The organism is Piscinibacter defluvii (assembly GCF_004011805.1).
Taxonomy (GTDB): domain Bacteria; phylum Pseudomonadota; class Gammaproteobacteria; order Burkholderiales; family Burkholderiaceae_C; genus Piscinibacter; species Piscinibacter defluvii.
In genome coordinates this window covers 1-225,934 of sequence record NZ_ML137197.1, presented here as the reverse complement: position 1 = coordinate 225,934, position 225,934 = coordinate 1, and the positions used below count along the sequence as shown (strand labels likewise).

The following is a 225,934-nucleotide window of genomic DNA, read 5'->3' as shown; positions in this document are numbered from 1 at the left end:
AGTCGGCTGAACCAATCCAGTCAGCGCCGGACGCGATGCCTGCAGGCATTGCGCGCGGCGGCAGCTGGACGGGTCGCACTGGAGCCGGCGCCTTCGCGCTCGAAGCGACTCACACGCCATCGTCGCGGGACAACGCGACCGGCTTCCGCTGCGCGCGCTAGCGAGGTGGAAGCCCATGGCTTCGTCCGGTCGCGTCACAAGCAAGCTGCAAACAGCGTCAAAGGGAGGCAAGCAATGAACACGTAGATCCAATCCCGCGGCGTAGACGCAAACCTTCATCACCTGTCCCTTCATCTCCACTCTCTGGGGTACTCATGAACATGATCCGCCAATCGTTCCGCCACGCAGTCGCCATCGCCGGAATCGTTTGCTTTGCTTCCACGCTGCCTGCGAGCAGCATGGCCGGCGTGGGCCAAATCACCTTTGCCGATCTGCAGGGCCCGTGGATTGCAACTCTGAACGGCCTTACGGGCTGTGGGCACTCCGCGATGCACGTAGCCATCAGCATGAACAACGCTGGCTCCGGCACGGCAACCCTCACAACGCACGGCCAGTGCGGCACCAGCGTGGTTAGCGGGCAGACCTTCAAGATCCTGTCGATGAACACCAACGGCGCTGGAACCGCTGGGTTGACCTGCGGCGTTGGCTGCGGCTGGACGCTGCGCTTTCAAGTAGCTCCCGACCGGCAGATCATGAATCTGATCGACGTGGATCCGAACAACCCCGGGAACTTCATCGCCGGCGTGGCCGTTCACTACTGAAGCGCCGCTGCAGCGCCGCCGTCATTCCGTAGAGCCGCCGCATTGCGGCATTCGCGCAGCGGCGGCGGCAATGCCTTGTTCGGAGACATCGACCCATGCCACCAGCTTCACCATTTGCGTTTGCACGCTGCCCTGCCTCCACGCGGCGCGAATGCGCCTCGTCTACGGCAATGGTTGTCGGCCGATGGGTCCTGTCGTGGGTGTTGATCGCGGATTGCGTGGCACTCACTGCATGCGGCGGTCGCGTTGATCAGGAGGTGATCGCGTCGTTCGACGATCAGACTGCGCGGACATCAGAGGTACACGGACCACGGATGGCGTCACCACTTGCAGAGGATGGGTTGCCCAACGTCGACAGCGATGCGGCTAGTGGGGAAACCACGGCCCCTGTGCCCAAGGACAAGCCGCGGTTCTGCTACGAGCTGCAGACGACCGCACCAGCACCTGATGCCGAGGGTGCTGCCGAAGCGCGCATCCCCGATGGCATCGAAGTCGTGTCAGAAGGATCGATTGACGAGGAAGCGGTCCAGCCCCTGACACCGTGACCGCGGACAGAGGCCGGCGTGAGCAACTTCAACCGCCCGAAGTCGAGCTGTCTGCCGGAAAGAGAAGCGTGGCACAACTTCGAGGTGATGTGATTCACCGCCCGCTTAGCGCGGTACGTCGCGACCGGCTCGGGCCACGTCTTGACGAGGGACGTTGCCGCGCGTTTGAACCAAGATGACCTGCCACCGCATGGCCTGCAAGGTGAAGTGGGCGATGAAGAGCTGCGTGTAACAGCCGGGCGCAGCCCCCGCTGCGCCGCGGCGCAGGGTTAGCGCGGGGCCGTGTACCGCGCGGGTGGCGCATCTCCGGGGCGACCCTGCGCCGCCGCGCCACGAACGTTGCGCGCTGAAGCGTCACCTGATTCGCCGCGGCGCAGCGGGCTGCTCCAGCGCCCGCCATCGGTGGCGTGGCATGTCGATTGCGCCCGAGGCGCCGCGGCGCGCTCGCGCCGAACCACGCATCCACTTCGGAGACACCGATGATCACGATCACTGCACGCCGTGCCGCGGCGGGCCTGGCCCTGCTCGCCCCGACGATGACCGCCTTCGCTGCCGACTTCAAGGCCGGCGCCTGGGACCTCTCGGTCGGCGGCTTCATCAATGCCTACTACACGCACTCGAGCTGCTCGGGCGCGCAGACCTTCACCGGTTCGGGCCTCGCGCTGGCCTCGCAGGCACTGGGTTGCGGCGGCAACGAGAAGAGCACGGTGATCGGCAACGGCCTGCTGCCCAACGCGCTGACCGTCGGCGCCAAGTCGCAGCAGAACGGCTGGGACGTGGGCGCCAACCTGATGATCGGCGCCGCGGTCTCGAGCGCCGACGCGATCAGCAACAACAACAACGTCGACGTGCGCCAGGGCTACATGACGCTCGGCCGCGCCGACGTCGGCAGCTTCAAGCTCGGGCGCGACTACGGCTTCTTCGGCAAGAACGCGATCCTCGCCGACATGACGCTGCTGGGCGCCGGCGCCACCGTGAACGCGACGCAGCGCAACCGCGTGACGCTGGGCCACATCGGTGCGGGCTACACCTACCTCGGCCACTACGGCCAGATGGCGTACACGACGCCCTCGATGGGCGGGTTCACCGGCACGCTGGCGCTGATGAGCCCGGTGGATGCCGCCACCGGCGTCGCCGAGGCGGACGACACGCCGCAGGTGCAGGCGCAGCTCCAGTACGCCGGCAACGGCTTCAAGCTGTGGGGCACCGGCAAGCAGCAGAAGTTCAAGGACGCCGGCGACGGCTTCACGATGAGCGGCGTCGAGCTCGGCGGCAGCGCCGCCTTCGGCGACTTCGGGCTGCTGGTGAACCTGCAGAGCGGCAAGGGCCTGGGCGTGCTGTCCGACGGCGACTCCGGCGAGCTGAAGCAGACCAACCTGCTGCTGCAGGGCACCTACCAGGTCACGTCGGGCCTCAAGCTCGGCCTGAGCCACGGCCGCAGCCGCATCAAGGAGGGTGCCGGCACCGACCTGCGCGACAACACCAACCTGACCGGCGGCGCCTACTACAAGCTGACCGACAGCGTGACGGTGGTCGGTGAACTGAGCCGCACGGAGTCGAAGACCTTCGCCGGCGACAAGGCCCGCATGAACGGCGTGGCGATCGGCGCGATCCTGTTCTTCTGAGTCGATCGCCAGGGCGGGCGGGGTCGGTCCGGCGCGATCGCGCGCCATCGTTCGCGGGCGGCGGCTGTCATGCCGCTGTCGCAAAAGCTTCATACACTGAGGCGATGAACGAGCTGGCTCCCCCGTCCGGGGCCGAGACGGGCGCCGAGCCCGCCCTCGCGCCCGCGCTGCCGCGGCTGCTGAACCGCGAGCGTGCCATCCTCGCGTTCAACCGCCGCGTGCTGGCGCAGGCGCAGCGCGCCGACGTGCCCCTGCTGGAGCGGCTGCGCTACGTGTGCATCGTCTCGTCCAACCTGGACGAGTTCTTCGAGGTGCGCTTCGCCGACGTGCTGGAGGCGCACCGCGAGGGCGGCGCGGGGGTCTCGACGCGCGACCTGCAGTCGGTGGCGGTCGAGGCGCACCGGCTGATCGACGACCAGTACGCGGTCTTCAACGACGAGGTGATGCCGGCGCTGCAGCGCGCGGGCATCGTGATCCTCAACCACGCCGACCGCGACGCGGCGCAGCGGCGCTGGGTGGACGACTTCTTCCAGCGCCAGGTGCGGCCGCTGCTGGTGCCGATCGGGCTCGACCCCTCGCACCCGTTCCCGATGGTGGCCAACAAGTCGCTCAACTTCATCGCCCGGCTGTCGGGCCGCGATGCGTTCGGGCGCGCCAACGGCATCGCCATCGTCAAGGTGCCGAGGGTGCTGCCGCGCGTGATCCGCCTGCCCGACGAACTGGCGCCTGGGCAGCAGGCCTTCGTGCTGCTGACCAGCGTGATCCGCGCCCACCTGGGCGAGCTGTTCCCGGGCCGCGAGGTGGAGGCCTTCTCGCAGTTCCGCGTCACGCGCGACTCCGACCTCGAGGTCGACGAGGACGACGTCACCAACCTGCGCCAGGCGCTGCGCACCGGCCTGACGACGCGCCACTTCGGCCAGGCGCTGCGCCTGGAGGTGGTGAAGAGCTGCCCGGCCGAGCTGTACGAGTTCCTGCTGCAGCAGTTCGACCTGCCCGAGGCGGCGCTCTACAAGGTCAACGGGCCGGTCAACCTGGTGCGCCTGAACCAGCTGATCGACCAGGCGGACGAGTCGGCCGCGTCGGTGGCGTTGCGCTTCCCGGCGCACGAGCCGGCCTGGCCGCGCGCGGCGTTGCCGCGCGAGGGTTCGGTCTTCGCGGCGCTGCGCGAGCGCGATGTGCTGCTGCACCACCCGTTCGAGAGCTTCGAGCCGGTGGTGCAGTTCCTGCGCGAGGCGGTGGCCGACCCCGACGTGCTGGCGATCCGGCAGACCATCTACCGCACCGGCAGCGAGAGCCCGCTGATGGAGGCGCTGATCGAGGCGGCGCGGCGCGGCAAGGAGGTGATGGCGGTCGTCGAGCTGAAGGCACGCTTCGACGAGGAGGCCAACATCAACTGGGCCGAGCGGCTGGAGGCCGTCGGCGCGCAGGTGGTGTACGGCATCGTCGGCCTGAAGACCCATGCCAAGCTGCTGCTGGTGACGCGCCGCGAGGGCGCGCAGCTGCGCCGCTACGCGCATCTTTCGACCGGCAACTACAACCCCAAGACCGCGCGGATGTACACCGACGTCGGCTACCTCACCGCCGATCCCGACCTGACCGGCGATGCCGAGGCGGTGTTCCAGCAGCTCGCCAGCCAGACCCGCACGCGCCCGATGCGCGCCTTCCTGCAGGCGCCGTTCACGCTGCACCGGCGCATCGGCCAGCTGATCGAGCGGGTCGGCGCGGCGGCGCGCGCCGGGCGGCCGGCACGCATCGTCGCCAAGGTGAACGCGTTGACCGACCTGCAGCTGATCGAGAAGCTGGTGCGTGCGGCGCAGGCCGGCGCGAGCATCGACCTGATCGTGCGCGGGGCCTGCCAGCTGCCGCCCGGCCTGCCCGGGGCGACCGAGCGCATCCGCGTGCGCTCCGTGGTCGGCCGTTTCCTGGAGCACACCCGCGTGCTCTACTTCCGCTGGGGCGAGCGCGAGGAGGACGAGGTGCTGTACCTGTCGAGCGCCGACTGGATGAGCCGCAACATGTTCCGCCGCATCGAGATCGCCTGGCCGGTGCGCGACGCCGCGCTGCGCCAGCGCGTGATCGACGAATGCCTGGTGCCGTATCTGCACGACCGGCTGGACGCCTGGACGCTGCTGCCCGACGGCCAGTACGAGCGCGCCGGCAGCGACGGGCCGGGTGCACAGCAGGCGCTGCTGCAGCGCTACACGGGATGACCATGGACCTGATCCTGTGGCGCCATGCCGAAGCCGTCGAACGCGAGGGCGTGGACGATCTGCAGCGCCAGCTCACCAGCAAGGGCGAGCGCCAGGCCCAGAAGATGGCCGACTGGCTGAACCACCGACTTGCCCATTCCACGCGCATCCTCGTCAGCCCGGCGCTGCGCTGCCAGCAGACGGCCAAGGCGCTCGGCCGCTCGTTCAAGACCGTCGATGCGCTCGCGCCCGGGGCCGCGCCGGAGGCCCTGCTGAAGGCCGCGCGCTGGCCCGACGCCAACGAGCCGGTCCTGCTGATCGGCCATCAACCGACGCTCGGCCAGCTGGCGGCCCAGCTGCTGGCCGGCCAGGCACTGCCCTGGGCGGTGAAGAAGGGCGCGGTCTGGTGGCTGCGCAACCGCGACCGCGAGGGTGTCGCGCCGGTGGTGCTGCAGGCGGTGATGGCGCCGGACTGCCTCTAGCGACGCGGCGGCTCAGCCGCGCAGCACCAGCCTCAGCACTCCGCCGCGCGACCAGGCCTCGGCCTCCTCGTGCAGCAGGTGCAGCGTGCGCGGATGGGTGGCGGCCCAGTCGGCGCCGAAGTCCAGGCGCGCCGTCGCGCCGCTGCGGCGCAGCGCGAGCGCGTCGGTGCGCACCTCGCCGCGGGCGTGGCACTTGATGATCGCCAGCCGCAGGCACAGCACCTGCCAGGCAAAGGCCTCCTGGGTCAGCGCGGCCTCGATCTTGCGCAGCCCGCCGCGCTGGCCCAGCACCAGCTCGGCGACGCGGCGCTGCTGGCTCTGCGAGAAACCCGGCGCGTCGACATGGCCGAGCAGGTAGGCGCTGTGGCGGTGGTGGTCGTGGTGCGAGACCATCATGCCCATCTCGTGCAGCGCGCAGGCCCACAGCAGCTCGCGGCGCGCGTCGGGTGCCGCGCGGGGCCCCACCTGCTCGTACAGCGCCTCGGCCACCGAGGCGACGCGGCGTGCCTGGTCGGTGTCGACCATGAAGCGGCGCTGCAGCTCGCGCACCGAGGCATCGCGGATGTCGTGGCCGTCCTGCTCGAGCGCGGCCGCCTGCAGGCGCTCGTCGAGGTCGAAGATCACGCCCTGGCGCAGCGCGCCGCGCGCCGGCTGCAGCGACTCGATGCCGAAGTGCGCCGCCAGCGTGTAGAGGATGGCGATGCCGCCGGCGATCACCGCACGGCGGTCCTCCTTCAGGCCGGGCAGGGCGAGGCGCTCGACGCGCCCGGCCTGCAGGCAGCGCTCCATCAGCCAGCGCAGGCCCTCGGGCGTGATGCGGCCGTCGGTGATGCCGCTGGCGGCCAGCAGCTGCGACACCGCGCCGACCGTGCCCGAGGAGCCCAGCGCCTCCTCCCAGTGCACCGCGGCGAAGGGCTCGAGCGCTTCTTCCAGCTCGGCGCCGGCGGCCACCTGCGCAGCGCGGAAGGCCTGCTCGGTGAGCCGGCCGTCGCCGAAGTAGCGCAGCGACAGGCTGACGCTGCCGACTCGGAACGATTCGGCGCGCAGCGGCTTGCGGCCGTGGCCGAGGATCATCTCGGTGGAGCGCCCGCCGATGTCGATCACCAGGCGCGGCAGGCTGGAGGGCTGCAGGCGCGCCACCCCGGCATAGATCAGGCGTGCCTCCTCGCGGCCGGAGATCACCTCGATCGGCTGGCCGAGCACGGTCTGCGCGCGCGCCAGGAAGGCGTCGCGGTTGCGTGCCTCGCGCAGCGTCTGCGTGGCCACGGCGCGCACCTGCCCGGGCGCGAAGCCCTTCAGTCGCTGCGCGAAGCGCGCCAGGCAGGCCAGCCCGCGCAGCGCCGCCTCCTCGGTGAGCAGGCCGTTGGCATCGAGCCCGGCGCCCAGGCGCACGGTCTCCTTCAGGTAGTCGACGCGCCGGTAGCGGCCGTGCGGCACCTGCGCGATCTCGAGCCGGAAGCTGTTCGAGCCCATGTCGATCGCGGCGAGCTGGCCGGGCCAGCGGGATTCCTGCGGCGGGGTCGGCTCCGGGCTCATGCGGCGATTGTGGGGGCAAACCACGCGCCGACCGGGGTTGCGGCGCGTTCCTAGAATCGCGGGCTTCCGAGCCTCTGGAGACGAACGACATGCTGCAGCAGGAGATCGACAGCCTCGTGCCCGCGAGCGCGTACTCGCGGCGCCGCTTCGTGCGCACCAGCCTGGGCAGCGGCTTTGCCGCCGCCGTGCTGCCGGTGACGGCGCAGACCATCAAGACCGATACCGGCGGCGTGACCACCGGCGAGGTCACGATACCGGTGGGTGACTTCAAGCTGCCCGCGTTCCGCGCCCACCCGGAGGGCCGCGTCAACGGCCTGCCGGTGGTGCTGGTGATCTCGGAGATCTTCGGTGTGCACGAGCACATCGCCGACGTCACGATCCGCTTTGCCAAGCTCGGCTACCTGGCCATCGCGCCCGAGCTGTTCGTGCGCCAGGGCGACGCGCAGAGCTACGGCGAGGTGGCCAAGCTGATCGCCGAGGTCGTCTCGAAGGCGAGCGACGCGCAGGTGATGGGCGACCTCGACGCCACGGTCGCCTGGGCCAGGGCGCAGGGTGCCGACACGGGCAAGCTCGGCATCACCGGCTTCTGCTGGGGCGGCCGCACCACGCTGATGTACGCTGCGCACAACCCGGGCGTGAAGGCCGCGGTGGCCTGGTACGGTCCGGTGGCGCGCAGCTACCACCCCGGCGACAGGACCGCGCTCGACGTGGCCGGCCAGATCAAGGGGGCCGTGCTCGGCCTGTACGGCGGCGCCGACGCCGGCATCCCGAACGACACGGTCGAGAAGATGCGCGACGCGCTGAAGGCGGCCGGCAACACGCGCTCGGAGTTCGTGATCTACCCCGACACGCCGCACGCCTTCCACGCCGACTACCGCCCGAGCTACCGCAAGGAGCAGGCCGAGGACGGCTGGAAGCGCGCCACGGCCTGGTTCAAGGCGCATGGGGTGGGCTGAACGGCGACGCTTGACAAGTCAGGCATGATGAAAGGGCCGCGGTTATCCGCGGCCCCTTTTTCCTGCCTGCACCATGACCCTGTTCGCGATCGTCCTCGCCACCTTCGCCGGCGGCCTGCTCTCGGTGCTGATCGCCGCCAGCCTGACGCTGGCGGTGCTCGGCCGCGTGGTGCAGCACCTGGTCAGCCTTTCCACCGGCGTGCTGCTGTCCACCGCGCTGCTGAACGTGCTGCCCGAAGCCTTCGAGGGCCACGGGCCGGATCATCCCGAGCCGCAGGTGCTGTTCGCCACGCTGCTGGCCGGCCTGCTGTTCTTCTTCCTGCTCGAGAAGGCCGAGCTGTACCGCCACGGCCATCACCACGAGCACGACGAGCACCACCATCACCACGGCTTCGACCGCCACCAGGCCGGCCGCGGCGGCTGGAGCGTGCTGCTGGGTGACAGCATCCACAACTTCTGCGACGGCGTGATCATCGCCGCCGCCTTCCTGGCCGACATGCGGCTGGGCGTCGTGACCGCACTGGCCATCGTGGCGCACGAGATCCCGCAGGAGGTCGGCGACTACATCGTGCTGCTCAACGCCGGCTTCTCGAAGGGCCGTGCGCTGTTCTACAACGCCCTGTCCGGCGCCGCCGCGGTGCTGGGCGGCGTGCTCGGCTACTTCGTCGTGGGTGCCTGGGAGCCGCTGTTCCCGTACCTGCTGGTGGTGGCGGCCAGCAGCTTCATCTACGTGGCCACTGCCGACCTGATCCCGCAGCTGCAGCTGCGCCTGTCATGGCGCGCGACGCTGCTGCAGCTGCTGTGGCTCGCGGCCGGTCTGGCCATCGTGCTGGTGGCCGGCCACTTCCTGCACGAGCACTGACGTCTATCGGACGACCAGCACCGGCACGGTCGAGTGCGTCAGCACCTTCTGCGTCTCGCTGCCCAGCAGCAGCGCGGTGACGCCGCGCCGGCCGTGCGAGGCCATCACGAGCAGGTCGCACTCCTGCTGCTTGGCATGGTCGATGATCGCCTCCCAGGGGTGCAGCGCCTCGACGGTGTGCGCCTTGCACTCCAGCCCGGCCGCCTTGGCGGCCGCGACCACGGCGCTCACGCGCTTGGCGGCGATGCGCTCCTGCGCGTCGAAGAACTCCTGCGGCGGCGTGGGCTGCATCTCGGAGATCGCGCTGTAGGGGAAGGGCTCCTTGACGCTGATCGTGTAGACCTGGGCGCCCACCGACTTGGCGAGCGAGATCGCGGTGTCGACGGCCTTCTGGGTGATGTCGGAGCCGTCGGTCGGGACGAGGATGCGCTTGAACATGGTCTCTCCTGGTCTGTGGGTGATGAGAGTGTTCCCGCGCAGCCTAGGACGGTGCTTGACGGCGGTCAACGCCCGTCGCTCATCCCCGCGCCACCGGTCGGGTCGGGTCGGCGCACCACTCGCTCCAGGAGCCGGGGTAGAGCCGCGAGCCGGGCAGCCCGGCGTGCTCCATGGCCAGCAGGTTGTGGCAGGCGGTCACGCCCGAACCGCACTGGTGCACGGTGGCACTCGCGGCCTCCCGGCCGAGCAGGGCCTCGAACTCGGCACGCAGCGTGGCGGCCGGCTTGAAGCGGCCGTCGGGGCCGAGGTTGTCCTTGAAGAAGCGGTGCAGCGCGCCGGGAATGTGGCCGGCCACCGGGTCGAGCGGCTCGACCTCGCCGCGGAAGCGCTCGGCGGCGCGCGCATCCACCAGCGGAACGCGGCCCAGCTGCGCGGCCAGCGCGTCGGTCTCGAGCGTCGGGGCGAGCGAGGCCCGCGAGGGGTAGGGCGGCGCATGGCGCGCGGCGGGCAGCTCGGCGTCCACCGGACCGCCGGCCGCTTGCCAGGCCTGCAGGCCGCCGTCCAGCACGGCCGCGGCCTCGTGCCCCATCCAGCGCAGTATCCACCACAGCCGCGCCGCGTAGGGCCCACCCTGCCGGTCGTAGGCCACCACCTGGGTCTGCGCCCCGATGCCGAGCCGGCCGAGCGTGGCGGCGAAGGCCTCGCGCGCCGGCAGCGGATGGCGTCCGTTGCGGCCGGTCTTGGGGCCTGAGAGGTCGCGCTCCAGGTGCAGGTAGAAGGCCCCGGGCAGGTGCGCCGCGGCCCAGTCGCGTTCGCCGGCGCCGGGGTCGGCCAGGTCGAAGCCGCAGTCGACGACCACTGCGTCGGCGCCGTGCTCCCGCAGCTCGTCCGCGGTGATCAGGGTGGTGAAGGCCATGCTCAACTCTCCAGGGTCGATTGGCGGGCGTCGTCGGGCGCCGCGCGGCTGCGCAGCTGCGTGGCGGCGATGCCGGCGCCGACGATCAGCGCCATGCCGGCCAGCGCCATCGCCGTGACGCGGTCGTCGAACAGCAGCACGCCGTAGAGGAACGAGAAGGCGATGCCGAGGTACTGCAGGCTCGCGTTGACCAGTGTGCGGCCGGTGGCGTATGCGCGCGTCATCAGCATCTGCGCCACGGTGGCCAGCACGCCGACGGCCAGCAGCAGCCCGACGCCGGCGAGCGAGCGGTGCGGGCTGATGCCGGTCCACAGCGTGGTCAGCAGCCCGGCCACCACGCCCCCGGCCGAGAAGTAGAAGACGATGCGGTACTCGGGTTCGCCGGCCCGCCCGAGCGCAGTGACCTGCAGGTAGGCGGTGGCCGAGACCATGCCCGAGAGCAGGCCGATCAGGCCGTGCCAGAGCTGGTCCTGCTCGATGGTCGGGCGCAGGATCAGCGCCACGCCGGCGAAGCCCAGCAGCACCGCGCCGATCAGCCGCCCGTCGATGCGCGCGCCGCCCAGCATCACCGCGCCGCCGAGCAGGAACAGGGCCATCCAGACGCTGGACATGTAGTTCAGCGTCATCGCGGTGGCCAGCGGCAGGTTGCCCAGCGCGTAGAACCACAGGCACAGCGCCGTCACCCCCGACACCGAGCGCCAGAAGTGCATCGCCGGCACGGCGGTGCGCAGCGTGCCGCGGTTGACGCGCGCGAACGCGGCCATCATCAGCGCGCCGGTCAGGCCGCGGTAGAACACGATCTCGCCGGTGGCGTAGTGCGCCGAGGCGAGCTTGACGCACACGCCCATCGTCGCGAACAGCAGCGACGCGAGCACCATCATCCAGGAAGCGGGCATGCGCGGATTGTGGCCCGCGCATGCCGCTCACCGGCTCAGAGCCTGTCGCCCATCATGCGCCGGTACCACTCGTGGAAGTGCTGCATGCCGTCTTCCATCGGGCTCTGGTACGGGCCGACCTCGTCGTCGCCGCGCTCGAACAGGGCCAGGCGCCCGGCATCCATGCGCTCGGCGATCTCGTCGTCCTCGTCGCAGGTCTCGAAGTAGGCGGCCTGCTCGGCCTCGACGAACTCGCGCTCGAACGCGGCGATCTCTTCCGGGTAGAAGAACTCGACCATGTTGAGCGTCTTGCGCGGGCTGATCGGGAACAGCGTCGACACCACCAGCACGTGCGGGTACCACTCGACCATCACGTTCGGGTAGTAGGTCAGCCAGATCGCGCCGTGCTTGGGCGGCTCGCCGTTGCGGTAGGCGAGCACCGCGTCGTGCCACTTGCGGTAGGTGGCCGAGCCGGCCTTGGCCAGCGCGTTGTTGGCGCCCACCGTCTGCACCGAGTGCATCGGGCCGAACTCCCAGCGCAGGTCTTCGCAGGTGACGAAGCCGCCCAGGCCGGGATGGAACGGCGCGACGTGGTAGTCCTCCAGGTAGACCTCGATGAAGGTCTTCCAGTTGTAGTCGCACTCGTGCAGGTGCACGCTGTCGAACACGTAGCCGGAGAAGTCGAGGTCGGCCTTCGGCCCGAGCCCGGCGAGGTCGGCCGCCACGTTGCGTCCGCCGCCCTCGAACAGCAGCCCGTTCCATTCCTGCACCGGGTAGTTGCGCAGGTTCAGGCACGGGTCGTCGGCGAAGTGCGGCGCGCCGAGCAGCTGGCCATGCGTGTCGTAGGTCCAGCGGTGCAGCGGGCAGACGATGTTGCTGCCGGTGTGGCCCCGGCCACGCAGCATCACCGCCTGGCGATGCCGGCAGACGTTGGAGATCAGCTCGACACCGCCGTCGGGCGTGCGGACCAGCGCACGGCCTTCGCGCTCCTGTGGCAGGGCATGGTAGTCGCCGACCTCGGGCACCGCGAGCGCGTGCCCGAGGTAGCGCGGACCGGACTGGTAGATCAGCTCCATCTCGCGGCCGAACAGGGCCGCATCGAAGTACGTCGAAACCGAAAGCTGCGTGCGGCTGCGTTCCAGCGCCGCGATGCTGACGCTCAGGTCGGACATGATCCCCAGGATCTCCAAAAACCGATGTCGAACCGCCATGCACCTGGAACCGCGTGCATGGGAGAAGAGCCCCGCCGGCGCGGCGGGCCGCGGATTGTAGCCGGGGGGTGTCCGCGGGGTGGGAAGCCGCACCGGGGCGGTCCCTTTTCAGGCGGGACGCGTGGGATCCGCCCGGGGCGCCGGGGTTCCCCCGGGAGGCCACTGACTACAATGGCGCCTTTGGCTTTTCGCATGGCAAGAACGCACGCACCCTCCGCGCCGCCGCTGCCCGCCACCTACGAGGACGCCCTGCGCGAACTCGAGCGGCTGGTGGCGGACATGGAAAGCGCCCAGCTGCCGCTGGACAAGCTGATCGACAGCCACCGGCGCGGCGCCGAGCTGCTGGCCTTCTGCCGCAGCCGGCTCGAGGCGGTCGAGGGCCAGGTCAAGGTGCTCGAGGACGGCCAGCTCAAGCCCTGGATCGCCGGATGAAGCCCGAGCAGTTCGACGCCTGGGCGCGGACCGAGCTGGACGCGGTCGAGTCGGCCCTGTCCGCCTGGGTCCCGGCCGATGCACCGGCCGGCCTGGGCGAGGCGATGCGCTATGGCGTGCTGGACGGCGGCAAGCGCCTGCGCCCGCTGCTCGTGCTGGCCGCTGCCCAGGCGGTGCAGGGCGCGCGCGAGGCGGCGCTGCGTGCCGCCTGCGCGGTGGAACTGATCCATGCCTACTCGCTGGTGCACGACGACATGCCGTGCATGGACAACGACGTGCTGCGCCGCGGCAAGCCGACGGTGCACGTGCGCTTCGGCGAGGCCCAGGCGATGCTCGCCGGCGATGCGATGCAGGCGCTGGCCTTCGAGGTGCTGACGCCCGCGCAGGGCGTCGAGCCCGCGTTGCAGGCGCGCCTGTGCAGCCTGCTCGCGCGTGCCGCCGGCCATGCCGGCATGGCCGGCGGGCAGGCCATCGACCTGGCCAGCGTCGGCAAGCCGCTGGCCGAGCAGGCGCTGCGCGACATGCACCACCGCAAGACCGGCGCGCTGCTCCAGTGCAGCGTGCTGATGGGCGCGGCCTGCGGCGCCACCGACGAGCGTGCCTGGGCCGCGCTGGCGCAGTTCGGCGACGCGCTCGGCCTGGCCTTCCAGGTGGTGGACGACATCCTCGACGTGACGCAGGCGTCCGAGACGCTCGGCAAGACCGCCGGCAAGGACCAGGACGCGAACAAGCCGACCTACGTGACCGTGCTGGGCCTCGACGCCGCCCGCCGCCACGCGCACGACCTGCGCGACCACGCGCTGGCGGCGCTGCGCGGCAGCGGCCTGGCCGACACGAGCGCCCTGGCGATCCTCGCCGACAAGGTCGTCGAACGGGACAACTGACCATGAACCATGCGCTGCTGAACACCATCGACAGCCCCGCCGACCTGCGCCGGCTGTCGCGGGCCGAGCTCAAGCAGGTGGCCGACGAACTGCGCGACTTCGTGCTGCAGAGCGTCTCCAAGACCGGCGGCCACCTGTCCTCCAACCTCGGCACGGTCGAGCTGACGATCGCGCTGCACCGCGTCTTCAACACGCCGCACGACCGCCTGGTGTGGGACGTCGGCCACCAGACCTACCCGCACAAGGTGCTGACCGGCCGGCGCGAGCGCATGGGCACCTTGCGCCAGCTCGGCGGCATCAGCGGCTTCCCGCGTCGCGACGAGAGCGACTACGACACCTTCGGCACCGCGCACTCGTCCACCTCGATCTCGGCCGCGCTCGGCATGGCGCTGGCGGCGCACCAGAAGGGCGAGAAGCGCCACGCGGTGGCGATCATCGGCGACGGTGCGATGACCGCCGGCATGGCCTTCGAGGCGCTCAACAACGCCGGCATGCCGCACGTGGGCCACGTGCCGAACCTGCTGGTGATCCTGAACGACAACGACATGTCGATCAGCCCGCCGGTGGGCGCGCTGAACAAGTACCTGGCGCGGCTGATGAGCGGCAAGTTCTACGCCGCCGCGCGCGAGGGCGCCAAGCAGGTGCTGAAGAACGCGCCGCCGCTGTTCGAGCTGGCGCGCCGCTTCGAGGAGCATGCCAAGGGCATGGTGGTGCCCGGCACGATCTTCGAGGAGTTCGGCTTCAACTACGTCGGCCCGATCGACGGCCACGACCTCGACGCGCTGATCCCGACGCTCGAGAACCTGCGCGACAAGCCCGGCGCGCAGTTCCTGCACGTGGTCACGAAGAAGGGCTATGGCTACAAGCTCGCCGAGGCCGACCCGGTGAAGTACCACGGCCCGACGCCGTTCGACCCGGCGCAGGGCATCCAGAAGCCGGCCACGCCGCCCAAGACCAGCTTCACGCAGGTGTTCGGCCAGTGGCTGTGCGACATGGCCGAGAAGGACGGGCGCCTCGTCGGCATCACGCCGGCGATGCGCGAGGGCTCGGGCATGGTCGAGTTCCACAAGCGCTTCCCGGAGCGCTACTTCGACGTCGGCATCGCCGAGCAGCATGCGGTGACCTTCGCCGCGGGCCTGGCCTGCGAGGGCCTGAAGCCGGTGGTGGCGATCTACTCCACCTTCCTGCAGCGCGCCTACGACCAGTTGATCCACGACGTGGCGCTGCAGAACCTGCCGGTGGTGTTCGCGCTCGACCGCGCCGGACTGGTCGGCGCCGACGGCGCGACGCACGCCGGCGCCTACGACATCGCCTACGTGCGCTGCATCCCGAACATGGGGATGTTGACGCCGGCCGACGAGGACGAATGCCGCCAGGCGCTCTTCACCGCCTTCGGGCGCGACCACCCGGTGTGCGTGCGCTATCCGCGCGGCAGCGGCGCGGGCACCGAGCAGCGCGCCCAGATGCAGGCCATTCCCTGGGGCCGCGGCGAGGTGCGGCGGCGCGGCTCGCGCATCGCGATCCTGGCCTTCGGCACCTTGCTCTACCCGGCGCTGGAGGCGGCCGAGAAGCTCGACGCGACGGTGGCCAACATGCGCTTCGCCAAGCCGCTCGACGCCGCGCTGGTGGCCGAGCTGGCGCGCAGCCACGAGGCGCTGGTCACGCTCGAGGAGGGCTGCCTGCCCGGCGGTGCCGGCAGCGCGGTGCTCGAGGCGCTGGCCGAGGCCGGCCTCACGGTGCCGGTGCTGACGCTGGGCCTGCCCGACCGCTTCATCGAGCATGGCGACCCGGCCAAGCTGCTGGCGCTGTGCGGGCTCGACGCCGCGGGCATCGAGCAGGCGGTGGTCAAGCGCTTCGGCGCCCGTCCGGCGCTGGTGCGGGCGGTCAACCATTGAGGCCGCTTGAAGGGCGGCTTCAAGTCCTTGCGGCGGCCGACCCGGCCGTTTGCTGGCATGCTTGAGCCATGAGCAATCTCAAGGACGCGCTGCACATCCCGGACACGCAGAGTGCCCGCGACGAGCGCCACATCGCCATCCAGCGCGTCGGCGTGCGCGGGGTGCGCTACCCGCTGCAGCTGCGCATCGGCCGGGCCGAGCTGGCGACCATCGCGTCCTGGGACCTGGACGTCGCGCTGCCGGCCGAGCAGAAGGGCACGCACATGTCGCGCTTCGTCGCCTGGCTGGAGTCGCTCGACAAGCCGGTCGACGCCGCCGAACTGCGCGCCCGGACCCGCGCGATGCTCGAGCGCCTGCACGCGAGCACCGGCCGCGTCGAGGCGAGCTTCCCCTTCTTCCTGCGCAAGCGCGCGCCGGTCTCGGGCGTCGAGAGCCTGCTCGAGTACCAGGGCCGCTGGATCGCCGAGGCGAAGGACGGCGAGGTCGCCGTCTGGGCCGAGGCGGTGGTGCCGGTCAAGTCGCTGTGTCCCTGCTCGAAGGAGATCTCCGACTACGGCGCGCACAACCAGCGTTCGCACGTGACGATCCGCGTCGAGCTGCTGGCCGACATCCCCTGGGCCGAGCTGGTGCGCTTCGCCGAGGACTCGGCCTCCAGCGAGATCTGGCCGATGCTCAAGCGCAGCGACGAGAAGTGGGTCACCGAGCGCGCCTACGAGAACCCGAAGTTCGTCGAGGACCTGGTGCGCGACGTCGCGCTGCGCCTGAACGCCGACGCGCGCGTGGGCCGCTACCTGGTCGACGTCGAGAACTTCGAGTCCATCCACGCCCACAGCGCCGTCGCCCGCATCGAGCGGTCTTGAGCCCGCGCAACGGCGGCGCAGCGCGCGCTGCCTAAGGTGGGCCGCTGGGAACGGCGGCCATGTGGGACACCATCGTCATCGGTTCGGGCATCGGCGGCCTCGGGGCCGCCGCGGCGCTGGCCCATGCCGGCCAGCGCGTGCTGGTGCTGGAGCAGCACCACCGGGCCGGCGGGCTGACGCAGACCTTCCGGCGCGGCGCGTGGCGCTTCGCCACCGGCGTGCACTACCTGGGTGGCGTCGGCCCCGGCAGCGGCCCGGAGCGCCAGGCCGGGCGCCTGCTCGACTGGCTGAGCGGCGGCCGACTGCGCTTCGCGCCGCTGGCCAACCCCTACGACATCGTGCGGCTGCCCGGCTTCGAGTTCGGCATCCGCCACCCCCGGGCCGCGTTCCAGGCCGACCTGCGCGCGCGCTTCCCCGACGAGGCCGCGGCAATCGACGCCTGGTTCATGCGCTGCGACGCGCTGCAGCGCAGCGCCACCACGATGTTCATGCTGCGCGCCCTGCCTGCGCCGCTGGCCTGGGGCCTGCGCTGGTGGCGTGGCGCGGCCTTCGACCGTGACCTGCACCTGACGCTGGCCGAGTCGCTGCAGCCGCTGCGCGACCCGCGCCTGCGCGCCGTGCTCGCCGCGCGCTGGGGCGACCATGGCGCGCCGCCGGCCGATGCGCCGCTGGTCGAGCACGCGCTGGTGCTGCACTCCTACGACGCCGGCGCCTTCTATCCTGTCGGCGGGCCGGACAGCTTCGTGCAGGCGCTGCAGCCGGTGATCGAGTCGGCCGGCGGCGCAGTGCGCACCGGGCAGCGGGTGACGCGCATCCTGGTCGAGAACGGCCGTGCAGCCGGCGTCGAGTTCGACGACGGCCACGAGCGGCACCGGGCATCGGCCCGCCAGGTGATCTCGGCGATGGGCGTGGCCAACACCGTGGCCTGCCTGGACGACAGCGTCGCCCCGGCCTGGCAGGCCACGCTGCGCGCGCTGCGGCCGGGGCTGGCCGGCCTGTCGCTCTACCTCGGCTTCGAGGGCGACATCGCCGCGGCCGGGGCGGGCAGCGCCAACGTCTGGCTGGCCGGGCAGGAGGACGTGGGCCCCGTCTGGCGCCGGCCAGCCGACGAGGATGCGCCGCTGCTGTTTGTCTCCTTCCCGTCGCTGAAGGACCCGGCCGCGCACGCGGCGCCGTGCGGCGAGCTGCTCGCGCTGTGCGATGCCGCGCCGTTCGCGCCCTGGCTCGGCGCCGGCGCGGACGCCACGCGCGACGCCGCCTACAAGGCGCTCAAGGCCCGCATCGAGGCGCGCCTGCTGGCCCAGTTCGAGCGCCACTTCCCGGCGCTCGCGCCCCTGGTCCGCTTCCACGAGCTGGCCACGCCGGCGACGCAGCAACACCTGCTGCGCTCGCCCGACGGTGCGCTCTACGGCATCGAGATGAGCGCCGAGCGGCTCGGCACGCCCGCCCTGCGCGTGCGCACGCTGCTGCCGGGTCTGCTGCTGGCCGGGCAGGACGTGAGCAGCCCGGGCATCGTCGGCGCGCTGATGGGCGGGCTGATGGCCGCGGCCGCGCTGGAGCGCCCGCTGCTCGCGCGCCTGGCCGGCTGAGGTTCAGCCCTCCAGGCCGAGCCGCGTCGCGTCGCCGCGCCCCTGGCGCACCAGCACCGGCTCGGGGCCGGAGAGGTCGACCACCGTGGTCGGCTGCATCGGGCAGGCGCCGGCGTCCACCACCGCCTGCAGCAGCTTCTGGAAGCGCGCGCGGATCTCCTGCGGCTCGTTCATCGGCTCGCGCTCGCCCGGGGCGATCAGCGTGGTGGCCAGCAGCGGCGCGCCGAGCTGCTCGAGCAGCGCCTGCGTCACCCTGTGGTCGGGCACGCGCAGGCCGATGGTGCGGCGCGAGGGGTGCGAGACGCGCCGCGGCACTTCCTTGGTGGCCTCGAGGATGAAGGTGAACGGCCCCGGCGTGCCCAGCTTGAGCAGCCGGTACTGGCGGTTGTCCACGCGGGCGTAGCTGGCCAGTTCGCTCAGGTCGCGGCACAGCAGCGTCAGGTGGTGCTTGTCGTCCACCTGGCGGATGCGGCGCAGGTTCTCGGCCGCGGCCTTGTCGTCGAGGTGGCACACCAGGGCGTAGCTCGAGTCGGTCGGGATCGCCGCGATGCCGCCGGCGTGCAGGATCTGCACGGCCTGCTTCAGCAGCCGCGGCTGCGGGTTGTCGGGGTGGACTTCGAAGTATTGCGACATGGCGCGCTCAATCGACGATCGAGTCTACCGACACCGCCGACAGCGCCTGCTGTCGCTGTGCCGCCTCGCGCATGTTCAGCCAGGCGCTGGCCGCGCCGCAGGCGGCGATCACCGCCATGCCGACCCAGCCCCAGAAGTCCGGCGCCTGGCGGAACACCAGCCAGCCGACGATCACCGCCATGCCGAGCTGGGCGTACATGAAGGGCATCAGCGTGGCCGTCGGCGCGAGCCGGAAGGCCAGCACCAGCATCAGGTGGCCCGAGGTGCCGAGCGTGCCGATCAGCAGCAGCAGCGCCAGGTGCTGCGGCGCCGCGTCGCGCAGGGTCGGCGCCAGCTCCACGCTGCTGGCCGCGAGCAGCGCCGACAGCGCCAGCGAGCCGGTCAGCCCGGTGTAGAAATGCGTGGTGAACGGGTTCTCCAGGCCGGCCAGCTTGCTGGTCAGCACCTGGAAGCAGGCGTAGCTGGCCATGCCGGCCAGCGGCAGCAGCACGGCCCAGCCGAACAGCCCGCTGCCCGGGCGGATCATGATCAGCGCGCCGGCCAGCCCGCCGATCACCAGCGCCCAGCGCACGCGCGACACGCGCTCGTGCAGGAACCAGCCGGCCATCAGCGTGACGGCCACCGGCGTGAGCATGTTGATGGCGGTGAACTCGGCCACCGGCAGGTGCTGCAGGCCGAAGAAGCTGAACAGCGAGCTGGTCAGCAGCAACGCACCGCGCGCGAGCTGGAAGCGCGGGTGCGCCGAGCGGAAGCCCGGCCCGCCGGCGCGGCGCCGTGCGCGCGCCAGCCACAGCCCCATCGAGGCCGCCTGCACGCTGTAGCGCGCCCACAGGATCACCAGCACGGGCACGAACGCGCCCAGGTACTTGACCGTGCTGTCCATGGTCGCGAAGCAGGCGGTCATGGCGACCACCAGCGCGATGCCCAGCGCCGGGTGCGGCACGGCCGCCACGCTCATTGTGGGTGCACGACGCGGTGCTGCAACGCCTCCCAGACCGGCGTCAGCGTGCCGGGCAGCTCGGGCAGCGCGCCCAGGTCGGTGTGGCTCTCGCCCGGGCCGTGGAAATCGCTGCCGCGCGAGGCGAGCAGGCCGTATTCGAGCGCGACGCCGGCGTAGCGTACCGCCTCGGCGGCGCTGTGGCTGCCGGTGACCACCTCGACGCCGCGCCCGCCGTGGCCGATGAACTCGGTGAAGAGCGCGTGTTCCTCGTTGGCGCTGAAGCGGTAGCGCGCCGGGTGGGCGATCACGGCCACGCCGCCGGCGGCGGTGATCCAGCGCACCGCGTCGCCCAGGCGCGCCCAGCGGTGCGGCACGTAACCCGGCTTGCCCTCGGTGAGGAAGCGGCGGAACACCTCGGAGGTGTCGCTGCACACGCCGGCCTCGACGAGGTGGCGCGCGAAGTGGGTGCGCGAGATCAGGTCCGGGTTGCCGACGAACTTCAGCGCGCCCTCGAAGGCGCCGTGGATGCCGACCTGCGCCAGGCTCGTGGCCATCTCGAGCGCGCGCTCGCGCCGCCCGCCGCGGGTGGCCGCCAGGCCGGCGGCGAGCGCCGCGTCGGCGGGGTCGAAACCCAGGCCGACGATGTGCACCGTCACGTCGATGAAGCTGACCGAGATCTCGGTGCCGGTCAGGTAGGGCAGGCCGAGCTCACGTGCGGCCGCCAGGGCACGCTGCTGGCCGCGGATCTCGTCGTGGTCGGTCAGTGCCCAGAGCTCGACGCCGTTCGCCTTGGCCCGCGCCGCCAGCGCCTCCGGGGTCAGGGTGCCGTCGGAGACGTTCGAATGGCAGTGCAGATCGGCGTTCATCCATGGGCTGGGCGTCACCGAAACATTGTAGGGAGGCACGCCGCTCAGCGTGCGATGCGCAGGATGCGACCCTTCGGGTTGTCGGTCAGCAGGTACAGGGCGCCGTCCGGGCCCTGGCGCACGTCGCGGATGCGTTCGCCCAGCGTCCGGTACAGCGCCTCGCGCGCCGTCACGCGCTCGCCGTCGAGCGTCAGGCGCCATAGCGCCGCGCCGGCCAGCGCGCCCACGAACAGGCTGCCGCGCCACTCGGGGAACATCGCGGCGGTGTAGAAGGCCAGGCCGCTGGGGGCGATCGAGGTCGGCACCCAGGTCGCGAGCGGCTCGACGAAGGCCGGCGCGTGCACGCCGCCGCCGATGCGGCAGGCCGTGCCGGCGAGCGAGCCGTAGGGGCAGCCCTGGCTGCGCAGCGGCCAGCCGTGGTTGCCGCCGGCGCGGGCGATGTTCAGTTCGTCGCCGCCCTGCGGCCCGTGTTCGACCAGCCACAGCTCGCCGGTGCGCGGATGCAGCGCGGCGCCCTGCGGGTTGCGATGGCCGAAGCTCCAGATCTCCGGCCGTGCGCCGGGCAGCTTCGGGTTGTCGGCCGGCACGCTGCCGTCGCGGTTCAGGCGCACCACCTTGCCGAGGTGGCTGGCCAGGTCCTGCGCCGGCTCGCCCTTCTGCCGGTCGCCCAGCGTGACGAACAGCGTCTTGTCGCGCGCGAACACCAGGCGCGCCCCGAAGTGGCCGCTGCCGAACACCTTGGGCTGCTGGCGGAAGATCACCGTCGTGCCCTGCAGCGCCTCGCCGACCAGCCGGCCGCGCGCCACCGCGGTGCCGCTGGTGAGCCCGTCGCGCTCGGCATAGCTCAGGTAGACCCAGGGCGTGGTGTCGAAGTCCGGGTCGAGCGCGACGTCGAGCAGGCCGCCCTGACCGCTGTCGGCCACCGCGGGCACGCCGGCCAGCGGGGCCGACACGCGGCGCCCGTCGGCCGAGACGATCACCAGCGCGCCGCCCTTCTGCGTCACGAGCAGCCGGCCGTCGGGCAGGAAGGCCAGTCCCCAGGGGCGGTCCAGGCCCTGCGCGAAGGTGGACGGTTCGGGCGCCGCGGCCGCGCGCGCGGAGGCGGGCACGAGCGCCGGGGCGAGCGCGGCCAGCAGCAGCGCGCGGCGCGAAGGGTCGGGGCGTTCCATCAAGTCTCCTGCGCTGCCTCGACCACCATCTGCACCCGCTCGCGGCCGTTGTACTCGTCCAGGGCGACGCGGTAGGCCAGACGCACGCGCGCGGGCAGCGGCTCGCTGCGCCCGAACCAGATCGCGTCGCGCAGCACGCCGCCGTGGCGCACGCCGAGCTTCAGGTGGCGCTCGCCGACCAGGCGCTGCGACACCACCTCGACCGTGTCGCAGAACAGCGGTGGCTCGAAGGCCTGGCCCCACACCTGCGCGTCGAGCGCGCGCACCGTGGCGGCGTCGAACTGCTCGGGCGGCAGCGGGCCGTCCACCAGCAGCCGGCGCTGCAGCGTGCCGGGGTCGAGCCACTCGGCGGCCACCTGCTGCAGCGCGCGGGCGAAGCGATCGATGCCGTCGGGCGCGAGCGTGCAGCCGGCCGCCATCGCGTGGCCGCCGAAGCGCAGCAGCAGCCCGGGTTCGCGCTTGCTGACCAGGTCGAGCGCGTCGCGCAGGTGGAAACCGGGGATGGAGCGGCCCGAGCCCTTGAGCGCGCCGTCCTGCCCGCGCGCGAACACGAAGGTCGGGCGGTGCAGCCGGTCCTTCACGCGCGCCGCGACGATGCCGACCACGCCCTCGTGGAAGCCGGCGTCGAACAGCGCCAGCGCCGGCGGCGGTGCGCCGTCGGGCATCAGCGGCTCGAGCAGCGCCTCGGCCTGCTCGCGCATGCCGCCCTCGACCTCGCGCCGCTCGCGGTTGATGGTGTCGAGCTGGCGCGCCAGCTCGGCGGCGCGGCCCGGATCGTCGGTCAGCAGGCATTCGATGCCCAGCGTCATGTCCGACAGGCGCCCGGCCGCGTTGATGCGCGGGCCGAGCGCGAAGCCGAAGTCGAACGCGCTGGCGCGCCGCGCGTCGCGCCCGGCAGCGGTGAACAGCGCGGCCACGCCGGCGTGCGCACGCCCGGCGCGGATGCGCTTGAGCCCCTGCGCGACCAGGCGGCGGTTGTTCGCGTCCAGCCGCACCACGTCGGCCACGGTGCCGAGCGCCAGCAGGTCCAGCAGCGTGTCCAGGCGCGGCTGGCCGGCGGCATCGAAGCGGCCGCGTGTGCGCAGCTCGGCGCGCAGCGCGAGCAGCACGTAGAACATCACGCCCACGCCCGCCAGGTTCTTGCTGGCGAAGCTGCAGCCGGGCTGGTTCGGGTTGACGATCACGTCGGCCGGCGGCAGCACCACCGCGCCGTCCTCCTGGGCCGGCAGGTGGTGGTCGGTCACCAGCACCGCGAGGCCGCGCTCGCGTGCATGCGCCACGCCGGCCAGGCTGGCGATGCCGTTGTCCACCGTCACCAGCACCTCGGGGCGCTGCTGCAGCGCCAGGTCGACGATCGCCGGCGTCAGGCCGTAGCCGTGCACGGCGCGGTCGGGCACCACGTAGCCGAGCGTGGCCGGGTCGGCGCCGAGCAGCTTCAACCCGCGCAGCGCGACGGCACAGGCGGTGGCGCCGTCGCAGTCGTAGTCGGCCACGATGCAGATGCGCTTGCCGTGCTCGAGCGCGTCGGCCAGCAGCGTGGCGGCGGCCGCGGCGCCGTGCAGCCGGTCGGGCGGCAGCAACTGCGTGAGCGCGTCGTCGAGTTCGGCCGGGCTCGTCACGCCGCGCGCCGCGAACAGGCGCGCCAGCAGCGGCGCGATGCCGGCCTGCTCGAGCGCCCACACGGTGCGCGGCGGGGCGTCGCGCAATTGCAGCGTCGGGCCGGCCGCCATCACAGTGCCTCCAGCAGCGGGGCGGGCGCCACGCCGCGCCAGCGCTGCACGAGCCGCTGCCACAGCGGGCCCGTCGCCGGCTCGAAGCGTTGCGCAAAGCGTTCGCCGGCGAGCGTCAGCGCCACCTCGGGCGTGCCGCGCTCGAGTGCGTGCAGCAGATCGGCCAGCGGGCCGGCGTCGAGGCTTCGCCAGGCCTCGGCCCAGGCCGGCCAGTCCTCCGAGAGCAGCGGGGTGCGCAGGCGCGCATCGAGCGTGACGGCCTGCTCGCGCGCCGGCTGGAAACGCCCGCAGCCGCTCAGCCACAGCGCGTTGACGCTGGGCAGCCCGCGCTCCTCGCGCGCGCTGTTCAGCGGATGGGTGTACAGCAGCATCTGCGCCTCGTTGAACAGGCGCCGCAGCAGGCGCGCCGGCGCGCCCTCGGGCAGCCAGCGGTCGACGTTGCGCCCGACCACCCGGTCGAGCGAGGCGGTGGGCAGGTCCGCCAGGCTTTCGTGGGCCAGGTACCAGCGCTGCGGCGCACCCCAGGCGAGCGAGAAGCCCTCGCTCTCGAACAGGCCGCGCACCGCGTCGAACAGCGCGCGCGACTCGTCGGCCGCGAGCCCCAGACGGTCCGGGTCGGCGAGGTTGATGCGGTCGCGCCCGACCACCCAGTGCACCGGGCTGAGCAGGCCCCAGGCGAGGTCCAGCACCTCGATGCCGTCGGCGGCGGCGCCGTGCGCGGCAAACGGCAGCCGGCCTTCGCCGCCGTGCCAGCCCCAGGCCGCGGCGAGTGCACACTCGTGCGGCGGGCTGAGGCTGAACTCGTCGGTACCCAGGCGCGGCCCGGGCTGCAGGCGGGAGAGCAGGCGGGCCAGGTTCGGCAGGTCGAGGCTGCGCAGGGTGGACGCCCCGGCCTCGGCGAGCGCCGAGGCAAACGGGATCAGCAGATGCATGCGGCCGATTATCCGGCCGCCTCGGCCGGCACCCGGGCCAGCGCGGCCTGCAGCGTCGCGATCAGCGCCTGCGCCTGGGCCTCCTTCGAGAAGCGCGGCAGCACCGCGGCGCGTGCGCGCTCGCCGACCGCCTGGCGCAGGGCCGGGTCGCGCAGCGCCTCCAGGTGCTGCAGCCAGTCCGCGCGACCGTGCGCGAAGAACGCGTTGCGGCCGTGCTCGACCACCGCCTCGTAGGCCGGGATGGGCGTGGTGATCACCGGCAGGCCGGCGGCCATCTTCAGGGTCAGGCGGTTCTCCGACTTCTGCTGCCAGGCCGCGGCATGCTCCATGTCGATCGGGATCACGCCGATGTCGGCCTGCTCGAGCTGGTCGTACACGCCGGTCGGGTGCCAGGGCACGCGCTCGATGCGGCGATCGAGGATGGACGACAAGGTCGCCAGCCGTTCGCCCGCCGGACGCACGGCCAGCTGCTCGCGAACCCAGCGCAGCCGACTGCCGCGCCAGGCGGGGGCCGGGTAGGCGCCGACGATACGCACCCGCAGCCACTCCGGCGGGCGCGCCAGGATCGGCAGGATCGCCGGCGCCGACGAGGTGACCAGCACCGCACGCAGCGGTCGCCGGCGCGAGCCGGGGTTGTCGGAGGCGGGCGGTCGCCGGCGCGCGGGCTGCTCGATGCCGTCGTGCACCACGTGCATCTTCGAGCGCAGCGGCACCGGGTGCAGCATGCGCAGGTGCTCGGTGACGACCGCGGTGGCCGAGGTGGCTTCCACCATGTCCGGGGTGACCCAGTCGCACAGCCCGAAGACGGTGCGGACGCCGGCGTGCTCCAGCGTGCGCACCGCCTGCAGCACGGAGCTGCCGTGCACCTTCTGGAAGTACACCAGGTCGTAGCGCGCGGCCAGCGCGCGCAGGTCGAGGCCGGACAGGTCGGGGGTGTGGTTGGGCTGTGCCGGTTCGTACGCGATCTCGGCCGCGAAGCCGGCATCGCGCAGGTAGGGCAGCATGTTCAGCACGGAGATGCGCGTGCTGGGCAGGGACTGGTGGCGGTTGGAAAGAAGGATGAAACCCACACGTGCAGCGGACATCCGGGCATTTTCGGGCCTGCGGTCGGTCGCGCCGGGAGCCGGGGTGTCACGGCATGCATCCGGGGGGATGACCGGCGCGGCCGCCGCGACGATCGCCCTCGGGTAGCATCGCCTCCCCATGAACTGGCCCTACGAGCTGCAGATCGGCTGGCGCTACACGCGTGCCGGGCGCACCGGGCGGCGCAACGGATTCATCTCGTTCATCTCGGCCGTGTCGATGCTCGGCATCGCGCTGGGCGTGGCCGCGCTGATCATCGTGCTGTCGGTGATGAACGGCTTCCAGAAGGAAGTGCGCGACCGCATGCTCTCGGTGATCGCGCATGTCGAGGTGCTCGAGCCCGGCGGTGCCGCGCTGCCCGACTGGGGAGCCACCGCGGCGAAGGCGCGCCAGAACCCGCAGGTGATCGGCGCCGCGCCCTTCATCGCCACGCAGGCGCTGATCGCACGCGGCGAGGACATGCGCGGTGCGGTCGTGCGCGGCATCTCGCCGGTCGACGAGGCCACCGTCACGGACCTCGCCGCGAAGCTGCGCGGCACGGTGCTCGCCCAGCTGCTGCCGGGCCGCTGGGGCATCGTGCTGGGCGGCGAACTGGCGCGCCAGCTCGGCGTGCGCGAGGGCGACAAGGTCACGCTGATCGCGCCGGGCGGCCAGGTCACGCCGGCCGGCGTGCTGCCGCGCCTGAAGCAGCTCACCGTGGTCGGCACCTTCGAGGCCGGGCACTACGAGTACGACAGCGGCCTGGCGCTGATGCACCTGGACGACGCGGCCAAGCTGTTCCGCGTCGCCGGGCCGACCGGCGTGCAGCTGCGCCTGAAGGACGTACAGGCCGCGCGCGAGGTCGGCGCCGAGCTCGCCCAGAACATGGGCCCCTCGGTGCTGGTGCGCGACTGGACCCGCACCAACCGCAACTGGTTCGACGCGGTGCAGATCGAGAAGCGGCTGATGTTCATCATCCTGACGCTGATCGTCGCGGTGGCCGCGTTCAACCTGGTCTCGACGCTGGTGATGACCGTGACCGACAAGCAGGCCGACATCGCCATCCTGCGCACGCTGGGCGCCAGCCCGCGCTCGGTGATGGGCATCTTCATGGTCCAGGGGGCGGCCTCGGGCGTGATCGGCACGCTGGCCGGCGTGCTGCTCGGCCTGGTGATCGCGTTCAACGTCGACGTGATCGTGCCGGTCATCGAGCGCGCGCTGAACGTCAGCTTCCTGCCCGGCAGCATCTACGTGATCAGCCGCATGCCGAGCGACCCGCGCAGCGGCGACATCGTGCCGATCGCGCTGATCTCGCTGCTGCTGGCCTTCGTGGCCACGCTCTACCCGAGCTGGCGCGCGAGCCGCGTGCAACCGGCCCAGGCGCTGCGTTATGAGTGACTCGGTGCCGATCGAGCCCATCCTGCGGGCGCAGAGCCTGCACCGCCGCTTCGCCGAGGGCGGGCTCGACGTCTCGGTGCTGCAGGGCATCGACCTCGACGTGCGGCCGGGCGAGACGCTGGCCATCGTCGGCGCCTCGGGGTCGGGCAAGAGCACGCTGCTGCACCTGCTCGGCGGGCTGGACTCGCCGAGCCAGGGCCATGTGTTCCTGGCCGGGCGCAACTTCGCCTCGATGGACCCGGCCGCGCAGGGGCTGTGGCGCAACCGGCACCTCGGCTTCGTCTACCAGTTCCACCACCTGCTGCCGGAATTCAGCGCGCTCGACAACGTGGCGATGCCGCTGCGCGTGCGGCGCGTGCCGCTGGCCGAGGCGCGCGAGCAGGCCGCGCAGGTGCTGGGCCAGGTCGGGCTGGGCGCGCGGCTGCAGCACCGCCCCGCGGAGCTCTCCGGCGGCGAGCGCCAGCGCGTGGCGATCGCCCGCGCGCTGGCCGGCCAGCCGGCCTGCGTGCTGGCCGACGAGCCGACCGGCAACCTCGACCGCGCCACGGCCGACACGGTGTTCGCGCTCATGCTCGGCCTGGCGCGCGAGCGTGCCACGGCCTTCGTGCTGGTGACGCACGACGAGGGCCTGGCGGCGCGCTGCGATCGCCGGCTGCGGCTGGCCGGCGGACGCTTCGAGGCCTGACCCGCTGCGAACGAGCCGGTCGCCCGGGCCCCCGCCTGGGCGGTCGCCGGCGCACGGGCGGCGCGCCGGGATCCACGAGAATCGACGCGATGGGCCGCATGCGCGTCTCGACCGTTACCGACGCGCCAGCGCCCAGGCCTGCCAGCGCGGCGCCTTGCCGCGCCATGCCGCCGCCGGACCCGCCGCAGCGCGGTGCCGAGCACCGGCCGCTGGTGATCGCGCTGCTGATCTCGCTGTTGTTCCACGCGCTGCTGCTCAGCCTGGTGTTCGGCGGCGCGGAACTGGGCTTGCCTGGCCTCGTCTTCCCGTGGCGCGATCGACGCGTCGAGGTGCCCGACCTGCGCATCGTGCTGGTGCCGGCCCCGTCCCCGGCCCCGCCCGTGGCGGCGCCGGCACCGCCACCGGCGCCGACGCTCAGCGCGTCGCTCGGGCGCCCGCCGACAGTCGAGCCGCCGCCACCCGCGCCGCCGCCGGCAGCGGCCCCGCGGCCGCGGACAGGCGGTGTGCGGGCCCATCGCCCGGCCCGGCGCCTGGCACCGGCCCCGGCGGTCGCTGCTGCGCCGACCGTGCCCGATCCCGTTCCCGATCCCGTGCGCGAGACCGTCGCTGCCGTTCCGCGTCCGGAACCGGCCCGCGGCGATGTGGGGCCGTCGGATGAACCTGCTGTGGCGCTGCAGGACGCCCCGGTCGCCCCGGACCGGGTTGCCATGCCCGCCCCCGGCGCGTCGAGCCCCGAGGCGGCGCCGCCGGCGACCCCGCTTCCCGACGACGCCGCGCTGGCAGCGCAGCAACAGGAGGCCGCGCGGCTGGAGGCGGCGCGGCAGGAGCAACTCCGGCAGGAGGCGATTCGGCAGGAGGAAGCACGCCGGGAGTCGGAACGCCTGGAAGTCGCCCGGCAGGAAGCGGCACGGCAGGACGCAGCGCGCCAAGAGGCGGAGCGCCAGGAGGCCGCTCGACAGGAAGCGGCCCGACAGGAAGCGGCCCGACAGGAAGCGGCCCGACAGGAAGCGGCCCGACAGGAGGCGGCCCGACAGGAGGCGGCCCGACAGGAGGCGGCCCGACAGGAGGCGGCGCGACAGGAGGCTGAGCGACAGGAGATGATCCGGCAAGAGGCGGCGCGCCAGGAAGCCGCACGTCAGGAGGCGGCACGACGGGAAGCCGCCCGGCAGGAAGCAGCGCGCCAGGAGACTGCACGACTGGAAACCGCGCGCCAGGAAGCGGCAGGGCAGGAAGCCGCACGACAGGAAGCGGCGCGACAGGAAGCGGCGCGACAGGAAGCGGCGCGACAGGAAGCGGCGCGACAGGAAGCCGCACGGCAGGAAGCCGCACGGCAGGAAGCCGCACGGCAGGAAGCGGCACGGCAGGAAGCGGCACGGCAAGAGGCCGCACGTCAGGAGGCCGCTCGGCAGGAAGCGGCACGACAGGAAGCGGCACGGCAGGAAGCGGCACGGCAGGAAGCGGCACGACGGGAAGCGGCGCGACAGGAAGCCGCTCGACAGGAGGCCGCACGCCAAGAGGCCGCACGCCAAGAGGCCGCACGACAAGAGGCGGCGCGCCAAGAGGCCGCACGACAAGAGGCGGCGCGCCAGGAAGAGGCCGCGCGGCGCGAGGCGGTGCTGCGCTCCATCGGCCGTCAGCTCGACGAGGAAGCCGCCAAGCGCGATGCGGCGCTGGCCGCCAACCGTTCAGCCAACCCGCTGCCGCTGTCGTTGAGCACGGCGCGCCGCGTCCGGCTCTGGGGGCGCTCGGACCCGAACCGCGAGCTCGTCGAGTACGCGGAGGCCTGGGCCCGCAAGATCCAGTTCAACACGCCCGTCGAGACGGTGCGCGAGCTCGCCAAGCAGGCCCACCGCGCGGCGCTGGTGCGGGTGTCGATCCGCAGCGACGGCTCGGTCGAGTCGATGAGCTTCGACGTCTCCAGCGGCGTGCCCGCGGTCGACGAGGGCATCCGACGCATCGTCGAGACCCAGCGTCCCTACGCGCCGTTCCCGCCCGGCCTGGCGCGCGACTTCGACGTGATCGAGATCCGCCGCAGCTGGCAGTTCGACGACTCGGTGCGCCTGCAGTGAGGCGCGGCCGGCAGCGCGCTCAGACTCTCAGGCCACGCGGCCGAACCAGGCCACCGACAGCGCGGCCGACAGCACCACGAGCAGGGCCCCGAGCGCGGCGACCAGGCCGCTGATCTCGGTTTCCTTGCGCTCGACCACCAGGCGCGTCGACAGGCCCTGGTAGACCTTCTTCAGGTCCTCGGCGGTGCCGGCGTAGAAGTAGTCGGCGCGGGTCATCTGCGCCACCGCCTTGAGAGCGTCCTCGTCCAGCCGCACCCGCATCGACCAGCCTTCGAAGCCGATGGTCTCGCCTTCCTTGGTGCCGATGCCCACCGTGTAGACCCGGACGCCGCGGTCGGCCGCCATCTTGGCCGCCTCGAGCGGATCGGGCCCGGTGGTGCGTTGCCCGTCGGTCAGCATGATGATCGCCGCCGAGCCGTAGGAGCCGGGCTCGACCGGCGTGAACTCGGGCCGCGGCTTGTCGTTCGGCCCCGGCGGCATGGCGCGCTGGCCGGTGATCTGCGACAGGTCGATGCCGGCGTCCGGGAACAGCGTCGCGAGCGAGAGCACGATGCCGCTGCCGGTGGCCGTGCCGCGCTGCAGCTGGAAGCGGTCGATCGCGGCGTAGACGTCCTCGCGGCTGTGCGTCGGTGGCTGCACCACCGCCGCGGTGCCGGCGAACTGCACCACCGCCACGCGCACGCTGCGCGGCAGCTCGGCGACGAAGGCCTTGGCCGCTTCCTGCGAGGCCACCAGCCGGTTCGGCTGAACGTCGGCGGCGCGCATGCTCCCGGAGACGTCCATCGCCAGCACGATGGTCTCCTGCTGCGAGGGCAGGCTGATCACCGCGGTCGGCCGCGCCACCGCCAGCAGCAGCGCCGCCAGCGCCAGCAGCATCAGCGCTGGCGGCACGTGGCGGCGCCACGCGCTGCTGCGGCCCATCGCCTGTTTCACCAGCGCCAGGCTGGCATAACGCAGCGCCACCTTCTTGCGCCGGCGCATCAGCCAGACGTAGAGCAGCACGAGCAGCGGCAGGGCCACGAGCAGCCACAGCATCTCGGGCCAGATGAAGTTGAACGGCAGCTGGTTCTTCATCGCGAGACGGTCTTCAGTTCGGTCAGGTGCGCCGGCACGCCGCCGCCGGCGGCCAGGCGGCTGCGCTGGCGGCGCAGGTCGGCGAAGCGCAGGATGGCATCCAGCAGATCGTCGTCGGTGGCGAGCTCGAGGGTGTCGACGCCGGCACGTGCCAGGGTCTCGAGCAGGGCGGTCTCGCGCGCCTGCGCGGCGGCGGCGAAGCGGGCCCGGAAACCCGGGTCGTGGGTGTCGACGAGCAGCTGCTCGCCGGTCTCGGCATCGTGCATCGTGACCAGGCCGAGGTCGGGCAGCTCCATCTCGAGCGGGTCGTACAGGCGCACCGCGGTCACCTCGTGGCGGCGCGCCAGCTCGGCCAGCGCCTGCTCCCAGCCCGGCGGGCTGATGAAGTCCGACACCACGAACAGCGTGCTGCGCCGCCTGACGATGCGCTGCGCGGCCAGCAGCAGCTCGCGCAGCTGCGTCGCACCCGGGGCCGACTGCGCGGGACGCTGCGCCATGCGCTGCAGCAGGTGCAGCACGTGGGTGCGGCCGGCGCGTGCCGGGATCACGGTGTCGACCTCGGTGCCGTACAGCAACGCGCCGACGCGGTTGCCGTGGCGCGTCAGCAGCCGCGCCAGCACCGCGGTGAATTCGCGCGCGACGCCGCGCTTGGCGCGCGCGTCGGAGCCGAAGTCGATGCTGGCGCTCAGGTCCAGCAGGAACCAGGCCGCCATCTCGCGGTCTTCGGTGTACTGGCGCACATGCGGCACCTGCAGCCGCGCGGTGACGTTCCAGTCGATGTGGCGCACGTCGTCGCCGTGCTGGTATTCGCGCAGGTCGGCCAGGTCCAGGCCCGCACCACGCCACAGTGTGCGGTAGTCGCCCTGCAGCAGGCCGTCGAGCCGACGGATCACCGTCCACTCGAGCCGCCGCAGCAATGCGTCCGCACTGCCTTCGGCGGCGTCAGCCCTTGGCGGCGCCTGTTCCATGGGGGACGGCCAGCGGCTTGTCGGGCACGGGGATCTTCTTCATCACCTTGGCGATCACCTGGTCGGCGTTCAGGCCGTCGGCCAGCGCCTCGTAGCTGAGCACCAGGCGGTGGCGCAGCACGTCGCCCACCAGCCCGGTCATGTCCTCGGGCAGTGCGTAGTTGCGGCCGCGCATGAAGGCCAGCGCCCGGGCGCCTTCGATCAGCCCGATGGTGGCGCGCGGGCTGGCGCCGAAGGTGAGGTACTTGGCGAGGTCGGCGAGCTCGTACTTGTCGGGCCGGCGCGTTGCGCTGACCAGCTTGACGGCGTATTGCGCCAGCGACGGGTCGACGTAGACCTTGCGGCACTCCTGCTGCAGCTCGACCAGCTGGCCCATGCTGGCCACCGCCTGCACCGCCACCGGCACGCCGGTGACGCGCTGGGCGATCACGAACTCCTCCTCCTCGCTCGGGTAGTCGACCAGCACCTTCATCATGAAGCGGTCGACCTGCGCCTCCGGCAGCGGGTAGGTGCCCTCGGTCTCGATCGGGTTCTGCGTGGCCATCACGAGGAAGGGGTCGGGCACCTTGTGGGTGGTGCCGGCGATCGTGACCTGGCGCTCCTGCATCACCTCGAGCAGCGCGCTCTGCACCTTGGCCGGCGCGCGGTTGATCTCGTCGGCCAGCAGCAGGTGGGTGAACACCGGGCCGAGCGAGGTGTCGAACTCGCCGGTCTTGGGGCTGTAGATGCGCGTGCCGACCAGGTCGGCCGGCACCAGGTCGGGTGTGAACTGGATGCGCTTGAAGCTGCCGCGCAGGGTCTGCGCCAGGGTCTTGACCGTCAGCGTCTTGGCCAGGCCCGGCACGCCCTCGACCAGCAGGTGGCCGTTGGCCAGCAGCGCGACCATCACGCGCTCGAGGAAGTGATCCTGCCCGACGACGACGCGCTTGACCTCGTAGAGGATGCGCTCCATCAGCGTGGAGGCTTCGGCATTCGGGGGGGTGTCCATCGGGCTCCTTAGAACGGCGGCATGCCGGCGCCGGCGGCGGCGTTCTCGATCGGCACGGCGAAGCCGATGCCGACGAACACACGCTGCTTGGTCGGGTTGAGGATCGCGGTGACGATGCCGACCACCTCGCCCTCCATCGTGACCAGCGGCCCGCCGGAGTTGCCCGGGTTGGCCGCCGCATCGAACTGGATCAGGTTGGTCAGCAGCCGGTCGCCCTCGGGCGAACGGAACTCGCGCTTGAGCCCGGAGACGACGCCCTCGGAGGCCGAGGGCCCGACGCCGAACGGGAAACCCACCGCCATCACCCGGTCGCCCGGACGCAGGTCGGCGGTGCCGCGCATGGTGGCGGCCGCCAGGTCGTCCGGGATCTTGCGCGACTGCAGCACCGCCAGGTCGTGCTCGGGCATCACGCTGACCAGGCGGGCCTCGGCTTCGAGCCCGTCCATGAAGGTCACCTTGACCTGCTCGGCGCCGAGCACCACGTGCAGGTTGGTCAGGATGGTGCCGTTGTCGATGATCACGACGCCGGTGCCGACGCCGCGCTCCTTCATCTCCGGCTCCTTGGCACGCGCCGCCTCCTTGCGCTGGCCGGCTTCGGGGCGGGCTGGGGTCTCCGTGCCCTCGCGGGCCGCCTTGGCGTGATCGGGTGTGTCGTCCTCGTCCTTGGCGTAGCCGACCACCCGCACGACCGAGGGGATCACCTTCTCGTAGGCACGCGCGGCGGCGGAATCGAGCGGCTTCTCGGCGATCGACTTGCGCATCAGGTGGTCGATCTGCTCGATCGTCAGTGCCGGCTTGCCCGACGGGCCGGCGCGCCAGGCCCAGGCCAGCGCCAGCACCAGCAGCAGGCCGAGCCACCAGAGCCGCCGCTCGTGGCGCCGCCAGGCCTGCAGGGCGCGCTGCCGGCGACCGGGCGCGGCGGGGGCGGCGGGGGCTGCCGGTTCCGCGGACGTGGCGGCCACGGCGGGCACGGCGGGCACGGCCGGGCCCGGGCCGGGGCGGCGCGAGCGGCTGTAAAGCGGTGCCTTCTTCATTCACGGCTCCGGGATGCGCGCCTAAGTTAGCACGGCGCGCGAGACCTGTCACAACCGAGGCATCATCCGTGCCATGTGGATCGACACCCATTGCCATCTCGATGCGCCAGAGTTCACGCCCGACCGCGATGCGGTGGTCGCGCGCGCCCGGCAGGCGGGGGTGGCCCGGATGGTGCTCCCGGCGGTCGAGCCGGACAACTTCGCCGCGGTGCGCGAGCTGGCGCACGTGCATGGTTTCGCCTATGCGCTGGGCATCCACCCGCTGTACGTGGTTCGGGCCGGGGCGGACGGCCTGGCGAAGCTGGAAGCCGAGCTCGAGGCGCGGCGCGGCGACCCGCGACTGGTGGCGGTGGGCGAGATCGGCCTGGATCACTTCGTCCCGGATCCGGACCATGCGCTGCAACAGCGCCTGTACGTGGAACAGCTGCGCCTGGCGCGGCGTTTCGAGCTGCCGGTGATCCTGCACGTGCGGCGCTCGGCCGATGCGCTGCTGCGCGAGCTGCGCCGGCTGCCGGTGGCCGGCGGCATCGCCCATGCGTTCAACGGCAGCCGGCAGCAGGCCGAAGCCTTCGTCGCGCTCGGCCTGAAGCTCGGCTTCGGCGGCGCGCTGACCTTCGAGCGCGCACTGCAGATCCGCGCCCATGCCGCCGAGCTGCCGCTGGCGGCCATCGTGCTCGAGACCGACGCCCCCGACATCCCGCCGCACTGGCTCTACCGCACCGCGGCGCAGCGCGCTGCGGGTGAACGCTCGCGCAACGAACCGGCCGAGCTGCCGCGCATCGCCGCCGCGCTGGCCGCGCTGCGCGGCATGACGCTCGCCGAGCTGGCCGAGGCAACCGGCGCCAACGCCCGCGCCGCCCTGCCCGGCCTCGCCCATGCCTGAGACGCTCCAGGGCCTGGCGCCGGTGATCGGGCGGAACACCCGGCTGGTCGTGCTCGGCAGCTTTCCGAGCGTGGCCTCGCTCGCGGCCGGCGAGTACTACGCCCACCCGCGCAACCAGTTCTGGCCCCTCCTGTCGGCGCTGTGGGGCATCGACCTGCGTGCGTTGCCCTACCCGCAGCGCCTGGCCGAGGTGAAGCGGCGCGGCCTGGGCATCTGGGACGTGTACGCCCGCTGCCGGCGCGCGGGCAGCCTGGACAGCGCGATCGAGGACGCCGAGCACAACGACCTCGCCAGCCTGCGCCGGCGCGCCCCCGGCCTGCAGGCCATCGCCCACAACGGCGGCGAGTCGGCGCGCGCGATGGCGCTCACGCGCACGCTCGGCGTGCCGGTGCTGCGCCTGCCCTCCAGCAGCCCGGCCAACGCGAGCTGGAGCTTCGAGCGCAAGCTCGCGGCCTGGCGGGCGGCCTTCGTCTCCTGCGGCCTGGCATGACGAAGGCTCCCGTGTTGTCGCCTGCCACCGTCTCGGAACACGACGGCGTGCGCTACCTGCACCTGGGAACGCCCTGGGTGCAGGGGGCGATGCGGCTGCGCACGCCGGCGAAGATCGAGCTCGAGTACGTGCAGCGCATGATGGTCTGGACGCTGCTGCGCCCGCCGGCCGAACTGACCCGCGGCCATGCGGTGCAGCTGGGCCTCGGGGCCGGCGCCATCACGCGCTTCTGCCATGGGGCCATGAAGATGCGCTGCACGGCCGTCGAGCTGAACCCGGAGGTGATCGCCGCCTGCCGCGCCTTCTTCCGGCTGCCCGACGACGGCCCGCGCCTGGCGGTCGTGCAGCAGGACGCGCAGCACTGGCTCGATGTGGCCGAGACCGGCTCGGTGGACGTGCTGTGCGTGGACCTCTACGACCACGAGGCCGCCGGCCCGGTGCTCGACAGCGAGGCGTTCTACCGCGCCTGCGCACGCGTGCTGACCGACACCGGCGTGATGACGGTGAACCTGTTCGGCCGCGATGCGCGCTTCGAGCGCAGCCTGCAGCGCATCGCGGCGGCCTTCGCGGCCGGCACGGTGTTCGCGCTGCGGCCCACGCGCGAGGGCAACACCATCGTGGCGGCGCTGCGCCGCGGCGCGTTGCCCGAACGTGACGAACTGCAGGCCCGGGCGCAACAGATCGACACGCGGCTCGGGTTGCCGGCGCGAAAATGGCTGCGCATGATCCGCGCGCTCCCGGCCGACCCGCGATGAAACCCACCGACCTCCCGCTCGAGACCCCGCACACCGGAGCGCTGGACTGGCGCACGCTGGTCAAGTGGGCACGCCGCGACGGCCTGATCAGCGAGGCCGACGCGCGCGACACCGAGAAGCGCTTCCACGGCGCCGACAGCCGGCTGCACCCGCTGGTGCGCATTGCCGGGCTGGGCCTGGCGAAGGCGAGCGATCCCGGCCGCGGCAAGGTGCTCGACGTCGAGGCCTGGAGCGAATGGCTGGCCGGTCGCGTCGGGCTGCCCTACCTGCGCATCGACCCGCTGAAGGTCGACGTCGGCCGCGTCGCCGAGGTGATGTCGATCAGCTATGCCGAGCGGCGCCGCGCGCTGCCGCTGACCGTGGGCATCCGCGACGTGACCATCGCCACCTGCGAGCCCTGCGACATCGCCTGGGTGCCGGAGATCGAGGTGCATGTCGGCAAGCCGATCAAGCTGGTCGTCGTCAGCCCGCCGGAACTGCAGAAGTACACCACCGAGTTCTACTCGCTCTCGCGCTCGGTGCGCGCGGCCATCAAGACCGGCGAGACCAGCACGCTGGCGAGTTTCGAGCAGCTCGTCGAACTCGGCCGCAGCAACCGCCAGCTCGATGCCAACGACCAGGGCGTGGTGCAGGTGGTCGACTGGCTGTGGCAGTACGCCTTCGACCAGCGCGCCAGCGACATCCACCTCGAGCCGCGCCGCGAGCGCTCGGTGATCCGCTTCCGCATCGACGGCGTGATGCACAACGTCTACCAGGTGCCGCCGGGGGTGATGAACGCGATGATCGCGCGCGTCAAGCTGCTCGGCCGCATGGACGTGGTCGAACGCCGCCGCCCGCTGGACGGCCGCATCAAGACGCGCAACCCGGCCGGCGAGGAGGTCGAGATGCGCCTGTCCACCATCCCCACCGCCTTCGGCGAGAAGATGGTGATGCGCATCTTCGACCCCGACACCACGGTCAAGCCGCTCGAGGCGCTGGGCTTCGGCAACCACGACGGCAAGCGCTGGGAGGATCTCGTCGCGCGGCCGCACGGCATCATCCTCGTCACCGGACCCACCGGCTCGGGCAAGACGACCACGCTGTACTCCACGCTGCGGCGCCTGGCCACCGACGAGGTGAACGTCTGCACCATCGAGGACCCGATCGAGATGATCCAGCCCTCGCTGAACCAGACGCAGGTGCAGCACAACATCGACCTCGGCTTCGCCGAGGGCCTGCGCGCGCTGATGCGGCAGGACCCGGACATCATCATGGTCGGCGAGATCCGCGACCTCGAGACCGCCGAGATGGCGATCCAGGCGGCTCTGACCGGCCACCTCGTCTTCAGCACGCTGCACACCAACGACTCGGTCTCCGCGATCACGCGGCTCGAGGACCTGGGCGTGCCGCCCTACCTGATCAGCGCCACGGTGATCGGCGTGCTCGCGCAGCGCCTCGTGCGCACGCTGTGCACGGCCTGCAAGCAGCCCGACGATGCGCTCACGCGCGACGCGCTGCAGGAGTTCGTCAAGCCCTGGCGCCTGTCCGGCGGCGTGCGGCCGTACAAGCCGGTGGGCTGCCTCGAGTGCCGCATGACGGGCTACCGCGGCCGCGCCGGCCTGTACGAGCTGATGACCATCGGCGATGCGGCACGCGACTGCATCTCGCCGGTCACCGACATGCCCAAGCTGCGCCGCCAGTCGCTGCACGATGGCCTGCGCCCGCTGCGCGTGGCCGGGGCGATGAAGGTGGCCGAGGGCCTCACCACGCTCGACGAGGTGCTGGCCTGCACGCCGAAGTGGGAATGAGTCGACGCTCGCGCTGAGCGGGCCGAGCACCGGGCCGCTCGCAAGCCGGCCCGCCGTCCCCGCGAGAGTGACCATTCGCGCTACGTGTAAACCACACGGGGCAGGGGGGGTGGGCTGCCTAGAATCCCCGGCAACAAAGTCATCGCCGGAGGAGACACCCCGTGAAGATCAAGAGCCAGCGCGACTTCTGGTCGGGTCTGATGTTCATCGCGATCGGCCTGGGCTTTGCCTGGGGCGCGACCAGCTACAGCTTCGGGCAGTCCGCGCGCCCGGGCCCGGGCTACTTCCCCTTTGGCCTCGGCATCCTGATGGCCGTGCTCGGCGGCATGGTGCTGTTCAAGGCGCTGACGATCGAGACCGGCGACGGTGAACCGGTCGGCCGTTTCGCGTGGCGGCCGCTGCTGATCATCGTCGGCTCGGTCGTGCTGTTCGGCCTGCTGCTGCCGCGCCTGGGCATGCTCATCGCCCTGCCGCTGCTGGTCGTCACCTCGGCGCTGGCCGGCGACGAGTTCCACTGGGGCGAGGCGCTGCTCAACGCGGCGATCATCACGGTGTTCAGCTGGCTCGTCTTCAGCTACGGGCTGAACCTGACGATCCCGCTCAAGCCGTGGTTCATGGCCTGAGGAGCGCATCATGGAACTGCTGCAGAACCTGACGCTCGGCTTCAGCGTCGCCTTCACCCTCCAGAACCTGCTGTACGCCTTCGGCGGCGCGCTGCTGGGCACGCTGATCGGCGTGCTGCCGGGCCTCGGCCCGGTGGCCACGATCGCGATGCTGCTGCCCTCGATCTACGCGCTCGATGCGACGCCGGCGCTGATCATGCTGGCCGGCATCTACTACGGCGCGCAGTACGGCGGCTCGACCACCGCGATCCTGATCAACGTGCCCGGCGAGGCCTCCTCGGTGGTCACCGCGATCGAGGGCTACCAGATGGCGCGCCAGGGCCGCGCCGGTCCGGCGCTCGCGGCCGCCGGCCTGGGCTCGTTCTTCGCCGGCTGCGTGGGCACCATCGTCATCGCGGCCTTCGCGCCGCCGCTCACCGAGCTGGCCTTCAAGTTCGGCCCGGCCGAGTACTTCTCGCTGATGGTGCTGGGCCTGATCGGCGCCGTCGTGCTGGCCTCGGGCTCGCTGGTCAAGGCGATCTCGATGATCCTGCTGGGCCTGCTGCTCGGCCAGATCAACACCGACGTGATCTCGGGCACCCCGCGCTACAGCTTCGACATCCCGGAGCTGACCGACGGCATCGGCTTCGTCACCATCGCGATGGGCGTGTTCGGCTTCGGCGAGATCATCGCCAACCTGGGCCGGCCGGCCGAGCACCGCGAGGTGTTCACCAAGGACGTCAAGGGCCTGTGGCCCACGCGCCAGGACTTCAACGACGCCTGGCCGGCCGTGCTGCGCGGCACCGCGCTGGGCTCCATCCTCGGCGTCCTGCCCGGCGGCGGCGCGCTGCTCGCCTCGTTCGCGGCCTACACGGTCGAGAAGAAGGTCGCCAAGGACGCGAGCCGCTTCGGCAAGGGCGACATCCGCGGCATCGCCGGCCCCGAGTCGGCCAACAACGCCGGCGCGCAGACCTCGTTCATCCCGATGCTCACGCTCGGCATCCCGCCCAACGCGGTGATGGCGCTGATGGTCGGCGCGATGACGATCAAGGGCATCCAGCCCGGCCCGCAGGTGATGACCAGCAACCCGCAGCTGTTCTGGGGCCTGATCGCCTCGATGTGGATCGGCAACCTGATGCTGGTGATCCTGAACCTGCCGCTGATCGGCATCTGGATCAAGCTGCTGACGGTGCCCTACCGCTTCCTGTTCCCGGCCATCATGGCCTTCTGCGGCATCGGCCTGTACACGCTGAACAACAACAACTTCGACGTGTTCATGGCGGCCGGCTTCGCCGTGGTGGGCTACATCTTCTACAAGCTGCACTGCGAGCCGGCGCCGCTGCTGCTGGGCTTCATCCTCGGGCCGATGATGGAGGAGAACCTGCGCCGCGCGCTGCTGCTGTCGCGCGGCGACTGGAGCACCTTCATGACCCGGCCGCTGTCCGCCGGGCTGCTGGTCGCCTCTGCGCTGATGGTCATCGTCGTGATGCTGCCGACCATCAAGAGCAAACGCGCCGAGGCCTTCAAGGAAGAGGACTGAGGCCCGCGCGCCCCGAGACGAACCCCGCCCCGGCGGGGTTCGTCGTTTCCGGCCTTATGCTCGCCCTGCGATGAGTTCCGCCGCGCCGACCTCGTCCCTGGCCCCGCTGAAGGGCCCGGTGTTCCGCATGCTGTGGCTGGCCTGGCTGGCCGCCAACATCACCATGTGGATGAACGATGTCGCGGCGGCCTGGCTGATGACCTCGCTGACCGACAGCGCGGTCATGGTCGCGCTGGTGCAGGCGGCCTCGACGCTGCCGGTGTTCGTGCTCGGCCTGCCCAGCGGCGCGCTGGCCGACATCGTCGACCGGCGCAAGTACTTCGCCGTCACGCAGCTGTGGGTGGCCAGTGTCGCCGTCGTGCTGTGCCTGCTGTCGATCGCCGATGCGCTGACGGCGCCCATGCTGCTTGCGCTGACGTTTGCCAACGGCATCGGCATGGCGATGCGCTGGCCGGTGTTCGCGGCCATCGTGCCCGAGGTCGTGCCGCGCCCCGAGCTGCCGGCCGCGCTGGCGCTCAACGGCATCGCGATGAACATGTCGCGTGTCATCGGCCCGGTGGTTGCCGGCGCGCTGCTGGCCGGCGCGGGCAGCGAGTTCGTGTTCGCGCTGAACGCGGCCTTGTCGATCGTCGCCTTCGTGCTGATCCTGCGCTGGAAGTCGCAGCGCCGCGCCAGTGCGCTGCCCGGCGAGCGCTTCGTCGGCGCGATGCGCGTCGGCCTGCAGCACGTGATGCAGTCGCCGCGCATGCGCGTGGTGCTGGTGCGCATCTTCCTGTTCTTCCTGCAGTCGACCTCGCTGACCGCGCTGCTGCCGCTCGTGGCGCGCGGCCTGAAGGGCGGCGCGGGCACCTTCACGCTGCTGCTGGCCGCGATGGGCGCGGGCGCCGTGGCCACCGCGCTGTACCTGCCGCGGCTGCGCCAGGACATCGGGCGCGACCAGTTCGTGCGCTGGGGCACGGTGACGCATGCGGCGGCATCGATCACCGCCGCGCTCTCGCCCAGCGTGTGGCTGACGGTGCCGGCGATGATGGTGGCGGGCATGGCCTGGATCGCCACCGCCAACTCGCTCACGCTGGCGGCGCAGATGGCGCTGCCGAACTGGGTGCGCGCGCGCGGCATGTCGGTCTACCAGATGGCGCTGATGGGCGGCAGCGCTGCCGGTGCGGCGCTGTGGGGGCAGGTCGCCGGCCTGACCAGCGTGCCGACCTCGATCGTCTGCGCCGCGGTCGCCGGCACGCTGGTGCTGCTGTTCACGCGCCGGATGAGCATCGGCGGCGGCGTGGACGAGGACTTCAGCCCGGCCCGGCCGGCCAGCCAGGTGCCCGAGCCGGCCGTCGAGCCCCACCCCGACGACGGTCCGGTGATGGTGACGGTCGAGTACCTGATCGACCCGACGCGCGCCGCCGACTTCCACGCCGTGATGCAGGAGACACGCCGGGCGCGCCTGCGCCAGGGGGTGCTCTCCTGGGGCCTGTTCCGCGACGCCGCGGTGCCCGGGCGCTACATCGAGTACTTCCTCGACGAAAGCTGGGTCGAGCACCTGCGCCGGCTCGAGCGTTTCACCGCCGCCGACGTCGGCCTGCGCGACCGGCGCCTCGGGTTTCACCTCGGCGACGCGCCGCCGCGCGTGCAGCGCTACCTCGGCGAGGTGACGGAATAATCCGGGCTCCCGGGAGGAACCCCATGCAGTCCGTCCACCCGCAGCGCGACGCGCTGCACCACGAAGTCCACGCGCGGCCGTACGAGCGCCTGAGTGCGCCGCTGCTGCTGTCGCATGTCGCGCACGTGGGCGGCGAGGCCGGCGCGCCGCGCGAACACCTGGCCGCGCTGCTGCGCACACGCCAGCTGCCCGTACCCGAGCCGGGCGCGAGCCACCTGAGCACGGACCTCGGCGGCCTGCGCCTGCGCTGGGAGAAACACGGCGAGTTCCACACCTGCACCTTCTGGAAGCAGCTTCCCGGCGTGCCGGAGGATTTCTCCCACGGCCCGCTGGCCGAGGTGCCGCGCGAGTGGCTGCTGGCGATCCCGGGCCAGTGGATGGTCGGCCTGCACGTGCTGGTGAAGCCGGCGATCACGCCGCGCGACCAGGTGCCGCCGCTGGTGCGGCAGACGCTCAACGACGACAGCCTGGTCGGCGCGCGCGTGATGGACGGCTCGGCCGACATCTACACCGACTTCCGGCTCGACGGCGAGGGCTTCGCGCGCTGGATCGTCGTGGCCGGCGACATGACGCCGCGCCGCCTCGGCCGGCTGGTGCAGCGCCTGCTGGAGATCGAGACCTACCGCATGATGGCGCTGCTCGGCCTGCCGGTGGCGCGCGAGGTCGGCGCCGCGCTGGTCGGCGCCGAGCGCGACCTGGCCGACGTGGCCGAGCGCATCCGCAGCGCGCGCCCCGAGGACGAGCCCGAGCTGCTGCGCCGGCTGACGCAGCTGGCCGCCGAGGTGGAGGGCCTGTACGCCCGCACGCACGCGCGCTTTTCCGCCAGCAGCGCCTACTTCGAGCTGGTGCAGCGGCGCATCGACGAGCTGCGCGAGCAGCGCGTGCACAACCTGCAGACGGTGCAGGAGTTCATGGACCGCCGCCTGCTGCCGGCGATGCAGACCTGCGCCTGGGCGGCGCGGCGCCAGCAGGCCCTGTCCGAGCGCATCTCGCGCGTCTCGAACCTGCTGCGCACGCGTGTGGAGATCGAGCAGCAGCAGAGCAGCCGGGCGCTGCTGGATGCGATGAACCGGCGCCAGAAGGCCCAGCTGATGCTGCAGAGCGCGGTCGAGGGCCTGTCGGTGGCGGCCGTCACCTACTATGGCGCGGGGCTCGTCGGCTACCTCGCCAAGGGCGGCAAGTCGGCGGGGCTGAACGTCTCGCCCGACGTGGCCGTCGCCATCGCCATTCCGATCATCGCGCTGGGCGTGTGGCTCGGCGTGCGCCGCCTGCACCACGTGGCCCAGCGCGCCGCATACCGTGACTCCGGGAGCTTCAAGTGAGCCGCACCTCGTTCGACTGGACCACCGGCTACCCCAGCCGGCGCCTGCCCGTGTTCGGGCGCAACATCGTCTCGACCTCGCACCCGCTGGCCGCGCAGGCCGGCCTGCGCATGCTGGCGCAGGGCGGCAATGCGATCGACGCCGCGATCGCCGCGGCTGCCGCGATGACCATCGTCGAGCCCTGCAGCAACGGCCTGGGCTCGGACGCCTTCGCGATCGTCTGGGACGGCAGCACGCTGCACGGCCTGAACGCCAGCGGCTGCGCGCCGGCCGCCTGGACGCCCGAGTACTTCCGCGCCAGGCACGGCGCCGACGCGAAGGCGCCGCCCAAGCGCGGCTGGGACAGCGTCACCGTGCCGGGCGCGGTGTCGGCCTGGGCGGCGCTGTCGGCGAAGTTCGGGAAGCTGCCGTTCGAGGAACTGCTGCAGCCGGCCATCGACATCGCCGAACGTGGTTATGCGGTGCCGGTGGTCGTGCAGCAGAAGTGGGGCTGGGCGGCCGAGCTGCCCGAGCTGACCACGCAGCCCGGCTTTGCCGAGGTGTTCCTGCCGCACGGCCGCGCGCCGCAGGTCGGCGAGCTGTTCCGCCTGCCCGGCGCGGCGCGCACGCTGCGGCTGATCGCGCAGACACGCGGCGAGGCCTTCTACCGCGGCGAGATCGCCGCCGCGGCCGAGGCGCATGCACGCGCCCACGGCGGCGCGATGCGGGCGAGCGACTTCGCGGCCTACGCGCCGCGCTGGGTCGAGCCGATCGCGCAGGATTACCTCGGCCACCGCCTGCACGAGATCCCGCCCAACGGGCAAGGCATCGCGGCGCTGATCGCGCTGGGCATCCTGAAGCAGTTCGACCTGCAGGGCCTCGCCCCCGATTCCACCGCCGCGCAGCACCTGCAGATCGAGGCGATGAAGCTGGCGTTCGCCGACGTCTACCGCTACGTCGCCGAACCCGCGAGCATGGAGGTCACGCCGGCGCAGATGCTCGATGCCGGCTACCTCGCGCAGCGCGCGACGCTGATCGACCCGAAGCGCGCGCAGGACTTCGGCGCGGGCAACCCGGTCAAGGGCGGCACCATCTACCTCACCGCGGCCGACGAGCGCGGCATGATGGTCTCGTTCATCCAGAGCAACTACATGGGCTTCGGATCCGGCGTGGTGGTGCCCGAGTACGGCCTGTCGCTGCAGAACCGCGGCCACGGCTTCACGCTCGATGCGAAGAGCCCCAACCTCGTCGCGCCGGGCAAGCGGCCGTTCCACACCATCATCCCGGCCTTCCTCACGAAGGACGGTGCGCCGCAGATGAGCTTCGGCGTGATGGGCGGCAACATGCAGCCGCAGGGCCACCTGCAGACGCTGGTGCGCATGCTGGCCTTCGGTCAGCAGCCGCAGGCCGCTTGCGACGCGCCGCGCTGGCGCTTCAACCAGGGCCGCTCGATCAACGTCGAGCCCGAGATGCCCGCGGCCACGGTGCAGGGCCTGCGCGACCTGGGCCACCAGGTCGAGAACTTCCAGGACAGCTACCAGGACTTCGGCGCCGGCCAGTTCATCTGGCGCCTGGGCGATCCGGCGGTGGAAGGCTACGTCGCCGCCAGCGACCCGCGGCGCGACGGGCTGGCCGCGGCGTTCTGAGCGGCGCACCGCGTGCGCCTGCTGCACCCGCCGATCCCGCCCTGGCTAGTGCCCGGGCCGGAGGGCTGCCGCGTCGTGCTGCTGACGCGCGGCGTGGTGCCCGACGCGGTGTTCCTGCGCAGCCTGCCGGACAACGAGGAGGCCTTGCTGCCCATGCAGGCGGCCGGGCACCAGGGGGCGTGGCAGGCCTACGAGGTGCTGCTGCCGTGGGACGGCGGCAACCCGGCCACGCGTTATGCGTTCAAGCTGCTGGCCGGCGGTGCGCAGCACTGGCTGGCCGCCGACGGAGCGCATCCGCATTGCCCGCCCGAGGCGCTGCATTTCCGCGTGCACCCCGAGGCGCCGCCGGCCTGGGTGCGCGAGCAGGTGTTCTACCAGGTGTTCCCGGACCGCTTCGCCCGGGCTGCCGCCACGCCGCACGAGCCGGCCTGGGGCGCGCCGCTGCCACCGGCGCAGCTGCAGCAGGCCTGCTACGGCGGCGACCTCGACGGACTGATCGCCCGGCTCGACCACGTGCAGCACGCGGTGGGCGCCACCGCGCTCTACCTGAACCCGGTGTTCAGTGCCGGCAGCAACCACCGCTACGACACCGAGGACTACGACCACGTCGATCCGCGGCTCGGCGGCGACGCCGCGCTGGTGCGGCTGCGCGAGGCGCTCAGCGCGCGCGGCATGCGTCTGGTGCTCGATGCGGTGCTCAACCACACCGGTGCGCGCCACCCCTGGCGCCAGGCGCGGCCGCACTGGTATGCACGCGACGCGCAGGGCGCGGTGCTGGGCTGGAAGGGCCACGCCGCGCTGCCGGTGCTGGACTTCGCCGAGCCGGCCCTGCGCGCGGCGGTCTATGAGGGGCCCGACGCGATCGTGCGGCGCTGGCTGCGGCCGCCGTACGCGATCGACGGCTGGCGGCTCGACGTGATCCACATGCTCGGCGAGGGGCCGGGCGCCCGGCACAACGAGGTTCACGTGCGCGGCATCCGGCGCGCGATCAAGCAGGAGAACCCGCAGGCCTACGTGCTCGGCGAGCACTTCTTCGAGGCCACGCGCTGGCTGCAGGGCGACCAGGAAGACGGCGTGATGAACTACCACGGCTTCGCGCAGCCGCTGTGGGCCTGGCTGGCCGGCGTGGACGTGGCGGGCCACCCGATTGCGCTCGATGCGGCCGGCTTCGACGCCTGGATGGCCGGCGCACGCGCCGCCACGCCGTATGCGCAGCAGCTCGCGCAGCTCAACCTGCTCGGCAGCCACGACACGCCGCGCCTGCTGACGCGCCTGCATGGCGACCTCGAGCTGATGCGCCTGGCCTTCACGCTGCTCTTCACGCTGCCGGGCGTGCCCTGCCTGTACTACGGCGACGAGGTCGGCATGCAGGGCGGCGCCGACCCCGACTGCCGCCGCTGCATGGACTGGAGCGGGCAGGGCTGGCAGCACGGCCTGCTCGACCATGTGCGCACGCTGGCAGCCCGGCGCCGCGCCCGGCGCGAATGGCGCGAGGGCGCGATGCAGACACTCGCCAGCGGCGCCGACTGGCTGGTGTTCGCCCGCTACACCGACCGCGCCGCGACCCTGGTGGGCGTGAACCGGGGCGCGGCGTCCGAGATGGAGGTGGCGCTGGAGGGCCTGCCGCTGGCGCTTCCCGGCTGGGGCGCCACGCTGCGGCTGCAACTGCCGGCGCGCGGCGGCGTGGTGCTGTGCGGCGAGGCGGCGGAGGCCGGGTGACCGGCACCTCGCCTCACACCCGCGCCGTCTTCCAGCGCCCGCGGCTGAACAGCCACAGCGTGAACAGGCCCACCGCCGTCTCGGAGACGAACACGCCCCAGAACACGCCCGAGTGCGCCCAGCCCATCGGCAGCGCGAGCACCCAGGACAGCGGGATCTGGATCAGCCAGAAGAACACCAGGTTGATCCAGGTCGGCGTCAGCGTGTCGCCGGCGCCGTTGAAAGCCTGCACCGACACCATCCACCAGCCGTAGACGAAGTACGAGTACGCGAGGATGGACAGCCACTCGCCGCCGATGGCGATGACCGCCGCGTCGTCGGTGAACAGCCCGACGATCGGGTCGTGCCAGACGAAGAACCCCACCGACACGGCCAGCGTGAAGGCCATGTTCATCCAGCCGATGCGCCACACGGCTGCCTCGGCACGCCCGGGCTCGCCGGCGCCGAGGTTCTGGCCGACCAGCGTCGCCGCGGCGTTGGACATGCCCCAGGCCGGCATCAGCGTGAACATCATGATGCGCATCGCGATCGTGGCGCCGGCCACCGCCTCGGTCGAGACGCTGGCGAGGATGCGCATCAGGAAGATCCAGGCCGTCATGCCGATGATCATCTGGCCGATGCCGCCCAGCGAGGTGCGTGCGATGTTCAGCAGCGTCGCGCCGTCCCAGCGCAGGCTGGCCCGGGCGATGCGCAGGTGCTCGCTGCCGCGTGCCAGGATCCACAGCTGCATCAGCACGCCGGCCCCGCGGCCGAGGTTGGTGGCGATCGCCGCGCCTTCGACGCCCAGGGCCGGCACCGGCCCGAACCCGAAGATCAGGATCGGGTCGAGCACGATGTTCAGCGCGTTGGCGACCCACAGCACGCGCATGGCCGCCGCCGCGTCGCCGGCGCCGCGAAAGACCGCGTTGATGACGAACAGCAGCAGGATGACGGTGTTGCCGCCGAGCATCCACTGCATGTAGCGGTAGCCCTGCTCGACCACCCAGGCGTCGCCGCCCATCAGCCGCAGCAGGTCCTGCGCCCACACGATGCCGGCCGCCGCGAAGGGCAGCGACACCAGCACCGCGAGCGCGATCGCCTGCACCGCCGACAGCGCCGCTTCCTCGCCGCGCCGCTCGCCGATGCGCCGCGCGACGACGGCGGTGACCGCCATGGCCAGGCCCATCGCCACCGAGTACAGCAGGAAGAGGTAGGTTTCCGTCAGGCCGACGGTGGCCACCGCCGATGCACCGAGCTGCGCGACGAAGAAGATGTCGACGACGGCGAAGGTCGATTCGAGCACCAGCTCCATCAGCATCGGCACGGCCAGCAGCAGCACGGCGCGATTCAGCGGTATGCGCGTGTAGTCGGCGCCGGTGCCGCGCAGCGCGGCGCGCAGGTCGGCCCACAGCGACGGGGCCGGCGCGGAGCTGGTCTCGGCGGGGTTCGACGTCTCAGCCACGGACCGCCGCTTCGATCGTGGCCACGTCGATCTTGCGCATGTCCATCATCGCCTCGAACGCGCGCCGGGCACGGTCGCCGCCCGCGGCCATGGCCTCGGTCAGCACGCGCGGCGTGATCTGCCACGAGATGCCCCACCGGTCCTTGCACCAGCCGCAGGCGCTCTCCTGCCCGCCGTTGTCGACGATCGCGTTCCAGTAGCGATCGGTCTGCGCCTGGTCGTCGGTGGCCACCTGGAACGAGAAGGCCTCGTTCGGCCTGATCGCGGGGCCGCCGTTCAGGCCGATGCAGGGCAGCCCGAGCACGGTGAAGTGGACGACCAGCACGTCGCCCGCCTTGCCGGAGGGGTAGTCCGACGGCGCGCGATGCACGGCGCCGACACGGCTGTCGGGGAAGGTCTGGGCATAGAAGCGGGCGGCCTCCTCGGCCGACCGGTCGTACCAGAGGCACAGGGTCACGTCGTTCATGTCGGGGTCCCTTTCGCAGAACGGTTGGGCGACGCGGTCGCAGCACGGGCTGCTCCACAGACCGGCGACGAACGAGCCGACCGCGTTTCGACAGCGCCGTGCAGCGGCATGCCGGCCCTCGGCTCGGTCACACCGTCGTGGCCGCCAGCGCCATCGCCTCGCCCATCCGGATCACCTTGCCCGCCGTCCACGCCGGCACGAAGCGCAGCGTGTCCCTGGGGAACAGCAGCACCACCGTCGAGCCGAGCAGGAAGCGGCCCATCTCCTCGCCGCGCTTCAGGCTCACCTGGCCGGGCGCATAGGCCCATTCGCGCAGCGTGCCGGGGCGCGGCGGGTTGACCACGCCGTGCCACACCGTGGCCATGCTGCCGACGATGGTGGCCCCCACCAGCACCAGCACGAAGGGCCCGTGCGGCGAGTCGAACACGCACACCACGCGCTCGTTGCGCGCGAACAGGCCCGGCACGCCGCGCGCGGTGGTCGGGTTCACCGAGAACAGCGCGCCCGGCACGTGGACCATGCGTGTCAGCGCGCCGTCGCAGGGCATGTGGATACGGTGGTAGTCGCGCGGGCTGAGGTAGAGCGTGGCGAAGGCGCCGTCGTCGAAGCGCGCGGCAAGTGCCGCGTCGCCGCCCACCAGCGCAGTGGTGCTGTAGTCGTGCCCCTTGGCCTGCAGGATGCGGTCGCGCGTGATCGGGCCGCACTGGCTGATCGCACCGTCCACCGGGCACACCCAGGGCGTGTCGGCGAGCGGCCGCGCGCCGGGCTTCAGCGCCCGGGTGAAGAATTCGTTGAAGCTCGGGTAATGCGTGATGTCCGGGTCGGCCGCCTCGGTCATGTCCACGCCGTAGCGGGCCACGAAGCGGCGGATCGCGCCGGTCGTCCAGCCGCCCGCCTGGGCCCGCGCCGCGCGGCCCGCCAGGCGCGTCAGCGTGGCCTTGGGCAGCAGGTACTGGGGCAGCACGGCAAGGCGGTCGGACATGGCGCGGGCGGGGCGGTCGGGGCAGGGCGGCGCATTGTAGGAGGCCCCCGCCGCGCGTCGGCGCTCTCGCGGCCTGTCAGGCCGGCTCGACCACGAAGCGCTGCCAGTCCACGTAGGGTGCCGCCGCCAGCTCGGCGCGCAAGGCCTGCCAGTCGGCCCCCTCGTCCGCCAGCCCGGCGAGCATCTCGCGCGGCACCTCGAGCTGCTCGACCCGCGCACCGTCCGCGGCCTGCAGCCAGGCCAGCCGCAGCAGCTGCGCGCCGGCGTCCACCAGGCGCAGCTCGACCGTGTCGGACAGCGGCAGGTCGCCGAGCTGGCGCAGCAGCGCGAGCTTGAGCAGCTCCAGCACCACGTCGTCGATGCCGTGCGCCGCGCACAGCAGCTTCTCGCGCAGCGCCGGCCAGCCGAAGGTGACCCGCACCGTGAGGCGCGCGCCGATCGCCCGCGCCGCCGCATCGGCATCCGCGCCGAAGGCCTCGGCGTGGATCGCGCGGGCCTGGGCCTCGAAGCGCTGCCACTGGGGCAGGTCGCCGGCCGGCCGCACCAGCATCCACTGGCCGCGCTCGACGTCGAGGTAGGTGAAGGCCGGGTCGATGCGGAACTCGCTGCGGCAGGCGCTGCAGCGTGTGCGCTGGAAGCGGTCTTCCAGGATGTCGCGGCGCAGGTCGGGCCGGCGCACGCCGTTGACGCTGTCGCAGGCGTCGATGCGGATCGCGCTGCCGCAGGCCGGGCAGTCGCAGGCGACGGGCTTGAAGACGGACATGCGGCCTCCGGGGTGGCCGCTCAGGCGGCGCGGCGCGGGTAGTGCACGGCCAGCCACTTGGCGTCCGGATGGCTGTCCGGCAGCGCCTTCATCTGGTAGGCCGCGTACAGCTCGGCGAACCATTCGGCCGGCGCCTTGAACTGGTACTGGCTGACGCCCTTGCTGCGCGCCGCCACGCGGTAGCTGCGCCAGCTGCCGTCGACGCGGCCGTAGAAGCGCCCGCCGATCACGTAGCCGTCGGGCTTCTCGGCATAACGCTTCCACAGGTTCTCGGGCTCGCTGCACGCGAAGCGGCACCACGCGACCGCCGGGTGCCGCTCCAGCGCGTCGAGGTCGATCGTGGCGGGGTCGCCCACCACCAGCTGCGCGAGCAGGTCGTCCACCGCGGCGTCGGCCGGCATCCGGCGCAGCAGGATCAGGCCGATGATCTCGCACAGCCACTTCACGTTCGGGTCGAGCTGCGGCACGGACTTGCACAGGTCGTTGTACAGCGCGTTGGCCAGCTCCACGTCCCACTCGTCGGCCTGCAGCAGCAGCCCGCGATCGGTCTGCGCCTGCAGCACCGCCGGGTGCTGGCGCAGCAGCGCCCGGTCGGGCCGCTGGGCCACGCAGCGTTCCAGCGGCGCGAGGCCGCGCACCGGGTCGGGCGCGGGGTTGCGCCAGGGCCGGCCGCTCAGCGTGCACACCAGCAGGCCGTGCAGGAAGCCGTGCGACAGGCGATCGCTCTGGTGGTCGGCGAAGAAGCCCTGGGCCGTGCCGGCGATCTCGGCGATCTCGTCGACGCGGTGCATGCGCCAGCCGCCGAAGTCGTCATGGTGGCCGCGCTGGTCCATGAACTTGTCCATGTCGTCGATCGAGTGGCCGAGTTCGTGCAGCGTCGTGTGGTTGAAGGTGTTGGCCTTGGACTGCTTCACCCGGGCCTCGCGGTCGACATCCGGGTCCTGGTCGAACTCGGTCGACGTGTCGCCGGTCTTGCCGATGTTCAGCGTCAGCTTGCACTCCTCGGCGTCGTAGGTGGAGCTGGCCGGCTGGCGGTTGCGCACGATGCGCTGCAGCTTCGGGTTGTGGCGCGCGTGTTGCTCCGGCACCTGGCCCAGCACCGCATAGAGGCGCGGCAGCGCCTTGGTGGTCAGGTCGCCGGCCAGCGAGGTCATGTCGTAGCGCGCCAGGATGGCCGCCTCGACAAAGGCCTTGGCAGGCGCCCCCTCGGCCTTGCCCTTGAGCGACTTGACCATCGCATCCAGCGCAGCCGGCCCCTGGGCCTGCGCCATCAGCGCGCGCAGCAGCTGCGGGTCGTGCGCCAGCGCGGCCTGGGCGCGTGCCTGGGCCTTGACGCCGCTGTCCTGCGCCAGCGCGGCCAGTGCGCCGCCGGCCTTCTTGCGGAAGTCGGCCAGGGTCCGCTCGATGCGCACGACCTCCTCGAGCGCCAGGTCGGGTTCGTCGGTCTGGATGAAGGCGTCGAGCCGTGCCAGCCCGAGCTGGCTGTCCTTCGCGAACGCGGCCGCCGCCGTGTCGAGCCCCGGGTAGGTGCCGGCGTCGATGCCGGCGCGGATCGCACTGCATTCCTGGCGCAGCGCGGCGAGCCGCGCGCGCGCCTGGTCGAGCTTGCCGGGCGGCGGCTCGAGCCGCGCCATCGCGGCCTTCTGCGCCTCGAGCTGGTCCCAGGCGGTGTCGTACTGCCGCTGCATCGCGGCCGCATGCCGGGTGTCGTTGGCACGCACGAAATCGGCCCAGGGCGCGGCCAGCGCGCCGACGTAGGGCTGGTTGGCGTGGCGGTCGTAGTGCTCCTTGAAGCGCGGCTGGACGGCCGGAAACTCGGTCAGGTAGCGCTTGCGCGCCGCGAAGCTGCGTTCGCGGTCGTCGAGCCCGCGGCGCTCGCCGGACTCGGCCCCGAGCTGCCGCAGCGCCGCCTCCAGCCGCGGCAGCAGCCGCTCGGCGCGCTCCCAGTCGCGTTTGGCGCGCGCCTCGCGCAGCTTCTCGCGCGCCTCGTTGTAGCCGCGCACCGCGGCCTTCACCGGCGTGCCGGCACCCTTGAAGCGCCCGTCGACGATGCCGGCGTCGAGCTCCTCCAGCGCCGGGCCGAGCTGCTCGAGCCGCGCCAGCACCTGGCGCTTGACGCCGGCGTCCTCGGCGGCATCGTCCGCGCCGGGCAGCGCGGCGCCGATGTCGAACACGCGCTTGAGCCACTGGCGCTGCCTGTCGTCGAGCATGGCATCCCTCCGCCGGCTGGGGGAGCGCATGGTACTGCGGAGCGTACGCCGGCGCGTCTCCATAGAATCGACGCGCACATGCATTCACCCTCCGCCGCGGCCGCGCCGCGCGCCGCCACTCCGCTGCCCGGGCTGCTGCTCGCCAGCCTCGGCGCGGTGGCCTTCTCCGGCAAGGCCATCATCGTCAAGCTCGCGTACCGCCACGGCGTCGACGCGGTGACGCTGATCATGTTCCGCATGCTGTTCGCGCTGCCGCTGTTCCTGGCGCTGGCGTGGTGGGCCGGGCGTGGCAAGCCGCCGCTCGTGCGGCGCGACTGGCTCGCGGTGCTCGGGCTCGGCTTCACTGGCTACTACCTGGCGAGCTTTCTCGATTTCGCCGGGCTGGCCTATGTCAGCGCCAGCTTCGAGCGCCTGGTGCTCTACCTCAACCCGACGCTGGTGCTGCTGCTCGGCTGGGTGCTGTTCGGGCGCCGCGTCGGCGCGCGCCAGCTGCTCGCGCTGGCGGTCAGCTATGCCGGCGTGCTGCTGGTGTTCGGCCACGAGTTCGAGCTCGAGGGCCCCGACGTCGCGCTCGGCGCGGCGCTGGTGTTCGGCAGCGCGCTCAGCTATGCGGTCTACCTCGTCTACAGCGGCGAGGAGGTCAAGCGCCTCGGCTCGCTGCACCTCACCGGCCTGGCGACGAGCGTGGCCTGCGTGCTGTGCATCGCGCAGTTCCTGCTGCTGCGCCCGCTGTCGGCCGCCACCGAGGTGGCCGAGCCAGTGATCTGGCTCTCGCTGCTGAACGCCACCGCCTGCACCTTCGCGCCGGTGCTGATGGTGATGATGGCGATCGAGCGCATCGGCTCGACGCTGGCCGCGCAGACCGGGATGATCGGCCCGATGTCCACCATCCTGATGGGCGTGCTGATCCTCGGCGAACCTTTCACCGCCTGGGTGGCGGCCGGCACCGCGCTCGTGCTGGCGGGCATCTGGCTGCTGGCGCGCTGGCGCTGAACTTGATCGGAGACGACACATGGATCTGGGCATCGCAGGACGCTGGGCGCTGGTGTGCGCCGCGAGCAAGGGGCTGGGCAAGGGCTGCGCCGCGGCGCTGGCCGGCGAGGGCGTGAACCTGGTGATCACCGCGCGCGGCGCCGAGGCGCTGGAGGCCACGGCCGCCGAGATCCGCGCCGCGTGCCCCCGCGTCGAGGTGCGCACGGTGGCCGGCGACATCACCACGCCCGCGGGCCGCGCCAGTGCGCTGGCGGCCTGCCCGCAGGTCGACATCCTGGTCAACAACGCCGGCGGTCCGCCGCCGGGCGACTTCCGCGACTGGGGCCGCGAGGACTGGATCAGGGCGGTCGAGGCCAACATGCTGACGCCGATCGAGCTGATGAAGGCCAGCGTCGACGCGATGGCCGCGCGCGGCTTCGGCCGCGTGATCAACATCACCTCGGGCGCGGTGAAGGCGCCGATCGACACGCTGGGCCTCTCGAACGGCGCGCGCAGCGGGCTGACCGGCTTCGTCGCCGGGCTGGCGCGGCAGCGCCGCCTGGCCGAGGCCAACGTGACGATCAACAACCTGCTGCCCGGCTGGTTCGACACCGACCGCGTGAAGGCCACCACGCAGGCCACCGCCGCCAAGACCGGCCAGAGCATGGAGGCGGTGCTGGCGAAGCGGCTCGCGGGCATCCCGGCGCACCGGCTCGGCACGCCGGCCGAGTTCGGCGCCTTCTGCGCCTTCCTGTGCAGCACGCACGTGGGCTACCTGACCGGGCAGAACATCCTGCTGGACGGCGGCAGCTACCCCGGCACGTTCTGACGATCAGCGCCGCGGCAACGACGAGACCGCGATGCCCGCGGCGATCAGCACGAAGGCCACGCCGTGGTACCAGGCCGGCCACTCGCCCAGCAGCGCGGCCGACAGCAGCGCGGCGAACAGCGGCGTCAGGTTGGTGAAGAACGCCGCCACCGCCGGGCCGACCGTCGCCACGCCGATGCCCCAGCAGCGGTAGGCGATCAGCGAGGGCCCGACCGCGACGTACAGCAGCGCCGCCGCCACGCCGGCCGACCAGCGGATCGGCGCCGGCTCCAGCAGTGCCTCGCCGGCCGCCCCCAGCGTGGCCCACAGGCTGCCGAACAGCATCTGCACGCCGAGGAACTCGGCCCAGTTCCAGTGCGGCCGCGCGTCGCCGCGCATCGAGTCGGGCGGGCGCGCCAGCATCCAGCTGTAGACCGCCCAGGAAGCGGTGGCCACCAGCATGTACAGGTCGCCGGGCACCAGGTGCAGCTCGCGCAGCACCTGCGCGCTGCCGCGCGCGAGCACCAGTGCCACGCCGGCCAGCGAGAGCGCCGCGCCGGCGAACTGGCGCGCCTGCGGGCGCTCGCCATGCAGCAGCGCGCCGACCAGCATCATGAACAGCGGGCCGCTGGCGGCAATCAGCGTCACGTTCAGCGGCGTGCTGGTCTGCACCGCCAGGTACTGCAGCGCGTTGTAGCTGCCCACGCCCACCAGCCCGAGCAGCGCCAGGTGCGCCCAGCGCGCGGCGACCGCGGCGCGGGTGTGCCACAGCCGCCAGGCCAGCGGTGCGAGCAGCGCCAGCGCGAGCCACCAGCGCAGGGCGTTCAGCGCCAGCGGCGGCACGCTGCCCACGAGCGCGCGGCCGACCACCGCGTTGCCGGCCCACAGCAGCGGTGGCAGCACCAGCAGCAACGCGATGCGCGGGGTCAGGGCCGTCTTCATGCGGCGGGCATCGCCGTGCCGCAGTTCCAGCACTGCTCGAACGGGCCGTCGATCGCCTCGCCGCAGCCCGGGCAGCGCCAGTGCCGCACCGGCGGGCGGCGCAGTTGCGCCAGCAGCACGCGGGCGCGCTCGAGCGCCGTGTCGTCGCCGATCCAGACCTCGGGCAGCGCCTGGTCGGGCGGCAGCTCGCCGGCGATGCTGCTCGCATAGGCGCGCTGCACGCTGGCCTCGATGCCGGCATGCGTGAGCATGTCGGCCCACAGCGTGGTCAGCGCGAGGTTGGGAGCCTGGACGAGACGCTTCACGTCAGCGCCTGTCAGACGTTGGCGCGGTACCAGGCCGCGGCCTGGCCGCGCGAGCTCACCGCGAGCTTGTCCAGCACGTTGGCCACGTGGCGCTTGACGGTGTGCGGGCTGAGGTCGAAGGCGCGTGCGATCAGCTTGTTGCTGTCGCCGGCGGCCAGGCGCTCGAGCACCTCGAGCTCGCGGCTGCTCAGGCCGGCCGGTGTGGCCGCGCTCGCCGGGCGCGGCGCTTCCCCCACGGGGCCCAGGCGCGCCAGGCCCTGCTCGAGCGCGGCACGGTCGGCCGGCTCGAGCAGGCCGTGCCAGTCGGCCGCGCGCAGCAGGCCGGCCACCGGCCGCGCGAACAGCAGCGCCCCCGCCGCGCCCTGCTGCAGGCGCGTCTGCAGCCCGGCCAGCGGCTCGGCGGCCTCGGCCGGCCGCCCCGTGCGCAGCCGGGCGGCGGCGAGGAACAGCCGGGTCGGCGCATCGAGCCGGGTGCGCACCAGGTTCACCGGGTCGGCCAGCGCACGCTGCCAGGCCGCGGCGGCGGCCTCGGCGTCGCCGCGCAGCCAGGCCAGGTGGCCCTGCGCGATGTCCAGCACGATGCCGTGCAGGCCGGGCAGGGCGCCCTCCGGCGGCGTGGCCTGCAGCACCGCGGCCTGCTCGGCCAGCAGCGCGGCGTCGCCCACCGCGGCGGCGCAGCCGGCGATGAAGTTGGCCACGATCCAGCGTGCCCGGTGGCCCTGGCCGGTGGACGGCCCGTCGAGCAGCTGGCGCGCGGCGCGCCGCGTGGCCTCGGCGTCGCCCGCGGCGGCCTCGATCTGCAGCTCCAGCACCGTGGCCAGCGCGTTCACGCCGGTCGGCTCGGCGAGCCAGCGCAGCTCCTCGTGGGTGGTGGCGAGCGCCGCGCGGGCGCCGTCGATGTCGCCGCCCACCAGCAGGCGGTGCCAGCCGCGCGTGACCAGCGCCATCGCGCGCAGCGTCAGGGGCTGGTCGCCGCCGACCTGCAGCGCGCCCTGCACCCAGCGCTCGATCAGCGGCCCCATGCCCGGGATGTGCACGCCCACCGTGCCGAGGTTGCCCTGGTACCACAGGTGCGGCTCGCGGCTGCGTTCGAGGTGGGTCAGCGTGCCGGCGTAGCGCCGGCAGGCCTCGTCGAAGCGGCCCTCGTCGATGTCGGCCCAGGCCAGCGCGACGCCGGTCACGACGTGCGGCGCGGGCGAGCGGGCGCGCAGGTTCTCGACGCCCAGCTCGCGCAGGCCGCGCCGGCTCAGGAAGTTCAGCGCGATGGCGCGGTAGCCCAGGCCCATCGCCTCGACCTCGGCATCGGCCAGTGCGCGGCCGAGCGACTGCGCGGTGCGGGCCGATTCGTCCATGGTCGGGAAGTCGCCCTGCGCCCAGGCGAGCAGGCAGCGCGCCAGGTGCCAGGCCGGCAGGTGCTCGCGCGTGGCAGCGTCGAACTGCGCCAGCGTCGTGCGCACGGTGGGCAGCGCGCCGGCGGTGATCCAGGCCGGTGTGGCCTCCAGCAGCACCTGCGCCGCGCCGGCCGTGTCGCCCGCGCGCAGCAGCAGCGCGATGCGGCGCAGCGGGTCGCCCTCGCCGGCGGCGGCACGGCGCAGCAGCGCCGGCAGCTGCTGCGGCTGCTCCTGCAGCAGGCGCTGCTCGAGCGCGGCGCGGAACAGGTCGTGCAGCTTGAGCGTGGGCTCGGCGGCGTCGAGCGCGCTGACGAACAGTCCCATCTGCTCGATGCGCTCGAGCCAGCGCGCGGCGTCGGCGCGCCCGGTCACCGCCGCGGCGCGCGCGGCGGTCAGCTCGGGCAGCACGCTGACCTGCAGCAGGAACTCGCGCAGGCCCGGCTCGAGCGTGTCGATCACCTCGCTGGCGAGGAAGTCGGTGAAGGCGCGCTCGCTGCCCAGCGAGCCGCCGCCTTCGACCCGCAGCGCGAGCTGCACGCCGGCGGCCCAGCCCTCGGTGCGCGCCAGCAGCGCGTCGAGCCGCTGCGCCGGCGCGCCGGCCGCGGCGAGCCAGCCGGCGAGTTCGTCGCGGGTCCAGCGCAGGCCCTCGGCGCGCAGCTCGGTCAGCTCGCCGGCGGCTCGCCAGCGCGCCAGCGCGAGCGGCGGGTCGTGCCGCGTCACCAGTGCGAGCGTCCAGCGCGGGCCGAGGCGCTCGACCAGCGCGTCGAGGAAGCGGTGCACGTCGGGCTCGTCGATGCGGTGCAGGTCGTCGATCACGATCACGCCGTGCGCGACCTCGGCGGCCTCGAGGGCGTTGATCAGCTCGCCGGTGAAGCGCGCGCGGCCGGCCGCCTCGCCCGCGCCGGCCACCAGCGCCTCGGGCGCGCTGCGCCAGGGCAGGTCGTACGGCTCGAGCGCGGCCACCAGGCATTCGAGCAGGCGCGGCAGGTCGTCGCCCGCATCGGCCGAGACCCAGGCCAGCGCGACGCCCGCCGGCCAGTCCTGCAGCTGGCGGGCGAGCAGGGCGCTCTTGCCCCAGCCGGCCGGCGCGCTCACCAGCACCAGGCGCTGCGCCAGCAGCGCCGCGCGCAGCGGCGCGTCGACGCGCGGCCGCGCCAGCAGCACGCGCCCGCGCGGCTGCGGCGGCTGGATCTTGGTGCGGGCGAAGCTCATCGTCCGGGCATGCTACGGCAGGCCCGCGGGGCGGGGGGCGGCCGGCGCGATTCTTTCAACTGAAATCCGGCGTGCCCCCGGCTGCCATGCCGGGCGGCGCCGGCGTGCCCAAAATCGCCCGGAACGATGGACGATCACCGCCGCCCCCCTGCACGACCGCACCGCATCGCCCTGCTGGACGGCGATGCCGCGCTGCTCGGCCTGGTGTCGGCCTGGCTGGCCGACTGGGGCCCGGTGGTGGCCCAGCCCTCCGGCGCGGCCACGCCCGCCGACCTGCTGCTGGTGGACGTGCCGTTCCCGCGCCTGGTGGCCCCCGGCGGGCTGCACGAACTGGCGCGCCGGCACCCGGGCGTGCCGGTGATCGCGCTGTCGCCCACCGTCTTCCCCGGCATCCGCCGCCGCGGCGAGCTGGCGCGCCGGCTCGGCGTGGCCGCGGTGCTGCCAAAGCCGGTGCCGCGCGAGGCCCTGCTCGAGACCGTGCACGAGTTGCTGGGGGCGCCGCGGTGAACACACGGGTCGACCACCCACGCCGCCGCCTGATCGGCGCGCTTGGCGCACTGGTGATCGTGGCGATCGTGCTGCAGGCGGCCTACGACATCTGGCGCAGCCGCGAGGCGGCCATCGCCGCGACGCTGCGCGAGCTCGACGCGCAGGCGCGTGTGCTGGCCGAGCAGACGGCGCGCACGCTGCAGGCGGCCGACGTGGTGCTGCGCCACCTCGCCAGCCTGCACCGCCAGGGCACGCTGGCCGCGATGGACGGCGACGCGCTGCACGCCCTGCTGCGCGAGCAGGCCATCGGGCTCGGCCAGGTGGCCGGGCTGGGCGTGTTCGACGCCCAGGGCCGCTCGCGCGCGCTGTCGTGGGTGAACCCGCCGCCCGACTGGTCCTTCATCGGCCAGCGGCCGGACTTCCAGCGCCTGGCCGGCGACCCCGGCCGCGAGGTCTACATCGGCGACGCCTTCCGCAGCCGCGGCGACGGGGTCTGGTTCTTCCCGATCGCGCGCCGGCTGACGCGGCCCGACGGCGGCTTCGACGGCCTGGTCACCGGGCGCTGCCGCATCGACTACTTCCAGGACTTCTACCGCAGCGTGCAGCCGGACGCCTCGACCCGCATCGCGCTGGCGCGGCTCGAGGGACCGATCCTCGCGCGCCACCCGCCGCTGGACAGCGCGCTCGGCCGGCCGCAGCCGCAGGCGGCCGCGCTGTTCGCCTCGGTGGCCGCGGGCGAGGCCGTGCCGGCGCTGATGAAGAGCCCGCTGGACGGCACCGAGCGCTTCGGCACCCTGCGCCTGGTGCCGGAGTACGAGCTGGTGGTGATCGTCTCGCGCGACGCTGCGGCCGCGCTCGCGCCCTGGCGCGCGCAGGCCCTGGGCACCGCCGGGCGCACGCTGGCCCTGGCCGCACTGGCCACTGCGCTGCTGCTGCTGGCGCTGCGCCAGTTCGCGCGGGTCGACGCGGCGCGCCGCTCGCTGGAGGAGTCGCGCGAGCGCTACGCGCTGGCCGTGGCCGGTTCGGACGACGGCATCTGGGACTGGGACCTGGTCGCCGGCATCGCCTACAACTCGGCGCGCGGGCGCGAGATCGCGGGCCTGCAGGACGCGCCCGAGTACCTGCCCATCGACGAGTGGAAGGAGCGCCTCGCGCGCACCGTGCACCCCGACGACCTGGAGGCGCGCCGCCACGCGCTGGCCGAGCACCTGGCCGGACGCACGCCGGCCTACGCGGTGGAGTTCCGCGTGCGCCGGCCCGAGGGCGACTACCGCTGGATCCGCGTGCGCGGCACCTGCATCCGCGCGCCCGACGGCCGGCCGCTGCGCCTGGCCGGCTCGGTGAGCGACATCGACGCGCGCCAGCGTGCCGAGGCCGCGCTGCGCCGCTCCGAGGAGCGCTACCAGCTCGCGGTGGCGGGCTCGAACGAAGGCTTGTGGGACTGGGACCTGGCCAGCGACCAGCTGTTCCTCTCGCCGCGCGCGCAGCAGCTGATGTTCCTCGAGGTCGGCGAGCCGCTGCGCCCGCGCGACGAGTGGATCGCGCGCAGCACCTACCACCCGGAGGACATCGGCGGCGTGCGGCGCGCGCTGGCCGAGCACCTGCGCGGGCGCACGCCGCACTTCGTGGTCGAGTACCGGCTGCAGCACCACAGCGGCAGCTGGCACTGGTACCGCCAGCGCGGCGTGGCACTGCGCGACGCGGCCGGCCGGCCCTACCGCATGGCCGGCTCGATGGAGGACATCACCGCGCGCAAGCAGGCCGAGGCCGAGCGCGAGCGCCTCGAGGTGCAGCTGCGCCAGGCGCAGAAGCTGGAGGCGATCGGCACGCTGGCCGGCGGCATCGCACACGACTTCAACAACATCCTCGCGGCCATCCTCGGCTACGGCGAGCTGGCGCAGAAGGACGCCCCGGCCGGCAGCCCGCTGCGCCGCCACCTCGACGCCGCGCTGGCCGCGGCGCTGCGCGCCAAGTCGCTGGTCGAGCGCATCCTCGCCTTCAGCCGCAGCGGCATCAGCGAGCGCGTGCCGGTGCACGTGCAGTCGGTCGTGCAGGAGGCGCTGGACGGCATCGCCGCGACGCTGCCGCCGGGCGTGGCGCTGCAGCGCCGCCTCGCCGCCGGCGACGCCGGCGTGCTGGGCGACCCGACGCAGATCCACCAGGTGGTGCTGAACCTGTGCGCCAACGCCGTGCAGGCGATGCGCGGACAGGGTCGGCTGGAGGTGGCGCTGGAGTCGGTCGCGCTGGCCGCGCCGCGCGTGGTGGCCACCAGCACGCTGCCGGCCGGCGACTACCTGCGCCTGCAGGTGCGCGACAGTGGCGAGGGCATCGCGCCGCAGGTCGTCGAGCGCATCTTCGACCCCTTCTTCACCACCAAGGAGGTCGGCGTCGGCACCGGGCTGGGCCTGTCGCTGGTGCACGGCATCGTCACCGACCTGGGCGGCGGCATCGGCGTGGAGAGCGCGCCCGGCGCCGGCACGACGATGAGCGTCTACCTGCCGCGCCAGGGCGTGGTGGCGCCGCCGCAGGCCGCGCCGGCCGACGAGGCGCCGCCCGGCGCGGGCGAGACCGTGCTGCTGGTGGACGACGAGGAAGCGCTGGTGCGCCTGGGCGAGGAGACGCTCGCGGCGCTGGGCTACGAGCCGGTGGGCTTCACGTCCAGCCGCGCCGCGCTGGCCGCGCTGCGCGAGGACCCGGCGCGTTTCGACGTGGTGCTGTCCGACGAGGCCATGCCCGAGATGACCGGCAGCGAGCTGCTGGTCGCGATCCGCCAGCTGCGCCCCGAGCTGCCGGTGGTGCTGATGAGCGGCCACGTGAGCGCCGCGCTGGCGGCGCGCGCCCGCGCGGCGGGGGTCGTGACGGTGCTCAACAAGCCGCTCGTCTCGGCCGACATCGCGCGCGCACTGGCGAGCGCGCTGCGCCGCCCGGCGCCCGCCTTGCACAACGAGGAGACCTGACCCATGCTGACGACCATGTCCGAGCCTCCTGCCTCCGTCGCCGGGGCCGCCGTGCCGGCGCCCGCCGCCTGGCCGCATGTCGTCGCGGTCGACGACGACGCCGCGATCCGCGCCCTGCTGGTCGACTACCTGAGCGGCAACGAGCTGCGCGTCAGCGCGGTGGCCAGCGGGCGCGAGTTGAGCGAGCTGCTGGCGCGCGAGACCGTCGATCTGGTGGTGCTCGACGTGCGGCTGCCCGGCGAGGACGGCATGCAGATCGCGCGCCGGTTGCGCGAGGGCTCGGCGATCCCGATCCTGATGCTCACCGGCCGCGCCGAGGAGGCCGACCGCGTGATGGGCCTGGAACTCGGCGCCGACGACTACCTCACCAAGCCGTTCAGCACGCGCGAGCTGCTGGCGCGCATCCGTGCGCTGCTGCGGCGCGCCCAGGCGCAGGCCAGCGTGGCCGACGCGATGGCGCGCGTGCGCGCCTACCGCTTCGCCGGCTGGGAGCTCAACGTCGGACTGCGCCGGCTGAAGAACCCGCAGGGCGCGCTGGTGGAGCTGACCAACGGCGAGTTCAGCCTGCTGGCGGCCTTCCTGTGCGCGCCGCAGCGCACGCTCTCGCGCGACCAGCTGCTCGACCTCTCGCGCCTGCACAACGCCGAGGTCTACGACCGCTCGATCGACGTGCAGATCCTGCGCCTGCGCCGCAAGATCGAGGCCGACCCGGCCCGCCCGCGCTTCATCGTCACGCAACGCGGGGCGGGGTATGTGTTCGAGGCGGGGGTGGAGGTGGTGCGGTAGGAGTCTGCGCGGCAGAAACCCAGGCCCGCCCGGCGCGGGCCTGGGTTTCTGCCGCGCAGACTCCTAGGCGCGCCCTGCGCCGCCGGCCCGGCGGACCTGCGCCAGCACCTCCGGCGCGTCGAAGGGCTTGTGCAGCAGCGGCAGGCCGTGCTGCTGCACGAAGGCCTGCACGCCGCCGCCGAGCGCGTCGCCGGTCATGGCGATCACGCGCTGGGCGAGTGCCGGGTCGCGGCGGGCGATCTCGCGGTACAGCGTCGGCCCGTCCATGCCGGGCATCTTCAGGTCGGTGAGCACGACGTCGAAGGCCTGTGTCGACAGGCGCTCCAGCGCCTCCTGCCCACTGGCGGCCAGCATGACCATGTGGCCGGCCGACTCGAGCAGCTCGCGCAGCAGTGCGCCGATCTCGGGTTCGTCGTCGACCACCAGGATGCGCCGCGGCGCCCCGGGGGCGCCATCGGCCGGCGCGGGGCCGGCGAGCGGCGCCGGCGTCTCCTCGGCGCCGAGCACCGGCAGCGTGACGACGAAGCGCGCGCCACCGCCGTCGGGTGTCTCCAGCGCCAGCGTGCCGCCGTGCGACTGCACGATGCCCAGGCTGACCGCGAGCCCGACCCCGGTGCCTTCGCCCACCGGCTTGGTGGTGAAGAAGGGATCGAAGATGCGGCCGGCGAGTTCGGCCGGCACGCCCGGGCCGTTGTCCTCCACCTCCATGCGCACCTGGCCGCCGTGCCGGCGGCTGCGCACCCGCAGGCGGCGCTCTCCGGGCTGGCCGGCCATCGCCTGCTGCGCGTTCATCAGCAGGTTCAGGAACACCTGCGAGAGCTGGTCGGCATCGGCCAGCACGCGCGGCAGCGCCGGGTCGAGCTGCGTGCGGACCAGCACCGCGCCGCTGTGCAGCTGGTAGCCGAGCAGCTCGAGCGCACCGCGCAGCACGGCGTTCAGGTCGGTGGCGCTGCGCACCGCGTCCTGACGGCGCGCCATCGCGAGGAAGGTGCGCACGATGCGCGTGCAGCGCTCGGCCGCGCTGCGGATCGCCTGCGCGCGTTCGCGGTCGGTGGCGCTGGCGGCCTGCTCCTCGAGCTGCATCGCGCGGCCGACGACCACGGTCAGCGGGTTGTTCAGCTCGTGCGCCACGCCGGCCAGCAGGCTGCCCAGCGCCGACAGCTTCTCGCTCTGGTGCAGCGCCTCGCGCTGGCGCGCCAGCTCGGCCTCGGCGCGCGTGGTGTCGGCCAGTGCCTGCTCGATGCGGCGCTTGTCCTCGCGCAGCGCGGCATCACGCTCGGCCACCTCGTGCGCCATGTGGTTGAAGGCAGCGGCGAGCCGCCCGAGCTCGTCCTCGCGCTCGGCCGGAAGGCGCACTGCGGTGTCGCCGCGCGCCAGCGTCTCGGCGGCACGGGTCAGCGCGCCGAGCGGGCGCGCCACCTGGCGGCGCAGGATCGCGGCGACGATCACCAGCGGCAGCAGCAGCGCCACCGCACCGATGGTCAGCGCCCACAGCAGCGGCGCGGCGGCACGCGCGCGCACCACGTCCACCGGCAGCAGCGCGGCCACGTACCAGCCCGGGCCCTCGATGCGCGCCAGTGCGTAGAGTGAACCATCGGTCGCGTCGCGGCCCTGGTAGGCCGGCGCGCCGTCGTGCAGCAGCGCGGCATAGGGGCTGCCGCGCCCGCGCTCGGGCTGCTTGGCATCGGCCGTGTCGAGCATGCGGCCGTCGGGCAGCAGCGCGAGGTAGCGGATCTCCGGCCCGGCCGGCGGCAGCACGCGCGCCAGGAACTCCTTGACGACCACCGTGGTGCCGATGCTCGCCAGGTGCCGGCCGTCGATGCGGATCGGCGTCAGCGCCGCGAACACCGCGCCCATGCCGGGGCTGACCGCGTCGAACTCGGGTGTGGACCAGCGCGTGGCCAGGTCCGGCCCGGGCGGCAGGTTGGCGACGCGGCCCCAGTCTTCGCTCAGCTGGTCGTAGTCGGAGGCGACGTCGGTGCTCCAGGTCGGCGCGAGGAAGGGGTCGTAGCCGAGGTTGGCCTGCTCGGGCACGCTGACGAAGTAGAGGTTGTCGTTGCGCGTCGCCGCGCCCGGCCCGTAGCGCGTGGACAGGTCGTGGAACAGCACCACGCGGCGGCGCAGGTCGTCGCTCAGCGGCGTGCCCTGGCGCACCCAGCCGGTCGGGTACTGGCGGCCGTCGGCGATCTCGCGCCGGCTGCGCCAGGCGCCGGCGGCGTCGCGCTCGAGCAGGGTGTCGAAGCGGCGGGCACTGGCCGCGTCCTGCAGGTCGGGCCAGCGGCGCGCGAACTCGTCGCGCACCGTCAGGTGCATCTCGGTCACGCGCGCCAGCACCTGCTCGGCCACGCGCGCCCGCTCGGCCGCCTGCAGCGCGAGCCGCTCGAGCTCCTGCGTCTCGATCTGGCGGTACAGCACCCAGGCTCCGAGCGCGCCGAACAGCAGCAGCGCCGCCGCGCCCAGCCCCGCCAGCCACAGCACGACCTTGCCCGTCAGCGTGCGCGAGAAGTAACCCGTCATCGGAGCGGCGCGTGTGGAGGCCCGGATGATCATACGGACTCGCTCCCCCTGCGCGGCGCCGCGACGCATTGCAGTTGAAACAGGGGTGCGGGCCACCCGCCGGCCGTCGCGCGCGACGGTTTCAGGCGCAATCGGCCGTGCCACGCGGGAAACCGCGGGGCAACCGCCCGGGCGCGAAATCCCTTCTCACCCCATTCCGAGAAGGAGAGCCCCATGTTGCTGATGTCCCCCCTCGGCGCCGTGCTGCGTTGGCTGGCCGCCTCGCGCAGCCGCTGCGCCAGCCTGCACGACCTCGACGAACGCACCCTGGCCGACATCGGCCTGCACCCGAGCGAGATCGGCTCCGTGGAGGCGGAATGGCGCGGCATCAGCCCGGCCACGCGCCGGCACCTGGCCGACGCGCCGTGCCATGCGTAAGACGGCGCTGCTCGCCGTGCCGCTGGCCGCCGTGCTGGCCGGCTGCGCGACAGCACCGCCGGCCCCGACCGAGCGCCGCCTCGTCGCTGCGGCCGAGCTGCCGGTGCTGGCGCCGGCCGCCCACGCCCGCCTCGAGGCGGGCCTGGCGATCGAGCGCTGGTGGACGCTGTTCGGCGACCCGGCGCTCGACCGGCTGATCGAGCAGGCGCTGCGCGACAGCCACGACCTGGCTGCCGCGGCGGCGCGTGTGCGCGAGGCGCAGGCCCGGCTCGACGAGTTGCGCGGCGCGCGCCGCCCGGCGCTGGACCTGCAGGCCAGCCACGGCCGCGCGCGCCAGTCGGCCGAGGGCACGCCAGCCGGCGCGCCGCGGGTCGGCGGCAGCCACCGCGTCGCGCTGGTCGCCCGCCACGAGATCGACCTGTGGGGTCGGCTCGCCGCGGCGAGCGATGCCGCCGGCGCCCAGCTGCGTGCGCAGCAATGGGCGCGGGCCAGCGTCGAGTGGGGCCTGAGCGCGCAGCTGGCCGAGGTGCATTTCGGCCTGCGCGCGCTGCAGCGCCAGCTCGAGATCGCCGAGGCGGTGCGCGCCGGCCGTGCCACCACGCTGGCGCTGCGCCGGCGCGAGCAGGCTGCGGGCATCGCCAACGAATTCGACCTGCGCCGCGCCGAGGCCGAGCTGGCCGGCACCGAGGCCACGCTGGCCGCGCTGCGGCGCCAGCGCGCGGCCCTCGAGGCGACGCTGGCGCTGCTGGCCGGCCGGCCGCTGGCCCAGGTCGTCGACCGCGAGGCGCCGCACGAGGCGCTCGACCCGGGTGCGCCGTTCCAGGCGCGCCTGCCGCAGGGCGACGCGGCCGAGCTGCTGCTGCGCCGGCCCGACCTGCGCCAGGCCGAGGCGCAGCTCGCCGCCGCGCAGGCCGACGTGGACGCGGCCCGCGCCGCCACGCTGCCGACACTCGCGCTGTCGGGCAGCGTCGGCAGCGACGTGCGTTCGCTCTCGAACCTGTTCGACGGGCCGGGCATGGTGTGGTCGCTCGCGCTGTCGGCCACGCACCACCTGTTCGACGGCGGGCAGGGCCGCTCGCGTGTCGCGCAGGCCGATGCGCGTGCCGATGCCGCGCTGGCGGGCTACCGCCAGGCCGTGCTGGCTGCCGTGCTGGAGCTGCGCGAGGCCTACGCCACGCTGGACCTGAGCCAGCAGGCGCTGCAGGCCGAACAGGCGCGCACGGCGGCGCTGGCGCGCTCGCGCCGGCTTGCCGGGCTCGGCTACGCGAGCGGCGCCTTCGGCTACCTCGACCTGCTCGACGCCGAGCGCCACCACTTCCAGGCGCAGCTCGACGAGGTCGACGCCTACCGCGACCGGCTGCTCGGCCAGGTCGCCGCCTTCAAGGCGCTCGGAGGCGGCCATCGAGGCCTGGCCACCGCGGCTGCCGCTCAACCCGAATCCGGAGGAACCGACCAATGACCCCCAGCCGACACCCCGGGCAGCGCGCGACGCGCCGCCGCCTGGCCTTGCTCATCGGCGCGACTGTGCTGGGCGGCACGGCACTCGCGCTGGGGGGCAAGGAGCGCACGCCACCTGCCGCCGACGTGGCACCGGGTGCCGCCGCCGCGCTGACGGTCGACCTGGTCCGCCCCAGCACCCGCACGCTGCCGCGCAGCCTGGCGGCCAGCGGCAGCCTGGCCGCGCGCGACGAGCTGATCGTCGGCTCCGACGCCAACGGCGTGCGCCTGACCGAGGTGCTGGTCGAGGTCGGCGCGCGCGTGCGGCGCGGCCAGCTGCTGGCGCGCGGCGACGACGCCCAGCTGCAGGCCCAGCTCGCGCAGCAGGAGGCGCTGATCCGCCAGGCGCAGGCCGAGAAGGTGCAGGCCGACGCCAACCTGGAGCGCGCCGAACGCATCGTCGACTCGGGCATCTACAGCGTCGAGACGGTGCAGGCGCGCCGCACCGCCGCGCTGGCCGCGGCCGCCAAGCTCGAGCTGGCGCGCGCGCAGCGGCAGGAGCTCGAGGTGCGCCTCGCCCACACCCGTGTGCTGGCACCGGCCGACGGCGTGATCGCGCGGCGCAGCGCGAGCGTCGGCCAGGTGGTGCAGTCCGGCGTGGAGCTGTTCCGGTTGATCCGGGGCGGTGAGCTCGAATGGCTGGCCGAGTTGCCCGACCATGCGCTCGGGCAGGTGCAGCCGGGTGCGGCCGCGCAGATCGTGCTGGCCGACGGCCGGCGCATGGACGGCACGGTGCGCCTGGTCACGCCGACCGTCGACACGCGCAGCCGCAACGGCCTGGTGCACGTGGCGCTACCGGCCGAGGCCACGCTGAAGGCCGGCGGCCACGCCCGCGGCGAGATCGTGGTGGCCAGCGCGACCATACTGACGCTGCCCGAGTCGGTGGTGCTCAGCCGCGACGGCCAGCCCTTCGTCTTCCTGGTCGGCGCCGACGGCGTGGCACGGCTGACGCGCATCAGCACCGGCACGCGCCAGCGCGGCCTGGTCGAGGTGACCGGCGGGCTCGAACCCGACGCGCCGGTGGTGTCGGCCGGCGCCGGCTTCGTCAAGGACGGCGAACGGGTGCAGGTGGCGCCCGCCGCGCTGCAGCAGGCCGGCCAGTCCGCGAGGAACGGCTCATGATGCAGAACCTCTCGGCGAACGCGATCCGCCAGCCGATCCCGCCGATCATCCTCTTCGTCCTGCTGACCTTCGCCGGGCTGCTGGGCTTCCACAGGCTGGGCATCAACCAGTTCCCGGACGTCGACATCCCGGTCGTCACCGTGACGGTGAACCAGCCCGGCGCGGCCCCGGCCGAGCTGGAGGCGCAGGTCACGCGCATCGTCGAGAACGCGGTGGCCACGGTCGGCGACGTGTCGCACATCATGTCGACGCTGTCGGACGGCAGCTCGCGTACCGCCATCGAGTTCCAGTTCGGCAAGGACATCGACCGCGCCGTCAACGACGTGCGCGATGCGCTGACCCGCGTGCGCGGCGAGCTGCCGGGCGACATCGACGAGCCGGTCATCACGCGCATGACCACCTCGGGCGGGCCGATGATGACCTACACGGTCCAGGCCGCGGGCCGGACGCCGGCCGAGCTGTCCTGGTTCGTCGACAACGAGGTGGCCAAGACGCTGCTCACCGTGCCGGGCGTCGGGCAGGTGAAGCGCATCGGCGGCGTCGACCGCGAGGTGCGCATCGTGCTGCAGCCGCAGCGCCTGGCCGCCTACGGCATCACCGCGGCCGAGGTGAGCCGCCAGCTCAGGGAGGTCAACGTCAACCTGCCCGGCGGCAAGGCCGAGGTCGGTGGCCGCGAGCAGAGCATCCGCACGCTCGGCGGCGCCACCGGCGTGGACACGCTGCGCGCGCTGCAGATCACGCTGCGCGACGGCCGCGCGGTGCTGCTGAGCGATCTGGGCGAGGTGCTCGACGGCAGCGCCGACGCGAGCCAGGACGCCTTCGTCGGCGAGGAGCGCGTGGTGGCCTTCCAGGTGATGCGCGGTGTCGGCTCGTCGTCGGTGGACGTGGCGCGCGGCATCGAGCGCGCGGTCGACAGGCTGTCGGCCGCGCACCCGCAGATGCGGATCGCGCTGTTCAACTCGACGGTCGAGTTCACGAAGGAGTCCTACGCCGCGTCGATCGAGGCGCTGGTGCTCGGCGCGCTGCTGGCGGTGATCGTGGTCTGGTGGTTCCTGCGCGACTGGCGCGCCACGCTGATCTCGGCCGTGGCAATGCCGCTGTCGGTGATCCCCACCTTCTTCTTCATGTCCTGGCTCGGCTTCACGCTGAACCTGATCACGCTGCTCGGGCTGTCGCTGGTGGTGGGCATCCTGGTCGACGACGCGATCGTCGAGGTCGAGAACATCGTGCGCCACATGCGCATGGGCAAGTCGGCGCTGCAGGCGGCGCTGGACGCGGCCGACGAGATCGGCCTGGCGGTGGTGGCCACCACCTTGGCCATCGTCGCGGTGTTCGTGCCGGTCAGCTTCATGTCGGGCGTGCCGGGGCAGTTCTTCCGCCAGTTCGGCATCTCGGTGGCGATCGCGGTGCTGCTCTCGCTGCTGGTGGCGCGCCTGCTCACGCCGGTGATGGGCGCCTACTGGCTCAAGCCGCACGGCGCGGCGCAGGAAGACGGCCCGCTGATGCAGCGCTACCTGGCGCTGGTGCGCTGGGGGCTGGCGCACCGCGGGCTGAGCCTGGCCTCCGGCGTGCTGCTGTTCGCCGGCTCGATCGCCCTGGCGCCGCTGCTGCCCAGCGGCTTTATCCCGGCCAGCGACCGGGCCATGAGCACCATCACCTTCGAGCTGCCGCCCGGTGCGACGCTGGCCGAGACCAGCGCCGCTGCCGCGCAGGCGCGCCGGGTGATCGCTCGGCACCCCGAGGTGACCGGCGTGCTGACCACCATCGGCGCCGGCGCGCAGCTCGACGCGATGGGCAGCAGCACGAACGCCGAGCTGCGCTCGGGCACGCTGACGCTCGCGCTCGTGCCGCCGGGCCGGCGCACGCTGTCGCAGCGCGAGTTCGAGAAGCGGCTCGAGCCCGAGCTGCGTGCCATCCCGGGCCTGCGCTTCCGCTTCGGCGGCGGCGAGGCCGGCGAGGTGCTCGACGTGGTGCTGGTCAGCGACAACCCCGCGGCGCTGGAGCGCGCCGCCGAGCGCCTGGAGCGCGAGATGCGCAGCGTGCCGGGCGTGGGCAACCCGGCCGCGGCCAGCGGCCTGCGCCGCCCCGAGGTGCTGGTACGGCCGGACCCGGCACGTGCCGCCGACCTCGGCGTGACCGTGGCCGACATCGCCACCACGGTGCGCGTGGCGACCATCGGCGACACCACCGCGCAGCTGCCCAAGCTGCACCTGGACGAGCGCAGCCTGGCGATCCGCACCCAGCTGGCCACCGAATCGCGCAGCGACCTGGACACGCTGCGCCTGCTGCCCGTGCCGACCGCCGACGGGCGCAGCGTCACGCTGGCGAGCGTGGCGCAGCTCGAGATGGGCAGCGGGCCGGCGCAGATCACGCGCTTCGACCGCCGGCGCAGCGTCAGCATCAAGGCCGACGTGGCCGGTGCGCCGCTGGGCGAGGTGAACGAGGCGATCGCGCGCCTGCCGGCCATCCGCGAGCTGCCGGCCGACGTGAAGCAGGCCGTGTACGGCGACAGCGAGCGCATGAAGCAGCTGTTCGAGGACTTCGGCGTCGCGATGGTGGCCGGCGTGCTGCTGGTGTACTGCGTGCTGGTGCTGCTGTTCCACGACTTCGCGCAGCCGCTGACCATCATGGCTGCGCTGCCGCTGTCCATCGGTGGGGCGCTCGGCCTGCTGCTGGCGGCCGGCGAGGCGATGTCGCTGCCGGCGACCATCGGCATCCTGATGCTGATGGGCATCGTGACCAAGAACTCGATCCTGCTGGTCGAGTACGCGCTGGTCGCCCTGCAGGGAGGTGCGAGCCGCAGCGCGGCCATGCTGGATGCGTGCAGCAAGCGCGCCCGCCCGATCCTGATGACCACCGTGGCGATGGGCGCCGGCATGCTGCCGATCGCCCTGAAGATCGGCGCCGACGCCGACTTCCGCGCGCCGATGGCCATCGCCGTGATCGGCGGGCTGCTCACCTCGACGCTGCTGTCGCTGCTGTACGTGCCGGTCGTCTTCACCCTCGTCGATGACCTCAAGCGCCGGCTGGGCCGGCGCTTCACGCGGACCGCCGTGCCCACCCCCCGGACTGCTGCTGGAGAAACCCATGCCTGAGACCCCCGTTCCCTACGATGCCGACGTGCTGATCGTCGGCGCCGGCCCGGCCGGCCTGACCCTGGCCACGGCACTCGCGCTGCGCGGCATTCCCGCGCTCGTGATCGACCGCCAGGCGGCCGGCGAGAACACCTCGCGCGCGGCCGTCGTGCATGCCCGCACGCTGGAGGTGCTGGAGCCGCTGCAGGTGTCGGCGCGCCTGGTGGCGCGCGGCCTGCAGGCGCAGCGCTTCACGATCCGGGATCGTGACCGTGTGCTGGTGCCGATCGGCTTCGAGCGGCTGCCCACGCGCTACCCATTCACGCTGATGGTCTCGCAGGCCGTCACCGAGCAGGTGCTGCTGGACCGCCTGACCGAGCTCGGCGGACGCGTGCAGCGCCCCTGCGAGCTGCTCGACCTGGCGCAGGACGAACGCGGCGTGAGCGCGCGGCTGTCCGACGGCCGGACCCTGCGCACACGCTACGTGGTCGGCGCCGACGGCATGCACAGCACGGTCCGCGAGCGTGCGCGCATCGGCTTCTCCGGCGGCAGCTACGACGAGTCCTTCGTGCTGGCCGACGTGCGCGCCGAGGGCGAGCTGCCGCACGACGAGGTGATCCTGTACTTCTCGCCTGCCGGCATGGTGGTGGCGGCGCCGCTGCCCGGCGGCGTGCACCGCATCGTCGCCACCGTCGACCAGGCGCCGGAGCGGCCCGACGCCGGCTTCGTGCAGGCGCTGCTCGATGCGCGCGGCCCGCAGGCCCGGCGGGCCCGCATCACCGAGGTGCTGTGGGGTTCGCGCTTCCGCGTGCACCACCGCGTGGCCGACGCCTACCGCGCCGGGCGCGTGCTGCTGGCGGGTGACGCCGCGCACGTTCACAGCCCGGCCGGCGGGCAGGGCATGAACGCCGGCATCCTGGACGCGATGGCGCTGGCCGAGGCGCTGCAGCGTGCGCTGGCGGGCGACCGCGGCGCGCTGGAGGCCTACGGCGGGCAGCGCCGCCCGGCGGCGCAGGCGGTGGTGGCGCTGGCCGACCGGCTCACGCGCCTGGCCACCGTGCCGCGGGCGCTGCGGCCGCTGCGCAACGGGCTCCTGCGCCTGCTCGCGCGGCTGCCCGCGGTGCGCCGCACGCTGGCCTGGCGGCTCTCGGGGCTGGTGTACCGGTGATCAGTACTCGCGCATCGAGCGCCGCATCGCGTTGGTCAGCGGCTCGACCAGGTAGTCGATCGCGCTGCGCTCGCGGGTGCGCACGAACACCTCGGCGCCCATGCCCGGCAGCACCGCCGGGTTGCCGGCATGCTCCAGCGAGGCACGGTCGAGCTCGACGTGCACCACGAAGTAGGGCGCGCCGGTCTGCCGGTCGACCAGCGAGTCGGCCGAGACGTAGACCACCTTGCCCTCGATCAGCGGCGTGTTGCGCTGGCGGTAGGTGGTCAGGCGCACGTCGGTGGGCAGGCCGACACGCAACTCGCCGATCGCGTCCACCCCGACCCGCGCGTCGACGATCAGCGGGCTGTCGTCGGGCACGATGTCGAGCACCGGGTCGCGCGGGCCGAGCGTGCCGCCGGGGGTGGTGAGCTTGAGGTCGACCACCCGGCCGGCCACCGGCGCGGTGATCAGTTTGCGCGTGGAGGCGTCGCGTGCGCTGCGCAGCTGCTCCTCCAGGTCGATCAGCTTGCCGTTCACGTCGCGCAGCTCGGTGGTGGCTTCCTGCACGTAGGCGTCGCGCAGGCTGGACATGCGCAGCTCGAGGTCGGTGGCGCTGCGCTTGGCACGCGACAGCTCGGCCGCGTTCTCGCCCTGCTTCATCTGGTATTCAGAGGCGGCGCGCTGCAGCGCCATCACGCGGGTCTTGTTGACGAACTGCTGCTCGGCCAGCGCCTCGTTCAGGCGCACCTCCTCCTGCATCTGGGCGAGTGCCGAGCGCACCGACGTGCCCTCGAGTTCGCGCGCGGCGATCTCGCGCTTGACCTCCTCGATCTGGTCGCGCAGCTGGCGCAGCTGCGAGTCGAGTGCGGCGCGGCGCGTGGTGAACAGCGCCTGCTCGCGCGCCACGATCTCGGCCAGCCGCGGCTCGCCGATGCGCTTGCGCCAGGTCTCGGGCAGCTTCCAGGCGGGGGCCATCGCGCGCTCGGCATCCAGGCGCGACTGGCGGATGCGGAAGGCATCGAGCTGGCTGCTGGTCTGGTCGAGCGTGGAGTCGATGCGGGCGTCGTCCAGCACCACCAGGGTCTGGCCGGCCTTCACCCGCTCGCCCTCGCGCACCAGGATCTCGCGCACGATGCCGCCGTCGCGGTGCTGCACGGTCTTGCGGTTGGTGTCGACCTTGACCAGGCCCATCGCGACGATCGCGCCGCCCAGCGGGGCCCAGACCGCCCAGGCCAGCATCGCGGCGACCGCCACCACGATCGAGGCGGCGCCGGCCCAGCCGGCCCAGCGCGCCGCGGCGGTCCACTGCGCGGCCAGGTCGGCCGGCTCGGTCGGCGCGGGCAGGGTGTTGGCGAGGGGGGTGCTCATGCGGTCCCCTGGGCGCGCGCGGCCTGCAGCACCGGCGGCTTGGCGCCGGGCGGGTGATCGCCGGCGGGGGCGCCGGCAGCCGCCGCCTCCGCGGCCTTGTCCTGGCGCACGCCGATGCGCTCGACCATGCCGTCGCGCATCACCATGATGCGGTCGGCCACCGAGAGGATCTGGGTGCGCTGCGTGATCAGCACGACGGTCGTGCCGCGGGCGCGCGCGTCGGCGATGGCCCGCGCCAGCGCCTGCTCGCCCTCGGTGTCGAGGTGCGCGTTCGGCTCGTCGAGCACGACGATGCGCGGGTTGCCGTAGAAGGCACGTGCCAGCGCGACCCGCTGGCGCTGCCCGCCGGAGAGGAACCGGCCGCCTTCGCCGACCGGCGTGTCGTAGCCCTTGGGCAGGCGCACGATCAGGTCGTGCACCTGGGCGCGCTGGGCGGCCAGCACCACCTCCTCGCTGTGCGCATCGCCCAGCCGGGCGATGTTGTCGGCCACCGTGCCGGCGAACAGGCCGACGTCCTGCGGCAGGTAGCCGAGGTGCCGGCCGAGGCGGTCGGGGTCCCATTGCGAGAGCGCCGCGCCATCCAGCCGCACCGCGCCGGCACTGGGCGGCAGCACGCCGAGCAGCAGCCGCGCCAGGGTGGACTTGCCCGAGCCGCTCGGCCCGATCAGCGCCAGCACCTCCCCGGCGGCGATCTCGACGCTGACACGCTGCACCACCGGCTTCTGCGCCCCCGGCGGCACGTAGGTCAGGCCCTCGACCGTGATCGCGCCGGTGGGTTCGGGCAGGGCGGCAAAGCGCTGCGCCGCGTCGCGGCCGAGCAGGCCGTCGAGCCGGCGCCAGGCCAGGCGCGCCTCGACCAGCGCCTTCCACTGACCGACCAGCTGCTCGACCGGCGCCAGCGCGCGGCCGAGGATGATGGTGACGGCGATCATCACGCCCGGCGTGGCCAGCTGCTCGATCACCAGCCAGGCCGCCGCGGCCATCATCACCACCTGCACCGACTGGCGGAAGAAGCGCGTTGCCGAGCCCACCAGCCCGGCAATGCGCTGGATGCCGAGCTGGCGCGTCTGCAGCGCGCCGGACTGGCCCTCCCAGCGCCGCGCCACCGCCGGCGCCATGCCCAGCGCATGCACCACCTCGGTGTTGCGCATCACCGCGTCGACGAACTGGCCGGCGTCGCGCATCTGCTGCTGGGCCTGCTCGAGCGCGGCGCGGGTGGTGCGCTCGTTGATCCAGGTCAGGATCACCAGGACGATCGCGCTGGCCAGCGCCAGCAGGCCCAGCACCGGGCTGAACAGCGCGATCACGACGATGTAGATCGGCATCCAGGGCGCGTCGAACAGCGCCACGATGCCGGGCCCGGAGAGGAAGGCGCGCAGCGCGCCGACGTCGCGCAGCGCGTGCTGGTGCACCGGCGAACCGGGTGTCGCCACCGAGTCGAGCACCAGCTCCAGCGTGCGCCGGCCGACGCCGCGCTCGAACAGGGCGCCCAGCAGCACCAGCAGCCGGGCGCGCACCAGGTCGAGCGCGAACATCAGCAGCAGGGCGCCGCCGGTGATCAGCGACAGCATCACCAGCGTTTCGACACTGCGCGTGGACAGCACGCGGTCGAACACCTGCAGCATGTAGAGCGACGGGGCGAGCAGCGCCAGGTTGATCACCAGGCTGAACAGCCCCGCCGCGAGGAAGAAGCGGGCGTGCGCCCGCAGGAAGGCCAGCATGGTCGAGGCTCAGGCTCCGAAGGTGTAGTCGGACAGGCTGGTCAGCGATCCGTCCACCAGCGCGATCTGTGTCAGCTCCGAGGCGCTGACCAGGGCGTTGGCGCCGGACGAGGTGAACAGGAAGATGCCCGTCTGGGCGCCATTGTCCACCACGAACAGACGCGTCGCGCCGACGGCATAGTTGCTGCTTGCGGAGCCGATCACAGCGGCAGCGGATCCGGCGTCGATGGTGCCGAAGACCTGCCCGTCGGTCACCACCACGACTTCGGCCGAAGCGGCATGCGGGGCGAAGTTGCTGCGTGTCTGGCCATTGTCGACCACCGTGTCGCCGTCACCGATCCTGATGGTGGCCTGGCTGAACCGGAAGGTGTCGTTGACCGAGTTGAAGTCCGTTACCGCATCGCTTCCCGCCAGGCTGGTGAAGTGGAAGGTGTCGTTGCCGAGCCCGCCCGTCAGGGCGTCGTTGCCCGCGCCGCCGATCATCGTGTCGTTGCCGGCGCCGCCATTGAGGGTGTCGTTGCCGGTACTACCGTTGAGCGAGTTGTTCGCGCTGTTGCCGGTCAGCAGGTTGTTCAGCGAGTTGCCGGTGCCGTTGACGGCGCTGCTGCCGGTCAGTGTCAGGCGCTCGACATTCAGGCCCAGCGTGTAGCTCAGTCCGGACTGCACCGTGTCCGTGCCACCACCCGTCGCTTCAGTCACCACGTCCGTCAGCACGTTGACGACGTAGGTGTCGTTGCCCGCCCCGCCGATCATCGTGTCGTTGCCGGTTCCCCCGTTCAGCACGTTGTTCGCGCCGTTGCCGGTCAGCACGTTGTTCAGCGTGTTGCCGGTGCCGTTGATCGCGCTGCTGCCCGTCAGCGTGAGGTTCTCGAGGTTGGCCAGCAGCGTGTAGGTGCGGTTGACCTGCACGGTGTCGGTGCCGCCGGCGGCCGCCTCGGTGACGACATCGCCGACGTTGTCGACCAAGAAGGTGTCGTTGCCGGTGCCGCCGATCATCGTGTCGGCGCCGAGGCCGCCGTTGAGGGTGTCGTTGCCGCTGCCGCCGTTGAGCGAGTTCCTCGCGCCGTTGCCGGTCAGCACGTTGTTCAGCGTGTTGCCGGTGCCGTTGATCGCGCTGCTGCCCGTCAGCGTGAGGTTCTCGAAGTTGGCCAGCAGGCTGTAGCTGCGGCTCGACTGCACGGTGTCGGTGCCACCGGCGGCCGCCTCGGTGACGACGTCGCCGGCGTTGTCGACCACCATCAGGTCGTTGCCGGCGCCGCCGATCATCGTGTCGGCGCCGAGGCCGCCGATGAGCGTGTCGTTGCCGCTGCCGCCGTTGAGCGAGTTGTTCGCGCCGTTGCCGGTCAGCACGTTGTTCAGCGCGTTGCCGGTGCCGTTGATCGCGCTGCTGCCCGTCAGCGTGAGGTTCTCGAAGTTGGCCAGCAGCGTGTAGCTGCGGTTGATCTGCACGGTGTCGGTACCGCCGGCGGCTGCCTCGGTGACGACGTCGCCGGCGTTGTCGACCACCATCAGGTCATTGCCGGCGCCGCCGATCATCGTGTCGGCACCGAGGCCGCCGATGAGCGTGTCGTTGCCGCTGCCGCCGTTGAGCGAGTTGTTCGCGCCGTTGCCGGTCAGCACGTTGTTCAGCGTGTTGCCGGTGCCGTTGATCGCACTGCTGCCCGTCAGCGTCAGGTTCTCGAGGTTGGCCAGCAACGTGTAGGTGCGGTTCGACAGCACGGTGTCAGTGCCGCCGCCCGCTGCCTCGACGACGATGTCGCCGGCGTTGTCGACGAGGAAGTTGTCGTTGCCGGCGCCGCCGGTCATCGTGTCGGCGCCGCCCCGCCCGTCGAGTGTGTCGTTGCCGCTGTCGCCGTTGAGGCGGTTATTGCCGGAGTTGCCGGTCAGCACGTTGTTGAGCGTGTTGCCGATTCCGCTGATCCCGGCGCTGCCGGTCAGCGTGAGGTTCTCGAGGTTGTCACGGAGCGTGTAGGTGATCGAGGAGCGGACCAGGTCCGTGCCGCCGCCGGCGTTTTCGACCAGCACGTCGGTATTCGAGGCGACGGTGTAGACGTCGTCGCTGCGGCCGTAGCTGTACACGTTGACGCCCGGGTTGTCGTCGTCGACGATGTTGATCACCCCGACGGCCTTGGCGATGGTCGCGCCGCTGGGCGTGATCAGGTTGAAGTTGAAGCTCTCGATGTTCTCGGGGTTGAAGTCGTCCTCGATCTCGATGCGGACGACCTTCGTGGTCTCGCCCGCGGCGAAGTTCAGGGTGTGGGTGCCGGGGCCCCAGTAGTCGGGCGCGCCACCGCCGGAGACGGCGGTGGAGTTGCTGGTGTAGTAGTTCACCGTCACAGGGGTCTGCGCCGGCGCGCTGAGGCTGACGACCACGTCGATGTAGCCGTCGCCCTCGGCCACGGTGGCATCGGCCACGGAGATCGTCGGCGGCAACCCGCCGCCGGCATCGCTGGCGCCGATCTCGGCCACCCCATTGGCGTCGACGATGAGTGCGCCGCCGGTCGCGTCGCTGAGGACCAGGTTGACGCGCTCACGCCCTTCTGTCGTGGCGTCGTCCCGGATATCGACGGTGACCGTCTTGACGGTCTCGCCGGCGGCGAACGTGAGCGTGCCCGAGGTGGCAGTGAAGTCGCTGCCGGCGGTCGCGGTGCCGGCGGTGGTGGTGTCGTAGTCGACGGTGACGGTGTTGTTGGAGGACTGGCCGTTGGGCCCGCCGAGCATGACGACGAAGGTGGCGGTGCCGGCCTTCTCGTCGACCACTGCATCGCGCACGACAACGATCGGGTTGTCGACGGTGTTGTCGTCGTCGACGATGCCGATGTTGGCGTAGTCCTTGACGATGTCGGCGTTGGCCGAGGCTGAATGGAGGATGAAGTAGAAGTTCTCGTAGTTCTCGATGTCGGTGTTCAGGCTGTCCTCGATCTCGAAGCGGACGACCTTGGTGGTCTCGCCGACGGCGAAGTTCAGCACGTGGGAGTTGGCGCCGAAGTAGTCGGGTGCGCCGCCGCCGGAGACGGCGGTGGAGTTGGACGTGTAGTAGCTGACCGTGACCGGCGCCTGCGCCGGCGCGCTGAGGCTGACGACCACGTCGATGTAGCCGTCGCTCTCGCTGACGATGGCGTCGCTGACGGAGATGCGGGTCTTGGAGACCTGGGTGCCGTCGCTGGCGCCGATGGTGGCCACGCCGCGGCTGTCGAGGATGACGGCGCCGCCGGTGGCGGTGTCCAGGTCGAGGAAGAAGCGTTCGGCGCCCTCGGTCGCGCCGTCGTCGTTGATGTCGACGGTGACGGTCTTGACGCTCTCGCCGGCGGCGAAGGTGAGCGTGCCGTCCAGGATGGCGGTGTAGTCGGTGCCGGCGGTGGCGGTTCCGTTGGTCGTCCGGTAATCGACCGTGACGGTGCTGTTGGAGGATTGCCCGTTGGGCCCGCCGAGCATGACGACGAAGGTGGCGGTGCCGGCCTTCTCGTCGACCACTGCATCGCGCACGATCACGATCGGGTTGTCGACGGTGTTGTCGTCGTCGACGATGCCGATGTTGGCGTAGTCCTTGACGATGTCGGCATTGGCCGAAGCGGAATGCAGAACGAAGTAGAAGTTCTCGTAGCCCTCGACGTCGGTGTCGAGGCTGTCCTCGAGCTCGAAGCGGACGACCTTGGTGGTCTCGCCGACGGCGAAATTCAGCACGTGCGAGTTGCTGCCGAAGTAGTCGGGCGAGCCGCCGCCGGAGATGGCGGTGGAGTTGTCGGTGTAGTAGCTGACCGTGACCGGCGCCTGCGCCGGCGCGCTGAGGCTGACGACCACGTCGATGTAGCCGTCGCTCTCGCTGACGATGGCGTCGCTGACGGAGATGCGGGTCTTGGACACCTGGGTGGCGTCGCTGGCGCCGATGGTGGCCACCCCTCGGCTGTCGAGGATGAGGGCGCCGCCGGTGGCGGTGTCCAGATCAAGGAAGAAGCGCTCGGCGCCTTCGGGTGTGTTGTCGTCGGCGATGTCGACGGTGACGGTCTTGACGCTCTCGCCGGCGGCGAAGGTGAGGGTGCCGGAGGTGGTGGCGTAGTCGGCGCCGGCAGTGGCAGTGCCGGCGGTCGTCCCGTAGTCGACGGTGACGGTGCTGTTGGAGGACTGGCCGTTGGGCCCGCCGAGCATGACGACGAAGGTCGCGGTACCGGCCTTCTCGTCGACCACCGCGTCGCGCACGACGATGATCGGGGCATCGACGGTGTTGTCGTCGTCGACGATGCCGATGTTGGCGTAGTCCTTCACGATGTCGGCGTTGGCAGACGCCGAGTAGAGAACGAAGTAGAAGTTCTCGAAGCCCTCGACGTCGGTGTCCAGGCTGTCCTCGAGCTCGATGCGGACGACCTTGGTGGTCTCGCCGACGGCGAAGTTCAGCAGGTTGGTGTTCACGCCGTAGTAGTCGGGCGCGCCGCCGCCGGAGATGGCGGTGGAGTTGCTGGTGTAGTAGTTGACGGTGACCGGCGCCTGCGCCGGTGCGCTGAGGCTGACGACGATGTCGACGTAGCCGTCGTTCTCGCTGACGATCGCGTCGCTGACGGTGATTCGGGTCTTGGACACCGAGGTGGCGTCGCTGGCGCCGATGGTGGCCACGCCGCGGCTGTCGAGAATGACGGCGCCGCCGGTGGGGGTATCCAGGTCGAGGAAGAAGCGCTCGGCGCCCTCGGGTGTGTTGTCGTCGTTGATGTCGACGGTGACCGTCTTGACGCTCTCGCCGGCGGCGAAGGTGAGGGTGCCGGAGGTGGTGGCGTAGTCCGTGCCGGCAGCGGCGGTGCCGGCGGTGGTCTGGTAGTCGACGGTGACGGTGCTGTTGGACGACTGGCCGCTGGGCCCGCCGAGCATGATGACGAAGGTCGCGGTGCCGGCCTTCTCGTCGACCACCGCGTCACGCACGACGATGCTCGGGGCGTCGACGGTGTTGTCGTCGTCGACGATGCCGATGGTGGCGTACTCCTTCACGATGTCGGCGTTGGCCGAGGCCGAATGGAGGATGAAGTAGAAGTTCTCGTAGCCTTCGACGGTGATGTCGTCCGCGAGCTCGACGCGGACGACCTTGGTCGTCTCGCCTACGGCGAAGTTCAGCGTGTTGGTGCCTCCGTACCCGAAGTAGTCGGGCGCGCCACCGCCGGAGATGGCGGTGGAGTTGGCGGTGTAGTAGCTGACCGAGACGGGGGCTTGGGCCGGTGCGCTGAGGCTGACGACGATGTCGACATAGCCGTCGCTCTCGCTGACGATGGCGTCGCTGATCGTGATGCGGGTCTTGGCCACCGGGGTGGCGTCGTTGGCACCGATGGTGCCGACGCCGCGGCTGTCGAGGATGACGGCGCCGCCGGTGACGTTGTCGAGGTCGAGGAAGAAGCGTTCGGCGCCCTCGGGCGTGTTGTCGTTGTTGATGCTGACGGTGACGGTTTTGACAGTCTGGCCTGCCTCGAACGTGAGGGTACCGCTGGTGGTCGTGTAGTCGGACCCGGCGCTGGCGGTGCCGGGGTAGGTCTCGTAGTCGACCGTGACCGTGCCGCCAGAGGCCTGTCCGGCCGGGCCGCCGAGCAGGACGACGAAGGTCGCGGTGCCGGCCTTCTCGTCGACGACGACGTCGCGCACGCTCAGGCCGGGCGTTCCGGTGCCCGCCTCGTTGTCGACGATGCCGATGACGGCATCGGTGTTGGAGATCAGCGCGCCGTTGGTCGCGCCGCTGAGGCTGAGCCGGAACGACTCGAAGGCCTCGACGGCAGCGTTGTCCGACAGGTTGACCCGGATGGTCTGCGTCGTCACGCCGACGTCGAAGGTCAGCGTCCCGGAACTCGTCACCGAGTAGTCGGGACTGCCGCCGCCGTTGACCGCCGTGATATTGCCGAACGCATAGTTGACCGAGATGGGCTGGGCCCCTCCATCGGTCAGGCGGATGACGATGTCGACAAAGCCGTCAGCCTCGCTGACGACCACATGATCTACGGACAGGGACGGCATGGCTTACCTCTCGCACCGGGGGTGAATGGATGAATCCGGGCCCGGCCTCGGCCGGGCAGCCCACGCGGCGTCCCGAGGCGTGTCCGCGGGCCTCCTCCCGGTCCGCGACACGCTTGTTCTTGTGACGCCACTTGTATCGTTCGGCGCGTGACAAGTCGACAGGTCAGGGAGACAGGCCCCCCTAAGCCAGGGGGTGCGCGTGGCAGAGTCAGGGTGTCGCGCGCCCGCCATGGGCCCGAGGGCCCATTCGCCGCCGTGCCGACCGGGTGTTCAGGCTCCGAAGAGGTAGTCCGAGACGTTCGTCATCGTGCCCTCGATGAGCGCCAGTTGCGTCAGCTCGGCGGCCGTGACCGTTGCGTCGACGCCCGATGAATGGAACCGGAAGACGCCGGTCTGTGTGCCGTTGTCGACCACGAACAGGCGGTCGGCGCCGGAGGCGAAGCCACCGGTCGCGGCCCCGATCTGCAGGGCCGCCGCGGTGGCGTCGATCGCGCCGCCGATGTTGCTCGTGAAGATGACCAGTTCCGCATTGGCCGAGAAACCGCCGGGTGCCGCACGTACCGCGCTGCCCTCGACCAGCGTGTCGCCGTCGCCGATGCGGATGCTCGCCATGCTGAAGCGCAGCGAATCGGTCACGGTGTCGAAGTCTTTGACCGTGTCGAAGCCGGACAGGCTGTTGAACAGGAAGATGTCGTTGCCGGTGCCGCCGGTCAGCTGGTCGCTGCCCGCGCCGCCGTTCAGGCTGTCGTTGCCGGCCGCGCCGCTGAGGGTGTCATTGCCGCTGCCGCCGCTGAGGGCGTTGGCGGCGCCGTTGCCCGTCAGGGTATTGGCCAGCCCGTTGCCGGTGCCGTTGACCGCAGCGCTGCCCGTCAAGATCAGGCGCTCCAGGTTCGCGCCCAGTGTGTAGGCCAGCGCGCTCCGCACCGTATCGGAGCCCGCGCCGGCGGCCTCGCTCACCACATCGCCGGCTGCGTCGACGACGTAGCTGTCGTTGCCGGCACCACCGGCCAGGGTGTCGTTGCCGACGCCGCCGTTCAGCACGTTGCTGGCGGTGTTGCCCGTCAGCCGGTTGTTCAGGGCATTGCCGGTGCCATTGACGGCACTGATGCCGGTCAGTGTCAGGTTCTCGAGATTCGCGCCCAGCGTGTAGCTGCGGCTGCTCAGCACCGTGTCGGTGCCGCCGCCGGCAGCCTCCGTCACGATGTCGCCGGCGTCTTCGACGACGAAGCTGTCGTTGCCCGCAGCGCCGATCATCGTGTCGACGCCCAGGCCGCCGTCGAGCGTGTCGTTGCCCGCGCCGCCGTCCAAGGTGTTGCCAGCCGAGTTGCCGGTGATGGCGTTGTTCAGCGTGTTGCCGGTTCCGTTGATCGCGTTGCCGCCGGTCAAGGTCAGGTTCTCGACATTGGCGCCGAGCGCATAGCTGACCGAGGAGTTCGCCATGTCGATGCCGCCACCGACGTTCTCGACGATCACGTCGCTCGCTGCCACGACGGTGTAGATGTCGTTGCTGCGGCCGTGGCTGTACACGATCACGCCGGCCTTGTCGTTGTCGACGATGCTGACCGTGGTGGTCGGCTTGGCGATGGTGGCGCCGTTGGCTCCGGACAGCACGAAGTTGAAGGTCTCCAGGTTCTCGGACGTCGAGCCGTCGCCGATCTCGATGCGCACGACCTTGGTGGTCTCGCCGGCGGCGAACACGATCGTGCCGTTGCGGCCGAGGAAGTCGGTGCCACTGGCGGCGCCGGCATTGGTGGTGGCGTAGTTGACCGACACCGGCGCCGTGCTCGGGGCGCTCAGGCTGACCACGATGTCCACGTGGCCGTCGCCCTCGCCGACCACGGTGTCGGTCGCGCTGATGCCCGGGGTGGCCACTGTGGCTGCATCGCTGGCGCCAATCTCGGCGACCGCGCGACCATCGACGATCGTCGCGCCGATCGCGTTGCTGAGCGTGAAGTTGATGCGCTCGAAGCCTTCGGGGTTGCCGTCGTCGGCAATGTCGACGGTGATGGTCTTGGCCGACTCGCCCGGCTCGAAGGTCAGCGTGCCGCTGGTGGCGCTGTAGTCGCTGCCGGCACTGGCGCTGCCGTTGGCGGTGCTGTAGCTGACGCTGACCGGGCTGCTGGAGGACTGCCCGTTGGGGCCGCCGAGCATGACGACGAAACTGGCGCTGCCGGCCTTCTCGTCGACCACGACGTCGCGCACGACCAGCCCGGGTGTGCCCACCACCGGCTCGTTGTCGACGATGCCGATCTGCGCGGTGGCCTGGGAGATGGTGGCGTTGGTGGCGCCGCTGAGGTTGAGATAGAAGGTTTCGAAGCCTTCGTTCGAGCCGCTGCCGCCGATCTCGATGCGCACGACCTTGGTGGTCTCGCCGGCGGCGAAGTTCAGCGTGCCGGAGCGGCCCACGAAGTCGGTGCCGGCGTTGGCGGTGGCGTTGGCGGTGGCGTAGTTGACCGAGACCGGGCTCAACCCCGGCGCGCTCAGGCTGACGACCACGTCCACGTAGCCGATGCCCTCGCCGACGACCATGTCCGACACCGAGATGCGCGGCTGCGCGACCGCGGCAGCGTCGCTGGCGCCGATGATCGCCGCGCCCTGGCCGTCCAGGATGGTGGCGCCGGTGGCGTTGCTCAGGTTGAGGAAGAAGCGCTCGAAGCCCTCGGGGCTGCCGTCGTCGGCGATGTCGACGGTGATGGTCCTGGCCGACTCGCCCGGCTCGAAGGTCAGCGTGCCGCTGGTGGCGCTGTAGTCGCTGCCGGCACTGGCGCTGCCGTTGGCGGTGCTGTAGCTGACGCTGACCGGGCTGCTGGAGGACTGCCCGTTGGGGCCGCCGAGCATGACGACGAAACTGGCGCTGCCGGCCTTCTCGTCGACCACGACGTCGCGCACGACCAGCCCGGGCGTGGCCACCACCGGTTGATTGTCGACGATGCCGATCTGCACGCTGGACTGCGCGAGCGTGGCGTTGAGGGCGCCGCTGAAGTTGAGGTAGAAGGACTCGAAGCCTTCGTTGGAAGCGCCGCCGCCGATCTCGATGCGCACGACCTGGGTGGTCACGCCGGGCAAGAAGGTCAGCGTACCGCTGCGGCCAACGAAATCCGTGCCGCTGGCGGCGGTGCCGTTCTGCGTCGCGAAGTTGACGGAGACAGTCTCCGTTCCCGGATCGACAAGTCTCACGACGATGTCGACGAATTGCGAACCTTCACCGACCACCACATGGTCGACCGACAGATAAGCCATGGTTGTCCCTCCAGTCTCTGGTGTGCCGATCAGATTCGCACCCGCAGACTCGCCCGGGTGGCCCACACCGCGTCCAGACAGAGACGGTCGCAGCCTCTTCGTGCCGCCGGCCCGTTCGCCGCTCTGACACGGCTTGTAACGTTCGGCGCGTGACAAGTCGACCGGTCAGGGAGGCATGACCCCCTAAGCCAGGGGGTACACGCGGCGCGGCAGAATGGTGCTGAAAACCATCAGGAGACCCGATGACCCAGACCGCCCGCGTGATCCGTGTTGCCGCCTTCGGCGGCCCCGAGAACATGACGCTCGACGAGGTGAGCGTCGGCGAGCCCGGCCCGGGCGAGATCCGCATCCGGCACGCGGCCAGCGGCATCAACTTCATCGACGTCTACCACCGCAGCGGCGTCTACCCGAATCCGTTGCCGCTGGCGCTGGGGGCCGAGGGGGCCGGCATCGTCGAGGCGGTGGGCGAGGGTGTCACGCACCTGAAGCCGGGCGACCGCGCGGCCTATGCATCCAACGTCCCGGGTTCGTACAGCACCCTGCGCGTGATGCCGGCGCGCACGGTGGTGCGGCTGCCGGAATCGATCGATTTCGATACCGGCGCCGCCATGATGCTCAAGGGGCTCACCGTGCAATACCTGCTGCGCAAGACGCTGCCGGTCGGCGGTCTGCAGCCGGGCGACTTCGTGCTGTTCCATGCCGCGGCCGGCGGCGTGGGCCTGATCGCCTGCCAATGGGCCCGGGCGCTCGGCCTGAAGCTGATCGGCACCGCTGGCAGCGACGAGAAATGCGCGCTCGCGCTCGAGAACGGGGCCAGCCATGCGATCAACTACCGCAGCGAGGACTTCGTGCGCCGCGTCGACGAGATCACCGGCGGCCAGAAGGTCAAGGTGGTGTACGACTCGGTCGGCAAGGACACCTTCGCGCGTTCGCTCGAATGCCTGCGCCCGTTCGGCCTGGCGGCCTGCTTCGGCGCCTCGTCGGGCAAGCCGCCCGCGATCGAGCTCGCGACGCTGGCCAAGGGCTCGCTGTACGTGACGCGGCCCACCCTGTTCAGTCACATCGTCTCGCCCGAGACGACGCAGGCGATGGCCGACGAGCTCTTCGCCGTGGTGGCCAGCGGCGCCGTCAAGATCCCCGTGACGCGGCGCTACGCCCTGGCCGAGGCGGCGCAGGCGCACCGCGACCTCGAGGCGCGCCAGACCACCGGCTGCAGCGTGCTGCTGCCCTGACGGCGGCGACTGTCCGCCTGCGGGCCGCGCCTGCGTGGAGTGGGGCGAGAGAGATCCGCTCTCGCCCTTCCCGAGGACGACCCATGCATCCCACCCTGCGGGCCGCGCTGTGCGGCCTGACGCTCGTCGCCGGCGCGCTGTGTGCCCAGACCCTGCATCCCGTGGCGCTGACCGGCACCGAGCAGGCCAGCTACCGGCAGGCACTGGAAGCCTTCCGTGGCCAGCGCTACGCCGGCGCCTACGCGCGCTTCGCCCGGCTCGCCGACGCCGGCCATGTGCCCTCGGCGCAGATCGCGCTGCTGATGGTGCAGCAGGGCCCCGCGCTGTTCGGCAGCGACTGGGCCGCCAGCCCCGGCCAGCAGCGACGCTGGAACGCGCTGACCATCAACGCGGCGCGCCAGCGCCTGGACTTCGTCGACAACGAACGCGGCGACTGAGCCGCCCCCGCGCGCGTCGGCAGCCCGTCAGGCGGCGCGGCGCACGGCCGGGCGGGCTTCGGCGACGCTGTCCTTGTGCACGGCGCCGCCCTTCATGATCAGGCGCAGCCTGGAGCGGTCCTGCAACAGGCGCACGTCCTGCAGCGGGTCGCCGTCGACCAGCAGCAGGTCGGCCAGCAAGCCCTCGCGCACCTGGCCCACCGGCAGGCCCATCAGCTCGCCGCCGATGCGCGTGGCGCATTGCAGCGCCTCGGAGGGCGTGTAGCCGAACAGCCGGACGAAGTGCTCGATGTCGCGTGCGTTGGTGCCCTGTGGCGTCCAGGCGAAGCCGTAGTCGCCGCCGATCACGACGCGGATGCCGCGCTTGCGCATCTGCTCGTAGGTGCGCTGCGAGTTCTCCAGGCAGCGCTCCATGCCGAGGTCGTGCGCCACGGCCTTCGTGATGCCCCAGGGCTCGGCCTCGTGCAGCGTGTTGTGGATCAGCCCGATCGCCGGGCCGACGAACAGGCGGTCGCGGGCGGCCTCGAGCAGGTCGAGCGCCTCGCCGTCGGCCATCTCGCAGTGGTAGATCACGTCCACCCCGCACTGCACCGCGCGCTTCACGGCGTTGCCGGCGCGCGAGTGCGAGGCCACGCGCCGGCCGAAGTCGTGCGCCACCTCGCAGGCGGCGCGCACCTCGGTCTCGCGCATCACCGTCATGCCGCCCTTGGCGGGCACGAAGTCGTCGCCGGAGATGTTCAGCTTGATGTTGTCCACGCCCTCGCGGATGCAGGTGCGCACGGCCTGCACGATGGCCTCGGGACCGTCGGCCACGATGCCGAAGCTGGAGCGGTTCATGTGCAGGCGGTTCTCGTCGCCCAGCCCGCCGGTGACGGTGATCTCCGGACTCGCGGCGCGGATGCGCGGGCCCGGGCTGCGGCCGGAGTTCACCTCGTTGCGTACCACCACGTCCAGGCGCAGCTTGGCGCTGGCCGCGCTGTAGGCGCTGGTGAAGCCGGCATCGAGCAGCGTGCGCGCGTTGTGCAGCGTCTCGATCACGTGTTCCTCGGGCGGGATGTCGCCCAGGTCGGTGTTGCGCTGCGCGCCGCAGAAGGAGAGGTGGGCATGGCCCTCCACCAGCCCCGGCATCAGGGTCATGCCGGCGGCGTCGATCACGCGCACGTCGTCGCCGTCGGGCGTCACGCCGCGGCCCACGCGCACGATGCGTTCGCCCTCGACCAGCACCTCGGCGGGGAAGGGCGCGGCGCCGCTGCCGTCCCAGACCATGCAATCGCGGATCAAGGTCCTCATCCTGCCCTCGTCGTCGAAGCATCGAACGGCCGAACCATAGACCCCGGCGACGAAACCCTGTTGCTCGCTAAACCTTCTTGCGGTCGCGTCGGCACAGGAGTAAACCGCTGCCACGGTCGCAAGGCGTCCGCTTGTTCACGGAGGTGCCATGCCCCACTACCACGCGCTCCAGGTCCGTTCCATCCTCGAGGCGCCGCTCGCCCTGGTGCATGCCGAGGCCCACGTCGGCTTCGACGATCCCGCCAGCGCGGTGCTCACCGACCTGCGCATCGCCTCCAGCGTCGTCGTGCCGGTGGAGGAGCCGCTGGAGGACGCACGCCGCCTGATGCAGCACGCGGGCGTGCGCATGGCCTTCGTGTTCGACGCCGCGGGCGGCGTCATCGGGCTCGTGACCGCCGCCGACCTGCAGGGCGAGCGCGCGCTGCAGGCGGCCACGCGGCGCGGGGTCGAGTACGGCGAGCTGAGCGTGGCCGACGTGATGACGGCGGTGGCCGACTGGGCCGTGGTCGATGCCGCCGCGCTGCCGCGCGCACGCGTCGGCGACATCGTCGCCACCTTCCGCGCCACCGCGCAGCGCTACCTGATCGTGGTCGAGCCGGGCGCGAAGGGCGAGCCGGTGATCCGCGGCCTGTTCTCGGCCAACCGGGTCGAGCGTGCGCTCGGCCATGCGATCGAGGAGGAGCTGCGCAGCAACACCTTCTCGGCGCTGGCCCAGGCCCTGGCGTAGTCGTTTGCGTCGGATGTTTCAGCTTGTGTGAGCGGGGGGAGTACGCTCGCGGATTGCCCTCAGACAAGCTGACTTCCGCGCATGTTCGGACGAAACAAACCCGTCGTACTCGACCGCTACGGCCATCGCCGCTCGCGCCTGCGCATTCCGCGCTGGCTGGTGCTGCTGCTTCTCGGCGTGGCCACCGGCGCCGGCGGCCTGGTCTACCTGCAGGAGAACCACCTGCCCAAGCGGCTCTCGGCCGCGGCCTCGGTGGAGCTGCAGCAGGCCTACACCCAGGCCGACGCCGAGCGCACCCAGCTGCGCGCCGACCTGGCGGCCACCACGAAGAAGCTCGAGGCCGCGCTGACCGAGGCCAAGACCAATGCCGCCGAACTCGCCACCAGCCGGCAGACGGTGGAGCGGCTGCGCACCAGCCTCGATTTCGTGGCCGGCGCGCTGCCGCCCGACCCGCGCGGCGGCACGGTCGAGGTGCGCGCCGCGCAGTTCACGGCCCAGGGCGGCAAGCTGGACTACGACGTGCTGCTGTTCCGCGACAAGGGCGCCAAGCCGATGCCGGCGGTGGTGCAGATCGTCGTGGCCGGCGAAGGCGCCAGCGGCACGGCGACCAACGTCAGCCTGAAGCCGACGGCCGTGTCGGTGGGCCGGCTCGAGGCCGTGGGCGGCAACGTGCCGCTGCCCGAGGGCTTCCGCCCCAGGCAGGCGACCGTGAACGTGCTCGATCGCCCCGACGGCAGGCTGCTCGGGATGCGCGTGCTGTACGTGAAGTGAGCGTCGGGCCGGGCCGGATCACATTCCCCAGCGCAACGCCGCGGTGTGCACCGGCGCGTCCCACAGCGCGAGGCTGCCCGCGTCGACGGCGCTGACGGTGATCGAGCAGCCGGCCATCTCGAGCGAGGTCACGTAGGAGCCGGTCAGGTGGCGTGCCACGCGCACGCCGGCGCCTTGCAGCACCTTGCGTGCCGCATGCACCATCACGTAGAGCTCGAGCAGCGGCGTGCCGCCGAAGCCGTTGACCAGCAGCACGACCTCCTGGCCGGGATTGAGCGAGAGGTCGCGCAGGATCGCGCCGGTCAGCTCGGCGGCGATGTCGTCGGCGCTCGTGAGCTTGACGCGCTTGCGGCCCGGCTCGCCGTGGATGCCGACGCCGAGTTCCATCTCGTCGATGCCGATCTGAAAGGTCGGCTTGCCGGCCGCCGGCACGGTGCAGGAGGTCAGCGCCACGCCCATCGACGCGGTGGACTTGTTGACGCTGTCGCCCAGCGCCTTGAGCGCCGCCAGGCCGTCGCCGCGCTCGGCCGCGGCGCCGACGATCTTCTCGACGATCAGCGTGCCGGCCACGCCGCGCCGCCCGGTGGTGTAGGTCGAGTTCTCGACCGCCACGTCGTCGTTGACGATCACGGTGGCGTTCTCCTGGTCCAGCATCTCGGCGGCCATCTGGAAGTTCATCATGTCGCCGCTGTAGTTCTTGACGATGAACAGCACGCCGGCGCCGCTTTCCACCGACTGCGCGGCGGCGAGCATCTGGTCGGGCGTCGGCGAGGTGAACACCTGGCCGGGGCAGGCGGCATCGAGCATGCCGTGGCCGACGAAGCCGGCGTGCAGCGGCTCGTGGCCCGAGCCGCCGCCGGAGATCAGCGCCACCTTGCCGGGCTTGGTGTTGCGGCGGCGCACGAACTGGCGCTCGGCGCCGAGCAGCACGATGTCGGCGTGGGCCGCGGCAAAGCCGTCCAGACCCTCGGCCAGCACGGTCTCGACGTCGTTGATGAGCTTCTTCATGGTTCGTCCTCGTGTTCGATCAGAGGGTGTCGCAGAGCGCGGCGATGATCAATGCCATCGAGCGCGACCCGGGGTCGACATGGCCGAGGGCGCGTTCGCCGAGGAAGGAGGCGCGGCCCTTGATCGCGTCCATCTGCGCGGTGGCCTGCGCGCTGTCGAGCGCACACCGGCGCACGCGGTCGACGATGTCGCCGCCGCCGGCCGCCAGTACCTTCTGCACCGGGTCGAGCACGTCCAGCAGCGTCTTCTGCCCGACCTCCACCTTGCCCAGCCGCGACAGCGCGGCGATGCCGGCGGCCAGCGCCCGTGCCACATCGGCCGCGTTCGGGTCGGCCGGAAGCTCCTTGCCGAGCGTCACCAGCAGGGTGCCGAACACCGGGCCCGACGAGCCGCCGACGGTGGACATGCAGGTCATGCCCATGGTCTTGAGCGCGTCGTTGAGCGACTTCGCCTCGAGCTCCGGCAGCTTGCCCTGGATGGCCAGGGCGCCGCGTTTCATGTTCAGGCCGTGGTCGCCGTCGCCGATGGCCGAATCGAGGTCGGTGAGTTCCTCGACATGGTCTACGAGGGTCTGGGTGCAGGCCTGGATGATCTTGGGAAGGTCCATCAGGGGGCTCCGTGGATGCGCCGGCCCGCCGCGTCGAAGAACAGCGGCGCGCGGAAATCGACCGAGACCGCGCGGCCGGGCTCCAGCCCACTCGTGTCGCCGCACAGCGTGACGAGCTCCACGTCGCTGGCCGCGCCGCCGAGCGCGACGTAGACGTGTGTCTGGTCGCCCAGATGCTCGACGCGCCGCACCAGCGCCTGCGCGTGGCCGCGGTCGTGACCGTTGGCCGGTGCCAGGGTGGCGCCGTCCGGCCGCACGCCGATCGTGGCGGCCGCGGCCGGCGCCGGCAGCGAGCCTGCGGCCGCACGCGGCAGCAGGTTGATGCGCGGGCTGCCCAGCCGCGCCGCGACGTACGCGCTGACCGGGTTCTGGTAGATCTCGCGCGGCGTTCCCACCTGCACCAGCGCGCCGTGGTCGAGCACGCCGATGCGGTCGGCCAGCGTCATCGCCTCGGTCTGGTCGTGCGTGACGTAGAGCAGGGTCGCGCCCAGGTCCTGCTGGATGCGCTTGAGCTCCAGGCGCAGGTCGTTGCGCAGCTTGGCGTCGAGCGAGGAGAGCGGCTCGTCCATCAGCGTGACGGCCGGCTCGCGCACCAGCGCGCGGCCGATCGCCACACGCTGCATCTGGCCGCCGGAGAGCCGGGTGGCGGGGTTGTCCAGCTTGTCGGCGATGCGCAGCAGCGTGGCCACCTCGGTGACCTTGCGGCGGATCTGCGCCTCCGGCGTGCGGCGCAGCGGCGAGCGCAGCGGGAAGGCCAGGTTGTCGTAGACGTTCAGGTGCGGGTAGAGCGAGTACTGCTGGAAGACGAAGGTGACGTCGCGCAGCGCCGGCGCCAGGCGGGTGACGTCGTGGCCGCCGATGTGCACCTGGCCGGCATCGGGCGTCTCCAGCCCCGCCACCAGGCGCAGCGTGGTCGTCTTGCCGGCGCCGCTCGGTCCGAGCAGCACGATGAACTCGCCCGACGCCACCTCGAGCGAGAGTCCATGCACCGCCTGCACCTCGCCGAAGCGCTTGTCCAGGCCCTGCAGGCTTAGTTCAGCCATGGGCGGCTCCGGCATGCACCGGGCGCGGGGCGCGGGCCGGCGCGGCGCGCTCGTGCCGCACGGTGCGCAGCGCGCGGCCGCTGGCGGCGTCGAACAGCGAGAGCTGCGCGGTCTCGAACGCGAGGCCGACATGGTCGCCGCGCTGCGTCGGGATGTCGGTGCCGATGCGTGCCCGCAGCGTCGTGCCCTGGGCGGTGCGGCAGGTGACGACCTGGCTGGTGCCGAGGTACTCGGTGCCCAGCACCTCGGCGCGCAGCGCGGACTCCGCGCTGAAGCGCAGGTGCTCGGGCCGCACGCCCAGCAGCAGCTCGGCGCCCGGCGCGTCCTCGCGCAGCTCGGGCACCGGCAGCAGCGTGCCGCCCAGCCGCAGCTGCGCCGCGCCGGCTGCGTAGCCGCCGGGCAGGGGCAGGAAGTTCATCGCCGGCGAGCCGATGAAGTCGGCCACGAACACGCTCGCCGGCCGGTCGTACACCTCCTGCGGCGCGCCGAGCTGCTCGATCACGCCCTGGTTCATGATCGCGATGGTGTCGGCCATCGCCATCGCCTCGAGCTGGTCGTGCGTGACGTAGACGGTGGTGGCGTGCAGCCGGTCGTGCAGCGCGCGCAGCTCCTGGCACATCAGCTCGCGGAACTCGGAGTCGAGCGCGCCGAGCGGCTCGTCCATCATGAAGGCGAGCGGCTGGCGCACGATGGCGCGGCCGAGCGCGACGCGCTGGCGGTCGCCGCTCGAGAGGCCCGAGACCGGCTTGTCCAGCAGGTGCTCGATGCGCAAGGTGCGCGCCGCCTCGGCCACCTTGGCGGCGATCTGCTCTCGCGGCAGCCCCTGCGAGACCAGCGGGAAGGCGATGTTCCTCCGCACGTTCAGGTGCGGGTAGAGCGCGAACAGCTGGAACACGAAGGCGATGTCGCGGTGCGAGGCACGCTTGAAGGTGACGTCCTCGTCGCCGAGGAAGATCTGGCCGGAGGTCGGCAGCTCGAGCCCGGCGATCATGCGCAGCGTGGTCGTCTTGCCGCAGCCCGAGGGGCCGAGCAGGCAGAAGAACTCGCCGTCCTCGACGGTGAAGCTCGAGTCCTTCACCGCCACGAAATCGGCGAAGGCCTTGTGCAGGTTCTGGACACGGATCTGGGCCATGCGTGGGCTTCTACTTGGGGAACTTCGAGACGATGGTGAACAGGATCACCCCCGCCAGGGTCGTGACGAACGAGTAGGTGTACAGCACCAGCGCGAAGGGCTGCAGCATCATGAAGATGCCCAGCGCGATCACGATGCAGGCCACGATCTCGAGCGGGCCGCGGCGCAGCCAGGTCGGCCAGTTGCTCTTCATTTGCGTACTGCGCCGAAGGTGATGCCGCGCAGCAGGTGCTTGCGCAGCAGCACGGTGAACACGAGGATGGGCACGAGGAACAGCATCGTGCCCGCCGCGACGGCCGGCCAGTCCTGCCCGCCCTCGCCGATGATGATCGGGATGAAGGGCGGTGCGGTCTGCGCCTCGCCGCTGGTCAGCAGCACCGCGAAGGCGTATTCGTTCCACGCGAAGATCAGGCAGAAGATCGCCGTGGCCACGATGCCGGTGGTGGCCTGCGGCAGCACCACCTTGCGGAAGGCCTGCAGCCGGGTGTAGCCGTCCACCATCGCCGCCTCCTCGTACTCGCGCGGGATCTCGTCGATGAAACCCTTGAGCAGCCAGACCGCGAGCGACACGTTGACCGCGCTGTACAGCAGGATCATGCCGAGCTTGGTGTCCGAGAGGCCGAGCTCCCGGTACATCAGGTAGATCGGGATCGCCACCGCGATCGGCGGCATCATGCGGGTGGACAGGATGAAGAACATCAGGTCGTCCTTGCCCGGCACCTTGAAGCGCGAGAACGCGTAGGCCGCCATCACGCCCAGGCCGACCGACAGCAGCGTCGAGCCGATCGCGATGATCAGCGAGTTGACGAAGCGCGGCAGGTAGTTCGAGCGGCTCACCACCACCATGTTGTTCTCGCGTGCGATGCGTTCGCAGGCGTTGGCCGGGGGCGGCAGGCTGGCCAGGTACTCGTCGGTCTGGCGCGAGCGCGTGGTGAACAGGTTGCAGAAGCCCTCGATAGACGGCTCGAACACCACCTTGGGCGGGTAGCTGATCGAATCCGGCGGGCTCTTGATCGCGGTGAGCGCGATCCACACCAGCGGGATCAGCGTGAGCAGTGCGTAGAGCACGACGACGGCCGCCGCAATGCGCTTGCTCGTGTCCGTCGGCTCGACGACCGAATGCGCCGTGGAGATGCCCTTGTGCATGTGTCGTTCAGCGGTTCTTCACCGCGTTGAGCGCCTTGACGTAGATGTTCGCGAGGCCGAACACCGCGACGAACAGGATGATCGCGAGCGCCGACGAGTAGCCGGTGCGCCACTTCTCGAAGGCCTCGCGCTTGAGCGTGATCGACACGACCTCGGTGGTCGAGCCCGGCCCGCCGTTGGTCAGCAGGTTGACGAGGTCGAACATCTTGAAGTTCTCGATGCCGCGGAACAGCACCGCGAGCATCACGAAGGGCAGCACCATCGGCAGCGTGATGCTCCAGAACTGCCGCCACGACGACGCACGGTCCACCTCGGCGGCTTCGTAGATGTAGTCGGGGATGCTGCGCAGCCCGGCCAGGCAGATCAGCATCACGTAGGGCGTCCACATCCAGGTGTCGACGATCACGATCGCCCAGGGCGCGAGCCTCACCGAGCCGAGCATCTCGAAACTCGAGGGCGGGATGCCGGTGAGGAAGCTCACCGCGTAGTTGAACAGCCCGATCTGCGGCTGGTAGAGGAAGGCCCAGAAGTTGCCCACCACCGCGGGCGACAGCATCATCGGGATCAGGATCACCGTGGTCCAGAAGCCGTGGCCGCGGAACTTGCGGTCGATCAGCCAGGCAAGACCGAATCCGATCAGCGTCTGCAGCGCGATGGTCCAGAACAGGAAGTGCGCCGTGGCCTGCATCGGACCCCAGATCTCGGGGTCGGTGAGGATCGAGACGTAGTGGTCGATGCCGACCGACACCACCTCGGCATTGGGCCGGTTGGCGCGGAAGTTGGTGAACGACAGCCGCACCGTCCAGATCAACGGGAAGATGTTGATCGCCAGCAGCAGCAGCATCGTCGGCGCGATGAACAGCCAGGCGATCGCACGGTCCGACAGGCCGCGCATGCGGCGGGCGATGGGCGCGGGCGTGGCCTCGGCGGCGCGTTGGATGACGCTGGACATGTCGTTCGGGTTGGCGAAGAAGGGGCCGGATTGCGGCCGGCCCCAGGGTCACGTCACTTCAGCTTGCCGTCCTCTTTGAACACCTTCTTCCAGTCGGAGACCAGGCCATCCAAGGCCTCCTTCGCGGTGCCCTTGTCGGCCACCACGAAGTCGTGGATGCGCTTCTGCTCCGCGAGCAGCAGCTGCGCGTAGCTCGGCTCGGCCCAGAAGTCGACCACCTGGTCCATCGCGTCGAGGAACTCGGCCGCGAAGGGCGCGCTCTTCTTGAAGCCGGGGTCGTTCAGCACCGCCTTGTGGCAGGAGTAGCCGCCCAGCGCCCACCACTTCTTCTGCACGTCGGGCGAGGCGAACCACTTGATGTAGGCGAGCGCCTCGTTGCGGTTGGGCGAGTACGACACCACCGAGATGCCCTGGCCGCCGAGCTGCGAGCCCTTGCCCTTGTCGCTCGGGTTGACGAAGAAGCCGATCTTGTCGCCGCCGACGTTCGGGTCCTTGTAGAGGCCGGGGAAGAAGGCGAACCAGTTCATCATCATCGCGACCTGGCCGCTCTTGAACGCGTCCAGCCCCTCGCCCATGTACGAGTTCGTCAGGCCCGGCGGCGTGCAGCACTTGTAGAGCGACTTGTAGAACTCCAGCGCCCTCACCGCGTCCGGCCCGTTGACGAAGCCGTCCATCGCGTACGGCTTCTTCGGATCCTGGTACTTGAAGCCCATCGGGTGCAGCACGTTGCTCACGCCCATCGTGATGCCCTCGGAGCCGCGCTCGGTGAAGAGGTAGGTGCCGTAGACCTTCTTGCCGTCGATCTGGCGGCCGGAGAAGAACTCGGCCACCTGCTTGAACTCGGTCCAGGTCTTGGGCGCGGCCAGGTCGCGGCCGTGCTTCTTCTTGAACTCGGCCTGCAGCTCGGGCTTGCTGAACCAGTCCTTGCGGTAGGTCCAGCCCAGCGCGTCGCCCATCGCCGGCAGCGCCCAGTAGTTCGGCGTGCCCTTGGGCCATTCGGCGTAGCCGGTCACGGTGGCCGGCGCGAAGTCGGTGATCTTGATGCCTTCCTTGGCGAAGAAGTCGTTCAGCTTGACGTAGTGGCCGCTCTCGGCCGAGCCGCCGATCCACTGGCTGTCGCCGATGATCAGGTCGCACAGCTTGCCCTTGCTGTTCAGCTCGTTGAGCATGCGGTCGGCGAAGTTCGGCCAGGGCACGAACTCGAACTTCATGTTCACGCCGCTCTTGGCGGTGAAGTCCTTGGAAAGCTCCACCAGCGCGTTGGCCGGGTCCCAGGCGGCCCAGCACAGGGTGATGGTCTTGCCCTGCGCCTGCGCGCCCGTGCTGGCCAGTCCCAGCAGCGCGGCGGCGGCCAGCGTCGAGAACGCGGGCAGTTTCTTCAGCATCGATGTCATGCGGGTCTCCTCACGTTGGTCCGAACACGAGCACACATACTGACCGCCGCTTCAGTGCAGGTTCTCGGCCGTCAGGATCTCGATGCGCGGCTGCACCACGTTCAGCGCCCCGCGCACGTTCTCGCACAGCGCGCGCAGCACGCGCGCGGCGGTGGAGATGCAGTAATGGATGTCCTGGTGCAGCACGTAGGCCAGGCCGCCGGCGGCCAGCAGGCTGCGGTGCTCGTCGGTCAGGTCGTGCACGATCACCGGCACCGTGCCGGTGAGCCCCAGGCTCTCGATCGCGCGGGCGACGCCGGCGCCGCCCGAGCCCACGTTGTAGAGGCCGGCCACGCGCGCCAGGTCGACACCGCTGCCACGCAGGAAACGCAGCAGCGCGCGCGTGGCGCCGGCGTCGGCGGACGGCAGGTCGGGCGTGCGCAGCACCTTCAGCTTCGGGAAGCGCTCCTCCACCACCTGGGCGAAGCCGATGCGCCGCTCGATCTCGCCCGACAGCCGGGTGGCCTGCGAGGCGAGCAGCAGCGTGTCGCGCCCGGGCACCGCCATGCGGCCGAGCAGCAGGCCGGCGGTGCGGCCAGCGGCGCGGTTGTCGGCGCCGATGCAGGTTTCGCGCATCGAGCCGGCCACGTCGGAGAACAGCGTCACCACGTGCACGCCGGTGCGCACCAGTTCGTTGATGGCGAGCTTCACCGGCGGCAGGTCGGGTGCCATCACGGCCACCGCGTCGCTGTCGGCGAACTGCGCCAGTGCCGCGGCGAACTGGGCCGGGTCCTCGCCCGGCAGGCGGTGTGTCACCTCGGTGATGTGCTGATGCCGGAACTCGCCGGCGGCCTGTGCGATCTGCCGGTCCAGCAGCTCGACGAACGGTGTGCTCTCGCTCGGCAGCACGAACGCGAAGCGCGCGTTCTCGACCTTGCGCGGCCGGCCGCGCGGTGGCGGTGTGCCGAGCTTCTCGACCACCTGCATCACCTTCTGCACCGTCTCGGCATTCACGCCCGGGCGCTTGTTCAGCACCCGGTCGACGGTCGCAGTGCCGACCCCCGCGTGGCGGGCGATGTCGGCGATGGTGGCGGTGGACATCCGGTTCGATGCGTTCGTGATGCATCGATGGTAGAAGGCTCAATAAATAAATCAATCACAACCACATCAGGACAAACCCGGCGCGGGTTTGTCCGATGCACCGTGGCTCAAGCGTCGAGCCGGGTCCAGCGTCCGCCCTTCTTCGACGAGGCGACCACCGCCTCGATGAAGGCCACGCCCTTCAGCCCGTCGTCGATGGTCGGGAAGTGCGCCGGCGGGTCCGGCCGGGCCGCTTTCGGTGCGCCCCGACGCGCGGCGCGGATGGCCTGGGCGACCTCGGTGTAGAGCGTCGCGAAGGCCTCGAGGTAACCCTCGGGGTGGCCGGCCGGGATGCGGCTGACACGCGCCGCACTGGCGTTGGCCGCGCCCGTGGCGCGCGCGATGATCTGCGTCGGCTGGCCGAACGGTGACCAGTGCAGCTGGTTGGGGTGCTCCTGGCGCCACTCGAGCCCGCCCTTGCTGCCGTAGACGCGCAGCTTCAGGTTGTTCTCGTTGCCCGGCGCCACCTGGCTGGCCCACAGCAGGCCGCGCGCGCCGTTTGCATAACGCAGCATCACGTTGGCGTTGTCGTCCAGCGCGCGGCCCTTGACGAAACTGGTCAGCTCGGCGCACAGCTCGACCAGCTGCAGCCCGGTCACGTAGGCCGCCAGGTTGTGGGCGTGGGTGCCGATGTCGCCGATCGCGCCGCCGGCGCCGCTGCGCTTGGGGTCCGAGCGCCAGGCGGCCTGTTTCTGGCCGGTGTCCTCGAGCTTCTCGGTCAGCCAGTCCTGCGGGTACTCGACCTGCACGACGCGGATCTCGCCGAGCTGGCCCTCCTGCACCATCTGGCGCGCCTGCCGCACCATCGGGTAGCCGGTGTAGTTGTGCGTCACCGCGAAGATGAGCTTCTTCTTCGCGGCCAGCGCCTGCAGCTTCTTCGCGTCCTTGCTGGTGGTCGTGACCGGCTTGTCGCAGATGACGTGGATGCCCGCCTTCAGGAAGGCCTCGGCCACCGGCGCGTGCATGTGGTTGGGCGTGACGATGGCCACCGCCTCGATGCCGTCCGGCCGGGCGGCCTCGGCCTTCGCCATCTCGCGGAAGTCGCTGTAGATGCGCTCGCTCGCCAGGCCCAGCGCGGCGCCGGAGCGCTGCGCCTTCTCCGGCGTGGCCGAGAGCGCGCCGGCGACGAACTCGTAGTGGTCGTCCAGCCGCGCCGCGATGCGGTGCACCGCGCCGATGAAGGCGCCTTCGCCGCCGCCCACCATGCCGAGGCGGATGCGGGCCGGGAAGGCGGCCGCGGTCTTGCTGCCCTTGATCGTCATCGTGCCGTTCCCTTCAGAGCCTTCAGAGGCCGAGCATGCGCTTGAGCTGCGCGGGGTCGCTGCCGCCGCCGGCGAAGTCGTCGAAGGCCTTCTCGGTGACCCGGATGATGTGGTCGCGGATGAAGGTCGCGCCCTCGGCCGCGCCCTGTTCCGGGTGCTTCAGGCAGCACTCCCACTCCAGCACCGCCCAGCCGCTGTAGTTGTATTCGGCGAACTTCGAGAAGATGGCCTTGAAGTCGACCTGACCGTCGCCCAGCGAGCGGAAGCGCCCGGCGCGCTTCACCCAGGGCTGGTAGCCGGAGTAGACGCCCTGCCGGCCGGTGGGGCGGAACTCGGCGTCCTTGATGTGCAGCGAGGTGATGCGCGAGTGGTAGATGTCGATGAACTCGAGGTAGTCGAGCTGCTGCAGCACGAAGTGCGAGGGGTCGTAGTTGATGCAGCAGCGCGGGTGGTTGTTCACGCGCTCGAGGAACATCTCGAAGGTGACGCCGTCGAACAGGTCCTCGCCCGGGTGCAGCTCGAAGGCAACGTGGCAGCCGGCCTCGTCGAAGGCGTCGAAGATCGGCCGCCAGCGCTTCGCGAGCTCGTCGAACGCGGTCTCGATCAGGCCGGGCGGGCGCTGCGGCCAGGGGTAGAGGTAGGGCCAGGCCAGCGCGCCGGGGAAGCTGACGTTGGAGCTCAGCCCGAGGTTCTTCGAGGCCTTGGCCGAGAGCAGCATCTGCTGCACCGCCCAGCGCTGGCGCTCGGCGGGCTTGCCCTTCACCGCGGCCGGCGCGAAGGCATCGAAAGCCTCGTCGTAGGCCGGGTGCACCGCCACCAGCTGGCCCTGCAGGTGCGTGCCGAGCTCGGTGATCGCGACGCCGTTCTCGCGTGCGATGCCGGCCAGCTCGTCGCAGTAGGTCTTCGATTCCGCGGCGCGCGCCAGGTCGATCAGCCGCCCGTCCCAGCTCGGCAGCTGCACGCCCTTGAAGCCGAGCGAGCCGGCCCACCGGGTGATGGCATTCCAGCTGTCGAACGGGGCGCTGTCGCCGGCGAACTGCGCGAGGTAGATGCCGGGTCCCTTCAGGTTCGTGGCCATGGGGTCTCCTTGTGGATCAACGGGTGGATAGAGCCAGCGCCTGGGCGCCGATGCAACGGCCCATCGTCACGCCATGCTCGATGGCGCTGCGATAGTGGATGCCCGCGTACAGGCGCGAGAACGCGGCCTGCTCGGCGGCCGCGGCGAAGCTGCGGAAGCGCTGCGGGCCCCAGCCGCGGTCGTTGTGCGTGCGGTCGTCGAACGGTGTGTCCTTGCCGTAGAAGGACTCCAGCACGGCCGCGGCCGCACCGGACTGCACCGAGTGGCCCGACGGGTACTCCGGGAACGGCGGTGTCTCCATCAGCGGCGGCACCCAGTTGGCGTCCATCGTCAGCTGCACGTAGGTGACCGGGCGCAGCAGGTTGGTGGCGTACTTCACCTTCCAGGTGGCGACGAAGGCGTCGGACATCGCGATCGTCATGCGGGCGTACTGCTCGGCCGCGGCGGCGAGGTTGGCCTTGCGGTCGCGCAGCAGGTCGGTCAGGATCCAGACCCAGTGGCCGGCCGGCGTCGGTGTCTTGCCGGGGTCGTCGGCCCAGTAGAGCGCGACGCGGCGCTGCTCCTCGGTGGGCGTGACGCTGGCCTTGAGCACCTCCACCGCCTCGCGGTGGAAGGCCGAGCCGGGGGCCTCGTCGTAGGCCGGAGGCCCCGGCGGCCGGCAGCGCGCCAGCGTCGGCATGAACGGACGGTTCTCGCCCCAGTTCGGCAGCAGCGGCCGCGCGAAGCGCGGCGGCGTGGGCACCCAGGCGCCCGGGCCGCTGGGCGACACGTAGCCCGCGTCGAGCCGCACGCGGCGCGCGCCCAGCACGTCGTGCCCGCCGTCGGTGCGCGCCCAGGTCATCAGCGCCATCGCCAGCAGCTTGCCGTGCGTCTCCGAGCGGATGATGACCTCGGGCGTGCGCTGGGCGGGGTCGAAGTCGGCCGACTGGGCCACCGGCATGTTGCGCTCGAGCGCCTCGAAGCGCGCCTTCCAGTCGGCCGGCGCGTTCGGCAGCAGCATCTGCGTCAGCGCGGCCAGGGTGGCGTTGGCCACGGTCGGCCAGTGCAGCACCTCGTCCGGCTGGGCCGGCGGCAGCGAGTCGAGTTCGTTGAGCTGGCCGGTCAGGCTGCGCTGGCCGGGGAGGCCGGCGACGATGCTCTCGTGCAGCCCGAGGCCGAGCACGGCCAGCGTGCGCGCGGCCACCGGCGGCGACTGCCCCGGCGTCTGCTGGATCGCCGGCAGCACGACGCGGAACCACTCGGTGGCCACGGCCGCGCTGTAGCGCGCCGCCTCCGGCCCGGTGCCCTGCGCGCGGCCCGGCGAGCCGAGGCACGCGGCCAGCAGCAGTGCAACCAGTGCGTTGCGGATCAGGGCTGCCACGGTTGCAGGCCCTTCTGGCGGTCGAGCACGTAGAGCCGGTCGGCCGCGGCCTCGTACCACGGACTGGTGAGTGCCGCATCGCCGGGCTTGGCGCCCGGCCAGAGCACCCGCACGCGGGCGCTGGTGGCTTCGCCCAGGCCCATGTGCAGTGCACCGAGCTGGCCGCTCACGTGGCCGCCGCCCACCACCTGCTCGCAGCGCTGCACGCGCCCGCCGGCCTCCACCTCGAGCCAGGCGCCCACCGCGTCGCGGTTGCCGCCGTCCTGCCGCAGCCGCACCTGCAGCCAGTGGCCGAGCGGCTTCGGTGCGCTGGCCGTGCCGGCGCCGACGTTGCGCCACAGCCGGGCGCGGTCCCAACGGTTGACGATCACGGCATCGAGCAGCCCGTCGGCGTTCAGGTCGACCAGCAGGCCGCCGCGGCCGCGCTGGTAGTTCTGCAGCCCGGCCTCGATGGCCGACTCCACGAAGCGGCCGCGGCCCGCACCCAGCAGCAGGTTGCTCGGGTCGAGCATCGCGAAGTCCGGCATGTTGCCGACGTTGCCCTTGACGATGAACAGGTCGGAGCGCCCGTCGTTGTTGACGTCGGCGAACTGGGCATGCCAGGCGGTCGAGGGATGCACGTCGCCGCCGGCGTGCGGCCGGTGCGCGGTCACGCCGCTGGCGAAGGCGATGTCCTTGTACTCCGGCCGCCCCGGCCCGCTGCTGAGCACCTGCAGCTTGTTGTCGGCCATGCTGGTCAGGAAGTAGGCCGGGTAGCCGCTGCCGTCGAGGTCGGCGCTGGCGATGCCCATGCCCCAGATCTGCAGCGGCTTCCAGCCCTCGGCGGCGGTGAACAGGCGCGGCGCCGCGCCCGGCTCGATGTGCCAGAGCTGTTCGTGCCCGCCCTTGTAGTACTCGCGGTCGTTGGTGATGCGCAGCGCCGGCATGCCGCTGCGGTTCCAGTCGGAGAACAGCATGCCGAGCGCGCAATGGCCGGGTCGCAGCGGCAGCGGCGCCTCGTAGGCGAGCGCCTCGCCGGGGGCCGGGCGCAGCAGCAGGTTGTCGGTGCAGTTGCCCCAGGGAAAGTCCTGGCGCGCGCGGTCGACGTAGGTGCCGAAGGCCAGCGTCGGGCGGGCATCGGAACCGAGCCAGGCGGCGGCGAACGCGGTGGTCCACTGGTTGCCGCCCTGGAAGCCCCAGCGTTCGTTGGCGCGCTCGAAGCGGCAGTCGCCCAGGCCGCGCATCAGCAGCGTCTCGCCGACCCGCAGCACGACCAGGTCGAGCACGCCGTCGCCGTCCAGGTCGACCGGGTAGGCCCCGAGCGTGCTGGTCAGCTCGAGGCCGGCGCGTTCGGCGGCCAGCCTGAGCGGCCCGCCGCGCGCGCTCTTGTTGCGGTAGAACTTCGAGCGGTTCGCGCCGCCGGCCACGAACAGCGAGGGCAGCCCGCTGCCGTCGCAGTCGAACGCGGCGACGCCGCCGCCCACCGTGTACTCCCAGTCGCCGTCGAAGCGGCTCTGCAGGCCGGCCGCGTCGGTTTCCTCGACGAAGCGCGGCACCGCCGGCGACTGCGCCAGCGCGAGGCCCGGCGCCGCCAGCGCCAGCGCAGCAAGGGCCGCCCGCCGCTTCATGCCGCCAGCGCCTGGCCCGGGCGCTTGCCCTGGATGATCATCTGCAGCACCTCGTCGGGAGTGACGTCCTGCATGCGCACCATGCCGACCACGCTGCCGTTCTTCATCACGGTGGCGCGGTCGCAGACCTCGAATACGTCGTGCATCTCGTGGCTGATCAGGAAGATGCCGATGCCCTCGTCCTTCAGCCGCTTGATGGTCTCGAGCACCATGCGCGTCTCGGCCGGGCCGAGCGCGGCGCAGGGTTCGTCCATGATCAGGATGCGGGCGTTGAAGTACAGCGCGCGCGCGATCGCCACCGACTGGCGCTGCCCGCCGGACATGCGCAGCACCGGGTCGAGGATGTTCTTGAAGTTCGGGTTCAGCCGCTTGATGACGTTGCGTGCCTCGTACTCCATGCGCCGGCTGTCCAGCGTGCGCCAGGGCGTGAGCAGCTCGCGGCCGAGGAACAGGTTGCCGGGGCCGTCGAGGTTGTCGGCCAGCGCGAGGGTCTGGTGGATGGTCTCGATGCCGGCCACGCGCGCGTCGTGCGGGTTGCGGAAGTGCACCTCCTGGCCGTGCACCCTGATCGTGCCTTCGTCGGGGATGTAGACGCCCGAGAGCGTCTTGATCAGCACCGTCTTGCCGGCGCCGTTGTGGCCGAGCACGCCAACGCACTCGCCGGCGTACAGGTCGAGGTCCACATGGTTGACGGCGATCAGGCCGCCGAAGCGCTTGACGATCTGCCGCATCTCGACGAACGGGGTGCGGTCGGTGGCGGGGCCGACAGTGGCCTGCTCCATGTTCAGCTCCGTTTCTGGTAGACCACGTCGAACCACACCGAGACGATCAGCACGATGCCGATGAAGATCTGGCGCATCGGGCTGGAGACATCGAGCAGCACCATGCCGTTGTCCAGCGTCTGGATCAGCAGCGCACCGAGCACCGCGCCGGGCACCGAGCCGGTGCCGCCGGCGAACGAGGTGCCGCCGATCACCGCGGCCGAGATCACGTACAGCTCGGCGAGCTGGCCGATCGAGTTGGCGCCCGAGCCCAGCCGCGCGGTGGTGATGACCGCGGCGATGGCCGCCAGCACGCCGGTCAGGATGAACAGCGACCAGACCAGCCAGGTGGTCGGCAGGCCCGACAGCAGCGCCGCCTCCGGGTTGCCGCCGTAGGCGAACACGTAGCGGCCGTAGCGCGTGCGCTGCGCGACGAAGGTCATGAAGACCACGATCACGATCAGGATCAGCACCGGCACGCCGATGCCGCGGCCGCGCGGGTTGCCCTCGGCGTCGACGTTGGTGAAGTCGGGCGCCAGGCACATCACCCAGACGAAGCCGGCGATCGCGCCGCACATCAGCGCGACCTTCAGCGCGTCGACCCAGACCGGCGCCGGCTCGATGCCGTAGCGCTGCTGGTCGCGCCGGCCGGTCCAGGCGTGCCAGGCGACCCAGGCCGCGGCGAGCAGGCCCAGCCCGATGCTCGGCACCACGCCGATCGCGCCGTTGACCCCGCCGCCCAGCGCCTGGTAGGTGGGGTGCAGCGGCGCGAGGGTCTGGCCGTCGCTGACCAGGAAGGCGGCGCCGCGGAACATCAGGTAGCCGGCCAGCGTGACGATGAAGGCCGGGATGCGCATCTTCGCGACCAGCGCGCCCTGCAGCGTGCCGACCAGCGCGCCCAGCAGCAGCGCGACCACGATGCTCGCGATCCAGCCGGCGGTGGAGCCCGGCGGGAAACCGCGTGTCTGCACCCAGGCCGCGGCCATGCCGCTGAAGGCGAGCAGCGAGCCGACCGAGAGGTCGATCTGGCGCGCGACGATCACGTACACCATGCCGCAGGCCATCACCGCGATCACGCAGGTCTGGATCGACAGGTTGTAGAGGTTCTCCGGCGAGAGGAAGAGGCCGCCGGTCATGAGGTTCAGCACGATCGAGATGACGACCAGCGCCGCCACCATCGACGACAGGCGGGGATCGAGGCGCAGCCGCGCCAGCAGGCCCGAGAGCATCTGGACTCCTGAGGGAAGGCGGCGGCGCGGCAGGGGCCGCGCCGCACGCAGGGTGCCCGCCGGAGCCTCCGGCGGGCGCGTCAGGGGTTTACTTGCAGGCCGCCGGCGCCTTCGCCGCGTCGACCCCGGCACAGACCTCGGCCTTGCTGATCCACTTGGCGTCGATCACGGTCTGCAGGTTGGCCTTGGTGATGGGGATCGGCGCGAGCAGGATGGCCTGCTGCGGGATCTTCTTGCTGCCGTCCTTGAAGACCGTGGTGTTGGCGGGCTTCTTCTTGGCCACCAGCGCGGCAGCCACCTCGCCGGCCACCTTGCCGAGCTCGCGCGAATCCTTCCACACCGAGACGGTCTGCTCGCCGCGCGCCACGCGGTTCAGCGCGGCCTTGTCGCCGTCCTGACCCGAGACCGGGATGCCGACCATGTTGTGCGCCTTCAGCGCCGCCACCACGCCGCCGGCCGTGCCGTCGTTGGAGGCCACCACCGCATCGACCTTGCCGCCGGTCTTGGTGAGGATCTGCTCCATGTTCTTCTGCGCGTTCTCGGGCGCCCAGCCGTCGGTGTACTGCTCGCCGACGTTCTTGATGTCGCCCTTCTTCATCGCCGCGTCCAGCACCTCCTGCTGGCCGCCGCGCAGGAAGTCGGCGTTCGGGTCGGTGGCCGCGCCCTTGATGAACACGTAGTTGCCCTTGGGCTGGACCTTGAACACCTCGCGCGCCTGCATGCGCCCGACCTCGACGTTGTTGAAGGTGACGTAGTAGACGTCCTTGTCCTGGATCAAGCGGTCATAGGCGATCACCGGGATGCCGCGCTGCTTGGCCTTCTCGACCGAGGGCAGGATCGCGTCCTGGTCCCAGGCCAGGATGATCAGCGCCTTGGCGCCCTTGGTGATCAGGCTCTCGACGTCGGCGGCCTGCTTCTCGGCCGAGCCGGCGGCGTCGGCGCTGATGTACTTCAGCCCGGCCTTCTCGAGCGCGGCCTTGATGGCCGCCTCGTCGGTCTTCCAGCGCTCCTCCTGGAAGTTGGACCAGGACACCCCGACGGTCTCGCCGGCGGCGCGCGCCGCCTGATTGAAGCCGAGGACGCCGGTGGCGACCAGGGCCGCCGCGAAGATTGCGTTGACTTTCATTCTGTCTCCTTGTGGTCGCGTGCCCGCCGAAGGGTCGAACGATCGGGCGATCGTTCCCGCCGGGCATCTGCGGGACGCGTTTCTCCCCCCGGGATTCGACAGGGGGGCGAACGATGCCGGCGGTGGTAACTGTCCTGGGTCTGCGCTGGGTCCTCAGAGGTAGCTGTTGACCAGTGCTTCGAGCACCTCCTGCCGCCCCGACCGGGGCTGCGGCTCGAGCGAATTCCGCTCGACCAGCGCAGCCAGGTCGGCGAGCGACTGCTTGCCGGCAAGAATGCCGCGGCCGAGCTTGCCGTCCCATCCGTGGTAACGCTCGCGCAGGCGTTCGGCCAGCGCACCATCTTCGATCATCTTCTCGGCCACCAGCAATGCGCGGGCGCACAGGTCCATCGCCCCGGCGTGCCCGGCGATCAGGTCGTCCGGGTCGATCGACTGGCGGCGCAGCTTGGCGTCGAAGTTCAAGCCGCCGGTCGTGAAGCCGCCGCCCTGGACGATGTGGTAGAGCGCCAGCGCCACCTGCGGCAGGTTGTTCGGGAACTGGTCGGTGTCCCAGCCGAGCAGCTCGTCGCCGCGGTTCATGTCGATCGAGCCGAAGATGCCCAGCGCCTGGGCCAGCGCGATCTCGTGCTCGAAGCTGTGGCCGGCCAGCAGCGCATGGTTCTGCTCGATGTTGACCTTGATCTCCTTCTCGAGGCCGTGCGCCTTGAGGAAGCCGAACACGGTGGCCACGTCGTAGTCGTACTGGTGCTTGGTCGGCTCGGCCGGCTTGGGTTCGATCAGGATCGTGCCCTTGAAGCCGATCTTGTGCTTGTGCTCGACCACCAGGGTCAGGAAGCGGCCGAGCTGGGCCAGCTCGCGCTTCAGGTCGGTGTTGAGCAGCGTCTCGTAGCCTTCGCGACCGCCCCACAGCACGTAGTTCTCGCCGCCCAGCTCGTGGGTCAGCTCGAGCACGTTCTTCACCTGCGCGGCGGCGTAGGCGAACACCTCGGGATCGGGGTTGGTGGCCGCACCGGCCATGTAGCGCCGGTTGCTGAAGAGGTTCGCCGTGCCCCACAGCAGGCCGACGCCGGTGTCGCGCATCTTCTTCTCGAACAGCTCGCCGATGCGGCGCACGTTCAGGTTCGATTCGCGCAGCGTCGCGCCCTCGGGCGCGATGTCGCGGTCGTGGAAGGTGAAGTAGGGCACGTTCAGCAGGCGGAACAGCTCGAACGCCACCTCGGCCTTGTGCTCGGCCAGTGCCATCGCGTCGCCGCCGGCGGCATGCCAGGGGCGCTGGAAGGTGTCGCCGCCGAACGGATCGGTGCCCGGCCAGACGAAGCTGTGCCAGTAGCACACCGCGAAGCGCAGGTGCTGCTCCATCGTCTTGCCCAGCACCTTGCGCTGCGGGTCGTACCAGCGGTAGCCGAGCGGGCGCTTGGCCGAGGGCTTGAACTTCGGCCCCTCGTGGCGCAGCGGTTCGGCGAGGCTGAAAAAGCGCCCGTGCTGCAGGGCGGCGAGCTTCTTCGGGGGGTTCTTGGTCATTGCGGATCCTGTGATGTGCCGTGCGCGAAGTCGCGCGCCAGCGGGTAGAGGCGTTGCCACTGCGCATGGCGCTGCGCGTGCAGCGCCGTGCGCTCGGGCCGCGGCACGAAGCTGCGCAGCTTCGTGGCCGGGCGGGCCACGCCGATCGGGTCGCCGGCGGCCATGCGGGCGAGGCGGGCGGCGCCGAAGGCGCAGCCGATCTCGCTCTCGGCCACCTGGTGCAAGGTGATGCCCAGCACGTCGGCGATGGTCTGCACCCACAGCGGCGAGCGCGCGCCGCCGCCGATCGCCGCGGCCTCGTGCAGCACCGTGCCGGCGCTGGCCAGCGACTGCTGCGCGTCGCGCAGCGCGTAGGCCACGCCCTCGAGCACCGCCAGCGTCAGGTCGGCACGCGTGCTGTCGGCCGCGAGGCCGAGGAAGCCGCCGCGCACGCGGGTGTCGTTGTGCGGCGTGCGTTCGCCGCTGAGGTAGGGCGCGAACCACACCGGGCTCGGCGCGCCGTCGGCCGGGATCTCGGCCAGCAGCTCGGGCTCGTGCCGGCCCGTCACGCCGGCCCACCAGGCGAGGCTGGAAGCGGCCGACAGCAGCACGCCCATCTGGTGCCAGGTGTTCGGCACGGCGTGGCAGAAGGCGTGCACCGCATGGGCCGGGTTGGGCGCGAAGCGCTCGGTGGTGGCCCACAGCACGCCCGAGGTGCCGAGCGAGACGAAGGCGTCGCCCGGGTGCACCGCGCCCACGCCCACCGCGCCGGCCGCGTTGTCGCCCGCGCCGCCGGCGATCAGCGGTGCGCGGCGCATGCCCCAGCGCGCCGCCAGCTCGGGCTTCAGCTGCCCGGCCACCTCGCTGCCCTCGACCAGGCGCGGCATCTGCGCGAGCGTGAGGCCGGTGGCCGCCAGCGCCGCCTCGGACCAGCGCCGCGCGCCGACATCGAGCCACAAGGTGCCCGAGGCGTCCGACATGTCCTCGGCGAACTCGCCGCTGAGCTTCCAGCGCAGCCAGGCCTTGGGCAGCAGCACCTTGTCGATGCGGGCGAACACCGCCGGCTCGTGCTTGCGCACCCAGGCGATCTTGGGCGCGGTGAAGCCGGGCATCGCGATGTTGCCGGTGACCTGGCGCAGCGCCGGCCAGTCGCGCTCGAGCTCGGCGCATTCGACGTCGCTGCGGCCGTCGTTCCACAGGATGCAGGGGCGCAGCGTCTCGCCCTTGGCGCCCACCAGCGTGGCGCCGTGCATCTGGCCCGACAGGCCGATCGCCGCGGTCTCGGCCAGCTCGGCCGGGTGCTGGGCCTTCAGCTCGTCCAGCCCGGCGCAGGTGGCGGCCCACCAGTCGTCGGGCGCCTGCTCGCTCCAGCCGGCGTGCGGGCGGCTCACGGTCAAGGGCTGGCTGCTGTGGCCGATGACGCGGTCGTCATCGCCCACCAGGGCGACCTTGACGCCCGAGGTCCCGATGTCGATGCCCAGCGTGATCATGCTCATGGCAGGTTGTCCTTCAGGAACACGTCGATGCGGATGCGCTCCTGGTCGGGCAGCACCCGCTCGCCGGACAGCGCGGCCAGCGCGAGGCGGCATGCGGAGCGCACCTCATGGCCGGCGTCCTGGTTGATGACGGCGTCGGCCACGCCGTCGAGCAGCGCGCGGCGCGCATGCGGGGTCAGCTCGTGGCAGACCCAGACCACATGCTGCGCGCGCCCGCTGGCCGCCAGCGCCGCCTGGATGCCGCGGTTGCCGGCGCCGATGCTGTACAGCCCGGCCAGCTCGGGCTCTTTCTTCAGCAGCCTGGCGACGAGCGGCTCGGTGCGGTCGGAGCGGTCCTGGCCCTCGATGGCCGGCAGCAGCGTCAGGTGCGGGTGCTCGGCGCCCATCACCTGCTCGAAGCCGAACAGCCGCTCGGCATGGTCGCGCAGCGCGCGGCTGCCCATCACGATGCCCACGCGCCCGGGCCGCGGGCCGACGAAGCGGCCCAGCAGCGTGGCCGCGGTGCGGCCGGCGGCGACGTTGTCGATGCCGACGAAGTGGCTGCGCCGCGAGCCGGGCACGTCGGAGACCAGCGTCACCACCACCGTGCCGTGCGCCACCAGGTCGTCGATCGCGGCGCGCACCTGCGGGTGGTCCAGCGCCATCACGATCACCGCGTCGAAGCGGCCCTGCAGGCCGTTCAGGTGCTGCGCGAGGTCGGGCGGCGAGAACACGTCCACCGTCTGCACCACCGCGCCGGCGCGCTGCTCGGCCAGCCAGGGGGCGACCGCCTGGACCTGCTGGTTCAGCAGCGCGACGAAGCTGTTGGTGCCGGCCGGCAGCACGAACACCAGCCGCGCCGTGCGCTTGCGCGCCAGGCGCGCGGCGGCCGGGTCGGGCCGGTAGCCGAGCTGCTCGACCGCGGCGTGCACCCGCTCGACGGTGCGCGCACGCACCCCGGCCCGGCCGTGCAGCACCCGGTCCACCGTCGCCAGGCTGACGCCGGCGGCGCGTGCGACGTCATGCAGGCTGGCGCGGACACGGACTTCCATGACCGCGATGCTATTGAGGTGAAATGAGGTGCGCAACTCATTTCCATCATGCCGGGCCCCGGGGTTTCCCGGGGCGGCCCGGCGCGGAACTCGCGCCGCAGGCGGCGATCCATGGCAGCGTCGCGTTGCGCGAGGGGAGTAGCGGCGGGTTGCGTCGAGCACCTCGACGGTCGCATCGTCAGCACGAGGCCCGGGAGGGCCTCCGGTGCGTCCGGCCGTTCACCGGCGGGCAAGACCTGGTGCGCGCGGCACGGTGCCGGCATGGGGCCGCGCCGTCAGACCCTTCGTCCATCCATGGAGCAGACCGAGATGCGCCACCTGCGTAGCGTTCCCCTTGCCCTCGTGCTGGCACTGTCCGCCGGCGCCGTGCTGGCCGCCGACGGTCCGAAGCCCGGCGCGAAGTCGCCCGACGGCCCCGGCCGCGACTGGAGCGCCATCGACACCAACAAGGACGGGCTGATCTCGCCCGAGGAGATGGAGGCCTGGCTGAAGGCCAATCCGGGGCCGCTGAAGAAGTAGCCGGGCCCGGGGGCGGCGGCCCGGCGCGTCCGTGCGCCGGGCCGCCGCGCGGGACGACTCAGATCGCCAGCTCGCGCTCGACGTCCTGCGTCTTGCGGCGCGCCAGCGCCAGGTTCGACTTGGCCTTGTCGAGCACGAAGTAGAGGAACACGCCTTCCTTGCGCGACATCGGCCGGATGATGTGGTACTGCTTGCCCAGCGTGATCAGCATGTCGTCGATCACGTCGTTCAGGCCGAGCTGGCGCATCGTCTTCATCTTGGCGCGCACGACCTCGGTGTTGCCGGCCGCGGCGACCTCGAGGTCCACGCCCGAGCCGGACGAGCCGAGCATCATGCCGCTGTTGGAGTCGACCACCGCGGCGCACATGGCACCATCGACGGTCAGGAGGTCTTCGAGGCTCTGGCGGATGTTGGCCATGGTGTCACTTCCTTCTGAACGGGTTGGATGATTTGGAACGGGCCGGGCTGGCGTCAGGCAGGGCCTGCCACCATCTCGCCGACGCGCAGGCCCATCCGCTGCAGCGTCGGCCAGTCGACGGCTCGATGCCTGCCGACGGCGATGAAGAGGAGTTCGGGGTCGGAGGCGCAGCGGAACACCGCCATCACGCCGTCGGCGTGGTAGGTGGCGACCGCCGCGAAGCGGCCCAGGCAGTCGAAGTGCGCGGCGTTGCGCACGTGCAGGCGCCAGTGGTCGGCGGCGGCCTCCCAGAGCGACGCCTGGTCGGCCAGCTCGCCGTGGGCCGTCCAGACCATGCCGGTCTCGGCTTCCACCAGCGCACAGCCGCGGATGCCGGGCCGGGCGGCCAGCCCCCCGACGGCCTGCGCCAGGCTGTCCTTGTTGATCGTCATGCGGCGCCGAGCGATCGCTCGGTCTGGGCCAGGGCGTTCCAGACCAGGCCGAGCATCACGCTGCTGTCGGTCAGCACGGCCACGATCAGCTGATGTGCGCCCGCGGCGATGCAGCGCACGACCAGGCGGCCGCGGCTGGACTCGATGACCAGGCAGCGCGGCGTGCCGATGTCGGTCTCGCGGCTGGCGGCGGCGCCGAGCGCGCCGATCGAGCTGACGATGGCGGCCAGGCGGTGCGGATCGACGGCCTTGCGCTGCGCCTGCGCGAGCGAGAAGCCGTCGCCGGTGGCCACCAGCACGGCATGGGCGCCGTCGACGCGTTCGAGCAGGTCGTCGGCGGCGCGCGTGGCGGACGGGGCAAGGGGGTGGGATGGGCGGTTCATGGTGTCGTGGTCAAGCGGCGGCCTCGGCCTGGGCCAGGATGGCGTCGACCAGCAGCAGCACGTCGTCGCGCTCGCGCACGTCGACGGCCAGGGTCGGGATCGCCAGGTCGTGGCGGGCCAGCAGGTCGGCGAACTCGTCGAGCGTCGGCAGCGGGCACTCCAGCGTGCGGCCTATTCCGACCACGCAGTTCAGGCGCGGCAGCAGCTCGGCGAAATGGTCGAGGTAGAGGCGCAGGTCGGCCAGCGGGTCGGGGCGCGAGTTGTCGATCAGGATCACCAGGCCGAGCGCGTTCTCGACCAGGATGTTCCACATGAAGTCGAAGCGCTGCTGGCCGGGCGTGCCGAACAGCCGCACCCGCACGCCTTCGTCGATGTCGACATGGCCGTAGTCGAGCCCGACCGTGGTGGTGACCTTGGCGAGGCTCGCGTCGGTGTTGGCGACGTCGGTGGTGACCGGCGGGATGTCGCTCAGCGCCGTGATGGCCGTGGTCTTGCCGGCGCCCGGCGTGCCGGTGAAGACGATCTTCAGGTCCATGCCGTCACCGCCCCGTCGCCCGGATGCCGAGCTTGTTGCGCAGGCTGGTCAGCAGGCCGCGGTCCGGGCGCGCCGAGGCGGCGGGCGCGGAGGGCCGGCGCGGGTCCGGCGCCGGGGCGTCCGCGCTTGCCGGCGGCTCGCTGCGCAGCAGGTCGGCGTCCAGCAGCGTGCCGAGGAAGGTGCTGCAGTCCTGCCGGTCGATGCCGCTGAGGTGCGACAGTTCGTCGACGGACAGGTAGCGGGCCGAGAGGAAGCTGGCCATGCGCATGCCATGGCGCATGGACTGCAGCACGCCCGCGCCGGGCCAGCGCCGCAGCCTGAAGCGCCGGGCGTCGAGCGGCACCGCGACCGACGGCGCCGGTGGCTCCGGCGGCAGGGCCGGCCGGCCCGTGTCGGCTTCACCGGCCGGGGGCGCCAGCCTCTGCTCGGCGCCCACCAGCAGGTCGACGAAGGAGTCGTACTGCAGCGGGCGCTGCAGCGCCGACGGCTCGTCGACGCGCGTGGTCGACGCATCGAGCACGCGCACCTGGAGCGGTGGCCGCTCGACGGTGCCCGGAATCGTCGGCAGATGGTCCCCGTCGTGGATGTACAGGTCCACCGGCCCCTCGGAGACGATCTGCCACGCATGCCGCAGCCGGGTGCTGCGCACGTCGAGGAAGACCGCGAGCCGGCGTGCGTCGGCATCGGGCAGGTCCGCCAGGAGGATGCGGAACGCGTCCGCCTGTCCCGGCGCGGCGGTCGGCGCCATCAGCGGACGCCCCGCCTCGACCGGCGCGGGGTCGCGCGGGCGGCGGGTTCGCACTTCGGCATCGGAAAGACGGCCATCGGACGGCATCGAGCTACAACGAGCGCGCAGTCTACGGATTGACCCTGCGCAAGGAGGCGATCAATCGCCGCGCGCGTGATTTATGACTCTGGAGTGTTACCGGAGGTAGGCGAGCCCGTTGCAGCGGCGCCGCGCCGACGGGCTCAGGCGGTCAGCAGACCGGCCGAATGCGCAACGAAGTCCTCGAGTTCCTCGAGACGCGGCATGGCCTCCGAACGACGCTGGGACCACGCCGACGGCGCTGTCCATGGCGTCGATGGCGGTGCCGGGCGTCTGCAGGTCGACCCGGTAGCCGGACTCGCCCGGGCCTCGGCCTCCCGGCCCAGCGCCGCGCGGACGTGCCCGCGTTCTAGGAGGATGTCGCGACCGCCGGTTCGTGCACGCCGACCGCGGCGCGGTACGCATGCCACGAGGCATGGCCGAGCACCGGGCCGACCAGCAGCAGCCCGAGGAAGGCGGGCAGCAGCGCCAGCACCACCAGCACGGTCAGCGTCGCGCCCCACAGCAGCATCACGCCGGGCTGCGTGAGGCACAGGCGCAGGCTGGTCAGTCCGGCGGTGATGGCGTCGGTCTGGCGGTCCAGGATCATCGGGATCGAGACCACGCTGACGGCGAAGATCAGCCCGGCGAAGAGCGCGCCCACGCCGAGGTAGGCCACGATGAAGCCGAGGTTGTCGGGGTCCAGCAGCGCCAGCAGCGAGCCCTTGAAGTCGGGCATGCCGTCGAAGCTGACGGCGAAGATCACCAGCGAAGCGCGGCCCCACAGCATCTCGAGGATCAGCAGCACGCCGCCGAAGATCGCCATCGTGCCCAGACGCGTGTCCCAGGCGGTGAGCGAATCGCCGAAGTCGGGCGGCTCGCCGCGCTCGAGCTTGCGGCTCACGTCGTACAGCCCGACGCACAGGAACGGCCCCATCAGCAGGAAGCCGGCCGACAGCGCCAGCGTCCAGGCCGGCGCGTGCCGGAACACGTACAGCAGCAGCCAGCCCATCACCGCGAAGCAGCCGCCGTAGAACAGGCCGATGCCCGGCGCGCGCCGGAAGTCGGCCCAGCCCAGGCGCAGCCAGCGCGCGATGTCGCCCGGCGCGAGGCGGTTCAGCGGCAGGTCGAAGACGGTGGGGGCCGGCGGGGTCTCGGTGGGTGGGTTCATCCTCGTCCTTCGTCGTGGGGGTGGCCGCTGCGCCAGATCGCGCGCAGCAGCCAGAGGCCGCCGATCACCGCGCCGCCGAATCCGAGCAGGCCGAAGGCGGGCAGGCCGAACAGCGTGGGCCCGCCGCTGACCGTCATCACGATCGACGAGCCGACGATCAGCGCGGCGATCACCAGCGCCAGCGCGAGCCGGTTGGCGGCGCGGTCGATCTGGTCGCCCACGCGCCGGAGGTGCGCGAGTTCGATGTCCAGCCGCAGGTGGCCGTGGCGCAGGCGGCGCAGCACGCGGCCCAGGTCCTGCGGCAGTGCACCGGCCCCGGCGATCATGCGGCGCAGCCCGGCCCAGGCGCGCCGGCCCAGCTCGCGCGGGCGGTAGCGCGCGCGCACCACCTGGCGCAGGATCGGCATCGCCTCGCCGGCCATGTGGAACGAGGGGTCGAGCCCGCGGCCCATGCCCTCGAGCGAGATGAAGGCCTTGATCAGCAGCGCCAGGTCGGGCGGCAGCGCGAGCCGGTGCTCGCGCAGGATGGTGGTGACGTCGGCCAGCATCTGGCCGAGCTCGAGCTCGGCCAGCGGCGTGCCGTGGTACTGGTCGACGAAGGCCTCGATCTCGCTCTCCAGCTGCGCGAGCTGCGCGCCGTGCGCATCGCCGGCCCAGTCCAGCAGCACGTCGGCCACCGGCTGCGGCTCGCGCTGCACCAGGCCCAGCAGCAGCTGCAGCAGCTCCTCGCGGCGCCGCGCCGAGAGCCGCCCGACCATGCCGAAGTCGATGAAGGCGAGCCGGTTGCCCGGCAGGTAGAACACGTTGCCGGGGTGCGGGTCGGCATGGAAGAAGCCGTCCTCGACGATCATCTTCAGCACCGCCTGCGCGCCGCGGCGCGCGAGCAGCGTGCGGTCCAGCCCCTCGCGCTCGACGCGCGCCAGGTCCTCGCCTGGCACGCCGCCGATGTACTCCTGCACGTTGACGCGCTCGCCGGTGTGCGCCCACACCACCGCCGGGATGTGCACGAAGGGCAGGGCGGCCAGGTTGGCGGCGATGCGCTCGGCGTTGCGGCACTCGGTGGCCAGGTTCAGCTCGCGCTGCAGCGAGCGGCCGAACTCGCGCACCAGCTCGCGCGGCCGGTAGGGCTGCAGTTGAGGCAACTCGGTCTCGGACAGCGCGGCCAGGCGCTCGAGCAGGCGCAGGTCGGCCTCGATCACCGTGCGGATGCCGGGGCGCCGCACCTTGACCACCACCTCGGTGCCGTCGTGCAGCGCGGCGCGGTGCACCTGCGCGATCGACGCGGCGGCCAGCGGCTCGGGGTCGAAACGCGCGAACACCGACTCGGGCTCGCCGCCCAGGTCCTCGCGCAGCTGGGCGCGCAGCGCCTCCAGCGGCACGGCCGGCACGCGGCTGTGCAGCTGCGCGAACTCGGCGATCCACTCGGGGCCGAAGAGGTCGGCCCGGCCCGCCAGGATCTGGCCCAGCTTGACGAAGGCCGGGCCGAGCTCCTGCATCGCCAGGCGTACCTGCACCGGCGGCTCGAGCCGCGCCAGGTCGGCCGCGTGCTCGTGGTTCAGCGCGTGGCCGGCCCGCTCCAGCGCGTCGGCCAGGCCGAGGCGGCGCACCGCGTCGCCGAAACCGTGGCGGATCAGCACCGCCGCGATTTCCTTCAGGCGGCCGAGGTCGCGCGCCGCGCCCAGGGTCTCGATCAGCATGGCGCCAAGTATGGCCGCAGCACGTCGTGCCCGGCCCACGGGCCTGCGGCCTGGGTGTTGACACACGACAAGTCAGCCGGCCGAATCGGCGCGCCGCGATCCCCCGACCCGACCATGCGAAACCAGACCCTGCTGCTCGCCCTGGCGACCTTCTGCACTGCCGCCACCGCCGCGCCGCTGCCGCGCGGCGAGCTCGAGCGGCAGTGCTGGCAGCGCTACGCACGCGAGCGCAGCCGGGTGGATCTGCGCGAGCCGACCGCGGTGAACTTCTCCAACCTGCGCCACGGCTACCAGGTGCGCAGCCCGTTCATGGTCGAGTTCGCGGTCAAGGGCATGGGCGTGGTGCCGGCGGGCAAGGTGCTGGCCGGCACCGGCCACCACCACATCCTGGTGAACACGCCGCTGCCGCCGAGCGTGACCGACAAGCTGCCCTTCAACGACGGCCACCGCCACTTCGGCAAGGGACAGACTTTCGCCGTGCTCGACCTGCCGCCGGGCGAGCACAGGCTGCGCCTGCTGTTCGCCGACCACGAGCACCGGCCGTACTTCGTGTTCAGCCCGGAGATCACGGTCACGGTGACCGGCAAGCGCAGCGCCGAGCCGCTGAAGATCGACCCGGCCAACTTCGACGCCAGCTGCGCAGCCTGGTACCAGGACGAGGTGGCGCGCCCGCGCGGGCCCGGCGAATGGGTGGCCATCACCAACGTGCGCGACGGCGAGTCGCTGGTCAGCCCGGTCTCGCTGCGCTTCGGCGTCGACGGCTACGGCGTCTGCGCCGCGGGCCAGAAGGCCGACAAGACCGGCCACTTCGCCCTCGACGTGCTGCGCGAGGGCAAGCTGCAGCAGGCCGTGGACCTGAGCAACGGCGCGACGCAGGCCAACCTGTTCGTGCCGCCCGGCAGCTACCAGCTGCGGCTGCGCTTCGTCGACGGCGCGACGGGACGCGAGCTGCTGCCGCCGGCCGAGCAGACCCTGGTCGTCACCGGGCAGGACAAGCTGTAGTCAGCCAGAACGCCGCACGCGGCGCAGCTCGTCGAGGATCAGCAGCGCCGCGCCGATGGTGATGGCGCTGTCGGCCACGTTGAACGACGGGAAGTACCAGCCGCCGTAGTGCACCTGGATGAAGTCGACCACGTAGCCGTGCAGCAGCCGGTCCACCACGTTGCCGAGCGCGCCGCCGAGGATCAGCGCCAGCGCCGTGGCGAACAGCCGCTGCCCGCCGTGGCTGCGCAGCAGCCAGACGATGAACACCGCGGCCGCCGCCCCCAGGCCGACGAAGAACCAGCGCTGCCAGCCCGAGGCGCCGGCCAGGAACGAGAACGCCGCGCCGGTGTTATGCACGCGCACGAGGTTGAAGAAGGAGGTCACGCTGCGGCTGTCGCCGAGCTGGAACCAGCCGAGGATCAGCGTCTTGGTGAACTGGTCGGCGACGATGACGAGCGCGGCGATCGCGAGCCACGGCAACAACGAGGAGGAACGCAGGGAGGACGAGGCCATGCAGCAGGGGAAGACGAAGCCGGGGCGACTGTAACCGAGCGGCGGTTTGCGGCCGATCCGCGCCCCTATTCGCGGCACCGGGTGCGGCGCCGCCGCGCGACCATGGCCCCGTGCCGACCTCGATGCTGCCCTTCACCCTGCGCGTGGCGCGCCACCCCGCCGATCTGGCCGACGCCTGCCGGGTGCGCAGCCAGGCCTACGGCCGCCACCTGCCGGCCATGGCCCAGCCGCTGGAGCGGCCCGACGCGCTCGACACCCAGCCGGGTACCGCGCTGCTGATCGCGCGCGACAAGGCCAGCGGCGCCGCCGTGGGCACGCTGCGCATCCAGCGCAACCAGCACGCGCCACTGCTGCTCGAGCACAGCCTGATCCTGCCGCACCGGCTGGCCGAGCGCCCGCGTGCCGAGATCACGCGCCTGGCGGTGCTGCCCGGCGCCGACCCGCAGGTGCGCCTGGCGCTGATGAAGGCCTGCTACCTGTACGGCCTGGCCAGCCAGGTGCGCCACCTGGTGATCGGCGCGCGCAGCGAGCCGCTGATCCGCATCTACCGCCGCCTCGGCTTCGAGGACGTGCTGGGCGAGAACACGAGGGTGCCGCTGGCACATGCCGGCGGGCTGCCGCACCGCATCCTGGCGCTGGACATCGTCGCCGCCGAGCGCACCTGGCTGGGCGCCGGCCACGGCCTGTACCCGTTCATGGTCGAGACCTGGCACCCGGACATCCAGCTGTTCGAGGAGCGCCCGCTGGCCGAGAGCGCGCGCGCCGAGGCCGTCGCCTGATCAATCCGCAACGCCCTGGGGATTGCGCGCGCCGCGCCGCAGCGCGATAGCTCGGGCTCCACGAGCCTGGAGCCGAGCATGAAGCTGCGCACCCTCAGCATCGCCACCTTCAACCTCTACAACTTCAACGAGCCGGGCCTGCGCCTGTACGGCGACCGCGACGGCTGGAGCGCCGAGCAGCACGCCCTGAAGACCGCCTGGACGGCCCGCATGCTGCGGCTGCTCGAGTCCGACCTGGTCGGCTTCCAGGAGCTCTGGCACGCCGCCTCGCTGGCGCGCGCGGTGCAGCAGGCCGGGCTGGAGGCCACGCACGAGCTGATCGTGCCGCCGGGCACCGACGGGCGGCGCATCGTCTGCGCGGCGCTGCTGCGCCGCGGGCTGCGCGTGGGCGAGCCGGAGTGGATCGCCGACTTCCCGCCGGCCCTGCGCCTGGCTGCCGGCGGCGACGACGCGCAGTCACCCGAGATCGCGGTGTCGATCGACGGCTTCTCGCGCCCGGTGCTGCACCTGCGCATCCAGCCGCGCGACGACGAGCCCGAGGTGCATGTGTTCGTGTGCCATTTCAAGTCCAAGGCGCCGAGCAAGGTCTACTACGAGCCCTGGTACCGGGCCGACCCGGCGCGCTACGGCAAGCACGCCAACGCGCTGGGCGCGGCGCTGGCGACCATCCGCCGCACCGCCGAGGCGGCCGCGCTGCGCGTGATGCTGACCGAGCTGATGAAGGACAACGACACACCGGTGATCGTGCTGGGCGACATCAACGACGCGCAGCTCAGCAACACTGCCAACATCCTGACCGAGCAGCCGCGCTACCTGTTCTCCGACGCCACCGGCGGCAGCGACGTGGCCCTGTACACCGCGCAGACGCTGCAGGAGTTCCGCGACACGCGCGACGTGTACTACACCCACGTGCACGAGGGCGTGCGCGAATCGCTCGACCACATCCTGGTCAGCCAGGAGTTCTACGACCACAGCCGCAAGCGCCGCTGGCTGTTCGACGGCATGACGGTCGACAACGACCACCTCAACCGCGAGGACCACGAGGCCGAGGGCAGCAACGACCACGGGCTGATCCGGGCGGTGTTCAGGTATCGGCCGGCGGGGGGCTGACGATCGGGCGTGCCGGGCTCGCCATCGGCCAGAATCGCCGCACGCGTCGACCGGTGCCGGCCGCGCCCGTGCGACGCGATCCAGACGATTCCAGGGAGAGATGCATGACGAGCCCCATCGCGGCCGGTCTCGCCGGGGCGGCCACGCCCGCCGGCGAACCGTGCAGTCGACCGGTCGCCGCGTGGTCGGTGTCGCGTTGCCTCGTCGCGGCGATCGGGCTGTTCGCCGCCGCGCAGACCTGGTCTGCCACGACGCTGAGCGGGCGGGTGGTGCAGAACCACGAGGCGGGCCCGCCGGTGCCCGCCGTCGAGGTGTCGGCGCGCGGCGCCGAGCCGGCGATCACCGGCGACGATGGCCGGTTCGTGCTGTCGTTGCCCGACGACCAGGCCGCGCAGGGCATCCGGGTGCGGGTGACTCCGCCGCCGGGCTGGGTGGTGCTCAACGACGTGCAGCTGGACCGTGCCGCGCCGACCGACGTTGCCGAACCGCTGCCGCTGGTGGTCATCCTCAGCCCGGAAGCCGAGCGGGAGCGCTGGACGGGGGAACTGCTCGACCGGAAGGGCAAGCAGGTCGTCGAGCAGGTCTACCAGGGCCGGCTCGCCGGACTCGAGCAGCGTGGCGCCGCCACCGCCGCGGAGCGCGACCGTCTCGTGCGCGAACGCAGCGAAGCCCTGGCCCAGCTGGACGAATGGGCCTGGCACGCCGCGGCCCGTGGGGATGACCCAGGCGCCGGTGCGCACCGCGAGGCATGGCGCCTGTTCCTGGACGGGCGGGCCGAGGCGGCGCTGCAGCGCCTGAGCGCCGAGCGGGGCCAGGCGGCGCCCGGCTGGCCGCTGCGCGGGCTGCTGCACAGCCTGATGTTCGACCCGGACGGCGCCGCTCAGGCCTACGAGCAGGCCGTCGGGGAGGCGCCCGCGTCGCCCGCCGCGTGGTATGCGTACGCCTTCTTCCACAAGGGGCAAGATCACACGGCGCAGGCGCGGCGCGGTCTCGAACAGGCCTTGCCCCTGGCGCGCCAGGCTGCGGACGACCGAACCGTGGCGCGGACCCTCGACAACCTCGCCGACCTGCGGCGCGGCGAGAAGCGCCGCATCGAGGCGCGCGGCCAGTACGAGGAGGCGCTGGCGCTCTACCGCACGCTGGCCCAGCGCCGTCACGCCGACCTCTACCTGCCCTATGTGGCCCATGCGCTCACCAGCCTGGGCGTCATGAATGACGACGAGAACCGCTACGACGAAGCGCGCCGGCGGTTCGAGGAGTCGCTGGCGATCTGCCGTGATCTGGCCAGCCGGGACGCGGTCTACCGGCGCTATGTGGCCGTCGCGCTGGGCAACCTGGCCTCGGTGAGCCGCGAGCAGAACCGCCACGACGAGGCGCGCCGGCTGTACGAGGAGGCCCTCGTCATCCGCCGCGTCCTCGCCCGGGAGGACCCGGCGGTCCACCGGCCGGAACTCGCGTCCGCGCTGAGCAGCCTCGCCGGCCTGAGCCGCGTCGAGAATCGCCACCAGGAGGCGCGCCGGCTGTACGAGGAAGCGCTGGAGATCCGGCGCACGCTGGTGCTGGCCAACCCCGAGGCCTATTCGGGAACGCTCGCCACCACGCTCAACAACCTCGGCCTCCTCAGCAAGGAGGAGCGGCGCCACGACGAGGCGCGCAAGTACTACGAGGAGGGGCTCGCCATCCGTCGCAAGCTGGCCGCGACGAACCCCGACGCGCATCTGACCGGCGTCGCCACCATGCTGTCCAATCTGAGCTCGTTGAACCGCGACGAGGACCGCGACGCCGAGGCCCGCGCCCAGCTCGAGGAAGCGCTCGACATCCGCCGTGACCTGGCCGTGAGGGAGCCGGACATTCACCTCCCTGATCTCGCCAGCACGCTCGGCAGGCTGGGCCTGCTGAACCGCGACGATGGCCGCAACGACGAGGCGCGCAAGCAGTACGAGGAAGTCGTCGCGATCTACCGGGGCCTGGTGGCCACCCAGCCCGAGGTCTACCTGCCCGATCTCGCTCTCGCCCTCAGCACCTTCGGCGTGCTCAACACCGACGAGGCGCGCTACCCCGAGGCACGCCTGCAGCTCGAGGAAGCCCTGGACATCCGCCGCCGGCTGGCCCGGCAGAGCGCCGCAGTCCACCTGCCGGACGTGGCCACGACACTCACCAACCTGGGCGTCCTGAGCCGCGCAGTGCTTCGCTACAAGGTGGCGCGGGGATACCTCGAGGAGGCGCTGGAGATCCGCCGCGGCCTGGCGAGCGCGAACCCCGACGTCTACCTGGAGGACTACGCGTCGTCACTCAACCACCTGGGCGTCCTGAACGCCTTCGACAGCCGGATCGACGAGGCACGCAGGCACTTCGAGGAAGCGCTCGCCATCTACCGCGCCCTGGCCGAGAAGGCGCCGGCGCTGTTCGAACGCCGTGCCGCCCTCGTCGTGGACAATCTGCAGGTCCTCTCGGGGCGTTGAGGCCGCTGTCCGTGAGCAACGCCGCGTTTGGAGCTTCGGCTCGCCAGAGGTCAGCCAGGAAGTGGGTCCCCATGCCGCTCCCGCACGTGCGCAGACTCTTCATCGCCGCATCGCTGGCACTGTCGGCGCACGGGCACGCCGCCGTGGCGCCCGGCCTCGCGGACATCCGGGCCCTCGCGCTCGAGCGCCTCGACACGGAGCCGAGCTACACGACGGTGGTGGGTGGGCTCGAGGCCGTCCCCGATGCCCGGCAGGCGGCCCGCGAGTACCTCCTCGGCCTGTTCCAGGACGACGCGTTCGTCCAGGCCACGGCCGCGTGGCTGCGCTCGCACCGGCCGGCCAGCCGCGACGAGGCCTACGGCGCCTGGGTGCGCCATTACCGTGAGACGCTCCTGGCCGGCCTGGCCCTGCTCAGCGACGACGAGCTGGCCTTCATCTGGCGCTCCGCGGTGTTCCGCACCGCGCTCGACCAGGACACCTGCGTCAAGCTGTCCACGGGCGGCGCCGACACCGATGTCGCCGCGCTGGTCAAGTACCCGGCGAGCGAACTGCGCGACTACTTCCGGATCCTCAGGCGGGTCTACCTGGCGGCACTGGCCAACGAGGTGCCCCGGCCGATGCCCCAGGAGCAGGAACTCGCGTCGGCCAGCCTCAGGCTGCTGACCCAGGTGCCGGAGGCCGACCGCGAGCGATTGCTCCGGCGATGGAGCCAGGCCAGCCCGGGCTCCGCCGAGGAGGAGTGCGCAACGACCCGGATCTACGTGTCCGCGCTGAATGCCGCCCCCGGAGAGGCGGGCCGCCTGCTGCGCCGCGACCACCTCGTGCACGGCATGCGTGCGGCCATCGAAGCGCCGGAGGCCGCCGGGTCGACGCGCTCGGTCCGCGGTGCGGCCACGGGCGAGTTCGAACCGGGGGCCGTCGCGCTGGAGTACCCGCCCGAGGCGGCCCGGGCCGGCATCGAAGGCTCGATGCGGATCCGGGTCTGGGTCGACGAGCGCGGGCGCGCCACGCGCGTCAGGACAATCGAGCGCCACTTCAACAAGCCGGCCGCCACCCTGGCCGACGGCAGCCAGGTCGGTGTCGAGGAGATGTTCGACCCGATCGTGACCGTGTTCTACAAGGCCGGGCGCTTCATGCAGCGCTTCAAGGATGGCAAGCCGCAGCCCTACGTGGTGGAGATCCCGCTGAGCTGGAAGCTCGAGTAGGCCCGCCCCTCAGCGCCGCCCCCAGCGACCGAGCGCCGCCTCCAGCTGTTCCTGAGTGAAGGGCTTGGACAGCACCTCGTCGATGCCGGCGGCCAGGCATTCCTCGCGTTCGGCGCTGGCGGTGGTGGCGGTCAGCGCGATCACCGGCACGCGCGCCAGGCCGAGCAGGCGCTCCTGGGTGCGGATCTCGCGGGTCGCGGCCAGGCCGTCCATCACCGGCATGCGCCAGTCCATCAGCACCAGCTCGGGCCGGCCGGTCTCGCGCAGCGCGTGGCCGACGGCCTGCTTGCCGTCGCTCACGCGCTCGTGGCGGATGTGCAGCGCGTCGAGGTAGGCGCCGACGATCAGCGCGTTGACGTCGTCGTCCTCGGCCACCAGCACGCGGCGCGGCAGCGCCAACGTGCGCGGTCCGCGCGGCATGCCGGCCTCGGCAGGCGGCGCGGCGGGTGGCATGCGGGCCGTGAAGACGAAGCGCGAGCCGCGCCCGAGCTGGCTGCTGGCGTGGATGTCGCCGCCCATCGACTGCGCGATCTCGCGCGCGATCGTCAGCCCGAGGCCGGCGCCTTCGGTCGGGTGCAGCGGCGCGTGGTCGCTCTGTGCGAAGGCCTGGAACACCTGCTCGAGTTCGTCCTCGGCGATGCCCGGCCCGCTGTCGATCACCTCGATGCGGAACTCGTCGCCCGCCTCGCCGCGCTGCACGCGCAGCTTGATGCCGCCGCGCTCCGTGAACTTGACCGCGTTGCCCAGCAGGTTGTGCAGCACCTGGCGGAAACGCGCCGCGTCGCCCAGCACCCAGCAGGGGCGCGGCAGCGCGATGTCCACCGCCAGGCCGAGGCCCTTGTCGTGCGCGCGCACCGCGAACACGTCGGCCAGCTGCTCGCACTGCTCGGCCAGGTCGAACGAGGCGCTGCGTGTCTCGAAGCGGCCCGACTCGATGCGCGACAGGTCGAGCAGGTCGTTGATCAGGGACAGCAGGTGCACGCCCGAGGCCTCGATCAGCTCGACGCGGCGCTGCAGGTCGCGCTCCTTCAGCTCCAGGTGCACCAGCCGCGCCAGGCCGAGGATGCCGTGCAGCGGCGTGCGCAGCTCGTGGCTGATCTTGGCCAGGAACTGGGTCTTCACCGCGCTCTGCGCCTGGGCCAGCGTCAGCGCGGCCTCCTTCTCCTGCGCCAGTCGCTCGGCCTGCAGGCGCAGCAGCACGCCGGTGACGAAGCGGCGCTGCGCCGCCTGCGCCGTGAGCATCTGCAGCGCGAGCAGCACCGCCATGCCGATGCTGCCCACCAGGCCGGTCTCGTCGCCGCGCAGCGCCAGGCCGAAGCCGGTCAGCACGAGGATCGGGCCGACATAGGCCAGCGTCGCCAGCGTGCGCAGCTGCAGCCCGAAGGTGGCAACGCAGGTGACGGCGGCCATCACCGCGGCGATCAGCGAGGCCAGCGCCACCGTGCCCTGTACCAGGTGCAGGCCGGCGGCGCCCCAGACGATGCCGTCCAGCGCCAGCAGGGCATAGGTGGCGGTGCGCCAGCCGGGCGCGGGGCTGCGGCCGCGCCGCGCCCACACCAGCGCCAGCGCGATGCGCGCCGCCGCCACCGCGAGCTTGACGCCGACCCAGGCCTGCACCAGCGCGGGGTCGACCGTGTCGGTCAGCAGCCAGGCGGCGAACAGCGCGAACGCGGTGGCCGCCAGGGTGCCGAAGCGGGTGTGCGAGAGCACCGCGACGAGCTGCTCGAGCGCCACCGCCTCGCGCTCGCGCGCCGAGAGCGGCAGCCCGAGCTCGCGGGCCACCGCCTCTTCCATCCTCGACCGCTCCAGCCCCAGCATGCTCAGGCTCCCGGAGCGGCCAGGCTCACGCGATGCGGCGTTTCTCGCCGCTGCCGAACAGGTTGTCGGTGCAGCGGCCGCACAGCGTCGGGTGCGCCGCGTCGTGGCCGACGTCGGCGCGCCAGTGCCAGCAGCGTTCGCACTTGGCGTGCGCCGACGGTCGCACCACGACGGCGAGCTCGGCGCCCTCGGACAGCGCGGCCTGCGAGGTGATGGTGACGAAGCGCAGGTCCTCGCCCAGCGAGGCGAGCAGCGCGTGGTCGTCGCCGGCGGCCGTGATCGCGAGCTCGGCCTGCAGCGAGGAGCCGATGCGGCCCTCGGTGCGCAGCGCCTCGATCTCCTTGTTGGCCAGGTCGCGGATCGCGCGGATGCGCGCCCAGCGGGCCAGCAGCGCCTCGTCCGGCGTCTCGAACTTCCACCAGGTCTCGGTGAAGATCGACGGCGAGCGCCCCGGCGCGAACACCTTCCAGGCCTCTTCCGCGGTGAAGCTGAGGAAGGGCGCCATCCAGCGCAGCATCGCATGCGTGATCTGCCACAGGGCCGTCTGCGCCGAGCGCCGTGCGAGCGACTTCGGCGCGGTGGTGTAGAGCCGGTCCTTCAGCACGTCGAGGTAGAAGGCACCCAGGTCCTCGCTGCAGAACACCTGCAGCTTGGCCACCACCGGGTGGAACTCGTAGACCTCGTAGTGGCGCAGCACCTCCTCCTGGAACTGCGAGGCGCGTGCCAGGGCCCAGCGGTCGAGCTCGAACAGCTGGTCGGCGGGAACGGCATCCGTGGCCGGATCGAAGTCGCTGGTGTTGGCCAGCAGGAAGCGCAGCGTGTTGCGGATGCGCCGGTAGGCGTCCACCACGCGGGCCAGGATCTTGTCGTCGCCGGCGATGTCGCCGGAGTAGTCGCTCGCGGCCACCCACAGCCGGATGATCTCGGCGCCGAGCGAGCTGCTCACCTTCTGCGGCTCGATGCCGTTGCCGAGCGACTTGCTCATCTTGCGGCCCTGGCTGTCCACGGTGAAGCCGTGGGTCAGCAGGCCGCGGTAGGGCGCGCGGCCTTCCAGCGCGCAGGCCAGCAGCAGCGAGCTGTGGAACCAGCCGCGGTGCTGGTCGTGGCCCTCGAGGTACAGGTCGGCCTCGGGGCCGCTCGCGTGGTGGCCCTGCGGATGGGTGCCGCGCAGCACGTGCCAGAAGGTCGAGCCGGAGTCGAACCACACCTCCAGGATGTCGCTGCTCTTGGTGTAGTGCGGCGCGTCGGCGGCGCCGAGGATCTCCTCGGCCGTCGCGCGGCTCCAGGCCTCGATGCCGCCGGCCTGCACGATGTCGGCCGCCTGGTCGAGGATCTCCATCGTGCGCGGGTGCAGCTCGCCGGTCTGCTTGTGCAGGAAGAAGGGCAGCGGCACGCCCCAGCTGCGCTGGCGCGAGATGCACCAGTCGGGCCGGTTGGCGATCATGTCGCGCAGCCGGGCGCGGCCGTTCTCGGGGTAGAAGCCGGTCGCGTCGATGGCCTCCAGCGCCATCTGGCGCAGGGTCTTGGGGGCCTTGTCCTTGGTGAAGACGCCTTCGCCCTCGTCCATGCGCACGAACCACTGCGCCGCGGCGCGGTAGATCACCGGGCTCTTGTGGCGCCAGCAGTGCGGATAGCTGTGCGTGATGGTCTCGGTGGCGAACAGGCGGCCGGCGTCCTTCAGCGCCTCGATGATCACCGGCACCGCCTTCCAGATGCCCATGCCGCCGAACAGCGGGAAGTCGGCCGCGTAGGCGCCGTGGCCCTGCACCGGGTTCAGGATGTCGTCGGTCTTCAGGCCGTGCGCGACGCAGGAGTTGAAGTCGTCCAGGCCGTAGGCCGGCGAGCTGTGCACAGTGCCGGTGCCGTCCTCGGCGGTCACGTAGTCGGCCAGATACACCGGTGCGACGCGGTCGTAGCCCGGGTGCACGTGCGCCAGCGGGTGGCGGAACTGCAGGCCGCCGAGCTTCTCGCCGCTGGTGGTGGCGAGCACCGTGCCCTGCAGGCCGTAACGCGCCAGGGATTTCTCCACCAGCGTGGCGGCCAGCACCAGCAGCCCGCGCTCGGTGTCGACCAGCGCGTACTCGAGCGCCGGGTTCATGTTCAGCGCCTGGTTGGCGGGCAGGGTCCAGGCGGTGGTGGTCCAGATCACCGCGTAGGCATCCTTGGCCAGCGCCGGCAGGCCGAAGGCGGCGGCCAGCGCCTGCGGCTGCGCGCACAGGAAGCCGACGTCGACCGTGCTGCTCTTCTTGTCGGCGTACTCGATCTCGAACTCGGCCAGTGACGAGCCGCAGTCGAAGCACCAGTACACCGGCTTGAGGCCGCGGTAGACGAAGCCGCGTTCGATGACGCGCTTGAAGGCGCGGATCTCGCCGGCCTCGTTGGCCGGGTCCATGGTCGCGTAGCGGTGCGCCCAGTCGCCCAGCACGCCCAGGCGCTTGAAGTCGGCCATCTGCAGCGCGATCTGCTCGGTGGCGTAGGCGCGGCTCCGGGCCTGCATGTCGTCGCGGCTCAGGTGGCGGCCGTGCTTCTTCTCGATCGCGTTCTCGATCGGCAGGCCGTGGCAATCCCAGCCCGGCACGTACTGCGCGTCGAAGCCGGCCAGCTGGCGCGCCTTGACGATCATGTCCTTGAGCACCTTGTTGACGGCGTGCCCCATGTGGATCTGGCCGTTGGCATAGGGCGGGCCGTCGTGCAGCACGAACAGCGGCGCGCCGTGCCGCGCGTCGCGCAGCTTCTTGTACAGGCCCTGCTCCTCCCAGTCCTTCACCCAGCCGGGCTCGCGCTTGGGCAGGTCGCCGCGCATCGGGAAGGGCGTGTCGGGCAGGTTCAGCGTCGAGCGGTAGTCGACCTTGTCGGCGGTGGCGTCGGTCATGGCGGGTGCGCGCCGCAGGCGGCACGGAGGTCGGGAGAACGAGGCCGGCGCAGGCAGCGCGCCGGGCGGACGGCGGTGGCGCTCAGCCTTGAATTCGGTCGCGCGTCGTCTGGCGGCGCTGCGCCGCGGCGAGGAAGGCGCGGGCGTCCTCGACGTCCTGCCGGATCGCGGCGGTCAGCGCGTCCAGCCCGTCGTAGCGGGCCTCGTCGCGGAGTTTGTGCAGCAGTTCCACGCGCACAATCTTACCGTAGGCCCCCTCGGCGCCCAGGGCGGCCGGCCACTCGAGGCAGTGCACCTCGAGCAGCACGCGGCCGCTGTCGTCCACCGTCGGGCGCCGTCCCAGGCTCGCCACGCCGGGCAGCGCCGCCTCGGCCAGGCCGTGCACCTGCACCGCGAAGATGCCGAGGGCCGCCGGGTTCGGGTGGTGGAAGCGCAGGTTCAGGGTGCGGAACCCGTCGCCGCGCCCGGGGGCGCTCTGGCCGAGGTCGCGCCCGAGCTTGCGGCCGTGCACCACGTGGCCGCTGATGCTGTAGGGCCGGCCGAGCAGGGTCGCGGCGGCCGCCATGTCGCCGCGTGCCAGCGCATCGCGCACCGCCGAACTCGAGACGCGCAGCCCGTGCACCTCGTAGCTCTGCATGCGCGCCACGTCGAAGCCGCGCTGCACGCCGGCGGCGTCGAGCATCGCGTAGTCGCCCACTCGTTTGGCGCCGAAGCGGAAGTCGTCACCCACCAGCACGTAGCGCGCACCCAGGCCGCGCACCAGCACGTCGTCGATGAAGGCCTCCGGCGGCTGCGCCGCGAAGGCACGGTCGAAGCGTGCCACCACCACCTGGTCGACGCCGCAGCGCTCCAGCTCGCCGAGCTTGTCGCGCAGGGTGGCGATGCGCGCCGGCGCGAGCTCGGGCTTGCCCGCCAGTGCGGCGAAGTAGTCGCGCGGATGCGGCTCGAAGCTCAGCACGCAGGCCGGCAGGCCCCGGTGGCGTGCCTCCGAGCGCAGCAGCGCGAGCATCGCCTGGTGGCCGCGGTGCACGCCGTCGAAGTTGCCGATCGTCAGCGCGCAGGCGGCCGCGATGCCGGGGTGGTGGAAGCCGCGAAAGACACGCATGGGCAGCGATGATAGGCGCCCGTCATCGCTCAACCCGGCACGCCGGCGACGGCCTCCGGCCCGCTCAGCCAGCGCCATTGCCCGGGGGCGAGGTCGGCCGGCAGCCGCAGCGCCCCGAAGGCGCTGCGGTGCAGCGCCTCGACCCGGTTGCCGGCGGCCGCGACCATGCGCTTGACCTGGTGGTACCTGCCTTCGGTCAGCGTGAGCCGCAGGTGGCGCTCGCCGGCGGCCTCGCAGGCTGCGGCGCGAACCGGTGCCGGATCGTCGTCGAGCACCACGCCGTCGCGCAGCGCCGCGATCTGCGCGGCAGTCACCGGATGCCGGGTCATGACCTCGTAGACCTTGGGCAGGTGCCGCTTCGGCGAGGTCCAGCGGTGGATCAGCGCGCCGTCGTCGGTGAGCAGCAGCAGCCCGGTGGTGTCCTCGTCGAGCCGGCCCACGGGCTGCACGCCGCGCACGCGCAGCGGCGCCGGCAGCAGGCTCAGCACGCCCGGGTGGTGGCGCGGCTTCCGGGAGCACTCGTAGCCGGCCGGCTTGTGCAGCACGATCAGCGCCTTCTCGTACACCGGCCAGTCGGTGCCGCGCACCGTCAGCACCAGTCCCGCCGGGTCGAAGGCCTCGAAGGGATCGTCGCAAAGGCGCCCGGCATGGCGCACATGGCCGGCGCGCACCAGGTCCTCGCATTCGCGGCGCGTGCCGAAGCCCTGCGTGAAGAGCAGCCGGGCGAGCTGCATCAGGCGCCGAGGTCGCCGGCCGCCGGCAGGCCCGGCAGCGAGCCTGCCGCACGCACCGCACGCAGCACCGCACGCGCCGTGACCTCGGCCGCCAGCGCACCCAGCAGCGTGGTGTTCGCACTGCGGCCCGCGGTGCCGGTGCCGAGCGCGAACAGCGTGTCGCCGTCGCCCATCGTGTGCACCGGGTTGATGCAGCGCGCCAGGCCGTCGTGCGCCATCTGCGCGATCTTCTGCGCCTGCGCCTTGGTCAGCACGGCGTCGGTGGCGATGACGCCCAGCGTGGTGGCGCTGCCGGGCTGCAAGGGCGCCGGCAGCTCGCCGCGCAGCAGCGCGTCCATGCTGCCGAGCAGCGCGCGGCCATCGGCCGTGCGGGCGCCGGCGATCGGCCGGCCGGTCGACGGATCGACCACGTCGCCGAGTGCGTTCACGGCCACCAGCGCGCCGACCGTGAGCCCGTCCACCGTGACCGAGGCGCTGCCGATGCCGCCCTTCATCGCGCGTCCGATGCCGAACAGCTTGCCGACCGTCGCGCCGGCCCCGGCCCCGACGTTGCCCTCGGCCGGTGCCGTGCGGCCGGCGGCGAGGCAGGCGGCATGCCCGGCCGCGGCATCCGGGCGGATCGAGGCGTCGCCGAGCCAGAGGTCGAACAGGACGGCGGCCGGCACGATGGGTACCCGCGCCGGCCCGACCGGCACGCCGACGCCGCATTCCTCCAGCCAGCGCATCACGCCGCCGGCCGCGTCCAGCCCGAAGGCGCTGCCGCCGGAAAGCAGCACCGCATGCACCTGCTCGACCGTGTTCAGCGGCGCCAGCAGCTCGGTATCGCGCGTGCCGGGCGCGGCGCCGCGCACGTCCACGCCGGCCACCGCGCCGCCGTCCACCAGCACCACGGTGCAGCCGGTCGGCCGGCGCGTGTCGGTGAAATGGCCGACACGCAGGCCGGCGACATCGACGATGGACCCCAGCATCGGCTGTTCGCGCGCCCTCTCAGGCGAACACGCCTGCCGTGTCCTGCATGCCGGCACTGACCTCGCCGAGGTGGTGCAGCGTGTCGCCGTAGCTGAGCTCCAGCACCGTCAGGCGCTTGAAGTAGTGGCTGGCGCTGCATTCGTCGGTGACGCCGATGCCGCCATGCAGCTGGATGCACTGCTGGCCGACGAAGCGCATCGACTGTCCGAGCTGCACCTTGGCCTGCGAGAGCGCGCGCCGGCGCGCCGCGGGCGGCTCGCCGAGCTTGAGGCTGGCGAAGTAGCTCATCGAGCGCGCCAGCTCGAGCTGCATCTTCACGTCGGCCATGCGGTGGCGCAGCGCCTGGAAGCTGGCCAGCGTGACGCCGAACTGCTTGCGCGTGTTCAGGTAGTCGACCGTGAGCGCGACCAGCCGGTCCATTGCACCGACCGCTTCGGCGCAGGCCGCGGCGATGCCGGTGTCGACGGCCTGCTCGAGCGCCGCCAGGCCATCCGTCTGGATGACGGCTGCGGGCGTGTCGCGCAGGCTCAGCTCGGCGGCGCGCGCACCGTCCTGCGTCGGGTAGCCGCGCACGGCGACCCCGGCCGCGCCGCGCTCGACGAGGAACAGGCCCAGGCCCTGCGGCGTGCGCGCCGGCACCACGAAGGCATCCGCCTCGTCGCCGGCCGGCACGACGCTCTTCGCGCCCGAGACCGTCCAGGCGCCGGCGCTTTCTGTGGCCGCGGCCTCCACCTTGTCGAGCCGCCAGCGCGCGCCACGCTCCTGGTGCGCCAGCACGACCAGCGCGGAGGCGTCGGCCATGCGCGGCAGCCACTGCGCCTGCAGCCCGGCCGGCGCGGCCGCCAGCAGGCCGGGCGCCACCAGCGCGCCGGCCGCCCAGGGGGCGTTGACCAGGCCGCGGCCGAGTTCCTCGCCCACCACCATGGCCTCGATCGCGCCGAAGCCGAGGCCGCCATGCGCCTCGGGCACCGCCAGCCCGGCCAGGCCGAGCTCGGCCAGTTCGGCGTAGACGGCGCGGGAGAACCCGCCCGCCTTGGCCAGCGCGTGGCGGCGCTCGAAAGGATGGGCCTTGTCGACCCAGCGCGCGACGGCGTCGCGCAGCGATTGCTGGTCGTCGGTGAAGTCGAAGTCCATGGCCCTAGCTCCCCAGCACGGTCTGCGCGACGATGTTGCGCTGCACTTCGTTCGAGCCGCCGTAGATCGTCGTCTTGCGGACGTTGAAGTAGGTGGCCGCGAGCGGCGCGCAATGCGCCGCGCCGACATGGTCGCCCTGCCAGCCGGCCTCCATCGCCTCGCGGATGAAGGGCACGGCGAACGGGCCGGCGGCCAGCATCATCAGTTCGGTGTAGCGCTGCTGGATCTCGCTTCCGCGGATCTTCAGCAGCCCGGCCACGTCGAGCGACTGCTTGCCGCCCTCTTTGCTCGTGGACCTTTCCGCCGACAGCACGCGCAGCACCATCATCTCGAGCGCGACGATGTCGACCTCGAGCAGCGCGATCTGGTCGCGAAAGCGCAGGTCGTCCCACAGGCCCTCGGCCTTCGCGATTCGCTTCAGGCGCTCGAGCTCGCGCTTGGCGCGGTTCACGTCGGCGATGTTGGTGCGCTCGTGCGCGAGCAGGTACTTGGCGTAGGTCCAGCCCTTGTTCTCCTCGCCGACGAGGTTCTCGGCGGGCACCTCGACATCGTCGAACCAGACCTCGTTCACCTCGTGGCCGCCGTCGAGCATGATGATCGGGCGCACGCTGACACCCGGGCTCTTCATGTCGATCAGCAGGAAGCTGATGCCGGTCTGCGGCTTGCCCTCGTTGCTGGTGCGCACCAGGCAGAAGATCCAGTCGCCGTGCTGGCCGAGCGTGGTCCAGGTCTTCTGGCCGTTGACGATGTACTTGTCGCCACGCCGCTCGGCACGGGTCTTCAGCGAGGCCAGGTCCGAGCCCGCGCCGGGCTCGCTGTAGCCCTGGCTCCACCACACCTCGCCACTCATGATGCCGGGCAGGTGGCGGCGCTGCTGCTCGGGCGTGCCAAACGCCATGATGACCGGGGCCACCATCACCGGGCCGAAGGGCACGATGCGCGGCGCGCCGGCGAGCGCACATTCCTCCTCGAACAGGTGGCGCTGCACCGCGTTCCAGCCCGGGCCGCCGAACTGCTTCGGCCAGGCCCAGCCGTGCCAGCCGCGCGCGCCGAGGATCTTCGCCCAGCGCTGCAGGTCGTCCTTGGTGAGGTGCAGCGCATGGTGCACCTTGTGGCTGATGTCCTTCGGCAGGTTGTCCGCGACCCAGGCGCGGATCTCGGCGCGGAAGGCCTGTTCCTCCGGCGTGAACTGCAGGTCCATGCGTGTCTCCTTGGCCCGGCGTTGTAGCACGAGGCTGCGGCGGCGGCCTGTCCCTGCGGCGACAGCGGCGCGGGCGGAATAATCGGCGCGTGCATCCGCCCGCCTTCCGCACCACGGTCGCGGCGCTCGCCGCGGGCCAGCTGGTCTGCTGGGCGGCGCTGTACTACGGCTTCACCTCCTTCGTGCTGCCGATGCAGCGCGCGCTCGGCTGGAGCAAGCCGGCGCTGATGGGGGCCTTCACGCTCGGGCTGGCGGTGTGGGGCGCGGCCTCGTATGCCGTCGGCGCGGCGATCGACCGCGGCCACGGCCGCGCGGTGCTGACGCTCGGCTCGGCGCTGGCCGGCGCGGGCTTCTGGCTCTGGTCGGCCGCCACGACGCTGCCGGGGCTGTATGCCGCCTGGGCGCTGCTCGGCGCGGCGATGGCGATGACGCTCTACGAGCCGGCCTTCAACCTGCTGACGCGGCGTTTCCCCGAGCACTATCGCCAGGGCATCACCGCGCTGACGCTGGTGGGCGGCTTCGCGAGCACGCTGTCCTTTCCTGCGGTGGCCTGGCTGCTGGCGGCGCTGGACTGGCGCGACGCGCTGCGCGTGATCGGCTCGGTGCTGCTGCTCGGGGTGACCCCGCTGCATGCCTGGGCCCTGCACGGCGCGCCGGCGCAGCTGGTGCGCACGCACGCCGCCGACGACGGCGCCGACGACGCGACGCTGCACGAGGCGCTGCGCGAGCGCGCGTTCTGGCTGCTGGTGCTGACCTTCACGCTCTATTCGTTCGCCGCGGCGGCGCTGTGGGCGCACATGATGCCGGTGTTCGCTGCACGCGGGCTGGGCGAGACGGCGGCACTCGGCGTGGTGGTCTGGTTCGGCCCGGCGCAGGTGGCCGGGCGCTTCGCCTACCTGCTGTTCGGCCGCTGGGTCGGCACGCGCGCGCTCGGGCTGGCGGTGCTGGCCGGGCTGCCGCTCTCGCTGGCGATCTTCGCCCTCGGACAGGGGCCGGCGGCGTGGATCCTGTTCGCGCTGCTGTTCGGGCTGGCCAACGGCCTGGTGACCATCGTTCGGGGCAGCCTGGTGCCGGAGTATTTCGGCCGCAGCCACGTCGGCCGCATCAGCGGCACGATGAACGTGGTGGCATTGCTCGCCCGCGCTGCCGCGCCGCTGGCCACCGCCTGGCTGCTGCTGGCCGTGCCGGGCTACCGCGAGGTGCTGCTGGTGCTGGCCGGGCTGGGTGTGGTGGCGGTGCTGGCCTTCGCGGCAGCACGGCCGCCGCGCGCGTGACGGCCGACTCAGAGCCGCTTGTCGAGCACCAGCACGTCCGCGTCGCGCCGCATCTGGAAGCGCGACAGGAAGCTGTTGCCCAGCAGCACCAGCTCCATCGGCGCCGGCACGACGATCGCCTCGACGTCGTACACGGTCACGTCGCCCACGCGCACGCTGGCCAGCCGGATGCGGTGCGCCGTCACGGTGCCGTTGGCGGTGCGCGCCAGGCCGGCCTGGCCGCGGCTGTAGTCGATGCCCAGGCGCCGGGCCTCGGCCTCGCTCATCGACACGCTGGTGGCGCCGGTGTCGACCAGGAAGCGCACCATCTTGCCGTTGATCGCGCCGTCGCTGACGAAGTGGCCGCCGCTGCCGGCCGCGATCACGATCTGCGTGCCGCCCCCGCCGCCGCCCGCGCCGCCCAGGCTGACCTGCGCGCCGCCGAGCGGCAGCACCTGGCGGCGCCCGTTCAGCTCGACCACCGTCTCGCTGCCGCTGACGCTGATCACCTTGATGCCCTGCACGGTCTGTCCCGCGGCCACGGTGCGCGGCGTGCCGTCGATGATCAGCAGCGCCTTGTCGCCCAGGCTGCCGCTCATCGAGACGGATTGCGCCGCGGCCGGGGCGGCCACGGCGACGAGCAGCGCGCAGAGCCCGGCGCGCATCAGTCGCGCAGGTTGGTGAAGGAGACCGGCGCGTCGCTCGCCGTCTTGCGGATGATCTGCATCGCCGCCTGCAGGTCGTCGCGCTTGGCGCCGGTCACGCGCACCGTGTCGCCCTGGATCGCCGCCTGCACCTTGAGCTTGCTCTGCTTGATCGCGGCCTGCAGCTTCTTCGCGGTGTCGCTGTCGACGCCGCTCTTGACGGTGACGCTCTGGCGCACCTTGTCGCCGCCGATCTTCTCGATCTTCGCGCTGCGGTCGAGGAAGCGGATGTCCACGCCGCGCTTGGTGAGCTTGGCCAGCAGGATGTCGGTCACCTGGCCGATCTGGAACTCGGAGTCGCCGAACAGCGTGATGGCCTTGTCGGCCAGGTCGATGCCGGCGGACGTGCCCTTGAAGTCGAAGCGCGTGCCGATTTCCCTGGCGCTCTGCTCGACGGCGTTGCGCACCTCCACGAGGTTGGGCTCGATGACGGTGTCGAAGCTCGGCATGGGTCAGAATTCTCGCATGCAGATCGAATCAGGCGTGAGCCTGAAGCCGTTCAACACGTTCGGATTGCCCGCCGTCGCGCAGCAGCTGGTGCGCATCGGCGGCGATGCCGACGTGCGCCGCGTGGTCGACCACCCGCAGCTCGGCCGCGCACCCAAGTTCATCCTCGGCGGCGGCAGCAACATCATCCTGACGCGCGACATGCCGCAGCTGGTGCTCAAGGTCGAGGTGGCGGGCCGCCGGCTGGTCGAGGAGCGGCCCGACGCGGTGATCGTCGAGGCCGGCGCGGGCGAGAACTGGCACGCCTTCGTCGCCTGGACGCTGGCGCAGGGCTGGCCCGGGCTGGAGAACCTGGCGCTGATTCCCGGCACCGTGGGCGCCGCGCCGGTGCAGAACATCGGCGCCTACGGGCTGGAGCTGAAGGACCGCTTCGAGTCGCTCGACGCGGTGGATCTCGTCACCGGCCGCAGCGTGACGCTGGGGGCCTCGATCTGCGCCTTCGGCTACCGCGACAGCGTGTTCAAGCACGACCTGGCGGGCCGCACCCTGATCACGCGCGTGCGCTTCCGCCTGCCGCGGCCGTGGCAGCCGGTGCTGGGCTACCTCGACCTGGAGCGCAAGATGCGCGAGAGCGGCGTGGCCGCGCCCTCGCCGCAGCAGGTCTTCGACTGGGTCTGCGCGATCCGCCGCGCCAAGCTGCCCGATCCGGCCCTGCTCGGCAACGCCGGCAGCTTCTTCAAGAACCCGGTGGTCACGCCCGAGCAGTGCCGCGACATCATCGGCCGCGACCCGGAGGTGGTGCACTACCCGCTGCCCGACGGGAGCGTCAAGCTGGCCGCCGGCTGGCTGATCGACGCCTGCGGCTGGAAGGGCAAGGCGGTGGGCGGCGCGGCGGTCTACGAGAAGCAGGCGCTGGTGCTGGTCAACCGCGGCGGCGCGATCGGCTCGGAGGTGATGACGCTGGCGCGTGCCATCCAGGAGAGCGTCTACGGGCGCTTCGGCATCCGGCTCGAGCCGGAGCCGGTGGTGGTGTGAACAGGCCCCGGCTCAGCCGAAGTGGCAGACGTAGTGCAGCGTCTGCGTCACCTCGATCTGGAACGACGACTGGCCCGGCACCGTGAACGACTGCCCGCCGCGGTACTCGGCCCAGTCGGCGGCGCCGGCCAGCTTCACGCGGCAGGCGCCGTCCACCAGCTCCATCACCTCCGGTGCGCCGGTGTTGAAGGTCAGCGCGGACGGCAGGATCACGCCGACGCTCTTCTTCGAACCGTCGGGCAGCTCCAGGCTGTGCGAGACGCACTTGCCGTCGAAGTAGACGTTGGCCTTGGTGCGCACGGTGGCGGCGATCGTGTCGGTGGTCATGGCGTGTGAAGTCGTAACGCGCCGTCGGTCGACGCGGGCGGCGCGATTGTAGGCAGGCCTGTCGAGACGGGAATTTCCGACAGACGTGCACACAGGGTCCCCTGCATACTGCCGCCGCCCCGCCGCCAGCCCATGCCCCGCCTCCTGCTTCGCAACCAGCGCGCCATCGCCGGCACCGTCGATGCCCGGCTGCGTGCCCGCCTGCTCGCGCAGCGCGCCCTGCTGCTGGCGCGCCACTGGCGCGTGGAGGAGTTGGCGGATGCGCTGGCCCATGCCGAAGCGGCGGTGGCCGCCAGTGCCGACCGGCCCGCGCTGGCCGAACTCGAGCTGGCGCGCGGCGTCGCGCAGTACTACGGGGCCGGTGTGGCCGGTGCCGATGCCACCCTGCTGCGCGGCCTCGACCTGGCGCGCGAGGTCGGCGACGCCGGCATCGAGGCCGAGTGCGAGGCCTGGCTCGGCTGCGTCGGCGCCACCCTGCAGCACGAGCCGGCCGGCGTGCTGGTGCACCTGCGGCGCGCCCTGGCGCTGGGCGAGACCAGCCGGCCGCTGGCCGCCGCGCGTGCCGCCTACGTGCTGGCCACGCTGTGCCAGGAGGCCGGGCTGATCGACGCGGCCACCGGCCATTACCGCCAGGCGAGCCGGATCGCACGCGAGCAGCACGACGAGCAGCTGCTCGCGGCGATCGTGCGCTACATGTCGCTCGGGCAGGTGCAGCAGGTGCGCCGCGGCCAGGCGCGTGGCCGGCTCGACGTCGAGCTGTGCCGCCAGGCGCGCGCCGCGCTGCTGGGCGCGCAGCGCCTGGCCAAGGCGCTGACCGACGACGAGCAGTGCCTGCAGGTCGGCCTGCGCCTGGGGGAGATCCACCGGGTCGGCGGCGAACACGAGGACGCGCTGTCGGCCTTCGGCACGCATGTCGACGCGGCCGAGCGACGCGGCATGACCTGGGAGGCGGCGATCGCACGTGCCGACCAGGCCGTCTGCCTGGCCGCCACCGGGCAGGCGGGGCCGGCCCGCCAGGCGGCGGCCCGGGCGAGCGCGGCGCTGGTCCAGGTGCACGACGCCTACAGCCAGGCGCTGATCCGCGGCTCGCTGGCCGACGTGGCGCTGGCGCTGGGCGAGTCCGACGCGGCGGCCGCGCAGCGCGCCGAGTCGGCCACCTGGTGGGCGCGCGACACCGACTACTGCGAGCGGCTGCGCGCCGCGCTGGCCGGCGCGCCGGCCTGACCCCCGCGTCCGCGTTGCGGCGGGGCAAGGCGCGTGGGTTAAGCTCCGCGCTGGTCCCAAACAGGGGTCCCTCCCGGGGCCCGAGCCCCACCGCATCGTGCCGCCCGCCCCCGACAAGCCCGCCTCCGCCGCCGCGTACGACGCGCTGCCCGCGGGCATCCGCTTCGGCGAACTGGAGGTGCTGCGCGTGCTCGGGGTGGGCGGCTTCGGCATCGTCTACCTGGCGCGCGACCATGCGCTCGAGCGCGACGTCGCGCTGAAGGAGTACATGCCGGCCTCGCTCGCCTCGCGCGGCGAGGGCGTCCAGGTCAGCGTGCGCTCGGGCGGCCTGTCCGAGACCTATGCGATGGGGCTGCGCTCGTTCGTCAACGAGGCGCGCCTGCTGGCCAAGTTCGACCACCCGTCGCTGGTCAAGGTGTACCGCTTCTGGGAGGCCAACGGCACCGCCTACATGGTGATGCCGTTCCTGCAGGGCCGCACCCTGCGCGACGCACGCAAGGCGATGGGCGGCAAGGCGCCCGACGAAACCTGGCTGCGCGGCGTGCTCGACCCCATCCTCGGCGCGCTCGAGGTGCTGCACCGCGAGGGCGTGTTCCATCGCGACATCGCGCCGGACAACATCTGGCTGCAGAACGACGGCCCGCCGATCCTGCTCGACTTCGGCGCCGCGCGCCGCGTCATCACCGACCGCACGCAGTCGCTCACCGCGATCCTCAAGCCGAGTTACGCGCCGATCGAGCAGTACGCCGAGATGCACGCGCTGCGCCAGGGCCCGTGGACCGACCTGTACGCGCTCGGCGCGGTGACGCATTTCCTGCTCGCCGGCGCGCCGCCCGGGCCGTCCACCGCGCGGGCGTTGCAGGACGAGATGGTGCCGCTGTGGATGCGCCACTTCCCCGGCGTCTCGCCGCGCTTCCTGGCCGCCATCGACTGGGCGCTGCAGGTGCGCCCGCGCGAGCGGCCGCAGAGCGTTCAGGAACTGCGCGACGCACTCGACGGCCGCATCGAACCGCCCGCGGTCGAGCGCCACGACATGGTCAGCACCACCAGCGCGCCGGCCCCGCTGGCCGAGGCGCAGACCCAGTTCGAGCCGACGCGCCGGGCCAGCGGCCCGGGGGTCTCGACCAGCTTCGAGCCGACCATGCGCGTGGCGCCGTCCGCGCTCGGCGCAAAGCCGACCCAGGCGCCGGCGCGCCCCGCGGCCGCGCCGGTCCCGGCGGCACCACCGGCGGCTGCCCCGGCGCGGCCGGCGCCCGAGCCGGCAACTCTGCTGGCCAGCGTGGCGCCGAGCCGGGTCACGCCGGCCACTGCAGCCAGCGCCGCCGTGGCACCGCGCACCCCGCCGGCCCCGGCGTCGGCCGCGGCGGGCATGGCCACCGGCACCAAGCTGCTGATCGCCGCGGCCGCCGTCGTGCTCGGTCTGGCGGCCGGCGCCGCGGTGCGCTACTTCGGCCTGTTCGGCGGCGCGCCGACCGCGCTCGGCGCGGCACCCATGCCGCCGGCCCTGGCTCAAGCGCCGCTGGCGCGCGCCGAGCCCGCACCTGCCGAGCCGGCGCCGGCGGCGGCACCGTCCGACGCCCCGCCCCCCGCCGCGACGCCCGTCACCGCGGCCACCGAACCCGAGTCGCGCGCCCCGGCACCCGCACCGCGCGAGAAGCTGGCCGCGGCCCCCGCCGCACCCGATGCCGGCGCGGCCCCGGCGGCCGCACCCGCAGCCGTGGCGGCAGCGCCCGCCGCAGTGCCCGCCGCAGTGCCCGCGCCGTCTCCCGCTCCCGCACCCGCAGCGACGCTGGTCGCCGCCGCGCCGGCGACCGCCCGTGAGGCCTGCGGCAAGCGGGTGCTGTTCGCGCTCGCCGGGTGCCTGGAGCGCGAGTGCCAGTCGCCGCGCTTCCAGCAGGACCCGGACTGCCTGCGCCTGCGCGAGGAACGGCGCTCGCGCGAATCACGCTAGGCCCCCCCGCACGTCCTGTCACCGACGTGACAGCGCGCAGGGGTTCCCGCCGTGGCTGCGGGCCGACGGCCTGCTGTATACCGGCGCCATGTCCGTGACCGACCGCCCGCATCACCGCTTCTGGCCGCGCCGCCTGCCGCGCGAGCTGGTGGTCCCCGAGACCAGCCTGGTGGCCAATCTCGAGATCTCGGCACGGCGCTACCCGGACAAGCCGGCCTGCCGCTTCTTCGGCCGGTCGGTCAGCTACCGCGAACTGCTCGCCCAGGCCGAGGCGCTGGCGGGCTGGCTGCAGTCCGTGGGCGTGCGGCGCGGCGACCGCGTGCTGCTGTACCTGCAGAACTGCCCGCAGTTCGTCGCCGCGGTGTACGGCATCCTGCGCGCCGATGCGGTGGTGGTGCCGGTCAACCCGATGAACCGGGCCGAGGAGTTCGGCCACTACATCACCGACCCGGAGGCGCGCGTCGCCATCTGCAGCGCCGACCTGGCCGGCGTGGTGGCCCCGGCCGACGCGGCGCTGCCCGGCCCGCAGCGGCTCGCCGAGGTGCTGGTGGTGCGTTATGCCGACGCGCTGCCCGCCGGCCCGCTGCCTGCCGCCGAGGCCCCGGGCGAGGCCACCGAGGCCTGGCTGCGCGCCGACCCGCCGCTGCCCGAGGCGGCACCCGGCGGCCCGCGCTGGACGCTCTGGGCGGACGCACTCGCCGCGGCACCGGTGCCGAGGCCGGCGCAGGCCGGGCCGGACGACCTGGCGCTGCTGCCCTACACCTCGGGCACCACCGGGCTGCCCAAGGGCTGCCTGCACACGCACCGCTCGCTGATGCACAACGCCGCCTCGGGCGTCTGGAACTACGCCGGCGCCGAGGCGGTCAGCCTGTCGGTGGTGCCCATGTTCCACATCACCGGCATGGTGTACGGCGTGCTCGGCACGGTGTTCTTCGGCGGCACCGGCGTGATCCTGCCGCGCTGGGACCGCGAGCTTGCCGCGCGGCTGATCGCGCTGCACCGCATCAGCCACTGGGTCTGCATCCCGACCATGATCATCGACCTGCTGGCCAGCCCGAACCTCGAGCGCTTCGACCTGTCCAGCCTGCGCAGCCTGTCGGGCGGCGGCGCCGCGATGCCGCAGGCGGTGGCGCAGCGTCTGCAGGAGCGCTTCGGCCTCGCCTTCGCCGAGGGCTACGGCCTGACCGAGACCGCGGCGCCCAGCCACATCAACCCGCCCGAGCGGCCCAAGCAGCAGTGCCTGGGCATGCCGATCTTCGGCACCGACGCGCGCGTGGTGGACCCGGTCACGCTGGCCGAGCTGCCGCCCGGCGAGGTGGGCGAGATCGTCACGCGCGGGCCGATGCTGTTCCAGGGCTACTGGAAGCACCCGCAGGCCACCGCGGCCGCGTTCGTCACGCTGGCCGGCGACCGCAGCGGGGCGCGCTTCTTCCGCACCGGCGACCTCGGCCGCATGGACGAGGACGGCTACTTCTTCCTGACCGACCGCCTCAAGCGCATGATCAACGCGAGCGGCTACAAGGTCTGGCCGGCCGAGGTGGAGACGCTGCTGTTCCGCCACCCGGCGGTGCAGGAGGCCTGCGTGATCGCCGCCCGCGACGCCTACCGCGGCGAGACGGTCAAGGCCGTGGTGGTGCTGCGGCCCGAGGCGCGCGGCCATACGCGCGAGCAGGACATCCTCGACTGGGCGCGCGAGCACATGGCGGCCTACAAGGCGCCACGCCTGGTCGAGTTCGTCGACACGCTGCCCAAGTCGGGGGCCGGCAAGGTGATGTGGCGGCTGCTGCAGGACCGCGAGTCCGAGCGGGGTGCGGCGTGAGCGTTCCGGGCGCCGACGACTACGCGGCCGTGCTGGCGCAGTACCGGCGCGGCGAGCTGGCGGGCGCCGGCGCCGCGGCGCAGGCGCTGCTGGCGCGCGAGCCGGAACATGCCGGCGCGCTGCAGATCGCCGGGCTGGTCGAGGCGCGGCAGGGCCGCTTCGACAGCGCGCTCGGCTGGCTGGAGCGTGCCGTCGCGTGCGAGCCGGGCAACGCGGAGCTGCACAACCACCTCGGCAACGTGCTGCTCGCGCTGGAACGCGAGGACGCGGCGATCGCCGCCTACGAGCAGGCCGTCGCGCTCGGCCTGGAAGACCCGCATGCGCTGAACAACCGCGGCGCCGCGCTGCAGTCGCGCCGCCGATTCGACGCCGCGCTGCAGTGCTTCGAGCGGGCCCTCGAACTGCGGCCCGACTTCGCCGACGCGCTGCTGAACCGCGGCGAGCTGCTGGTCGAGCTCGGGCGCCGCAGCGCCGGCATCGAATCGCTGCAGCGGGCACGCGCGGCCGGTGCGGACGACGCCAAGATCGGCTTCGCGCTCGCCTCGCTCGGCGTCGAGCCGGCCGCCGACCGCGCGCCGCCGGAGTTCGTGCGCGAGCTGTTCGACCAATACGCCCACGGCTTCGACGACCACCTCACCGGCCGGCTCGGCTACCGTGCGCCCGAGCTGATCGGTGCGGCGCTGCAGCCGCTCGCCCTGGGCGGCGCCGCGGTGGTCGACCTCGGCTGCGGCACCGGGCTGTGCGCGCCGCTGCTGCGCCCGCTGGCGGCGCGGCTGGACGGCATCGACCTCTCCGGCGCGATGCTCGAGCAGGCCCGCGCGCGCGGGCTCTACGACGAGCTGCTGCAGGCCGAGATCGTCGCCGCGCTGGGCGAGCGCCCGGGGCGGTACGACCTGGCGGTGGCGGCCGACGTGCTGATCTACTTCGGCGCCCTCGAGCCGGTGCTGGCCGCGGTGCGGGCCACGTTGCGGCCGCGCGGCTGGTTCGTCTTCACGCTCGAGGCGGGCGAGGGCGCGGACCACGAGCTGCGGTCGACGCGCCGCTACGCGCATGGCTCCGCCTACGTGGCGCGGGTGGCGCAGGCGCAGGGCTTCGCGCTGCAGCGCCTCACGGGCGAGACGCTGCGCAGCGAGGGCGGGGCCGAGGTGGCGGGCCACCTCGTGGTGCTGCAGCGCGGCTAGAAGCGCGAGCCGGGCTGCGTCAGGAACTGCGCCTCCTCCGGCGTGCTCTCGCGCCCGAGGATCGCGTTGCGGTGTGGGAAGCGGCCGAAGCGGGCCACGATGTCGCGGTGCCGGATCGCGTAGTCCAGTTCCTCGGCCGCGTCCGGGAACTCGGCCGCGAGCGCCTCGTACAGCGCCACCGAGCGCTGCTGCGCGGCGAGGTCCTCCGCGTGCTCGAAGGGCAGGTAGGCGAACGCGCGCGGGTGGCGCGCCAGCGTGAGGTGCGCGCCGCCGTCCGCCAGCCTGCGCGCCAGCGCGAGCGCGCGCGCGTCGCCCGCGAAGGCGCGCGGCGTGTCGCGGAAGCTGTTGCGCGTGAACTGGTCCAGCACCAGGATCAGCGCCAGCGTGCCCGCGGCGTCGGTGCACCACCCGTCCAGGCCGCCGGCCAGCGCCTGCTCGAGCGTGGCGCCGAAGCGCCCGCGGATCAGCGCGTCGAAGGCCGGGTCCTTGCGGAACCATTCCGGCCGCGCCGTGCCGTGCAGCGGCGAGCCGGGCGCGCCGAACCAGAAGTCGAGCACCTCGTGCGGGTTCATGACAACCCCTCGGCCGACGCGTGCGTCGGCCGATCCCCCAGGGGGATGCGGGCCGGCTCGGGAGCGGCCCAGCGCCCGGCCCGCGTCACTCGCGTCTCCCGAGCTGCTGCCACAGGTACGTGTACTCGACCGTCTGCAGCGTGGCGCGCTGTTCGTTGTCGGCCGCGCCGCCGTGGCCGCCCTCGATGTTCTCGTAGTACAGCACCGGGTGGCCGAGCTCGCGCAGGCGCGCCGCGAACTTGCGCGCATGGCCGGGGTGCACGCGGTCGTCGCGCGTCGAGGTGGCGATCAGCGCGCGCGGGTAGCGCACCCCGGCGCGAAGGTTCTGGTACGGGCTGTAGCGCGAGATGAAGGCCCAGTCGGCCGGGTCGTCGGGGTTGCCGTACTCGGCCATCCAGCTGGCTCCGGCCAGCAGCTGGTGGTAGCGCCGCATGTCCAGCAGCGGCACCTGGCAGACCACGGCGTTGAACAGCTCGGGCCGCTGCACCATCACCGCGCCGACCAGCAGACCGCCGTTGCTGCCGCCCTCGATGCCGAGCTGCGCCGGCGTGGTCACGCCGCGCGCGATCAGGTCTTCGGCGATGGCGATGAAGTCGTCGAAGGCGCGCTGCCGGTGCTCGCGCAGCGCGGCCTGGTGCCAGCGCGGCCCGAACTCGCCGCCGCCGCGGATGTTGGCCAGCACGAACACGCCGCCGCGCTCCAGCCAGGCGGCGCCCACCGGCCGCATGTAGCGCGGGTTCAGCGCGATGCGGAAGCCGCCGTAGCCGTACAGCAGCGTCGGCCGCGGCCGGGCCTCGCCGCGCGGCCCGATCACGAAGTAGGGCACGCGCGTGCCGTCGCGGCTGGTCGCGACGTGCTGCCCGGCCTGCAGGCCGGCGGCGTCGAACGCGGCCGGCAGGGTCTTGAGCGTCGCGCGCCGGTCGTGGCCGGTGCGCGCGAGCCAGAGCGTGTCGGGTGTCAGGAAACCGGTGTACGAGAGCAGGTACTTCTCGGCCAGCGGGTCGTCGCGGCGCAGCGGGTCGTTCAGCGGCGCGATCGAGAAGCTGCCGGGCGCGGGCGCGTCGATCGCGCGGCGCACGAAGCGGCCGTCACCGTGGCGGCGCCATTCCTCCAGCCGGCCGCTCACGTTGTCGAGCACGTTCAGCAGCACGTGGCGGCGCGTGAACGTGAAGCCGGCCAGCGAGCGTGTGGGCCCCGGCTCGAACAGCACCTGGAACTCGCGCCGGCCGGCCGCGAAGGCGCGCGCGTCGATGGCCAGCAGCGCGCCCGAGGGATGCCGCACGCCGCCGACCTCCCAATCGCTGCGCAGTTCGATCAGCAGCGTGTCGCCGCGCACCCCGGCGCTGTGCATGAAGGCGATGCGTGCCTGCTCGGGCACCGGCAGCGGCTGCCAGCGGCCATCCGCTTGCAGCAGCATCACCTGCTGGCGGTAGAAGTCGAGCATGCGCACGAGCGTCGTGCGCTCGAAGCCGGGCGTGTGGTCGACCGAGACGTCGACCGCCACGTCCTGCTTCTCGCCCTCGAACACCGTGACGGCCTCGGCCAGCGGGGTGCCGCGGCGCCAGCGCTTGATGACGCGCGGATAGCCCGAGTCGGTCATCGAGCCGGGGCCGAAGTCGGTGCCGACGTAGAGGTGGTCGGGGTCGACCCAGGCCACGTCGGTCTTGGCCTCGGGCAGCGCGAAGCCGCCCTCGACGAAGCGCTTGTCCACCAGGTCGAACTCGCGCACCACGGTCGCGTCGGCACCGCCGCGCGAGAGCGAGACCAGGCAGCGCCGCCAGGCCGGGCCGAGGCAGGTGGCGCCGGCCCAGACCCAGTTCTCGCCCTCGGCGGCGCCGAGCGCATCCAGGTCGAGCACCGTCTCCCAGGCCGGCGCCGCCTTGCGGTACTCGGCCAGCGTGGTGCGGCGCCACAGGCCGCGCTTGTGCGTCTCGTCCTGCCAGAGGTTGTAGAGCCGGTCGCCGATGCGCTGCACTGCCGGGATGCGGTCCTTCGCGTTCAGGATGCGCAGCAGCCGCTCGCGCGTGGGCGCGAAGTCGGGCCGCGCCTGCAGCTCGGCCAGGGTCTCGGCATTGCGCTCGCGCACCCAGGCGAGCGCGCGCTCGCCCTGCACGTCCTCGAGCCACAACCAGGGGTCGTCGTCACTCATCGCGGGGTGGGTGATGAAGAGGAGGGCGGCCGCCAGCAGCCGCCGCACGACTCGCCGCGGCCCGCTCACACCGGCCCGGCCAGCAGGTCCTGCGTTTCCGGGTGGCGGCGCATGTAGGCCTGCACGTAGGAGCACAGCGGCCGCACCTTCAGCCCCTGCGTGCGGGCGTGGCCGAGCGCGGCGCGCACCAGTTCGGCGGCCAGGCCCTGGCCTTCCAGCTCGGGCGCCACCTCGGTGTGCGTGATGACCATCACGCCATCGCGCAGGCGGTAGTCGCACACGCACAGGTGGCCGTGCACGCGGGTGTGGAAGCGGCCGATGTGCGCGTCGTGCTCGATCGTCGGGGTCATCGTGGTCGGATCCCTTCAGCGCGGGTGGAGGCGTTCGGGTGTCAGCTCGACGGCCTGCTGGCCGTCGCCCAGCCAGACATGGCCGTCCTGGATCGTGGCCTGCAGCTGCATCGTGCGCTGCGCCAGGCCGGCGAGCTGCTGCGACTGCGCCGCCGGCAGCCGCCACACCTCGACGTTGCGGGTGCGCGCCAGCCGGTCGGCCAGGCCCTGCCACCAGATCGGCGCGCTCTGGCCGTAGGCCAGCACGGTGAGCCGCCCGGCCCGGCCGGCGGCGCGCAGGATGGCGCGCTCGTCGGGCTGGCCGATCTCGATCCAGTGCCGCACGGCGCCGGTCAGGTCGCGCTGCCAGAGGTCGGGTTCGTCGGCGTCCGAGAGGCCGCGGCCGAACTCGAGCGCGCCGTCGTGGTCGTCGGCCGGCACGTGCAGCGCGAACGCGAGCAGCCGCACCATCAGGCGCTCGTCGGTCTCGGACGGGTGGCGTGCCAGCGTCAGCGCATGCTCGGCGTAGACGTTGCGGTCCATGTCGGCGATCTGCACGCGCGCCTTGAAGATGGTGGCCTTGAGCGCCATGGCTTGACTGTAGTCGAGTCCGCGGCCCGGCCCGCCGGCACAATCGACTTGACCATGAGCCGCACCCCGATCCCACCGGCCGACGCCGCCCCGGCCGACTTCGGCCGCCCCGGGGCCGGCTGGCGGCTGCGCCTGTACACGGTGATCTTCGAGGCCGACACACGCGCCGGCCGGGCCTTCGACATCGTGCTGATCTGGGCCATCCTGGTCAGCGTGGCGATCGTCGTGCTCGACAGCGTGGCCAGCATCGGCGCACGCTTCGAGACCGCCTTCGAGTGGGCCGAATGGGGCTTCACGGTGCTGTTCACCGCCGAATACCTGGCCCGGCTGGCCTGCGTGCGCCGGCCCGGGCGCTACGCGACCAGCGTGTTCGGCATCATCGACCTGCTGGCCGTGCTGCCCACTTGGCTGGCGCTGCTCGCGCCCGAGCCGTGCTGCCCACTTGGCTGGCGCTGCTCGCGCCCGAGCTGCACGCGCTGATCGACGTGCGCATCCTGCGCCTGCTGCGCATCTTCCGCGTGCTGAAGATGAGCGAGTACGTGGCCGAGTACCGCGCGCTCGGCGCCGCGCTGCGCGCCAGCCGGCGCAAGATCCTGGTGTTCCTGTCTTTCGTGCTGATGGTCGTGCTGGTGATGGGCACGCTGATGTACGTGGTGGAGGGCGCCGCGAACGGCTTCACCAGCATCCCGATCGGCATCTACTGGGCCATCACGACGATGACCACGGTCGGCTTCGGCGACATCACGCCCAAGACCGACCTGGGCCGCGGCATCGCCTCGCTGATGATGCTGCTGGGCTGGGGCATCCTCGCCGTGCCCACCGGCATCGTCAGCGCCGAGTTCACCGCGCAGCGGGTCGGCGCCCGGCCGACCACGCGCACCTGCCCGGAGTGCCTGAGCGAAGGCCACGACGGCACGGCCGCGTTCTGCCGCGACTGCGGCGCGAAGCTGCCGCCGCACCAGCGCGACTGACGCGCCGGGGGGCTCAGCCCAGCCCGGCCCCGAGCAACGCCATCACCGCCACCGCCTGGTCCGGCGGCACCGGATTGGGCGCCGAGCCGCGCAGCGCGTCGCGGATGCCGGCGTAGTAGTCGCCCCAGCGGCCCGGCTGCAGCGGCAGCGGCTCCTCCACCAGCGCCTCGCCGGCGGCGCGGGTCAGCACGCTGCGGCCGGCGTCGCGGCCCCAGTCCGGGGCCGGTGGCCAGGCCGGGCGGGCGCCGGCCCTGAGCGCGTCCTCCTGCGCATCCAGGCCGTGCTTGACCCAGCTGCCGGCCGTGCCGTGCACGACGAAACGCGGCCCCGGCGCCGCGGCCAGCGTGCTGGCCGAGAGCGTCACCTCGAGCCGCTGGTAGCGCAGCCGGGCGCAGAACCAGTCGTCGGCCTGCGCAGCGTCGCGCAGCGCGGCGCGGTCGACGCGCATCGCACGCGGCGTGCCGAACAGCTGCAGCGCCTGGTCGAGCAGGTGCGGGGCGAGGTCGAACCACAGCCCGGCGCCGGGCTGGGCCGTTTCGCGCCAGCGCGCGCGCACCTGCGGCCGGTAGCGGTCGAAACGCGATTCGACGTGCACCACGCGGCCCAAGGTGCCGGCGGCGAGCAGGGCGCGCAGGGTCAGGAAGTCGCCGTCCCAGCGCCGGTTGTGGAACACCGAAAGCAGCCGGCCGCGCTGCGCCGCCAGCGCCTCGAGCTCGCGCGCCTGGGCCAAGGTCAGCGTGAAGGGCTTGTCGACCACCACGTGCCGCCCGGCCGCCAGCGCGGCGCGCGCGAGCGGGTGGTGGCTGTCGTTGGGCGAGGCGATCACGACCAGGTCCAGCTCGGGCCGCTGCAGCAGCGCATACGGGTCGGCGTCGACCTGGGCGTCCGGGAAGTCGGCTTTGACCTTGGCGGCGTCGCGGCTGGCCACCGCCGCCAGCACCAGCCCCGGCACGCCGGCGATCAGCGGGGCATGGAAGGTCTGGCCGGCGAAGCCGTAGCCGATCAGGCCGACACGCAGCGGAAGCGAGTTCATGGCCCGGGATTGTGGACTGTCATGCGCCCCCCGCGCCAGCGACGAATGCCTCGCCGCGGCATGATCGGGTGCAACGAGGTGGAGCATGGACGAGACGAGCTGGGACCTGTTCGTGATCGGCGCCGGCAGCGGCGGCGTGCGCGCGGCGCGCATGGCGGCGCAGCGCGGCGCGCGGGTGGCCATCGCCGAGCCCGGCGCGCTGGGCGGCACCTGCGTCAACGTGGGCTGCATCCCGAAGAAGCTGTACAGCTTCGCCGCCGGCTACGGCGCGGCCTTCGAGCAGTCGCGCGGCTACGGCTGGGACCCGGGCACGCCGGCGTTCGACTGGGCCGCGCTGAAGGCCGCCCGGGCACGCGAGATCGCCCGCCTGAACGCTGTCTACGAGCAGCTGCTGCGCGGTGCCGGCGCGACGCTGCTGCGCGGCCGCGCGCGCCTGGCCGGCCCCGGGCAGGTGGAGGTCGACGGCGTGCGGCACACGGCACGCCACGTTCTGGTGGCCACGGGTGCGCGCCCGGCCGCGCTGGAGATACCGGGCCGCGAGCTGGCGCTGAGCTCGGACGCGATGTTCGACCTGCCGGTGTTCCCGCGCCGGCTGGTGGTGGTCGGCGCCGGCTACATCGCCTGCGAGTTCGCCTCGATCTTCCGCGGCCTGGGCGCGCAGGTGACGCAGGTGCTGCGCGGCGATCAGGTGCTGCGCGGCTTCGACGAGGACCTGCGGCGCTTCCTCGGCCACGAACTGCGCCGCCAGGGCGTGGACCTGCGCAGCGGCTGCACGCCGGTGGCGATCGAACGCGGCGCCGACGGCCTCGTCGTCGGCCTGTCCGACGGCACGCGCCTGCCGGCCGACACCGTGCTGCTGGCCACCGGCCGGGTGCCCAACAGCGCTGGCCTGGGGCTGGAGGCGCTCGGCGTGGCGCTGCGCGCCAACGGCGCGATCCCGGTGGACGAGCATTTCCAGACTGCGGTGCCGGGGCTGCATGCGCTGGGCGACGTGATCGGCCGGGTGCAGCTGACGCCGGTGGCCATCGCCGAGGCGATGGTGCTGGTGGACCGCCTGTTCGGGCGCGGCGGGCGCCGCCTCGACTACACGCAGATCCCGACCGCGGTGTTCACCCACCCGAGCGTGGCCAGCGTCGGCCTGACCGAGGCGCAGGCACGCGAGCGCCACGGCGACGCGGTGCGCATCTACCGCAGCGAGTTCCGGCCGCTGCGCCACACGCTCTCGGGCGACGGCGAGCGCACGCTCGTCAAGCTGGTGGTCGACGGCGCCAGCGACCGCGTGCTCGGCCTGCACATGGTGGGCGAGGAGGCCGGCGAGATCGTGCAGGGCTTCGCCGTGGCGCTCAGCGCCGGGGCGACCAAGGCGCAGTTCGACGCGACCGTCGGCATCCATCCGACCGTGGCCGAGGAGTTCGTGACCCTGCGCGAGCCGGTGGCATGATGCCGGCCATGACACGATTGCCCCTTCTCCTGTCGGCGGCGCTGCTGGCCGCGGGCGCGCAGGCCGCCGGCGACAAGCTCAAGCTCGGCGCCTTCGGCCCCGGCAAGGCCAGCGGCCCGCTGCTCAGCCGCGCCGAGCTGCGCGACTGCCTCGAACGCATGGACCGGGTGCGCGCCGGCAACGACAAGCTGGCGCGCGAGCGCGAGCGCATCGAGCGCGACAAGGCCGACCTGCTGCGCCAGGACGAGGAGCTGAAGGCCCAGCTCGCGACGATCGACCGCACCAGCGAGGAGGCGGTGACGGCCTTCAACAACCGTGTGCTCGAGCGCGACAAGGCCCGCGGCGAGTTCCTGCAGCGCACCGACGCCTTCAACGCCGAGGTCGGCACGCTGGAGGGCGAGCGGCGCCAGTTCGCGCAGCGGTGCGAGAACCGGCGCTTCGACCAGGACGACGAGACGTCGTTGCGCGCCGAGATGAAGAGGGGCTCCTAGGCTCCTAGAATGCGCGGCTTCTCCGACCACGAGAAGCCACCATGCCAACTGCCGCCGGCAACCCGCTGCTGCAGCCCTGGGACACCCCCTTCGGCCTGCCGCCATTCGAGTCCATCCGACCCGAGCATTTCGCCCCCGCCTTCGAGCACGCCTGCCGCGAGCACCTCGCGGAGATCGACGCCATCGCGCACGATCCGGCGCCGCCGGACTTCGAGAACACCGCCGCCGTGCTGGACCGCGCCGGGCGCCTGTTCCACCGCATCGAACACGTCTTCCACAACCTGACTGCCAGCGCCACCTCGCCGGCGCTGCAGCAGGCCGAACGCGAGCTGGCGCCCAGGCTGGCGGCGCACGCCAACGCGATCTACCTGAACCGTGCGCTGTTCGAGCGGCTCGATGCGCTGCACGCGCAGCGCGAGTCGGCCGGCCTCGCGCCCGAGCAGCGCCGGCTGCTGGAGCGGCTGCACCTGGACTTCGTGCGCGCCGGCGCGCGGCTGCCGCAGGCCCAGCGCACGCGTCATGCGCAGATCACCGAGCGGCTGGCCGAGCTGCAGACACGCTTCGGGCAGAATGTGCTGGCCGACGAGTCGGGCTTCGTGCTCGAGCTGCGCGGCGAGGCCGAGCTGGCCGGCCTGCCCGACTTCGTGCGCGCCGCGGCGCGCCAGGCCGCGGCCGAACGCAGCCTGCCCGAGGGCGTGCATGCGGTGACGCTGTCGCGCTCGCTGATCGTTCCCTTCCTGACCTTCTCCGAGCGGCGCGACCTGCGCGAGCAGGCCTGGCGCGCCTGGACCTCGCGCGGCGAACACCCCGGCGAACACGACAACCGCCCGGTGGCGCGCGAGATCCTCGCGCTGCGCCTGGAGCTGGCGCGCGCGCTCGGCTACGCGAGCTATGCCGACTACGCGCTGGCCGACTCGATGGCCGGCACGCCCGCCGCGGTGGACCGGCTGCTGCAGCAGGTGTGGCAGCGCGCCACCCTGGCCGTGGCGCGCGAGCGTGCCGCGCTGCAGACGCTGCAGGCCGCTATCGGCGAGGCCGGGGCGATCGAGCCCTGGGACTGGCGCCGCCTCGCCGAGCGCTTGCGCCAGCGCCGCTTCGGCCTGGACGAGGCCGAGGTCAAGCCCTACTTCCCGCTCGATCGCATGGTCGAGGCGGTGTTCGACTGCGCGCAGCGCCTGTTCGGCCTGCGCTTCGTGGCCCAGCCGCAGCTGCGCGCCTACCACCCGGACGTGAAGGTCTACGAGGTGCGTGACGCGGCCGGTGCGACGGTCGGCGTGTTCCTGCACGACAACTTCGCGCGGCCGAACAAGCGCAGCGGCGCCTGGATGAGCCAGTTGCGCATGCAGACCCGCAACGCGGCCCCGGGCGGCGGCAGCGAGTTGCCGATCGTGCTGAACAACAACAACTTCGCGCGCGGCGCCGCAGGCGAGCCGACGCTGCTCTCGTTCGACGACGCCCGCACGCTGTTCCACGAGTTCGGCCACGGGCTGCACGGGCTGCTGTCCAGCGTCACCTACGAGCGCCTGGCCGGCACCAACGTGCGGCGCGACTTCGTCGAGCTGCCCTCGCAGCTGTTCGAGCACTGGCTCACCGAGCCGACGGTGCTGAAGGCCCATGCGCGGCACGTGCACACCAATGCGCCGATCCCCGACACGCTGGTCGAGCGCCTGAAGGCCGCGCACCGCGCCGACCAGGGCTACGACACGGTGCGCTACACCGCCTCGGCGCTGCTGGACATGGCGATCCACGCCCACACCGAACCGGGCGGCCCGGACATCACCGCGTTCGAAGGCGAGCTGCTGGCGCGCATCGGCCTGCCCGAGGGCGTCGGGCTGAACCACCGGCTGCCGCATTTCCAGCACCTGTTCTCGGGCGACGCGTATGCCGCCGGCTACTACGTCTACCTGTGGGCCGAGGTGCTGGACGCCGACGGCTTCGACGCCTTCGCCGAGGCCGGCGACCCGTTCGACCCGGCGGTCGCGCAGCGCCTGCGGCAGTACGTCTACGCCGCCGGCGACTCGATCGAGCCGGGCGCTGCCTACCGCGCCTTCCGCGGCCGCGATGCGGCGATCGAGCCGATGCTGCGCCAGCGCGGGCTGGTCGAGGCCTGAGGCCGCGGCTGGGCACGTGCGAGGACCCGTCCGACGACGCCGCTGACTTGCCCTGCATCAACGGCAGCTGCGGCCGTCGTGTGATGATGAACTGAGTTGATGATGGAGGGTGTCGACCGGGCGGCACGTCGGTGATGGGGAGCAGGCCATGAGCATCCGTGCAGCTGAACTTTCAGGCTGCGGCGGAGAGCTTGCGCCGCTGCTGCTCGAGAACATCCGTGACTACGCGGTCTTTGCCCTCGACCCCGACGGCCGGGTGCTGAGCTGGAGCGCCCCGGCGGAGCGCCTGCTCGGCTACCGCGAGCAGGAGGCGATCGGCCAGCCCGCCGACCGCTTCTACACCGCGGAAGACATCGCCGGCGGCGTCCCCGCGCGGGAGTTGCAGCAGGCGCTGGCGGCCGGCCGCGTGGAGGAGGAGCGCTGGTACCTGCGCAAGGACGGCTCGCGCTTCTGGTCCGGCGGCGTTACCACGGCGCTGGTCGGTGCGGACGGCAGGCTGCGCGGCTTCGCCAAGCTCATGCGCGACCGCACGGCCGAGCGGCAGGCCGGGCAGGCGCGCGACGAGGCCCTCGCCTACGCCCGCAGCATCGTCGAGACGGTGCGCGAGCCGCTGGTGGTGCTCGACGGGCAGCTCCGGGTGCTGAGCGCCAACCGCGCCTTCTACCGCAGCTTCGGGGTCGCGCCGCCGGACACCGAAGGCCGGCTGCTCTACGAGCTCGGCGACGGGCAGTGGAACATCCCGCGCCTGCGCACCCTGCTCGAGGAGATCCTGCCGCAGCGCAGCTCGTTCGACGAGTTCGAGGTCGAGCACGACTTCCCGGGCGTCGGCCGCAAGGCCATGCTGCTGAACGCCCGCCGGCTCCGGCAGGCGGATGCCGAGCGCATCCTGCTGGCCTTCGAGGACGTCACCGAGCGGCGCCGGGCCGAGGCCGAACGCCAGGCCCTCGAGACCCGCTTCACCTCGCTGGTCAAGAACATCCGGGACCACTCCGTCTTCACCCTCGACACCGAGGGCCGGGTCACGAGCTGGAACGTGGCCGCCGAGCAGATCCTGGGCTACTCGGAAGACGAGGTGCTGGGGCGGCCCTTCGAGTTCATCTTCACGCCGGAGGACCGCCGCGCGGGCCTGCCCGAGGCGGAGCTGCGCCTCGCGCGCGAGCAGGGGCGCGCGGAGGACGAGCGCTGGCACCTGCGCAAGGGCGACGAGCGCTTCTGGGCCCTGGGCATCGTCAGCGCGCTGCACGATGCGGGCGGCCGGCTCGTCGGCTTCTCCAAGATCCTGCGCGACATGACCGCCTGGAAGCAGGCCCAGCAGGCGCTGCGCGACAGCGAAACCCGCCACCGCGCGCTGTTCGAGGCCGTCGACGAGGGTGTCTGCCTGTTCGAGCGGCTGCCGCTGCGCCCGGACGGGCTGCGCGACTACCGCTACGTCGCGATGAACCCGGCGATGCAGGCCATGTTCGGCATTCCCGACCTCAGCGGGCAGTCGATCCGGGACAACTTCCCCGACGAGGTCGAGGACTGGTACGACGACTACGACCGCGTGCTCGAGACCGGCCGGCCGCTGCGCTTCGAGCGCGAGTCGGTGCCCCAGGGCAAGGTGCTCGAGATGTACGTGGCGCGCGTGGGGGACGATTCGGGTGCCATGCTGCTGGCCGTGATGCAGGACATCACGGCGCGCCGGCGCGCCGAGGAGGCGCTGGCGGAGAGCGAGGCGCGCTACCGGGCGCTCGTGCAGGCCAGCTCCGAGGCGGTGTATCGGATGAATGCCGACTGGACCGAGATGCGCCAGCTCGTCGGCCGCGACTTCATCGCCGACACCGCGATGCCGAGCCGGACCTGGCTGGAGCACTACATCGAGCCCGCCGACCGGCCGCGCGTGCTGGCCGCCATCGGCGAGGCGATCCGGAACAAGGCCCCCTTCGAGCTGGAGCACCCGGTGCGCCGCGCCGACGGCAGCCTGGGGTGGACCTTCTCGCGGGCGGTGCCGATGGTGGACCGCGCCGGCGAGATCGTCGAGTGGATCGGCATGGCCAGCGACATCACCGAGCGCAAGTGCGCCAGCGAGGCCAAGTACCGCACGCTGTTCGAGTCCATCGACGAAGGCTTCTGCATCGTCGAGATGATCTTCGACGCGCAGGGCCGGCCGGTGGACTACCGCTACCTCGAGGTGAACCCGGCGTTCGCGCGGCAGACCGGGATCGACGACGCCGTGGGACGAACCATGCGGGAGATCGCGCCGACGCACGAAGCGCACTGGTTCGAGAGCTACGGGCGCGTCGCCACGACCGGGGAGGCCTCGCGCTTCCGCAACCGCGCCGCCGCGCTGCACCGCTGGTACGACGTGTACGCGTGGCGCCAGGGCGATGCGCGGCAGCGGCAGGTCGCGATCCTCTTCAACGACGTGACGGATCGGGTGCAGGCCGAGGCGTCGCTGCGCGGACTCAACGAGTCGCTCGAGGCGCGTGTGCAGGAGCGCACGCGCCAGGTGCGCGGGCTCGCCGGCCGCCTGACGCTGACCGAGCTGGAGGAGCGCCGTCGCATCTCGCAGATCCTGCACGACGACCTGCAGCAGCTGCTGTACGGCATCGAGATGAAGCTCAGGCAGGTCGAGTCCGACCTGCCGCCCACGGACGCCGCGCCGCTGCGGGCCGACCTGCGCGATGCCCTCGCATGGATCGCCGAGGCCATCACGGCGACCCGGCGGCTCACCGTGGACCTGAGCCCCCCGATCCTGCAGAAGGAGGGGCTGGCCGATGCGCTCGAGTGGCTGCGGCGCCAGATGAGCGAACTGCACGGGCTGGAGGTCACGCTGGAGGCCGCGCACGGGTTCTACATGCCCGACCATGACCTGCGCGTGCTGCTGTTCCAGGTGGTGCGCGAGCTGCTCTTCAACGTGGCGAAGCATTCGGGCACGAAGCGAGCCACCGTGCGGCTCGAGGAGACGGACGGTCAGCTGGTGATCCACGTCATCGACGGCGGCGCGGGCTTCGATGTCGAGGAGGTCGCCGGCCGCGAGGGCGGCAGCGGCGGATTCGGGCTGTTCAGCGTGCGCGAGCGGCTCGGCCTCATCGGGGGACGCCTCATCGTGCGGTCGCAACCCGGCGAGGGCACCCACATCGAGATCCATGCGCCGCCGGCGCGGGAGCGGCGCCCGGACAGCGATGGAGCAGGCGCGTGATCCGGGTCTTCATCGTCGACGACCACGCCATCCTGCGTGCCTCGCTGCGCTCCTTGCTGGAGCGGCAGCCGGACATGGCCGTGTGCGGGGAAGCGGCCACGGCGCAGGCCGCCGCCGAGCAAGCGGCGCGCGCCGAGCCGGATGTCGTGCTGGTCGACGTCAGCCTGCCCGACATGAGCGGGATCGATCTCGTCCGGGCCCTGCGCCGCCAGCACCCCGGGCTCGTGATGGCGATGTTCTCCGGGCATGCGGAGCGCAGCTACGTGAAGCATGCGCTGGCCGCCGGTGCGAACGGGTACGTGCTGAAGGGGAACTCGGTGGAACTGGTGGAGGCCGTGCGGGCCTTGAGCCGGGGAGAGCGCTTCGTCAGCCGGGAGCTCGGTGACTCCGGTGCGGCCGCGCCGAAGGGATGAGCGGCGCGTCCGCTCAGATGCCCTCGCCGTACGCCCGCATCGGGAACAGGGCCTCCAGCGCCGCGAGGAAGGCGCGGAAGTCGATCGGCTTGGTCCAGTAGTCGGTGAAGCCGGCGGCGCGGGCGCGTTCGATGTCCTCGGGCATCGCGTTGGCCGACAGCGCGATGCACGGGATGGCCGCGGTGGCCGGGTGCGCGCGCAGCCGGCGCAGCACCTCGAAGCCGTCGAAGTCGGGCAGCTGCATGTCCACCAGCACCAGGTCGGGCCGCGCCGCGACGGCGCGTGCCACACCGTCGGCGCCGGTGGGCGTGCTCTCGATGTCCAGGCCCGAGAGGCTGCGCACCAGCTCCTCCACCAGCAGCACGTTGACCTGGTTGTCCTCGATGTAGAGCAGCCGGCCGCTGCGCTGCGCGAGCCGCTCCGGCAGCGCGGCCAGCGGCGTCGGGCTGGAGGCCGGCTGCTCGTGCAGGCGCGGCAGGCTGACCGTGAAGGTGCTGCCGCGGCCCGGGGTGCTGCGTGCCTCGATGCGGCCGTGCATGCGCTCGACCAGCGCACGCGCGATGGTCAGGCCGATGCCGGTGCCCTCGATCCCTTCGCGCTCGGCGCCGAGCCGGTTGAAGGGCTCGAACAGGTGGGCGATCTGCTGCGGCGTCAGCCCGCGCCCGGTGTCGGTGACGCGCACGGTCACCGTGGTGTCCGCCACCTCCGCGCCGACCGACACCTCGCCGCCCGGGCGGTTGTACTTGATGGCGTTGCTGAGCAGGTTCACCAGCACCTGCAGCGCGCGCGTGCGGTCGGCCTGCACCACGCCTTGCAGCGCCTCGCGGCGCACCCGCACGCCGTGGCGCTGGGCGAGCGGCTCGACCAGCGGCAGGGCCTGCTCGACCAGCGCCGCCAGGTCGACCGGCTGCAGGTCGAGGTGCAGGTTGCCGGCTTCCAGGCTGGACAGGTCCAGCACGCCGTCGACCAGCGCCAGCAGGTGCTCGCCGGCCGAGCGGATGTGGCGCAGCTTCAGGTCGCGTGCGGCATCGCGCGCGTCCTGCGCCTCGACCTGCAGCAGCTGCGTGAAGCCGAGCACCGCGTTCAGCGGCGTGCGCAGCTCGTGGCTCATGCGCGCGAGAAAGGCCGACTTGGCCTGGCTGGCGCGTTCGGCCACGGCGCTGGCCTGGCGCGCGGCCTCGGCATTCTTGCTGTCGGTGATGTCCCAGTTCACGCCGATGCGCCGCCACACCTGGCCCTGGGCGTCCAGCACCGGGATCGAACGCGAGGCCAGCCAGCGCACGCTGCCGTCAGGCCAGACGACGCGGAACTCGTAGCGCGCCGGGCGCGGCCCGGCCAGCAGCGCGGGCGAGCTGTCCAGGCTCTTCTGGCGGTCCTCCGGGTGCAGCATCGCCAGGCGCTGCTCGCGCGGCGGCGGCTCGGCGCGCGGGGCGACGCCGCGCAGGCGGAACATCTGCTCGTCCCAGCGCTCGATGTCGGGCTCGCCGAACTCGATCTCCCAGGTGCCGATGCCGGCGCTGCGGGCGGCCAGCGCGGCGCGCTCGTCGGCGCTGCGCAGTGCCTGTTCGGCGCGCACCCGTTCGGTCACGTCCAGCGCCACGCCGAGGAAGGCCACCGGCTCGCCCAGTGCGCCGCGCTGCAGCACGCGGCGCGTCAGCACGTGGCGCCAGCTGCCGTCGCTGCGCCGGTAGCGCGCCTGCATGTCGGTGGGCCGGTCGGTGGCCAGGGTCTGCTGCGCCGAGGCCAGCACGCCAGGCAAGTCGTCGGGGTGGATCAGCGCGCGCACTTCGCCGAGGGGCAGGCCGTCGGCGCGCGGCTCGATGCCGAGCACCGCATAGGCGCGATCGTTGTAGTGCATGCGGTCGGTGCGCAGGTCGTGGCGCCACACCGCGATGTCGGCCAGCTCGATGGCCAGCTTCAGCTGCGCGCTGGCGTCGCCCAGCGTGCGCGACAGCTCCATCGCCTCGGTGTCGTCCATCATGATGCCGATGGCACGCGCGGGCACGCCGTCCGGGCCGTTCTGGATCTCCCATTGCGAATGCAGCCAGCGCAGCCCGCCGTCGGGCCTGATCACGCGGTAGCGCTGCTCGTAGCGCCCGGCGCGCAGCTGGTCGGCACGGAACGGCAGCAGCTTGCGATCCTCCGGATGCACGCTGGCCATGGCCTGCTCGTAGTCGGGTGTGCCGCCTTCCGGATCGAGCCCCCAGAACGCGAACACATGGTGGTCCCAGCGCCCGCGGCCGGACGGGATCTCGCGCTCCCACACACCGAGCCGGCCGAACTCCTGCGCCATGTCCAGCAGCTCGGCGAGGTGGCGGCTTTGGGCCTGCAGCGTGTCTTCGCGGGTGCGCTCGACCAGGGTCCAGAGCCGGTGGTCGCCGGCCGCCGCGCCGCGCAGGTCGAAGCGCCCGTCGCGCAGGGCCACGCGCGCCGTCGCGGGCGCAGCGCCGGCCAGGGCCGCCTGCAGGGCGGCGCGCGCCGCGTCGTCGCCGGCCAGCTCGGCCAGGGTCTGCGGCGGCGGCGCGAAGCGCGTGTCGAAGGCCTCGTTGCTCCACAGCCGGCGGCCGCCGGCGTCGGTCAGCAGCAGCAACTCGCCGGTCTGCTCGAACCAGGCCTGCAGCAGTGCGGGGTCGGGAGGCGCTGCGCGATGCACGGGTGGAAGTCTAGGCCGGGCCGGCGCTTGAAAAGAAAGAGCCGCGGCGGACCGCGGCTCAGTTCACGCTTGGCGGCGGGCCGTGGGGCCCGCCGGCCGCATCACAGCGGACGGATGTTGGTGGCCTGCAGGCCCTTCTGGCCCTGCTTGACCTCGAACTCGACGCGCTGGTTCTCCTGCAGCGTCTTGAAGCCGTTGCCCTGGATGTCGCGGAAGTGCGCAAAGAGGTCCGCGCCGCCGCTGTCCTGGGCGATGAAGCCGTAGCCCTTGGCGTCGTTGAACCACTTGACGGTACCGGTCTGGGTCGTCATGGACGAATTCCTATCTCTGACTGATGAACAACAAAAAGCGCCGCAATGCCGGCGCACGCAGCGACACTCAAGCTGGCGGGTGGGGATTTCGGGTGCGGCCGGCCGCGGCGGGCGCGGGGACCATCGGGAAGATCACGAACCAACGAACACTTGCGTATGACTGTGGCGCAACTGTACACGACGTGCCTGCCCACGCGCCGCGGCGATCAGCGCCAACTTCTCACGCCACCAGCGCGATCACGCGGTTGCGGCCGGAGCGCTTGGCGTCGTAGAGCGCGGCGTCGGCGCGGCGCAGCATGTCGCTCACGCTGTCGCCCTCGCCACGCGTGGCGGCCACGCCGAGGCTGATGGTCAGCGGCACCGGGATCTGGGTGCGCAGCGGGTCGATCGAGGCCACGTTCTCGCGGATGCGCTCGGCCACCTGGCGCGCGCTCTCCAGGTCGGTGGCCGGCAGCACGACCAGGAACTCCTCGCCGCCGAGCCGGCCGACGCTGACCGGCTCGCGCACCGCCTCGGTCAGCCGCGCGGCGATCAGCTTCAGCACCTCGTCGCCGACCAGGTGGCCGTGTTCGTCGTTGATGCGCTTGAAGTGGTCGAGGTCGGCCAGCAGCACCGCGCAGCGCGGATCGGCCCCGGCCAGCAGCGCCTGCAGCCGCGCCAGCACGGCGCGCCGGTTCGGCAGCCCGGTCAGCTCGTCGGTCAGCGCGAGCGAATGCATCGCGCGGCTGGTGCGGTACTGGCGCAGCACCATCAGCGCCAGGGCCAGCAGCAGCACCGCGGCCAGGCCGATCACCACCACCTTGAGCTGGTTGGCACGCTGCTCGTGCACCAGGGCCTGCTCGGTGGCGCGGTTCTCGCGCTGCAGCAGCGCGTACTCGCGGTCCTTGGCGGCGGTGTCGAACTCGATCTTCAGGGTCGCGAAGCGCTGGTCGAGCTGCAGGCGCAGCAGGCGGTCGGATTCGGCCTTGAAGTCGCTGCCGCGCTGGTAGGCCGCGTGCCAGTCGCCGGCCGCGGCATGCGTCTGGGCCAGCGCGTCGTAGACCTGGGCCAGCTCGTTGCGCGAATCGGCCTGGGCGAAGATGCGCTGGGCCTGCTGCAGCGCCTGAACGCTCTCGCCGAGCCGGCTGGCCAGCCGCAACGCGACGCCGCGCTGCAGCAGCAGCTGGGCCTGCAGGCGCTGGTCGGGCGTGCTGCGGATGCGCGTCTCGGCCTCTTCCAGCCGCGCCAGGGCCTCGCGCGAATCGCCCTGCAGGTTGGCCAGGCTGGCCAGGCCGCGCAGCGCGTAGGCTTCGCCGCGCGGAAAGTCGATGCGCCGGCTGGTGGCCAGGGCCGCCTCGTAGTGGCGCCGTGCGGCGTCGCGGTCGCCCAGGTTCTCGGTCGCGCGGCCGAGGTTGTGCAGCGTCACGGCCTGCTCGCGCAGCGCGCCGTCGGCCTCGTGGCGCTTGAGCGACTGCAGGTAGTAGTCGCGCGCCTGGGCGTGGTCGCCCATGCGGTTGTAGACGATCGCGATCGCGTTCAGCACGTTGGCGATGCGGTTGGCCTGCTCGAGCTTGAGGAACAGCTGGTGCGAGCGCCGCAGGTCGGCCAGCGCACTGGCCAGCTCGCCCTGCACGCTGCGCAGGTAGCCGCGCAGGTAGAGCGCGTCGGCCAGCATGTCCTGGTCGCCCGCCTGCTCGGCCGACAGCACCGCCTCCTCGTAGTAGGCGCGTGCGCGCACCGTGTCGCTGGCGTACTCGTGGATCTGGCCCATGCAGGCCTGCAGGCCGGCGCGCAGGCCGCTGCGCCGGGCGCGCGGCAGCAGCTCCGCAACGATCGCCACCTCGCGCCGGGCGGCGGCCGGGTCGCGCTCGGCGTGGTGGTCGCACAGCACCAGCCGGGCCTCGATCTCGGTGTCGGTGTCGCTGTCGGGCTGCGTGGCCAGCGCCTGCAGCGTCTGTTCGGCCAGGCTGCGCGCCTGCGCCGGGTCGCGCATCACCGCGTCGCGCGCCTGGCGCAGCAGCTCGCGCGGGTTGTCCGCGGCCTGCGCCGCGCCGGCCAGCACGGCCAGCAGCAGCGGCAGGAGCACTCGGTGGGGCAGGGTGGTTGGATTCATGTCGGCAGCCGCGATTGTGTGCCCAGGCCGGCCCGGTTCGGCGTTCGGTCGCCGGCACGGCCCGCGCGGCTGTGCCAAGCTCGCGCCTGCGTCGCTTGATCACACGAGGAGACACCGATGTTCGAGACCTGCATCGCGGGCAGCCTGCCCAAGCCCGGCTGGCTGGCCGAGACCAACAAGCTCTGGCCGCAGTGGATGGCCGGCGGCGCCGAGCTCGAGCAGGCCAAGCGCGACGCCACGCTGCTGGCCATCAAGGAACAGGAGGACGCCGGGCTGGACATCGTCGGCGACGGCGAGCAGGCGCGCCAGCACTTCGTGCACGGCTTCGTCGAGCGCGTCGGCGGAATCGACTTCGAGCACAAGGTGAAGATGGGCATCCGCGACAACCGCTACGAGGCGATGGTGCCGCAGGTCGTGGCCCCGCTCACGCTCGCCGGCCGCGTGCACGCGATGGAGGCGCAGCTGGCGCGTGCACACACGAAGAAGACGCTGAAGTTCACGCTGCCCGGGCCGATGACCATCGTCGACACGGTGGCCGACCGCTACTACGGCGACAAGGTCAAGCTTGCCTTCGCCTTCGCCGAGCTGCTCAACCGCGAGGCGCTCGCGCTGCAGGCCGACGGCGTGGACATCGTGCAGTTCGACGAACCCGCGTTCAACGTGTACATGAAGGACGCGGCCGACTGGGGCGTGGCCGCGCTGGAGCGCGCGGCCCAGGGCCTGACCTGCCGGACCGCCGTGCACATCTGCTACGGCTACGGCATCCAGGCCAACATCGCCTGGAAGCAGACGCTGGGCGAGCAGTGGCGCCAGTACGAGCAGGTGTTCCCGGCGCTCGCGAAGAGCCGCATCGACCAGGTCTCGCTCGAGTGCTACCACTCGCACGTGCCGGCCGAGCTGATGGCGCTGCTCGAGGGGAAGGACGTGATGGTGGGCGTGATCGACGTGGCCAGCGAGCAGGTCGAGACGCCCGAGGAGGTGGCCGACACGATCGGCCGCGCGCTGCAGTTCGTGCCCCGGCAGCACCTCTTTCCGTGCACGAACTGCGGCCTCGCGCCGATGCCGCGCGCGGTGGCGCTGGCCAAGCTCGAAGCGCTGGCGCGCGGCGCCGCGCTGGCACGCCAGCGCTACGCCTGAGGCCGCGGCCTCAGAACCGGTAGTTCACGCCGATCGAGTACAGGTCGGTGTTGGCCTTGGTGTCCAGCGCATCGAAGCGGTAGCGTTCCCACTCGGCACGCAGCGCGGTGTTCTTGTCGAAGTCGTACTGCAGCCCGGCGCCGACCTTGACGTTGGTGCCGCGGTCGCTGCCGGCCAGCGAGCTGTCGAGCTTGCCGTTGAACACGCCGACGCGGCCCAGCGCGGAGAAGCCCGCGCCCAGCGGCAGCGTGCCGACGCCGTCCAGGTACAGGCCGTCGGCCTTCACGCTGCCGGCGCCGCTGCTGAACTTGCCGAAGTTGGCGTAGCCCAGCTCGACGCCGAGGTTGGGCGTGAAGCCGTAGCCGCCGTAGAGCTTGTACGAGGTGTCCTTGCGGTCGGTGGCGACGCCGCCGACGTCGTCGCCCTTCCAGTGCGACTCGCCGATGCTGCCGCCGATCGACAGACCTTCGGCGTGCGCCGCGAAGGCGGCGAGCAGGGCGGTGGCGGTCAGAGCGCGGACGATGGTTTTCATGGAGAGACTCCTTCTCGGTGATGTCCCGCCGCATGCAGCAGCGGGTGGCGCCACGATGGGCGGCCCGCGTGAACACGGTTCGTCCGTGGGTAAAGCTGTGTCGGATCGCGTAACGCGGCGCAAAGTGACCGCAGGGTGCGGAACTCGCCCGCCGGCGCCGCCTCGAAGGCGCGCTACAGCAGCCGCAGGGCCTCGGGCCGCAGGCGCTGCAGCGCCTCGCGCACCGGGGCGTCGTCGCGCGCGAAGGCGAAGTCGGCGAACTCGAAGCCCGGCGCGACGCTCGCGCCGCACAGCGCGAACTCGCCCAGCGGCTCGGCCGCCTGCCACCACGACGCCGGCACCGCGTGGCGCGGCGGCTGGCCCGCGCCGAGCACGACGGCCTCGACGCGCTCGAGCGTCGGCGGCATCAGCCACAGCCGCAGCGGCCCGCCCTCGAGCAGGTGCCACAGCTCGTCGGAGGCGACGCGGTGCCAGGCGCTGAACTCGCCGCGCCGCAGCAGGAAGTCGATGCAGGTCAGTGCGGCGCGCGTGCCGCGGCCGTCGCCGGGCTGCACCGGTGCGCCCGAGCGGAACCACTCGCGGTAGTGGCCGCCCTCGGGGTGCGGCTGCAGGCCGAGCGTGCGGATCAGCGCGGCCGCACGGTCCGGCGCCGTGCTCACCGCTTCTTGTCGGCGTCCTTCGCGGGTGCGGCCGCGCCCGGCTTGGGCTGGTCGCCGAGCACGCTCTTGAGCGGGCAGACCGAGAAGGCCGGGCATTTGCGGCAACCGGCGGCCAGGGCGATCGGGCACAGGGTCATCGCGTTCTCCGGTGGGTGGGGGTGGCGCAGCATACGCCGGTCGCGATCCGCGGCATCATCCGGGCATGACCCCCTTGCTCGCCCCGCCCATCACCGCCCCCGGCGACGCCGCCGAGGTGCTGCGCCGCCAGGGCCAGGCCGTGCTCGACGCCGCCGGCCTGCGCGACCTGACCGGCCTCGCCGCCGCCGAACTCGAGGCCTGGCGCCCGGCCTGGAGCCGCCTGCCACCGGACACCCACCTGCGCGACGGCGGCCGCTACCGGCGCCGCCGGCATGGCAGCTTCGTCGTCGAGGGCGACAGCGTCACGCGCGTGCCGCACCGCGCCCATTGGCAGCCGGTGGACTACAACGCACTGCACGGCGGCATCGAGCGCTGGTTCGAGCCGATCGAGCCGTCGATCTGCGACAGCCCGGCCTGGACGCGCCTGCTGGCCGGCCTGGGCGCGCTGTTCACGCGCGTGAAGGGCGAGACACGCTGGTACGTCGAGGCCCATCCGTTCCGCATCGACACCACCGACGGCATCGGCCGCCCGACGCCCGAGGGCGCGCACCGCGACGGCGTGGACTTCGTCGTGGTGGTGCTGGTGGCGCGCGAGAACGTGAAGGGCGGCGAGTCGCGTGTGTTCGAGGCCGCCGGCCCGGCCGGCCAGCGCTTCACCCTCAGCGAGCCCTGGACGACCGTGCTGCTGGACGACGAACGCGTGATCCACGAGACCACGCCGATCCAGCCGGCCGGGCCCGGCGGGCACCGCGATACCCTGGTGCTGACCTATCGGCGCGGCGGCTTCCAGGACCCGGTCGGCTGAGCCCGGTCAGTCCAGCCCGAGCACCTGGCGCAGGAACAGCACGGTCGCGTAGAACTGGAAGTCCGCGTTCTCCTTGCGCACGAAGCCGTGGCCTTCGTTCTCGGCGCGCAGGTACCACACTGTCGTGCCGTTCTCGCGCACCCGCGCGACGATCTGCTCGGCCTCGGTCCAGGGCACGCGCGGGTCGTTGCGGCCCTGCACGACGAACAGCGGCTTGACGATCCGGTGTGCATTCGACAGCGGCGAGATGCGCTCGAGGAACTCGCGCATCGCCTCGTCGCGCTCGTCGCCGTACTCGGCGCGGCGCAGGTCGCGCCGGTAGCTTTCGGTGTTGCGCAGGAAGCTGACGATGTTGGAGATGCCCACCACGTCGATCGCGCCGGCGATCCGGTCGGCGTAGGTCGCGGCCGTGGCCAGGCTCATGAAGCCGCCGTAGCTGCCGCCGCTGACCACCACGCGCGCGGCGTCCAGGCGCGGCTGCGTGGCGATCCAGTCGAGCAGCGCGCCGATGTCCTTGACCGCGTCCTCGCGCTTGCGGCCGTCGTCGAGCCCGAGGAAGGCCTTGCCGTAGCCCGACGAGCCGCGCACGTTGGGGCGGATCACCGCCAGGCCGAGCTCCTCGACGAAGTAGTTGCTGCGGTCCAGGAACCCGGCGCGCGCCTGCGACTCGGGGCCGCCGTGGATGTCGATCAGCACCGGGCGCCGGCCCTCGAAGCGCGCCGGCGGCAGGGTCAGCAGGCCGGAGATGCTGCGCCCGTCGAAGCTGGTCCAGCGCACCACCTGTGACTCGGCGAACTGCTCCGGCGCCGCACCGGCCGGGGCCTGCACGCGGGTCCAGGCCTCGGCGGCGCCGCCCTCGGGCGCGAGCGTCCAGACCTGGCTCGGCGACGTCGCGCTGCTGACCGAGAAGGCCAGCTCGGCGCGCGCGCGGTGGAAGCCCGCCGCTGCGATGCGGCCGGCCGGCAGCGGCGGCAGCTTCAGCTCGGTGAGCCGGCGAGCGTCGAACAGGCGCAGCTCGTCGCGCCCGTCGACATTGGCCTGCACGGCCAGCCAGCGCCCGTCCTCGCTGGCCGTCGGGCGCTCGACGTCCCACGGGATGTGGCGCGTCAGCGGGCGCAGCTTCTTCGTGCCGAGGTCGAACAGCGACAGCTGCAGGAACTCGCCGTCGCGGTCCGACAGCAGCCACAGGCCGCGGCCGTCGCGCCGGAAGCCGCCGGCCAGGTGGGCGGCCCGTTCGCGCGAGGCCGGCGCCGGCAGCATCTGCACCCGCCGGCCGGTGTCCAGGCGCAGCAGCCACAGCTGCGACTCGGTGGCCGAGATCCAGCGGGTCAGCGCGACGCTGCGGTCGTCCCGCGCGACGCCGCCGACGAACCAGCCGCTGCCCGGCAGCTCGGCGATGCGCCGGCGCTGCGTCGGCTGCGCCGGGTCGACCAGGCTCAGCACCTGGCTGACCTGCGCGCGACTGCCGCCGGCGGCCGTGCGGTCCAGCGGCATCGACATCACCAGCAGCCGGCTCGAGCCGTGCAGCCAGCCCTGCATCTCGTGACGCTCCTTCGGGTCGGTCAGCAGCGTCAGCTCGCGCGTGGCCAGGTCGAGGCGGAACAGCTGCGTGGCCTCGTCGCCGCGACTGGCGCGCTCGAACACCAGGTACTCGCCGCGCTGCGGCTCCCAGCTCGCCTCGCGCACCGGGTCGGGTCCGTCGGTGAGCTGCTCCGGCTCGGCCAGCGGCGCGGCGATGCGGAACAGCTGCGTGGTGCTGCCGCCGGCCGGACGGTGCGTGACCAGCATCTCGCGCCTGAGCGGATGCCACTCGACGAAGGTGTGGCCGCGGAAATCGGTGTAGCGCGCCACCGCGTCGGCCAGCCGCGCCGGGACCGGCGGGATGCCCTGCACCACCAGGGCCGGGTTCGGCGCGATCACCGGCTCGGCCGCTGCCGCCGCCGGCGCCGGCGGGGCACCCGGCGGGGCGGCGCAGGCGGAGAGCAGCCACAAGGCGGTGGCCAGGAGCAGGCGGGTCATCGTCGGCGGACTCCGGGTCGCGGGCGGGGAGCGCGGATTCTGGCCCGTCCCGGCGGCGTTTCGTCGCGCGCTCGCGCAGTCCGTCGCAAACGCATCGCTCCGGCGTGACCGGCTGCCGATACTGCCTCGCATCGACACCGACACCACGCCACCGAGGACCCCGCCATGAACACGCTGATGCGCCTGCTGCCCGCCGCCCTCGCCACCGTCGCCGTGGCCGCCACCGCCCTGCAGATGCAGGCCGGCGAGGCGGCCGTGCTGCCGGCACCGGTGGTGATGATGCCCACCGTGCAGGTGATCGGCAGCCGCGAGGCGCTGCGCACCGAGGTCGTGGAGCTGCCGATGGTGACGGTGATCGGCCAGCGTCCGCTGGGTGCGCCCACGCGCCTGGCCCAACGCGCCGCGCAGCCGAACAGCTGAGCGGGCCTCAGTGGCGCACGTCGGCCACCGGCTCGGCGCCGAAATCGGGCCGCTCGAGGAAGGCCAGCAGCCGCTGCGCGGCGGCGTCGGGCGCGAGCAGCTGGCCGTCGCGGTGCAGCGCGACGAACACGTCGCGGTCCGGGAAGGCCGCCGCATCGGCACTGCGCAGCTGGCGCTGCATGTCGGTGTCGAACACCCCCGGCGCGACCGAGGCGACCCGCGCGCCGTGCGGCACCAGCGCCTCCTCCAGCGCGAGGCAGCGCGTCAGGTGGTCCATGCCGGCCTTGGCGGCGCAGTAGGCGGCGCTGCTGGCCATCGCACGGCGCCCGAGCCCGGAGGAGACGTTCAGCACGCGGCGCGGCAGGGTCCAGCCGCGCGTGCCGGCCAGGAAGGCCTGGCACAGCAGCAGCGTGGCCTCCAGCCCGACCCGCAGTGCAGCCGACAGGGCAGCCGGGTCGGCCTCGCGCAGCGGCTGCGGCGTGCTCACCACGCCGGCGTTGTTGATCAGCGTGGCCTGCTCGATGGCCGACGGGTCCTGGGCCTCCAGCCAGGTCTGCAGCCGCACGGCCAGCGGCAGCGGGTCGGCCAGGTCGTGCGGCCACTGCTCGAGCGCCCCGGCAGGCAGCGGCAGCGCGTGGCGCGCGATGCCGAGCACGCGGTCGCCACGAGCGATCAGCTGAGCGGCCAGCGCGGCACCCAGACCGCGCGAATGGCCGGTCAGGATCGTCAGGCGCACCGGCTCAGGCTTGCTGTCGCTGCTGGATGCCTGCGATGGCCCAGTCGCGGCTGCCGTCGACCGGCCGCACCAGGTGCCAGACCTCGTCGAACGGCGCCGCCGCCGCGTCGCGCTGCTCGCGGATCAGGCCGTGGAAACGCACGCTGACCACCTGGCGCCCCGCCTCCTCGGCAACATCCAGCACCTCGGCGTCGACCTGCAGCACGTCGGTCTGCTGCTCGGCGCCCTGGCGCTCCTGCAGGTCGAGCCGGATCGCGGCGAACATCTCGGGCGTCGTGAAGGCGCGCAGGTCGTCCAGGTCGCCGCGGTCGTTGGCGGTCTGCAGGCGGATGAAGATCATCTTCGCCAGGCGGGCGAACCCGGCCGCGTCGAAGCCGGCGGGCCCGGCCGCGGCAGCACTGCCGCCACTGCCCTGCGACGGCAGTGCGGTCGGCGGGGTGGAGGCGCCCGGCATGCCGGCGAACTGCATGCCGCGCGGCGCGGCGCTCGCCGGCGCGGCGAAGCGCCGCATCAGCCAGCGCACCAGCACGATCCCCAGCACCGCCAGCAGCGCGATGGTGATGAAGTTGGCCAGCTCCTCGCCGAAGCCGAAGTGGCTGGCGAGCGCCGCGATGCCCAGGCCCGCGGCGAGGCCGGCCACCGGACCCATCCACGAACGGCGCGGCGCGGCGGCCGCGGCCGCCGACTGTGCCGGCGTGCCCGGCGTCGCGTCCGGCGCGCGCGAGGGCACGCTGCGCTGCATGCCCGACGAACCGCCGCCGCCCAGGCGCTTGGCCTCGGCCGGATCGGGCAGCATGGACAGCGAGAAGACGGCCATCAGCAGGCCGAGGAACCAGCGCTTCATCGTCGACATCCTCGATCGAAGGAAAGGGAAGAAGCGCCGATGGTACGGCGCGCGACCAAGCCCCTTCGGCGCAAGACCCTGTTGCAGTCGCGGCGCAGCGTGCCCGCGCCGCGGTTGACCGCGGCCATCGATGCTGCGACACTGCGCGCCTTCGCTCGAGGCCGCGCTGGCCTCGCGTCCCAACCCGAACCGAGGAGGTGCCCGATGAAGACGACTGATCTTGCCCTCCTCGCGGCCGCCGCCTGACGCGCCCTCCGGGTCTTCCTCTCCCGTTTCCGGTCGAGCCTCCCGCCGCGCGCACGCCGCGCCGCCGCCGTCTGCCTTCGTGCCTGGTGCCCTGCATCGGGTGATGCGTGTCCGCGCCCGACGCGCGGACCGGACGACTCACGGGTCCTGCTCCACCATGATGAACATCGATGTCGAACCGCTGCGTTCGATGGGTCTGCAACCGGCGATCGCGCAACAGGCGATCGCGTTGGCCGCCGCGCACGGCCTGGACCATGCGCGCCTGGTGCGTCTCGTCGCGCTGCACCGCGAGACGCTGCGCCTGCACGACGGCCGCACCGAGCGCGAGGCGCGTGCGCTGCCGCGCCTGGTGCGCCTGCTCGCCGAGGCCGACGACATGCTCGCCGTCGGCGACTGGGTGCTCGCCGCCGAGGACGCGCATGGCGACTGCTGGGTGCACGCGCGCGTGCCGCCGCTGACGCACCTGGTGCGGCGCGATGCCGACGGGCGCCGCCACCCGGTGGTCAGCAACGTCGACACCGCGCTGCTCGTGATGGGCCTGGACGCGGACTTCAACCCGCGCCGGCTCGAGCGCTTCCTCGCGCTGGTGCAGGGCAGCGGCGTGCAGCCGGTGATCGTGCTGAGCAAGGCCGACACCGTGCCCGACGCGGCGACGCTGTACTGCCGCATCCGGGAACTGCGCGCTCGCATGCCGGCCGGCGCCGAGATGATCGCGGTGGACACACGCGACGCCGATTGCGTGGACCGCCTTGCCCATCACCTGGGCGAGGGCCGAACGCTGGTGCTGATGGGCTCCTCCGGCGCCGGCAAGTCGACGCTGACCAACACGCTGCTCGGCACGGCGCTGCAGGACACCGGGGCGGTGCGCGAGAGCGACGGGCGCGGCCAGCACACCACCACCGCACGCACGCTGTTCCGCCTCGTCGGCGGCGCCTGCGTGATCGACACGCCGGGGCTGCGCGCGCTGCGGCCGGATGCCGACGCGGCCGACGTGGCGGCGACCTTCGACGACATCGCGCGGCTCGCGCCGGCCTGCCGCTTCCGCAACTGCGCGCACCAGGGCGAGCCCGGCTGCGCGGTGCGCGAGGGCGTCGACGACGACCGGCTGCGCAACTACCACAAGCTGCTGCGCGAGGCGCGCCGCGACACGATGAGCGCGCTCGAGCGCCAGCAGCAGGTGGCGCTGTGGAAGGCGCGCGGACGCGAGGGCCGCACGCGGCTGAAGATGAAGCGCGGCGAGTCGTGAGGCGCGGGCCGGCCCCGCGGCGCCGCGGGCGCCTCAGGCGCGCAGCTGGCCGGGCCGCGTCGAGGCGAACGGGCGGCTGTTCTCGATGCGCCGCCACTTGCGCTGCTCCCAGGTCTGCGGGCCCTGCAGCGGCCACTTCTCGACCAGCGGACTCACCTCGACACGCGGCACGCGCACGAAGTCCGGCCCCGCGGTGCGCAGCAGCCAGCGCCCGCGGCGCAGCCGCATCGGCAGCGAGGCACGCGAATCGCTGGCCCAGTACACGCAGCCCTTCTCGGCCCAGAAGGCCTGGCGCTCGAAGTTCACCCGCCCGGCGAAGCCGGTGAAGTCGGGGAAGATGAGGCATTCCTCCTCGAGCTCCACGACGGCGTAGAGCAGGTCGCCGGGCGACTCGCCGGCGTCGCGGTGCACGAACACGACACGCTGGATGTCAGGCGCGTGCACGCGGTCGATCTCGTCGTCGTCGCGGAAGACAACGATGTCCTGGCCCTGCCAGGCGGTGCGCCAAGTGCTTCTCATGGACGAATCTCCACCCAATGGATCAACCATAGCGTGTGATGCTTGTCACACTGTGTCGAGTCGAATCAGAGCGCCAGGCCGGCGGCGCCGCCGAGCACGCCGGCCGCCAGCGCCGCGCTCACGCGGGCGGCGAAGCCGGCGCCGCCGGCCAGCAGCGCAACCCCACTGCGCGTGAGGCTGTTCGCGCCGATGGCCAGCAGCGTGCCGGTGCGCAGCGTCTGGGCGTCGATGCGCCCGGCGGCCTCCAGCGCCAGCTGTGCGGCCACCGGCGCATGGGCCTCCGCCAGGCCGGCCAGGACGGCGCCCCCGTAGACGCCCGCGCTGCCGAAATGCTGCTCGGCCGCGGCGACCAGCAGCGTGACCAGGCTGAGCGCGGCGGCGATCAGCAAGGCCTCGCGCAGGCGCAGCACGCCATGCTCGCGCAGCGTGGTGTCGGCCGCGCGCGGCTGGCGCTGCGCCGCACGCAGCAGCGCGAACGCGGCCGCGCCGGCGGCCAGTGCACCGGCGCCGGCCACCGGCAGCAGCTCGGCCACCACCGCCGGGGCCAGGGCCACGGCCATCACCAGCACCTGCAGCCAGGTGGCGCAGGTCGAGAACGCGGCCGCCGCGGCGGCGCTGGCCGCCTGCGCCGGCGCCTGGCGCGCCCGCGCACCGTAGGCGGCGATGGTGGCGCTGCTGGACACGAAGCCGCCGAAGAAGCCGGCCGCCGCGACGCCCAGGCCCGGCCCGAGCAGGCGCAGCGCGAGGTGGCCGGCCGCCTGCACGATGAGGATCAGCAGCACCAGCGCCACCAGCGGGCGCAGCCGGATGCCGGCCAGCCAGGCCGGTGCGCTGTCCGGCACCAGCGGCAGCACGACCAGCGCCAGCGCCGCCAGCATCAGGCCGTCGTGCAGCTCCTGCTCGCTGAGCCAGCGCGTGGCGAAGCGGTGCAGCTGCGTGCGCGCGGCCAGCAGCACCACCAGCACCACGCCGCAGGCCGCGCCGAGCGCGGGCCAAAGCACGCATTGCACGCCGATCAGGTAGGTGGCCACCATCGCCAGCTCGGTGGTCAGCCCGGGGTCGCGTGCCGGGCTGCGCCAGTAGGCCAGTGCAGCGAGCACCACGATGCCGGCGGCGCCGGCCACCACCAGCGCGGTGTTGCCGTTGACCTGCGCCAGCGCGCCCAGCAGCGCGATGATCGCGAAGCTGCGGATGCCGGCCGCGGCCCGGTTCGCGCCTCGACCCTTGCGGCGCTCGCGCTCCAGCCCGATCAGCAGCCCGCAGCCCAGCGCGACCGCCAGGCCGGTGGTGTCGGCCAGCGTCAGGTTCAGGGGGTGACCTCGGACGCGTGCTCGGGCACGGCGACGCGCCAGCCGAGCTGGTCGGCGATGCGGCTGCGCAGCGCGTCGCTGGCGGCCGTCTCGCCGTGCACCACGAAGGTCTGGCGCGGCGGCCGCTCGAAGCCGCGCAGCCAGGCGAGCAGGCCGTCGGCGTCGGCATGGCCGGAGAAGCCTTCGAGGTGGCTGACCTCGGCCTTCACGGCGACGTACTCGCCGAAGATCTTCACGTCGGGCGCCCCCTCGACCAGCTTGGCGCCGCGCGTGCCGGCCACCTGGAAGCCGGGGAAGACGATGTGGTGGCGCGGGTTCGGCGCCATCGCCTTCAGGTGGTGCAGCACCCGACCGCCGGTGGCCATGCCGCTGGCGCTGATGATCACCGCCGGGTAGCGCGCGCGGGTGAGCTTCTCCGAATCCTGCGCGCGCTCGACCAGCGTGACGCCGTCGCACAGGCCGGTGGCCTCGCGCGGCGCGATGCGCAGCGCGCGGCGGTGCCGCTGGTACAGCGTGGTGGCGGCGATGGCCATCGGACTGTCGAGGAACACCGGCACTTCGGCCGGGATCTCGCCGGCTGCCTTCAGGCGCTGCAGCACCAGCAGCAGCGCCTGCGCGCGGCCGACCGCGAACGAGGGCAGCAGCACCGAACCGCCGCGGCGCACCGTCTCGCGCACGATCGCGCCCAGGCGCGCCTGCACGTCCTCGCGCGGGTGCAGCCGGTTGCCGTAGGTCGATTCGACCAGCAGCACGTCGGCCTGGGCGATCTTCTGCGGCGCGGGCATCAGCAGGTCGTCGTCGCGCCCCAGGTCGCCCGAGAACACCAGCGAGCCGCCCGGCCCGCGCAACGTGACCGCGCAGGCGCCCAGCAGGTGGCCGACCGGCGTGAAGGTCGCGCTCACCGCGCCGAGCTTCACGCTGCGGCCGGGGGCCACCGGCTCGAGCCGCGCGATCGCCTTCTTCGCGTCGGCCACGGTGTACAGCGGCAGCGCCGGCGCATGGCGCGAGAAGCCGCGCCGGTTGGCGCGCCGAGCGTCCTCCTCCTGCAGGTGCGCGCTGTCGAGCAGCAGCACCTCGGCCAGGTCGCGGGTCGGCGCCGAGCACCAGATGCGCCCGCGGAAGCCCTGCTTCACCAGCGCCGGCAGGTAGCCGCTGTGGTCCAGGTGGGCATGGCTGAGCAGCACCGCGTCGATCGACCCGGGCGGCACCGGGAAGGGCTGCCAGTTGCGCTCGCGCCAGGTCTTGAAGCCCTGGAACAGGCCGCAGTCGAGCAGCAGGCGCTGGCCGTCGGTCTCGACCAGGTGGCGCGAGCCGGTCACGGTGTCGGCGGCGCCGAGAAAGCGGATCTTCATGCGGCGAGCCTAGCGCAGCGCGCGCCCGGCGGGGCGAGGCGGATCAAGCCCCGTCAAACGGGCACGACGATCGCGAAGTTCGCCTGCAGCCCGTCCGCGCCGGGCACGAAGGGCACGGTCAGCGCGGCGCGGCCGCGTTCGTCGAGGCGGCGCCAGAGAAAGTCGCGTGCATTGCCGGGGTCGCCCTGCACGTAGACCTGGGTGGTCAGCAGCTCGTGCGGGCCGAGCTTCACCTTGAGGTGGATGTGCGGCGTGCGCCCGCCGTAGGGCGCCGGGCGGATGGTGCGGAAGCGGTAGCGCCCGTCGCTGCCCACGGTGACGCGCCCGAAGCCCTGGAAAGCCGGGTCGGCGCGGCCGCCGTCGCCGGGGTGGTGGTAGTGGCCGTCCTGGTCGCACTGCCAGATCTCGACCTGCGCGCCGGCCACGGCACGCCCGTCGACATCGCTCAGCGTGCCGGCGAGCCAGGCCGGCTGGCCGCGGCCGTAGCGACGGGAACCCTGCACCAGCAGGTCGGCATCGCTGTCGGCCGGCAGTTCGACGGGGTAGAACGGGCCCTCGGTCTGCGCCGGCGTCGGCACCAGCCGCCCCTGCGCAATCGCCCCGCGCCATACCGCCGGGGCCGCGAGCAGCGCCGCGGCCGCGACCAGGCGGCGCCTACTTGCGGACATGGTCGAGGTCACGCGGCGGCACGAAGCCGAGCTCCACCGCACGCGCCTCGTAGACCGCCGCCAGCACCGGCTGGGCCGCACGCCGGTAGTGCAGGGCCAGCTCGTAGCTGGCGCGCTCGTCGCCGAGCTGTGCCGCGTACTGCAGCCAGCCGAGGTAGCGTGGCGTGTCGCGCCGCGCCTCGTGCGCGAGGCGCACCGCGGCGGCGCGGTCGCCCAGCGCGGCGCGGCGCAGGTCGTCGCGCGCATCGGGCGCAGCCGCTTCGGGCTGGAAGGCGCTGCGGAACAGCCGCACGTCGCGCTCGGCCAGCACGCGTGCGCCGAGCTCGGCCTGGGTGCGCCACTGGCGCACCTGCGCGGCCAACGGGCTCTGCGGGTAGCGCTGCAGGTAACGGTCGGCCGCCGCGACGATGTCCGCCGGCCAGGTCGCCTGCTGCAGCTGGTCGCGCAGCGCGGCCTCGCTGTCGGGGGCCTGCGCCCGCGCCGCCGGCGCGGCAAGCAGCGCCAGCGTCAACCCGATCGGCAGGGCCAGGCGTTGCAGGACAGACATGAAAACCACGGCGACAGCGGTGAAGCAGGCCTGCAGTGTGAACCAACCCGCAGTAACCGGGTGTAGCCATGCCCGACGCGTGCCATCGGAGACAATCGCGCCATGACCTTTCCCCTCGGATCGTTGCGCGCCGACGGCGCGTCGAACGCCGCGTCGGGTGGCAGTCCCCGCCGCGAGAAGGCCTCCCGCACAGCGCCTGCCGGCCCGGCCCCGACACCGCTGCCCGGTCAGCCGCGCTGGCGCGCCCAGACGCGGCTTGTGGTCGGTGCGGTGCTGTGGCTGCTGGCGCTGATCGCGCTGGCCACGCACAGCGCCGCCGACCCGGCCTTCACGACCTCCGGCAGCCTCGAGGCGGCGCAGAACAAGGCCGGCACGCTCGGCGCCTGGTTCTCCGACCTGGCCTACTTCGGCTTCGGCTTCTCGTTCTGGTGGGTGATGCTGGTGTCCGCGCGTGCCTGGCTCGGCGCACTCGCGCGGCTGTTGCGCAGCGACCATGCCGCCACCGTGCCGGCCGACCCGCATGCGCCGCCGGTGTGGTGGGCCTGGGCCGGGCTCGCCCTGTTGCTGGCCGCGAGCTGTGCGCTCGAGTCGACCCGGCTGTACCGCTTCGAGCCGCTGGTGGCCGGCGGGCACGCCGGCGGTGTGCTCGGCTGGCTGCTCGGGCCGGCCAGCCAGACGCTGCTCGGCTTCGCCGGCTCGGGCGTGCTGTGGATCGCCGCGCTGGTGGCCGGGCTCGGCATGGCGCTGCGCTTCTCTTGGCTGCGCGTGGCCGAGGGCATCGGCACCTGGCTCGATTCGTTCCGCACGCGCCGCGCCGAGGCGATCGAGCGCGCGCGCGACGTCGAGCTCGGCGAGCGCGCGCTGCGCGAACGCGAGCACGTGGTCGAGGTCGAGCACCAGCTGCACGAGGAGCACCTGCCGATCGTCATCGAGGAGCCGGTGGTCGAGGTGCCGAAGTCCGCGCGTGTGGCCAAGGAGCGCCAGAAGCCGCTCTTCACCGAGCTGGCCGACACCAAGTTGCCGCAGGTCGACCTGCTCGACGCCGCGCCGGGCCGCCAGGAGTCGGTGACGCCCGAGACGCTCGAGATGACCTCGCGGCTGATCGAGAAGAAGCTCAAGGACTTCGGGGTCGACGTGCGCGTGGTCGCGGCCTCGCCCGGCCCGGTGATCACGCGCTACGAGATCGAGCCGGCCACCGGCGTGAAGGGCGCGCAGATCGTCAACCTCGCCAAGGACCTGGCGCGTTCGCTCTCGCTGGTGAGCATCCGCGTGGTCGAGACCATCCCGGGCAAGACCACGATGGCGCTCGAGCTGCCCAACGCGAAGCGGCAGATGATCCGCCTGTCCGAGATCCTCGGCTCGCAGGTCTACAACGACGCCGCCTCGCAGCTGACCATGGGACTGGGCAAGGACATCGTCGGCGCCCCGGTCGTGGCCGACCTCGGCAAGATGCCGCACTGCCTGGTGGCCGGCACCACCGGCTCGGGCAAGTCGGTGGGCATCAACGCGATGATCCTCAGCCTGCTCTACAAGGCCGAGGCGCGCGACGTGCGGCTCATCCTGATCGACCCGAAGATGCTCGAGATGAGCGTCTACGAGGGCATCCCGCACCTGCTCGCGCCCGTGGTCACCGACATGAAGCAGGCCGCCAACGCGCTGAACTGGTGCGTCGGCGAGATGGAGCGGCGCTACAAGCTGATGAGCAAGCTCGGCGTGCGCAACCTGGGCGGCTACAACAAGAAGATCGCCGACGCGGCGGAGAAGGGCGAGAGCCTGCCCAACCCGTTCAGCCTGACGCCCGAGGCGCCCGAGCCGCTCGAGCGCCTGCCCTACATCGTGGTCGTGATCGACGAACTGGCCGACCTGATGATGGTGGTGGGCAAGAAGATCGAGGAACTGATCGCGCGCCTGGCGCAGAAGGCACGCGCCTCGGGCATCCACCTGATCCTGGCCACGCAGCGGCCCTCGGTCGACGTGATCACCGGCCTGATCAAGGCCAACATTCCGACGCGGCTGTCGTTCCAAGTCTCGAGCAAGATCGACAGCCGCACCATCCTCGACCAGATGGGCGCCGAGGCGCTGCTCGGCCAGGGCGACATGCTCTACCTCGCGCCGGGCACCGGGCTGCCGGTGCGCGTGCACGGCGCCTTCGTCAGCGACGACGAGGTGCACCGCGTCGTCGAGTACCTCAAGACCCAGGGCGAGCCGAACTACATCGAGGGCATCCTCGAGGGCGGCGTGCTGGACGGCGAGGGCGGCGAGGCCGGCACGGCCGACCTGCCCGGCGGCGGGGGCGGCGAGAGCGACCCGATGTACGACCAGGCGGTGGCCATCGTGCTGCAGCACAAGCGCGCCTCGATCTCGCTGGTGCAGCGCCACCTGCGAATCGGCTACAACCGCGCCGCACGGCTGCTGGAACAAATGGAGAAATCGGGGCTCGTAACGGCCATGGCCACCAACGGGAACCGGGACATCATCGTTCCCAACCGCTCCGAATGAAGCGAATCATTGCCGCCGGGTTTCTGTTCGCATGCGCTGCGGCGGCACGCGCCGATGCGGTGGACACGCTGCGCGACTTCGTGCGCGACGTGAAGACCGGCCGCGCGCAGTTCACGCAGACCGTCACCTCGCCCGACGGCACGAAGACGAAGACCAGCAGCGGCAGCTTCGAGTTCGCGCGGCCGAACCGCTTCCGCTTCGCCTACACCAAGCCCTTCGAGCAGACCATCGTGGCCGACGGGCAGAAGGTCTGGATCCACGATGCCGACCTGAACCAGGTCAGCACGCGCAAGATCGCCGGTGCGATCGGCGCCACGCCGGCGGCCCTGCTGGCCGGCGGCAGCCTCGAGAAGGACTTCGAGCTGAGCGCACTGCCCGCCGCCGACGGCCTGGAGTGGGCGCAGGCCCAGCCCAAGGCGAAGGACGGCAGCTTCGAGATGCTGAAGGTCGGCTTCAAGGGCAAGGAACTCGCGGCGGTGGAGATCGTCGACAGCTTCGGCCAGCGCTCGCGGCTGCAGTTCAGCCAGTGGGTGGCGAACCCGGCGATGAAGCCCGAGGCGTTCCGCTTCGTCGTGCCCAAGGGCGCCGACCTGATCGAGCAGTAGCCCGCGGCCGGCTGCGACAATCGCGGCCATGTCGTCGTCGCTGAGCCTGCCGCTCGAGGACCCCGAGTCGGTTGATCCCCCCGCGCCGGACGCTCCGCTGGCCGAGCGCTTGCGCCCGCGCACGCTGGCCGAGGTGATCGGCCAGCAGCACCTGCTGGGCCCCGGCAAGCCGCTGCGCAGCGCGTTCGAGCGCGGCCGGCTGCACTCGATGATCCTGTGGGGCCCGCCGGGCGTCGGCAAGACCACGCTGGCGCGGCTCGTGGCCGGCGCGTTCGACGCGCAGTTCATCGCCATCTCCGCGGTGCTCGGCGGCGTCAAGGACATCCGCGACGCGGTCGAGCGCGCCCAGGCCGTGCAGGCGCAGGGCCGGCGCACCGTGGTGTTCGTCGACGAGGTGCACCGCTTCAACAAGAGCCAGCAGGACGCCTTCCTGCCGCATGTCGAGTCGGGCCTGTTCACCTTCATCGGCGCCACCACCGAGAACCCGTCGTTCGAGGTCAACTCGGCGCTGCTGTCGCGCGCCACGGTGCACGTGCTCAAGCCGCTCTCCGAGGCCGACCTGCGCACGCTGCTCGAGCGTGCCCGCACGCTGCTCGCGGCCGCGCCGATGAGCGAGGCGGCGCTGCTGCGCCTGATCGGCTACGCCGACGGCGACGCACGCCGCCTGCTGAACGCCTACGAGAACCTGGTCGAGATGGCCGGCGACGCGGCCGAGCTCGACGAGCCGCTGCTGGAGCGCTCGCTGGGCGAGCAGCTGCGCCGCTACGACAAGGGCGGCGAGCAGTTCTACGTTACACGGGTGGCCTAAAAGCTATAGATGAGCTTTTCAGGAGCCCATCTTTTAGTTACAATACAAACTTATACGGACAACGCAAAACGTTGATGAGTTTCAAGGTTTGCTACAGCGACTCAACCATCACATCCAAAGCTGGGTTCGGCAAAGTCGCCCACCTCCCATTCATCCTTGACAACCGTCCCGGGTATCACCGACTCGGCAGCCGGTATCTCATCGACCGAGGTCTCGGCACCTGGAATCCCGAAACGCGAGGCAAAGGGCCGCGTGCAACGCGGCCCTCCAAGAAGACCATCAAGAACTACGCCTACTGGCTAGCTAACTTCCTCGAGTGGGCGGAGGTGCGTGGCATCGACCTCAAGGCATGCGAGTACGCGGAGCACGTCCAGGGGCGCTATCAAGACGAGATGACCCAGGGTCTATGGTCTGCGGAGGGGCGGGCCTTGCAAGCGACCACCGTCAACCCTCGCGTTCAGCAGGCCTGCGACTTCCTCACCTGGATGTCAGACAGAGGCGAGCGGGAGCCGTTCGACATCCCTACGGAGAAGGTGAAGGTCAGGGTTGGAAGCGCCACGAGCGCCATCGGTCACCGAGCCAAAGAGGTCACCCGTCGCATCGGCAAAGCGCGCCAGAACAAGCGCCGACTGCGAATGCCAACGGAGGCCGAACTGGCCACTTGGCTCACGAGTGTGAAAGCGAAGCACGGCGAACTCATGGGCCTCATCTGCGAGACCATCTTGCTCACCGGCCTTCGCATCGAAGAGGCGTCAGCGCTTCGCGTCGATACGCTGCCCGAGGACCCTCGCCGCTGGCACCTTTCCAACGCCGATGCGCCAAAGAGCGAGCAGCAGGTGCTTGTCGACATTCGATACGGTGCCAAAGGCCCCGACTACGGCGAGGACCATGGCGACAAGATTGGTCCCGAACGGTCCATCTTGATGCCGCTCGTATTGGCAGAGAAGCTGCATGCGTATCGCCAACGCCTTCGCAACCCGGCATTGAAGAAGTGGGTCAGCGGTGCTGCGAACGCCCAGGAGCGCAAAGAGCGCATCGCCGGGGCCGTACATCTGTTCTTGCATGAGGGCACGGGTAAGCGCATCACGGCCGACAACATCTATCGTGCGTGGAAGAAGGCTGAGCTGCCTTTCGATGGCTGGTCTCCGCATCTTGGGCGTGACTGGTGGGCTTGCTCCACGCTGTTGCGAGAGATTGAACGGCACGAGCGCTTGAAGGAGCTTGGGCCGGCTGTTGCCACACAGTTGCTCGAGTCCGTCGGCATGACGGTCATTCGCATGCGCATCCAACCGCAACTCGGGCACAAGAGCGAGACCACCAGCCTCATCTACCTGCAGTGGGTGTCGGACAGGCTCGGTGTCGCGCTTTCCATTGACTATGACGCTGCCTTCGAGGCGGACGGTGCGTCCGGAGGTGGCGCGCGATGAGCATCCGCAATGTCAAGAAGGACCACCTCAAGGAACTGGCGCAGCCTGTCTCGGCCGTGCCGGTGGTGGTGGTCGAGCCGGTGCCTACCTCGGATGACCCACTGCGTTTCTGGACGAAGCATTCGAAGAAGCCTTGCTTGGTCGACCTCACGCCATTGAAGGATGGGCAGATGCACCTGCCGAATGGCAGGTGGGGCGGGCCCTACAGTGGTCGCCCTGCGCTGATTGAACAGCTGGCCCCAGCATTGCGTGACCTGACCGTCACAGCGTCGACGCAGACCGTTGGACAAGTCATGACGTCCTTGCGGAACTGGTGGCGGCTGTTCGACGATATGGAAAGGCGCGCGGCTGATGCCGGCAACGCCTTGCCCGTCGTAACCACCGTTGCCGACATCGCAGACCTCCAGCGCCAAGTTGCCTTCGAATCCGGCATGACACGGGCGGCCTTTGGTCCGTTTGTGCGCGCCGTGGATGTGACCCGTCGGGCCTTGGGTCTTCGACCGCTCCACTGGACCGGGCCAGACGAGCCTGACGTCCGCAGGCACCTTCCCCCATTCGCGAAAATCAAGCCCATTCGCGATGCGCTCAAGCGCCACTGGTACGCGGCCCTGGACCGATGGGAGCGCGCCGACCAACTCCTCGCCGGTGCGAGCCCGAAGTCAGAGGGCGAGGCTTTGCAGCTCGCGAACTATCAGCGCCTGCGGGAGGCCGCCAAAGCAACTGGCAAGGCTTGGCCAGGTGCGAATGAGCTCTACATGGGCCGAAGCGCCTCCTTCTTCTACAAGCAGGGCTACAGGCACGAGACCATGCTTCAGTGCGCGTTCCCTGATGCGGCAGACATTCGGGCGGCGTTCCATCTGTGCTTGGTCACCACTGGCTGGAATCCCGCGACTTTCCTATCGCTCAACGTCAACGAGCCATTCCTCGAAGCGCACCCAAAGGACGAGAGTCGCTATCTGTTGACCGGATTCAAGGAGCGCTCGAAGTCCCACCAGGTCACCGAGGGGCTGTTCAAGTGTCAGCGGTCAGCTGGCGTCATCCTCCAGACGCTGATGCGGCGCACGGAGCCCTTGCGAGCACAGCTGCGGGCGGAACACCGGAGCCTGCAAGCCGAGTTCGAGGAACTTCAAGCGGCCGGTGCGCCTCAGGTGGCACTCGACAAGAAGCGCAAGGCAATCATCGACCTGGAGCAGGGACTGAGAAGTCCGTGGTTGTTTGTCACTCCGGAACAGGGCATCACATGGCTGGCCGGTGGTACCTTTCAGAGGCTTGGAACGCAGGGCTATCTGGACCAGCTCATCGCTGGAATCAACGCCAAACGAGCGCCACACGACCAGGTTCCGAAGCTGACCGCGACCGATTTTCGGGATGCGTTCGCAGCGTTCGCGTATCAGCAGAGCGGTGGAATGGTCCTGTACGTCATGCGCGTGCTGGGGCACAAGAGGCTGTCGAGCACCCAGCGCTACCTCGACAACACGCTGCTGAATGACGAAAGCGCCCGAATCTTCCGCACCTTCAACAACAGCCTTTGGAGCGAAATCAAACTCCACGGTCGCCTGGACGCTACGGTTGTCGCGAAGTGGTGTCGTGATGGGCAGGTCACGGATGAGGAGCGGAAGCGACTGGAGGACTACCGCACCCTGAAGCGTAGCCGCCTGGGCATTGGCTGCAAGAGTCCAACTACGCCGCCGCGCTCCGTTGCGCCAGGCTTCAAGGCTGACGGCAAGGCTCTCTGCTCAACGCAGCGCTGCACGCTGTGCCTCGAGAACGCGGTCATCTTGCCGGAGAGCCTTCCGGGCCTGACGATGCGTAAGGCAGAACTCCTGCACCTGCAGTCCAGCATGCCGGCCATGGCGTTCAGCGACACGTCATTCGACGAAGAGCTACACAACACAGAACTCGCCCTGCTGGCCTTCGACGCCACCGAGGTCTCTTCGCTGGTGACCGGGTGGCAGCAGCGCATCGCAAGCGGGCAGCACCGAGTCATTCACCTCGAAGTGATTGAGGAGTCACGAGCATGAAGAACACGAGAGCAGCTCTTGGCGCAAGCCCGGCTGAAGCTTCGATGGAGGGAGCCTCAGCATCAGGGTTGGACATGCCAGTCAATGGCGCTCGTGATGCGGCGGCGGTGGCGGATGAGGTCGAAGCCACACGCAGTCAGGCGTTGCTCGCCACCTCTGCTGAAGCCATTCAATCCCTCGATGCGCAGCCCTTGATGCCAGTGCAGGCCATGCTTGAGCATGGCTCGACGTTCGGTCGTTGGCAGACGCCGAGAAGGTGGATTCCATTGGCGCAACCATCGCTGCTGGACATCGACCTCCGCGCCCGCGTGCTGAGCTTTCTGCCAGAGGGCCAGCAGGCGCTGGTGCGCAGCGACGACGAGGCCGTTGCGGCTGTTCGGCATGCGGCCGAGGCCAGCGCCGCCAGCGTGCTCGACGGCTTTGAGTCACCTGTCCGGCGACTGGTGACCGCCAGCGTGCTGTCGCTCACGCGCTACCTCGTCATCTGCAGAATGGGGCCGGCCGGCATCGGAAAGAAGGCGAAGGGCAGGGCCCTCGACCCTTCAACACTGAGCAGGACTGCGTATCACCAACTCCCCCAGCTGATGGCCATAGGCCTGTCGAAGCGATTGAGCGCCTTGGGGCCGAATGAAGGCATCGCGGGCGCGGAGAGGTTTTTCAGACACATCGCTGCAGAGGACCTCGACAGGTTTTCTCCCGGAGAGCGGCCGCGGTTCGAAGTTGAACTTAAGCGTATGCAGGTTCTCGCCGAGCGCGGGTGCTGGGTTGACGTTCCGCTGCTTGGTGGTGACGCATCCGATGTCACCAGCGTTGCAGGACCAGTCGAGAAGCCACAGGCGCAACAGAAGCCCGACCCGCACCTGCCGTTGCCGGACGACTATGTTGCCGAGATGGGACGCTATAGCCTGTGGCTCATTCGCGACTTGGCGCCCTCGCTGCTCGAGGTCGTGAGCGAAATCCGGTCCATCTGGTTGAGCACCGACGACCTCAGCGTCAGTCCCGGTCGCATTGCGCAGCGGCGCGACGACGCGGTTCGCAATCTCTTGGCCGAACACACCTGGCACGACAGCGAAGGGCGGCCCACCTCTGCACCGCCGTTCAACATCCGGCTGAGCCGTTCGGGTAAGAACTCGCGTGCGAAGAAGCGTGCTGAGGGCGGTGCCGCGACAGGGTTGACCGAGAGGCCAGCGGGCTGGCAACCGCGGATGCTCGTCGATGTCGTCCTCCTGCTGAAGTTGGTGCAGATGGCTCACTTCTTCGTGGTCGGGCTCTCGATGGGCGCGAGGAAGTCCGAGTTGGTGACCTTGGAGCGCGATTGCCTCCAGCCGTCACCCAACGGCATGCCCTACGCGGATGGGCGGACCTGGAAGCTCGTCGACCGCCATGACGGTGAGACCCGCGACTGGGTGCTGCCGGACGTGGCGATGCAGGCTATCGAGCAGCAAGTCCGGCTGGTCACCTTGATGGATGACATCGGGCCTGTGGCGCCGAAACGTGACGTTGACCGTCCAGCTGCCGCCCCTGTCCACCTCTGGGCCGAGATTGGCGGCGGGAAGGCAAACCGTACCAAGCCCATGCTGCATACGCAGACCGCTCTGCGTGCATATGCCCAGGCGCTTGGCATGAGCACGGAACCTGGAGGGCAGTCCCTTAGGGTGCATCGGTTTCGGAAGTCCATAGCGCGTCTTGCAGCTCTTGCGCTGACCCAGGCACCAAAGGTCCTGAAGGACGTGTTCGGGCACAAGAACATCGAGATGACCCTGTACTACATCCTTACGGACAAGGACCTGCAGGTCGATGTGGAGCGCGTTGCGCGCGAACTGCGCGTGATGAGGGCGAAGGAAGCCGTCGAGGCAATGGTGGCTGCGGAAGCGCAAGCGCTGCCCAATGGTGGCTTCGGCGGACCGGCTGCTGCATCTGTCAGCAAAGCCATTCATGTCCACCGTGACCGTTTGCATCGGCGCGGCGAGGAGTGGGGCGCTGACAGCGCCATGGAGCTCGCTGAAATCCTGACCCTGCAGGGCAAGGCCTGGCACTTGGCAAGACCGGGTGTCGTCTGCACGAAGTTCCCAGGCACGGAGGCGGGTCCCTGCAACAAGAGCAAGGGGGAGCCCGAACCGGCACGCTGCCAAAGCCACTGCAGCCACCGCTTCGAGGAACCCTTCCTGCGCGACGATGTCGATGGCTCGATTCGTGATGCCGTAGCGGCCTACCAGGAGGCGGCCCAAAGAGGTGACGAACTGGTCCAGGCTCTTTGGGCAGGCCAGGTTCGCCTGCACGTTGGCCGTTTCGATGACCTGCGCGACAAGTGGATGCAGGACCCGGTCGTTCGGTCGATTGTGGATGCGGGTGCGGAGGCCGAGGAGGTGACGACATGAAAACCAAGAAGCCCGGCAAAGCTGGGTTCAGCCGAAAGGGTGTTGCCAAACAGGCGGCGCAGAAGCGCGGGGAGAAGCGAACCGAGGACGTTCGTGCGAGGGTCAAGGCCACGATGGCGGCCATCGAGCAGGAGATGGCGTCCAACGACGGCATCTACCCCCACCGCAACGGCGCTTTGTCGGCGGCGGAGGTTGCCAGGCGGGCAGACATCCACCCGACCTCGTTCTACACGGACAAGCTCCGCACCCTCGGCGAGGAGGTAAGAGATTGGCTCGATGAACTCAAGCGAGAGAAGGTCGTCGGCAGCGTCAAGGTAAAGAAGTCGCTCGCAACGCGCATTGAGGATTGGAAGAAGCTCTACGAGGGCTTGCTGCAATCTCATCGCGACACCGAGCTCGAACTGCAGGAAACGCAGCACCAGCTCAGTGACGCGCAGAAGAGCATCAAGGAGCTCGAACAGCAGAAGGCGCGGCTCGAGCAGCTGGCAGGGGAATCCGCCAGCAAGAAGGTCGTGCCGCTCCGGCCGAAGAAGGGTTGAGTCGTCATGGCACGTCCCAGCGTCATCCCCCAAGTGCGCGTACGCCTGGAGGCGTACCTGAATGAGCGCGAGGTGGAATACCAGGCCCAGCCAGAGGAGGAGCGAAGGCCAACCTTGCCCGCGACGCCAGATGGCAAGGTCAATGTGCGAGCGGTCGCTCAGGCCATCGACCTCAAGGTCACCCAGGAGAAGTACCTCTACGAGCGCGATGAGCTGAGCCAGCTCATCAACCTGATGGCTGAGGGCCAAGGGCTTCTGCCGATTGGCTCGCGCCTCATGCAGGAGGCCGGCGACAAGACGCTCAAGGAGAGGATGGTGCGTCAGGCCCAGACCGCGAAGGCCGCCGCTCAGGCAGCGGTCGAGGCGCAGGCGGTACACGCTGAACTCCTGGAAAGGCTCAAGGCGGCCGTGGCTGACATCGAAGTGCTCAAGGCCGAGAACGCACGGCTGCATGCCCAGCTTGATGCCATCCACGCCGGGATGTTCGTGAGGGTCGAGGATTGAGCGAGAACTTTGCGGGCACCGTCGTCGTCGAGCGCGTTTTGTCCCAGCTCGATGGTGGCTGCATCTTCACCGGCCGACGTGAGGACGGCAGCGTCCTGCGCGTGAAGTTCGCCGGCCGTGACACCCAGCCGCTGCCAGGTGACGCGTTCGAGGTCAAGGGGCAGCTGTCGAACTATCGGGACCGCTTCGGCAAGGTGGTCGCGCAGGTCGACAGCAAGCGTATGAAGCGCACCATCAACCCTGGCGACCTGCTGCGCCCGTGGCTGGAGCGGTTGCCGAACATCGGTGCCGTGCGCGCGCAGCGGCTCGTGGACGCCTTCGGCCACGACCTGGCTGCTGTGCTGGCTGACTCCACTCGCCTGGCCGAGGTCGCAGCCCTCATCGAGCCCGACAAACCGGCGCTCGCGGCCAAGATTGCCGCACAGGTCTACGCCGCCGTGGCTGCCCAGGCTGGCGCCGACAAGGTCAATGCCACAGAGGTCGAGTTCCTGACGTTCCTCGAGAAGCTGGGCATCCGGGAGTCCCGCGTTGCCGGCCAGCTGTGGCGTTTCATGGCGGGCGTGGACGCTGTCGAACGACTTCGTCGCAACCCGTATGTGCCGGCCAGCTTGATGGACTGGAAGCTAGCCGACCGGGTCGGTCTGAGGCTGCTGCGCTCTGCTGACGAAGGCACCGGCCTGCACGCCCACCCCAGCCGCCTCCTTGGCGCGCTGAGCAGCGCCTGGCGCGAACTGCTGAGCGACGGGGACACCGCCGCAACCCCGGAACGCGTTGAAGGGCTTCTGTCGGCCCGCGGGGTCGAACCGAAGGTGACCCTTGCCCTTGCGGGTGAACGCGGCGTCCTGAGGCGTTCTGGTGCCTTGCTGAGGGTGCCGGGGGCCGCATGGCTGGAAGACCAGGTCAGCGCGGCGCTCTTGGCTATCGAGAGACGCGCGCCAACCGTCGCCCTTCCGGTTGGCGACGCCCTTGAGGCGCTGGTCCATGACGCCGAGAGCGCGACAGGTCTGCAGCTGACGGACGAACAGCATGCTGCGGTGGTGACGCTGCTTGACCGGCCCGTGTCCGTGCTGCAAGGTGGCGCAGGCGTCGGCAAGACCACCGTGATGAAGGTCCTTGCCACGGCCTGGGAGTTCGCCGGTGGCGACGTCGTGATGGGCGCACTCGCCGGCAAGGCAGCGCTGACCTTGTCGCGAGGCGCCTCGTCACCCGCCCGTCCGCGCTTGGCCTACACCATCGCTCGGCTCATCGGGATGCTGCAGCGCCAGCATGCCCAGGAAGCCGACGCCGAGCGCAAGCGCCCAGCATCCGACGTTACGTTCACCTCGCGCACTCTGTTGGTCATCGACGAGGCCGGCATGCTGGACACGCCCAGTCTCCACACGCTGCTGTGTCTGCTGCCCGAAGGCGCGCGGGTGCTGTTCGCGGGCGACGAAGGTCAGTTGCCGCCGGTGGGCATCGGCAAGGTCTTCCATGACCTTGTGGCTGAGGGCTCTCGCGTTGCCCGACTGACGAAGGTGCTGCGGCAGGCGGCCGACAGCGTCATCCCGAAGGTGTCCCTGTTGGTTCGCCAAGGGTGCGTTCCGCAATTGGATGTCTGGAACGGCGAGGCGAAGGGTGTCTTCCTCGTGCCGACTGCTCAGCGCGATGCCGTTCAGCGTCGGCTGCGTGCTCAGAGCGAGTTGATGGTCGTGGCCGCCAAACGGGCTACCGTGGCGGACATCAACGAGACCGAGTCGTTCGCAATCCGGCCCGCTAGTGCGCCGACCCGGCGACTCGGTCCTCTGGCAACCGTCGCCGTGGCCGACCCTGTCGTGATGACTGCGAACCGCTACCAGGACGGGCTCTTCAACGGCCTGCTGGGCGTGGTCACCACCATCGACGGTCCAAGCATCGAAGTGCTGTGGGATGGGGAAGACGAACCACGCGCTCTGCCAACGGAAGCTGAAGGTGATGTGGAACTGGCTTATGCCATCACGTGCCACAAGTCCCAAGGCAGTTCGGCGCATGCAGTGGTTGTGGTCGTTGAGGACTCACGCTTGGTGACCCGAGAGTGGCTCTACACCGCCATCACGCGCGGCAAAGACCTTGTGTTGTTGGTAGGTGACGACGCAGCCTTGTCGGAAGCCATCGTGCGGCGAACCGAGCGCACGACGGGCTTCGTCGTGCCCGCCGCGGCGGCGCAGCGCCCAGATGCCACCGCTGCCTTGGAGCGGGTCAATGGGCAGGGCGGAGCCCTGCACCCGCACGGAAGCCGCAGCGGAGCGCAGGCCGCAGGCCGAGCACCGAACGGGTGAGTACGGGGCTTGCCATTGAGGCGCGTAGAGGCATATAGCCTTGCCCGGAGGGCAGCCGGGGTTGGGGCCGTAGGCCCCTATGCCGGCTGCCCCGAGGGCCTCGCGGCCCGGCGGGAGCGTTCTCTTTTCAGCGACCCGTGCGGGCGCTTGCGGTGCCCAAGACGTCCCTTCAAACGTCCCAGCACTTGAAAGTCTCAGCAGTGGCTCACCAGCCCGGGTAAGAAACCTTCAAGCCGTAGGCAATGTAGCGCATCGTGCCGTACTTAACGAAGTACAGGCCGCCAAGCGGATTTTTCAGCGCGCCGTCTACAGCCATTGCGGCACTAGGACCACCGTCCATGCGAATGGCATTGTTGACACCCATTGCTTTGAAGACTGCGCATAGCTCTGCTGCCGAGGTCTGACCATCGGTGGTCGATGACATGAAGATGAGGCGGCCACCGGAGGTGTTGCCCACCGCCGTCCAGCGACTCGATGTCGTGTCCGTCGAGCAGACGCCGTTCTTGACGATGGAGGTCGATGAGCTGACGTAGGACAATGAGTTCGAGATAACGCCAGCGGCTCCGTTGTCGACCCAGGACCACGCAGTGCCTGTGGCTGGCATCAACATCACGCGCTTGTTGCCATGCGGCGAGAAAGTGTTGCACGCGTTGTAGGGCGGCGACGGGTAGTCTTGGCAGGACCCGCCGAGGGCCAAGTTGTCGCCAAGGCCCGTGGCAAAGTTGTGCACATGGCCGTCAGCCAGTCCGGTTTGCCCGGTCGACGTGCCCTCGTCGCCTTGCCAATAGAAGCCATTCGTCATGACTTGGGTGTTCGGCGACCAAGAGGTGATGCGTACCAAAGGGAGGCGCGGCGGAAGATACGAGGGCGGGGCCGAAGTGCCCACCTTCGGGGAGTGCTTCACCGTGAAACGCTCTCTCGAATCCGCCATGTTTGTGACGGTGATGTGCACGTAGGGTGCAATAGTCGTGCACCAGTTTAGGTAGGTCGTGCCAGTAGCAGTCAGCCCGTTCGCGATGTTTTGTTGGTTCTGCGGATAGGCGAGTTGGTCGGCGCAGTTGCACCATCCGTACTGATTGCAGGCAGCCGCAGCTGCAGCCGCGGTACCAGCATCGGAGGTGAGCGCTTCATCCGTGGTCGCGGTGGACGACTGCTTGTCCGACTGCGCAGCTCGAGGCGTTCTGGGGACGGTCCCGGTTGCATTGATTTCAATGCTCATGGGACCGCTCGCTCGTGCGGCCTGCGTTTGCGCCTGTGATGCGAGGCTACCGCCTGGTGGGACGGCCTGCGGCCTGGGGCTCGGAGGCGCTTGATTTGACAGCGTCGCCGAAGCAGCCCGAGCGATGACTGGCAACTGCACCGTCGCGGGCTTCGTCAACGGCACTGGCGGATAGATGTCGACGAGGGGGTAGTCATCCCCCGTGTCATGGACGCCGACCAAGAAGACCTGCGGCGCATTGGTAGCGCCGGCAGGAATGGCAAGACTCACCCCTTGCGGCAGCCTGACTGTTGTTGCGAACTTAGGGTTGTAGAAGAACGACGTGCCTTCGGGCTGGACGTAGTTCGACGCGGCAGCGACGGGAACATAGCCCGCGCCTCGCCTTTGTACGACGACGAGGACATCGCCGCCCTTGAAGCCCTTCTCAAGCTTCAATGGCTCAGGAAGGGCGATGCTCCCCTGCAGAACTCCCTGACCCGCAGAGGACTTGAACCGGACGCTCACGATGTCTGAATAGGGCACCTCGAGCTCCGCAACGGTAGTGCTGGTGCCGTTAACCGTGCTCGAGACCGTCACGCTGCTCGGGGCGCCGGATTCATAGCACATGGCAGTCGTACACAGTGCGATTCCCGCGAGGCGGGCGGTCTCGTTTGCGCTGACCTCATTGGATGTGAGGCTCAGCCTAAGGCGGGTGAAGCCATCTCGCGGGGCGGCCGATGCTGCAAGCGTACTGACAACCGTAGACGCGGTAGGCGTCTGGGTCGTTTGGGCCTGCACAACACAAGTCGCCGCCACAAGGCTTGCGGCCAAGATTCTTTTTCTCATCACTATCTCCCGAATGTTGATGCAACTCGAAGAAACACGCGAGTACAGCCAGGCTGGTCCGTGAGCACTCTCCGAGCGAGCTGCCATTGCAGTCATCGCCTTTGCCGAGGGCCAGAGTCTGAAGTTCAGCGGAGCCCACTCGCCGGCGGGACTCTACCGGCGAAAGCGCTCATTACCATCCCAATGAGGCGCCAGATACTTCCTGTTGCGCGTGTCATGTGTCTGGCTCATGACGGAGTCTGCGGTCCAGGGGTGAACGGTTGATGAGGTCCGTGTGCATTGCGCGTGAAGACGCGTGGTTTGAGGCACACGCACTACTGTCGCGGCCCCCTTCACCAATCATGCTGTTTGCGCGCGGCCGAATCATGCATCCGCGTGCTGAGCCGTCCTGGGCCCACTCGGCCTCGCGGTGAATGGCTCGCCGGGGCTACTCCTTGGGCTTCTTCGCGGCTGCATCTAGCGACTGCAACCAAAGAAGCTTCTCGCTCAGCTTGATTTCCAAGCCACGGTCCGTCGGCTGATACCAATGCGGCGATGCGATGCCCTCGGGGAAGTACGTCTGCCCGGCGGCGTAGGAGTTGGGCTCGTCATGCGCATAACGGTACTCCGCGCCGTATCCCATCTCTTTCATGAGCTTCGCTGGCGCGTTGCGCAAGTGCAGGGGAACAGGACGGCTGCCATCCTGCTTGACGAATGCCTTGGCTTGGTTCCAGGCGACGTAGGACGCGTTGGACTTTGGCGCCAGCGTCAGGTAGGTGACCGCTTGGGCTAGTGCAAGCTCGCCTTCTGGAGACCCCAACCTGTCGTAGGCCTCGGCGGCGTTCAGCGCAAGCTGAAGCGCCCTCGGGTCGGCGTTGCCAATGTCCTCGCTGGCCATGGCAATCATGCGGCGGGCAACCTGGCGCGCATCACCACCGCCGTCCAGTATTCGGGCTAGCCAGTAGAGCGCTGCGTCCGGCTGTGAGCCTCGGAGCGACTTGTGGAAGGCTGAGAGCTGCCAGTAGAGCTCGTCGCCCCCCTTGTCGAAGCGGCGCAACGACGGGCTGGTAGACGACTTGGCGAACTCGCCAGAGGCAACGCTCAGACCGGCTCCTGATGCTGCCGTGGCTACCTGCTCGACCAGGTTCAGAAAGCGTCGCCCGTCGCCGTCGGAGAATCCCTTCAGCAGAGCGAGAGCGTCGGCATCGAGCGTCACACCTTGGAGGTGAGGCAGTGCGCGTTCGTAGAGCTGTTGCAGCTCATCGTCGGCCAAGGGTTGGAGGGTGTAGACCTGTGCTCGCGATAGCAGCGCGTTGTTGACCTCCATCCCTGGGTGCTCAGTAGTCCCGCCGACAAGCGTCAAGAGCCCAGACTCAACATGAGGCAAGAGGGCGTCCTGCTGTGCTTTGTTGAAGCGATGTATCTCGTCGACGAATAGCACGGTCGACTTGCCGTCGCGGTCTAACGCCGCCTGTGCGTCTTCGATGGCTTGGCGAATGTCCTTCACGCCAGCGAGCACGGCCGAGATAGCGATGAAGTTGCTGCTGGTGGCACTGGCTGCGAGCCTGCCGAGGGTCGTCTTGCCGACGCCTGGAGGTCCCCACAGGATGAACGAGTGCAGCTTCTTCGCTCCGAATGCCAGGCGCAGCGGCTTCCCGGGCCCGAGCAGATGCTGCTGCCCGACGACCTCGTCGAGCGTCTGTGGGCGAATGAGCTCCGCGAGTGGTGGCTTCGGGGCGTTTGTGAAGAGGTCCATGAGACTGCGAGTATCGACTGCTCTTATTAGATGGGAAGAGCTGACCGAGCCTCAAGATGAACTCTCATCTAAGAGCAAACCTCTTAGATGAAGCGCTGAGCCGCATACAGACTCGTTCTGGGATACTCATCTATTGATTCGCTCCGTATAATCTACGACACCATCTCGGCGCTGCACAAGGCGGTGCGCGGCAGCGACCCGGATGCCGCGCTGTACTGGTTCGTGCGCATGCTCGACGGCGGGGTCGACCCGCGCTATGCGGCGCGCCGCCTGGTGCGCATGGCGGTCGAGGACATCGGCCTCGCGGACCCGCGGGCGCTGCGCCTGGCACTGGACGCGGCCGAGACCTACGAGCGACTCGGCTCGCCCGAAGGCGAGCTGGCGCTGGCCGAGTCGGTGGTCTACCTCGCGGTGGCGGCCAAGAGCAACGCGGTCTACACCGCCTACAAGGCGGCGCGCGCCTTCGTCGCCGCCGACGGCACGCGGCCGGTGCCGCTGCACCTGCGCAATGCGCCGACGAAGCTGATGAAGTCGCTCGACTACGGCCGCGGCTACCGCTACGCGCACGACGAGGAGGGCGCCTTCGCAGCCGGCGAGACCTACTGGCCCGAAGACCTGCCCGAGCCGCCGGCCTTCTACCGGCCGGTGGCGCGCGGGCTGGAGATCCGCATCGGCGAGAAGCTGGAGGAGTTGCGCCGATTGAACGAGGCGGCGAAGAAAGCTCGGTGAACCCCCGAGTTTGCGCTTGATCCGCCGGATTGCATGGTGGAAATTCCGGGGCTTCTCGCTAGTAGCGGGCCCCTAGAATCTCGCCCCGGCGCTCCTGCCTCCCGCATGCTGGGCCCGCTGCAGACCGCGGCGGGCTTTTTGCTAAGGGGGTGAAGGCGCCCACGTTCCGGATGCGACCCGTCCGGCGCGACGAGGCCGCCGCCACGAACACAAGGCGGCCCGATCCACAACGCAGGAGATCCCCCTGATGGACATCTTCATCCAGCAGATCATCAACGGTCTGGTGCTCGGCAGCATGTACGCGCTGGTCGCCCTCGGCTACACGATGGTCTACGGCATCATCAACCTGATCAACTTCGCCCACGGCGACGTGCTGATGGTCGGCGCGCTCGTCAGCTGGACGGTGGTCACCGCGCTGTCGGGCTCCGGCCTGCCGGGCTGGCTGCTGATGCTGATCTCGCTGGTCGCAGCCATCGTCGTGTGCTGCGCACTCAACTTCTCCATCGAGAAGATCGCCTACCGGCCCTTGCGCAACGCGCCCCGGCTGGCGCCGCTGATCACCGCGATCGGCATGTCGCTGATGCTGCAGACGCTGGCGATGATCGTCTGGAAGCCCAACCCCAAGCCCTATCCGCCGCTTCTGCCCAACGACCCGATCGACCTCGGCGGGCCGGTGATCAGCGTGACGCAGATCCTGATCCTGGTGGTCACCGGCGTCATCCTGGCCGGGCTGCTGTGGCTGGTGCACCGCACCAAGCTCGGCCGCGCGATGCGCGCCACCGCCGAGAACCCGCGCGTGGCCGCGCTGATGGGCGTGCGCCCCGACATGGTGATCTCGGCCACCTTCATCATCGGCGCCGCGCTCGCGGCCGTGGCCGGCGTGATGTGGGCGGCCAACTACGGCACGGTGCAGCACTCGATGGGCTTCCTGCCCGGCCTGAAGGCCTTTACCGCGGCGGTGATGGGCGGCATCGGCAACCTCGCCGGCGCGATGGTCGGCGGCGTGCTGCTCGGGCTGATCGAGGCGATCGGCGCGGGCTACCTCGGCGCGCTGACCGGCGGCGTGCTGGGCAGCCACTACGCCGACATCTTCGCCTTCATCGCGCTGATCCTGGTGCTGACGCTGCGCCCCTCGGGCCTGCTCGGCGAACGTGTCGCGGACCGCGCCTGAACGGGGAGCCGAGATGAAGAACAAGCTGATCGTCTTCCTGATTGCCGGCCTCGCGCTGGTGGCGCTGCCCCTCTTCGCGCAGCAGTTCGGTGCCGGCTGGGTGCGCATCATGGCGCTCGCGCTGCTGTACGTGCTGCTCGCGCTGGGCCTGAACATCGTGGTCGGCTACGCCGGCCTGCTGGACCTCGGCTTCGTCGCGTTCTACGCGGTCGGCGCCTACATGTACGCGCTGCTGGCGAGCCCGCACCTGAGCGAGAACTTCCCCGGCTTCCAGGCCATGTTCCCGAACGGGCTGCACACGCCCATCTGGCTCGTGGTGCCATTGGCCGCGGGGCTCGCGGCGATCGCCGGCGTGCTGCTGGGCACGCCGGTGCTCAAGCTGCGCGGCGACTACCTGGCCATCGTCACGCTGGGCTTCGGCGAGATCATCCGCGTGTTCATGAACAACCTCGAGCACCCGGTCAACATCACCAACGGCCCGCGCGGGCTGGACCGCATCGACCCGATGAACATCTTCGGCTTCAGCTTCGGCAAGCCGGTGGACATCGGCGACTTCCGCATCCCGTCGGTGACCTTGTACTACTGGCTGTTCCTCGCGCTGGTGGTGCTCAGCGTCATCATCTGCCACCGGCTCGAGACCTCGCGCATCGGCCGCGCCTGGATGGCGATCCGCGAGGACGAGATCGCCGCCAAGGCGATGGGCATCAACACCCGCAACATGAAGCTGCTCGCCTTCGGCATGGGCGCCACCTTCGGCGGCGTCTCGGGGTCGATGTTCTCGGCCTTCCAGGGCTTCGTCTCGCCGGAGTCGTTCAGCCTGATGGAGTCGGTGATGATCGTCGCGATGGTGGTGCTCGGCGGCATCGGCCACCTGCCCGGGGTGATTCTCGGCGCGGTGATGCTGGCGGCGCTGCCCGAGGTGCTGCGCTACGTGGCCGGGCCGCTGCAGCAGATGACCGACGGGCGGCTCGATGCCTCGATCCTGCGCCAGTTGCTGATCGCTACCGCGATGATCGTGATCATGCTGCTGCGCCCGCGCGGCCTGTGGCCGACCCCCGAACACGGCAAGGCCGCGGCCGTGCCGACCCCGGTGAAGTGAGGAGGGCCGCACCATGACCCAACCGCAACTCAAGGTGGCCGGCGTCTCCAAGCGCTTCGGCGGCCTGCAGGCGCTCTCCGACGTCGGCATCACCATCATGCCGGGCCAGGTGTACGGCCTGATCGGCCCGAACGGCGCCGGCAAGACGACCTTCTTCAACGTGATGACCGGGCTGTACACGCCGGATTCGGGCAGCTTCGAGCTCGGCGGCGAGCCCTACAAGCCCACCGCGGTGCACGACGTGGCGCGCGCGGGCATCGCGCGCACCTTCCAGAACATCCGGCTGTTCGCCGAGATGACGGCGCTGGAGAACGTGATGGTCGGCCGCCACGTGCGCACCCGCTCGGGGCTGGGCGGGGCGATCTTCCGCACGCCCGGCTTCAAGGCCGAGGAGGCGGCGATCGCCGCGCGTGCCCAGGAACTGCTCGACTACGTCGGCATCGGCCGCTACGCCGAGTACAAGGCGCGCACGCTCAGCTACGGCGACCAGCGCCGCCTGGAGATCGCGCGTGCGCTGGCCACCGACCCGAAGCTGATCGCGCTGGACGAACCCGCCGCCGGCATGAACGCCACCGAGAAGGTGGTGCTGCGCGAGCTGATCGACCGCATCCGCAACGACGGCCGCACCATCCTGCTGATCGAGCACGACGTGAAGCTGGTGATGGGCCTGTGCGACCGCGTGACCGTGCTCGACTACGGCAAGCAGATCGCCGAGGGCACGCCGGCGGAGGTGCAACGCAACGAGAAGGTGATCGAGGCCTACCTCGGCGCCGGACACCAGGCGCATTGAGGGGCACGCTTCCATGGCAAACACATTGCTCGAGGTCAGCGGCCTGAAGGTCGCGTACGGCGGCATCCAGGCCGTCAAGGGCGTCTCGTTCGAGGTGCGCGAGGGCGAGCTGGTCAGCCTGATCGGCGCCAACGGCGCCGGCAAGACCACCACGCTGAAGGCCGTCACCGGCACCCAGCCGGCCGGCGCCGGCGAGATCAAGTTCCTCGGCCGCAGCATCAAGGGCCAGGGTGCGTGGGACCTGGTCAAGCAGGGCCTGGTGATGGTGCCGGAGGGGCGCGGCACCTTCACGCGCATGACCATCGTCGAGAACCTGCAGATGGGTGCGTTCGTGCGCGACGACGCGGAGGTCGAAGCCGACATCGACAAGGTGTTCGCCATCTTCCCGCGCCTGAAGGAGCGCGCCAAGCAGCTCGCCGGCACGATGAGCGGCGGCGAGCAGCAGATGCTGGCGATGGGCCGCGCGCTGATGGCCAAGCCCAAGGTGCTGCTGCTGGACGAGCCCTCGATGGGTCTGTCGCCCATCATGGTCGACAAGATCTTCGAGGTGGTGGCCGACATCCACAGCCGCGGCACGACCATCCTGCTGGTCGAGCAGAACGCCAGCCGCGCGCTCGGCCTGGCGAACCGCGGCTACGTGATGGACTCAGGCGAGGTCACGATGACCGGCGAGGCCAAGGCGCTGCTGGCCGATCCGAAGGTACGCGCGGCCTACCTGGGCGAGTAGCCGCACGGCGCTTCCTGACGCGGCGCCCGCCGGCACGTCGAACCGGCATCGTCGCCAAGGAGTCGCCATGAACCTGATCCGTCTCGCCGCGCTGTCGACCGTGCTGCTCGGCGCCCCTTCCGTGGGCGCCCAGACCCTGGTGGGGCAGCCCATCGCCGACGAGAAGCGCACGCTGCGCGCCTGGGCGCGCCAGATCGAGTGCGAGCAGCCGGCCGGCGACGCCCGGCGCCTGGACGGCCGGGTGCGCGGCCAGGCCTTCCGCGTCTACACGATGAACTGCAACTTCGTCGGCGGCAACGCGCAGTGGGCGGCGATGATGCTCGGCTTCCACGACGGCCAGCGCTACACCCGCGCGGTGGCCTTCACGGGCGGGCTGACCCCCACCGGCAGCCCGACGCTGCGCGACGGCCGCCTGGGCTACGACGCGCTGGTGGCCAAGCCCGAGGACGCCCGCTGCTGTCCCTCGGGCAAGGCGCGGGTCGAGATCGACATGGCAACGCTGGTGCGCACCACGCGGACGATCGGCTTTCGTGGCAACTTCCCGCCCGAGCGCGCGCAGGCGCTGCGCTGAACGCGGGCCCGTCAGTCCGCCTTCGCGCCGCTGCGCTTGACCACGCCTTCGTACTTGGCGAGTTCCGCCTTGACGAAGGCAGCGAACTGCTCCGGCGTGGTCGGCATCGGCGCGGCCATCAGGCCGGCCAGGCGCGCCTTCAGCTCCGGGGTGCCGAGCGCGGCGACGAAGGCGTGGTTCAGCCGCTGCGTCACCTCGGCCGGCAGCCCGGCCGGGCCGAACAGGCCGAACCAGGTGTGGATGTCGAAGCCGGCGAGCGGGCCGCCGGCCTCCGCGATGGCCGGCACCTCGGGCATCACCGGCGACCGCTTCGCGGTGGTGACGGCCAGCGCGCGCAGCTTGCCGGCCTTGATGTTGGCCGAGGCCGCGGCGAGGTTGTCGAAGTTCAGGTCCACCTGGCCCGCCAGCAGCGCGAGCTGCGCCGGGTTGCCGCCGGCGTACGGGATATGGACCATGAACACACCGGCCTGCGCCTTGAACATCTCGCCGGCCAGGTGCCCGGCGCTGCCGTTGCCGCCCGAGCCGTAGTTGAGCTTGCCCGGGTTCGCCTTCGCGTAGGCCATCAGGTCGGCCACGCCGCGCACGCCCAGGCGATCTGCCGTGGCCGGGTTCATCACCAGCACGTTGGGCACCTGGGCCACGCCGGTCAGCGGCGTGAAGTCGCGCAGCGGGTCGTAGGGCAGCTTCGCGTACAGCCAGGGGTTGATCGCGTGGGTGGCGACGGCGCCCATCACGATGGTGTTGCCGTCCGGCGCGGACTTGGCGGCCAGGTCGGCGCCGAGGTTGCCGCCGGCGCCGGGACGGTTGTCGACGACCACGGTGCCCAGGCTGTCCTTCACCGCCTCGGCGAGCGCGCGCGCGACGATGTCCAGCGGCCCGCCGGGCGGGTAGGGGACGATGAGACGGATCGGCTTGGCTTGCGCCATCGCCGGGAGCGCCAGCGCCGAAGCGCCGGCCACGAGAACCTCACGCCGTCGCGCCATGCTTGTCCGCCTCCGAGGTGAAGCTGTCCGCGTAGAACTCGTCCTCCGGCAGGCCGCATTGCGCGACGAAGTCGCGCTTCGCCGACTCCACCATGATCGGCACGCCGCAGGCGTAGACCTGGTGGCCGGAGAGATCGGGCAGGTCTTCCATCACCGCGCGGTGCACGAAGCCGGTGCGGCCGGCCCAGCCGTCCTCCGGCGCGGGCTCGGAGAGCACCGGCACGTAGCGCAGGTTCGGCAGGCGCTGCGCGGCCCGCTCGGCCCAGTCGTTCAGGTACAGGTCGACGCGGCGCCGCGCGCCCCAGTACAGCACTGCCGGGCGCGTGATGCCCTTGAACTCGAGCTGCTCGATGATCGCCTTGATCGGCGCGAAGCCGGTGCCCGAGGCCAGCAGCACGATCGGCCGGTCGCTGTCCTCGCGCAGGAAGAAGCTGCCGAACGGGCCTTCGAGGCGCAGGATGTCCTTCTCCTTCATCGCACCGAACACATGGTCGGTGAACTTGCCGCCGGGCATGTGGCGCACGTGCAGCTCGATGGACGGCTTGTCGGTCTGCGTGTGCGGCGCGTTGGCCATCGAGTAGCTGCGCCGCGCGCCGTCGCGCAGGATGAATTCCACGTACTGGCCGGCGTGGTACTTGAGCGGGTCGTTGGCCGGCAGCTGCATCTGCAGCACCGCGACGTCCGGCGCCACCTTGTCGATCGACATCACGCGCGTGGGCATCTTGCGCACCGGGAACTCGCCGGCACCGGGCACGGTGCGGGCCTCGATCACCAGGTCGGTCTGCGGCGCCGCCCGGCAGGTGAGGATCAGCCCGGCGTCCTCTTCCGCTTGCGAGAGCGCCTTGAGCTGGTGGGTGCCGTGGATCACGCGGCCCTCCAGCAGGCGGCTCTTGCACGAGCCGCAGGCGCCGTCCTTGCAGCCGTAGGGCAGGCCGATGCCCTGCCGGATGGCGGCGACGAGCACGGGCTCGTCGCGCTCGACGCTGAAGCTGCGCCCGCTGGGCTGCACGGTGACGGTGAAGGACATGGTGGGGGACTCGTAGACTTCGCGGGCGGTCACGCGACCGCAGCCCGCCATTCTGCCCGCGACTGCATGCCCTCTGCCCGTGCCACCTTGCCCGCTTTCGGCGCGCTGCGCCTGCTGATCGTCGGCTGCGGCGACGTGGGCTTGCGGGTCGCGCGGCGCCTGCGCGGGCGGGTGCGGCTGCTGGCCCTCACCTCCGACGCCGGGCGCAACGCCGAACTGCGCGCCGCCGGCATCGTGCCGCTGCACGGCAACCTCGACGACCCGCGTTCGCTGCAGCGCCTGGCCGGCCTGGCCGACGTCGTGCTGCACCTCGCGCCGCCGCCGGCGCAGGGCGCCGGCGACCCGCGCACCGCCGCGCTGCTGCAGGCGCTGGCGCGCCGCGGCCGGCCGGCGGCGATCGTCTACGGCAGCACCACCGGCGTGTACGGCGACTGCGGCGGCGAACGCTTCGACGAGACCCGCGCCGTCGCGCCGGCCACCGACCGGGCGCGCCGGCGGGTCGACGCCGAGCGGCGCCTGCGCCGGCACGCCCGCCTGACCGGCACACGCGTGACGATCCTGCGCATCCCCGGCATCTACGCCGGCGACCGGCCGGGCGGCCATCCGCGCGAGCGCCTGGCGCGCGGCACGCCGGTGCTGGTGAGCGCGGACGACGTGCACACCAACCACATCCATGCCGAGGACCTGGCGCGCGCCTGCCTGGCGGCGCTGTGGCGCGGACGGCCGCAGCGCATCGTGCACGCCAGCGACGACACCGAGCTGGCGATGGGCGACTACTTCGACCGTGCGGCCGACCTGTGCGGCCTGCCGCGCCCGCCGCGCATCACGCGCGGCGAGGCGCAGCGCACGCTGTCGCCGATGCTGCTGAGCTTCATGAGCGAATCGCGCCGGCTCGACAACCGGCGGCTCAAGCGCGAGCTGCGCTTCGCCTTCCTCTACCCGACCGTGGACACCGGGCTGCTGGCCTGACCATTTGTGAACGGAGATCTCCGCCGCCGGGCCGCCCCAAGGCGGACGGCGCCCCTCGGGGGCAGGAGCAGAGCGACTGGGGGGTTCAGATCCCTTGCGGCTTGCGCAGCGTGGTCATGCGGTCGACGGTGTGCACCGTGAGCGTCTGCGTCTCGTCGCCGCGCCGGATCACCAGTTCCACGTCGCGCTCGGCCGCGTCTTTCCAGAGGCGCTTGTAGAAGGTCTCGAGCGCGCCGACCTCGGTGCCGTCGATGCGCAGGATGCGGTCGCCCGGCTGCAGGCCGGAGCGTTCGGCCGGGCTGTCGCGCGTGACGCGCACCACCTGCACCGCGCCCTCGTTCTCGGCGCAGTTGACGCCCAGCCAGGCACGATGGCTCTGGCGCGAGGCGCCGCGGCTGCGCAGCTCGGACAGGATCGGCGGCAGCAGGTCGACCGGCACGAACAGGTTGCCCGGTAGGCGCCCGGCGGCTGGGCCCAGCGCCTCGCTGACCACCAGCGAGCCGATGCCCAGCAGCTCGCCGTCGAGGTTGAACAGGCCGGCGCCGCTGTGGTCGCCGCGCGCCGGCACCGTGAACAGGGCCTGCTCGAGGTGGTACTCCCAGTAGCCCGAGAACGGCCGGCGCGACACCAGCCGGGCGAGGCTCAGCTCGCCGTCGTCCCCGCCGCTGGCCACCATCAGCGGCTCGTCCAGGTCGGCCGCTTCGGCGCGGCCCAGGCGCACCGGCGCGATGCGCAGCGGCGCGAGCGCCTGCAGCAGGCCGAAGCCCGAGGCCTGGTCGTAGGCCACCACCCGTGCCGGCACGACGCGCCCGTTGTCCAGCAGCAGGTCGACGCGCTCGGCCTCGAGGATCAGGTAGCCGATGGTCAGCACCAGCCCGTCGTCGCCGATCAGCACGCCGGAACCCTGGCGCACGCGGCCCAGCGAGGCGATCGAGCCGGCGTCCTCGACGGCCAGGCTGACCACGCCGACCATGGCGGCCTGGGCGCGCGCCAGCGCCGCGGTCTTGTCCGGCAGGGCAGAGGTGCCGTCGGCAGGGATCTGCGCCGCGGCCGCGGCGCCGACCAGGGCAAGTGCGAAGGGGAGCAGGCAGCGGCGGATCAGGTCAGGCATCGCGATCTCCCGCAGGGGCGCAGGCAGCCAGCATGGACCTTCGCGCCATCCCTGCGCCGGTGAGGGGCATTGCCGCACCGCGCGGGACTTGCCGCGTTGCGTGTGCTCAACGCGACAGGGCCGGACGCCGGCTACAAGTCCACACGAAGCCGTGCAGGCCTGGGTGCCGCCGGCATCGCAGGACGATGACCCCGAGGAGAAGCTGATGACATGCGTGAAGACCGTCGCCGCCATGGCGGCATCGCTGCTGCTGGCGGGCACGGTGACTGCCGTGCAGGCCCAGGTGAAGCCCGATGCCGGCAAGCGCGAGTACGACGCCAGCTGCGGCGTCTGCCACGGCGCGGACGGCCGCGGCAACGGCTCGTACGTCGAGTTCCTGAAGCGCAGCCCGCCGGACCTCACGCAGCTGCAGAAGCGCAACGGCGGCGTGTTCCCGATCAGCCGCGTCTACGAGGTCATCGACGGCGCCGGGGTCGGCCACGGCACGCGCGAGATGCCGATCTGGGGGGATCGCTACCGGCTCCAGGCCGCCGAGCACTACGTCGACATGCCCTACAACGACCAGGCCTACGTCCGCACCCGCATCCTCGCGCTGGTCGAGTACCTGAGCCGGCTGCAGGCGCGCTGAGGCGGCGCGAGCGGCCGGTCAGCGCCGCCCGAAGGGCCCCTGGCCGCGCCAGTGGCGGATCATCAGCCAGCCGCCCAGCATGCCGCCGAGGTGCGCGAAATGCGCCACGCCGCCGGTGGGCGAGTAGACGCCCAGGGCCAGTTCCAGCACACCGAACACCACCACGAAGGTCTTGGCCTTCATCGGGATCGGCGGGATCAGCAGCATGATCGTCCGGTTCGGGAACATCATGCCGTAGGCCAGCAGCAGGCCGAACAACCCGCCCGAGGCGCCGACCGTCGGTGCACCGCCGAACAGCAGACCCACCACGAGCTGCGTCAGCGCGGCCGTCAGCACGCTGGCGAAATACAGCTGCAGGTAGCGCTTGCCGCCCCACAGCCGCTCGAGCTCGGAGCCGAACATCCACAGGCCGAGCATGTTGAAGAACAGGTGGCCGAAGCTGCCGTGCAGGAAGGCGTAGGTGCCGATCTGCCAGGGCATGAACGCGCTGCCCAGCGGCCACAGCGCGAACCAGTTCGTCAGCAGGCCGCCGAGCAGCACGTCCAGCGCGTAGATCGCGACGTTGGCGAGGATCAGCGCTTGGGTCAGGGGCGGCAGCGGCGGCATGCGGTGGGTCGTCGTCGGTCGCGGTGGGCGCATCCGGGCGATGCGTGGAGCCTGGTGCCGGAGACCGGAATCGAACCGGTACGAGGTTGCCCTCGGCAGATTTTGAGTCTGCTGCGTCTACCGATTTCGCCACTCCGGCCGGTGGAGCGCGCTCGGGCGCGAAGGGGTCGGATTATGGCACGCACCCTGCGAGGCGCCGGCCGGCCTGAGACAATGCGCCGCGAGGAGATTCCATGCGCGCTTCCAAAGCCCCGGCGCCCCCGCGCTACCCCACTCTCGAGGACGTGATCGGCCAGACGCCGCTGGTGCGGCTGCAGCGCGTGCCCGGCGCCGAGAACGAGCGCCGCGGCAACGTGATCCTCGGCAAGCTCGAGGGCAACAACCCGGCCGGCTCGGTGAAGGACCGGCCCGCCATCAGCATGATCCGGCGCGCCGAGGAGCGCGGCGAGATCAAGCCCGGCGACACGCTGATCGAGGCCACCTCGGGCAACACCGGCATCGCGCTGGCGATGGCCGCGGCCATCCGCGGCTACCGCATGCTGCTGATCATGCCGGAGGACCTGTCGATCGAGCGCGCGCAGACCATGAAGGCCTTCGGCGCCGAACTGGTGCTGACCCCGCGCTCCGGCGGCATGGAGTACGCGCGCGACCTGGCCGAGCAGATGCAGAAGGAAGGCAAGGGCCGCGTGCTCGACCAGTTCGCCAACCCCGACAACCCGCGCGTCCACTACGAGACCACCGGCCCCGAGATCTGGCGCGACACCGCCGGACGCATCACGCATTTCGTCAGCGCGATGGGCACCACCGGCAGCATCACCGGCACCTCGCGCTTCCTCAAGGAGCAGAACCCGGCGGTGCGCGTGGTCGGCGCGCAGCCCGCCGAGGGCTCGCGCATCCCCGGCATCCGCAAGTGGCCCGCCGAGTACCTGCCGAAGATCTACGACCCGACCTGGGTCGACGAACTGGTGTTGGTCGGCCAGTCCGATGCCGAGGAGATGGCGCGCCGGCTGGCGCGCGAGGAGGGCCTCTTCGCCGGCATCTCGGCGGCAGGGGCCTGCTGGGTGGCGCTGCAGATCGCGAGGCAGGTGGAGGGCGCGACCATCGTCTTCATCGTCTGCGACCGCGGCGACCGCTACCTCTCGACCGGGGTGTTCCCGGCGTGAGCGCCGCGTTCGTCTACTGCCCGGCCTGCGCAACCCCGCTGCAGCGGCTGGTGCGCGAGGAGGATGCCGGACCGAAGGAACGCCTGCGCTGCCCGGCGTGCGACTGGACGCACTGGAACAACCCGACGCCGGTGCTGGCCGCGGTGGTGGAGTGTGCGGACCGCGGCGGGCAGATCCTGCTGGCGCGCAACGCCGCGTGGACGCAGCGCATGTTCGCGCTCATCACCGGCTTCATGGAGGCCGGCGAGTCGCCGGCCGAGGGCATTGCGCGCGAGGTGGCGGAGGAGACCGGCCTGGCGGTTGACGCGGTGCACCTGATCGGCGTCTACGACTTCCAGCGCATGAACCAGGTGATCATCGCCTACCACGTGGTGGCACGCGGCGAGGTGCGCCTGTCTCCCGAACTGGCCGAATACCGGCTCTACACGCCAGAGACGGTGCGCTGCTGGCCTGCCGGCACCGGGCAGGCGCTGGCGGACTGGCTGCGTTCGCGCGGGCACGAACCGGTGTTCCTCGAGGGGCCGCCGCGTGCGGCCTAGAATGCGGCGCGGGAGACTCACATGGACGCGCAGAAAGAGATCGACACCCGCGGGCTGAACTGCCCGCTGCCCATCCTGAAGGCCAAGAAGGCGCTGGCCGACATGAAGAGCGGCGAGGTGCTCAAGGTCGTCGCCACCGACCCGGGTTCGGTGCGCGACTTCCAGGCCTTCGCGCGCCAGACCGGCAACGAGCTGGTCGAGCAGTCCTCGGCCAACGACGAGTTCGTGCACTACCTCCGGCGGCGTTGATCAGAGCTTGAGCGACTTCAGGTAGTCGCGGAAGCCCGCGCCGAGTTGCGGGTGCGCCAGCGCCAGTTCGACGTTGGCCTGCAGGAAGCCCTCCTTGCTGCCGCAGTCGTAGCGCTCGCCCTCGTAGCGGTAGGCGAACACCTTCTCGCGGCGCAGCAGCCCGGCGATGCCGTCGGTCAGCTGGATCTCGCCACCGACGCCACGCGGCTGGTTCGCGATCTCATGGAACACACCCGGCGTGAGGATGTAGCGACCGGCTACGCCGAGGTTGGACGGCGCCGCTTCCGGCGCCGGCTTCTCGACGATGCGCTGCACGTCGACCATGCGGTCGTCGACCGGCTTGCCGGCGACGATGCCGTAGCGGCGCGTGTGCTCCGCCGGCACTTCCTGCACGGCGATGATCGAGGCGCGCCATTCCTTGAACTGCTCGGCCATCTGGGCGAGCACCGGCGGCGAGCCGACCATCAGGTCGTCGGCCAGCAGCACGGCGAAGGGATCGTTGCCCACCAGGCGCTGGGCACACAGCACCGCGTGGCCGAGCCCGAGGGCCTGCGGCTGTCGCACGTAGATGCACTCCATGTCGTCGGGCTTGACGCCGTGGACCACCTCCAGCAGCTCCTGCTTGCCCGCCTGTTCGAGGGCTACCTCGAGCTCCAGCGTCATGTCAAAGTGATCCTCGATCGGCCGCTTGTGGCGCCCGGTCACGAAAATCATCTCGCGCACGCCGGCCGCGTACGCTTCCTCCACGGCATACTGGATGAGGGGCTTGTCCACGATCGGCAGCATCTCCTTGGGCTGTGCCTTGGTGGCCGGCAGGAAGCGGGTGCCGAGGCCGGCTACCGGGAAGATCGCCTTGCTGACTTTCATTGCTGCAGTATCGTGATCGCGTTGGATTCATTGTCACACGCCCGCCAGGCGGGCCGTCACCCCGGCGCATGAAGCTGTTGATCGTCGAGCCCCTCGAGGCGGAGATCATGCAGTGGCTCGAGTCGCGCCACGAGGTGCGATTCGCGCCCGAGCTCGCACTCGACCCGCGCGCGCTGCGCCAGGCGCTCTACAACGTGCGCGCGATGATCGCCCCGCCGTCCGCTCCGGTGGATGCGCAGACGCTGCACAGCGCGCCGCTGCTGCGCGCCATCGGCCGCGTCAGCGCCGGCCTCGAGAACATCGACCTGGACGCCTGTGCGCGTGCCGGCGTCGAGGTGGTGCGCAGCCTCACCGCCACCGCGCAGGCGGAGGCCGAGTTCATGATCGGCGCGCTGCTGTCGATGCTGCGCCGGGTGCCGGTGGTCGGCACCGACGGGCTGCTGGTCGGTCGCGAGCTGGGCTCGGCGACGGTCGGGCTGATCGGCATGCCGCCCGCGGCACGCTCGATGTCGGCCCTGCTGGCGGCCTTCGGATCGAAAGTAGTCGGCTACGACCCCTCGCTGCACGCGAGCGACGGCGTGTGGGAGCGCTGGAAGGTCCAGCCGCTGCCGCTGCGCGAGCTGCTCGAGCGCTGCGATGCGGTGTGCGTGCAGCTGAGCTACTTCAGCCGCTACCACGGGCTGCTGGGCGAGCGCTTCCTGCCGCACTGCAAGCCCAACCAGGTGATCGTCTGCACGGCCCACTCGGGCCTGTTCGACGATGCCGCGCTGGCGCGCGAGCTGGCCGGCGGGCGCATCGCCGCGGCCTGGTTCGACAGCCTGGAGCCCGGCGCGCTCGACCCGGGCCGCCCGCTGGCCGGCATCTCGACGCTGCAGGTCACTCCCTGCGTGGCCAGCACGACGCGCGAGTCGCGCCTGCGCAGCGCCTGGGCGGTGGCGCGCCGCATCGACGAACTGATCGCCGCCGCGCCCGCCACGCCGCGCGAGTTCAGGCCGACGGAGCCAGGCGTGCCGACTGATCTCGCAGACGGTCCCGCGTCGCCGTGAGTTCGGCGATGCGCTGACGCACCTGGGCCACCACCTCGGCCGGCGCGCGCGCGACGAAGCCCTGGTTGGCCAGCTTGCCGCTCTCGCGCGCCAGGTCGGCCTCGACCTTGGCGATCTCCTTGGCTAGGCGCTCGCGCTCGGCGTCGAGATCGATCTCCACGTGCAGCGCCAGCCGCGTGGCGCCGCGCACCACCACCGGCAGGTGGCGCGTGGCGGCGGCGAAGCCTGCCTCGTCGTCGAACACCTGCACCTCCGCGAGCTTGGCCAGCGCGGCCAGCACCGGCGCGGCCGAACGCACGAAGTCCGCGTCGCCGCAGGCGCGCAGCGGCACGCGCTGGCCCGGCGGCAGGCCCATCTCGCTGCGCAGCGCGCGGCAGGCACCGGCGAGTTCCTTGAGCCGGGCGACCCAGGCGTCGGCCGCCGGATCGACCTTCTCCAACTGCGCCTGCGGGTAGGCGGCGCGCACGATGCCGCCGTCGGTGGGCCGGCCGGCCACCGGCGCGACGCTCTCCCACAGCTCCGCGGTGATGAACGGCGCGACCGGGTGCAGCAGGCGCAGCACCGTCTCGAGCGTGCGGATCAGCGTGCGGCGCGTGGCGCGCTGCTGCGCTTCGTTGCCCTGGGCGATCTGCACCTTGGCGATCTCGATGTACCAGTCGCAGTACTCGTCCCACACGAAGCTGTAGATCGCGTTGGCAACGTTGTCGAGCCGGTAGTCGGCGAAGCCCTGCGCCACCGCGGCCTCGACCCGCTGCAATTCGCCGGCGATCCAGCGGTCGGCCGATGAGAAGCTCATGTAGCCCTCGAAGGTGCCGCCCGGCGCGCACTCGGCCTTGGTGTGTTCCTTCAGCCCGCAGTCCTGCCCCTCGCAGTTCATCAGCACGAACTTGGTGGCGTTCCAGAGCTTGTTGCAGAAGTTGCGGTAGCCCTCACAGCGCTTGGTGTCGAAGTTGACGTTGCGGCCCAGCGTCGCGTAGCTCGCCATCGTGAAGCGCAGCGCGTCGGCGCCGAACGCAGGGATGCCCTGCGGGAACTCCTTCTCGGTGTCCTTGCGCACGCGCGGCGCGGTCTCGGGGCGGCGCAGCCCGGTGGTGCGCTTCTCGAGCAGCGGCGCGAGCGCGATGCCGTCGATCAGGTCGACCGGATCGAGCACGTTGCCCTCGCTCTTGCTCATCTTGTGGCCGTGTGCATCGCGCACCAGGCCGTGGATGTAGACGTGGCGGAAGGGCACCTGGCCGGTGAAGTGCACCGTCATCATGATCATCCGGGCGACCCAGAAGAAGATGATGTCGAAGCCGGTCACGAGCACGGTCGACGGCAGGAACAGGTCCTGCTCGAGCGTCTTCTGCGGCCAGCCGAGCGTGGAGAAGGGCACCAGGGCCGAGGAGTACCAGGTGTCCAGCACGTCCGGGTCGCGCGTCAGCGGCCCCGTGTAGCCCGCCGCGGCGGCGCGCTCGCGCGCCTCGGCCTCGCTCCTGGCAACGAACAGCTCGCCGCCGCTGCCGTACCAGGCCGGGATCTGGTGGCCCCACCAGAGCTGGCGCGAGATGCACCAGTCCTGGATGTTCTTCATCCACTGGTTGTAGGTGTTGATCCACTGCTCGGGCACGAACTTCACCGAGCCGTTCTCGACCACCTCGATGGCCTTGGCGGCGATGCTCCGGCCGTCCTGGCCCGGCTTGCTCATCGCGACGAACCACTGGTCCGTCAGCATCGGCTCGACCACCTGGCCGGTGCGCGCGCAGCGCGGCACCATCAGGCGGTGCTTCTTGGTCTCGACCAGCAGGCCGAGCGCCTCCAGGTCGGCCACCACCTTCTTGCGCGCGACGAAGCGGTCCAGCCCGCGGTAGGCAGCGGGTGCGTTGTCGTTGATCTTCGCGTCCAGGCTCAGCACGCCGATCATTGGCAGGCCGTGGCGCTGCCCCACCGCGTAGTCGTTCGGGTCGTGCGCCGGCGTGACCTTCACGACGCCGGTGCCGAACTCGCGGTCGACGTAGGCATCGGCGATCACCGGGATCTCGCGCTCGCACAGCGGCAGGCGCACGGTCTTGCCGATCAGCGCGGCGTAGCGCTCGTCCTCGGGGTGCACCATCACCGCGGTGTCGCCCAGCATGGTCTCGGGGCGCGTGGTGGCCACCACCAGCGCGCCGGAGCCGTCGGCCAGCGGGTAGGAGATGTGCCAGAGGAAGCCGTCCTCCTCCTCGCTCTCGACCTCGAGGTCGGAGACGGCCGACATCAGCACCGGGTCCCAGTTGACCAGGCGCTTGCCGCGGTAGATCAGGCCCTCGTCGTACAGACGCACGAAGGTGTCGGTGACGATGGCCGAGAGCTTCTCGTCCATCGTGAAGTACTCGTGCTCCCAGCTCACGCTGTCGCCGAGGCGGCGCATCTGGCGCGTGATGGTGGCGCCCGAGCTGTGTTTCCAGTCCCACACATGCTTCAGGAAGGACTCGCGGCCGAGGTCATGCCGGTTCAGGCCCGCTTCCTGAAGCTGGCGCTCGACGACGATCTGCGTGGCGATGCCGGCATGGTCGGTTCCCGGCAGCCACAGCGTGTTGAACCCGCGCATGCGGTGGTAGCGCGTCAGCGAGTCCATGATCGTCTGGTTGAACGCATGGCCCATGTGCAGCGTGCCGGTCACGTTGGGCGGCGGCAGCTGGATGCTGAACGAGGGCCGGGCCGGGTCCAGCGTGGGCCGGAAGGCGCCGGAGGCTTCCCAGGCGGCGCTCCAGCGGGCCTCGATGTCGGCCGGTTCGAAGGACTTGGCGAGTTCGGTCATGGAGCGCTCAGCACGGCGTCCGGCCGTGCAACAAGGGGGCAGGCACGGCATCGCGCCGTGAAACAGGGTGCAAGCAGGGGAGGCCGGATTGTAGGTGCAGCGCTGTCCCTGCTAAGGTGCCGCGCGTCGGGGCAGGAGGGCAGGTCGATGCGGGGTCGCGGGTGGAAGTGGGTCTCGGTACTGGTGCTGCTGCTGGCGGCCTGCGGCGGCGACGACGAGCGCCGCCCGGCGCCGGCGACCAGCTGCGACCTGCCGACGCAGCAGGCCTGGCTGCGCGACTACATGCACGACTGGTACCTGTGGGCCGACCGCGCGCCCGACCCGGCCCCGGGCGGCTACGCCACGCTCGCGGCCTACTTCGAGGCGCTGCGCTTCCCGGGCGACGCGACCACGCGGGCCGACGTCTGGAGCTTTTTCCAGAGCACCACCAGCTACCAGCAGTTCTACGGCGAAGGCCAGACCATGGGCTACGGCCTGTTCGTCAACGGCATCGAGCGCAGCCTGCCGCTGCGCGTGCGCATGGTCGAGCCGCGCGGCCCGGCCGCGCTGGCCGGCCTGGTGCGCGGCGACCGCATCGTCTCGATCGACGGCGTGCCCGACAGCGACCTGATCGCCGGCGACTTCGCGCTGCTCAGCCCGGCGCAGCCCGGCCAGCGCATCACCGTGGAGGTGGAGAACGCCCAGGGCCGGCGCAGCGTCGAGCTGACCGCGGTCGTCTACGACCTGACGCCGGTGCCGACGAGCCGCGTGCTGGCCCTGCCCGACGGCCGGCGCGCCGGCTACCTGGCGCTGAAGGACTTCATCCCGCAGGCCGAGGCGCCGCTGGACGCCGCCTTCGCCGACTTCCGGGCCCAGGGGGCGAGCCAGCTGATCGTCGACCTGCGCTACAACGGCGGCGGCCGCATCTCCACCGCGCGGCACCTGGCTTCGCAGGTGGTCGGTGCGGTGCAGTCGGGGAATCGCTTCGTGCTGCTGCGCTACAACGCCGCGCACCAGGACTCCAACATCGACATGCGCTTCACCGCGGCGGCGGCGCCCGCGTTCGCGCGGGTGGTCGTGCTCACCGGTGCCCGCACCTGCTCGGCCAGCGAGCTGATCGTCAACGGCCTGGCGCCCTACGCCGAGGTGGTGACGATCGGCGACACAACCTGCGGCAAGCCCTATGGCTTCACCCCGGTCGAGTCCTGCGGCAACACCTTCAGCGTGGTCAACTTCGACTCGGTCAACGCCACCGGCGTGGGCGGCTACGACCAGGGCCTCGCGCCGACCTGCCCGCTCGACGAGGATTTCACCGCCGCCCTCGGCGACCCGGCAGAGAAGCTCACCGGCGCGGCGCTGGACTACCTGCACACCGGCACCTGCCCGGCAGCCGGCGCCGCGCCGGCGGCGCGGGCCGCGCTGCGTCGGCCGGCCGCGCTGGAGCCGGGCGAGCGGCGCGGCATGAGCTTCTGAGGCCGCACCCGGGTGTCGGCGGCGCGTACCGCCAGACACATTCCGACATGTTCGCCCACAGCCGCGCAACATGGCGCCTCGACGATGGCGCGATGAACCAGCCCTATCACGTCTATGTGGTCGACGCCGAGCGCAGCTCGCGCGAGGCCTTGCGCAGCTACCTGGAGACGCACGGCCTGCGCGTCACCACGATGGACGGTGCCGCCGAGCTGCTGCGGCGCATGCACCGCGCCCGGCCCGACCTGATCGTGCTCGACATGGCGCTGCCCGGCACCAGCGGCCTGCAGGCCTGCCAGAAGCTCCGCGCCGAGGGCGACCGCGTGCCCGTGATCTTCCTCTCGGCGCGCGACGAGGAGGTCGACCGTGTGCTCGGCCTGGAGATCGGCGGCGACGACGTGCTCGGCAAGCCCTGCTCGCCGCGCGAACTGCTGGCGCGGGTGCACGCCGTGCTGCGCCGGGCGCTGGTGCCGCCGGGCCTGCCGATGCTGGCCATGGCGCCGGTGACCATCGGCCGGCACGAATTCGACCGCGCCACCCGCTGCCTGCGCTGCGGCGAGCGCCTGCACGTGCTGAGCACGGTGGAGTACGCGGTGCTGGCCGAGCTGGTGTCCAACCCGGGCGTGGCGATCTCGCGCGAGCGCCTGCTGGCCGCCTCGCACAGCCGGGCCGAAGGGCTGATGCTGCGCGCGGTCGACGTGGCGGTGATGCGGCTGCGCAAGCGGGTCGAGCCCGAGCCGGGGCAGCCGCGTTACATCCAGACCATCCGCGGGCACGGCTACATGTTCGTGCCGGCCACGGAGGTGGACGGCACCGCCGCGCCGAGGCGCGAGGCCCGGCCGCTGCCGGGCCCGCTGGCTCAGCGGTCGCGGCGCGGAATGCCCACCGGCGCGTTGGCGTCGCCGAGCATGAACACCGTGTAGACGCGGGTCGCCAGGAGCGTCACGTCTTCGGCCAGGAACAGCGAGCCGCCGGCCGGCGAGGTGACCTCGAGCCGGATCGTGGTGCCGGCCGTGATCGACGCCGGCGTCGACGCGCCATTGGCGGCGATGTCGGTGGCCACCGCCCCGAAGTCGGCCGTCAGCGTCATCGGGCTGGCCGACGAGCCGACACCGTTGACCAGGCGCAGCTTGGCATTGGAGGTGTTCAGCGGCGGCCGGTTGTCGTCGGCCAGCATCGTGGCGGTGCCGCTGCCGGCCGCGCCGGTGACCAGCAGCGTGTTGTCCGAACCGGCGGCCAGCGTGCCGGTCGGCAGCGTCACGGCCTGGCCGGCGATGCTCACCGAGCCGGTCAGCGGGCCGGCACCCACCAGCACGTAGTTGCCCACCGACGAGGAGGGCTGCCCGGCCGACAGCTGCACGCCGCGCACCGTGGCCGCGACGCTGGCGTTGGCCTCCGCGCCGGCCACGAGGCGCACACGCGCCGACGGGTTCTTGCGCGCCGCCACGGCGCCCTTCTGGTCCAGCGTCAGGCCGTGCACCAGCACGCCGCCCGGCGTGGAGGTCAGCACCAGGGTGGTGATCTGCTGGTCGTCCAGCGTGACCGAGGGCAGGTCCAGGCGCAGGTCGTTCTTGTCGCCGGCGCCGGTCACGCGGATGCGGTAGGTGCCTTCGCTGATCTCGTTGTAGGTGGTGACCCGTTCGGTTCCGACGCTCGACACGGTCGGCGAGCTGTCGTTCAGCGAGGCGCCCGGGTCGGTGACGTAGACGTCCAGCGTGCCGGCCTCGACCGAGCCGTTGAACACCCGCAGCTTGGCCGCGCCGCTGCTCGGTGCCTCCTCGGTCTCGGACAGCATCACCGAGCGCAGGGAATCGGCCGTCGTGTAGGCCAGCAGCGAGTAGGAGGTGGATCCGCTGACGGTGCGCGAGGCGCTGCTTGCCGTCGTGCTCGAGCCGGCCCGCTTCAGCTTGAAGGTGTAGGTGCTGGAGCCGATGGTCACGTAGTCGCCGGCGCTGTCCAGGCTGACCGCCGAGCTGATCTCCGTGTCGTCGACATACAGGTCGAGCGAGGCGTAGCCTTCGGCGGCGTTGACCAGGCGCACCGCGCCGTCACCGCCGCCGCTGTCGTCGCCGCCGCCGCCACAGCCGTGCAGCAACGGCAGGCTCAGTGCGGCGATGGTCATCCAGGATCGCATCCAGGATTGTCTTGTCACGGGTGTCCCTCTCGCAGGTGATGTCGCCGGCACCGTGCCGGCCAAACCGCAATGATTGCAGATTATTCGGGCCGCCCGGCGCGGCCGTTGCCGCCGGGTGGTTTCACGGTATGTGACCGCAGGGTCACATCAGCAGGTGCTCGCCGGCGTTGTCGCCGCCGAGGATCACGTAGTTGACCTTGCGGATGTCGGCCAGCCTGGTGCCGCCGGCATAACTGATCGAACTCTGCACGTCCTCGCGCATCTCGCGCAGCGTGTCGGCGAGCCGGCCCTTGATCGGCTCGAGGATGCGCTTGCCCTCGACATGCTTGTACTCGCCCTTGTTGAAGTCGCTGGCCGAGCCGTAGTACTCCTTGAACAGCTGGCCGTCGACCTCCACGGTGCGGCCGGGCGATTCCTCGTGGCCGGCGAACAGCGAGCCGATCATCACCATCGAGGCGCCGAAGCGCACGCACTTGGCGATGTCGCCATGGTCGCGAATGCCGCCATCGGCGATGATCGGCTTGGTGGCCACGCGGGCACACCACTTGAGCGCCGAGAGCTGCCAGCCGCCGGTGCCGAAACCGGTCTTCAGCCGGGTGATGCACACCTTTCCCGGGCCGATGCCGACCTTGGTGGCATCCGCGCCCCAGTTCTCCAGGTCGATCACCGCCTCGGGCGTGCCCACGTTGCCGGCGATCACGAAGGCCTTGGGCAGCTTCTCCTTGATGTGCTCGATCATGCGCCGCACGCTCTCGGCATGGCCGTGCGCGATGTCGATCGTGATGTAGTCGGCGCCGACACCCTCGAGCGCGAGGTGGTCGATCAGCTGGTAGTCCGCCGGCTTGACGCCGGCGCTGATCGAGACGAACAGGCCCTTCCCGCGCATGCGCTTGGCGTAGGCCAGCGTGTCGAGGTCGAATCGGTGCATCACGTAGAAGTAGCCGTTGGCGGCCAGCCACTCGGTGATGCCCTCGTCGACCACCGTCTTCATGTTGGCCGGCACCACCGGCAGGTTGAAGCGCCGGCCGCCGAACTCGACCGAGGCGTCGCACTCGGCGCGGCTCGCGACGCGGCACTTGCGCGGCAGCAGCAGGATGTTGTCGTAGTCGAAGATCTCCATGTTCAAACGCTCCTCGAAAGATCACAGATAAAGAAGCGGCGCGTTGAAGCAGTGCGCGGCTCAATGGCTGCGAGCGCTTGAGTTGGCTTCGGCGGGAGGGGGCAGTCACAACGGCCGAAGGCCGTTGTGTCGCAGGCTAACTTCGCTTGCGAAGTTAAGGCGCGGAGCGCCGGGCCGAAGACAAAATATGGGCCCGGTGGCGAATTCTACGCGGCTGCGCCGGGCGCCGCGAATTGCGTGGCGAAGTCCACCGTCGAGGCATGGCCGACCCGCGCGCCCTGATCGGCAAGCCACGCCTGCGCACGCGTGCGGCCCAGGTCGCGCAGGCGCTCGAGAAAGGGCAGGTGGGCGATCAGGCGGGTCTCCGCGCGCAGCCCGGCCAGGTCGTCGTGCGCGTCGATCAGGTGGGTGCGCAGGCGGCGCAGGCGGCGCTCCAGCCGTCCGAAGGCGAAGGTCGAGGCACGCGCCTCCGCGCAGGCCTGCGCCAGCATCACCGCCTCGCGCAGGAAGCCGGCATTGAAGGTGAACTCGAGCGCCCGCTGGCGGATCTGCTCGGCGCTGACGGGCGAATCGGCGTAGGTCTGCGGGCTGAGCGAGACCACCAGCAGGTCGGCGATGCCGGTGCGCACCAGCGGGAACAGCGCCGGATTGGCGCTGTAGCCACCGTCCCAGTAGGGTTCACCGTCGATCATCACCGCATGGTGCAGCGTCGGCAGGCAGGCCGAAGCCAGCGCCGCGTCGATGCTCAGCTCGGCGTTGCCGAACAGGCGCAGCCGGCCGCTGTTGGCATGGGTCGCCGCGATGAACAGGCGCGGCGCGTCCGGCCGGCGCAGGCGTTCGAAGTCGATCTGCTCGGCCAGCACCTCGCGCAGCGGGTTCAGCCCGAGCGGGTTGAGCTGGTAGGGCGAGAACAGGCGCGTCCAGTGCATCAGCGCCTGGAAGCCGGGCGCCAGGCCGGGTGAATCGGTCGGGCCCACCATCAGCAGCTCGAACGGCAGCCGCGTGCCCACCGCCTCCCAGAAGGCCTGCAGCGCGGCGCGGGCGCCCGCGTGCCCGCCAGCCAGCAGGCCATGTGCGAGCGCGAGCGCGTTCATCGCGCCGGCACTGGTGCCGCTGAGCGCGGGCAGGTCGAAGAGGCCGTCCTCGAGCAAGGCGTCGAGCACGCCCCAGGTGAAGGCGCCGTGCGCGCCGCCGCCCTGCAGGGCGAGCGCGAGCGGGGTGCGGGTGAAGGGCAGGGTCCAGGCCATCGGCGAAGTGTCGTCGCGCCACGTGCAAGAACCGTGCGGCAGCGGCTCCTAGAATGCAACGATGAGTTCCGATCTCCCGCCCGACGAGCGCGACATCCCGGTGTTCGACGAGCACGACGCGGGCGTGCCGCCGCCCGTCGACGACGGCCTGCTGCGCGGCCTGAACCCCGAGCAGCTGGCCGCGGTGACGCTGCCGCCGCAGCCGGCACTGATCCTGGCCGGCGCCGGTTCGGGCAAGACGCGCGTGCTGACCACGCGCATCGCCTGGCTGATCAGCCACGGCATGGTTTCGCCCGGCGGCGTGATGGCGGTGACCTTCACCAACAAGGCCGCCAAGGAGATGCTGACGCGGCTGTCGGCGATGCTGCCCTTGCCGGTGCGCGGCATGTGGATCGGCACCTTCCACGGCCTGTGCAACCGCTTCCTGCGCGCGCACTGGAAACTCGCGGCGCTCCCGCAGGGCTTCCAGATCCTGGATTCGGCCGACCAGCTCTCGGCCGTCAAGCGTGTCATCAAGGCGATGAACCTGGACGAGGAGCGCTACGTCCCGAAGCAGGTGACCTGGTTCATCGCCGCGCAGAAGGAGGAGGGGCATCGGCCCAAGGACGTCGAGATCCGCGACGAGATGACGCGCGTGATGACGCAGGTCTACCAGGGCTACGAGGAGCAGTGCCAGCGCGAGGGCGTGGTCGATTTCGCCGAGCTACTGCTGCGCACCTACGAGCTGATGCGCGACAACGCGGCGCTGCGCGAGCACTACCAGCGACGCTTCCGCCACATCCTGGTCGACGAGTTCCAGGACACCAACAAGCTGCAGTACGCCTGGCTGAAGATGTTCGCCGGGACGGGCTGCGCGGTGTTCGCCGTCGGCGACGACGACCAGAGCATCTACGCCTTCCGCGGCGCGCAGGTCGGCAACATGAGCGCCTTCGAGCGCGAGTTCCGCGTCGGGCAGGTCATCAAGCTGGAGCGCAACTACCGCTCCTACGGGAACATACTCGACGCGGCCAACGGGCTGATCGCGCACAACGCACGGCGCCTGGGCAAGAACCTGCGCACCGAGGCCGGCGCCGGCGAGCCGGTGCGCATCTACGAGGCGACCAGCGACTTCGCCGAGGCGCAGTGGTTCGTCGAGGAGGCGCAGCAGTTGCACCGCGAGGGCCTGCCGCGCCACGAGATCGCGCTGCTGTACCGCAGCAACGCCCAGAGCCGGGTGCTCGAGAGCGCGCTGTTCAACGCCGGCATCCCGTACAAGGTGTACGGCGGCCTGCGCTTCTTCGAGCGTGCCGAGGTCAAGCATGCGCTCGCCTACCTGCGCCTGATCGAGAACCCGAACGACGACACCAGCTTCCTGCGCGTCGTCAACTTCCCGACGCGCGGCATCGGCGCGCGCACCATCGAACTGCTGCAGGACGCCGCCCGCACCAGCGGGCGCAGCCTGGCGCAGAGCGTCGGCGCGGTGGCGGGCAAGGGTGGGGCGAACCTGCAGGCCTTCGTGCACCTGGTCGACGCGATGCGCGACGCGACCAAGGGCCTGACCCTGCGCGAGATCATCGAGCACATGCTGCACGCCAGCGGCCTGGTCGACTTCTACAAGACCGAGAAGGAAGGCGCCGAGCGGCTCGAGAACCTGGAGGAACTGGTCAACGCGGCCGAGGCCTTCGTCACGCAGGAGGGCTTCGGCAAGGACGCCGTCGCGCTGCCGGTGGACGAGCAGCGCGGTGGCGCGGCAGCACCGGTGCCCGATGCCGAAACCGGCGAGATCATGTCGCCGCTGGCCGCCTTCCTGACGCATGCCTCGCTCGAGGCCGGCGACAACCAGGCCCAGGCGGGGCAGGATGCGATCCAGCTGATGACCATTCACTCCGCCAAGGGCCTGGAATTCGACGCGGTGTTCATCACCGGTCTCGAGGAGGGTCTGTTCCCGCACGAGAACAGCCTGTCCGACGGCGACGGCCTGGAGGAGGAACGCCGCCTGATGTACGTGGCGATCACGCGTGCGCGGAAGCGCTTATACCTGAGCTTCAGCCAGACGCGCATGCTGCACGGCCAGACCCGCTACAACGTCAAGAGCCGCTTCTTCGACGAGCTGCCCGAGGCGACGCTGAAGTGGCTCACGCCGCGCCAGCAGGGTTTCGGCTCGGGTTATGCGCGGCAGTACCAGGAGGCCTGGTCGCGCGGCTCGGGCCTGGGCTCGATCGTCGGAGCGGGGCGGGTCGAGCCGCGGCCGGCAAGTTCCCACCCGATGCCCTCGAAGGCGTCCGCCGGCCACGGCCTGCGCGTGGGCCAGAGCGTGTTCCACACCAAGTTCGGAGAGGGTGTGATCGTCACGCTCGAGGGCGGTGGCGAGGACGCACGCGCGCAGGTCAACTTCGGGCGCCACGGCATGAAGTGGCTGGCACTCTCGGTGGCCAAGCTGACGCCGGTCAACTAGAGCTTGCCGAAGCCGGTGTCGTCGATGATGTCGGCGAAGCCGGTGTCGGGCAGCGGCATCGGCGCGCTGCCGCCTTGCTGCCGCAGCTGCTTGCGCGCCAGCCATTTCTCCTGGGCGGCCGGCGGCAGGTCGGTCAGGATCAGCAGGCGGCGCTCGATCAGCAGGTCGACCAGGTCCTCGAGCACTCGCACGAAGCCGGCGTCGAGCCGGTCGAATCCCTGGCCGGAGTCGTCCACGCGCAGGAAACCGATCACCTCGTCGTCGAGCACCTCGCGGTACTCGACGGCATCGGGCTGCGGATCGCGGTAGAGGCCGACGATTTCGCCGCGCGCATTGCGCTGGACATAGGGCACCCCGAGAGCGTGCGCCGATGCGCGGATGCTGTCGAGTCCTCACAAATTACCCTTGTGCCACTCAAGGTCGGCGCTAGCGCAACGAGCGGTGCGTGGCGCACAGTCCTCCTCGACGCGGCCCTGCCGGCCCGTCGACCACCATGCGGCGCCGCGCCTTCGTCAGCCTGTGCTGCGCAGCGGCCGGGCCGCGGGCGCTGCAGGCAGCACGTGCCGCCGACGGCGCGATCTCCACGGAGCAATGGCAGCGGCTGATCGTGCAGGCCGCGGCGCTCGACGCCGCCGCCCGCATCGAACTCGTGAATGCCGTCGTGAACCGCTGGCTGATCGACAGCGACGACGCCGGCCGAGCCGATTGGCCGACCCCCGCCGAGGCACTGGCGCGGGGCCGCGGCGATTGCCGCGCCTTCGCGATCCTGAAGTTCTTCACGCTGCTGGCCGCAGGACATCCGGAAGACGACGTGCGGGTGCTCTACACGATCCGCTCGCGCCGCGCCACGCCCGGCCTGCAGCAGCCGCATCTCGTGGCCTGGGCGCGCACCGCGGGGGCGCCGCCGCGTGTGCTGGACAACCTGAACCCCTTCGCCCAGCCGCTCTCGCTGCGACGCGACCTGCGGCCCCTGTTCAGCCTCGACCTGCGGCACCTGCGGCGCGGGGCCGAGGAGACCATCGACCGCCCGGCCACGGCCTTGCGGCCCTGGCGCGAGATGCTCGAGCGCCGCGCCGGCGAGGCGCCTCAGTCGCTGGTGGACACCTCGAGCACGCGCCCGCTGCGCGGGTTCATTTCGCAGCGGTAGGTGAAGGGCACGGCGTTCATGCCTGCGGCGCGCTGCACCGCGCCCTGCCCGACGAGCAGCACCGCGCCGTTGCTGCCGGGCTGGATACGGCGCGAATCCGAGCCGAACACGATGCGCCCGACGCGCGGATGGCGCGACTTCAGCGAGCCCGCGGCGGCGCTTTCGCAGGCCTCCGGCGACAGGTTGGTCAGGTCGGGCTCGAAGGCCTTCTCGGCCGGCGCGCGCGCGGTGACGAGGTCGCGGAACAGCGCCCCCGAGGCGCTGTCGGACTTCGCGTTGTAGGCGCAGCTGTAGGTGAAGGGCACCGTGGTGCCGCCGATCCGGTAGCGGCCCTCGCCGCGCACGCTGGTCTCGTCGTCGGTGGCCGGTGTCAGCACCCGGCGGCCGGCGATGTATTGCACGTCCTGCACCTCCTTGCCGCGCATGCGGCGGATGGTGTCGCTGACCTCGGACTCGCAGCGTTCGGCGGCCTTGGGTGTCTCGGCGCGGACGGCCGGTGCCAGCGCGACCACGGCAAGGAGAAGGAGGGCGGGCAGGCCGCGGTGAAGTTGGGTCATGGCAGGCAGGGACGGACGACTTGCGATCCATGGTGGCGCCTTTCCCTCCACCGGGCAAGTGCACCTACCCGTATCGGGTGGTCCAGCGATGTGTCCCCGATCGTTCCCGGCCATGGCGTGCGACGCCTGGGCGTCTCCGTGGCCGGAAACGACAGAGGCCTCCTCACGGAGGCCTCTGTGGCAGGCACGATGTCTTGGCTCCCCGACCTGGGCTCGAACCAGGGACCTACGGATTAACAGTCGAACCGGACGGGTTCAAGGAAGTGATTTAAGTCGTTGTCGTTGTTGATGAATTTGGCGTTCTGAAGGCGCGTGTTTTGAGCCGAAATGTGGCTGTTTTCAGGCTGTTTTTTCGAAGTTACGGCACAAATCCGTCACAGCGATTCGGGGGCGCAAGGTCATGGTCCGCAAGGCGGTGTGCCGGTTCGCTGGAAGCCCCTCGCAAGGCTTAGCAGATCAGGTTCGGGGCACTTCGCGCGCGCAGGGTGCCTCAGTTTCAACGTCGGGGGGCGCCACGCTGCTCTACTTGATGATCCGCAGGTGCGCGGCGGCAGGCGGCTGCGGCGTGATACTCAACCCGTAGAGGGCGTTCAGCTCTTCGGGCTCTAGTTGCAACATGCCCGCCAGATCGGGGATCGAATAGCCCAACTGCCTGATGTGCGCTTCCATCAGGTCAGGTAGCACCGTCGCCGGCTCCGCCGCGAAATCCAGCTCGGGCGGCTCGCCCTGCCGGATCTTGGCGATGCTGAATTGCTGCCACAGGTAGCGCTCCTGGTTGTAGGCCAGCAGTCCGAGCGAACGCGCGCGCATCAGCAGCGAGGCCATGGAGACGCGCCACACCGGCTTCAGTTCGGCCAGCAGGCGCAGGTCAATGCGGCGTGCGTAGTAGGGCTTGATGTCCTGGGTCGGCATCAGGAAGAAGCTGGCGAACTCGTTCGCCTGCTCTTCCATCTGCTGCGTTGGCTGAGTACGGTGCATGACCAGGTGCCCAAGTTCATGCGCCAGCGTGAAGCGCATGCGGTCGGCCGGCTGATTGACGTTCAGCACGATCAGTGGCGGCAGCCCCGGCGCCGAGAATGTCACGCCGTCCACAGCCGAGCCGGCCATGTCCGAATGCACGACGACGATGCCGGCCGCTTCGAGCAGGCGCGTGAGGTTCGGCACCGGCCCTGCCGGCATCTGCCATTGCGCGCGCGCCAGCGCTGCGATGCGCTCCACGCTCTCGAACTCGTCAACGGGCAAGGCCGGGATGGGATACGTCGCCTCGATCTCCACGGCGCGCAGCAGCCGGCGCATGTGCATCAGGCGCAGGTTCAGCTCGGCCACGATCTGATCCATCTCGCGCGCGCTGACGGCCGCCTTCTTGCGCCACATTGGGTGGACGCTGACGGGAGCGCCGAGCACCGTATCGGTCTGGATGAAAAACGTGCGCGGCATGCCGAAGACCGCCGCCGCCCGCTCGATCAGGTCGCCCGTGAAGCCAGACAACCTGTTCTCGACACGCGAAAGCATGGCCTGGCTGACGCCAAGCCGTTGCGCGGCGTCGCCTTGCAGCAGGCCACGCCATTGCCGTGCGACCCGAAGGAGATCGGGATTGCCCATGTCCGACATGGGTTACTTCTCGCCTGTTTCGTGCTGCTTACCTTCGTCAACGACGCGGAGCTTGACTCGCGCACCACGGCCGCTGTCGCCGGTGTTGGGCATCGGCAGCGGAATGATCTGGGCGCCGGTGTCAGGCGCGATGTCGTAGTTCCAAAGGCATGTATCGCCGTCACGCGCGGCCACCAGCACCTGTTCGATGCGGGTCTGCAGTCGGTTCAGCACATAGACCACCTCGACTTTGTGCACGTTTGGCAAGCCCGGCAGTTCCTGCTGCTGCTCGACGAAGCCTAGTGTTGCCTGCGTCTGGATGTTCGACCCCAGGCCGTTGTCGTTCGCCTTTTTGAAGCGCAGGGCCACGGAGTCGGCGAAGATGAACTTCACGGTCTCGTCGCGCTGGATCACGCGCACGGCCTTGTCGTCGGCCAGCGCGGTCATTGCGCGCTGCACGATGAAGTCATAGACGACACAGGCGCGACTGCGCGCTGGGAACAGGAGTCGGCCGCCAAGCTGCAACGCGCGCCAGTCTTCCCAGCCGCCATGCGTGGCGTTGAAGAGGACAGTCTCGTATTTGGCGAGGATCGCTCGCACCGTCGGTTCGTCAGCCATGGTCATCGTGTTGTCCTTTTGTGGCAGGCCGCGTCAGTGCGTCGATCTGCAAATGGCGCTATGATTTTGCATCTTTCCATTCAGGCTGGCAAGTGGGTTGCCGCCGCTCCACCTGCTGCCAAGGCGGCGAAAGGGCTTACATGACGAAGAAGGACATCCACGTCGTTCCGCACAAGGGCGGCTGGGCGACGAAGAAGGAAGGCGCCGGGCGCGTCGGCGTAGTCACCGACACCCAGAAGCAGGCAATCAACCGCGCTAAGGAACAGGCCGTGCGCGAGAAGGTCGAGGTCGTAATTCATGGCCGCGACAACAAGATCAGGGACAGCGACAGCTACGGCGGCGATCCAAATCCGCCGAAGGACAAGAAGCACTGAGTCGGACACTCGCGCCGAAGGCCATTGACGCCGGAATGCGGCTCGCAACGGCGAACCAGCGACATCGAGAGCTGCCCCTTTGTTGCCAGTGTGGCAGCAGACCTAGTCAGCGCGGTCGAGGACCTGCGTGCGCGATCTCAGCGACTGGATCAGTGCATGCAAGCAATGAGCCCTACCGCGGTGTTGACGAAGGCGTTGTGGGCGCACATCGAGGCGCTGGTGCGCTGAAGGAACTGGACAGGGTCCGCACTGCGCTGCGCGTGTCTGCCTTGGCACTGGCGACTGCATGCCAAGTGCCGTATAGAAGCCTCTACTAGCGCTTCTGCACCTGCGATGGAGTCACCCATGACCTCGGAACGCAGCAGATGGGGAGGCTCAGCTTTAGCCCATGAGTCGATTACACTCCACATTCAACTCAATTTGTGAGTCGATATCCACGGGCATTCGACTCGCGTGCGCCTCGCCGCATGAAAACCCGACCGCCTCCCTACGTCTGGCAGCACCCGGACTGGCCCGACCTCCGGCATGACCGCGTTCGTGTCGGCGAAGCCCTGGCAAAGGCGCGCCGTGCGCAGGGCCTGGTCGAAGGCAAGCTCGCAGTCCTGGGCTTCGAGCAACGCCTGGAACTGGCCGCAGAAGCCTGGAGCCAGGAGGCGCTGGCGACCTCGGCCATCGAGGGCGAGCGCCTGGAACTGGCGACCGTGCGCAGCTCGGTGGCGCGGCGGCTGGGTGTGGGCCAGCAGGATGGGCCCAGCGCGCCGCGCAACGTGGAAGGCCTGCTCGACATCATGGACGACGCAGTCAAGCGTTGCCACGACCCGCTGACCCACGAGCGCCTGCACGCCTGGCATGCCGCGCTCTTTCCCACCGGCTACTCCGGCATGACGAAGATCCGCGTCGGCGGCTACCGCGAGCACGGTGAGCCGATGCAGATCGTCAGTGGCCGTGTAGGACGAGAAAGGGTGCACTACGAGGCACCGCCTTCGGCGCGGGTGCCACACGAGATGGATCGCCTCCTGCAGTGGTTCAACGCTGCCACCGAACCCGACACGCTGGTCCGGGCAGCGCTCGCGCACCTGTGGTTCGAGACCATCCACCCTTTCGAGGACGGCAACGGCCGCCTCGGGCGCGTGCTGGTCGACTTGCTCCTGGCCCGCGACAGCGGCGAAGTCAGCCGCATGTTCCGCACGTCCCAGCGCCTGCTCGATCGTCGCCGCGACTACTACGCGAACCTGGAGCGCGCGCAGCATGGCGAACCCGACGTGACGGACTGGGTGTGCTGGTTCATCGAACAGATGCAGGCTGCCTGCGAAGAGGCGTCGGCGGTGGTGGACCACACGCTCGTGAAGGCGCGTTTCTGGCTGGACCACGGCAACAAGGCCATGAATGAACGGCAACGCAAGGTGATGAACCTGCTGCTCGATGCCGGGCCAGGTGGTTTCGACGGCGGCATGAGCACGAAGAAGTACGAGAACGTCACTGGCACGTCGCGGGCGACAGCGTCGCGCGAACTCATCGACCTTGAAGCGATGGGGCTGCTGCAGCAGGTGGGCGGTGGCCGCTCGACGCGCTACTACGTCAGGCTGCCTGGCTGGGTGCCGGCGTCGACGTAGCCTGTACTTCAGGCTCCGGGCAGGCCGGAAACGGGTGCAATTGGGTGAAGAAATGGAGCGCGCTGTCCTGCGTTCGTGCCGCCTTGGATTGAAGGAGCCGAACCATGGCATGACGGAGTCGCCGACTTTGGCCGCCAGCGCGGTCCGCCGGCCTTTGATCCCGTCACCTGGTCAGCGAGCGATCCGCCCAGGCGCGGACTTGTGCGACCTGCGATTCGTCGAGAGGCAATTGTTCCCGCCGACTGAGTTCGAGCACGCTGTCGATGAAGCGTTGAGCGAGCGACTTCGGATCGTCGGCGCCTTCGCCGAACGGATGGCCCCCGAGCACGATGCCTTTGAGGACGAAGCTCACGTCAGCGCGACTGATGGCATGCCCCGCCTCGCGACACTGATCGCGGACCCTCTTGCCTGTCTCGGCAAGCTGAAACGGTTGGGCCTGGAGGTCTGCTGACAGCGCCACGAGCACGGCATGCAGTTCGACTGGCGAGAGCAACGGCATCCCCGTGGCCACGTGGACGAGGTTCATGACCGGCAGGAGATCGCTGTCGATTCCCCATTCAGGCCGAGCCGAGGAGTTCGGGCCGGCAGGCGGCGGCGACGGGAAGTCCGGATCAGTGACAAAGCCGCCGGCAACCGACCAGTCCGTGCGCAGGGGCCCGAGATCCAGGGCTTCCAGGAAGCGTCTGAATGTCGCCTTGCCGCCCCAATCCGCGGCCAGCGAGCCGTGCCGATCAATGATCAGCTGGGCCAGCCTGCCGCACGGCACGGGCCTTCGTGCCGCAGCAACTTCGTCGCGAACCAGTTGGCCCACGGCCGCCAGGTTGCCTGTGCTGACCCCGGCCTGCTTGACTGTGGTGCCGCTGCGCTCAGGCGACTCGTGACGGGCCGGATCAAGGATCACGCCTGTTTCCCAGCGGACGAGCAGTGGCTCGAGCTTCAGCGAGTCCACCAGCGCACGGAAGCTGTTGAACCCGGCCCAATCGGCAGGGTCGAGCCCGTTGACCTCTGCGGGGGCCTTGCTGGCCAGCCAGGGCAACGCGACAGGTTTGGAAGATCCTGCGACGGCCTTGCTGATGAACACGCCAACGTCTCGAGCAACATCTGCCTTCGACCGCTCGGGAACGACCGGCGGTGCCGCGGGCGCGGATTCCGGTTCGTCGAATCCGAGTCCGGCCCTGATGAATTCGTCCTGGTCGATCAGGAGATCGGCGGATGCCTGATAGGCCGCGGAGGGGAATCCGATGGCCAGGACTGTGGTGCGTCGATCCCACCGTCGTAGCTTGCGCAGGACGGGTGTGAAATCGGCATCCGCCGAGAACACGATGAACTCGTCATAGTGAACCTGGTGCTGCAGCAGCTCGACGATGTCCAGCACCATGTGGATGTCGGTGCTGGTCTTGCCCTCACTCGTCATTGCCGGGCAGTCGATGATCTCGAAGCCGGCTCGGTTGAAAGCCGGCCGGAATCGCTGGTAGACCTGCGGATTGAGGTAACAGCGCCTGACGAGCAGGCGTCGTGCAGCGCCCTCAGGCGCGTGCGGCGGTGCAGGCAACGCATCCGTGAGCCATCGAATCCAGTTCATTGGCTGGAACGCGAAGCGATCGGCGACTGCGGGATCGAGCCGCCGCAGGCCGGAGAAGACATTGTCGAAATCGACGAACAGTGCGCTTTTCATGCCCGTCACGATGACGCCCAACGAGTCGGTGGAAGTGCGAGGTTAGCAGCCGCTGCCTGGGCTGACCTTGATGTCTGCCGCGTCGGCGTGCGGGCCGCTTTCGCCCGCCACGGCAACCTCGGTCAAGTCGTTCGAGTGTGATCGAGGTTGCCTTCGAGCTTCCGTGCGGGCGCCTTGAAAACGTTCTTCTGGTTCCACACCAGGAAAGGCGGCGCCGGCCGCATGTCCATCTGCTGCGGCGCCAGCAGCCGCTGCCCGTGGTGCCGCAACTCACCTTGCTGGCTGCGGTCTCCGGCCATCGCGTGTTGGCTGAAGATGACCCGGTGCTCGGCGGGCTCGACCGTGAACGCGCCCAAGTCGAACAGCTTGTGGTGCAGCGCGCACAGGGCCAGGCCATTGGGTTCGATGTCGGGCCCGCCGACGTGATGCCACTGGATGTGGGCGGCCTCCAGGCCCGCACTCAACTGGCCGATGCGCAGGTCGAAGCCGCAGACGCAGCACCGGTACTCGTAGGCGCGCAGCACACGTTCGCGGAAGCCGGGGTCGCGCCTGCGGCGTTCGGCCGGTCCATAGATCGGCATGTCCGGTTCTTTGGCCAGGTGCGCCACCGTGCGGTCCAGGTCCAGTCCGACAGCGGCCGCGATGTCGGCATGCAGCGTCGCAGGGAAGTAGGTTTCCAGCACGCGCGCCGCCACGGCTTCCAGCAGCCCCGGCACTTTGCGAAGGGCCTCGTCCACCTGGGGCGGAAAGCCGCCCTGCACGTGATGCGTCCGCAGTTCACCCAGGTTGGGCGTGGCACCGGCCGGACGGGACAGCATCTCACGGGGCCCGTTCAGATCCCACAGCGAACCCTGGCCATCCGTGGCGAGGTGCCAGAACGGGTAGTGGCGCGACTTTGCGGCACCGCTGGGGCCGAACTCGGCAAGCAGCGCTTGCAGCGAACCGTCGATGGCGGCGAACTCCACGAGCCGCGGTTCATCACGCTGCACGCGGGCCAGCGCCAGCAGGATCAGCAGCGGCTTGTGCGGGGCATACACACCGGCCCGCTGGGCGCGCCGGATGTTGTCGAATGTCTCCAGGACCTGCGCGGCCGTCTTCATCTCAGACTGGCTCACCGCCACGAGCAGACCAGTAGTCGGCACGCTCCGGAAAGATCCACCGCACACCACCGCGCGGATCGACCTGGTCGCCCGTGTAGCGCGGGATCAGGTGCACATGCAGGTGCGGCACCGTTTGCCCGGCAGCCGGGCCGTCGTTGATGCCGATGTTGTAGCCATCGGGGCGCAGCGTCTGGCCCAGGTCGCGACGGGCCATGTCGAGCAACTCGAGGACGGCGTCGCGCTCTGGGGGCTCCAGCTCGAAGAAGCTCCCTACGTGCCGGCGCGGCAGCACCAGCGTGTGACCACGTGACACGGGGTAGGCATCCTGGATGACCACGGCGAGGTGGTTGGCATGCACGATCCTGGTGGGCGGCAAGGTGCAGAACGGGCAGTCGGTGGCAGCAGGCGTCGACATGGGCGGTCAAGCGTAACTCAGCGACGAGCGCGACTCGAACCCAGGTACACCGATGTGATCTGGCTTCTCGAATGCCCGAGGGACTCCGAGACCAGGCGCCGCGCCGCCAGGTCGACGGCTACATCCGCGCGCTCGGCAGTCGCCACCGGCGGCGCCACGCCCGCCTCGGCCTCATAGCGTTCGGCAGCATAGCCGTGCCGCAGGCCATGCGCCGTCACGCCGAGCATGGCCTTGGTCAGGCCGAACAGCTCCATCACGTAGCGCTGGTGCCGGATGGCACGGACGAGCTGGTAGCGCGGGTCGCTGAGGCTGTCGTTCTCGCCGGGCGCCACGCGGCGCGCGTGCTCGATCGCGGCCAGCTGGCCCGGCGTGACCGCCGGCACGTAGCGCAAACGGCCGCCCTTGGTGCCGCGCCGCAGTTGCAGGTACTCCGCCGCGCCAGCCGTCGCCTTGCCGGCCTGGGCCGCGGTCACGATGTCCTGGTGGGGGCGGAACATCACCGCTTCCTTGCAGCGCAGGCCGAACTCCTTCATCAGCTTGATCTGCACGGCCACGCGCTCGTCGAACTCGGCAACGGCCGCGATCACCTCCTCGGGCACCACGCCGTTGTCATACCAAGCCTTGCTGTGCTTGGTCACGTAGCTCCGGCGGTAGAGGGTCTCGTCGCTGATGTAGGCGCTCATCGGCAGCACCAGCCCAGGCTTGCCGATCCAGCCCGCGAAGGTGCGCAGGTAGCTGTGCGCTTTCTGGATGGCCGAGGGTCCGAGCTGGCCGGCCTTGGCGCGCCGCTCCATGTCGGCGAACAGGAAGCGCACATGCCGGTCGCCGAACGAGCGCGGGTCGGGCTTGAAGCTCTTGATGTCGTTGTGCTCCAGGTAGTGGAAGGCGCGGTAGATGTACTGCCGTCGGTCTTCCATGGTGTCGTTGGAGACACCCTTGTCCTTGATCGCGTGGCGGAAGTTGTTCTGGACGAACAGCGCATTCAGGACGAAGCCTCGCCTGCCGGTTTGAAGCGGCAGGGTGCGCAGGTTGACGGTGCGCGTGTCGAGGTCACGCATGGTGGTGCTCCGTGTGGGTGGGTTCGGGCGGCACCGTCCCGCCGGTGCCAGGCGCATTCAGGGTTCGCGCTTGCCGCCATCGGCAT

Annotated in this window: 193 protein-coding genes, 1 tRNA gene and 2 pseudogenes (1 of these 196 cut by a window edge); 90 read left to right on the top strand and 106 right to left on the bottom strand. The window is 71.4% G+C overall.

What is annotated here, in order from left to right:
- From D9C15_RS04815 to sixA, 6 genes are all read left to right on the top strand, one after another.
- Positions 1-161, top strand: the end of a protein-coding gene (locus D9C15_RS04815) for a formylglycine-generating enzyme family protein (RefSeq protein WP_127996307.1). Its footprint begins 712 nt before the window's first position; 161 of the gene's 873 nt are visible here — the last part of the coding sequence; the start codon falls outside the window, past its left edge; it ends in the stop codon at positions 159-161.
- 153 nt (positions 162-314) lie between these two features.
- Positions 315-761 (top strand): hypothetical protein, encoded by a 447-nt coding sequence (locus D9C15_RS04810; RefSeq protein WP_127996306.1) that lies wholly within the window; start codon positions 315-317, stop codon positions 759-761.
- A 341-nt stretch (positions 762-1,102) separates the two neighbouring features.
- Positions 1,103-1,306 carry a hypothetical protein gene (locus D9C15_RS04805; protein ID WP_127996305.1) on the top strand — a complete coding sequence of 68 codons (204 nt, stop codon included), beginning with the start codon at positions 1,103-1,105 and terminating at the stop codon, positions 1,304-1,306.
- 479 nt (positions 1,307-1,785) lie between these two features.
- Complete coding sequence (locus tag D9C15_RS04800; protein WP_127996304.1) at positions 1,786-2,931, top strand: porin; 1,146 nt, start codon at positions 1,786-1,788, stop codon at positions 2,929-2,931.
- A 104-nt stretch (positions 2,932-3,035) separates the two neighbouring features.
- A complete protein-coding gene (ppk1, locus tag D9C15_RS04795; RefSeq protein WP_127996303.1) occupies positions 3,036-5,141 on the top strand; it encodes a polyphosphate kinase 1 in 2,106 nt (701 codons plus the stop codon).
- A 2-nt stretch (positions 5,142-5,143) separates the two neighbouring features.
- On the top strand, positions 5,144-5,602 hold the full coding sequence (gene sixA, locus D9C15_RS04790) for a phosphohistidine phosphatase SixA (protein ID WP_127996302.1): 459 nt from the start codon (positions 5,144-5,146) through the stop codon (positions 5,600-5,602).
- A gap of 12 nt (positions 5,603-5,614) precedes the next feature.
- Here sixA and ppx read toward each other — a convergent pair whose 3' ends face one another.
- Entirely contained in the window at positions 5,615-7,138 is a 1,524-nt protein-coding gene (ppx, locus tag D9C15_RS04785) for an exopolyphosphatase (protein WP_127996301.1), read from the bottom strand.
- An 89-nt stretch (positions 7,139-7,227) separates the two neighbouring features.
- On the opposite strand from ppx, the gene D9C15_RS04780 reads away from it, so the two are divergent.
- Together D9C15_RS04780 and D9C15_RS04775 are read left to right on the top strand one after the other, a co-directional pair.
- A complete protein-coding gene (locus tag D9C15_RS04780) occupies positions 7,228-8,094 on the top strand; it encodes a dienelactone hydrolase family protein (protein ID WP_127996300.1) in 867 nt (288 codons plus the stop codon).
- A 73-nt stretch (positions 8,095-8,167) separates the two neighbouring features.
- Complete coding sequence (locus D9C15_RS04775) at positions 8,168-8,956, top strand: ZIP family metal transporter (RefSeq protein ID WP_127996299.1); 789 nt, start codon at positions 8,168-8,170, stop codon at positions 8,954-8,956.
- A 3-nt stretch (positions 8,957-8,959) separates the two neighbouring features.
- Here the strand turns inward: D9C15_RS04775 and D9C15_RS04770 are convergent, their stop codons facing one another.
- The 4 genes from D9C15_RS04770 to D9C15_RS04755 all read right to left on the bottom strand — a co-directional run bounded on the left by D9C15_RS04770 (position 8,960) and on the right by D9C15_RS04755 (position 12,357).
- Positions 8,960-9,394, bottom strand: a complete 435-nt coding sequence (locus tag D9C15_RS04770) for a universal stress protein (RefSeq protein WP_127996298.1) — start codon at positions 9,392-9,394, stop codon at positions 8,960-8,962.
- A gap of 79 nt (positions 9,395-9,473) precedes the next feature.
- Positions 9,474-10,310 (bottom strand): sulfurtransferase, encoded by an 837-nt coding sequence (locus D9C15_RS04765; protein WP_127996297.1) that lies wholly within the window; start codon positions 10,308-10,310, stop codon positions 9,474-9,476.
- 2 nt (positions 10,311-10,312) lie between these two features.
- Positions 10,313-11,206 (bottom strand): DMT family transporter, encoded by an 894-nt coding sequence (locus D9C15_RS04760; protein WP_127996296.1) that lies wholly within the window; start codon positions 11,204-11,206, stop codon positions 10,313-10,315.
- A gap of 35 nt (positions 11,207-11,241) precedes the next feature.
- Positions 11,242-12,357 (bottom strand): aromatic ring-hydroxylating oxygenase subunit alpha, encoded by a 1,116-nt coding sequence (locus D9C15_RS04755; RefSeq protein ID WP_127996295.1) that lies wholly within the window; start codon positions 12,355-12,357, stop codon positions 11,242-11,244.
- A 231-nt stretch (positions 12,358-12,588) separates the two neighbouring features.
- Between D9C15_RS04755 and xseB the strand changes: the two genes are divergently transcribed.
- The 5 genes from xseB to D9C15_RS04730 all read left to right on the top strand — a co-directional run bounded on the left by xseB (position 12,589) and on the right by D9C15_RS04730 (position 18,056).
- The gene (gene xseB, locus D9C15_RS04750) at positions 12,589-12,828 is read left to right on the top strand and encodes an exodeoxyribonuclease VII small subunit (RefSeq protein ID WP_127996294.1); all 240 of its coding nucleotides are present in this window, start codon (positions 12,589-12,591) and stop codon (positions 12,826-12,828) included.
- Positions 12,825-13,712 (top strand): polyprenyl synthetase family protein, encoded by an 888-nt coding sequence (locus D9C15_RS04745; RefSeq protein ID WP_127996293.1) that lies wholly within the window; start codon positions 12,825-12,827, stop codon positions 13,710-13,712. The genes xseB and D9C15_RS04745 overlap by 4 nt, the downstream gene beginning before the upstream one ends.
- Positions 13,713-13,714: 2 nt before the next feature.
- A complete protein-coding gene (gene dxs, locus D9C15_RS04740) occupies positions 13,715-15,607 on the top strand; it encodes a 1-deoxy-D-xylulose-5-phosphate synthase (RefSeq protein ID WP_127996292.1) in 1,893 nt (630 codons plus the stop codon).
- A 68-nt stretch (positions 15,608-15,675) separates the two neighbouring features.
- Positions 15,676-16,467 carry a GTP cyclohydrolase FolE2 gene (gene folE2, locus D9C15_RS04735; RefSeq protein WP_127996291.1) on the top strand — a complete coding sequence of 264 codons (792 nt, stop codon included), beginning with the start codon at positions 15,676-15,678 and terminating at the stop codon, positions 16,465-16,467.
- A gap of 59 nt (positions 16,468-16,526) precedes the next feature.
- A complete protein-coding gene (locus D9C15_RS04730; protein WP_127996290.1) occupies positions 16,527-18,056 on the top strand; it encodes a phytoene desaturase family protein in 1,530 nt (509 codons plus the stop codon).
- 3 nt (positions 18,057-18,059) lie between these two features.
- Here the strand turns inward: D9C15_RS04730 and D9C15_RS04725 are convergent, their stop codons facing one another.
- Genes D9C15_RS04725 through D9C15_RS04695 form a run of 7 tightly spaced genes read right to left on the bottom strand, consistent with a single transcriptional unit; the run spans position 18,060 to position 25,411 of the window.
- Positions 18,060-18,689 carry an L-threonylcarbamoyladenylate synthase gene (locus tag D9C15_RS04725; RefSeq protein WP_127996289.1) on the bottom strand — a complete coding sequence of 210 codons (630 nt, stop codon included), beginning with the start codon at positions 18,687-18,689 and terminating at the stop codon, positions 18,060-18,062.
- A gap of 7 nt (positions 18,690-18,696) precedes the next feature.
- The gene (locus D9C15_RS04720) at positions 18,697-19,647 is read right to left on the bottom strand and encodes a DMT family transporter (protein WP_127996288.1); all 951 of its coding nucleotides are present in this window, start codon (positions 19,645-19,647) and stop codon (positions 18,697-18,699) included.
- Positions 19,644-20,495, bottom strand: coding sequence for a 3',5'-nucleoside bisphosphate phosphatase (locus D9C15_RS04715; protein ID WP_127996434.1), 852 nt, complete (start codon positions 20,493-20,495; stop codon positions 19,644-19,646). The genes D9C15_RS04720 and D9C15_RS04715 overlap by 4 nt, the downstream gene beginning before the upstream one ends.
- Positions 20,496-20,539: 44 nt before the next feature.
- Positions 20,540-21,664, bottom strand: coding sequence for a PQQ-dependent sugar dehydrogenase (locus tag D9C15_RS04710; protein ID WP_127996287.1), 1,125 nt, complete (start codon positions 21,662-21,664; stop codon positions 20,540-20,542).
- Positions 21,664-23,394: a single-stranded-DNA-specific exonuclease RecJ gene (gene recJ, locus D9C15_RS04705; RefSeq protein WP_127996286.1), complete on the bottom strand. Its 1,731-nt coding sequence runs from the start codon at positions 23,392-23,394 to the stop codon at positions 21,664-21,666. Before recJ ends, D9C15_RS04710 begins: the two co-directional genes overlap by 1 nt.
- On the bottom strand, positions 23,394-24,326 hold the full coding sequence (locus D9C15_RS04700; protein ID WP_127996285.1) for a hypothetical protein: 933 nt from the start codon (positions 24,324-24,326) through the stop codon (positions 23,394-23,396). Before D9C15_RS04700 ends, recJ begins: the two co-directional genes overlap by 1 nt.
- Before the next feature lie 8 nt (positions 24,327-24,334).
- Positions 24,335-25,411 carry a glycosyltransferase family protein gene (locus D9C15_RS04695; protein WP_164886644.1) on the bottom strand — a complete coding sequence of 359 codons (1,077 nt, stop codon included), beginning with the start codon at positions 25,409-25,411 and terminating at the stop codon, positions 24,335-24,337.
- A 118-nt stretch (positions 25,412-25,529) separates the two neighbouring features.
- Between D9C15_RS04695 and D9C15_RS04690 the strand changes: the two genes are divergently transcribed.
- The 3 genes from D9C15_RS04690 to D9C15_RS04680 all read left to right on the top strand — a co-directional run bounded on the left by D9C15_RS04690 (position 25,530) and on the right by D9C15_RS04680 (position 29,540).
- Positions 25,530-26,786, top strand: a complete 1,257-nt coding sequence (locus tag D9C15_RS04690; protein ID WP_127996283.1) for a lipoprotein-releasing ABC transporter permease subunit — start codon at positions 25,530-25,532, stop codon at positions 26,784-26,786.
- A complete protein-coding gene (locus D9C15_RS04685; RefSeq protein ID WP_127996282.1) occupies positions 26,779-27,471 on the top strand; it encodes an ABC transporter ATP-binding protein in 693 nt (230 codons plus the stop codon). The genes D9C15_RS04690 and D9C15_RS04685 overlap by 8 nt, the downstream gene beginning before the upstream one ends.
- An 89-nt stretch (positions 27,472-27,560) precedes the next feature.
- Entirely contained in the window at positions 27,561-29,540 is a 1,980-nt protein-coding gene (locus D9C15_RS04680) for a histone H1-like repetitive region-containing protein (RefSeq protein ID WP_127996281.1), read from the top strand.
- A 27-nt stretch (positions 29,541-29,567) separates the two neighbouring features.
- Here D9C15_RS04680 and D9C15_RS04675 read toward each other — a convergent pair whose 3' ends face one another.
- The 4 genes from D9C15_RS04675 to D9C15_RS04660 are packed head-to-tail and all read right to left on the bottom strand — an operon-like array spanning position 29,568 to position 33,604.
- On the bottom strand, positions 29,568-30,614 hold the full coding sequence (locus D9C15_RS04675; protein ID WP_127996280.1) for a VWA domain-containing protein: 1,047 nt from the start codon (positions 30,612-30,614) through the stop codon (positions 29,568-29,570).
- Positions 30,611-31,582 (bottom strand): DUF58 domain-containing protein, encoded by a 972-nt coding sequence (locus tag D9C15_RS04670; protein ID WP_127996279.1) that lies wholly within the window; start codon positions 31,580-31,582, stop codon positions 30,611-30,613. The genes D9C15_RS04675 and D9C15_RS04670 overlap by 4 nt, the downstream gene beginning before the upstream one ends.
- The gene (locus D9C15_RS04665; protein WP_240668290.1) at positions 31,557-32,570 is read right to left on the bottom strand and encodes an AAA family ATPase; all 1,014 of its coding nucleotides are present in this window, start codon (positions 32,568-32,570) and stop codon (positions 31,557-31,559) included. The genes D9C15_RS04670 and D9C15_RS04665 overlap by 26 nt, the downstream gene beginning before the upstream one ends.
- Before the next feature lie 8 nt (positions 32,571-32,578).
- Positions 32,579-33,604, bottom strand: coding sequence for a S1C family serine protease (locus D9C15_RS04660; protein WP_127996278.1), 1,026 nt, complete (start codon positions 33,602-33,604; stop codon positions 32,579-32,581).
- A gap of 73 nt (positions 33,605-33,677) precedes the next feature.
- Between D9C15_RS04660 and D9C15_RS04655 the strand changes: the two genes are divergently transcribed.
- The 10 genes from D9C15_RS04655 (at position 33,678) to malZ (ending at position 45,987) form a co-directional block, all read left to right on the top strand.
- On the top strand, positions 33,678-34,487 hold the full coding sequence (locus D9C15_RS04655) for a TatD family hydrolase (protein WP_127996277.1): 810 nt from the start codon (positions 33,678-33,680) through the stop codon (positions 34,485-34,487).
- Positions 34,480-34,977 carry a DNA-deoxyinosine glycosylase gene (locus D9C15_RS04650; RefSeq protein ID WP_127996276.1) on the top strand — a complete coding sequence of 166 codons (498 nt, stop codon included), beginning with the start codon at positions 34,480-34,482 and terminating at the stop codon, positions 34,975-34,977. The genes D9C15_RS04655 and D9C15_RS04650 overlap by 8 nt, the downstream gene beginning before the upstream one ends.
- Positions 34,974-35,732, top strand: a complete 759-nt coding sequence (locus D9C15_RS04645) for a methyltransferase domain-containing protein (RefSeq protein ID WP_127996275.1) — start codon at positions 34,974-34,976, stop codon at positions 35,730-35,732. Before D9C15_RS04650 ends, D9C15_RS04645 begins: the two co-directional genes overlap by 4 nt.
- Positions 35,729-37,519 carry a GspE/PulE family protein gene (locus D9C15_RS04640; protein WP_205854721.1) on the top strand — a complete coding sequence of 597 codons (1,791 nt, stop codon included), beginning with the start codon at positions 35,729-35,731 and terminating at the stop codon, positions 37,517-37,519. Before D9C15_RS04645 ends, D9C15_RS04640 begins: the two co-directional genes overlap by 4 nt.
- A gap of 161 nt (positions 37,520-37,680) precedes the next feature.
- On the top strand, positions 37,681-38,142 hold the full coding sequence (locus D9C15_RS04635; protein WP_127996273.1) for a tripartite tricarboxylate transporter TctB family protein: 462 nt from the start codon (positions 37,681-37,683) through the stop codon (positions 38,140-38,142).
- A gap of 10 nt (positions 38,143-38,152) precedes the next feature.
- A complete protein-coding gene (locus D9C15_RS04630) occupies positions 38,153-39,661 on the top strand; it encodes a tripartite tricarboxylate transporter permease (RefSeq protein WP_127996272.1) in 1,509 nt (502 codons plus the stop codon).
- Between the two features lie 70 nt (positions 39,662-39,731).
- A complete protein-coding gene (locus D9C15_RS04625) occupies positions 39,732-41,321 on the top strand; it encodes an MFS transporter (RefSeq protein ID WP_127996271.1) in 1,590 nt (529 codons plus the stop codon).
- Between the two features lie 23 nt (positions 41,322-41,344).
- Entirely contained in the window at positions 41,345-42,643 is a 1,299-nt protein-coding gene (locus D9C15_RS04620) for a DUF3422 family protein (protein WP_127996270.1), read from the top strand.
- On the top strand, positions 42,640-44,268 hold the full coding sequence (locus D9C15_RS04615) for a gamma-glutamyltransferase family protein (RefSeq protein WP_127996269.1): 1,629 nt from the start codon (positions 42,640-42,642) through the stop codon (positions 44,266-44,268). The genes D9C15_RS04620 and D9C15_RS04615 overlap by 4 nt, the downstream gene beginning before the upstream one ends.
- Before the next feature lie 12 nt (positions 44,269-44,280).
- Positions 44,281-45,987, top strand: coding sequence for a maltodextrin glucosidase (gene malZ, locus D9C15_RS04610; RefSeq protein WP_127996268.1), 1,707 nt, complete (start codon positions 44,281-44,283; stop codon positions 45,985-45,987).
- A 13-nt stretch (positions 45,988-46,000) separates the two neighbouring features.
- Here malZ and D9C15_RS04605 read toward each other — a convergent pair whose 3' ends face one another.
- The 5 genes from D9C15_RS04605 to D9C15_RS04585 form a co-directional block, all read right to left on the bottom strand.
- Positions 46,001-47,428 (bottom strand): MATE family efflux transporter, encoded by a 1,428-nt coding sequence (locus tag D9C15_RS04605; protein ID WP_127996267.1) that lies wholly within the window; start codon positions 47,426-47,428, stop codon positions 46,001-46,003.
- Positions 47,421-47,894 (bottom strand): VOC family protein, encoded by a 474-nt coding sequence (locus tag D9C15_RS04600; protein ID WP_127996266.1) that lies wholly within the window; start codon positions 47,892-47,894, stop codon positions 47,421-47,423. Before D9C15_RS04600 ends, D9C15_RS04605 begins: the two co-directional genes overlap by 8 nt.
- 127 nt (positions 47,895-48,021) lie before the next feature.
- Positions 48,022-48,876, bottom strand: coding sequence for an archaetidylserine decarboxylase (gene asd, locus D9C15_RS04595; RefSeq protein WP_127996265.1), 855 nt, complete (start codon positions 48,874-48,876; stop codon positions 48,022-48,024).
- Positions 48,877-48,952: 76 nt separating this feature from the next.
- Entirely contained in the window at positions 48,953-49,639 is a 687-nt protein-coding gene (locus tag D9C15_RS04590) for a CpXC domain-containing protein (protein ID WP_164886643.1), read from the bottom strand.
- Positions 49,640-49,659: 20 nt separating this feature from the next.
- The gene (locus D9C15_RS04585) at positions 49,660-51,849 is read right to left on the bottom strand and encodes a hypothetical protein (protein ID WP_127996263.1); all 2,190 of its coding nucleotides are present in this window, start codon (positions 51,847-51,849) and stop codon (positions 49,660-49,662) included.
- 78 nt (positions 51,850-51,927) lie between these two features.
- Between D9C15_RS04585 and D9C15_RS04580 the strand changes: the two genes are divergently transcribed.
- Positions 51,928-52,842, top strand: coding sequence for a DMT family transporter (locus D9C15_RS04580; RefSeq protein WP_127996262.1), 915 nt, complete (start codon positions 51,928-51,930; stop codon positions 52,840-52,842).
- Between the two features lie 19 nt (positions 52,843-52,861).
- Positions 52,862-53,650, top strand: coding sequence for an SDR family oxidoreductase (locus tag D9C15_RS04575; RefSeq protein WP_127996261.1), 789 nt, complete (start codon positions 52,862-52,864; stop codon positions 53,648-53,650).
- 3 nt (positions 53,651-53,653) lie between these two features.
- On the opposite strand, the gene D9C15_RS04570 is transcribed toward D9C15_RS04575, so the two are convergent.
- The 3 genes from D9C15_RS04570 to D9C15_RS04560 are packed head-to-tail and all read right to left on the bottom strand — an operon-like array spanning position 53,654 to position 57,479.
- Entirely contained in the window at positions 53,654-54,571 is a 918-nt protein-coding gene (locus D9C15_RS04570; RefSeq protein WP_127996260.1) for a DMT family transporter, read from the bottom strand.
- A complete protein-coding gene (locus D9C15_RS04565; RefSeq protein ID WP_127996259.1) occupies positions 54,568-54,876 on the bottom strand; it encodes a putative signal transducing protein in 309 nt (102 codons plus the stop codon). The genes D9C15_RS04570 and D9C15_RS04565 overlap by 4 nt, the downstream gene beginning before the upstream one ends.
- 11 nt (positions 54,877-54,887) lie before the next feature.
- Positions 54,888-57,479, bottom strand: coding sequence for a winged helix-turn-helix domain-containing protein (locus tag D9C15_RS04560; protein WP_127996258.1), 2,592 nt, complete (start codon positions 57,477-57,479; stop codon positions 54,888-54,890).
- A 126-nt stretch (positions 57,480-57,605) separates the two neighbouring features.
- Here D9C15_RS04560 and D9C15_RS04555 point away from each other — a divergent pair, with 126 nt between their 5' ends.
- From D9C15_RS04555 to D9C15_RS04545, 3 genes are read left to right on the top strand one after another with little or no spacing between them, the layout of a single operon-like run.
- On the top strand, positions 57,606-57,986 hold the full coding sequence (locus tag D9C15_RS04555; RefSeq protein ID WP_127996257.1) for a response regulator: 381 nt from the start codon (positions 57,606-57,608) through the stop codon (positions 57,984-57,986).
- Complete coding sequence (locus D9C15_RS04550) at positions 57,983-60,925, top strand: PAS domain-containing protein (protein WP_127996256.1); 2,943 nt, start codon at positions 57,983-57,985, stop codon at positions 60,923-60,925. The genes D9C15_RS04555 and D9C15_RS04550 overlap by 4 nt, the downstream gene beginning before the upstream one ends.
- 3 nt (positions 60,926-60,928) lie before the next feature.
- Complete coding sequence (locus D9C15_RS04545) at positions 60,929-61,711, top strand: response regulator (protein WP_375138747.1); 783 nt, start codon at positions 60,929-60,931, stop codon at positions 61,709-61,711.
- Positions 61,712-61,774: 63 nt separating this feature from the next.
- On the opposite strand, the gene D9C15_RS04540 is transcribed toward D9C15_RS04545, so the two are convergent.
- Entirely contained in the window at positions 61,775-64,228 is a 2,454-nt protein-coding gene (locus D9C15_RS04540; protein WP_205854720.1) for a hybrid sensor histidine kinase/response regulator, read from the bottom strand.
- Positions 64,229-64,441: 213 nt separating this feature from the next.
- On the opposite strand from D9C15_RS04540, the gene D9C15_RS04535 reads away from it, so the two are divergent.
- The 5 genes from D9C15_RS04535 to D9C15_RS04515 are packed head-to-tail and all read left to right on the top strand — an operon-like array spanning position 64,442 to position 71,506.
- A complete protein-coding gene (locus tag D9C15_RS04535) occupies positions 64,442-64,645 on the top strand; it encodes a YjiS-like domain-containing protein (protein WP_127996254.1) in 204 nt (67 codons plus the stop codon).
- Positions 64,638-66,104, top strand: a complete 1,467-nt coding sequence (locus D9C15_RS04530; RefSeq protein ID WP_127996253.1) for an efflux transporter outer membrane subunit — start codon at positions 64,638-64,640, stop codon at positions 66,102-66,104. Before D9C15_RS04535 ends, D9C15_RS04530 begins: the two co-directional genes overlap by 8 nt.
- Positions 66,101-67,264, top strand: a complete 1,164-nt coding sequence (locus tag D9C15_RS04525) for an efflux RND transporter periplasmic adaptor subunit (RefSeq protein ID WP_127996252.1) — start codon at positions 66,101-66,103, stop codon at positions 67,262-67,264. The genes D9C15_RS04530 and D9C15_RS04525 overlap by 4 nt, the downstream gene beginning before the upstream one ends.
- Positions 67,261-70,359 carry an efflux RND transporter permease subunit gene (locus tag D9C15_RS04520; RefSeq protein WP_127996251.1) on the top strand — a complete coding sequence of 1,033 codons (3,099 nt, stop codon included), beginning with the start codon at positions 67,261-67,263 and terminating at the stop codon, positions 70,357-70,359. Before D9C15_RS04525 ends, D9C15_RS04520 begins: the two co-directional genes overlap by 4 nt.
- Positions 70,352-71,506 carry an FAD-dependent oxidoreductase gene (locus D9C15_RS04515; RefSeq protein ID WP_127996250.1) on the top strand — a complete coding sequence of 385 codons (1,155 nt, stop codon included), beginning with the start codon at positions 70,352-70,354 and terminating at the stop codon, positions 71,504-71,506. The genes D9C15_RS04520 and D9C15_RS04515 overlap by 8 nt, the downstream gene beginning before the upstream one ends.
- Here D9C15_RS04515 and D9C15_RS04510 read toward each other — a convergent pair whose 3' ends face one another.
- From D9C15_RS04510 to D9C15_RS04495, 4 genes are all read right to left on the bottom strand, one after another.
- Complete coding sequence (locus tag D9C15_RS04510; RefSeq protein ID WP_127996249.1) at positions 71,507-72,856, bottom strand: HlyD family type I secretion periplasmic adaptor subunit; 1,350 nt, start codon at positions 72,854-72,856, stop codon at positions 71,507-71,509.
- Positions 72,853-74,577 (bottom strand): type I secretion system permease/ATPase, encoded by a 1,725-nt coding sequence (locus tag D9C15_RS04505; protein ID WP_127996248.1) that lies wholly within the window; start codon positions 74,575-74,577, stop codon positions 72,853-72,855. Before D9C15_RS04505 ends, D9C15_RS04510 begins: the two co-directional genes overlap by 4 nt.
- A gap of 9 nt (positions 74,578-74,586) precedes the next feature.
- Positions 74,587-80,559 carry a Calx-beta domain-containing protein gene (locus D9C15_RS04500; protein WP_127996247.1) on the bottom strand — a complete coding sequence of 1,991 codons (5,973 nt, stop codon included), beginning with the start codon at positions 80,557-80,559 and terminating at the stop codon, positions 74,587-74,589.
- 270 nt (positions 80,560-80,829) lie between these two features.
- The gene (locus D9C15_RS04495) at positions 80,830-83,799 is read right to left on the bottom strand and encodes a Calx-beta domain-containing protein (RefSeq protein WP_127996246.1); all 2,970 of its coding nucleotides are present in this window, start codon (positions 83,797-83,799) and stop codon (positions 80,830-80,832) included.
- Positions 83,800-84,041: 242 nt separating this feature from the next.
- Here D9C15_RS04495 and D9C15_RS04490 point away from each other — a divergent pair, with 242 nt between their 5' ends.
- Together D9C15_RS04490 and D9C15_RS04485 are read left to right on the top strand one after the other, a co-directional pair.
- Positions 84,042-85,031 carry a quinone oxidoreductase family protein gene (locus D9C15_RS04490; protein ID WP_127996245.1) on the top strand — a complete coding sequence of 330 codons (990 nt, stop codon included), beginning with the start codon at positions 84,042-84,044 and terminating at the stop codon, positions 85,029-85,031.
- Between the two features lie 83 nt (positions 85,032-85,114).
- On the top strand, positions 85,115-85,468 hold the full coding sequence (locus D9C15_RS04485) for a hypothetical protein (protein WP_127996244.1): 354 nt from the start codon (positions 85,115-85,117) through the stop codon (positions 85,466-85,468).
- 27 nt (positions 85,469-85,495) lie between these two features.
- On the opposite strand, the gene D9C15_RS04480 is transcribed toward D9C15_RS04485, so the two are convergent.
- Positions 85,496-86,758, bottom strand: a complete 1,263-nt coding sequence (locus D9C15_RS04480; RefSeq protein ID WP_127996243.1) for a metal-dependent hydrolase family protein — start codon at positions 86,756-86,758, stop codon at positions 85,496-85,498.
- A 148-nt stretch (positions 86,759-86,906) separates the two neighbouring features.
- Between D9C15_RS04480 and D9C15_RS04475 the strand changes: the two genes are divergently transcribed.
- Positions 86,907-87,485, top strand: coding sequence for a CBS domain-containing protein (locus D9C15_RS04475; RefSeq protein WP_127996242.1), 579 nt, complete (start codon positions 86,907-86,909; stop codon positions 87,483-87,485).
- A gap of 81 nt (positions 87,486-87,566) precedes the next feature.
- A complete protein-coding gene (locus tag D9C15_RS04470; RefSeq protein WP_127996241.1) occupies positions 87,567-88,256 on the top strand; it encodes a hypothetical protein in 690 nt (229 codons plus the stop codon).
- A gap of 18 nt (positions 88,257-88,274) precedes the next feature.
- Here the strand turns inward: D9C15_RS04470 and dhaK are convergent, their stop codons facing one another.
- The 19 genes from dhaK to D9C15_RS04375 all read right to left on the bottom strand — a co-directional run bounded on the left by dhaK (position 88,275) and on the right by D9C15_RS04375 (position 109,107).
- On the bottom strand, positions 88,275-89,264 hold the full coding sequence (gene dhaK, locus D9C15_RS04465; protein WP_127996240.1) for a dihydroxyacetone kinase subunit DhaK: 990 nt from the start codon (positions 89,262-89,264) through the stop codon (positions 88,275-88,277).
- A gap of 19 nt (positions 89,265-89,283) precedes the next feature.
- Positions 89,284-89,871 carry a dihydroxyacetone kinase subunit DhaL gene (dhaL, locus tag D9C15_RS04460; protein ID WP_127996239.1) on the bottom strand — a complete coding sequence of 196 codons (588 nt, stop codon included), beginning with the start codon at positions 89,869-89,871 and terminating at the stop codon, positions 89,284-89,286.
- Complete coding sequence (locus tag D9C15_RS04455; protein ID WP_127996238.1) at positions 89,871-90,914, bottom strand: ABC transporter ATP-binding protein; 1,044 nt, start codon at positions 90,912-90,914, stop codon at positions 89,871-89,873. The genes dhaL and D9C15_RS04455 overlap by 1 nt, the downstream gene beginning before the upstream one ends.
- Positions 90,907-92,046: an ABC transporter ATP-binding protein gene (locus tag D9C15_RS04450; protein WP_127996237.1), complete on the bottom strand. Its 1,140-nt coding sequence runs from the start codon at positions 92,044-92,046 to the stop codon at positions 90,907-90,909. The genes D9C15_RS04455 and D9C15_RS04450 overlap by 8 nt, the downstream gene beginning before the upstream one ends.
- 10 nt (positions 92,047-92,056) lie before the next feature.
- Positions 92,057-92,239 (bottom strand): hypothetical protein, encoded by a 183-nt coding sequence (locus tag D9C15_RS04445; RefSeq protein WP_127996236.1) that lies wholly within the window; start codon positions 92,237-92,239, stop codon positions 92,057-92,059.
- Positions 92,236-93,192, bottom strand: a complete 957-nt coding sequence (locus D9C15_RS04440) for a carbohydrate ABC transporter permease (protein WP_127996235.1) — start codon at positions 93,190-93,192, stop codon at positions 92,236-92,238. The genes D9C15_RS04445 and D9C15_RS04440 overlap by 4 nt, the downstream gene beginning before the upstream one ends.
- 7 nt (positions 93,193-93,199) lie before the next feature.
- Positions 93,200-94,144, bottom strand: coding sequence for a carbohydrate ABC transporter permease (locus D9C15_RS04435; protein WP_127996234.1), 945 nt, complete (start codon positions 94,142-94,144; stop codon positions 93,200-93,202).
- A 53-nt stretch (positions 94,145-94,197) separates the two neighbouring features.
- Entirely contained in the window at positions 94,198-95,529 is a 1,332-nt protein-coding gene (locus D9C15_RS04430) for an ABC transporter substrate-binding protein (RefSeq protein ID WP_127996431.1), read from the bottom strand.
- A gap of 60 nt (positions 95,530-95,589) precedes the next feature.
- Positions 95,590-96,618 carry a LacI family DNA-binding transcriptional regulator gene (locus tag D9C15_RS04425; RefSeq protein WP_127996233.1) on the bottom strand — a complete coding sequence of 343 codons (1,029 nt, stop codon included), beginning with the start codon at positions 96,616-96,618 and terminating at the stop codon, positions 95,590-95,592.
- A 107-nt stretch (positions 96,619-96,725) separates the two neighbouring features.
- Positions 96,726-97,919: a Gfo/Idh/MocA family protein gene (locus D9C15_RS04420; RefSeq protein WP_127996232.1), complete on the bottom strand. Its 1,194-nt coding sequence runs from the start codon at positions 97,917-97,919 to the stop codon at positions 96,726-96,728.
- 22 nt (positions 97,920-97,941) lie between these two features.
- Entirely contained in the window at positions 97,942-98,997 is a 1,056-nt protein-coding gene (locus D9C15_RS04415; protein ID WP_127996231.1) for a sugar phosphate isomerase/epimerase family protein, read from the bottom strand.
- Between the two features lie 16 nt (positions 98,998-99,013).
- Positions 99,014-100,357: a vanadium-dependent haloperoxidase gene (locus tag D9C15_RS04410; RefSeq protein ID WP_127996230.1), complete on the bottom strand. Its 1,344-nt coding sequence runs from the start codon at positions 100,355-100,357 to the stop codon at positions 99,014-99,016.
- Complete coding sequence (locus D9C15_RS04405) at positions 100,345-101,964, bottom strand: CRTAC1 family protein (RefSeq protein WP_127996229.1); 1,620 nt, start codon at positions 101,962-101,964, stop codon at positions 100,345-100,347. Before D9C15_RS04405 ends, D9C15_RS04410 begins: the two co-directional genes overlap by 13 nt.
- Positions 101,961-102,746 carry an ATP-binding cassette domain-containing protein gene (locus D9C15_RS04400; RefSeq protein WP_127996228.1) on the bottom strand — a complete coding sequence of 262 codons (786 nt, stop codon included), beginning with the start codon at positions 102,744-102,746 and terminating at the stop codon, positions 101,961-101,963. The genes D9C15_RS04405 and D9C15_RS04400 overlap by 4 nt, the downstream gene beginning before the upstream one ends.
- 2 nt (positions 102,747-102,748) lie before the next feature.
- Positions 102,749-103,954, bottom strand: coding sequence for a sugar ABC transporter permease (locus D9C15_RS04395; protein ID WP_127996227.1), 1,206 nt, complete (start codon positions 103,952-103,954; stop codon positions 102,749-102,751).
- 88 nt (positions 103,955-104,042) lie between these two features.
- Positions 104,043-105,080: a D-xylose ABC transporter substrate-binding protein gene (gene xylF, locus D9C15_RS04390; protein ID WP_127996226.1), complete on the bottom strand. Its 1,038-nt coding sequence runs from the start codon at positions 105,078-105,080 to the stop codon at positions 104,043-104,045.
- Positions 105,081-105,233: 153 nt separating this feature from the next.
- Positions 105,234-106,601, bottom strand: coding sequence for a xylose isomerase (xylA, locus tag D9C15_RS04385; protein WP_127996225.1), 1,368 nt, complete (start codon positions 106,599-106,601; stop codon positions 105,234-105,236).
- Positions 106,598-108,076 carry a xylulokinase gene (xylB, locus tag D9C15_RS04380; RefSeq protein ID WP_240668289.1) on the bottom strand — a complete coding sequence of 493 codons (1,479 nt, stop codon included), beginning with the start codon at positions 108,074-108,076 and terminating at the stop codon, positions 106,598-106,600. Before xylB ends, xylA begins: the two co-directional genes overlap by 4 nt.
- Positions 108,073-109,107 (bottom strand): LacI family DNA-binding transcriptional regulator, encoded by a 1,035-nt coding sequence (locus D9C15_RS04375; RefSeq protein WP_127996224.1) that lies wholly within the window; start codon positions 109,105-109,107, stop codon positions 108,073-108,075. Before D9C15_RS04375 ends, xylB begins: the two co-directional genes overlap by 4 nt.
- A gap of 309 nt (positions 109,108-109,416) precedes the next feature.
- On the opposite strand from D9C15_RS04375, the gene D9C15_RS04370 reads away from it, so the two are divergent.
- Positions 109,417-109,626 (top strand): hypothetical protein, encoded by a 210-nt coding sequence (locus tag D9C15_RS04370; protein ID WP_127996223.1) that lies wholly within the window; start codon positions 109,417-109,419, stop codon positions 109,624-109,626.
- Between the two features lie 58 nt (positions 109,627-109,684).
- On the opposite strand, the gene D9C15_RS04365 is transcribed toward D9C15_RS04370, so the two are convergent.
- The 7 genes from D9C15_RS04365 to D9C15_RS04335 form a co-directional block, all read right to left on the bottom strand.
- Positions 109,685-110,044, bottom strand: coding sequence for a hypothetical protein (locus tag D9C15_RS04365; protein ID WP_127996222.1), 360 nt, complete (start codon positions 110,042-110,044; stop codon positions 109,685-109,687).
- 53 nt (positions 110,045-110,097) lie between these two features.
- Positions 110,098-110,475: a hypothetical protein gene (locus D9C15_RS04360; protein ID WP_127996221.1), complete on the bottom strand. Its 378-nt coding sequence runs from the start codon at positions 110,473-110,475 to the stop codon at positions 110,098-110,100.
- Complete coding sequence (locus tag D9C15_RS04355) at positions 110,472-110,858, bottom strand: roadblock/LC7 domain-containing protein (protein WP_127996220.1); 387 nt, start codon at positions 110,856-110,858, stop codon at positions 110,472-110,474. The genes D9C15_RS04360 and D9C15_RS04355 overlap by 4 nt, the downstream gene beginning before the upstream one ends.
- A gap of 10 nt (positions 110,859-110,868) precedes the next feature.
- Positions 110,869-111,393 carry a GTP-binding protein gene (locus D9C15_RS04350; RefSeq protein ID WP_127996219.1) on the bottom strand — a complete coding sequence of 175 codons (525 nt, stop codon included), beginning with the start codon at positions 111,391-111,393 and terminating at the stop codon, positions 110,869-110,871.
- 4 nt (positions 111,394-111,397) lie between these two features.
- Positions 111,398-112,195, bottom strand: coding sequence for a hypothetical protein (locus D9C15_RS04345; protein ID WP_127996218.1), 798 nt, complete (start codon positions 112,193-112,195; stop codon positions 111,398-111,400).
- A gap of 373 nt (positions 112,196-112,568) precedes the next feature.
- A complete protein-coding gene (locus D9C15_RS04340) occupies positions 112,569-113,369 on the bottom strand; it encodes a DUF2189 domain-containing protein (protein WP_127996217.1) in 801 nt (266 codons plus the stop codon).
- On the bottom strand, positions 113,366-115,066 hold the full coding sequence (locus D9C15_RS04335; RefSeq protein ID WP_127996216.1) for an ABC1 kinase family protein: 1,701 nt from the start codon (positions 115,064-115,066) through the stop codon (positions 113,366-113,368). Before D9C15_RS04335 ends, D9C15_RS04340 begins: the two co-directional genes overlap by 4 nt.
- Positions 115,067-115,180: 114 nt before the next feature.
- Here D9C15_RS04335 and D9C15_RS04330 point away from each other — a divergent pair, with 114 nt between their 5' ends.
- A complete protein-coding gene (locus D9C15_RS04330; RefSeq protein ID WP_127996215.1) occupies positions 115,181-116,068 on the top strand; it encodes a DUF4399 domain-containing protein in 888 nt (295 codons plus the stop codon).
- Here D9C15_RS04330 and lspA read toward each other — a convergent pair whose 3' ends face one another.
- On the bottom strand, positions 116,069-116,563 hold the full coding sequence (lspA, locus tag D9C15_RS04325; protein WP_127996214.1) for a signal peptidase II: 495 nt from the start codon (positions 116,561-116,563) through the stop codon (positions 116,069-116,071). It lies immediately after the preceding gene.
- A 110-nt stretch (positions 116,564-116,673) separates the two neighbouring features.
- On the opposite strand from lspA, the gene D9C15_RS04320 reads away from it, so the two are divergent.
- From D9C15_RS04320 to D9C15_RS04305, 4 genes are all read left to right on the top strand, one after another.
- Entirely contained in the window at positions 116,674-117,342 is a 669-nt protein-coding gene (locus D9C15_RS04320; RefSeq protein ID WP_127996213.1) for an N-acyl amino acid synthase FeeM domain-containing protein, read from the top strand.
- 78 nt (positions 117,343-117,420) lie between these two features.
- Positions 117,421-118,452 (top strand): endonuclease/exonuclease/phosphatase family protein, encoded by a 1,032-nt coding sequence (locus tag D9C15_RS04315; protein WP_127996212.1) that lies wholly within the window; start codon positions 117,421-117,423, stop codon positions 118,450-118,452.
- Between the two features lie 53 nt (positions 118,453-118,505).
- Positions 118,506-120,914: a tetratricopeptide repeat protein gene (locus D9C15_RS04310; RefSeq protein ID WP_127996211.1), complete on the top strand. Its 2,409-nt coding sequence runs from the start codon at positions 118,506-118,508 to the stop codon at positions 120,912-120,914.
- Positions 120,915-120,985: 71 nt separating this feature from the next.
- A complete protein-coding gene (locus D9C15_RS04305) occupies positions 120,986-122,119 on the top strand; it encodes a TonB family protein (RefSeq protein WP_127996210.1) in 1,134 nt (377 codons plus the stop codon).
- A 9-nt stretch (positions 122,120-122,128) separates the two neighbouring features.
- Here the strand turns inward: D9C15_RS04305 and D9C15_RS04300 are convergent, their stop codons facing one another.
- From D9C15_RS04300 to D9C15_RS04270, 7 genes are all read right to left on the bottom strand, one after another.
- A complete protein-coding gene (locus D9C15_RS04300) occupies positions 122,129-123,937 on the bottom strand; it encodes a hybrid sensor histidine kinase/response regulator (RefSeq protein WP_127996209.1) in 1,809 nt (602 codons plus the stop codon).
- Positions 123,938-123,962: 25 nt separating this feature from the next.
- Positions 123,963-126,809: an isoleucine--tRNA ligase gene (gene ileS / locus D9C15_RS04295; RefSeq protein WP_127996208.1), complete on the bottom strand. Its 2,847-nt coding sequence runs from the start codon at positions 126,807-126,809 to the stop codon at positions 123,963-123,965.
- An 82-nt stretch (positions 126,810-126,891) separates the two neighbouring features.
- On the bottom strand, positions 126,892-127,914 hold the full coding sequence (locus D9C15_RS04290) for a bifunctional riboflavin kinase/FAD synthetase (RefSeq protein ID WP_127996207.1): 1,023 nt from the start codon (positions 127,912-127,914) through the stop codon (positions 126,892-126,894).
- A 29-nt stretch (positions 127,915-127,943) separates the two neighbouring features.
- Positions 127,944-128,648: a 16S rRNA pseudouridine(516) synthase gene (locus D9C15_RS04285; protein WP_127996206.1), complete on the bottom strand. Its 705-nt coding sequence runs from the start codon at positions 128,646-128,648 to the stop codon at positions 127,944-127,946.
- Complete coding sequence (locus D9C15_RS04280; RefSeq protein ID WP_127996205.1) at positions 128,648-129,616, bottom strand: P1 family peptidase; 969 nt, start codon at positions 129,614-129,616, stop codon at positions 128,648-128,650. Before D9C15_RS04280 ends, D9C15_RS04285 begins: the two co-directional genes overlap by 1 nt.
- Positions 129,617-129,635: 19 nt before the next feature.
- Positions 129,636-130,751 carry an acyl-CoA dehydrogenase family protein gene (locus D9C15_RS04275; protein ID WP_127996204.1) on the bottom strand — a complete coding sequence of 372 codons (1,116 nt, stop codon included), beginning with the start codon at positions 130,749-130,751 and terminating at the stop codon, positions 129,636-129,638.
- Positions 130,752-130,755: 4 nt separating this feature from the next.
- Entirely contained in the window at positions 130,756-131,952 is a 1,197-nt protein-coding gene (locus D9C15_RS04270; RefSeq protein ID WP_127996203.1) for an acyl-CoA dehydrogenase family protein, read from the bottom strand.
- A gap of 89 nt (positions 131,953-132,041) precedes the next feature.
- Between D9C15_RS04270 and D9C15_RS04265 the strand changes: the two genes are divergently transcribed.
- The gene (locus D9C15_RS04265; protein ID WP_127996202.1) at positions 132,042-133,226 is read left to right on the top strand and encodes an MFS transporter; all 1,185 of its coding nucleotides are present in this window, start codon (positions 132,042-132,044) and stop codon (positions 133,224-133,226) included.
- Positions 133,227-133,234: 8 nt separating this feature from the next.
- Here the strand turns inward: D9C15_RS04265 and D9C15_RS04260 are convergent, their stop codons facing one another.
- Together D9C15_RS04260 and D9C15_RS04255 are read right to left on the bottom strand one after the other, a co-directional pair.
- Positions 133,235-133,870, bottom strand: coding sequence for a retropepsin-like aspartic protease family protein (locus D9C15_RS04260; protein ID WP_127996201.1), 636 nt, complete (start codon positions 133,868-133,870; stop codon positions 133,235-133,237).
- Entirely contained in the window at positions 133,870-134,358 is a 489-nt protein-coding gene (locus tag D9C15_RS04255) for a YajQ family cyclic di-GMP-binding protein (RefSeq protein ID WP_127996200.1), read from the bottom strand. The genes D9C15_RS04260 and D9C15_RS04255 overlap by 1 nt, the downstream gene beginning before the upstream one ends.
- A 16-nt stretch (positions 134,359-134,374) precedes the next feature.
- Between D9C15_RS04255 and murB the strand changes: the two genes are divergently transcribed.
- Positions 134,375-135,391, top strand: coding sequence for a UDP-N-acetylmuramate dehydrogenase (gene murB / locus D9C15_RS04250; protein ID WP_127996199.1), 1,017 nt, complete (start codon positions 134,375-134,377; stop codon positions 135,389-135,391).
- Positions 135,392-135,403: 12 nt separating this feature from the next.
- Here the strand turns inward: murB and ppnP are convergent, their stop codons facing one another.
- Positions 135,404-135,718, bottom strand: coding sequence for a pyrimidine/purine nucleoside phosphorylase (gene ppnP / locus D9C15_RS04245; RefSeq protein ID WP_127996198.1), 315 nt, complete (start codon positions 135,716-135,718; stop codon positions 135,404-135,406).
- Positions 135,719-135,850: 132 nt separating this feature from the next.
- On the opposite strand from ppnP, the gene D9C15_RS04240 reads away from it, so the two are divergent.
- The 4 genes from D9C15_RS04240 to D9C15_RS04225 all read left to right on the top strand — a co-directional run bounded on the left by D9C15_RS04240 (position 135,851) and on the right by D9C15_RS04225 (position 141,893).
- Positions 135,851-136,942, top strand: a complete 1,092-nt coding sequence (locus tag D9C15_RS04240; RefSeq protein WP_127996197.1) for a hypothetical protein — start codon at positions 135,851-135,853, stop codon at positions 136,940-136,942.
- 97 nt (positions 136,943-137,039) lie between these two features.
- Positions 137,040-138,893, top strand: a complete 1,854-nt coding sequence (locus tag D9C15_RS04235; RefSeq protein ID WP_127996196.1) for a serine/threonine protein kinase — start codon at positions 137,040-137,042, stop codon at positions 138,891-138,893.
- A gap of 88 nt (positions 138,894-138,981) precedes the next feature.
- Positions 138,982-140,712 carry a long-chain fatty acid--CoA ligase gene (locus tag D9C15_RS04230; RefSeq protein WP_127996195.1) on the top strand — a complete coding sequence of 577 codons (1,731 nt, stop codon included), beginning with the start codon at positions 138,982-138,984 and terminating at the stop codon, positions 140,710-140,712.
- Positions 140,709-141,893: a tetratricopeptide repeat protein gene (locus tag D9C15_RS04225; protein ID WP_164886641.1), complete on the top strand. Its 1,185-nt coding sequence runs from the start codon at positions 140,709-140,711 to the stop codon at positions 141,891-141,893. Before D9C15_RS04230 ends, D9C15_RS04225 begins: the two co-directional genes overlap by 4 nt.
- Here D9C15_RS04225 and D9C15_RS04220 read toward each other — a convergent pair.
- The 4 genes from D9C15_RS04220 to D9C15_RS04205 all read right to left on the bottom strand — a co-directional run bounded on the left by D9C15_RS04220 (position 141,890) and on the right by D9C15_RS04205 (position 145,534).
- The gene (locus tag D9C15_RS04220; protein WP_127996193.1) at positions 141,890-142,465 is read right to left on the bottom strand and encodes a DUF924 family protein; all 576 of its coding nucleotides are present in this window, start codon (positions 142,463-142,465) and stop codon (positions 141,890-141,892) included. The two genes, D9C15_RS04225 and D9C15_RS04220, sit on opposite strands and share 4 nt — an antisense overlap.
- An 85-nt stretch (positions 142,466-142,550) precedes the next feature.
- The gene (locus D9C15_RS04215; protein WP_127996192.1) at positions 142,551-144,614 is read right to left on the bottom strand and encodes a prolyl oligopeptidase family serine peptidase; all 2,064 of its coding nucleotides are present in this window, start codon (positions 144,612-144,614) and stop codon (positions 142,551-142,553) included.
- 65 nt (positions 144,615-144,679) lie between these two features.
- The gene (locus D9C15_RS04210; RefSeq protein ID WP_127996191.1) at positions 144,680-144,964 is read right to left on the bottom strand and encodes a GNAT family N-acetyltransferase; all 285 of its coding nucleotides are present in this window, start codon (positions 144,962-144,964) and stop codon (positions 144,680-144,682) included.
- A 15-nt stretch (positions 144,965-144,979) separates the two neighbouring features.
- Positions 144,980-145,534 carry a YaeQ family protein gene (locus D9C15_RS04205; protein ID WP_127996190.1) on the bottom strand — a complete coding sequence of 185 codons (555 nt, stop codon included), beginning with the start codon at positions 145,532-145,534 and terminating at the stop codon, positions 144,980-144,982.
- A 54-nt stretch (positions 145,535-145,588) separates the two neighbouring features.
- On the opposite strand from D9C15_RS04205, the gene D9C15_RS34455 reads away from it, so the two are divergent.
- Together D9C15_RS34455 and D9C15_RS34450 are read left to right on the top strand one after the other, a co-directional pair.
- The gene (locus D9C15_RS34455) at positions 145,589-146,014 is read left to right on the top strand and encodes an ion transporter (protein WP_310734457.1); all 426 of its coding nucleotides are present in this window, start codon (positions 145,589-145,591) and stop codon (positions 146,012-146,014) included.
- Complete coding sequence (locus D9C15_RS34450) at positions 145,966-146,505, top strand: ion transporter (RefSeq protein ID WP_310734456.1); 540 nt, start codon at positions 145,966-145,968, stop codon at positions 146,503-146,505. The genes D9C15_RS34455 and D9C15_RS34450 overlap by 49 nt, the downstream gene beginning before the upstream one ends.
- A 13-nt stretch (positions 146,506-146,518) precedes the next feature.
- Here the strand turns inward: D9C15_RS34450 and D9C15_RS04195 are convergent, their stop codons facing one another.
- Positions 146,519-147,538, bottom strand: coding sequence for an oxidoreductase (locus D9C15_RS04195; protein ID WP_127996189.1), 1,020 nt, complete (start codon positions 147,536-147,538; stop codon positions 146,519-146,521).
- A gap of 85 nt (positions 147,539-147,623) precedes the next feature.
- Here D9C15_RS04195 and gorA point away from each other — a divergent pair, with 85 nt between their 5' ends.
- From gorA to D9C15_RS04170, 5 genes are all read left to right on the top strand, one after another.
- Positions 147,624-148,979: a glutathione-disulfide reductase gene (gorA, locus tag D9C15_RS04190; RefSeq protein WP_127996188.1), complete on the top strand. Its 1,356-nt coding sequence runs from the start codon at positions 147,624-147,626 to the stop codon at positions 148,977-148,979.
- Between the two features lie 8 nt (positions 148,980-148,987).
- Positions 148,988-149,470 (top strand): hypothetical protein, encoded by a 483-nt coding sequence (locus D9C15_RS04185; RefSeq protein ID WP_127996187.1) that lies wholly within the window; start codon positions 148,988-148,990, stop codon positions 149,468-149,470.
- Positions 149,471-149,511: 41 nt separating this feature from the next.
- Entirely contained in the window at positions 149,512-151,581 is a 2,070-nt protein-coding gene (locus tag D9C15_RS04180; RefSeq protein ID WP_127996186.1) for a M3 family metallopeptidase, read from the top strand.
- Positions 151,582-151,729: 148 nt separating this feature from the next.
- Entirely contained in the window at positions 151,730-154,762 is a 3,033-nt protein-coding gene (locus D9C15_RS04175) for a PAS domain-containing sensor histidine kinase (protein ID WP_127996185.1), read from the top strand.
- Positions 154,759-155,175 (top strand): response regulator, encoded by a 417-nt coding sequence (locus D9C15_RS04170; RefSeq protein WP_164886640.1) that lies wholly within the window; start codon positions 154,759-154,761, stop codon positions 155,173-155,175. Before D9C15_RS04175 ends, D9C15_RS04170 begins: the two co-directional genes overlap by 4 nt.
- A gap of 13 nt (positions 155,176-155,188) precedes the next feature.
- Here D9C15_RS04170 and D9C15_RS04165 read toward each other — a convergent pair whose 3' ends face one another.
- The 3 genes from D9C15_RS04165 to D9C15_RS04155 all read right to left on the bottom strand — a co-directional run bounded on the left by D9C15_RS04165 (position 155,189) and on the right by D9C15_RS04155 (position 160,231).
- Positions 155,189-157,828 carry a hybrid sensor histidine kinase/response regulator gene (locus D9C15_RS04165; RefSeq protein WP_127996183.1) on the bottom strand — a complete coding sequence of 880 codons (2,640 nt, stop codon included), beginning with the start codon at positions 157,826-157,828 and terminating at the stop codon, positions 155,189-155,191.
- Positions 157,829-157,929: 101 nt separating this feature from the next.
- Positions 157,930-158,139 carry a cold-shock protein gene (locus tag D9C15_RS04160; RefSeq protein ID WP_112188994.1) on the bottom strand — a complete coding sequence of 70 codons (210 nt, stop codon included), beginning with the start codon at positions 158,137-158,139 and terminating at the stop codon, positions 157,930-157,932.
- A gap of 220 nt (positions 158,140-158,359) precedes the next feature.
- The gene (locus D9C15_RS04155; protein ID WP_127996182.1) at positions 158,360-160,231 is read right to left on the bottom strand and encodes a diguanylate cyclase; all 1,872 of its coding nucleotides are present in this window, start codon (positions 160,229-160,231) and stop codon (positions 158,360-158,362) included.
- 117 nt (positions 160,232-160,348) lie between these two features.
- Here D9C15_RS04155 and D9C15_RS04150 point away from each other — a divergent pair, with 117 nt between their 5' ends.
- Entirely contained in the window at positions 160,349-161,368 is a 1,020-nt protein-coding gene (locus tag D9C15_RS04150; protein WP_127996181.1) for a methionine synthase, read from the top strand.
- 10 nt (positions 161,369-161,378) lie between these two features.
- On the opposite strand, the gene D9C15_RS04145 is transcribed toward D9C15_RS04150, so the two are convergent.
- The 3 genes from D9C15_RS04145 to D9C15_RS33315 all read right to left on the bottom strand — a co-directional run bounded on the left by D9C15_RS04145 (position 161,379) and on the right by D9C15_RS33315 (position 162,696).
- The gene (locus D9C15_RS04145; protein ID WP_127996180.1) at positions 161,379-161,900 is read right to left on the bottom strand and encodes an outer membrane beta-barrel protein; all 522 of its coding nucleotides are present in this window, start codon (positions 161,898-161,900) and stop codon (positions 161,379-161,381) included.
- Between the two features lie 173 nt (positions 161,901-162,073).
- Positions 162,074-162,559 carry a cupin domain-containing protein gene (locus D9C15_RS04140; RefSeq protein WP_205854731.1) on the bottom strand — a complete coding sequence of 162 codons (486 nt, stop codon included), beginning with the start codon at positions 162,557-162,559 and terminating at the stop codon, positions 162,074-162,076.
- Entirely contained in the window at positions 162,556-162,696 is a 141-nt protein-coding gene (locus D9C15_RS33315; protein ID WP_164886639.1) for a hypothetical protein, read from the bottom strand. The genes D9C15_RS04140 and D9C15_RS33315 overlap by 4 nt, the downstream gene beginning before the upstream one ends.
- Before the next feature lie 65 nt (positions 162,697-162,761).
- Between D9C15_RS33315 and D9C15_RS04135 the strand changes: the two genes are divergently transcribed.
- The gene (locus D9C15_RS04135; protein ID WP_127996178.1) at positions 162,762-163,502 is read left to right on the top strand and encodes a 2OG-Fe dioxygenase family protein; all 741 of its coding nucleotides are present in this window, start codon (positions 162,762-162,764) and stop codon (positions 163,500-163,502) included.
- Between the two features lie 6 nt (positions 163,503-163,508).
- Here the strand turns inward: D9C15_RS04135 and D9C15_RS04130 are convergent, their stop codons facing one another.
- The gene (locus D9C15_RS04130) at positions 163,509-165,521 is read right to left on the bottom strand and encodes a S9 family peptidase (protein ID WP_127996177.1); all 2,013 of its coding nucleotides are present in this window, start codon (positions 165,519-165,521) and stop codon (positions 163,509-163,511) included.
- A 165-nt stretch (positions 165,522-165,686) separates the two neighbouring features.
- On the opposite strand from D9C15_RS04130, the gene D9C15_RS04125 reads away from it, so the two are divergent.
- Positions 165,687-165,941, top strand: coding sequence for a hypothetical protein (locus D9C15_RS04125; RefSeq protein ID WP_127996176.1), 255 nt, complete (start codon positions 165,687-165,689; stop codon positions 165,939-165,941).
- 7 nt (positions 165,942-165,948) lie between these two features.
- Here the strand turns inward: D9C15_RS04125 and D9C15_RS04120 are convergent, their stop codons facing one another.
- Together D9C15_RS04120 and D9C15_RS04115 are read right to left on the bottom strand one after the other, a co-directional pair.
- On the bottom strand, positions 165,949-166,677 hold the full coding sequence (locus tag D9C15_RS04120; RefSeq protein WP_127996175.1) for an SDR family NAD(P)-dependent oxidoreductase: 729 nt from the start codon (positions 166,675-166,677) through the stop codon (positions 165,949-165,951).
- A 4-nt stretch (positions 166,678-166,681) separates the two neighbouring features.
- Positions 166,682-167,521, bottom strand: coding sequence for a Tim44 domain-containing protein (locus D9C15_RS04115; RefSeq protein WP_127996174.1), 840 nt, complete (start codon positions 167,519-167,521; stop codon positions 166,682-166,684).
- 403 nt (positions 167,522-167,924) lie between these two features.
- On the opposite strand from D9C15_RS04115, the gene rsgA reads away from it, so the two are divergent.
- Positions 167,925-169,013 carry a ribosome small subunit-dependent GTPase A gene (gene rsgA, locus D9C15_RS04110; RefSeq protein WP_127996173.1) on the top strand — a complete coding sequence of 363 codons (1,089 nt, stop codon included), beginning with the start codon at positions 167,925-167,927 and terminating at the stop codon, positions 169,011-169,013.
- A gap of 33 nt (positions 169,014-169,046) precedes the next feature.
- On the opposite strand, the gene D9C15_RS04105 is transcribed toward rsgA, so the two are convergent.
- From D9C15_RS04105 to D9C15_RS04085, 5 genes are all read right to left on the bottom strand, one after another.
- Positions 169,047-169,532 (bottom strand): hypothetical protein, encoded by a 486-nt coding sequence (locus tag D9C15_RS04105; protein ID WP_127996172.1) that lies wholly within the window; start codon positions 169,530-169,532, stop codon positions 169,047-169,049.
- A 65-nt stretch (positions 169,533-169,597) separates the two neighbouring features.
- A complete protein-coding gene (locus D9C15_RS04100; RefSeq protein ID WP_310734458.1) occupies positions 169,598-170,800 on the bottom strand; it encodes an MgtC/SapB family protein in 1,203 nt (400 codons plus the stop codon).
- A 38-nt stretch (positions 170,801-170,838) separates the two neighbouring features.
- Positions 170,839-172,194: an MBL fold metallo-hydrolase RNA specificity domain-containing protein gene (locus tag D9C15_RS04095; RefSeq protein ID WP_127996171.1), complete on the bottom strand. Its 1,356-nt coding sequence runs from the start codon at positions 172,192-172,194 to the stop codon at positions 170,839-170,841.
- 53 nt (positions 172,195-172,247) lie between these two features.
- Entirely contained in the window at positions 172,248-172,862 is a 615-nt protein-coding gene (locus tag D9C15_RS04090) for a dioxygenase family protein (RefSeq protein ID WP_127996170.1), read from the bottom strand.
- Entirely contained in the window at positions 172,849-173,409 is a 561-nt protein-coding gene (locus tag D9C15_RS04085) for a hypothetical protein (RefSeq protein WP_127996169.1), read from the bottom strand. Before D9C15_RS04085 ends, D9C15_RS04090 begins: the two co-directional genes overlap by 14 nt.
- 102 nt (positions 173,410-173,511) lie before the next feature.
- On the opposite strand from D9C15_RS04085, the gene D9C15_RS04080 reads away from it, so the two are divergent.
- The 9 genes and pseudogenes from D9C15_RS04080 to D9C15_RS04040 all read left to right on the top strand — a co-directional run bounded on the left by D9C15_RS04080 (position 173,512) and on the right by D9C15_RS04040 (position 186,484).
- A complete protein-coding gene (locus D9C15_RS04080) occupies positions 173,512-175,908 on the top strand; it encodes a DNA translocase FtsK (protein WP_127996168.1) in 2,397 nt (798 codons plus the stop codon).
- Positions 175,905-176,513 carry an outer membrane lipoprotein periplasmic chaperone LolA gene (gene lolA, locus D9C15_RS04075; RefSeq protein ID WP_127996167.1) on the top strand — a complete coding sequence of 203 codons (609 nt, stop codon included), beginning with the start codon at positions 175,905-175,907 and terminating at the stop codon, positions 176,511-176,513. The genes D9C15_RS04080 and lolA overlap by 4 nt, the downstream gene beginning before the upstream one ends.
- Positions 176,514-176,541: 28 nt before the next feature.
- A pseudogene (locus D9C15_RS04070) lies at positions 176,542-177,309 on the top strand (AAA family ATPase); the annotation flags it as partial.
- 86 nt (positions 177,310-177,395) lie between these two features.
- The gene (locus tag D9C15_RS04065) at positions 177,396-178,748 is read left to right on the top strand and encodes a tyrosine-type recombinase/integrase (protein ID WP_127996166.1); all 1,353 of its coding nucleotides are present in this window, start codon (positions 177,396-177,398) and stop codon (positions 178,746-178,748) included.
- Positions 178,745-180,769 carry a site-specific integrase gene (locus tag D9C15_RS04060; RefSeq protein WP_127996165.1) on the top strand — a complete coding sequence of 675 codons (2,025 nt, stop codon included), beginning with the start codon at positions 178,745-178,747 and terminating at the stop codon, positions 180,767-180,769. Before D9C15_RS04065 ends, D9C15_RS04060 begins: the two co-directional genes overlap by 4 nt.
- The gene (locus D9C15_RS04055) at positions 180,766-183,147 is read left to right on the top strand and encodes a site-specific integrase (protein WP_127996164.1); all 2,382 of its coding nucleotides are present in this window, start codon (positions 180,766-180,768) and stop codon (positions 183,145-183,147) included. The genes D9C15_RS04060 and D9C15_RS04055 overlap by 4 nt, the downstream gene beginning before the upstream one ends.
- Positions 183,144-183,686: a hypothetical protein gene (locus D9C15_RS04050; RefSeq protein ID WP_127996163.1), complete on the top strand. Its 543-nt coding sequence runs from the start codon at positions 183,144-183,146 to the stop codon at positions 183,684-183,686. The genes D9C15_RS04055 and D9C15_RS04050 overlap by 4 nt, the downstream gene beginning before the upstream one ends.
- Positions 183,687-183,692: 6 nt before the next feature.
- A complete protein-coding gene (locus tag D9C15_RS04045; RefSeq protein ID WP_127996162.1) occupies positions 183,693-184,190 on the top strand; it encodes a hypothetical protein in 498 nt (165 codons plus the stop codon).
- Positions 184,187-186,484, top strand: coding sequence for an AAA family ATPase (locus tag D9C15_RS04040; protein ID WP_127996161.1), 2,298 nt, complete (start codon positions 184,187-184,189; stop codon positions 186,482-186,484). Before D9C15_RS04045 ends, D9C15_RS04040 begins: the two co-directional genes overlap by 4 nt.
- A gap of 205 nt (positions 186,485-186,689) precedes the next feature.
- On the opposite strand, the gene D9C15_RS04035 is transcribed toward D9C15_RS04040, so the two are convergent.
- Entirely contained in the window at positions 186,690-188,309 is a 1,620-nt protein-coding gene (locus D9C15_RS04035) for a phosphodiester glycosidase family protein (RefSeq protein WP_164886638.1), read from the bottom strand.
- A gap of 646 nt (positions 188,310-188,955) precedes the next feature.
- The gene (locus D9C15_RS04030) at positions 188,956-190,263 is read right to left on the bottom strand and encodes a replication-associated recombination protein A (protein WP_127996159.1); all 1,308 of its coding nucleotides are present in this window, start codon (positions 190,261-190,263) and stop codon (positions 188,956-188,958) included.
- A gap of 153 nt (positions 190,264-190,416) precedes the next feature.
- Between D9C15_RS04030 and D9C15_RS04025 the strand changes: the two are divergent.
- The 6 genes and pseudogenes from D9C15_RS04025 to D9C15_RS04000 all read left to right on the top strand — a co-directional run.
- A pseudogene (locus D9C15_RS04025) lies at positions 190,417-190,992 on the top strand (AAA family ATPase); the annotation flags it as partial.
- A gap of 247 nt (positions 190,993-191,239) precedes the next feature.
- A complete protein-coding gene (locus tag D9C15_RS04020; protein WP_127996158.1) occupies positions 191,240-192,163 on the top strand; it encodes a branched-chain amino acid ABC transporter permease in 924 nt (307 codons plus the stop codon).
- A gap of 13 nt (positions 192,164-192,176) precedes the next feature.
- Positions 192,177-193,262, top strand: a complete 1,086-nt coding sequence (locus D9C15_RS04015; RefSeq protein WP_127996157.1) for a branched-chain amino acid ABC transporter permease — start codon at positions 192,177-192,179, stop codon at positions 193,260-193,262.
- A gap of 13 nt (positions 193,263-193,275) precedes the next feature.
- Positions 193,276-194,052, top strand: a complete 777-nt coding sequence (locus D9C15_RS04010) for an ABC transporter ATP-binding protein (protein WP_127996156.1) — start codon at positions 193,276-193,278, stop codon at positions 194,050-194,052.
- Positions 194,053-194,065: 13 nt separating this feature from the next.
- Complete coding sequence (locus D9C15_RS04005; protein WP_127996155.1) at positions 194,066-194,779, top strand: ABC transporter ATP-binding protein; 714 nt, start codon at positions 194,066-194,068, stop codon at positions 194,777-194,779.
- A 67-nt stretch (positions 194,780-194,846) separates the two neighbouring features.
- Complete coding sequence (locus D9C15_RS04000; protein ID WP_127996154.1) at positions 194,847-195,350, top strand: hypothetical protein; 504 nt, start codon at positions 194,847-194,849, stop codon at positions 195,348-195,350.
- An 11-nt stretch (positions 195,351-195,361) separates the two neighbouring features.
- Here the strand turns inward: D9C15_RS04000 and D9C15_RS03995 are convergent, their stop codons facing one another.
- Together D9C15_RS03995 and D9C15_RS03990 are read right to left on the bottom strand one after the other, a co-directional pair.
- Positions 195,362-196,333: a Bug family tripartite tricarboxylate transporter substrate binding protein gene (locus D9C15_RS03995; protein ID WP_127996153.1), complete on the bottom strand. Its 972-nt coding sequence runs from the start codon at positions 196,331-196,333 to the stop codon at positions 195,362-195,364.
- Positions 196,317-197,360: a CDP-6-deoxy-delta-3,4-glucoseen reductase gene (locus tag D9C15_RS03990; protein ID WP_127996152.1), complete on the bottom strand. Its 1,044-nt coding sequence runs from the start codon at positions 197,358-197,360 to the stop codon at positions 196,317-196,319. The genes D9C15_RS03995 and D9C15_RS03990 overlap by 17 nt, the downstream gene beginning before the upstream one ends.
- 66 nt (positions 197,361-197,426) lie before the next feature.
- Between D9C15_RS03990 and D9C15_RS03985 the strand changes: the two genes are divergently transcribed.
- Positions 197,427-198,329: an NAD-dependent epimerase/dehydratase family protein gene (locus D9C15_RS03985; protein WP_127996151.1), complete on the top strand. Its 903-nt coding sequence runs from the start codon at positions 197,427-197,429 to the stop codon at positions 198,327-198,329.
- Between the two features lie 85 nt (positions 198,330-198,414).
- On the opposite strand, the gene D9C15_RS03980 is transcribed toward D9C15_RS03985, so the two are convergent.
- Positions 198,415-199,440, bottom strand: a complete 1,026-nt coding sequence (locus tag D9C15_RS03980; RefSeq protein WP_127996150.1) for a S1C family serine protease — start codon at positions 199,438-199,440, stop codon at positions 198,415-198,417.
- A gap of 205 nt (positions 199,441-199,645) precedes the next feature.
- Between D9C15_RS03980 and D9C15_RS03975 the strand changes: the two genes are divergently transcribed.
- Positions 199,646-200,068, top strand: coding sequence for a c-type cytochrome (locus tag D9C15_RS03975; RefSeq protein WP_205854719.1), 423 nt, complete (start codon positions 199,646-199,648; stop codon positions 200,066-200,068).
- Positions 200,069-200,086: 18 nt separating this feature from the next.
- Here D9C15_RS03975 and D9C15_RS03970 read toward each other — a convergent pair whose 3' ends face one another.
- Together D9C15_RS03970 and D9C15_RS03965 are read right to left on the bottom strand one after the other, a co-directional pair.
- Positions 200,087-200,674: a rhomboid family intramembrane serine protease gene (locus tag D9C15_RS03970; RefSeq protein ID WP_127996149.1), complete on the bottom strand. Its 588-nt coding sequence runs from the start codon at positions 200,672-200,674 to the stop codon at positions 200,087-200,089.
- A 52-nt stretch (positions 200,675-200,726) separates the two neighbouring features.
- Positions 200,727-200,813, bottom strand: a tRNA-Leu gene (locus D9C15_RS03965).
- 94 nt (positions 200,814-200,907) lie between these two features.
- Between D9C15_RS03965 and cysM the strand changes: the two genes are divergently transcribed.
- From cysM to D9C15_RS03950, 3 genes are read left to right on the top strand one after another with little or no spacing between them, the layout of a single operon-like run.
- Positions 200,908-201,837 (top strand): cysteine synthase CysM, encoded by a 930-nt coding sequence (cysM, locus tag D9C15_RS03960; protein WP_127996148.1) that lies wholly within the window; start codon positions 200,908-200,910, stop codon positions 201,835-201,837.
- Positions 201,834-202,376, top strand: coding sequence for an NUDIX domain-containing protein (locus D9C15_RS03955; protein WP_127996147.1), 543 nt, complete (start codon positions 201,834-201,836; stop codon positions 202,374-202,376). The genes cysM and D9C15_RS03955 overlap by 4 nt, the downstream gene beginning before the upstream one ends.
- Positions 202,377-202,397: 21 nt before the next feature.
- Positions 202,398-202,625 (top strand): sulfurtransferase TusA family protein, encoded by a 228-nt coding sequence (locus tag D9C15_RS03950; RefSeq protein ID WP_127996146.1) that lies wholly within the window; start codon positions 202,398-202,400, stop codon positions 202,623-202,625.
- Here D9C15_RS03950 and galU read toward each other — a convergent pair whose 3' ends face one another.
- Positions 202,626-203,492, bottom strand: coding sequence for a UTP--glucose-1-phosphate uridylyltransferase GalU (gene galU / locus D9C15_RS03945; protein ID WP_127996145.1), 867 nt, complete (start codon positions 203,490-203,492; stop codon positions 202,626-202,628). It abuts the gene before it with no gap.
- 68 nt (positions 203,493-203,560) lie between these two features.
- On the opposite strand from galU, the gene D9C15_RS03940 reads away from it, so the two are divergent.
- The gene (locus D9C15_RS03940) at positions 203,561-204,538 is read left to right on the top strand and encodes an NAD(P)-dependent oxidoreductase (RefSeq protein ID WP_127996144.1); all 978 of its coding nucleotides are present in this window, start codon (positions 203,561-203,563) and stop codon (positions 204,536-204,538) included.
- On the opposite strand, the gene D9C15_RS03935 is transcribed toward D9C15_RS03940, so the two are convergent.
- Entirely contained in the window at positions 204,480-207,317 is a 2,838-nt protein-coding gene (locus D9C15_RS03935; RefSeq protein WP_127996143.1) for a valine--tRNA ligase, read from the bottom strand. The two genes, D9C15_RS03940 and D9C15_RS03935, sit on opposite strands and share 59 nt — an antisense overlap.
- A gap of 147 nt (positions 207,318-207,464) precedes the next feature.
- Here D9C15_RS03935 and D9C15_RS03930 point away from each other — a divergent pair, with 147 nt between their 5' ends.
- Positions 207,465-208,769, top strand: a complete 1,305-nt coding sequence (locus D9C15_RS03930) for a S41 family peptidase (protein ID WP_127996142.1) — start codon at positions 207,465-207,467, stop codon at positions 208,767-208,769.
- Positions 208,770-208,861: 92 nt separating this feature from the next.
- Complete coding sequence (locus tag D9C15_RS03925; protein ID WP_127996141.1) at positions 208,862-209,689, top strand: response regulator; 828 nt, start codon at positions 208,862-208,864, stop codon at positions 209,687-209,689.
- Here the strand turns inward: D9C15_RS03925 and D9C15_RS03920 are convergent.
- From D9C15_RS03920 to D9C15_RS03910, 3 genes are all read right to left on the bottom strand, one after another.
- Positions 209,626-210,888, bottom strand: coding sequence for a DUF4397 domain-containing protein (locus D9C15_RS03920; RefSeq protein ID WP_205854718.1), 1,263 nt, complete (start codon positions 210,886-210,888; stop codon positions 209,626-209,628). The two genes, D9C15_RS03925 and D9C15_RS03920, sit on opposite strands and share 64 nt — an antisense overlap.
- 154 nt (positions 210,889-211,042) lie before the next feature.
- Complete coding sequence (locus tag D9C15_RS03915) at positions 211,043-212,020, bottom strand: GMP reductase (RefSeq protein WP_127996139.1); 978 nt, start codon at positions 212,018-212,020, stop codon at positions 211,043-211,045.
- 206 nt (positions 212,021-212,226) lie between these two features.
- Positions 212,227-213,267, bottom strand: a complete 1,041-nt coding sequence (locus D9C15_RS03910) for a patatin-like phospholipase family protein (protein ID WP_127996138.1) — start codon at positions 213,265-213,267, stop codon at positions 212,227-212,229.
- Between the two features lie 61 nt (positions 213,268-213,328).
- Here D9C15_RS03910 and D9C15_RS03905 point away from each other — a divergent pair, with 61 nt between their 5' ends.
- On the top strand, positions 213,329-215,701 hold the full coding sequence (locus D9C15_RS03905) for a UvrD-helicase domain-containing protein (protein WP_127996137.1): 2,373 nt from the start codon (positions 213,329-213,331) through the stop codon (positions 215,699-215,701).
- Here D9C15_RS03905 and D9C15_RS03900 read toward each other — a convergent pair.
- Positions 215,698-216,054 (bottom strand): hypothetical protein, encoded by a 357-nt coding sequence (locus D9C15_RS03900; RefSeq protein ID WP_205854730.1) that lies wholly within the window; start codon positions 216,052-216,054, stop codon positions 215,698-215,700. The two genes, D9C15_RS03905 and D9C15_RS03900, sit on opposite strands and share 4 nt — an antisense overlap.
- A 92-nt stretch (positions 216,055-216,146) precedes the next feature.
- On the opposite strand from D9C15_RS03900, the gene D9C15_RS03895 reads away from it, so the two are divergent.
- On the top strand, positions 216,147-216,848 hold the full coding sequence (locus D9C15_RS03895) for a transglutaminase-like cysteine peptidase (protein ID WP_127996136.1): 702 nt from the start codon (positions 216,147-216,149) through the stop codon (positions 216,846-216,848).
- Here D9C15_RS03895 and D9C15_RS03890 read toward each other — a convergent pair.
- The 3 genes from D9C15_RS03890 to D9C15_RS03880 all read right to left on the bottom strand — a co-directional run bounded on the left by D9C15_RS03890 (position 216,788) and on the right by D9C15_RS03880 (position 219,619).
- Complete coding sequence (locus D9C15_RS03890; protein ID WP_127996135.1) at positions 216,788-217,405, bottom strand: hypothetical protein; 618 nt, start codon at positions 217,403-217,405, stop codon at positions 216,788-216,790. The two genes, D9C15_RS03895 and D9C15_RS03890, sit on opposite strands and share 61 nt — an antisense overlap.
- A gap of 522 nt (positions 217,406-217,927) precedes the next feature.
- Positions 217,928-219,016: an ImmA/IrrE family metallo-endopeptidase gene (locus D9C15_RS03885; protein WP_127996134.1), complete on the bottom strand. Its 1,089-nt coding sequence runs from the start codon at positions 219,014-219,016 to the stop codon at positions 217,928-217,930.
- 3 nt (positions 219,017-219,019) lie between these two features.
- Complete coding sequence (locus tag D9C15_RS03880) at positions 219,020-219,619, bottom strand: hypothetical protein (protein ID WP_127996133.1); 600 nt, start codon at positions 219,617-219,619, stop codon at positions 219,020-219,022.
- Positions 219,620-219,753: 134 nt separating this feature from the next.
- Here D9C15_RS03880 and D9C15_RS03875 point away from each other — a divergent pair, with 134 nt between their 5' ends.
- Both D9C15_RS03875 and D9C15_RS03870 read left to right on the top strand, forming a co-directional pair.
- Complete coding sequence (locus D9C15_RS03875) at positions 219,754-219,987, top strand: DUF2188 domain-containing protein (RefSeq protein WP_127996132.1); 234 nt, start codon at positions 219,754-219,756, stop codon at positions 219,985-219,987.
- Positions 219,988-220,454: 467 nt separating this feature from the next.
- A complete protein-coding gene (locus D9C15_RS03870; protein WP_127996131.1) occupies positions 220,455-221,600 on the top strand; it encodes a Fic family protein in 1,146 nt (381 codons plus the stop codon).
- A gap of 163 nt (positions 221,601-221,763) precedes the next feature.
- Here the strand turns inward: D9C15_RS03870 and D9C15_RS03865 are convergent, their stop codons facing one another.
- The 4 genes from D9C15_RS03865 to D9C15_RS03850 form a co-directional block, all read right to left on the bottom strand.
- Positions 221,764-223,275 (bottom strand): NYN domain-containing protein, encoded by a 1,512-nt coding sequence (locus tag D9C15_RS03865; RefSeq protein WP_127996130.1) that lies wholly within the window; start codon positions 223,273-223,275, stop codon positions 221,764-221,766.
- A gap of 122 nt (positions 223,276-223,397) precedes the next feature.
- Positions 223,398-224,375 (bottom strand): phosphorothioated DNA-binding restriction endonuclease, encoded by a 978-nt coding sequence (locus tag D9C15_RS03860; RefSeq protein ID WP_127996129.1) that lies wholly within the window; start codon positions 224,373-224,375, stop codon positions 223,398-223,400.
- A gap of 1 nt (position 224,376) precedes the next feature.
- Positions 224,377-224,790 carry an HIT family protein gene (locus D9C15_RS03855; protein WP_127996128.1) on the bottom strand — a complete coding sequence of 138 codons (414 nt, stop codon included), beginning with the start codon at positions 224,788-224,790 and terminating at the stop codon, positions 224,377-224,379.
- Between the two features lie 17 nt (positions 224,791-224,807).
- Positions 224,808-225,848 carry an integrase domain-containing protein gene (locus D9C15_RS03850; protein WP_164886636.1) on the bottom strand — a complete coding sequence of 347 codons (1,041 nt, stop codon included), beginning with the start codon at positions 225,846-225,848 and terminating at the stop codon, positions 224,808-224,810.
- Positions 225,849-225,934 lie beyond the last annotated feature (86 nt).

Bases quoted from the DNA above. Each gene is read 5' to 3' on its own strand.
- D9C15_RS04650 (WP_127996276.1), top strand. From the start codon at position 34,480: ATGCCTGAGACGCTCCAGGGCCTGGCGCCGGTGATCGGGCGGAACACC.
- D9C15_RS04755 (WP_127996295.1), bottom strand. From the start codon at position 12,357: ATGTCCGACCTGAGCGTCAGCATCGCGGCGCTGGAACGCAGCCGCACG.
- D9C15_RS04475 (WP_127996242.1), top strand. From the start codon at position 86,907: ATGCCCCACTACCACGCGCTCCAGGTCCGTTCCATCCTCGAGGCGCCG.
- D9C15_RS04455 (WP_127996238.1), bottom strand. From the start codon at position 90,914: ATGGCTGAACTAAGCCTGCAGGGCCTGGACAAGCGCTTCGGCGAGGTG.
- D9C15_RS04580 (WP_127996262.1), top strand. From the start codon at position 51,928: ATGCATTCACCCTCCGCCGCGGCCGCGCCGCGCGCCGCCACTCCGCTG.
- asd (WP_127996265.1), bottom strand. From the start codon at position 48,876: ATGTCCGACCGCCTTGCCGTGCTGCCCCAGTACCTGCTGCCCAAGGCC.
- D9C15_RS04640 (WP_205854721.1), top strand. From the start codon at position 35,729: ATGAAACCCACCGACCTCCCGCTCGAGACCCCGCACACCGGAGCGCTG.
- D9C15_RS03990 (WP_127996152.1), bottom strand. From the start codon at position 197,360: ATGTCCTTCACCGTCACCGTGCAGCCCAGCGGGCGCAGCTTCAGCGTC.
- D9C15_RS03980 (WP_127996150.1), bottom strand. From the start codon at position 199,440: ATGCCTGACCTGATCCGCCGCTGCCTGCTCCCCTTCGCACTTGCCCTG.
- D9C15_RS03915 (WP_127996139.1), bottom strand. From the start codon at position 212,020: ATGGAGATCTTCGACTACGACAACATCCTGCTGCTGCCGCGCAAGTGC.
- D9C15_RS04375 (WP_127996224.1), bottom strand. From the start codon at position 109,107: ATGGAAGTCCGTGTCCGCGCCAGCCTGCATGACGTCGCACGCGCCGCC.
- D9C15_RS04555 (WP_127996257.1), top strand. From the start codon at position 57,606: ATGGACGATCACCGCCGCCCCCCTGCACGACCGCACCGCATCGCCCTG.
- D9C15_RS04330 (WP_127996215.1), top strand. From the start codon at position 115,181: ATGCGAAACCAGACCCTGCTGCTCGCCCTGGCGACCTTCTGCACTGCC.
- D9C15_RS04535 (WP_127996254.1), top strand. From the start codon at position 64,442: ATGTTGCTGATGTCCCCCCTCGGCGCCGTGCTGCGTTGGCTGGCCGCC.
- D9C15_RS04780 (WP_127996300.1), top strand. From the start codon at position 7,228: ATGCTGCAGCAGGAGATCGACAGCCTCGTGCCCGCGAGCGCGTACTCG.
- D9C15_RS04035 (WP_164886638.1), bottom strand. From the start codon at position 188,309: ATGTGCTATGAATCCGGCGCCCCGAGCAGCGTGACGGTCTCGAGCACG.
- ppk1 (WP_127996303.1), top strand. From the start codon at position 3,036: ATGAACGAGCTGGCTCCCCCGTCCGGGGCCGAGACGGGCGCCGAGCCC.
- D9C15_RS04655 (WP_127996277.1), top strand. From the start codon at position 33,678: ATGTGGATCGACACCCATTGCCATCTCGATGCGCCAGAGTTCACGCCC.
- dxs (WP_127996292.1), top strand. From the start codon at position 13,715: ATGAACCATGCGCTGCTGAACACCATCGACAGCCCCGCCGACCTGCGC.
- D9C15_RS04125 (WP_127996176.1), top strand. From the start codon at position 165,687: ATGAACACGCTGATGCGCCTGCTGCCCGCCGCCCTCGCCACCGTCGCC.
- D9C15_RS04585 (WP_127996263.1), bottom strand. From the start codon at position 51,849: ATGCTCGACGACAGGCAGCGCCAGTGGCTCAAGCGCGTGTTCGACATC.
- D9C15_RS04490 (WP_127996245.1), top strand. From the start codon at position 84,042: ATGACCCAGACCGCCCGCGTGATCCGTGTTGCCGCCTTCGGCGGCCCC.
- D9C15_RS03910 (WP_127996138.1), bottom strand. From the start codon at position 213,267: ATGGCCTGGACCCTGCCCTTCACCCGCACCCCGCTCGCGCTCGCCCTG.
- D9C15_RS04090 (WP_127996170.1), bottom strand. From the start codon at position 172,862: ATGTCCGCAAGTAGGCGCCGCCTGGTCGCGGCCGCGGCGCTGCTCGCG.
- D9C15_RS04270 (WP_127996203.1), bottom strand. From the start codon at position 131,952: ATGGACCTGCAGTTCACGCCGGAGGAACAGGCCTTCCGCGCCGAGATC.
- D9C15_RS04745 (WP_127996293.1), top strand. From the start codon at position 12,825: ATGAAGCCCGAGCAGTTCGACGCCTGGGCGCGGACCGAGCTGGACGCG.
- D9C15_RS04000 (WP_127996154.1), top strand. From the start codon at position 194,847: ATGAACCTGATCCGTCTCGCCGCGCTGTCGACCGTGCTGCTCGGCGCC.
- rsgA (WP_127996173.1), top strand. From the start codon at position 167,925: ATGATGAACATCGATGTCGAACCGCTGCGTTCGATGGGTCTGCAACCG.
- D9C15_RS04450 (WP_127996237.1), bottom strand. From the start codon at position 92,046: ATGGCCCAGATCCGTGTCCAGAACCTGCACAAGGCCTTCGCCGATTTC.
- D9C15_RS04675 (WP_127996280.1), bottom strand. From the start codon at position 30,614: ATGAAGAACCAGCTGCCGTTCAACTTCATCTGGCCCGAGATGCTGTGG.
- D9C15_RS04625 (WP_127996271.1), top strand. From the start codon at position 39,732: ATGAGTTCCGCCGCGCCGACCTCGTCCCTGGCCCCGCTGAAGGGCCCG.
- D9C15_RS04720 (WP_127996288.1), bottom strand. From the start codon at position 19,647: ATGAGCGTGGCGGCCGTGCCGCACCCGGCGCTGGGCATCGCGCTGGTG.
- D9C15_RS04280 (WP_127996205.1), bottom strand. From the start codon at position 129,616: ATGCTGGGGTCCATCGTCGATGTCGCCGGCCTGCGTGTCGGCCATTTC.
- D9C15_RS04690 (WP_127996283.1), top strand. From the start codon at position 25,530: ATGAACTGGCCCTACGAGCTGCAGATCGGCTGGCGCTACACGCGTGCC.
- D9C15_RS04480 (WP_127996243.1), bottom strand. From the start codon at position 86,758: ATGAGGACCTTGATCCGCGATTGCATGGTCTGGGACGGCAGCGGCGCC.
- D9C15_RS04660 (WP_127996278.1), bottom strand. From the start codon at position 33,604: ATGAAGAAGGCACCGCTTTACAGCCGCTCGCGCCGCCCCGGCCCGGGC.
- D9C15_RS04195 (WP_127996189.1), bottom strand. From the start codon at position 147,538: ATGAACTCGCTTCCGCTGCGTGTCGGCCTGATCGGCTACGGCTTCGCC.
- D9C15_RS04505 (WP_127996248.1), bottom strand. From the start codon at position 74,577: ATGCTGGCCTTCCTGCGGGCGCACGCCCGCTTCTTCCTCGCGGCGGGG.
- D9C15_RS04155 (WP_127996182.1), bottom strand. From the start codon at position 160,231: ATGAATCCAACCACCCTGCCCCACCGAGTGCTCCTGCCGCTGCTGCTG.
- D9C15_RS04775 (WP_127996299.1), top strand. From the start codon at position 8,168: ATGACCCTGTTCGCGATCGTCCTCGCCACCTTCGCCGGCGGCCTGCTC.
- D9C15_RS04335 (WP_127996216.1), bottom strand. From the start codon at position 115,066: ATGCTGATCGAGACCCTGGGCGCGGCGCGCGACCTCGGCCGCCTGAAG.
- D9C15_RS04305 (WP_127996210.1), top strand. From the start codon at position 120,986: ATGCCGCTCCCGCACGTGCGCAGACTCTTCATCGCCGCATCGCTGGCA.
- D9C15_RS04515 (WP_127996250.1), top strand. From the start codon at position 70,352: ATGCCTGAGACCCCCGTTCCCTACGATGCCGACGTGCTGATCGTCGGC.
- D9C15_RS03875 (WP_127996132.1), top strand. From the start codon at position 219,754: ATGACGAAGAAGGACATCCACGTCGTTCCGCACAAGGGCGGCTGGGCG.
- D9C15_RS04485 (WP_127996244.1), top strand. From the start codon at position 85,115: ATGCATCCCACCCTGCGGGCCGCGCTGTGCGGCCTGACGCTCGTCGCC.
- D9C15_RS04105 (WP_127996172.1), bottom strand. From the start codon at position 169,532: ATGAGAAGCACTTGGCGCACCGCCTGGCAGGGCCAGGACATCGTTGTC.
- D9C15_RS04600 (WP_127996266.1), bottom strand. From the start codon at position 47,894: ATGAACGACGTGACCCTGTGCCTCTGGTACGACCGGTCGGCCGAGGAG.
- D9C15_RS04300 (WP_127996209.1), bottom strand. From the start codon at position 123,937: ATGCTGGGGCTGGAGCGGTCGAGGATGGAAGAGGCGGTGGCCCGCGAG.
- D9C15_RS04150 (WP_127996181.1), top strand. From the start codon at position 160,349: ATGTTCGAGACCTGCATCGCGGGCAGCCTGCCCAAGCCCGGCTGGCTG.
- D9C15_RS04370 (WP_127996223.1), top strand. From the start codon at position 109,417: ATGCGCCACCTGCGTAGCGTTCCCCTTGCCCTCGTGCTGGCACTGTCC.
- D9C15_RS04175 (WP_127996185.1), top strand. From the start codon at position 151,730: ATGAGCATCCGTGCAGCTGAACTTTCAGGCTGCGGCGGAGAGCTTGCG.
- D9C15_RS04575 (WP_127996261.1), top strand. From the start codon at position 52,862: ATGGATCTGGGCATCGCAGGACGCTGGGCGCTGGTGTGCGCCGCGAGC.
- D9C15_RS04670 (WP_127996279.1), bottom strand. From the start codon at position 31,582: ATGGAACAGGCGCCGCCAAGGGCTGACGCCGCCGAAGGCAGTGCGGAC.
- xseB (WP_127996294.1), top strand. From the start codon at position 12,589: ATGGCAAGAACGCACGCACCCTCCGCGCCGCCGCTGCCCGCCACCTAC.
- D9C15_RS04205 (WP_127996190.1), bottom strand. From the start codon at position 145,534: ATGGCGCTCAAGGCCACCATCTTCAAGGCGCGCGTGCAGATCGCCGAC.
- gorA (WP_127996188.1), top strand. From the start codon at position 147,624: ATGGACGAGACGAGCTGGGACCTGTTCGTGATCGGCGCCGGCAGCGGC.
- D9C15_RS04340 (WP_127996217.1), bottom strand. From the start codon at position 113,369: ATGAACCCACCCACCGAGACCCCGCCGGCCCCCACCGTCTTCGACCTG.
- D9C15_RS04210 (WP_127996191.1), bottom strand. From the start codon at position 144,964: ATGACCCCGACGATCGAGCACGACGCGCACATCGGCCGCTTCCACACC.
- D9C15_RS04425 (WP_127996233.1), bottom strand. From the start codon at position 96,618: ATGTCCACCGCCACCATCGCCGACATCGCCCGCCACGCGGGGGTCGGC.
- D9C15_RS03995 (WP_127996153.1), bottom strand. From the start codon at position 196,333: ATGGCGCGACGGCGTGAGGTTCTCGTGGCCGGCGCTTCGGCGCTGGCG.
- D9C15_RS04260 (WP_127996201.1), bottom strand. From the start codon at position 133,870: ATGCGCGCCGGGCTCTGCGCGCTGCTCGTCGCCGTGGCCGCCCCGGCC.
- D9C15_RS03950 (WP_127996146.1), top strand. From the start codon at position 202,398: ATGGACGCGCAGAAAGAGATCGACACCCGCGGGCTGAACTGCCCGCTG.
- D9C15_RS03870 (WP_127996131.1), top strand. From the start codon at position 220,455: ATGAAAACCCGACCGCCTCCCTACGTCTGGCAGCACCCGGACTGGCCC.
- D9C15_RS04525 (WP_127996252.1), top strand. From the start codon at position 66,101: ATGACCCCCAGCCGACACCCCGGGCAGCGCGCGACGCGCCGCCGCCTG.
- D9C15_RS04015 (WP_127996157.1), top strand. From the start codon at position 192,177: ATGAAGAACAAGCTGATCGTCTTCCTGATTGCCGGCCTCGCGCTGGTG.
- D9C15_RS04645 (WP_127996275.1), top strand. From the start codon at position 34,974: ATGACGAAGGCTCCCGTGTTGTCGCCTGCCACCGTCTCGGAACACGAC.
- murB (WP_127996199.1), top strand. From the start codon at position 134,375: ATGCAGATCGAATCAGGCGTGAGCCTGAAGCCGTTCAACACGTTCGGA.
- D9C15_RS04350 (WP_127996219.1), bottom strand. From the start codon at position 111,393: ATGGACCTGAAGATCGTCTTCACCGGCACGCCGGGCGCCGGCAAGACC.
- D9C15_RS04360 (WP_127996221.1), bottom strand. From the start codon at position 110,475: ATGACGATCAACAAGGACAGCCTGGCGCAGGCCGTCGGGGGGCTGGCC.
- cysM (WP_127996148.1), top strand. From the start codon at position 200,908: ATGCGCGCTTCCAAAGCCCCGGCGCCCCCGCGCTACCCCACTCTCGAG.
- D9C15_RS04800 (WP_127996304.1), top strand. From the start codon at position 1,786: ATGATCACGATCACTGCACGCCGTGCCGCGGCGGGCCTGGCCCTGCTC.
- galU (WP_127996145.1), bottom strand. From the start codon at position 203,492: ATGAAAGTCAGCAAGGCGATCTTCCCGGTAGCCGGCCTCGGCACCCGC.
- D9C15_RS04395 (WP_127996227.1), bottom strand. From the start codon at position 103,954: ATGCTCTCGGGCCTGCTGGCGCGGCTGCGCCTCGATCCCCGCCTGTCG.
- D9C15_RS04255 (WP_127996200.1), bottom strand. From the start codon at position 134,358: ATGCCGAGCTTCGACACCGTCATCGAGCCCAACCTCGTGGAGGTGCGC.
- ppx (WP_127996301.1), bottom strand. From the start codon at position 7,138: ATGAGCCCGGAGCCGACCCCGCCGCAGGAATCCCGCTGGCCCGGCCAG.
- D9C15_RS04080 (WP_127996168.1), top strand. From the start codon at position 173,512: ATGACCTTTCCCCTCGGATCGTTGCGCGCCGACGGCGCGTCGAACGCC.
- D9C15_RS04085 (WP_127996169.1), bottom strand. From the start codon at position 173,409: ATGTCTGTCCTGCAACGCCTGGCCCTGCCGATCGGGTTGACGCTGGCG.
- D9C15_RS04130 (WP_127996177.1), bottom strand. From the start codon at position 165,521: ATGACCCGCCTGCTCCTGGCCACCGCCTTGTGGCTGCTCTCCGCCTGC.
- sixA (WP_127996302.1), top strand. From the start codon at position 5,144: ATGGACCTGATCCTGTGGCGCCATGCCGAAGCCGTCGAACGCGAGGGC.
- D9C15_RS04430 (WP_127996431.1), bottom strand. From the start codon at position 95,529: ATGCTGAAGAAACTGCCCGCGTTCTCGACGCTGGCCGCCGCCGCGCTG.
- D9C15_RS04545 (WP_375138747.1), top strand. From the start codon at position 60,929: ATGCTGACGACCATGTCCGAGCCTCCTGCCTCCGTCGCCGGGGCCGCC.
- D9C15_RS04765 (WP_127996297.1), bottom strand. From the start codon at position 10,310: ATGGCCTTCACCACCCTGATCACCGCGGACGAGCTGCGGGAGCACGGC.
- D9C15_RS04005 (WP_127996155.1), top strand. From the start codon at position 194,066: ATGGCAAACACATTGCTCGAGGTCAGCGGCCTGAAGGTCGCGTACGGC.
- D9C15_RS04045 (WP_127996162.1), top strand. From the start codon at position 183,693: ATGGCACGTCCCAGCGTCATCCCCCAAGTGCGCGTACGCCTGGAGGCG.
- D9C15_RS04415 (WP_127996231.1), bottom strand. From the start codon at position 98,997: ATGGCCACGAACCTGAAGGGACCCGGCATCTACCTCGCGCAGTTCGCC.
- D9C15_RS04405 (WP_127996229.1), bottom strand. From the start codon at position 101,964: ATGAAGCGGCGGGCGGCCCTTGCTGCGCTGGCGCTGGCGGCGCCGGGC.
- D9C15_RS04630 (WP_127996272.1), top strand. From the start codon at position 38,153: ATGGAACTGCTGCAGAACCTGACGCTCGGCTTCAGCGTCGCCTTCACC.
- D9C15_RS04355 (WP_127996220.1), bottom strand. From the start codon at position 110,858: ATGAACCGCCCATCCCACCCCCTTGCCCCGTCCGCCACGCGCGCCGCC.
- D9C15_RS04680 (WP_127996281.1), top strand. From the start codon at position 27,561: ATGGGCCGCATGCGCGTCTCGACCGTTACCGACGCGCCAGCGCCCAGG.
- D9C15_RS03940 (WP_127996144.1), top strand. From the start codon at position 203,561: ATGAAGCTGTTGATCGTCGAGCCCCTCGAGGCGGAGATCATGCAGTGG.
- D9C15_RS04050 (WP_127996163.1), top strand. From the start codon at position 183,144: ATGAAAACCAAGAAGCCCGGCAAAGCTGGGTTCAGCCGAAAGGGTGTT.
- D9C15_RS04725 (WP_127996289.1), bottom strand. From the start codon at position 18,689: ATGTCGCAATACTTCGAAGTCCACCCCGACAACCCGCAGCCGCGGCTG.
- xylA (WP_127996225.1), bottom strand. From the start codon at position 106,601: ATGACCAAGAACCCCCCGAAGAAGCTCGCCGCCCTGCAGCACGGGCGC.
- D9C15_RS04275 (WP_127996204.1), bottom strand. From the start codon at position 130,751: ATGGACTTCGACTTCACCGACGACCAGCAATCGCTGCGCGACGCCGTC.
- D9C15_RS03885 (WP_127996134.1), bottom strand. From the start codon at position 219,016: ATGTCGGACATGGGCAATCCCGATCTCCTTCGGGTCGCACGGCAATGG.
- D9C15_RS04445 (WP_127996236.1), bottom strand. From the start codon at position 92,239: ATGAAGAGCAACTGGCCGACCTGGCTGCGCCGCGGCCCGCTCGAGATC.
- D9C15_RS04570 (WP_127996260.1), bottom strand. From the start codon at position 54,571: ATGAAGACGGCCCTGACCCCGCGCATCGCGTTGCTGCTGGTGCTGCCA.
- D9C15_RS04115 (WP_127996174.1), bottom strand. From the start codon at position 167,521: ATGAAGCGCTGGTTCCTCGGCCTGCTGATGGCCGTCTTCTCGCTGTCC.
- D9C15_RS04010 (WP_127996156.1), top strand. From the start codon at position 193,276: ATGACCCAACCGCAACTCAAGGTGGCCGGCGTCTCCAAGCGCTTCGGC.
- D9C15_RS04160 (WP_112188994.1), bottom strand. From the start codon at position 158,139: ATGACGACCCAGACCGGTACCGTCAAGTGGTTCAACGACGCCAAGGGC.
- D9C15_RS04760 (WP_127996296.1), bottom strand. From the start codon at position 11,206: ATGCCCGCTTCCTGGATGATGGTGCTCGCGTCGCTGCTGTTCGCGACG.
- D9C15_RS04365 (WP_127996222.1), bottom strand. From the start codon at position 110,044: ATGGCCAACATCCGCCAGAGCCTCGAAGACCTCCTGACCGTCGATGGT.
- D9C15_RS04540 (WP_205854720.1), bottom strand. From the start codon at position 64,228: ATGACGGGTTACTTCTCGCGCACGCTGACGGGCAAGGTCGTGCTGTGG.
- D9C15_RS04500 (WP_127996247.1), bottom strand. From the start codon at position 80,559: ATGCCGTCCCTGTCCGTAGATCATGTGGTCGTCAGCGAGGCTGACGGC.
- ileS (WP_127996208.1), bottom strand. From the start codon at position 126,809: ATGACCGACGCCACCGCCGACAAGGTCGACTACCGCTCGACGCTGAAC.
- D9C15_RS03975 (WP_205854719.1), top strand. From the start codon at position 199,646: ATGACATGCGTGAAGACCGTCGCCGCCATGGCGGCATCGCTGCTGCTG.
- lolA (WP_127996167.1), top strand. From the start codon at position 175,905: ATGAAGCGAATCATTGCCGCCGGGTTTCTGTTCGCATGCGCTGCGGCG.
- D9C15_RS03865 (WP_127996130.1), bottom strand. From the start codon at position 223,275: ATGAAAAGCGCACTGTTCGTCGATTTCGACAATGTCTTCTCCGGCCTG.
- D9C15_RS04290 (WP_127996207.1), bottom strand. From the start codon at position 127,914: ATGCGTGTCTTTCGCGGCTTCCACCACCCCGGCATCGCGGCCGCCTGC.
- D9C15_RS33315 (WP_164886639.1), bottom strand. From the start codon at position 162,696: ATGACCCTGTGCCCGATCGCCCTGGCCGCCGGTTGCCGCAAATGCCCG.
- D9C15_RS04530 (WP_127996253.1), top strand. From the start codon at position 64,638: ATGCGTAAGACGGCGCTGCTCGCCGTGCCGCTGGCCGCCGTGCTGGCC.
- D9C15_RS03970 (WP_127996149.1), bottom strand. From the start codon at position 200,674: ATGCCGCCGCTGCCGCCCCTGACCCAAGCGCTGATCCTCGCCAACGTC.
- D9C15_RS03860 (WP_127996129.1), bottom strand. From the start codon at position 224,375: ATGAAGACGGCCGCGCAGGTCCTGGAGACATTCGACAACATCCGGCGC.
- D9C15_RS04315 (WP_127996212.1), top strand. From the start codon at position 117,421: ATGAAGCTGCGCACCCTCAGCATCGCCACCTTCAACCTCTACAACTTC.
- D9C15_RS04520 (WP_127996251.1), top strand. From the start codon at position 67,261: ATGATGCAGAACCTCTCGGCGAACGCGATCCGCCAGCCGATCCCGCCG.
- D9C15_RS04715 (WP_127996434.1), bottom strand. From the start codon at position 20,495: ATGAACGCCGATCTGCACTGCCATTCGAACGTCTCCGACGGCACCCTG.
- D9C15_RS04400 (WP_127996228.1), bottom strand. From the start codon at position 102,746: ATGGAGCAGGCCACTGTCGGCCCCGCCACCGACCGCACCCCGTTCGTC.
- D9C15_RS04215 (WP_127996192.1), bottom strand. From the start codon at position 144,614: ATGAGTGACGACGACCCCTGGTTGTGGCTCGAGGACGTGCAGGGCGAG.
- D9C15_RS04685 (WP_127996282.1), top strand. From the start codon at position 26,779: ATGAGTGACTCGGTGCCGATCGAGCCCATCCTGCGGGCGCAGAGCCTG.
- lspA (WP_127996214.1), bottom strand. From the start codon at position 116,563: ATGGCCTCGTCCTCCCTGCGTTCCTCCTCGTTGTTGCCGTGGCTCGCG.
- ppnP (WP_127996198.1), bottom strand. From the start codon at position 135,718: ATGACCACCGACACGATCGCCGCCACCGTGCGCACCAAGGCCAACGTC.
- D9C15_RS04020 (WP_127996158.1), top strand. From the start codon at position 191,240: ATGGACATCTTCATCCAGCAGATCATCAACGGTCTGGTGCTCGGCAGC.
- folE2 (WP_127996291.1), top strand. From the start codon at position 15,676: ATGAGCAATCTCAAGGACGCGCTGCACATCCCGGACACGCAGAGTGCC.
- xylB (WP_240668289.1), bottom strand. From the start codon at position 108,076: ATGAGCATGATCACGCTGGGCATCGACATCGGGACCTCGGGCGTCAAG.
- D9C15_RS04560 (WP_127996258.1), bottom strand. From the start codon at position 57,479: ATGAGCTTCGCCCGCACCAAGATCCAGCCGCCGCAGCCGCGCGGGCGC.
- D9C15_RS04730 (WP_127996290.1), top strand. From the start codon at position 16,527: ATGTGGGACACCATCGTCATCGGTTCGGGCATCGGCGGCCTCGGGGCC.
- D9C15_RS04030 (WP_127996159.1), bottom strand. From the start codon at position 190,263: ATGGACCTCTTCACAAACGCCCCGAAGCCACCACTCGCGGAGCTCATT.
- D9C15_RS04495 (WP_127996246.1), bottom strand. From the start codon at position 83,799: ATGGCTTATCTGTCGGTCGACCATGTGGTGGTCGGTGAAGGTTCGCAA.
- D9C15_RS04220 (WP_127996193.1), bottom strand. From the start codon at position 142,465: ATGAACCCGCACGAGGTGCTCGACTTCTGGTTCGGCGCGCCCGGCTCG.
- D9C15_RS04420 (WP_127996232.1), bottom strand. From the start codon at position 97,919: ATGACGATCAAGGGCAGCAAGACCGCGGCCGCCTTCCCGGCCCGCATC.
- dhaK (WP_127996240.1), bottom strand. From the start codon at position 89,264: ATGAAGAAGCTCATCAACGACGTCGAGACCGTGCTGGCCGAGGGTCTG.
- D9C15_RS04095 (WP_127996171.1), bottom strand. From the start codon at position 172,194: ATGAAGATCCGCTTTCTCGGCGCCGCCGACACCGTGACCGGCTCGCGC.
- D9C15_RS04510 (WP_127996249.1), bottom strand. From the start codon at position 72,856: ATGAGCACCCCCCTCGCCAACACCCTGCCCGCGCCGACCGAGCCGGCC.
- D9C15_RS04810 (WP_127996306.1), top strand. From the start codon at position 315: ATGAACATGATCCGCCAATCGTTCCGCCACGCAGTCGCCATCGCCGGA.
- D9C15_RS04135 (WP_127996178.1), top strand. From the start codon at position 162,762: ATGACCCCCTTGCTCGCCCCGCCCATCACCGCCCCCGGCGACGCCGCC.
- D9C15_RS03890 (WP_127996135.1), bottom strand. From the start codon at position 217,405: ATGACCCAACTTCACCGCGGCCTGCCCGCCCTCCTTCTCCTTGCCGTG.
- D9C15_RS34455 (WP_310734457.1), top strand. From the start codon at position 145,589: ATGAGCCGCACCCCGATCCCACCGGCCGACGCCGCCCCGGCCGACTTC.
- D9C15_RS04620 (WP_127996270.1), top strand. From the start codon at position 41,345: ATGCAGTCCGTCCACCCGCAGCGCGACGCGCTGCACCACGAAGTCCAC.
- D9C15_RS04060 (WP_127996165.1), top strand. From the start codon at position 178,745: ATGAGCATCCGCAATGTCAAGAAGGACCACCTCAAGGAACTGGCGCAG.
- D9C15_RS04240 (WP_127996197.1), top strand. From the start codon at position 135,851: ATGCCCCGCCTCCTGCTTCGCAACCAGCGCGCCATCGCCGGCACCGTC.
- D9C15_RS03935 (WP_127996143.1), bottom strand. From the start codon at position 207,317: ATGACCGAACTCGCCAAGTCCTTCGAACCGGCCGACATCGAGGCCCGC.
- D9C15_RS03985 (WP_127996151.1), top strand. From the start codon at position 197,427: ATGCCCTCTGCCCGTGCCACCTTGCCCGCTTTCGGCGCGCTGCGCCTG.
- D9C15_RS04470 (WP_127996241.1), top strand. From the start codon at position 87,567: ATGTTCGGACGAAACAAACCCGTCGTACTCGACCGCTACGGCCATCGC.
- D9C15_RS04695 (WP_164886644.1), bottom strand. From the start codon at position 25,411: ATGTCCGCTGCACGTGTGGGTTTCATCCTTCTTTCCAACCGCCACCAG.
- D9C15_RS03855 (WP_127996128.1), bottom strand. From the start codon at position 224,790: ATGTCGACGCCTGCTGCCACCGACTGCCCGTTCTGCACCTTGCCGCCC.
- recJ (WP_127996286.1), bottom strand. From the start codon at position 23,394: ATGGCGGCCGGCCCGACGCTGCAATTGCGCGACGCCCCGCCGCGCACC.
- D9C15_RS04435 (WP_127996234.1), bottom strand. From the start codon at position 94,144: ATGTCCAGCGTCATCCAACGCGCCGCCGAGGCCACGCCCGCGCCCATC.
- D9C15_RS03880 (WP_127996133.1), bottom strand. From the start codon at position 219,619: ATGACCATGGCTGACGAACCGACGGTGCGAGCGATCCTCGCCAAATAC.
- D9C15_RS04700 (WP_127996285.1), bottom strand. From the start codon at position 24,326: ATGCATCTGCTGATCCCGTTTGCCTCGGCGCTCGCCGAGGCCGGGGCG.
- D9C15_RS04065 (WP_127996166.1), top strand. From the start codon at position 177,396: ATGAGTTTCAAGGTTTGCTACAGCGACTCAACCATCACATCCAAAGCT.
- D9C15_RS03850 (WP_164886636.1), bottom strand. From the start codon at position 225,848: ATGCGTGACCTCGACACGCGCACCGTCAACCTGCGCACCCTGCCGCTT.
- D9C15_RS03905 (WP_127996137.1), top strand. From the start codon at position 213,329: ATGAGTTCCGATCTCCCGCCCGACGAGCGCGACATCCCGGTGTTCGAC.
- D9C15_RS03920 (WP_205854718.1), bottom strand. From the start codon at position 210,888: ATGACCATCGCCGCACTGAGCCTGCCGTTGCTGCACGGCTGTGGCGGC.
- D9C15_RS04185 (WP_127996187.1), top strand. From the start codon at position 148,988: ATGACACGATTGCCCCTTCTCCTGTCGGCGGCGCTGCTGGCCGCGGGC.
- dhaL (WP_127996239.1), bottom strand. From the start codon at position 89,871: ATGGACCTTCCCAAGATCATCCAGGCCTGCACCCAGACCCTCGTAGAC.
- D9C15_RS03925 (WP_127996141.1), top strand. From the start codon at position 208,862: ATGAACCAGCCCTATCACGTCTATGTGGTCGACGCCGAGCGCAGCTCG.
- D9C15_RS04145 (WP_127996180.1), bottom strand. From the start codon at position 161,900: ATGAAAACCATCGTCCGCGCTCTGACCGCCACCGCCCTGCTCGCCGCC.
- D9C15_RS04665 (WP_240668290.1), bottom strand. From the start codon at position 32,570: ATGGACACCCCCCCGAATGCCGAAGCCTCCACGCTGATGGAGCGCATC.
- D9C15_RS04770 (WP_127996298.1), bottom strand. From the start codon at position 9,394: ATGTTCAAGCGCATCCTCGTCCCGACCGACGGCTCCGACATCACCCAG.
- D9C15_RS04440 (WP_127996235.1), bottom strand. From the start codon at position 93,192: ATGCACAAGGGCATCTCCACGGCGCATTCGGTCGTCGAGCCGACGGAC.
- D9C15_RS04230 (WP_127996195.1), top strand. From the start codon at position 138,982: ATGTCCGTGACCGACCGCCCGCATCACCGCTTCTGGCCGCGCCGCCTG.
- xylF (WP_127996226.1), bottom strand. From the start codon at position 105,080: ATGAAAGTCAACGCAATCTTCGCGGCGGCCCTGGTCGCCACCGGCGTC.
- D9C15_RS04285 (WP_127996206.1), bottom strand. From the start codon at position 128,648: ATGCAGCTCGCCCGGCTGCTCTTCACGCAGGGCTTCGGCACGCGCCGC.
- D9C15_RS04180 (WP_127996186.1), top strand. From the start codon at position 149,512: ATGCCAACTGCCGCCGGCAACCCGCTGCTGCAGCCCTGGGACACCCCC.
- D9C15_RS04055 (WP_127996164.1), top strand. From the start codon at position 180,766: ATGAAGAACACGAGAGCAGCTCTTGGCGCAAGCCCGGCTGAAGCTTCG.
- D9C15_RS04710 (WP_127996287.1), bottom strand. From the start codon at position 21,664: ATGGAACGCCCCGACCCTTCGCGCCGCGCGCTGCTGCTGGCCGCGCTC.
- D9C15_RS04590 (WP_164886643.1), bottom strand. From the start codon at position 49,639: ATGTCCGTCTTCAAGCCCGTCGCCTGCGACTGCCCGGCCTGCGGCAGC.
- D9C15_RS03930 (WP_127996142.1), top strand. From the start codon at position 207,465: ATGCGGGGTCGCGGGTGGAAGTGGGTCTCGGTACTGGTGCTGCTGCTG.